Here is a 230,686-nt window from a genome sequence, read left to right on the forward strand (position 1 = left end):
TGCACCGCAGCCCGAACCCGCACCTGGCCTTCGGCGCCGGCGCGCACGCGTGCATCGGGCAACCGCTGGCGCGCACCGAACTGCAGGCCGTGCTCGACGTCCTGCTGCGCAGGCTGCCCACCCTGGAACTCGCCGTAGGCGCCGAAGACCTGCGCCGGGTGGAGGGGCTGGTCGTCGGCGGGCTCACGGAGCTGCCGGTGAGGTGGTGACCCGTGACGAGTGAGGCCACCAGGACCGGGCGGGCGCAGCCGACCAGGGAGCTGATCCTGACCGCGGCCGAGCGGCTGTTCGCGGAACACGGCGTTCTCGCGGTGTCCAACCGGCAGATCAGCGAGGCCGCCGGGCAGGGGAACAACACCGCGGTGAGCTACCACTTCGGCACCAAGGCCGACCTGGTGCGGGCGATCGCGCGCAAGCACTCCACCTCGATCGAGGAGATCCGGCGGCGCTGGGTGGCCGAGACCGGCGACAGCACGAACGTGCGGGACTGGATCGCCTGCCTGGTGCGCCCGGTGGCCGAACACCTCGAGGCGGTGGGCAGCCCGACGTGGTTCGCCCGGTTCGGCGCGCAGGTGATGACCGACCCCACCTTCCGGCCGATCATGATCGACGAGTCGCTGTCGTCGCCGTCGCTGGTGCGCATCCTCGAGTCGCTGAACCGCTGCCTGCCGGGCCTGCCGCCGCAGGTCCGGGCCGAACGCGCCGACATGGCGCGCCAGCTGATCGTGCACATGTTCGGCGAGCGCGAACGTTCCCTCGCCGAAGACACCACCACACCCCGGCACACGTGGAACTCCGCCGCGGCCGGACTGATCGACGCGCTCGCCGGGATGTGGCTCGCACCCATCTCCCCCAGCGGGCCGCGGGGGAAGGACGAACGATGAAGGTGACCGTTGACCAGGAGAAGTGCTGCGGCGCAGGCACGTGCGTGCTGCTCGCACCGGACGTGTTCGACCAGCGGGACGAGGACGGGATCGTCGTCCTGCTCGACGAGGCGCCGCCCGTGGAGCTGGCGGACGTCGTCCGCGAGGCCGCCAGCGTGTGCCCCGGCGTCGCGATCACGGTGAACGAGTGAGCGCTCCGGACGGCGTGCTCGTCGTCGGGGCTTCCGCGGCCGGTCTCGCCACCGTGGAAGCCCTGCGGCGCAAGGAGTACCGCGGCCCGATCACCGTGCTCGGCGCCGAGCGGCACCTGCCGTACGACCGCCCGCCGTTGTCCAAGCAGGTCCTCGCCGGCACCTGGCTGCCGCAACGGGCTCGGCTGCGTCCGTCCGAGGTGCTGTCCACCTTGGACGCCGATTTCGTCCTCGGCGACGCCGCCGCGGGTCTGGACGTCCCGGCACGGACCGTCCGCACGGCCTCGGGCCGGGAGTTCACCGCGGAAGCCGTCGTCGTGGCCACCGGGTTGCGGGCGCGCACTCTGCCGGGCCAGGACGGCCTCGCCGGAGTGCACGTGCTCCGCACGCTCGACGACGCCCTGGCCCTGCGTGAGGACCTGCTGGCCGGCTCGCGGGTCGTGGTCGTCGGCGACGGCGTGCTGGGTACCGAGATCGCTGCCACCGCAAGGATGATGGGACTCGCCGTCACGATCGCCGGACCGCAGCGCGCACCACTGGCCTACCAGTTCGGCGCGCTGCCGGCACGCCTGCTGGCCGGCCTCCACACCTCGAACGGCGTCGAACTGCGGCTCGGCGCCGGTGTCACCGGCCTGTCCTCGCACGAGGGCCGGGTGACCGGCGTGCGCCTGGAGACCGGCGAGGTGCTGCCGGCGGACGTCGTCGTGGTGGCGTTCGGCGCCGCTCCCGCCGTGGACTGGCTGGCGGGCAGCGGGGTGCCGCGTGACAACGGGGTCGTGTGCGACTCGCGTTGCCGGGCGGCGGAGGGGATCTACGCCGCCGGTGACGTGGCGCGGTGGCACCACGAGACGCTGGACGTCCTGCTGCGCCTGGAAAATCGCACCAACGCGACCGAGCAGGGCATCGCGGTGGCCGGCGCGATCCTCGGCGAGGACAGGCCGTACGCGCCCGTGCCCTACTTCTGGACCGACCAGTTCGACGTCAAGATCCAGGTGCACGGCGTGCTCGGCGCCGGCGCCGAAGTGACCGTTGTGGACGGTGATCCGGCGGACCGCCGCTTCGTGGCGACGTACCGCCGCGACGGCGTCGTCACCGGCGTGCTCGGCTGGAACATGGCCAAACAAGCCCGTCTGCTGCGGCAGGAGATCGGGAAATCGGTACTCGTGGGAGGAAAGTCGTGACGGGCACCATCGAGACCTTTCCAGGGGTGCGGGCGGAGCAGTGCCCGTTCGACCCGCCTCCGGCCATCCAGTCGTTGCAGCAGGAGACGCCGCTGACGCGGGTCCGGCTGCGCAACGGCACCGAGGCGTGGCTGGTGACCAGGTACGCGGAGCAGAAGGCGCTCCTGACCGACGCCCGGCTCAGCTCGGACGCCACCCGGCCGGGCTACCCGATCGAGGTCGACGTCTCGGCGGGCGGGGGCACCCCCATCAGCTTCATCCTCATGGACGACCCCGAGCACGCCCGGCTCCGCCGGATGGTGACCTCGTCGTTCACGATCAAGCGGATCGAGGCGATGAGGCCGGGCGTGCAGAAGATCGTCGACGACCTCCTCGACGACCTGCTGGCCGGCCCCAGGCCCGTGGACCTGGTGCAGGCGTTCGCGCTTCCGGTGCCGTCACTGGTGATCTGCCGGCTGCTCGGCGTGCCGTACGACGACCACGAGTCGTTCCAGGAGAACAGCTAAGGTCCTCATCAACCGCGATGCGACCGGGGACGAGCGGCGCGCCGCGGGCGGCAGGCTCTTCCAGTACCTGGACGGCCTCGTCGGCGAGAAGATCGAGAATCCCGGCGACGACCTCCTGTCCAGCCTGGTCGAGCGGATCGAGAAGGGCGAGCTGACCCGTCCGGAAGCGGTGCAGATGGGCGTGCTCATGCTGCTCGCCGGCCACGAGACCACCGCGAACATGATCGCGCTCGGCACCCTGGCACTGCTGGAGCACCCGGACCAGCTGGCGAGGCTCCGCGAGTCGGACGACCCCGCTTTCGTGTCGTCCGCCGTCGAGGAGTTGTTGCGCTACCTGCACATCACCCACAACGGCCGCCGCAGGGTAGCGCTGCAGGACGTCGAGATCGCCGGCGAGACCATCCGTGCGGGCGAGGGCGTCATCATGGCCGGCGACATCGGCAACCGCGACCCGTCGGTGTTCCCGGACCCGGACCGGCTCGACCTCGGCCGCAACCCCCGGCAGCACGTGGCGTTCGGCTTCGGTGTGCACCAGTGCCTCGGCCAGCCGCTGGCCCGGATGGAGCTGCAGGTCGTGTACAGCACGCTGTACCGGCGGATCCCGGCCCTGCGGCTCGCCACCGGGCTGGAGAACATCCCGTTCAAGCACGACGGCTCGGTGTACGGCGTCTACGAGCTTCCCGTGACCTGGTGACGGTGGCACGAGCCCGTCAAGCGACGGTGACGAGCATCCGGCCGCGGTCACCGGCGTCGACCCGGTCATGGGCCGCCGCGATCTCGTTGAGCGGGAACGACTTCCCGACCTCCACCCGCAGCGCGCCCATGGCGGCCGCGGCGGTGAGGTCTCGAGCTGCGGCTCGTTTCGCGGCCGCCGGGAAGTCGTCGCTGCCGAACAGCCGCACGGTGACGTTGGCGAACAGCAAGGGCCAGAACGGCAGTTCCGTGCGGTCGGACCGCGTGCCGTAGGCGGCGATGATCCCGTCGTTCGCGACGACGGCGACGTCCAGGTCCGCGTTGTCGGACAACGACACCTCGACGATCCGGTGGACCCCGTCCGGCGCCTTCGCGCGGATCTCCTGGGCAGCGGCGGGGTCGTCGAGCGCTACCGCGTGTGCGACGACCGCGGGGTCCACCAGGTCGAGGTCGCTGGTCTTCCTCACCGTTCCCAGGACCGTGGCGCCTCCCCACCGTGCGAGCTGCGCGGCGAGTGAACCGACGCCGCCGAGGACGCCCTGCACCAGCACGGTCCGCCCGTCGACCGGGCCGTCGGCGAACACCGTGCGGTGGGCCGTGATGCCGGGGATGCCCAGGCTCGCGGCCAGTTCGTCGGTCACGTGGTCCGGCAACGGCACGGCCAGGTGTTCGGGCACCACCACGTACTGCGCGGCCGTGCCGAACGCCCGGTACGACTGTGCTCCGTGGACCCACACCCGCCGGCCCACCCGGCCGGTGTCGACTCCGTCGCCGACCGCGTCCACCACGCCGGCGGCGTCGCTGTGCGGGACGACGCGCGGGAACGGCATGGAGGAACCCAGCCAGCCACGCCGCTTCTTCGTGTCGCCCGGGTTCACCCCGGACAGCCGCACCTCGACCCGCACCTCACCGGGACCGGGCTGCGGGTCGGGCAGTTCCCCGAACTGCAGGACCTCGGCGGCGGAGCCTTGCCGGTCGTACCAGGACGCGAACATGGTTGCTCCTCAAAGCGCGTTCGGTCCTTTTCAGACGGTCGGACCGGTCAGGCGCCACCCACTCTGCCAGGTCCAGCCGTTGCGCGCGTTGAGGGTGATGTTGAGGAACGCCAGCTCCTCCAGCGAACGGGTCATCCGCAGACCGCCCGCGTCGATCGGCCGGAAACCCAGCGAGGTCAGCAGTTCCGCCACGACCTGCTTCGCCTCTTCGTCGTCACCGGCGTAGTAGCCGTCCAGCGGCAGGCCGTCCTCCCTCGCGGCACCGAGCCGGGAGGCGAAGACCGTGTTGAACGCCTTGACGAGCTTCACTTCCGGCGCGACGGCGGCCAGCTGTTCGGCGTGGCTCGTCCCGCTGGTCGTCAGGTCGCTGTAGGTCTCGTTGACGGGGTTGGTGGCGTCCACGACCACGGCGGTCGTGCCCTTGAGCTCGGTCAGCACGCCGGCCGCGACGGCGGCGGGCACCGCCAGCACCACCACGTCCGCGCCCCGGGCGGCGTCCGCGGCGGTGGCCGCTGCCGTGCCGCCCACCAGCTCGGCCACCTTGACCGCGTTCTCCTCGTGAGCGGCGGCGACGGTGACCTGGTGTCCCGCGGCGGTGGCAGCCCCGGCGAACCCTGATCCGACGTTGCCCGCACCGATGATCGCGACGCGCATGACAGCCTCCAATTAGTTCAAATTTGAACTTTCTGCCACCGACACTAGGAGCGAATGGTTCAAGCGTCAAGTAAATTGGGGATGTGACCCCGGACGCGAAGGGCCCGCGCTGGCTGACGGCGGAGCAGCGGCTGGCCTGGCTCGACATGGTGCGCGTGCTGACGCGCTTGCCCGCGACGCTCGACGCCCAGCTGGAACGCGACGCCGGGCTGTCGTTCTTCGAGTACCACGTGCTGTCGATGCTGTCCGAGGTTCCCGGCCACACCCTGCGCCTGAGCCGGCTCGCGCAGCTCACCAGTTCCTCGCTGTCACGCCTGTCGAACGTCGTGAAGCGACTTGAAGGCCGTGGCCTGCTGTGCCGGGAGCCCGATCCTGACGACGGCCGGGCCAGCCGCGCGGTCCTCACCGCCGCGGGCACGGCCGCCGTCGAACGAGCCGCGCCCGGTCATGTCACCGCGGTCCGCGAGCTGGTCGTGGACCCGTTGGACGCGACGCAGCTGAGCCAGCTGCACGCCGCCCACGAACGCATCCTCGGCCGGCTCGACCCCGCCTCCTCCAGCCGGCCGGAGTGGCTGGAGACCTGACCGCGGTTCAGCGCGCCCGTTCCTGCCACTGCACCAGCAGGCCGAGCGCCCTCGCGACGACCGGCGAATCGTCGCCGACCCGCACGGCGGCCACGAGGTCGATGCCCCGGTTCCCGGCCAGCGGCCGGTAGGTCGTGCCGGGCACGCCGAGCTCCGCCACGGGTTCCGGGACCACGGCCACGCCGAGTCCGGCGGCCACGAAGGTGACGAGCGTCGAGGTTTCCGCCACCTCGTGGCGGATCCTCGGTTCGAACCCGGCCGAGCGGCACAGCTCCGTGACGATCCCGTGCATGACGGAACGGCCGCGCGACGCGTGCACGATCAGGTCCTCCTCGCGCAGGTCCGCGATCTTCAGCCGCTTGCGCCGCGCGAGCCGGTGGTCCACGGGCAACGCCACGATGAGCCGGTCGCGCCGCACCACGCTCACCCGCGCCGCCTCGTCCTCGACCGGCGGGCGCAGCAGGGCGAGGTCGATGCGGCGGGCGAGCAGGGACTCGAGCTGGTCCGGTGCCAGCATCTCGCCCCGGAACACGAAGTCGACGGCCGGCAGCGCTTCGCGCAGGGCACGGGCGAACGCGGGCAGCAGGCTGTAGGTGGCCGAGCCGACGCACCCCACGACCAGGCGGCCCTGCATCCCGTCGGCCACCCGCCGCGCCTCCGCCCCGGCGGCGTCGACGGCGGCCAGCACGGCTCGGGCGCGTCCGAGGTAGACCGCCCCGGCGTCGGTCAGGTCGACCTTGCGGGTGGTGCGGTGCAGCAACGTCACCCCGAGCTCGGCCTCCAGCTGCTGGATCTGCTGGGAGAGCGGCGGTTGCGCCATGTGCAGGCGTGCGGCAGCACGGCCGAAGTGCCGTTCCTCGGCGACCGCGACGAAGTAGCGCAGGTGACGAAGCTCCACTCGTTGATACTCCCAGAGTCTCAGTGTTCGCCAAATGAGTATTTCTGCATATGACCGAACCGCACTAGCGTCGAGGGCATGACCGACGTCGTGATCTGCGAACCCCTCCGCACCCCGGTCGGACGGTTCGGCGGTGCGCTCGCCTCCCTGAGCGCCGCCGACCTGGCCACCGCCGTGCTCACGGAACTGGTGCGGCGCACGGGCCTGCGGGAGGGCGACGTCGACGACGTGGTGCTCGGCCAGAGCTACCCGAACGGCGAGTCGCCGGCCATCGGCCGCATCGCGGCCCTGGACGCGGGCCTCGGCACCGGCGTCCCCGGCCTGCAGATCGACCGCCGCTGCGGGTCGGGCCTCCAAGCCGTGCTGTACGCGGCAGCGCAGGTCGCGACCGGCGCGGCGAACGTCGTCGTGGCGGGCGGCGCCGAGTCCATGTCGCAGGTGGAGCACTACGCGCTGGGACTGCGCACCGGCGTCCGCAGCGGTGGCGTCCAGCTGGTGGACCGCCTCGACCGGGCCAGGGAGACGGCCGGTGGCCGGTTCCACCCCGTGGCGGGCGGCATGCTCGAAACCGCGGAGAACCTCCGCCGCGAGTACGGCATCTCACGCGCCGAACAGGACGAGTTCGCGGTGCGCTCACAGCAGCGCTGGGGTGCCGCCGACAAGGCGGGCCGCTTCGCCGACGAACTCGTGCCGGCGACCGTGCCCGGCCGCCGCGGCAAGCCCGACCTCGTCGTCGGCCGCGACGAACACGCCCGCCCGGACACGACGCTCGACGACCTCGCCGCGTTGCGGCCGGTGAGACTGAAGCTCGACCCGGAGTCCACGGTCACCGCGGGCAACGCGAGCGGCCAGAACGACGGCGCCGCGCTGTGCGTGGTCACCACGCGCGCGGAAGCCGAGAAGCGCGGCCTGCGGCCCGTGCTCGCTCTCAGGTCCTGGGCCGTGGCCGGGGTCGGACCGGAGGTCATGGGCATCGGCCCCGTCCCGGCCACCGCCGCCGCGCTCGGCCGGGCCGGACTCACCCTCGACGACATGGACGTGATCGAGCTCAACGAGGCGTTCGCCGCCCAGGTGCTCGCCTGCCTGCGCGAGTGGAAGCTCGATCCAGCCGACGACCGGCTCAACCCCAACGGTTCCGGCATCTCGCTCGGGCATCCGGTAGGTGCGACCGGAGCGCGGATCCTGGCGACGCTCGCGCACGAGATGGGCCGCCGCGGCAGCCGCTACGGCCTGGAGACGATGTGCATCGGCGGCGGTCAGGGGCTGGCCGCCGTCTTCGAGGCGGTGCGCTGATGAGCGTCACGGTCGTTGAGGCGGTGCACTGATGAGCGCTGCGGTTGTCGAAGCCCTCGCCGGCGATCTCGTCGGGCTGCCCGGCCGGCTGGACGTGGAGGAGGCGCACCTGGCCGGACTGTCGCTGGAGGACACGACCGTGCTGCGCGTGGACATCGGCAACCCAGGACGCATCGACCGGCTCGCGGTCCCGGTACGACTCGACGCCGGCGATCCTCTACGACCTGCCCACCCCGCAGCGAGTCGCTCGACTCACTGCTGCCCGCGCGATTCCTCCTGACGCAACGCGCGATCCCCGGTTTTGGTTCCCGCTCTGTCCACAGGCTACCGAAGTCCGGATAACCGCAGGTCAGCCAACAACCAGCCTGTGGACAACTCACGATCATGCCAAGAAGGAGATCCACTGATGAGCCTGGACAAGGTGGTCGGCGGACCGGCCGAAGCCGTGGCCGGCATCCGGTCCGGCGCGAGCGTCGCGGTCGGGGGGTTCGGGCTCGCGGGCATTCCGTGGTTCCTCATCGAGGCGCTGCTGGAGCAGGGGGCCGACGACCTCACGATCGTGTCCAACAACTGCGGTGTGGACGGCGCCGGGCTCGGGCTGTTGCTCGAGCACCGCCGCATCAGCCGGGTCGTCGCGTCCTACGTCGGTGAGAACAAGGAGTTCGCGCGCCAGTACCTGGGCGGAGAGCTGACGGTGGAGCTCACTCCACAAGGGACGCTCGCCGAACGGCTGCGCGCCGGGGGGTCCGGGATCGGCGCCTTCTACACGCCTACCGGCGTCGGGACGCTCGTGTCCGAGGGTGGCCTGCCCTGGCGCTACCACCCGGACGGCACCGTCGCGCTCGCCTCTCCGCCCAAGGAGGTGCGCACGTTCCACGGCAAGGAGATGGTGCTGGAGGAGTCGATCGTCACCGACGTGGCGCTCGTGCGCGCCGCCGTTGTCGACCGGGCCGGGAACTGCGTGTTCCACGCTGCCGCGCGCAACTTCAACCCCGCCGCCGCGATGGCCGGGCGGTTCACCGTCGTCGAGGCCGAGGAAGTGGTCGAGGTCGGCGGGATCGATCCTGACCAGGTGCACCTGCCGGGTGTCTTCGTGCAGAGCGTTGTCGCGCTCACCCCGGAACAGGCGACCCGCAAGGACATCGAGAAGCGCACCACCCGCGCACGCCAGGAGGAGAACTGACATGGCCTGGACCCGCGACCAGATGGCCGCCCGTGCCGCGCTCGAACTGCGCGACGGCGAGTACGTCAACCTCGGCATCGGCCTGCCCACGCTCATCCCCGACCACCTGCCGGCGGACTCGGCGGTGACGCTGCACGCGGAGAACGGCATCCTCGGCGTCGGGCCGTTCCCCTACGACGACGAGGTCGATCCTGACCTGATCAACGCGGGCAAGCAGACCGTCAGCGTGGTGCCGGGGGCGTCGTTCTTCGACTCCCCCACCAGCTTCGCGATGATCCGCGGCGGCCACATCGACACCGCGGTGCTCGGCGGCATGCAGGTCTCCGCGCACGGCGACCTCGCCAACTGGATGGTGCCCGGCGCGATGGTCAAGGGCATGGGCGGGGCCATGGACCTCGTCAGCGGCGCCCGCCGGGTGATCGTCCTGATGGAACACGTGTCGCGCGCCGGTGAGCCGAAGCTGGTCGGCACGTGCACCCTGCCGCTGACCGGACGCGGGGTCGTCTCCCGCGTCATCACCGACCTGGCCGTGCTCGACGTCGCCGACGGCGCCTTCCGGCTGGTCGAACTCGCGCCCGGCAGCACGGTCGAGGGCGTGGTGGCGAGCACGGGGGCACCGGTGCTGGCCGGAGAGCTCAGCGTCAGCTGAGCTCCGACCGGCGCGCGGTGAGGCCCCAGGTGGCGTACGGCAGCGTGACGGTGCCGCCCATCCCGTCGACCGCGGTACCCAGGGCGGCCACCACCTCGGCCAGCCGCTCCGGTGGCAGGGTGGTGAGACCGCCGGAGGTCGGCACCAGGTCCAGCAGTTCTTCGCGGCTGTACGTGCGTTGCCAGTCGTGGCGCCACAACTCGGGCTCGTCGAACCCGCCGGCCTCGCGGATGCCTTCGGCGGCCCGCGCGTACAGGCCCTGGTATGCGTCCAGGGCCGGCACCTCCGGCCGGCCGGTGAAGCTCAGCGGCGAGTCCGGTGCCACCCGCCGGTACGCCTCGTGGAGGGCATCCGCCAGGGCGGGTGGAAGCTGGTACACGTGTCCGAACGGCGCCAGCACGCCTCCCGGCCGCAGGACCCGTGCCGCCTTGGCCGCGCCCGCCACCGGGTCGACCCAGTGCCAGGCCGTGCCGGAGACGACCGCGTCGAAGGTGCGGCCCGCGGGCTCCCACTCCTCGAACGTCGCCACCTCGACGTCGAGGCCGGTGCGTCGGGCGAAGCCGGCCATGCGCCGGTCGGGCTCGACACCGAGCACCGTGCGGCCGGCGGCCCGGAACTGGCGGGCCTCGATGCCGGTCCCGCATCCCACGTCGAGGAAGCCGGGGCCCGGGCTCGCGGAGACGATCCGCTCGATCATCGCCTCGGGGTACTCGGCCCGGGTTCGGTCATAGCGTTCGGGATCCACCCCGAACGACTCCGCCACGCGACGGTGCCGATGAGGTTCCGGTGCAGGTGACGACGGTAGAGTGACCATGTGCCCACTCTAGTGGGCAACCGCCCATTAGAGTGCCGCAGTTCGCTCTCAGCGATCCAAGAGGAGGCGTGGTGCCGACTGGCGTTGCGTTGCGCGACCCGCGTCAGCAGCTGTTCGACGCCGCCGGCCGCGTCCTGGTCCGGGACGGGGCCAGCGAGCTGACCAGTCGGGCCGTCACCACCGAGGCGGGCGTCGCCAAGGGCGTCCTGCACCGGTACTTCGCCGACTTCGACGCCTTCCTCACCGAACTGGTGCTCGACCGCATCGCACAGGTCGAGGTGCAGGCCGCCGCGCTGCGGGACGTGGCGGGCACCGGCACGGTCGCCGGCAACCTGACCAGCGCCCTGATCACCGGTTTCGACCCGGTCGGGGTGGCCGTCGTGGTGCTCGTCATCGCGCGGGACGAACTGCGCACGCGGCTGCGTGCGGCGGGCACGGCCCGGTTCCCGCTCGTCGGCGAGGTCACGGCCATGGTCGCCGGGTACCTGACGGCCGAGCGCGACCTCGGCCGGATCGCGGCCGACGCCGACGTCGACGTGCTCGCCCCCACGGTGATCGGCGCCGCGCACCTGCAGTTCACCGAGCACGAGGACGACCCCGCGAAGTCCGAGGCCGTGCGGAAGGTCGTGACCGCGGTCCTGGCCGGCGCCGTGCGCTGAGTGGACGGACGCCGGCGGGGGTACACGGGATCATGAGTGAGATCAGTGCGACGGACGTGCTGCTGGACGGGTTCGACCGGGTCCGGCAGGCGGTCACGCGACTTCTCGAAGGCCTGTCCGCCGACCAGCTCGCGCACCGGGTGAACGACTCGGCGAACTCGATCGCCTGGCTCGTCTGGCACCTGACCCGAGTGCAGGACGACCACGTCGCCGACCTGGCGGGCAGCGAGCAGGTGTGGACCGGCGGCGGCTGGTCCGAGCGGTTCGGCCTGCCGCTCCCCGCCGAGGACACCGGCTACGGCCACGACGCCGGACAGGTCGCCGCGGTGGTCGCACCGGCCGGCCTGCTGCTCGGGTACCACCAGGCCGTGCACGAGCGCACCGAGAAGTACCTGCGCGGCGTCGAGGCCGGAGATCTGGCGGTGGTGATCGACGAGTCGTGGGACCCGCCGGTCACCCGCGCGGTGCGACTGGTCAGCGTGCTCGAGGACGACCTCCAGCACGCCGGGCAGGCCGCCTTCGTGCGCGGACTGCTCGACTAGCTCATAAACCGTTGGTGCTCAACGCTTTCAGCCGCAGATGCAGCCTCGCGTGAGCGCGGAGACCGTGGTCGCCGTGCAGTAGCGCGCACCGAGCGGGTCGTGCTCGCGCCACAGGTGGGGACACACCACGCAGGTCGCGTCGTTGTCGAGAGAGCTCACATCGTTGTCGAGGGTGGTGGTGGTGACTGATTCAGGCATGCGGTTGCTCCGATGATCGGCGCTGGAACGGAAGAACGGACTCGTCAGCGCGTACGCCTGGCCGGGGAGCAAGGCGCGGTGGTGCAGAGCTCGGCCGAGGTCATCTCGGCGCTCCCGCCTCCAGCCTGACCGGCCGGGCTTGCTGATGCGCCCAAGGCGGCACCAGCTCGAGCGCTGCTGCACGAAGAACCCTCGGTAGCCCCCACCGTACTCCGCCACCGGTGGAGCCCGCTCAGCGCCACGTCGGTGCCAGGTCCTCTTCCGCCTGGACCACCATCGACTCCAGCAGCGGGCCACCGAACGTGGTGACCATGGCGACGTCGGCCGCGTCCCGGCCCCGGCCGATGACGACGCGGCCCTTGCGGGGCTCGTTGTTGCGCGGGTCGAAGGTCCACCAGCGGTCGCCCAGCCAGACCTCCATCCACGCCGCGAAGTCCATCGCCGCGTCGCCGGGCGGCACGTCCAGGTCCGGCAGGTAGCCGAAGACGTACCGGGCGGGGATGTTGAGGGCGCGGCAGAACGAGATCGCCAGGTGCGTGAAGTCGCGGCACACGCCGAAACCGGCCGCGTTGACGTCGGCCGCGGTGGACAGGGCGGTGGAGGTGCCGTAGCCGAAGCTCAGCGACTCGTGGACGTGCCGGCAGATCTCGCGCACCCGGCCGTAGCCCGGCGGATGGGCACCGAACCGCGACCAGGCCTCGTCGCCGAGCACGTCGGACACGCAGTACCGGCTCGGCAGGGTGTACACCAGCACGTCGTCCGGCAGGCCGTCGGGCAACGTCTCCGGCACGGTCTCGTCCACGTCCTCCGTCCGGTCCGGCACGTCCACCCACGCGTTGTAGTGCACTGTGGACAGACCGGCGGGAAGCACGACGCGGGTGTTGCGGTTGCCGTACAGGTCCAGGTGGTGCCGCATGGGCACGTCCGGCTGCACGTCCAGGTGCTCCTGGCTCACCCGCACGTCCGCGTTCCACAGCGGCCGCACGAGGAACACCGCGGGTGTGGGCACCTCGGCGCGGTAGGTGAACGCGCAACCGACGCGGAGCAGCCGGGTGCCCCACGTCAGCTGTGCCGCGCCAGTGCCGTAATGGCGCGAGTTCAACGCACCCGCTCCGGTATGTGGTCCAGGGCGCGCAGGACGCGCGTCGCGAGATCCCGTGCCGCCTTGCCGTCGAGCTCGGCCTGGTCGGTCAGCACGTCCTGCACCATCTGGAGCCTGCGCTCGTACGCGGATGTGTAGGTCGGTGTGGTCATCGAACTCCTCGGAACGTCTGTTCGGGTATGCGGGTGCCGCCGGCTGCCACGACGTCCACTGTGGACTCGCTCACCTCGGCACCGCGGAGCAGGACCTCGACGGTGTCGGTGTTCTCGCGGTGGGCGGCGCGCATCATGGACCGGTGGGCGGCGGAAGGGTCGGTGTCCGGCGGGACGAGGAGCAGCGTCAGGCGGCGCCGGTCTCCCGCGACGACGTCCACGGTGTGCGGGGGCCTGGACCAGAACCCGCCGAGCCGCACCCGGACGCCGCCCACGGCGATCTGGCGTGGCGCGGTGTCCCACTCGGTCAGGTTGTAGCTCACCCGCGGGATGTCGCCCAGCCGAACTGCCAGCACCGCGAGCAGCGCCGGCAGTTCGGCGGCGAGGTCCCGGGAACGCGGCCACCACGCACCGTCGACATGCCCCGCGGAGAGCGCATTCGGCCGCAGCCGCAATCGCAGCGGAGTCCGGAGCTGCTCGGTGGCCGTGACGGCCTGAGGGGTCATGGAAAGGTGAGGAGCCGACGTCATGCCGGGACTCCCGTCTCCGGCCCGATGAGGACCGGTTCAGGTTTCGCCGAGTGCGACGTGAGCTTGAGTGCTCAGGTGCGAGATGCTCTCAGCAGAATCGACACTACACCGTTTCCCGCATGATCGGCCGAAAAAAGACTTTCGTTTCCGAAAATGACGATCCGCCATTCGCGCGAAATCTTCCGGCAAAAAACGCGCAACATCAGGGTGCGTAGCGTTCCATGCACTCCGCGAGGTCCGACCACCCCATGAGGCTCGGGCTCGCCACGGGCACCTGACGGACGCCGGGGCGCGTCATGGACTCGGCCACGAGACCGGCCACCGCCTCCGGTGCCTGCACGATGGCCCCGGACAGGCGGCCGAGCACGATCAGCGGCTCGGCCGGGTCGGTCTCGATCGACACCGCCCAGCCGTGCGTCGCGCTCCAGACGAGCATGACGTCGCGATCCGGATGAGCCACCGCACGGCAGCCGAGCGCGATGTACGCCGTGGCGGTGTCGGTGACCTCGAAGCTGGCGCCTTCACGCGGCACGCCGAGGGCCTCGGCGACCTTCCACACGTACCGCTCGAGGGCCCCGGCCAGCAGGTGAGTGCCCTCCGACGTGGCGGCCGGCGCGACGGTCCGGCGGCGTGAGACTCGATCATCACTGATGGGCGCGGTCACTGCCATGCGACTCCGTGTTCCTCAGATCGCTGCGGACCCACAGCGGGCGGACTCACAGACCGCGGAGGTGACGAAGCGAGTGGACGAGCCGATCAACGACTCTGCACCCCCACTGTAACCGCTCGGAACGGAGCGGAGCATTCTCCGGCGGCCGTTCCGGCGTGTGTCCTCGGCCTCCGTCGCCGTCGCACGGCGGCTCGCCTCCGCGTGGCCGGCGTCGCCGCGGCGTCGATGTGGACGTCCCGGCGCCCGTCGGCCGCAACGGAAAAGCAGTCGATTCCCGACAATGAACAGAGGCGTTTCCCGTCGCGAGTGATTTTTGTGCCGCGCCGCCGGCGAGCAATGGTCATTGCGCGCCGGAAACCGCGCGAACCGGTCGGCATGGCTGGACGACGAGCCGCTGGGCACGAACTCCTTGGCGGCGTCGCGCTCGATCTCCTCCCAGGTCTCGCCCAGCCGTTCGCCGGCGCCTGGTTCGTCAGCCACTCGCGGACCGAGTCGACCATGATCGCGCCCGGTGAGACCACGTTGGAGGTCACGCCGGTCTCCTCGAGCTCTGGCGCCAGCGAGACGGCGAGGCTGTGCCGGGCGGCCAGGGTTGCGCCGCAGTGGGGCTGGATCGCGATCGGCTGGGAGCCGAGGCCGCCGCCGATCTGGACGACCCTGCCCCGGCCGCGGGCGCGCATGCCGGGGACGAAGCGCTGGATCATCCGCACCGCGGACAGCACGTTGGTCTCGTAGATGTCCCGCCACACGTCCGGGGTCGCGTCCTGCCGGCCGACGTGGCCGCAGACGCCGGCGTTGTTCACCAGCACGTCGATCTCACCGGCTGCCGCGGCGACCGCGCCGGCGTCGGTCGCGAGGTCGCCGATCGCCGCCGCCGCGGCACCGATCCCGTCCGCGACGGCCTGGGCGCGGGCCTCGTCGCGGCCGTGCACGACGACCTCCGCTCCCCCCGCGGCCAGCAGCCGTGCGATCGCCTCCCCAGGCCCGAACTCGAGCCCGTGACCAGGGCGCGCTTGCCCGCCAGGCGGCCGGGGTCAGCGCGATGCTGGTGAACCGCTGCTTCGGGTCCAAGGAGGGGCTGTTCGCCGAGGTCGCCGAGGTGTCGATGACCGACCGCACGGTGTTGGGCGGCGACCCGGAGACCCTGGCACGGGACATCGCCGCCGCGCTGGTGCGCCGCACCGGACCGGCGGCGGACGACCTCTCCCCGTTCCTGCTGATGCTCAGGTCGGCGGCCAACCCGCGCGCCGCCGAGGTCCTGCGCGAGAACATCGAGCGGCACGTCGAGACCCACCTGTACGACGTCGCGCCCGAGACCCGCGGCACGGAGCGCGCTGGCCCTGATCGCGGGATTCTGGTTGCTGCGCAAGGTGATCGGCAGCACCACGTTGAACGAGACCGACGAGGAGACTCTCGCCGTCACCCTGCGGCAGCTCTTCGAACTCCTGCTGCCCTGACGCCCCCTCGCGGGTGCGGCGGACGCTTGTGGCTACACCCGCTCGGACTCGACCGTCGTCACGGTCTGGTCGGCGGGCGCCTCGCGGCTCTCCAGCGAGATCCCGCACTTGCCGACCAGCGCGACACCGGCACCGATCGTCGTGACCACCGGGGCGGCGAACGCGGCGATCAACCCGAGGGCCACCGGCACCTCGAGCACCACGTCGTCCTTGCTGTCCCGCACGACGACGCGACGGTTGAAGCCCTCGCTGACCAGCCCTCGCACGGCGTCGACCACCGAGTCGACGGAGGTCTGGGTGGACTCGGGCCTGGATTCGCTCATGATTCTCCTCGCACTGCGGATGTCCCTTGACGACTCCAGGGTGCCCGCGGCGGAGAGCCGTGCCATCAGGGTTTCCCCCTGACCTCCACCTGATCTATCCCCCACCCTCGGCGGCCACGAGCATGAACTCGGCGCGTCCGGAGCGCACTCCGTTGACCTGCAGTTCGACGGCGTGCTGACCGGGGTGGTATCGGCGCGTGGTCAGCACCCGGAACGAGTGTGCGCGGCTGAGCTCGTAGGTCTCGCCGGGTTCGACTGTCCTGGTGGTGAGCTTGAAGGTCTTGCCGGTGAGGGTGCCGTTGGCCTTGAGGTGGTGCACGACGTAGTCGATCACCAGCCGGGCGGGCTCCTGGCCGAGGTTGCGCACCGAGCCGGTGAACGACAGCGTCTCCCCGATCGCCACGGTGCCGGAGGTGAGCAGCGGGCCGGTCACGTCCAGGTGCGCGGAGGTGAACCCCAGCAGCGCCAGCGCGCCGGGATGGCCTTGCTTGACGAGCGTGCGCAGACCGTGGCGCACGACGCGTTCGGTGTTGGCGTCGGGCGCGGCCATCCACGCGGCCGCGGTCGCGACGACGAGGTCGGGGTCGCGGCGGCTGATGTCGTTGAGGTGGTTGGCGACCGAGCGCCGCACGTACTCGCTCTCGTCGCGGTACAGCGCGTCGAGGATCGGCAGCGTCGCCTTGGGGTCGGCCAGGACACCGGGCACGCGGACCGCCCACGGCAGCAGCGGGCGCGTTCCCTCCGAGGCGAGCCGGCGCACGTCCGCCGACTCCGAACGGGTCCACGGCCCGATCGCGTCCAACGCCCGCCCGAGGTCCTGGTTGAGCAGGGCGCGCAACGCGAACTCCGAGGTCAGCCGGGGCGTCAGCTCCGCCAGCAGTGCGAGCGCGTCGTCGAACGCCTCCACGCCGCCCTCGCCGATCGCCTTGGCGGCGACGGCACTGGTGACCGGCCAGATCAGCCATCCGGTGAACGACGGCGCCCCGGCGGCCGCGGCGCGCACGGTCTGTGCGAACGAGGCGTAGTCACCCGGCAGGTCGGCGAGCAGCGCGTCACGGACGAGGTCACTGCGCTCCCTGAGCGCCAGCGGCGCCAGGGCGGTCTCGGCCGCGCGCAGCCGGGGCAGGCGCGCTCGCGGCACCGCGGTGCGCAGGGCGGCGGTGAGGGCACGAACGGTCTGGGCACCGATCAGCTCATCGGCGAAGGGCATGTCGTTCTCCGCCGGAGACTGGTCCGGAGCAGGGGGAAACCAGGCAGGGCAACGCTTTCGCGCTGCGGCGGCCAGGAGCGGCGGGCATGGCCGGGATCCTACCGGCACGAACGCGGAGATGTGATCTTCGCCGGATCGGTCTCCGCGCCTTTCCGCAGGCGTGCGCGACGAATCGCGCAGGCTCTAACATTCCCTGCGAGCGCGTTGAGCGACCAGCGCCGCGAACTCGTTTCCGGCGAGAGGACCGGCGCAATGGACGACCTGACGATGCCACCGAGCCACGACGGCGCACCCACCGCCGGAGCGGATCGGCAGGACCCGGTGGAGCGGCTCGACGACGCGACCGACGCGTTGACGATGCTGCGGGACGGTTTCTCCGGCGAGGAACCGCTCGACGACGTGCTGCAGCGGCTCAGCGAGACCGCCACGAGAGCGGTGCAGGACGCCGACGCGGTCACCGTCACCGTGAACCCAGAGGAACCGAGAACCGCGGCCGCCAGTGACGCAGGGCTGGTCGACATCGACGAGAAGCAGTACAGCTCCAACCGCGGTCCGTGCCTGGAGGCCGCCCGCACGCGCCGGGCCGTGCGTGCGGTGGTCGGGGACAACAGGGACAGCTGGCCCGAGTTCGACGCGGCCGCCGAGCAGCACGGCGTGCGCGCCTACCTGTCCGTGCCGATCCTGCTCCCGGCTTCGGACGACAGCGACGCCAAGCACGTCGGGTCGCTCAACATCTACAGCTACAAGGCCACGGCCTTCGACCCGTTCGACGAAGGCGTGATGCGGCTGTTCACCACCGCCGCCAGCGCCGCGATCGACAACGCCCACCGCTCGCAGCGCTCCCGCGACCACATCGCGCACCTCGAGACCGCGCTCGTCTCGCGCGCGGTCATCGACCAGGCCAAGGGCGTGCTCATGGCGGTGCACTCGTGCACCGCGGACGAGGCCTTCGCCATGCTCGTGCAGGACTCCCAGAAGCGGAACGTCAAGCTGCGCGAGGTCGCGCAGGGCCTGATAGACAGCGTCGCCCCGCACTGAGCCGCCCGCCGACGTTTGGCGGGCCCCCGCGCGGCAAACCCGTCCGCCATGACGGAGATGCAAGGGCCCGCACGCATGCGTCCGGCGAACCTCGGACGCGTGCGGTTCGCCGCGCCGTCGCCGGCGTGACAGGCTTTTGACATGGGCACCGCCGGACACGAGATCGACTCCGACCGACTGCGCGGGCTCGTGCACAACCTCGGTGTGGTGTTCTGGGCGGCCGACGCCCGGATCCGCGAGCTGACCTTCGTGTCGAGCTACGTCGAGCAGCTGCTCGGCCATCCCGTCCGGCGCTGGCTCGAGGAGCCGGGGTTCTGGCGTTCGGTCGTGCACCCCGACGACCGCGAGAGGTCCGAGCGGGAACGGTGGCAGCGAGCCGCCGACCGCGACGACTACGACCTGAGCTACCGCGCGCTCACCACCAAGGGCGAAGTGGTGTGGCTGCACGAGAAGGTCCACGTGGAGCGGGACGAGGCGGGCGTGCCGCGAGTGCTCCAGGGCGTCGTCATCGACGTCACAGGCCAGCGCGTCGCCGCCGAGAGAGAGCGGTTCCTCGCCGTGCTGGACCGGGAGTCGCAGCGGCTCGACGACGCCGACGACCTCATGGCGCTGGCGACGCGGCTGCTCGGCGAGCACCTCGCCGTCGACCGGTGCGCGTACGCGAGGACGGAGGAGGACGAGAACCACTTCGTCATGAGCGGCGACCACGCCACCGGGCTGCCGCCGTTACCGGGACGGTTCGCCATGCGCGCGTTCGGCGCGGGCGCGCTGGAGGCGATGCGGGCGGGAGAGCCGTGGGTGGTCGTGGACAGCGGCAACGACCCGCGGCTCGACGAGGACGACCTGGCCGCCTACGCGGTCACGGGCATCCGCGCGGTGATCTGCCTGCCCCTGCTGCGCGGCGGCCGGTTCGTCGCGGCCATGGCCGTGCACCAGGCGCACCCGCGGCAGTGGACCCAGGACGAGATCGACCTCGTGTCCGTCGTGGTCAACCGTTGCTGGGAGTCGTTGCAGCGTGCGCACTCCGACCGTGCTCTGCGTGACAACGAGCAGCGCCTGCGCCTCCTGATCGAGCGGGCCGTCGACTGCATCTGGGTCCTCGACGGCGAACGGCGGTTCGTCGAGATCAACCCGGCGGCCTGCACGTTGCTGGGCTACCGGCGCGAGGAGCTGATCGGGCGCCGCGCCGAGGAGCTGTTCGTGCTCGGCGACGACGGCCGGGAACCGCCGCACGACCAGGAGCAGGCCGGGGTCTGGAACCTGCGCTGTGCCGACGGCTCGATCGTCGCGCTGGAACTCAGCGTCCAGGTCACGCCGGGCGGGCTGCAGGCCATCGGGCGCGACGTGACCGAGCGGCAGCGCACCGAGGCCGAGCGCGAGCTGCTGCTGCAGCGCGAACACGAGATCGCCACCACGTTGCAGCGCAGCCTGCTGCCCCGCGAGCTCCCGGCGCTGGAGCGCCTCGCCACCTCCGCCCGCTACCTGCCCGCGTCGAGTCACGCGCAGATCGGCGGTGACTGGTACGAGGTGCTCCCGATCGGCGGCACGGTGGCCGGGATGTCGGTCGGCGACGTCGTCGGCTCCGGCCCGACTGCCGCGGCCGTGATGGGACAGCTCCGCAGCGCCCTGGCCGGTTTCCTGGTCGACGGGCACTCCCCCGCCGCCGCGCTGGAACGACTCGACGCCTTCGCCTCGAGGGTGAACGGCGCCACCGGCAGCACCTGCGTGTGCATCACCTTCGACTGGGCCACCGGAAGGTTGTGCTGGGCCAGCGCTGGGCACCCGCCGCCGCTGGTGGCCGACCAGGGCGGGGCCCGGTTGCTCGCGAACCACACCGGTGCGGTGCTGGGCACCCCGGGACGTGCCCGGTACGAGGAGCACAGCACGGTCCTCGCCCCCGGCGGGTCGATCGTGCTCTACACCGACGGCCTGGTCGAACGCAGGGGCGTCGTCGTCGACGAGGGTCTCGACCGGCTGCTCGCCGTGGTGGCGCAGGCGCACCACCAGGGGCCCGCCGAACTGACCGGCACGATCGTCGGCGCGCTGCTCGCGGACGGCCACAGCGACGACGTCGCGCTCGTCGTCGCCCGCCACCTGCCGGCGCCCCTGCGCGTGACGTCGCCCGCCGAGCCGGGCCGGCTCTCGGGCCTGCGGGGTGCCGTGTCCGAGTGGGCGGTCGCCGCGGGGCTCTCCGACGACCTCGCCTACGACCTCGTGCTGGCTTACGGAGAGGCCACCGCGAACGTCGTGGACCACGCGTATCCCGGCGCCGCGGGCACTTTCGACACCGAGATCGCGCACCGGGACGGCGCCGTGCACGTCACCGTCCGGGATCACGGCGCGTGGCGTCCGGAGCCCGAGGACCCAGGTCATCGCGGCCGCGGGCTGAAGATGATCCGGGCCATGGCCGACGAGGTCGAGCTCGACGCGGACAACACGGGCACGACGGTCCGATTCCGGTTCTCCACCTCACCGGCGGCCGCAGCCCCGGCACCGCCGCTCGCCGAGCCGTCCGACGTGATCGGGCTCGACGTGCGGGAGGCTCCCGACGGCACGCAGGTGCTCCACCTCACCGGCGACCTGGACACGCACACCTCCGGCGGCCTGCGCGCACCACTGCTGGCCCACATCGGCGCCCGGCCCGACAGCCCGGTCTGCATCGACCTCACCCGTCTCGGCTACCTGAGCAGTTGCGGCGTCGCACTGCTCCTCGAGGCAGCGGACGGCGCGCGGCGAGCCGGGCGGACGATCAGCGTGACCTGCCTGTGCGGCAGCGCTCCGGACCGCATCCTCGCGTTGTCGGGCCTGCGCGACGTCCTCTCGGTGAGCAGCCGGCCCGGGGGCTTCACGTGACCGAGAAGGCCGAGGCCTGGAACGCCGCGTTCCGCCACATCATCAACGGCGCCCACCTGTCGACGGCCGGCGATCTCGCGGCACTGCTGGACGAGGCCGCCGCCCAGGTGGACATCACCGCGCAGCTGTACGTCGTCGACATGGGACAGCAGTGGCTGCGCTCGATCCGTCCCGAGGGAGGACCGCCACCGTTGCGGGTGGAGGCGACCACGGCCGGACGCGCGTTCCAGCGGACCGACATCATCGCCGTGGGCGGCTCGCCCCCGTCCCTGTGGCTGCCGTTGCTGAACGGCACCGAGCGGCTCGGCGTGCTCCAGACGACGCTGCACGGCGACAGGGACCCCGACGACCGGTCGATCCGCGAGCACTGCTGGGAGCTGGCCGGGCTGCTCGGGCATCTCACCACGAGCAAGCTCCACTACAGCGACTTCCTGCACGTCCTGCGCCGCACCACGCCGTTCTCGGTGGCGTCCGAGCTGCTGTGGCAACTGCTGCCACCGCAGACGTTCGCCTGTGACCAGCTGACGGTGACGGCGTTGATGGAGCCCTATCACTCCGTGGGCGGCGACGGCTACGACTACGCCGTCGACAACGGACGCGCGCACGTCTCGATCTTCGACGCGACGGGTCACGACGTGCACGCGGGCCTCACCACCGCGGTGGCGCTGGCGGCGACCCGCAACGCCCGCCGCAACGGCCTCGGGCTCCTCGAAGCGGCCGAACTGGCCGACCAGGCCGTGCGGCAGCAGGCGACCGAGGGCCTCAGGGCTCCGTTCGCGACGGCCGTGCTCGCCGATCTCGACCTCGCCACCGGGGCGTTGCGGTACGTCGTCGCGGGGCATCCGCCGGCCCTGCTGTTGCGCGGCGGCAGGATGGTCAAGTCGCTGAGGAGCTCGATCCACGTGCCGCTCGGGCTCGGCCACCTCGCCAGGACGCCGCGGCAGCTCGGGCGTGAACAGCTCCAGCGCGGCGACCGGATCCTGCTGCACACCGACGGCGTCACCGAGGCACGCGACCCGCAGGGCGAGGAGTTCGGCGTGGAACGCCTGGTCGACCTGACCGAACGGCACGAGGCGGCCGGCCTGCCCGCCCCCGAGACGCTGCGCCGGGTGTCCCGCGCGGTGCTCGACCACCAGCACGGGCACCTGCAGGACGACGCCACCCTGCTCCTGCTGGAGTGGAGCAGGACCGCGGCGCGCAACGTGCTCCCCTGAGCTCGTGCGATGCCGCCGCCTGGCTGTGTGACGGCATCGCACGAGGTCCACACTGGAGGGCCTACGACTCCGCGGAGCCGGGTTCGGACATCTTGCGGTGAGCCTTGGCCTTCACCGGGTCCGGCAGCGCCCGTCCCGCGACCGCCTGCGCCTTGTTCTTCACCGAACCGGCGACGACGTGGTCCTCGCCCTTCATCAACGCCTCGAACCCCTGGCGCGCGACCTGAGCCGGATCGTCCTTGGCGCCCTGGGCGACCTTGGTGTCCTGCATGCCCGCGCGGTCGAAGAAGTTCGTGTCCGTCGGACCGGGCATCAGCGTGGTGACGCTGACACCGGTGTCCTTCAGCTCCTCGCGCAGCCCCTGCCCGAACGAGGCGAGGAACGCCTTCGACGCCGCGTACACCGTCTGGAACGGCCCCGGGGTGGTGGCCGCGATCGACGACGTGAACAGCACGCGCCCTTCCTTGCGGTCCACCATGTCCGCGAGCACGCGGTGCGTCAGGTGCACGGCGGACGTGACGTTCAGGTTGACGATCTCCAGGTTGTCGTCCACCGACGTGTCGCGGACGAAATCACCGCCGACGCCGACCCCGGCGTTCACCGCGAGCGCGTCGACCGGCCGCCCGCTCGTCCTGATGCGCGCCACGAGGTCCTCGACACCCTGGTACGACGTGAGGTCGACCTGCACGGCGTCCACCTGGACACCATGGCCCCGAAGCTCCTCGCCGACCGTGTCGATCGCGTCGTCCTCCGCCGCGATCACGAGATCGTAACCGTTGTCCGCGAACACCTTCGCGAGCTCGAGACCGATACCGCTCGACGCTCCCGTCACGACTGCCTGTGGGTTCACCGATCCTCCTCCAGAGCGCGTGGCCAACACCACCGAGGTACCCCGGAAGGGGCACGGCATTCACCCGGTGCCGGGCTCATCGCCGCAGGAGCTGTGCGAGCCGGTGCCGGGCGAAGTCGATGAACGGCACGGCCTCGACCACCCCGCAGCGGGCGGCGCCGACGGCCTGGCGCCGAGCCGGACCGCGCTCGGCCGACTCGGCACCGATGCGCGAGTAGTGGTGCCGGAAGGAGTCGCGGTTGTGGCCCGCGCCCAGCAGCGAGGACCAGGGCCGAAGCACACGGACGGTGACAGCGGCGTTCCGGCCGCAGCCGGTGGGTGCGGTGGCCGCGGACATCGCCGAGGGCTGAGTCCTCACCCTGCCCACCTCGGCCCTCGTCGTCGCCGCCGCGTACGGCGTGGTGGTGTTGGTGCGAGTACGGCCCGGCACCGATCCCGCTGTCCACTGTGGACAGCGAGATGTTCCTGTTCTGACAACGATCACCGCACCATCGCCAGCGACTGCCGGACGACGCGCAGGTACAGGTGCTCGGTCCTCCGCGCGACCTCGCCCCAGGTGTAGCAGGCGGAGACCCGATCGGCCCCGGCGGTGCCGTAGACGTGGCGCCGGGAGCCGTCCGCGAGCAGCACCCGCAGTTCCTTCGCGAGCCGTTTCGGGTCTCGTGGCGGCACCAGCTTCCCGGTGACGCCGTCCACCACGGTGTCGAGGAGCCCGCCGACCGCCGAGGCGACCACCGGCAGGCCGCACGCCATCGCCTCCAGCGGCACGATGCCGAACGGCTCGTACCACGGCACGCAGGCGACGACCTCGGCCGAGCGCAGCAAGTCCGGCATGTCCTGGCGGGCCACCTGGCCTGCCAGCTCGACGCGGTCGCGCACCCCGAGGGCCTCCGCGTGCGCGAGCAGTCGCTGCGCCTCGGGATCCGACCGCAGCTTGCGGGCGGGCGGTCCTCCCGCGATCACCAGCTCGGCGTCCGGCACCATCCGCAGGGCGGTGATCAGGTCCTCGAAACCCTTGCGCGGCACCAGCCTGCCGACCGACACGATCCGGCGCGGGCGCGGAGAGGCCGCGGCCGGGTGGAACAGCTCCGGATCGACGCCGCACGGCACGACGGCGGTGCGCGTGCGGCGGATTCCCATCCGCACCAGCTCGTTCACCTCGTCGCCGCAGGTCGCGGCGATCAGATCGGCGTTCTTGCCGATCATCCGCTCGATCGCGATCCGCTGCGCAGGGCTGGTGTCCGCCTCGCTCTGGTGGCGGCGTTTCACGGTGCCCAGAGCGTGGAAGGTCTGCACCACCGGCACTTCGACGTCACGCGCCGCCATCGCCGCGGCGAAGCCGGACATCCAGAAGTGCGCGTGCACGACATCGGGCGGCGCGGCACGCCAGTCCGCGGCCAGAAAGCGGGCGAACTCCCCCATGAACGGCAGGAGTTCGTCCTTGGGCACGTGTTCCGCCGGTCCGGCGGGCACGTGCACCACTTCGTAGCCGGCCTTGGCACGCACCCGGTCGGGGATTTCGCGGTTGTCACGCCGTGTGTAGACCACGACCTCGTGTTCGCGCGCCACCAGCGCTTCCGAAAGCGCGGCCACGTGCACGTTCTGCCCACCGGCGTCGACCTCGCCCAGCACCGCCAGCGGGCTGGCGTGCTCGGACACCATCGTGATCCTCATGCCCCTCACCTCCGTCGTACAGCCGGTCGCCGACCGATCGGCAGCTGCATCGCGTCGTCACGATCGAAGTGCCCTGCGGCGGAAGTCCGGTCCACAGAGGAGATCTATCCCCGGAAAACGCTTCGAAACACCTCTCACCGAAGCGCTACCCGGCGTCACCGCGTCCCGTGCGTCCGACGTCAGCGCCGCCCGTCCGGGTGTCCCACGCTGAGCAACCGGAAGCCCGCCTCGCGGACCTTGGCGGCGGGAACGACACCTCGGGTGTCGACGAGCACCGGGGTCGTCATCCGGTCCGCGAGCGCGGGCCAGTCGAGCTCGGCGAACTCCGGCCACTCGGTGAGCACGACCAGCACGTCGCGGCCGTCCGCCAGCTCCTCCGGCGTGCCGACGACGGTGATGCCGTCGACGTCGTGCCTGATCGCCGGGTCGTAGGCGCTGACCTCGCCGTCCAGCAGCCGCGCTATCGCGAGCGCCGGCGAGTCGCGCAGGTCGTTGGTGCCGGCCTTGAACGTGAGTCCGAGCAACCCGATCCGGTCGCCCTCGATCATCTGCGCGATGCGGCGGACCTGGTGGTCGTTCGTGTCGACGGCGGCACGCACGGTCGCGAACTCGACGTTCTGGGCGCTTGCGGTGCTGAGCAGCGCACGGGTGTCCTTGGGCAGGCAGGAGCCGCCCCAGCCTGGACCGGGCCGCAGGAACGCGGCGCCGATGCGCTCGTCCAGGCGCATGCCCTCGGTGACGCCGTCGATGTCCGCGCCGACGTGCTCGCACAGTTCGGCGAGGGTGTTGACGAAGGACAGCTTCACCGCGAGGAAGCTGTTGCAGGCGTACTTGACCAGCTCGGCCGTGGTGTTGTCGGTGAGCACGACCGGCACGTCGCCGTAGAGCGCGGCGACCCGTCTCGCCGCGTCCTGGTCGGCCGAACCGACCACGACCCGTTGCGGACGCAGGAAGTCCTCGACCGCGTGGCCCTCCCGCAGGAACTCCGGGTTCGACACCGCCGGCTGGTGCGCGATGCCCCGCGCGGTGCCGACGGGAACCGTCGACTTCAGCACCAGCACGGTGTTCTCCGGCACTTGTGCGACGACGTCGTGCACGGCCGTGAGATCGGCTTCACCGTGCTCGCCCGACGGCGTGGGAACGCACACGAACAAGAAGTCCACATCACGCGGAAACACCGTGGTGAACTCGATGTCGTGCTGTTCCAGCAGCTCCGCGAGTCCCGGTTCGACCAGGTCGACCTCGTTGCGCCGCAACCGTTCGACCTTGGCCTCGTCCACGTCCGCGCAGACGACGTCGTGACCGAGGTGCGCCAGGCAGGCCGCCGTGGTCAGGCCGACGTACCCGGCGCCGACGACACCGATTCGATGCACGTTCGCCCTCCCGACATGTCTCGTGCCTCGGCCTGCTCGTTCTGGGTCACCCGCACCTGGAGCTCGCCGCGGACTCGGTGCACGCAGGCGGCGGGCGGGATGACCGCACTCGTCACGATCATCCGCACGACCTCCGGCGCCGTACGCGGTCCCGGGGCGATGCGCTGCACCGCGAACCGCGTGGTCATGGCGGCCCACCCGAGTGCCGCGACGGCCGCGGCGCGCCTCTCACCCAGAAGTCCACAGAGGACGGAGGCGACGGCGAGGCCGGTGGTGAGCGCGTGTTCGCGCAACCTGCCGCGATGACCGCCGATCTTCTCCCGCCATCGAGGACCGTGCACCTTGCGCATCAACGCGTCGTCTGCGTTCCCGCGCTGCTGCTTGACACTGGTGAAGAAACCGGTGCGCCGCACGGGGTGGGTGGTGACCCGGTCGCCGAGCACGACGCGGTACTCGAGTTCGATCACCCGCAACGCGAGGTCGGCGTCCTCCCGGTAGGTCCTGGGGAAACGCTCGTCGAACCCGCCCGTCTCCAGCAGCACGGACCTCCGGTAGGCCATGTCCGCGGTGATCCACTTGGCGCCGGCGAGACCGGAGGTGTTGCGTTCCCAGTCGGTGGGCCTGCGGTCCGGCGGCAGCGGCACCTCGATGCGCGCCTGGCTGGCCGCCACGTCGTCGCCTGCCGCCGCGAGGTCCTCGACGAGCCGTCGTTTCCAGTCCGGTGGCGGCAGCACGTCGTCGTCGAGGAAGACCACCCACTCGCTGGTGGCCCGCCGCCAGCCGGAGTTGCGCGCGGCCGCCGGTCCGCGGCCGAACCGGTCGTACACCACGATGATCTCGTCCGGCGGCGGTCCTTCGCCGTGCCGGATCGCGTTCATCACGACGTCGAGGCTCTCGCGGCCGACCGTGGGGATGACGACGGTGTAGCCGGTCATCGCCGCACCACGAACGGGCCGATCGCGAGCAGGTCGATGGGCGAGGAACCGAAGCACTCCAGTGCGTCCCGCGGGGAGTCGACCATGGGCCGCCCTGCCGTGTTGAGGCTGGTGTTGACCACGACCGGCACACCGGTGCGGCGGTCGAACTCCTCCAGCACCCGTTCCAGCAACGGGTCGTCCGCCACGGTCTGCGCACGGGCGGTGCCGTCCACGTGCACCACGGCCGGGATGCGGTCCCTCCACTCAGGACGGACGTCGTGCACGAAGAGCATGTAGGGACTGGGAACCGGTCCGCGCTCGAACAACTCGTGCGCCCGGCTCTGCAGCACCATCGGCGCGATCGGCCGGAACTGCTCACGGCCCTTCACGTCGTTCATCCGTTCCAGGTTCGCCGCGTGACAGGGGTTGGCGAGCAGCGACCGGCGGCCCAGCGCGCGTGGCCCGTACTCCGACCGCCCCTGGAACCAGGCGATGATCTCGTCGTCCGCCAGCGCCCGCGCCACCACCGCGGCCAGGTCGGTCGGCTTCTCGTACACGACCTTCGCCGTCTTCAGGACCTGCTCGACCTCGTCGTCGCTCCAGCTCCGGCCGAGGTCCGCGCCGGGCATCGGCGCCAGCGGCTCCCCCGACGCCACGTGCAGCGCGGCCCCGAGAGCGGTGCCCGAGTCGCCGGCCGCGGGCTGCACCCACACCTCGTCGAACGGTCCCTCGGCGAAGATCCGCGTGTTCGCGACGCAGTTCAGCGCCACCCCGCCCGCCATGGCGAGCCTGCGTTCCCCCGTCTGCTCGTGCAGCCACGTGGTGAGCTCCAGCAGCACCTCCTCCAGCCTGCGCTGCACGCTGGCGGCGAGTTCGGCGTGTTCCCGCAGCAGTTCGCCGTCCGGCGCCTTGGCCAGGGTGTTCCACTCGATCGGCACGATCTGGAAGCCGCCGTCGCCGGTGGTCGTGATGTGCTCGCGCATGAGGTCCAGGTGCACCGGTTCCGCGTGCGAGGCGAGTGCCATGACCTTGTACTCGTCGCTGGACCGCAGGAAACCGAGGTGCTCGGTCAGGTCCTCGTAGAGCAGGCCGAGCGAGTGCGGCAGCCGTTGCTCGGCGAGCCTGACCAGCTGCTGGTCGTCGTACCGCCCGGCCAGGTAGGAGCCGCACTCGCCGCGCCCGTCCGCCACCAGCACGGCGCAGTTCCCGCCGAACGGTGCCGCGAGCCCGGTCGAGGCGGCGTGCGCGGCGTGGTGCGGCACGAACCGCACGATGTCCGGGTCCAGGCCGGGCAACGCGGTGGCCAGGAACTGCGGGGCCCGCCGGGCGTAGGTGGTGCGCAGTTCCTCCCACGGCGCGGTGCCGTCCTCCGCGAGGGCCGGGTCGTAGGAGTACGCGACGGCGTCGAGGTCGGCCGGCGTGAGCCCGGCCTCCTCCAGGCACCACCTCGCCGCCATCTCCGGCAGCTCCCAGGCCGAGAACGGCACCGGCCGCTTGCCGTGCTTGCGCCGGGAGAACCGTTCCTCCTCGGCGGCCGCGACCGTGTGCCCGTCGATCACGAGGGCGGCCGCGGGGTCGTGAAAAATCGCGTTGATGCCCAGAACCCGCATCACGTCTCCCTCGCCATGAGTCGTAGTCCTCGTTCCAGCGGGATCTCGGGCTCCCAGCCGAGCAGCTCCCGCGCTCTGGTGACGTCCGGCCTGCGCCGCCGGGGGTCGTCGGTCATCGCGCCGACGTGCACGATCTCGGAGTCGCTGCCGGTCACCTCGATGACCTGCTTGGCGACCTCCAGCACCGTGACCTCCTCGGGGTTGCCGAGGTTGACGGGACCGGCCTCGCCGCTGTCCGCCATGGCCAGCACGCCGCGCACGAGGTCGGACACGTGGCAAAGCGACCGCGTCTGCGTGCCGTCACCGTGCACGGTCAGCGGTTCGTTCTTGCGCGCCTGAGCGAAGAACGTGGGCAACATGCGGCCGTCACCCGGCTTCATCCGCGGCCCGTAGGTGTTGAAGATCCTGACCACGCCGACGTCGAGCCCGTGCTCCCGCCGGTACGCGAACGCGAGCGCCTCGCCGAACCGCTTGGCCTCGTCGTACACGCTGCGCGGCCCGATCGGGTTGACGTTGCCCCAGTAGGTCTCCCGCTGCGGGTGCTCCAGCGGATCGCCGTACACCTCGCTGGTGGAGGCGAAGACCACCCGTGCGCCGAGCCGTCTGGCCTCCTCCAGCACGTGGTGGGTGCCGAACCCGCCGGTCTCGAGCGTGCCGACCGGTGACGCGAGATAGGCCGGCGGCGACGCGGGGCACGCGAAGTGCAGCACCAGCTCGCTGGGCGGCAACCGGAGCGGTTCGCGCACGTCGGCGTGCATGAGCTCGACGGCGGGCGGCACGTTCGCGGGTTCTCCCGTGCTGAAGTCGTCCACGCAGGTCACCCGCATGCCCCGCTCCACCAGGGCGTCGCACAGGTGCGAGCCGAGAAAGCCCGCTCCTCCGGTCACCACAGCGCGCTCTGCCATGGACATGAGCTACCCGGCGAAACGCTCCCTACACCGCTCCCGGAGAAGTAGGGGACTCGCTGATCTTCGCTTCACCGCAACGAATCTTGGTGCCGCGAGCCGCAGGGTCGCCATTCCCCGTGATGATGAGGAGGAGGCTGGGGACATGACCTCCTCCAGCCGCGGTTCCGGCGATGCCTCCGCGGCACAGCACCTCGTCGAAGCGATCACGAGGCGAGCGGCGCTGCACGAAGCCATCGGCGTCGTGCAGGCCTGGAGCGGCGACCAGGACGACGTGCTGGGGCGGTTCTGCGACCGGCGCACCGAAGCCGAACGCGAGGCGGAGGTCGAGCGGGTCAACGCGGTCGTGGACGCCGCGGCCGAGCGGCGCACCGACCCCGACTGGGACGACTAGGGCGTGTCCCGTAAGCCTCGTCCGCGACAGTCGCGGCCGAGGGCCCCGGAGGCGGCACCGCCGCAACACCCGAATACGCCCGGTATGAGGGCGTCGTGGCGGCACCGCCTCCGGGTCTCTCGACAAGTGACTCTCATCGAACGGACTTACGGGACACGCCCTAGGACGCCGCCAACTCAGCGACTTCGAGGTTTCCGCTGGTGAGGAGGCGGGACACGTCTCGGACCGGGCTCCCCAGCGTGGCTGCGTAACCGAAGATGAGGCGGCGGGCCTCGTCCGTGCCGATGTCGAGAGCCCCGGCGACCATGCCTATGGCGTGCGCGAGCATCACGCGGTCGTTGAGCGTCGTCAGCGTCTGCTCGGCCAGCCGTTGCGTGCGCGCGGGGTCGTCGTCCTGCGACAGGCCCAGCACCGCCAGATCGCCCAGCACCTGCCCGAGTCGTTGCTGCCACTCCTCCCACGGGGTGACGGCCGTGTAGAACACGTTGAGGCCGCCGACCGCGCCCCCGGCCAGACGCATCGGCACGGCGTGCACCGCGCGGAACCCGGCACCGAGCGCGGCACGGGTGAACGCCGGCCAACGGCCATGCTCGTCTTCCAGGTCCGGGCAGGCGATCGTCGTGTCGTGACGCACGCAATCCACGCACGGGCCTTCGTCGATCCGGCTCTGCAGCAGTTCCAGGAACCGGGCCTGCTCGTCGGAGGCCGACACCACGCTCAGCCCGCCCCGCGGATCGGCCATCAGCACCCCGGTCGAGGACGCCGACAGCAGGTTCTCGCACGCGGCGGTGACCAGGCGCAGGACCGACTCAGCGTCATGCCTGCCGACCAGACTCGCCGTGAGTTCGCTCAACGTGACGGCGATCTGTTCTTGGGGACCGGGCACTCCCGCAGCATACGACCCACCACCTCGCGGTGCTCGCGACACGGTCAGTCCGCCAGCCTGTCCAGCGGGATGCGCAGCTCCAGCAGATCACGCGCCACGTCCAGTACAGACCGGCCCGACGAGAACGCGTGCGCGCGCAACCGGGCGAACGCGTCCTCAAGGCTGATCTTCAACTTCGCGGCCAGCATCCCGGTCGCCATGTTGACGTCCTGGTACGACAGCGTCATCCGCAACTGGTCGTCCTCGTCCGCGGAGTCGTTCTGCTCGAGCAACGCGCAGGTCGCCACGTCGGCCAGGATCGCCGCGTCGGCGACCACCGCCGCGGTCAGGCCACCGGGACGGCGGCGGTACAGGTCGAGCGTGCCGAGCCTGATGCCGCCGACCTGCAGCGGGAACGCGAACATCGCCGCCAGGCCCTGCGCCGCGGCCGCCGCGTCGAAACCCGGCCACCGCACACCGTCCGAGCCGAGGTCCGCCACCAGCACCGGCGCGGCGTCCCGGAACGCCACCACGCCCGGCCCCTCACCCAGCGTGTACTGGATCTCCTCCAGCCGGGCCGCCCACTCGTCGCTCGCGCCGACCATCTCCTCAGCGCGCGCACTGCCGCGCAACGTCAGCGCCGCGGCATCCACACCGGGCAGGACGTGCAGGCACGCGGCGCACAACGCCTGCGCCAGACCCGTGCGCCCGGAAGCCTCGGAGGTGAACTCCTCCACCGCCCGCTTGAGCCGTTCCCGACGCTGCCCGTCCAACACCTGTCCTCTAACCCAGCGGTCGCGCGGTCAGCCCCACCCGATCCGACTCCAGGGTACGAACCTAGACCGGATCGCGGCTCGTCCGCACCACGGAACGGCTGAGCGGGGGCCGCACCCGGCCTACGGCCAGGACGGTTCCTCCGCGTGGGCCACGACGAGTTCGCGCACCTCACACCCCGCCGGCTGGCTCAGCGCGAACATGATCGCGGCCGCCACCCGGTCCGGCGGGTTCAGCTTCGCCGTGTCCGACGGCTTGTACTGCTCGTCGCGGTCGTCGAAGAAGTGGGTGCGCATCCCGCCGGGCACGACCAGTGTCACGCCGGTCCGGCCCGCCGTCTCGGCCGCCAGCGCCCTGGTGAAGCCGACGACGCCGAACTTCGACGCGCAGTACGCCGTGGCGTCGCTGACCGCACGCACCCCGAGGGTGGACGCGATGGTCACCACCCGGCCGTTCTCCAGGTGCGGCAGCGCGGCGCGCACGACCGCGACCGTGCCGAACAGGTTCACCCGCACGACGTGTTCCCACTCCGCCGTCGGCACCTCGTCGAGGCGTCCGCACCTGTCCACGCCCGCGGCGGTCACCACGGCGCTCAGGTCGCCGTTGCGGGAGACCAGGGCTCGCACGGCCCGTTCGGCGGCGACGGTGTCCGACAGGTCGACCGACTCGAAGTCGGCCACGTGCGGTGCCGACGGCGCCGCCTTGTCCAGCACGAGGGGCCGTCCGCCCGCCTCGTGCACGGCGTCGACCACCGCCGCACCCAGTCCGGACGCACCTCCGGTCACCAGCACAGCACCCAGCATCAAGCCCTCCTCGACAGGATCTCGGTCGTCGAACGGCCGCGGTGGTACGGCACGACGACCGTCCGGCCGCCCCAGTGCCGCACCACAGCCGTCTCCGGCAACAGCTCGGCGGTGTAGTCACCGCCCTTCACCCACACGTCCGGACGCAGGTCGCGCAGCACGCGTTCCGGTGTGTCCTCGGGGAACACCACCACCTCGTCCACGCAGCCCAGCGCGCGCAGCACCTCCACGCGGTCGGCCTGCCGGTTCACCGGGCGCTCCGGCCCTTTCAGCCTGCTCACCGACGCGTCGGAGTTGAGGCACACCACGAGGCAGTCGCCGAGCTCCCGTGCCGCCCGCAGCATGCGGACATGACCGGCGTGGAGCACGTCGAAGCACCCGCCCGCAGCCACCACGACACCGCCACGAGCCCGCACTGCGTCCACTGTGGACATCGTGGCACCGGCCATTCCCGAGACACCGCCATCAGCCAGGAACCGTGCGGCCGAGAGAACGGCGTCCGCCACGGCCTCGTCAGGTGTGGCGCCCGCGGCCAGTCGCACCGCCGCCGTCACCGCGAACCTGTCCCCCGCACCGCAGGGGTCGAGCACGGACACCTTCGACGCGGGCACCGCGACGGGCGTCCCTCCACAGTGGAGCAACGCACCACCGGAGCCCTTCGTCACCACCACCGCACGCGCACGCCACCGCGACAACAGCTCCTCCGCCGCCTCGAACGGGTCGGCGTGGCCGCTGAACGCCGTGGCCTCGGCGAGGTTCGGCGTGACCAGCCGGGCGCCGGGCACCGGCGCGGGACCGCGGGGGTGCGGGTCCCACACCACGGGGACGCGGGTGAGCACCGACCTCAGCCGTTCGTCGCGGAGAAGTCCGCGGCCGTAGTCGGACGCCAGCACGAAGTCTGCGGACAGCACCGCGTCGAGCATGTCGTCGGTGGCCTTGGGCTCCGCAGGACCGCCACCGCGGTCCATGCGCGCCAACGAGGTTCCTCCGCAGCGCAGACGCGTCTTCACCGACGTGGGTGCGGCGGAGGGCCCGAACACCCCGGGCACGTCCAGCAGTGAACGGATCCGGTGCCCGTCCTCGTCGTCGGCCAGCGCGCTGACCAGCGTCACGTCCACGCCGTCGCGCGACGCCATCGTCGCCGCGAGCGCGGCACCTCCCGGCCTGGCCCGTTCGGCGGACACGTCGAGGACGGGAGCGGGCGCGTCCGGGCACAGCCGCTCGGCCGTGCCCTCCACGTCGACGTCCAGCAGCGAGTCGCCGACGACCACCAGCCTCATGAGACCCTCCGCAGGGTCGCGGGCAGGGCGGCCTCGAAGGCCTCGCACAGGGCGTGGACCGCGACGAGCTGCGCCTCCTGCACGTGACACGGGTCGCCGGGCAGGTCCAGGACCTCGTCCGCCAGCTCGGCGAGCGGGTTCGGCGCCGGGCCGGTGAACGCCCAGACCTGCGCTCCCACCTTGCCGGCCGCGCGGGCGGCCTCCAGCAGGTTCGCGCTGCGGCCGCTGGTCGACAACAGCACGACGATGTCCCGCGGCCGTGCGTGCGCCGCGATCTGCCGGGCGAAGACCTGGTCGTAGCCGTAGTCGTTGGCGATCGCGGTGACGCTCGACGTCTCGGAGCACAACGCCAGCGCCGAGAACGGCGCGCGGTCGTGCCGGTACCGGCCGACGAGCTCGGCGGTCAGGTGCTGGGCCTCGGCGGCGGACCCGCCGTTGCCCGCGGCGAGCAACCTGCCGCCTTCGGTGAGCCTGCCGGCGAGCGCGGCACCCCAGCGGGTGAGCCGCGGCGCGTGGGCCCGCAGGGCGGTCAGCGTGCCGGCCAGTCCGTTCAGGTGCTTCTCGACGCTCATGGCGCCACCGCCAGCGGGCTGGCATGCCCGAAGACCATCGCGAGCCTCATCCGGCCACCTCCTCCACCACGTCGTCCCAGCTCCGCAGGAACGCATCGAGTCCGTACCGGGCCAACGCGAACTCGCGCGCCCTCTTCCCCTTTTCGTGCGCGAGCGCGGGATCAGCGATCAGCTCCCGCGTCGCGCGCACCAGTTCCTCCACGTTCGTCGAGACCGTGCCGGCCTGCTCGGGCACCGCGCGCACGACCTCGGTGCACGCGAGCGCCACGACCGGCATGCCGATGTGCATCGCCTCGATGAGCGACAACCCCAGCGAGGTCCAGCGCACCGGGTGGACGTACACGCGCCGGCGAGCCAGTTCCCGGTGCAGCGAAACGAGGTCGTGGTCGCCGAGACCGCCGATCGGCTCGGTGTTCATGCCGAACACGTCGACCGGGTCGAACCGCGGCAGCAGGTCGGTGCCGACGATCCGGCCGCGCCGGACGGGGTCGTTGACGACCGCCGCCGCGCGGGCGAGCTCTCCGGTGTAGAGCGGGCCTGGATCGGCGACGCCGTGCTCGACGACGACCGTCCGGGTGGACCCGCAGTCCCACATCAGGTCGTTGAAGTGCGTGACGTGCACCAGGATCCCGTCCCAGTCCGCCATCGGGTGCTTCTGCCCCGGCGCACCGGGCGTGTTGTGTTCCAGGTACACCACCGGGATTCCGCGCGGTGCCCGGTCGAGCTCCTCCGGTCGTTGCACCACCGCGATGTCGGCGTCCACTTCGGACAGAGAGGTCTCGGCCGCACGCCAGGGACGTCCGGCGAGGCCGATGCCGTCGGGAGGGCCGACGACCAAGTAGTCGTGGTCGCCCTGGACGAAGGAGTTCGTCCAGGAACCGTGCACGTGCCAGAGCAGGATCCTCATCGGGTCACCTCCGCGACGGCCGCGACGACCTCGGCGGGTTCCACGAGGTCCAGACACGGGTGGCCAGGTATCGGACACTCACGGGCACGGCTGTCGCGGCACGGCGCGTGCTGGTCGCCGAGCAGGACATGCCTTCCGTGCGGTGCCCATCGGGCGGCGGGCACGACGGGAGCGAACAACGAGACGACCGGCGTGCCGACCGCGGCAGCGAGGTGAGCCGGACCGGTGTTGCCGACGACGACCGCCTCGGCACCGGCCAGCACGCCGCTCAGCTCGCGGAAGGTGGTGCGCCCGCCCAGATCGGTCCCGCACGCGCCGGCGACGTGCCCGGTCAGGCCGGTCTCCGCCGGTCCGCCGGTCACGACCACGCGATGCCCTGCCGCGTTCAACGCGACCACGGCCTTCGCCCACCGGTCGGGCGACCAGGTGCGGGCGGGCGCCGTCGCACCTGGGTGCACCACCACGTAGGGGTGGCGCAGTTCCTCGTGCACCAGTTCGGCTCCGGGCGGGCCGAGCACGGCGAGCCCGCCGTCGTCGCCCGGCGGCAGCTCGAACCCGGCGGCGCGCGCGACCTGCAACGCACGTTCGGCCTCGGGCACGTCCGGGTCACCGGTCAGCCGCACGTCCAGCAGCGAACCGGGGTAGTCGGTCGAGCGCGCCACGACCTCCGGCACCCCGGCGAGCCGCAGCAGCAGGGCCAGCGGCAACGGGCTCTGGTGGAACGAAGTCAGCACCAGCGCCACGTCGGCCCGGATGCCGTGCACCAGTGCGACCACGGCCTCGATGTCGATCGGCCGGACCGCGGGCGCCGGGTGGACGATCCACGGGCACTCCCATTCGATGATCCGGTCCACGCCGGGCAGCAGTTCGGCCGCCCGCACTCCCCCGGGCCCGCACAGCAGCACGACCTCACCGGACGCGGCCGCCGCGCGGATCGCCGGCCCCGCGAGCAGCACGTCGCCGTCACTGTCCAGCCGCGCCACCAACGTCCTCACAGGATCATCTCCATCGCGGCACGCAGGTCCGCGGCGGTGCGCGGTGCGCGTTCGACCTCGTCCGGCCGGGTCACGCCGGTGGGGACCAGCACGGACGTCGCACCCGCGTTGCGCGCGGCCACCACGTCGGCCTCGATGTCTCCCACCACCACCGTGCGTTCCGGCCTCACGCCGAGCGCCTCGCAGGCCCTGAGCACCAGACCAGGGGCGGGTTTGCGGCACGCGCAGCCGTCATCCGGGTGGTGCGGGCAGATCTGCCACGTGCCGAACGGCCCGAGCAGCTCCTCGACGCGGGCGTTGACCGCGCGCACCTGGTCTTCGGTCAGCAGTCCCCTGCCGATTCCGGACTGGTTGCTCACCACTCCGGTGCGCAGACCGCGTGCGCGCAGGTCCCTGACCGCTTCGCGAGCGCCGGGCATCAGCTCCACACGAGCCGGGTCGCCGTTGTACGGCACATCACGGACGAGCGTGCCGTCGCGGTCGAAGAGCACCGCCTCGATGGTCCGATCCATAGAGGAGACTTAGCCGAGAAAAACGGCTTGAAACGCTGTGGGGAGAAGCGATTCCCGACACGCCGAGTCAGAGCCCGTCGCCCGCGGTGACAAGGGTCTTCACGACCGGGCGGCCGCCGTCGCCCGGTCGTTCGCCTTGCCGATCGCCTCGACCAGCTCGTCCTTGCTCATCCGGGACCGGCCGCCGATCTTCAGCCGCTTCGCGATGTCGTAGAGGTGTTCCTTGCTCGCGTTCGCGTCCACCCCACCGGCGGTCTCGCCCTGCTCCGGCGTGCTCCTGGCCGCCTGGGGATCGGACGGTCCCTTCTCGTCCTTCGCTTCCCAGTGGTCGCCGACCTTCTCGAACGAGTGCTTCAACGCGGAGAACGCCGTGCGGTGTGCACGTTCACCCTCTCCGTACGTCTCCACGGCCGAGTCGTGGGCCGCGATCCAGGTCCGCTGCGCCTTCTTCGACGAGCGCGCCAGGGTGCTGGGGAGTTCCTCTCGTCCGGGCATGCTTCCTCCATGTTTCGACCGGGACGTCCGGGTACCCGAACCGCATGACCGCCACCCACGCCATCGACGTCCACAGCCCACTCGACGGTCAGCTGGTCGGCTGGCTCCCGGCCGCCTCCGAGACCGAGACGGCCACGGCGGTGGCGGCCGCCAGGAAAGCGCAGACCGCCTGGGCCGCCACGTCCGCGGCCGAACGCGGTGCGGCGGTGAAGGCGGCCGCTGCGGACCTCCGGTTGCGGGCCGGTGACCTGGCGACCGTGGTGCAGACCGAGACGGGCAGGCCGTTCGCGTCGGCACGGGAAGGTGTGCTCGCGGGGGTGTCCACGCTGGAGCAGTACGCCGAGCTCGGCCCGGTCCACCGCGGACGGTCGCTGCTCGGTTCCGCCGTGGACTTCATGATCCCGGAACCGCGCGGTGTCGTAGTGGCGCTCACGCCGTGGAACGACCCTGTTGCCGTCGCGTGCGGACTGCTCGGTGCGGCACTGGTCACGGGGAACGCCGTGCTGCACAAGCCGAGCGAACGCTGCCCGCACACCGGCATGCTGCTCGACACGGTGCTGCGGCCCCACTTCCCGGAGGACGTGCTGCGGACGTTGATCGGAGACGGAGCGACGGGCGCGCAGCTCGTGCGTGAGAACGTCGACCTCGTCGCCCACGTCGGCAGCACCAGGACGGGCCGGGACATCGCGCAGGCGTCGCGGGCGAAGTTGTTGCTGGAGAACGGGGGCAACGACCCGCTGCTCGTCGACGCGGACGTCGATCCGGAGTGGGCGGCCGAGCAGGCGGCGCTCGGGGCCTTCACCAACGCGGGCCAGCTCTGCACGTCCGTGGAACGGATCTACGTGCACGAGGCCGTCGCCGAGGCGTTCGTCACCGCGCTGTGCGCTCGCGCGAAGGAATGGACGGCCGGCGCACAACCGTTGGTGGACAACAGGCATCGCGAGTTCGTGCACGCCCAGGTCGCCGAAGCGCTCGAAGCCGGCGCGCGGGCGCTGACCGGCGGCGAGGTCCCGGCTGGACCGGGTGCGTTCTACCCGGCCACCGTGCTCACCGGCTGCACGCCGGACATGCGGATCATGCGCGAGGAGACGTTCGGCCCGGTGGCGCCGATCTGCGTGGTGCCGTCGTTCGACGAAGGCCTGCGCGAGGCGTGTTCCGGCGAGTACGGCCTGGCGGCGACGGTGCTGACCCGGTCGATGGAGCACTCGCAGAAGGCCTGGCGTGCGCTCCCGGTCGGGACGGTGAAGGTGAACGCGGTGTTCGGTGGTGCTCCCGGTGGCGCGGCTCAGCCTCGTGGCGCGTCCGGCACGGGGTTCGGCTACGGGCCCGAACTGCTCGACGAGATGACCACCGTCAAGGTCGTGCACCTCGGCCTGCCGTGACCAGCCGGAAGTCCCTCACCGCGGCCAGGACCTCGTCCACCGTGATCCGCAGCAGACCGGGGTCCGGCTCGGAGGCGAGCGTGTCACCCGTTCCGCCGTGCCACAGCACGTGGTGCGGCCCGGACCGCGGGCCCCACAGGCTCGGTGACATCGGGCCGAACAGCAGGACGGACGGCGTGCCGTAGGCGGTCGCGACGTGCGCCACCCCGGTGTCGCCGCAGATCACGAGTCCGGCCGTGGCTACGAGGTCGAGCAGCTGGGCGAGGCTCCCGCACACGGGTTCGGGCACGACCCGGCGAGCCGCTTCCAGTTCGGGCGGGCTGGCCGTCACCACGACGTCGTGGCCGTCCAGTTCCCCGACCACCGCCGCGAACCGCTCCACCGGCCACCGGCGCGCACCGTGGCTCGCCCCTGGGTGGACCACGATCCGTTCGGTTCGCGGTCCGGTCGCGGGCAGCCGCAGATCATCGGCGTCGCATGGGATTCCGTGCTGTTCCAGCAGATCGCACCACCTCAGCACCTCGTGCCGATCCTCCGGCCACCCATCGTGGGTGATCAGCTGCCGGGGCCGCGTGGCCATCAGCCGCTCGACGCTCTGCGGTCCGCGTCCGTGCAGGTTGACGGCGAGATCAGGGCTGTCGTACTCGATGTGCGTGAGGCCGTCGGTCGGCAGCAGCCGGTCGACCGCGTCGATCCTCGCCACCGCGCCGGCCAGCCAGGCGGGCGCGGCGAGCGTGATCTCGGCACCGGGGTACGCGCGGCGCAGCCCGCGCAGTGCGGGCACCGCGGTGAGCAGGTCGCCCAGTCCGAGTGCCCGCAACACCAGGATTCGCATCGATGTACCTCCCGGCGACGCATACCCGCCGCGCGCCGGGATACACCTGCGCCTACAACCCGTGCCCGAACGGGAAGAGCGGGTCCTCGTAACCCGCGACGTCCTCGGGGTGCCGCCGCACCTGTTCCATGGAACGCGGCAGGTCGAACGGCAGCCTGCCCTCCGGCGGGACGACCCCCGACAGCGCGTCGGCCAGGGCCTCGTCGGTGGTGCCGTAGCTGACCAACAGCGTCGACGCGACCTGCAGCAACGGTGTCAGCACCGCGGCGCGGTCCAGCGTCACGTCCACGACCAGCGGGCAGGCCGCAGAGATCCGGGCCAGGCGCGCGCCGAGGCCCGGCGGGAACTCCAGCGAACCCTGGTGGAACCACGATTCCAGGAACAGGTCCGACCGCGGCTCGAACGGGGCCATCAGCCGCACCAGCGCGACGTCCGCCTCTTCCGGTGTGGCGACCACGGTTCCCAGCCGTGCGGCGACCTCGGGCGAGACGTTCTCCACGTAGAGCTTCAGGCCGGGCCTCAGCGGCAACCGTGCCGCGTCCTCCCCCGCCTGCAGGACGGTGACCGACCGAGCCTGCGCGGCGTGGCCCTCGTCGCGGAAGTCCTGCCGGCCCACGATCTCCGCCGCGCGGTCCTCGTCCACGAACGGGTCGTCGAAAAGACCCAGGCGGAACTTCACGCTGAGCAGCCTGCGCGCCGACTCGTCGATGCGGGCCTCGCTCACGCGTCCCTGCGCCACCAGTTCCAGCAGCACCTCGACGCATTCCTCACCGCCGAACTGGTCGGCACCCGCCTCGAGGATCAGCTCCATCCGGCCGTGCGCGTCGAGGTGTTCGACGCCCCAGGCGCGGGCGGGGAGAACCTTGTCCCCCACGTGGTTGTCCATGACGAGTTCCCAGTCGGTGAGCACCACGCCGTCGAAGCCGAGGCCCTCGCGCAGCATCCCGGTGACCACCTGGCGGTTGTAGCCGAACCCGACCTCCGCGATCGCCTCGCCGTCCACCTCCAGGCCGATCGGCATGCCGTAGTACGGCATCACGGCCGCGGTGCCCGCCTCGACGACGGCGCGGAAGGGGGCTAGATGGTCGGCGAACCGGCCACCGGGGTAGACCTGCTCGCGCCCGTACGGGAAGTGCGCGTCCTCGCCGTCCTTCTGCGGGCCTCCGCCGGGGAAGTGCTTGCTGGTGCAGGCGACCGACTCCGGACCCAGTGACGGGCCCTGGAAACCGCGCACGTACGCCACGGCCAGGTCCGCCGTCAGGGCGCTGTCCTGGCCGAACGTGCCGGCCTGCCGGGCCCAGCGCGGTTCGGTGGCCAGGTCGATCGCCGGGTGCAGGGCGCAGCGGATGCCGGCCGCGACGTACTCCTGCCGCGCGATGTCGGCGAACCGTTGCACCAGGGCCGGGTCGCGCAGCGCGGCGAGTCCCAGCGACTCGGGCCACTGGGAGAACGCCTTGGCGCTGAACGACACCCCGGCGTTCTCGATGAACGCGTGCCGCGGGTCGGTGGAGATCGTGACCGGGATGCCGTGCGGTGTGCTCTCGGCGATGAGCTGGAGGTTGTTGTACCAGCGTGCCGCCATCCGTGCGTCGTGCAGCGCGTGCACGTTGAAGTGCGACAGGTGTTTCTGCGTCACCACCACGCTCGTCGGCGACTTGCTGATGTCGCCGGGGGCCTCCTTCACCGTGCCGTCCGCGCCCGCCTCGATGACGGTGTGGAACAGCAGGCCCGCCTTCTCCTCCAGCGAGAGACGGCCCAGCAGGTCCTCGACCCGTTCGGCCACGGGCAGCCGCGGGTCCTCGAAGGGGTCCATGACGCCGTTGCCGTTGAGGTCGCGGTACCCGACACCGTCCTCGGAGATCAGCCGAACCGGCCGCATGCCATTACCTCCACCACTCATCGAACTCGGCTCGCGCCGAACTCCTCGACACCGATCACCGGGCGCAGTGCGCGTTCCACCGCCGGTGTCGAGAACGCCCTGCGGATCACGTCGCGGCACAGCACGTTCCCGATCGCGCCCATGACCATCGCCTGGTCCAGCGAGAGGTAGCGGCGCGCGATGGTGCCCGACCGCACGGCGACCGCGTCGAAGAACCCGCCCGTCCCGTAGGCGCGAAGGTCCTCCTGGATCTTCACCAGGTTCGTGTACGCCTCGTCGCGTTCGTGCATCATCGCCAGGAACGCCGCGTGCGGGGTGACGACGCCGTCGCCGAAGACCGGTGTGGGCGCGGTGGCCGGGCGGCACGTGCCGAAGCCCGCGTCGTAGTTCGTCATCTCCTGGTCGGAGAAGTAGCCGCTGGCGGGGTTCCCCGGCTCGCCGCCGGGTCCCATGCCGAGCGCGTCGACGCCGTACTCGCGGTACCCGCCGGCCGGGTTGCTGGACGGGCTGAAGCCCCAGAACCCGTACTTCGCCTCGAGCAGCCCGTGTTCGCGTTGCGCGCGGACGTGCAGCGGGTGGTTGCGGCCCCACGACCGCGGCGCCCACCTCGCCTCGGGCACGAACACGTCGGGCATGAGCTCCTCGAACATCGAGCCGCCCCAGCCCGGCACGATCCGCATGCCGCGGTAGGTGTAGGCGCCCTCGAAGACGTCGATGCCGTAGTAGTTCCGGTTCTCCCCCACCGGCTGCATCTCGTGCCACGACCAGTCGCACGAGGCCGGCAGGGTCCGCCACATCGCGAAGTACTGCTTCGGCGGGATCTGGCCCGTGATGATGCCGAGGTAGCTGGTGATGCGCGTCTCGGACACCGTGGTGTCGTAGTGGTGCGTGGTCAGCCACACGGGGTCGCCGCCGATGTGCGTGCCCTGGTACACCCCGCCCGGCCGGTCGTGGTCGAACGGGAAGAACCCGCCGTGGATGAGTCCACCCGGCCGCACGGGGTGCGCGGGGTCGTCGCCGGGGTTGTAGAAGGCGTCCCACCGCATCCGGGCGAAGATCCGCCGCGCCAGGCCTGCCGCGGCGCGGTCGGACTCCGCCACGACCAGCAGTGCCGCGCCGAGCCAGCCGTTGTCCACGCTGGAGCAGAACGGGTGAACCGTCGCACCGGTGCCGGGCCAGGCGCGCAACGCCTTCCCATTCGCTTCGTCGTACCAGTTGAAGTACATGCCGCTCGCGGTGTGGTGCTCCATCCGTTCCACTGTGGACAGCGTGCGGACGAGCCGGGCGGACGCCTCCCCCTGCGTGATGAAGCCGAGCTCGCGGGCCACGACCGTCGACCACAGGTAGCCGCCGACGTTCGTCGGCGAGGTGTAGCCCGAGCGGTCGGCCGGGGCGAGCGACTCGGGGATGTTGTCGGCGGGCAGGCCCGTGCTCGCCGGGGTCATGGCGACGAGGCTGCGCCAGGTGTCGCGGGCCCAGCCCCGGATCCGGACGGGGTCGGCGTGCCTGGGCGCGGCGACGGCCGAGGCGGGAACGGCGAGTGCGGCCGCGCTCGCGGCGAGCAGGGTTCGGCGGCTGATCCTGGCTGGCGATGTCATGTGAGTCCCCTTCGGACTTCTCACTTGATGCCGGTGGTCGCGATGCCTTCGATGAAGCGCCGCTGGAAGACGAGGAACACGAGCAGGACCGGGACGACGACGATCGTGGCCCCGGCGAGCAGCAGGCCGTACTGGATCGAGTTCTGGCCGGTCGAGTAGAGGGCGAGCGCGACCGGGAGCGTGTACTCGCTCTCCTGCTGCGCCACCACCAGCGGCCACAGGAAGTTGTTCCAGCTGCCCAGGAACGTGAGGATGCCGAGCGTGGCGAGCGCCGGGCCGCACAGCGGCAGGATGATCCCGGCGAAGATGCGCACCTCGCCGGCGCCGTCCACCCGTCCGGCGTCGAGCAGTTCCTTCGGCAGGCCCACGATGTACTGGCGCATCAGGAAGACGCCGAACGGCGAGACGAGGAACGGCAGGATCAGCGCGGGCAGCGAGTTCGCGAGGCCCGCGTTGACGACGAGGACGTACAGCGGCACGAACGTGACGACGCCGGGGATCATCAGGGTGGCCATGACCACCACGAAGAGCGCCCGCTTGCCCCGGAACTCCAGCATCGCCAGTGCGTAGCCGACCATCGAGCAGAAGATCAGGTTGCCGGCGGTCACCAGCACGGCCACGATCGCCGAGTTGAGGAAGTACGTCCCGAACTGCAGGCGGGCGAACAGCTGCGTGTAGTTGTCCAGCGAGGCGGCCTCGGGCAGCCACGTCGGCGGGTTGGCCCGGATCTCGCCCTCGCCCTTGAAGCTGCCGAGGACCATCCAGGCGAACGGCGAGACGACGGCGACGAACGCGACCGTGAGCGGAACGTAGATCCACCAACGATTCCTCGTGCGGCTTGCGGTCATGTCATCCCCTCTCGCGCAACAGCCGGAACTGCAGGAACGTGACGACCGCGATGACGACGAAGATCAGGTAGCTCATGGCGGAGGCGTAGCCGTAGTTGCCGAACCCGAACTGCCGGTAGGTGTACATCGACGCGGAGATCGTCGAGTTGAGCGGGCCACCGTTGGTCATGACGTACGGCTCCTCGAAGAACTGCAGGTAGCCGATCGCCGTCGTCACCGAGACGAACAGCAGCGTCGGGCGCAGCAACGGCAGCGTGATGTAGCGGAACCGCCGCACCGGACCGGCGCCGTCGATGGACGCCGCCTCGTGCAGCGACGGCGGAACGGCCTGCAGCCCGGCCAGGAAGATGATCATCGCGGTGCCGAAGTTGCGCCACGCGGCCATGAGGATCAGCGCGGGCATCGACCAGTCCGGGTCGCCGAGCCAGTTCGGGCCCGTGACACCGACCCAGCCGAGCACGGTGTTGATCAGCCCGAACTCGTCCTGCAGCAGGAACCTCCACACCACGGCGACCGCGACGATCGAGGTGATCACCGGGGTGTAGAAGCCCAGCCGGAAGAACGCGCGGAACCGCGTGATCCCCTTGTCCAGCACCACCGCCGCGGTGAGCGCGATGACCAGCGTCAGCGGCACGCCGACCAGCACGAAGTACGCGGTGTTCGCCGCCGCCGTGCGGAACAGCGGGTCGGCGAACGCCTTGACGTAGTTCTCCAGCCCGACGAACTCCACCGCGAACGGCGAGCGCAGGTCCCGGTTCCGGGTGTCGGTGAAGCTCATGAAGAGCGACTGGAGCACCGGCCACGCCGTGAAGATCCCGAACAGCAGGCAGAACGGGAGGACGAGGAACCACGCCGCCCGTTCCACTCCACGGCGGCGCACCGCGACGGGCGAGCTCACTTGCCGGTACCGATGGAGTCCGCGGCGGACTGGGCGGCCTTGAGCGCACCGGCCGCGTCGGCGCCCGAACGAGCCACCTTCTCGACCTCCGTGTCGAGCGCGGTGATCGCCTGTTCCCACGTGGCGAAGGTCGGCGGCGACTGCGCCGTGTCGAGCTGCCTGCCGAACGTCGCGAGCTTGGTGTCGGCGGTGAGTGCCGGGTCCTGCCAGGCGCTCTTGACCGACGGCAGGTCGGTCGACCGCTGGTACCACTTCACCTGCGTCTGCGGGTTCGCCAGCCACTGCACGAACTTCCAGGCGGAGTCGCGGTTCTTCGTCTCCTTGAACACGACGAAGTCCGAGCCGCCGACGAAGCTCGACGAGGTCTTCTTCGTCGGCATCGGCATGACGTCGTACTTGTCCTTGAAGCCCTCGCCGCCGACCTTCTCGACCGCGGACATCATCCACGGGCCGGAGATGAACATCGGCACGCGCCCGCTGGCGAAGTCCGGCTCGGTCGTGGGCTGCGCGGGCGCCTCCTTGTCCGCGATGCCCTCGGCGAAGAACGAGCCGTAGTACTCCAGCGCCTCCCGCATCTCCGGGCTGTCGAAGTTGTAGGCGCCGCCGCCGTCCTTGGTCAGCGAGGCGCCGTTCGACCACGCGAAGGGCAGCAACGACTGCCATGAACCGGTGCCCCCGGGCTGCAGTCCGATGCCCCACTTGGCGCCGGCCTTGGCCTGCATGGCCTTCGCCATCTCCTTCAGGCCCGGCCAGTCCTTCGGCGGCGTTTCGTACCCGGCGGTCTTGGCGAGGTCCTTGCGGTAGTAGAGGAGCCTCGTCTCGACGTACCAGGGAATCCCGTAGGACGTCCCGTCCACTTCGGTCGTTCGTTGGGCGCCGTCGAAGAACGAGCCCTTGTCGATCGAGGACGGCGTCGGGTCGAGTGCGCCCATGCCCGCGAACTCGCCCATCCACGTCGACCCCACCATGGCCGCGTCGGGCACCTGGCCCGCGGCGATGGCCGAGGTGAACTTGTTGTGGGCGGCGTCCCACGGGATCGCGGTCACCTGGACGTCGACGCCGGGATTGGCCTTCTCGAACTCCTCCGCGAGCGCCGGGAGCTTCTCCCCCTCCGCGCCCATGGCCCAGACGGTGATCGTGCCGGTAGCGGGCCCCTGTGCGACGTCGGTGCCCGCCTGGCCACCGGCCGGGTCGTCACCGCGCCCACAGGCGGCGAGGACCAGCACCAGGGCTGACACCCCCGCGAGCGTCTTGGAAGTCCTGCGCGCCATTGCTTCTCGCTTCCTCTCGGCCTTCGTCTTCGGAGTGATCAGGCGCAGCCGCACGAGGAGCGCACGACGAGCTGCGTCGGCAGCGTCTGCGCGTCCTCCCGCGGCGGCTCACCGCTCACGAGTTCGTGCAGGCGGCTCGCGGCCAGCGCACCCAGTTCGTGCACGGGCTGACGCACGGTCGTGAGCCCGGGCCGCACGTACCGCGACGTCATGACGTCGTCCCAGCCGACCACCGCGATGTCGCCCGGCACGTCCCTGCCCGCGTCCTGCAGCGCCGTCATGATCGACAGCGCGAGCTCGTCGTTGGCGCACATGAGGGCGTCCGCCTCGTGCTCCCCCGCGAGCAACCGCCGTGCGAACGCGGCACCGTCGGCCTCGCTCAGCGCGACCCGGACCGGTTCCGCCGCGTCGAGCCCGCGGTCCCGGTGCGCGGCGACGAAACCGGCGTGCCGGTTGCGGACGTCGGGCCCGCTGTCCGGGTCACCGACGAACAGCACCCGCCGCCGGCCGTGGTCCAGCACGTGCCCGGCCAGTTCCCTCGCGCTGCCGAGGTTCTCCGCGGCGACCGCCTCGATGCCGTCGTGCGGCTCGCCCGCGATGACGACGACCGGCTTCTTGGCGCGCAGCATCCGCACCACGTCGGCCGGGATCGCCGCCGATCCGAACACGGCGATGGCGTCGACCCTGGTCGCGAGCTGCCGCACCGCCGCGACCAGGTCGGTACGGCTGCCGGTGAGGACGAGCACGACGGACTGGTCGAGCTCGGCGGCGCGTGCCTCGAAACCCATGAGCAGCTCGGCGTAGTACGGCCCGGACAGCTCCGGCAGCACGAGCCCGTGCGCCTCGTGGTGCCGTACCGCGAGGCTGCGTGCGGCGCCGAGCGGCGTGTAGCCGAGCTCGTCCACGGCGGTGAGCACCTTCTGCCGGGTGGCCTCGGCGACGACCGCCGCGCCCTGCAGCACCCGCGACACGGTGGCGATGCTGACGCCGGCGTGCTCGGCGACCGAGTAGATCGTCGCTCCCGGCTTGGCCTCGGGTGCTGGCTTTCCCATCTGCGCTGCTCGCCGCCCTGTTCGTCACCGACTGGTTGATGTAAGCGCTTACATGTCACTCTGTGTAATGTAAGCGCTTACATTCTGGTGTTTCGGCAAATATAGGCACGAGCGGGCGGAGGACACAAGGGCCGGCCGCTGCGGCCGCCCTGCCGTGGCTCGAAGAACGTGCAGGTCAGAGCGTGCTTGAACGTGGCGGATTTCTGTCGAGCAGCTCGCGGGCCAGTGCGGCGAGTGGGTCGGTGCCGATGCCGTAGTGCGCCAGGACGTCCAGTTGCGGGCCGTTGACGATGGGCTCGTCCGGGATGCCGAGCGCTCGGAACCGCACCGGGATCCCCTCGGTCATGAGCGCCGCCGCACACGCCTCGCCGAGGCCTCCGTGGACGCTGTGCTCCTCCGTGACGACCAGCCCGCGAACACGCCGCGCGACGTCGAACAACGTCGCGGTGTCGAGCGGTCGCACCATCGGCATGCTGACGACCGTCGTCTCGACTCCGTCGAGCGCCAGCGCCGTCGCCGCGCCGAGGGCGATGCCCACCGTCTCGCCGGTCGCGATGATGCCGAGGTCGGCCCCGGTCCGCAGGCGGGTGGCACGGTCGACCGCCACGGGTTCGGACGCGGACCCGTGCACGCACCGCAAGGCCCGCTTCCCGAGCCGGACGTACAGGGGGCCGTCGACGGCCGCCGCCAGCCGGATGGCCGCCTCCGCCTCGCAGTTGTCGGCGGGCGCCACGACGGGGATGCCGGGGGTGGCGCGCAGTGCCGCGAAGTCAGCGATGGAGTGGTGCGAGGCACCGAGCGCGCCGTAGCTGATCCCCGCGCTGATCCCGATCAGCCGCACGGAGTTGCCGCTGTAGCCCACGTCGACCTTGATCTGTTCGAGCGCCCTGGCCGTCAAGAAGCAGGCGGGCGAGACCACGAACGGCTTCATCCCGCACGACGCGAGCCCGGCGGCCACGCCGACCAGGTTCTGCTCGGCGATCCCGAGCTCCACCACCCGGTCAGGGAACTCCAGGGCGAACGGCCCGAGCCTGCCCGAGACGCGCGAGTCCGCCGTGAGCACCCGGATGGCCGGGTCGGACCGCGCGAGGTCGCGCAGTGTCGCGTCGAGCACCTCGAGGTTCGCGAGCCCCGGCCCCGCGGTGGGCCGGCTCATGCCCGCCCCCTCAGTTCCGCGATGCGGTTCTCGACGTCCCGGCGCGCGATGGCGTACTCCTCGTCGTCCGGCACCCTGTGGTGCCAGCGGATGTCGTGCTCCATGTAGGAGATGCCGCTGCCCTTGACGGTGTCCGCCAGCACCACCGTCGGGCGGCCGGGCACCGCGGGCGCCGAGGACAGGGTGCGCTCGATCTGGACGAGGTCGTGCCCGTCGATCTCGTGCACCGTCCAGCCGAAGGCGGCGAACTTCTGCGCCAGCGGCTCGGAGTTCATGATCTCCGCGGTCGGACCCGCGATCTGGTGGCGGTTGCGGTCGACGATCGCCACCAGGTTGCCGAGGCCGTGGTGGGCAGCGGACATCGCTGCCTCCCACACCGACCCCTCCGCGAGCTCGCCGTCCCCCAGCAGCACGAACACGCGGTAGCCGAACCCGTTCTGCCGTCCCGCGATCGCCATGCCGACACCGATGGACAACCCGTGCCCCAGCGCCCCCGTGGACTGCTCGATCCCCGGCACGGAACTGGTCGCGTGGCCGACCAGCTTCGTGCCGAACCTCAGGTAGGTGCCCAGCAGGGCGCGGTCGAGCAACCCCGCTCCCGCGAGGACCACGTACAGCGCCTCCACCGCGTGACCCTTGCTCTGCACGTACCTGTCCCGCTCCGGGTGCCGCAAAGTCTCCGGCGAGATGCGCAACACCCGTTCGTACAACACCGTCAGAACGTCCACACAGGACAGACTGCCCGCCGTGTGCCCACCGCCCGCCGAACGGATCAGGTCGAGGACGTCCAACCGGTACCGCGCGGCCCGGACCGCGAGCCCGACATCGGCCCGCACGTCGTCGTCACCGGTGGTCATGGCGGAGCACGTCGTCGTGCAGCGCCCGCAACTGCTCCAGAGCCGACCCCAGACCCTGCGGCGAGTGCGTCAGCGCCGCCAGCGCGTTCTCGACCCTCTCGGCAAATCCCGCGGGCGCCGCCGCGAACCCGTCCGCCATGGCCACCGAACCCTTCTCGTTCGTCAGATACCGGCGTTCGGCGGCGAAGACGACCTGCGTGAGACACGAGACCGTCCGGAACGCGCAGCCCGTCACGTACGCGACGTCACCGCGCTCGGCCGCGGACTTCGCGGTGGACAACGAGAAGCCCGACTCCCAGCCGAACCTCTCGATCACCGCCGCCCGCAACCGCTCCGGGTACGGGTCGACCAGTGAGCGCAACCCGGCCAGCATGCCCTCCGGGTCGTGGAACGGCACGTTCTGGAACACCTCGCCCGCGTAGATCGCGGTGCAGAACCCGTGCGGATGACCGATCTGGTAGTGGATGTCGATCCGCCCGGCAGCACAGTCTTCGAGCACCTGACGGGTCTTGGCGACGTCGCGCAGCAGGACGTCGACCTTCGTGTCCGCCATCCGCAGCCACACACCGCCGTTGATCCACGGCCCCCACTCGCCGTACCGGCCGAAGCCGTCCACGGCGCCTCGGTCGTCCAGTTCCGCCATCGCGCTCAGCAGGGTGTCGAAGTCGACTCGGTCGGCCGGGTCGTAGTACAGGCCCACGTCGATGTCCGAGTTCGGGCTGGCGGTGCCTCTGGCGCGGGATCCGCCCAGTGCCAGGCCGATTGTTCCCGGTATCCCTGCGAGACCTTCGCGGATCCGGTCCAGGACGGGCCGCAGGTCAGCGTTGTCCATGCACACCCCCAGGTTGCATACAGGACGAGGCTACCGGATCGCGCCACTGCGCATTCGAGTCCATTGTGGATTGTGAGGCGCTTCGGGTTGCCGTCCGGTGCGGCGGGGGTTTCGGTAGCCGCTGAACTGCGCGGCTACCTGGACGGCCTCTGCCGGCCGCTTTGATCGAGTCGAAGCTCCGAGGGAGCCGGAACAGATGAACGCACCGTGGACCTCGGCCCTGGGCCAAGTCCTCAAGGACTTCTACCGGCTGGCCGCCTGTCCCGGCGAGGTCGCTCGAATCTTCATCTACGTCGAGAGCCACCGCTTGCGCCATTACACGGCCGGCATCGCGCGACGCCACGGAGTCGGCCTGGACACCGGCACCCTGCTGCTCGCCGTCTACCGGGTCGACCCGTTCATCCACCCGCAGAGTCCTGAGCCGGTCTGTGGGTCGTGGCGTCCACCGGTTGACAAGGCACTGAACGATCACCCGATAGGGTGGCGTCGTCCGCAGTACGATCTGACGCATCATGGGCCAGCGCAGGAACGACCCCGCACGCAGTGGCGGCGCCGCCATCAACGACCCCCTGCTCACCACGCCGACGGCCAGACTGATGGCGCTGGCGATGGGCACGGACATCCGCGTGTTCGAGGTGCCCGTGGCGCACAGCGCGGGCCTCGCGGGCCTGGTCGGCGTCGGCTCCGGTGCGAACGGCGAGCCGCAGTGCAAGATCGGGCTCACCGACGACCTGGACGACGACCTGCGCGCCGACGTGCTGGCTTTCGGCATCGCGGTGCTCGTCGGCACGCCGGAGGTCCTCGAGAAGAGCCCGGACGGTGTGCTCGGCATCAGCAGGCAGCGGCTGCCTCAGGCGGACAACGGTCCCGGCAACCTGGCCTGGCACATGGTGCAGACGTGCGGGCGCGAGTCGCCGTCGACGACGTTCCGGCTGCTGGTCATCGAGCCCGAGTAGCCCGGACCACACGACCGGGTGAAGCACGGAAAGTCCACACTGGACTACCGGAGCGCCGGCAGCGGGGTGTGGGTGGGCGAGGCTTGGAACGCCTGGATCACCAGTGCCGCGAAGCGCCGGGAGGCGGCGGCGCGGGTGGTCTCCGAGGTGGCGTGGATGCCGCCGTTGGCCATGAGGACCAGGATCAGGTCGTCCAGCACGAAGTCCGGGCGCAGCCCGCCGGCTCGCTTGGCGCGGCGGGCGAGTTCCGCGATCGAGACGAGCGAGCGTTCCCTGTGCGCCGCGAAGTCGATCGCGTGGGGGAAGTTCGCCGTGAAGGCCGTGGTGAAGCCGCGGGCGTGCACCTCGCAGATCTTCTCGATCACCGTGCGGAAGGCTCGCCACGGATCGGGGTCCGCGAGCCCTTCCGCCAGGATGGCGTCGCACGCCTGCATCTGGTCGGAGAACGCCTCCGTGGCCAGCGCCTCCTTGGTCGGGAAGTGGCGGTACAGGGTGGCGGGGCCGACTCCGGCGCGCCGGGCCACCTCGCGCATGGGCGCGTTCAGGCCTTCGGCGGCGAACACCTCGCGGGCCACGTCCAGGATGTGGTCGCGGTTGTAGCGGGCGTCGGAACGCACCTTCTGAGACAAATGGCCGGCCATGCTCTCACTTTAGCCAAGCGGACGGGTGCGTCCGTTTAGCTTCGGTGTCATGAGAGCTGTTGTGGTGCGGGAGTTCGGTGGTCCCGAGGGCATGGAGGTCGTCGACCTCGCGACGCCGAGTCCCGCGAACGGGCAGGTGCTGGTCGAGGTCGAGGCGACCGGGGTGGGTGGGGTCGACGTCGTGATCCGGCGTGGCGATCTCGCCGCGTACGGCTTCCGGGAAGGCCATGTCCTCGGCAGCGAGGTCGCGGGCACGGTGACGGCGGTGGGCGACGGTGTGGACACGTCGTGGGTCGGCCGGCGGGTGTGGGCGCACACCGGCCTCGGCGGCGGGTACGTCGAGCACGCGGTGGCCGCGGCGGAGGAGGTCGTCGCTCTTCCCGCGGGCCTGTCCGCCGCCGATGCCGTGGCGCTCGGGAGCGCCGGGGTGGTGGCGCACTTCGGGCTCGCGCACGCCCGCTTCGCTCCCGGCGAGTCCGTGCTGGTGCGGGGCGCGTCCGGAAGCCTTGGCATCATGACGGTTCAGCTCGCCGCGCAGGGTGGCGCGGGCGCGGTGGCCGTCACCACGTCGTCCGCCGAGCGCGGCGACCGGCTTCGCGCACTGGGCGCCACCCACGTCCTGGACCGCTCCGGCGCCGGCCACGACTCCCCCGCCGGCTACGACGTCATCATCGACGTCGTGGCGGGCGAGGACCTGCCGTCGTTCTTCGACAGGCTCGAGCCGAACGGGCGCATGGTCGTGGTCGGCGCCGTCGGCGGCGAGCCGCCGGACCCCTTCGGCTCGCGGATCGTCGAGCTGTTCCAGAGGTCGTTGTCGTTCGCCACTTTCAGCGCCAACACGGTGCCCGAGTCCAGCAAGCGCGCCGTGCGCACCGCACAGTTCGCCGCCGTCACCCGCGGCGAGCTGAGTGCCCTGGTGCACGAGCGGTTGCCGTTGGAGAAGGCCGAGCTCGCCCACCGGAAGATGGACGCGGGTGAGGTGTTCGGCCGGATCGTGCTGTTCCCGTAGCGGTGACCGGGCGAACTCCGGACTTTGTGACACGCTTCCCGACCAGGACCGATGAGTTCACGCGGCCACCGCGGTCTGACCATCGACACCTGGGAACGGAAGGATGCCCCATGACCCAGCTGGTGAAGGTCCAGAACTTCGTCGTGTCGAGCGACGGGTTCGGTGCCGGCGAGGACCAGACTCTCGAAAGGCCGTTCGGCCACGCCGACCCCGGCACCATGTTCGCGTGGGCGGGCGCCACCGCGAGCTGGCCCAACCGCACCGATCCCGGCGGCACCCGCGGCTTGGACGACTACCTCACCCGCGACTTCGCGCACAACATCGGCGCGGAGATCATGGGCGCCAACAAGTTCAGCCCGCACCGCGGACCGTGGGAGAACCACGACTGGCAGGGCTGGTGGGGCGACGAGCCGCCGTTCCACACGCCGGTCTTCGTGCTGACGCACCACGAACGGCCGTCGTTCACGCTGTCCGACACGACGTTCCACTTCGTGAACGGTGACCCGGCCGGCGTGCTCGAGCTCGCGAAGGAGGCCGCGCGGGGCAAGGACGTCCGGATCGGCGGCGGCGCCACCACGATCCGGGCGTTCCTCGACGCCGACCTCATCGACACCCTGCACGTCGCGGTGTCCCCGGTCGAGCTCGGGCACGGCGTGCCGCTGTGGAAGTCGCCCGACGAACTGCTCGACCGGTTCCACCTCGACGTCGTGCCCAGTTCGAGCGGCGTGACGCATCACCTGTTCTGGCGGAAATGATCTGCAGCAGCCAGCGGAGCCGGGCCGGCGAGCGGCGCGGCTCCGGGCTTCACTTTTCGAAACTTGTTTCGAAACTTTAACACAATTGGCCGCGAAACACCCCGCAGAACGCGCTGAATCGCACCGAATTCCACCATGCCGAACAGGTGGTCTCACCTGCGCGTTCGACGGGCATTCGAAAAGGCATTCACCTCCCTGCCGATGATCGTCCAGGTCAGACGTGCTGCGGCAGAGATCCGAGAAGCACACCTTGATGGGTCGACCGGCGTCGGCTAATACTGGTCAGCGTTTCAGTCGAGCGATGTGGACATGGCGCAGTCCGCACCGTCCGAACCCATTCCACTCGCGTTCTCGCGAGTGCTTCTCAGAAAGCGCCGAACATGACGCTGACAGTGAAGTCAGTAGCACGGGTTTCCCTCGTGTCCACCCTCGTCCTCGCCGCGGCGGGCGCCGCGCTCCTCTCGGCGTCCCCCGCCAGTGGCGCCGCCTCCACGCTCGCCGCGGCGGCCCAGCAGAGCGGACGCTACTTCGGTACGGCCGTGGCCGCGAACAAGCTCGGGGACTCGACCTACACCGGGATCCTCAACCGCGAGTTCGACATGGTCACGGCCGAGAACGAGATGAAGATGGACGCCACTGAGCCGAACCAGGGGCAGTTCAGCTACGGCAACGCAGACCGGATCGTCAACCAGGCGCGCAACCAGGGCAAGCGGGTGCGCGGGCACGCGCTGGCGTGGCACTCGCAGCAGCCCGGCTGGATGCAGAACATGTCCGGTACCGCGCTGCGCAACGCGATGCTGAACCACGTCACGCAGGTCGCCACCTACTACCGGGGCAAGATCTACGCCTGGGACGTGGTGAACGAGGCCTTCGCCGACGGCAGCAGCGGCGGACGCCGTGACTCCAACCTGCAGCGCACCGGCAACGACTGGATCGAGGCGGCGTTCCGCGCGGCACGGGCCGCCGATCCCGGCGCGAAGCTCTGCTACAACGACTACAACACCGACAACTGGTCGCACGCCAAGACCCAGGGCGTGTACCGGATGGTGCAGGACTTCAAGTCCCGCGGCGTGCCGATCGACTGCGTCGGCTTCCAGGCGCACTTCAACAGCGGCAACCCGGTGCCGTCCAACTACCACACCACCCTGCAGAACTTCGCCGCTCTCGGCGTGGACGTGCAGATCACCGAGCTCGACATCGAAGGCTCCGGCAGCAGCCAGGCCCAGCAGTACCAGGGCGTCACGCAGGCCTGTCTCGCCGTGGCGCGGTGCACCGGCATCACCGTGTGGGGCATCCGCGACACCGACTCCTGGCGCGCCTCCGGCACCCCGCTGCTGTTCGACGGCAACGGCAACAAGAAGGCCGCCTACACCTCGGTGCTCAACGTCCTGAACGACGGCACGGGCGGCACCACGCCGCCCACCAGCACCACGACCACGACGTCCAACCCCGGCGGCGGGGGTTGCACCGCGACGTACTCCGAGGGCGAGAAGTGGAGCGACCGCTTCAACGGCCAGGTCACCGTCTCGGGCTCGGACAACTGGATCGTCACGGTCACGGTGAGCTCACCCCAGCGGATCATCGCCACCTGGAACACCAGCGCCAGCTGGGAGTCCGCGAACGTGATGACCGCACGCCCCAACGGCAGCGGCAACAGTTTCGGCTTCACCATCTCGCACGGCGGTAACTGGAACTGGCCCAGCGTCTCCTGCCGCGTCGCCTGACGACGGCTCCGGAGAACGTACCGGCACGGGCCCCACGCGAGCGGGCCCGTGCCGGTACGGCGCTCAGCGCTTCCGGGAACGCGCTGCAGCGAACCTGTCCGCTGCTTCGCGCAGGTCCACGATGGGCGCCGGGTAGTCCAGCGCCTTCCGTTCCTCCTCGGGCAGCGTCCACGGTTCGTGGACGTGCTGCGGGGCCAGATCGGCCAGTGCGGGCAGGTAGCGCTTGACGTAGGTGCCGTCCGGGTCGTAGCGGCGAGCCTGCGCCAGCGGGTTGTGCACGCGGTTCGGGCGGGTGTCGGTGCCCGTGCCCGCCACCCACTGCCAGTTCATCTGGTTGTTCGCGAGGTCGCAGTCCACCAGCAGGTCGACGAAGTGCTGGGCACCGCGCCGCCAGTCCAGGTACAGGGTCTTGCACAGGAAGCTCGCCACGATAAGGCGGGCCCGGTTGTGCATCCAGCCCTCCCGGTCGAGCTGGCGCATCGCCGCGTCCACGATCGGATAGCCGGTGCGGCCGTCCCTCCACGCTTCGAAGTCGCGATCCGAGCGGCGCCAGCGGTCGTTGCGGGTGCGGTAGTCCTTCGTGGCCGATTCGGGGCGGGCGGCCAGCACCTGGTGGTGGAAGTCGCGCCACGCGAGCTGACGGGTGTAGGCCTGGGCGCCCTCGGACGCGGTGCCGGCGCGGTCCAGCAGTTCGGTCACCGACACCGTGCCGAAGTGCAGGTGCGGGGACAGGTGCGAGGTGGCGTCGTCGGCCAGGGCGTCGTGCAGGTCGGCGTAGTCCTCCACGCCGGTGCGCACCCAGTCCGCCATCAGCTCGCGTCCCACGGTCTCGCCGCCCGCGGCCAGTTCCGGTGACGGGGTGCCGTGGTGGAGCCTGCCCGGCGCCTCACCGCTGATCTCGGGCACGGTCAGCCGCCCCGGTGCGCGCAGGACGCCGCGCCGGTGCATGGTCTCCCACCTGCGGAAGTACGGCGTGAACACCGCGAAGTGGTCGCCACCGCCGGACGGGGTGAGCGACAGCGGCGGGACGGCGTTGATCGACTGGTCGTGCACGTGCAGGTCGGCCCCCAGCGCCTCCAGGGCCTCCTCCCGGCGGCGGGCGTACCGGCTGACGTCGGCGGCGACGTGGATCTCGGTGACGTCGTGGGCCCGCACCACCCTGGCGACCTCGTCGGCGAGCTTCCCGCGGCGCACGACCAGTTCGCCGCCGCGGTCGCGCAGCGAGCGGTCCAGGTCGGCGAGGCAGTCGGACAGGAACGCGGCGCGGTTGGCGTTGAAGAACGCCGACGAGACGATCGCGTCGTCGAGCACGAACAGCGGGATGCACCGGTCCGCGGCGGCCGCGGCGTGCAGCACCGGGTTGTCGTGGACCCGCAGGTCACGGGTGAACAGGGCGATCGACGTCGTCACCGGTGAGCGGTACCCGGCGGCCCGGCGCGGCAACCACGTCATCATCCGTTCGTGGGTGGACGGTTGCGTTCGCCCAGGAACGGGCACGTCATGCGGGTGACGACCGACGAAGACGGGCACCCGACGAGGTGCCTCGTGATGGGCGCGACCGGGCACCTCGGATCGCGCCTCGTGCCCGAGCTGCTCCGGCGCGGCCACCAGGTGGCCGTGCTGGTTCGAGACAGCGCGCAGGCGGCGCGGTTCGCCACGAGGGTGATGGTGCACACCGGCGACGCCACGGACCCGCACGCGGTCCGGGAGGCGTTGGAGGGCAACGACGTCGTGTACTTCCTCGTGCACTCGCTGGAACGGCCCGACTTCGCCGGTGTCGACGCCGATGCGGCCGCCGTGCTGGCCGAGGCGGCGGCGGACGCGGCGGTGCGGCAGATCGTCTACGTCGGCGGGCCCCGCCCCGACTCCCCCGGCCTGTCCGCGCACCTCGCCTCCCGGGCCGAGGTCGGTGATGTCCTGACCGCGGGACGGGTGCCCGCACTCGTGCTGCAGGCGTCGATGATCATCGGTGCCGGTTCGGCGAGCTTCGAGCTGCTGCGGTCGACCGCTCGGCTCACGCCGTGGGTACCGGTGCCGTCGTGGATCCACAACACCAGCAGGCCGGTCGCGGTCGCCGACGTCGTGCACCTCCTGGTGGCCGCCGCGGACCTCCCGGAACCGGTCGACGGCGTGTTCGACGTGCCCGGTCCGGAGCGGCTCAGCTACCTGGAGCTGGTGCAGCGGTGTGCTCGGGTGCTGCGGCTCCCGGTCCGAATGCCCGTGCCCGCCCCGTTGTGGTCGCACAAGCTCGCCGCACAGGTCGCCGGTCTGGTGACCCCGGTGCGCGCGGCGGTCGCGGAACCGCTGTTCGCGTCGCTGGAGCACGACCTCGCGGCGGACGGTCCACTCGCCACCGACGTGCTGCCCGCACCGCCCGGCGGCATGACCAGCGTCGACAACGCCATCCGCGCCGCGACCGCCCCGGAGGCCGAGCCGGAGGGCGGCGAGGTGTTCACCGAGGAACGCACGGTGCTGACGGAGGCGTCACCGGAAGACGTCTGGCGCACCGTGAACACTTTGGGCGGCAAGGACGGCTGGCACACCATCCCTCTCGTGTGGACGGTTCGCGGCGCGATCGACCACCTGCTCGGCGGCATCGGGCTGTACCGCGGCCGGGCGCCCGAGGTCGGCGAAGGCGACGTGGTCGACTTCTGGACCGTCGTGCACCGCGACGACGAGGCGAGGCAGCTGGTGTTGCGAGCGGACATGAAGATGCCCGGCCGCACGCTGCTCGACATGCGCGTCGATCGCCAGGGTGACCGCACGCGCTACCGGCAGAAGATCACGTTCACCGCCGACGGACTGCTGGGCCAGTTGTACTGGGTGGCCCAGAAGCCTTTGCACGACGTCGTGTTCGCCACCATGGCGCGCGGGATCGTCAGAAAAGCGTCTGCGGCATGATCTGACCATGCGCAGCTCACTGTTCAACCACGAAGAGCGGGCCGTCGAGCCCGGAAGCTTCCAACTGCAGAACGAACGCATGCTCAAGGTGGACCTCACCGGCAGCGGCGGCTTCTTCTTCGCCAAGCAGGGATCGATGGTCGCCTACCAGGGCGACGTCGACTTCGCCTACGAGGGCAGCGGTGGTCTCGGCAAGCTGTTCAAGAAGGCCTTCACCGGTGAGGGCATGTCGCTGATGAAGGTGTCGGGCAGCGGCGACGTCTTCCTCGCCCAGGACGCGGACGAGATCTTCGTGCTGCACCTGGAGGACGAGGGCGTCACCGTGAACGGCAAGAACGTGCTCGCCTTCGACAGCACGCTCAAGTGGGACATCAACCGCACCGAAGGCGCGTCGATGCTCAGCGGCGGCCTGTTCAACACCACGTTCACGGGCACCGGGGCGCTGGCCGTCACCGCCTACGGCACCCCGGTCGTGCTGAACGTGGACCAGCCGACGTTCGTCGACATGCAGTCGGCCGTCCTGTGGTCCACCTCGCTGCAGTCCACGATCCGCAAGACGGCGAAGCTCGGTGCCGTCATCGGCCGCGGCTCCGGCGAGGCGTACCAGCTCGCGTTGTCGGGTCAGGGCATCGTCGTGGTGCAGGCGTCGGAAGGCCACCCGGTACCGACCGCCCAGTAGTGCTCGAGGTGAACGCAGCCGGGGGCATTCCTCGGCTGCGTCGCTCATCGGACGCGGTCTCCGGCGATCCAGACGCCGGCGATGTTCCGCGTGCCCCCGGACGCCGGGTCGCCGTCGACCAGGAGCAGGTCCGCGCGCAACCCTGCCGCGATCGCACCTCGGCCGCCGAGGCCGAAGACCTGCGCGGGCGATGATGTCGCGCTCGCGAGTGCCTCGATCCGGGTCAGACCGGCGGCCACCAAGAGGTCGAGCTCGTGGTGCAGCGACTCGCCGTGATTCGGGGCGAACGGCGCTCCGGCCGCCGAGTTCGCGTCCGTCCCGGCCAGCACCCGGATGCCGGCGTCGTGGAACGCGGTCACCGTGTCCCGCGCGTACTCGTAGCGGAAACCGGCGGCAGCGAACAGGTTCGCCGTGCCCTCCATCATCGTCAGGGTCGGCACCGACACCATGCCGATCTCCCGCATCCGCGCGATGGTGTCGTCATCGAGGACGGCGTCGAGCGGCGCGTGCATGCTGACGTCCACACCGGACTCCACGGCGACGCGGAACGCACCCGTCGTGACGGAGTGCGCCACGACGAGCAGGCCGTGCTCGTGCGCCGCCTGCACAAGGGCGTTCACGGTCGCCTGATCCATGCCCTCGGGCGGTGCGGCCTCGGTGACGATCTTGACGTAGTCGGCGCCGTCGGCGACGCGCCGTCCGACGAACGCCCGCGCCTCGTCCGGGTTGTTCACGATCCCCTCCGCCGGGAAACCCGGCATCCTCGCGTGGTGACCGCCGGACCCCACCGCCGGGATCGTGGCGCTCAGGATCTGTGCCACGCCCTTCTGCCGTCGCATGTCGTCGACGAACGCGAGCGGCCAGGCGCCCATGTCCAGTCCTGTCGTCACGCCCCAGCGCGCGAGGTCCTCAAGATCGGCCCGGCCGCGCACCGTGTGCACGTGCGCGTCGATCAGACCCGGCAGCAGCACACCTCCCGCCGCATCGACGACTGCGTCGGCGACAGCGGCGTCGTCCGCGAAGACGGACTCCCCGAACACCACCCGCCGCGGCTCGCTCATCGCCGAGCCGTCGAACACCCGCACGTTCTCGATCGCCGTCGTCATCGCGCCTCCCAATTTACCTTTTGCGAAAGCTATCATGAAAGCGATCTGATAGGATCCGCGCATGTCCTCGCTGTCTCTCGCCCAGCACGCCGTGAGGCTGCAAACGTTGCTGGAGCGGCACATCGCCGAAGTGCTCAAGAAGCACGGGCTCTCCCGCAGCGAGCTCGACGTGCTGGGAGCCTTGGCGTCGTGCGGTGATGCCGGCGCACGCCCGCAGGAGCTCTCCTCACAGCTGCTGCTCACCACGGGCGGTATCAGCAACATCCTCCGCAGGCTCGAGAACGACGGTCACATCACGCGCGAGGCGAACCGCACCGACGCACGAAGCAACATCGTGCGCCTTACCCCGCAAGGACATGACGTCGCACGAGAGACCGGGGCGGCCGTCGCCGAGGTGATCGATCGGGTGCTCCACCCCGTCGACCGCTCGTTGATCGACACGGCCGCCGAACTCCTGCACCAGGTCCTCGTCGCGCTCGACGAGGACTCGCCGGTGCACCGCGACCTCTCCCCCTGACCGGTCAGCCGGCCGCCCGTGCCGCGCGCCCGGCCAGTTCGGCGAAGGCGTCGCGCAGTTCCGGCGGCCCGACGACCTCGATCTCGGTGTCGAAGCGCGCCAGCCGGGCGGCGAGCGCGGCCCAGGACCAGGAACCGGCGATCAGCCTCGTCCGGCCCGGCGCCACCTCCTCGGCGGTGCCGTCTCCCGCGAACAGCGCCACCTCGGCCATCGGAAGACCGAGGACGACCTCACCCTGGCAGGGCCAGGCGTCGGCGCCGCCGGAACCCTTGAACCGGGCGGACAGGAACGCCGCGACGTCCCCGCCGGGCACCTCGCGCCGGGTGAAACGGGGACCCGTGGGCACGCGGAGCGTCATCCGGTCCACGCGGTAGGTGCGCCAGTCCTGGCGTTCGTCGCTCCACCCCAGCAGGTACCAGCGTCCACTTCGGATGACGAGGTGGTGTGGCTGCACGCGGCGAGGGGGGTGCGGCTCCGCGTCGTCCGGACGGCCCGGCGGGTGGTAGTCGAACCTCAGTTCCTCGCGGTTGCGGATGGTGGTGCTCAAGGTGAGCAGCACCTCGGTGTCCACCTGCGGAGTCGTGGCGCCGGCCGTGGTGATCTCCAGGGCGCCGACGCGGCGGCGCAGCCGGGACGGCATCACCTGGCGCACGGTCACCAGGGCACGTGCGGCGGCTTCCTCGATGCCGGCGCCCGCGCTGACCGCGATCCGCAACGCCACGGCGAGTGCGATCGCCTGCTCCTCGTCGAACAGCATCGGCGGCATCTGGCTGCCGGCTTCGAGCCGGTAGCCGCCGTCGGGTCCCTTGACCGCGTGCACGACGTAACCGAGCTCGCGCAATCTGTCGACGTCACGGCGCACCGTGCGTTCGCTGACGGCCAGGCGTTCCGCGAGCAGGCCTCCCGGCCAGTCGCGGCGTGCCTGCAGCATCGACAGCAGCGCCAGCAGGCGCGCGGAGGTGGTCGTCGAGGAAGCCGTCGGCATGGTTCTCAGTCTGGCAGGAGAAGCGGACGTTCCCTGTCCGCTACCGCTGACATCGTCGTTCGTGTCGCCGGAGACCTCCAGCGGCGAGAACCACTCGTGAAGGACCGGACACCATGTCGCTCAACGCAGTCACCCACCTCAACTTCCGCGGCCAGGCCAGGGAGGCACTGGAGTTCTACCGGTCGGTGTTCGGCGGCCAGGCCACCATCGCCACCTACGCCGACTTCGGCATGCCCGCCGACCTGCCGGGCGCCCGGAACGTGGTCTTCGGCCAGGTCGTCGCCGGCAACGGCTTCCGCGTCATGGCCTACGACGTGCCCGGCGAGAACGTCCCGTTCGTCCAGGGCGAGCCCACCACCCACCGGGCGAACGGCGCCACGATCACCACGGAGCCGTTCTTCCTGTCCGTGCGCGGCGAGTCCGTCGAGGAGGTCGCCACTCTTTGGAAGGGCCTCGCCGACGGTGCCTCAGTCATCGAGGAGTTCGGCCCCGCGCCGTGGGCGCCGGGCTTCGGCATGCTCACCGACCGGTTCGGCGTGACGTGGATCCTCGACGTCACGGCCGATCACGCGCAGGGCTAGAACGCCGACAGGATCTGGTGGTTCCACCACAGGTCGAGCTTGTCGAGGGTCTCGACGTCGCCCGGTTTCTTCAGCGTGCCGATGGTGAGGTTCCTGGTGTCGACCCACCAGACCTGGGCGTTGCCACCGTCGAGGAAGCAGGTGGTGAACTCGTTCGGCAGCGGGCCGGAGACGTCGCGGTAGAAGAGCGCGTAGTGGATGGGGTCGGACTTGGGCCGGCATCCGCCGCGCTCGTCCATCCGCGGGATGCCCCGGCTCGTCACCACTGCCAGGAAGAACGCGTTCTGCTTGGCCTGGTCGGCGAACAGGCGGAACTCGGCCTCGGCCGGCGGCGGGGCGTACGGGTCGTCGACGGTCACGGTGGTGCAGCGGACGGTGGCGACAGTGTCCTGGTCGGGAGCGGTGGGCACGCAGGACTTGGCGTTCTGGTAGACGAGCGGCAGGGCGGCCAGCAGCGCGTCGTCCTGCGGCGTCCGGGTCCGGGTGGCGCTCGTGGTCGTGGTGGTGGTCGTCGTCGTGGTCGTGGTGGCCGGGGTGCTGCTGAACGTGCTGGACCCGCGGGTCTTGTCGCGGTTCCCCCAGATCACCATGGTCGTGACGAACGCCACCGCGACCGCGAGGACGACGCCGGCGATGGCGATCCGCTGGGCAGGGCGGGGCCGGACGCGGGCCGGTGGGTACGGCGGTGGGTTCACGACCTGCTGAGGGCCGGTCGCGATGTGCTGGGCCGGCGCCCAGGGCCGGGGTGTGGGCGGCTGGGGGAACTGGGGACGGCCCTGCGGGACCGGAGCGGCGGGCCGTGGCCAGCCGCTCGGGGGTCCGGCGTGCCCGCCCGGCGGAGTCGGAGGGCCGGAGGGGCCGGGCTGTCCCGCGGGAGCGGCGAACCCTCCGGACGGGGTGGCGGCACCGGGCGCGGGAGCGGAACCCGCGAGCCCTGCAAGCGGAGTCGCGCCGCCGGCCTGCCCGAACTGCCCTGCGGGTGGAGCCGTGCCGGCGGCCGGCCCGGGGTGTCCTGCGGGTGGAGTCGTGCCGGCGGCCGGCCCGGGGTGTCCTGCGGGCGGCGTCCCGCCAGGTCCGGAACCGGCCAGTGCCTCGGCTGCCGCCCGCGCGAACGCGCCCGCCGTGGCGTAGCGGTCGGCCGGGTTCTTGGCCATGCCCTTCGCGATGACGTCGTCCAGCGCCGCCGGGACCGCCGGGTTCAGCGGGGACGCCTTGGGCGGCGTCTCGTTCAGGTGTGCCCAGATCTGGGCGGCGGTGCCGTCCGCGCTGAACGGGCGGCGGCTCGTCAGGCAGGCGAACAGGACGCACGCGAGGGCGTACACGTCCGCGCGGCCGTCCACCGGGCCGCTCTCGAAGCGTTCCGGGGCCATGTAGTCGAGGGTGCCGACCACGGAGCCGGACGCGGTCAGGCTGGTCGCGGCCGGTGAGACGCTGCGGGCGATGCCGAAGTCCACCAGGTACACGAAGTCGCCGGAGGTCACGAGGACGTTCGACGGCTTCACGTCGCGGTGCACGAGGCCGTCGGCGTGCGCGGCGTCCAGGGCGCTCGCCACCTGGTCGACGATGCGCACGGCCCGTGCCGGCTCGACGGTCCCCTCGCGGATCACGTCCGACAGGTCGGCGCCCTCCACGAGCCGCATGTCGAGGTAGAGGCGGTCGTCGATCTCGCCGTAGGCGTGGATGGGGATGACGTGCGGTTCGCGCAGGCGGGCGACGATCTGCGCCTCGCGGCGGAAGCGGGCGCGGTAGTCCTCGTCGTCGTGGTAGCCGGGCGACAGCCTCTTGAGCGCCACGAACCGGTCGTGCGCCGTGTCGTAGGCCCGGTGCACCTCACCCATCCCGCCGCGACCGAGCAGCTGCTCGATCCGGTACGGCCCGAACGTCTCTTCCGTCATGGTCCTCGTTGTCCCGAGCGTCGCGTCCGTTCGAGTCGACGCGCGCCGGCCGCCGCGCGTTCCACCGGACAGCAGCCTACAAATCCGCGAGCCGCCTGGTTCGCGGAGGAGGCGCTCGGACGTTCGGACGCCGCGCCGGTCCTACCGGGCGGGAAGCGGGAGAACGCGCGACAGCACGGGCACCGTGGCAGCGGCGACGACGGTGTGCATCGCGATCAGCGCGACCGAGTTCGCCACCGCGGCGCCGCCCGCGAGGATGCCCAGGTCCGGGATCCAGGAGAGCACGACGACAACGGGCACGAGGACGCGCAGCACGCGCCTCGGGTCACGGGCGGAGCGGCGTACGAGGTACCAGCCGAGCGTGCCGAGCAGGACGCCGATCACCGTGGCCGGCGCGTACTCCGCGAAGGCCAGGCCCATGCGTTCGGTGCCCGCGGGGACGAACTTGCCCGCGACCAGTGCGATCAGGGCGTTGACCGCGATCGAGACCGCGGCGGCCCCCAGGAGGCCGACGACGACCTCTCCGGCGCTGGGCGCGAGCACTGAGGAGCGAGCCGGGAAGCTGGTGTCGGCCATGAGCCCTGTCCTTCGATAGGATTAATTGCAAGCGGTCACTTGCAAACAAGGTAGCCATCCGGTCACGCTGATGCAAGTGCTCACTTGCATATACCGAGGAGGGTGCGTGGCCGGCCGGGTGACCGACGAGACGGTGTTCGACGCGGCGCTGGCGGTGATCGCCGAACAGGGGTACGAACGGGCGACCACCCGCGCGATCGCCGACGCCGCCGGGATCAACGAGGCGACGCTGTTCCGCCGGTTCACCTCGAAGCAGAACCTGCTGCGGCAGGCCGTGCGCAGCAACTTCACGGGCTTCGCGCTCGACCTCGACGCACCGGGCGACGACGTGGCCGCCGACCTGACCACGATCGTGAGCTACTACTCCCGGCTCTACGAGACGCGCGGCGGCGTGGTGCTCACTCTGATGCGGGAGGCGAAGTTCAGCCCGGAGGTGGCCGCGGTCCTCTCCGAACCGGAGAGGCTGCTGGAGCGGGTGGACGCCGTCATCCTCCACCACCAGCGGCGGGGCGCCCTCGTCGTCGAGCCGCCGCGGCACACGTTCTTCGCACTGGTCGGGCCGGTGATGATGCGGTCCATCGCGCGACGTGTGGACCAGCGGGCCACCCAGGCGCCCGCCGATCCCGAGGCCGTCGTGCGCCGGTTCCTCGACGGGCACCGGCCGGACTAGTGCGGTGACCACGAACCTCCACCGGGTCTTCCGGCGCTCAGCAGGGCGCCTCGCGGCACCGCCCCCGCGCCCTCGTACGTCCAGTACCCGGGACGCGGGGACGGCACCGCGATGCACCCGTCCGACCGGCGAAATACCAGGTGAAGGTTAGTGGCCACCGCACTGGGCGCCGTCCAGGACGGACGTGATGGCGGCGAGCAGTTCCTCGGACGTCTCGACCTGCGGCAGGTGGCCGGTGCGGGGAAGCAGGGTGAACGTCGCCGACGGGATCGCGGCCGCGAAGGCCTTGCCGTAGGCGGGGTCGACGATGCGGTCGCTCTCGCCCCACAGCACGTGGACGGGGATCTTCACGTCGGCGAGCCGGCCGAGCAGCGACGGATCCGCCATGGACGGTCCGGCGTACCCGATCAGCGCCCGCACGTCCGGGCTCGGACCCGTGCTGCCCGCAGGCGGCACGGGCAGCCTGGAGGGGTCGTGGAACGAGAACGAGCGGATCTCGGCGGCGCTCAGGCCGCTGACGTCGGTCATGGGGTGGCCGTCGACCACGGCGCCGATCCCGTTGACGATCACCGCGCCAGTGACGCGCGGGCTCCCGCACAGCGCGATCTCGGCGGCCAGCCAGCCGCCGAACGAGTTGCCGACGACCACGACGTCCGTCAGGTCCAGCTCGTCCAGCATCGCGACGTAGTACCGCGCCAACTCGCGGATGCCGGTCAACTCGGCCGGTCTGGGAGTGCCGCCGAACCCGGGATGGGTCGGCGCGAGGACTTCGGCTTGCGTGCGTTCGGCCAGCAGCGCGGCGAACGCGGTCATCGTGGGGGCACCGCCCCCGCCGTGCAGGAGCAGGTACGTCTGAGCCATATAAGCAACCTTAGATAAGGATACTTATATAAGCAACGTTGGTTAAGCTGGGCGGCGTGAAGCACCACCCAGCCGACGTCGCGCTCGCCGTGAAGCGCCTGCAGCACCGCCACCACCGCTCGCTGACCCAGGTGCTGGCGCCGCTCGGGTTGTCCCTCGTGCAGTGGGACACCCTGCGCCACCTGCACCGTCGGCCGGACGCCTCGCTGCACGACCTCGCGGTGCTGACGTTCCAGACCGACCAGTCCTTCGGCTCGCTGGCGGTGCGCATGGCCGAACGCGGACTGATCGAACGGGTTGCGGGTCCGGGCAGGGCCGTGCGCCACCGCCTCACCGAGGAGGGCGCCCGGCTGCGGGCCGAGGGACAGGCCTTGGCCGACGGTGTCGTCGAGTCGTCGTTCAGCGCACTGTCGCCCGCCCAGCTCGACCAGTTGGGGGACCTGCTGCAGGTCGCGCTCGGGAGCGACTGAAAGTCCCTTGTGGACGATCATGGCGTTCGCCATGACGGCCGTTCGGGTGGTTTCTCCTCGCCACACTCGAAGTTCATTTGGTTGCTCATTGACAGATCCGGCGGATCCTCGACACGCTGCACCTCCCTGTGATCGAAAGGTGCCGCTTGTCATGAAACTCCGTTTCCTCTTACCGGTCCTCGCCTTGCTCTCCGCCGTGGTCGTCACCCCCGCCGCCGCAGCTCAGGCGGATCCCATCTCGGCCGCCGACGCCTGCTACACCTGGGGCCGCACCCTGTCGGAGGGAGCGTCGGGCGAGGACGTGCGCCAGCTGCAGATCCGGGTCGCCGGCTACCCCGGTTACGGCGGCGTGCTGGGCCTCGACGGGCAGTTCGGGCCCGCCACCAAGGCGGCCGTGACCCGGTTCCAGCAGGCCTACGGCCTCGGCGCCGACGGCATCGCCGGGTCCGCGACGTTCACGAAGCTCTACGCGTTGCAGGACAACGACTGCACGCCCGTCAACTTCTCCTACGACGAGCTGAACAACTGCAACTCCGACTGGTCGGGCGGCAACGTCTCGGCGGCGACCGCACGCGCCAACGCCCTGGTGTCCATGTGGAAGCTGCAGGCGATGCGGCACGCCATGGGCGACAGGCCGATCGACGTCAACGGCGGCTTCCGCAGCGTCTCGTGCAACAACGCCGTCGGCGGCGCGACCGGAAGCCGCCACCTCTACGGCGACGCCGTCGACCTGGGCGCCGGCCCGCAGGGCTTCTGCGCACTGGCGAAGCAGGCCCGCAACCACGGCTTCAACGAGATCCTCGGCCCGGGCTACACCGGCCACAACGACCACGTGCACGTCGCGCACAAGTCCAGCCGCTTCTGGTCCGCACCGAGCTGCGGCATCTAGTCACACCGCTCGACCAGCCACACCACACGACGGCTCCCGCACGGGAGCCGTCGTTCACTCCCCCACGGCCTGCGCCCGCGGGGGCACCGCGAGCCAGTCCAGCTCGGCGGCGAGCACGCCGAGCTGGAACCTCGACTGCACTCCGAGCATCGACTGCAGGCGCGCGATGCGCCGGTTCAGGGTGCGGAGGCTGACGTCCAGCTCGCGGGCGATCGCACGGTCGGTCGCGCCGGTGCGCATGAGCCGCAGCAGGCGCTGAGTCGCCATCGTGGGCTCCTGGCCCACGGACAGGTGGGTGACCACCCCCGGTGTTAAGCGGGTCACAGTCATAGGGCGACTGTATGCCGGACTATTGGCGATCGTCAATCAAAAGTCGGCACTTCGCTGTCACATCACAGCTATCTTCAGGCTGAACGCCGCCAATACCAGGGCGTGCATGATCGCTGCCCCTCGCCGGAGCAGACGGACAACCGGTGGATGGCGCGCCGAGGCAGGCGCCGGAAGACGGTTCGAGAAGACGCACAGTCAGAAGCTCGAAGACCGCGCCGCAGCACCCCTCATACCGAGCCGAGACGCCATCGCGGCGAGACTCGAACGACGGCGCCTACGTGGCGCTGGAAGAGAGCTGCACCTCAGGCGCGGCGGCACCGGCGGCGACCTCGCCCAGCCGTGCGTCCAGCACCTCCGGCGACAGCACGTGCCGCACCACCATCGCCGCGGCGCCCAGCGCACCGGCGGTCACACCGGCACCCGAGGCGACGATGCGGAGGTTCTCCGTGGCCAGCGGCAGCGAGCGGCGGTAGATGGACTCGCGCACGCCCGCCAGCAGCATCTCGCCCGCCTCCGCGAGCAGGCCGCCGATGACCACGAGCGACGGGTTGAACATGCTCACGCAGCCGGCGAGCACCTCACCGATGTCCCTGCCCGCCTGCCGCACGACGCGGCCCGCCTCGAGGTTGCCGGCCCTGACCAGGCCGACCACGTCGGCCGTCGAGTCTGCGGGGTGGCCGAGGTCGCGCAGCTTCGCGGCCAGCGCGGGGCCGGCGGCGACCGCTTCCAGGCAGTCGGTGTTGCCGCAGCGGCAGAGCGCCTCGCCGCCCTGGGGCACCCTGATGTGGCCGAGGTCGCCCGCGGCGCCCGCCGCGCCCCGGTGCAGGACGCCGTTGCTGATCAGGCCCGCGCCGATGCCGGTCGCCGCCTTCACCACGATCATGTGCCGCACGTCCGGGTGCGAGGCGGTGTGCTCGCCCAGGGCCATGAGGTTGACCTCGTTGTCGACCAGGACGGGCACGTCGAACTCCGCCGCGATCGCCGCGGGGACGTCGAAGCCGTCCCAGCCCGGCATGATCGGCGGGTTGTTCGGGCGGCCACTGGAGTGCTCGACCGGGCCCGGGAGGCCGATGCCGACGCCCGCGATCTCCGCAGGACCGACCGTGCGCAGCAACGAGCGCCAGGTCGTGACGAGGAGCGGGAGTATCGCCGCCGGGCCGTCCGCCACGTCGAGGTCCACCTGCTCGACGGCCAGCAGCCGGCAGGCCAGGTCGGAGATGGCCACGGTGGCGTGGGTGGCGCCCACCTCGGCGGCGAGCACGAGGTGGGCGGACGGGTTGAAGCCGAACCTGCCGGCCGGGCGGCCGCCGGTCGACTCCCCCGTGCCGCTGCCCGTCACCAGGCCGGCGGCCACCAGCAGGTCCAGCCTGGCGCGCACCGTGGAACGGGCGAGGCCGGTCGCGGCCACGATCTCCGCTCGGGTGCGCGGGCTGCCGTCCATCAGCATGCGCAGCACTGCGGCCGGCGAACCCGCCTCGACACCCAAGGTGCTCTCCATCGAACAATTGTCACATCGGCACGGGAAGGTGGTTCGCGGTCGTCACCCGCCGGAGCTGAACGCGGCGTCGAACGAGGCCGACGGCGGGTCGAAGGCGTTGCGGCGGATGAACTCCAGCGCCTCGGGGGCTCCGGTGAGCCGGTCCATCCCCGCGTCCTCCCACTCGACGCTGATCGGGCCGGAGTAGCCGATGGTGTTGAGCATCCGGAACGACTGCTCCCACGGCACGTCACCGCGTCCGGTGGAGACGAAGTCCCATCCGCGCCGCGGGTCTCCCCACGCCAGGTGCGAGCCCATCCGGCCGTTGCGGCCGTTGCCGACCTGGCGCCGGGCGTCCTTGCAGTCGACGTGGTAGATCCGGTCGCGGAAGTCCCACAGGAACCCGACGGGGTCGAGGTCCTGCCAGACGAAGTGCGACGGGTCCCAGTTGAGGCCGAACGCGGGCCGGTGCCCGATCGCCTCCAGCGCCCGGACGGTCGTCCAGTAGTCGTAGGCGATCTCGGACGGGTGGACCTCGTGCGCGAACCGCACGCCCACCTCGTCGAACACGTCCAGGATCGGGTTCCAGCGGTCGGCGAAGTCCTGGTAGCCCGCGTCGATCATCGAGGCGGGGGCCGGCGGGAACATCGCGACGGTCTTCCAGATCGACGAGCCGGTGAACCCCACGACGGTGTCGACGCCGAGCTTGGCCGCGGCCCGCGCGGTCGCCTTCATCTCCTCCGCCGCCCGCTGCCGCACCCCCTCGGGGTCCCCGTCGCCCCAGTTGCGGGCGGACAGGATGCCCTGGTGCCGCTCGTCGATCGGGTCGTCGCACACGGCCTGGCCGGTGAGGTGGTTGGAGATCGTCCACACCTTCAGGTCGTGCTTGGCGAGGATCGCGAGCCGGTCCGCGACGTAGTCGTCGTCCTCCGCGGCCCGCCACGGGTCGAGGTGGTCGCCCCAGCAGGCGATCTCCAGGCCGTCGTAGCCCCAGCCCGAGGCCAGCCGGCAGACCTCCTCGAACGGCAGGTCGGCCCACTGGCCGGTGAACAGCGTGATCGGACGTGCCATCTCAGTCCTTCCTCAAACCTGCTGCCACGTGCGGGATTCAGCACTCGCCTCGACTGCGGCCAGGACGCGCTGCACCCGCAGTCCGTCGTCGAACGTCGGCGTGGGGTCGGTGCCCGCGGCCACCGCCCGCACGAGGTCGACGGCCTGGTGGGTGAACGCGTGCTCGTAGCCCAGGCCGTGCCCGGCGGGCCACCAGGCACCCACGTACGGGTGCTCCGGCTCGGTGACCATGATCCGCCGGAACCCGGCGACGGCGGAGTCCTCGGTGCCGTCGAAGAACTGCAGCACGTTCATGTCCTCGAAGTCGAACGCCAGGCTGCCCTTCGAGCCGTTGATCTCGATGCGCAGCGCGTTCTTGCGGCCGTTGGCGAAGCGCGTGGCCTCGAACGAGCCGAGCGCGCCGCCGGTGAAGCGCGCCAGGAACAACGCGGCGTCGTCCACGGTGACGGGACCGGTCTGCCCGGTCGCGGCGGTACCGGACAGACCGGAGTGCGCGGAGGCCAGGGGACGCTCCGGCACGAACGTCACCAGCGTCCCCATCACCTCGCTGATGGTGTCGCCGAGGACGAACTGGGTGGCGTCGACGATGTGCGCGCCGATGTCGCCCAGCGCGCCGGAGCCCGCCTTCTCCTTGTCCAGCCGCCAGGACAGCGGTGCGGCCGGGTCGACGATCCAGTCCTGCAGGTACTGGGCGCGCACGTGGTGGATGCGCCCCAGCCTGCCCTGGGCGACCAGGTCGCGGGCCAGGCCCAGGGCGGGCACCCGCCGGTAGCTGAACCCGACCATGGCCCGCACCCCGCGCTGCGCGGCGCGTCCGGCGGCCTCGGCCATGGCGACGGCCTCGGCGACGCTGTTGGCCATCGGCTTCTCGCACAGCACGTGCTTGCCCGCCTCCAGGGCGGCGACCGCGATCTCGGCGTGCGTGTCACCCGGCGTGCAGATGTCCACCACGTGCACGTCGTCGCGGTCCAGCACGGACTTCCAGTCGGTCACGGCCTCCGCCCAGCCCAGGCGTTCGGCGGCGGCCGCGGTGCGCTCGGCGTCGCGGCCGCAGAGCACGGACATCACCGGTCGCAGCGGCAGGTCGAAGAAGCGCGGCGCGACCCGCCACGCCTGGGAGTGCGCGGCTCCCATGAAGGCGTGGCCGATCATCGCGATGCCCAGCTCCGGCGTCGTCACAATGCGGTCCTCTCGGTTTCTCAGGACTCGAAGGCGGTCGGCAGGTAGCGGTCGACGTTGTCCTTCGTGACGACCGGTGCGTAGAGCTGGACCTGCCGGGGCACCTCCACCTCGACCAGGTCGCCGAGGGCCTTGCCCTGCACGGCGAGCCGCGCGAGCCGGATGCCGTCGGCGCCCTGGGTGGACGGGTAGATCACGGTCGCCTTGTGCGGGCCGTTGTCCGCCTTGATCTCACGCATCACGTTGGCCGATCCCGCGCCGCCGACCATGAAGAACTCGCTGCGGCCGGAGTTCTTGATGGCGGCGGTGACGCCGACGCCCTGGTCGTCGTCGTGGTTCCAGAGGGCGTCGATCTTGGGTGCGGCCTGCAGCAGGTTCGCGGCGGCGCGCTCACCGCTCTCCACGGTGAACTCGGCGGCCACGCGGTTGCCGACCTTCAGCCCGCAGCCCGCGAGCGCCTCCGCGAAACCCTTGCTGCGGTCCTGCGTCAGCGGCAGCGAGTCGATGCCGGCGATCTCCGCGACCACGGAGCCCGGCTTGTCCTTGAGCCGCTCGCAGACGTACGTGCCGGCGGACACGCCCATGCCGTAGTTGTCGCCGAGCACGGTGGACCGCGCGGCGAACGGGCTGTCGAACTGGCGGTCGACGTTGATCACGGTGATGCCGGCCTTCATGGCCTTCAGCGCGACCGGGGTGAGCGCCGCGCCGTCGAACGGCAGCAGGACGATCGCGTCCACCTTGTCGTTGATGAACGTCTCGACCTGGCTGATCTGGAGGTTGGGGTCGTTGGTGCCCTCGACGACGCGCAGCTCGACGTCGGAGTACTTGCCGGCCTCCTTCTTGGCGGCGTCGGTGATCGCGGCCATCCAGCCGTGGTCGGCGGCCGGTGCGGAGAAGCCGATGACGACCTTCTTGCCCGGCTCGTCGTTGGCGACCTTCACACCGCCGCCCTGGTTCCCGCCGCCCTGGGGCTCGGGGGTGTTGCCCGTGCACGCGGTGAGCGCGACGCCGAGTGTCAGCACGGCGGCGAATCGGACGACTCTCTTGTGTTGCATGGGTTTCTATCTCCTCGGAGTGCGGCGGTGGTGGTCGCGGCCTCAAGCGCCGCTGCGTCGGGCGAGCCGCTGCTGGAGGAGGACGGCGACCACGATGATCGCGCCCTTCGCGACGGCCTGGGCGGAGATGGAGAGGTTGTTGAGGGTGAAGACGTTCGACAGCGTGGTGAAGATGAGGACGCCGAAGACGGTGCCGGCGATCGTGCCGCGGCCACCGGAGAGCAGCGTGCCCCCGATGACGACCGCGGCGATCGCGTCGAGTTCGTACAGACCGCCGTGGGTCGCGCTGCCGGTCGTGGTGCGGGCGATGAGCATGACGGCGGCGAGCCCGCAGCACAGGCCGAGCAGCGAGTAGAGCATCACGGTGTGGCGCCGCACGTTGATGCCGGCGAGGCGCGCCGCCTCCGGGTTGCCGCCGACGGCGAACGTCCGCCGCCCGAACGTGGTGCGGTTGAGCAGCACCCACCCGCCCACGGCGACCAGTGCGAAGATCACCACGAGCACCGGCACCCCCAGCACCGACGCGTCGAAGAACGCGGCGAAGCCCGGCACGTTCACGATCTGCGTCTTGCGGTTGGAGATGATCTCGGCGAGACCGCGGGCGGCGGCCAGGCTCGCCAGCGTCGCGATGAACGCCACGACCCGGCCGTAGGCGATGAGCGCGCCGTTGACCAGTCCGCACGCACCGCCCACCAGCAACGCGGTGAACACCATGACGATCCAGTGCGTGTCGTTCGCGATCCCCTGCGTGGCAAGGGTCGTGGCCCACACCGAGGAGAGCGCGACGATCGCGCCCACCGACAGGTCGATGCCGCCGCCGGTGATCACGAACGTCATGCCGATGCTCACGACGCCGATCACCGCCGCGAGCCGCAGGATGGTGAGCAGGTTGTCGACGTCGGCGAACCGGTCGCCGGCGGTGACCACACCGCCGACGCACAACAGGACCAGTGCGACCACGAGACCGGTGTTGCGCCCGGCCGCGGAGCCGAGCAGCGCCGAGATGCCGGACTCCTTCGCGACCGGTGTTCTCTGCTGCGTGGGCACGGCGGTGTCCTCGCTCATGCTGGCTGTCCTTCCATGACCAGGTCGAGGACCCGGGACTCGTCGATCTCGTCGGCCGGGCCGTCGTGGACCACCCGGCCCTCGCGCACCACCAGGACCCGGTCGGCCAGGCCCAGGACCTCCTCGACGTCGCTGGACACGACGACCACGGCGACACCGGAGTCGGCCAGCTGACGGACGAGCTCGTAGATCTCGCTGCGCGCGCCCACGTCCACGCCGCGGGTGGGTTCGTCCAGCAGCAGCACCCGGCACTCCCGCAGCAACCACCGCGCGAGCACGACCTTCTGCTGGTTGCCCCCGGACAGTCCGCGCACCAGGCGGTCGACGCCGGCCGGCCGGACGTCCAGCGCCTCGGTCAGCTGGCTCGAGCGGACCCGTTCGGCGCGGTCGTCCAGGAACCCGAACTTCGCGAACGACGACATCGACGAGACGGTGATGTTGCGGTACACGGCTTGGTCGAGGAGCAGGCCCTGGCTCTTGCGCTCCTCGGGGCACAACCCCATCCCCGCGCGGACGGCGGCGCCGACGCTTCCTCGTCGCAGGCGCCTGCCGTCGACCTCCACGGTGCCCTCGGCGGCCTTGCGCGCGCCGTAGACGGTCTCCAGGATCTCCGAGCGGCCGGATCCCACGAGACCCGCGAGCCCGACCACCTCACCGGCGCGGACCGTGAGGTCCACGCCGGCGAAGCGGTCGCCGTCGGCCAGTCCGCGCACCACCAGCACCTCGGGTGCGGCCGGGTCGAGAGGCGACCGCTGCGGGTACACGTTGTCCAGCACCCGCCCGGTCATCAACGAGATCAGCTCCGAGGTCTTCACCTCACGGGCGGGCAGACCCGTCGCGACCGTGCGGCCGTCCTTGAGGACGGTCACCCGGTCGCCGATCTCCCTGATCTCGGCCAGCCGGTGCGAGATGTAGATCACCGCCACCCCCTGGGCGGTGAGCTCCCTGATGACGCCGAACAGGACCCGCACCTCGTCCGGGTCCAGCACGGCCGACGGCTCGTCCATGATCAGCAGCTGCCCGTCCAACGACAGCGCCCTCGCCATGCTGACGACCTGCTGGTGCGCCACGGACAACCGGCCGACGTCGCGGTCGGGCGAGATGTCCCTGTGCCCCAGGCGATCGAGCAGCGCGCGGGTCCTGCGGCGCGCCTCCGCCCGCCGGCTGAACCCCGCCGTGGACAGTTCGTGACCGAGGAACACGTTGTCGGCCACGGACAAGCCGGCCACGAGGTCGAGCTCCTGGTAGATGGCGGCCACACCGCTGCGCATCGCGGCCGTCGGGTTGCCGAACTCCACGACCTCGCCCCGCCAGCGGATCTCGCCCTCGTCGGGGCGGTGCGCGCCGGACAGCACCTTGATCAGCGTCGACTTGCCGGCGCCGTTCTGCCCGAGCAGGCAGTGGACCTCCCCCGCGCGGACGTCGAAGTCCACACCTCCCAGTGCCGTCACACCGGGAAAGCGCTTCACCAGCCCCTGCACGGACAGCAGCGCGTTCGCACGCGCGGGCGAGCTCACCATCGAGTCCTCCGGGGGGCTCCGGCAACCGTTGTGCCAGAAGGGAATTCGGCCTTACCGAAATTGACGCTAATGAGACGTTCCGCCTGCGACAAGGTGGTCGGGGTGGCACATATCGGCCAACTTTTCCCTTGACCGGGGCATCCACATCCGGTCGCCACGTGCGGCCGAACGGACTCCTGTCGCCGGCGCCCGCCCGCTAGTAGCGTCCCGGGCATGAGACGACTGCTCAGCGTCGCGTTGTCGTTCCTCCTCGTGTCCGTCGTCGCGCAGCCCGCGGCGGCCACCGGTGGCGATCGGCCGTTGCCCGGCTACACGATCGTCAACCCGCCTCTCGCCCCGGCACTGGTCGGCGGCAAGCCGACCAGGGTCCTGCAGGGCGTGCACAGCCACGCGGGCTACGTCATCGAGGTGCCGCCGCGCTGGAACGGGCGGCTCGCGATGTGGGCGCACGGCTACCGCGGTGACGGCAAGGTCCTCACCGTCGACGCTCCGCCGTTCGGGCTCCGGCAGCGCTGGCTCGACGAGGGCTACGCGTGGGCCGCGTCCTCCTACTACAGCAACGCCTACGACGTCAGGGCCGGTGTCACGACCACCCGAGAGCTCGCGGCGTTGTTCGGCCGGAAGGTGCAGCGGCCGTCGAAGGTGTTCCTGGCCGGTGTGTCCATGGGCGGGCACGTCATCGCCCGTTCGCTGGAGCAGTACCCGGGGTTCTACGCGGGCGCGTTGCCGATGTGCGGCGTGCTGGGCGACCACGAGCTGTTCGACTACTTCCTGAGCTACCACCTCGCCGCGCAGGCGCTGACCGGCATCAGGGCCTATCCGCTGCCACCGGACTACGCGACCGTCGTCGTACCCCGGATCAGGGAAGCGCTGGCCGGTCGCGACGCCCAGTTCAAGGCCCTCGTCGCCACCCTGTCCGGCGGCGCGCGGCCCGGCACCGAGGCGGCCTACGCCTACTGGCAGGACTTCCTGTTCGGCCTCGTCACCAACTCCGCCGCCACCGGCCTCGCGGAGAACCCGCTGCAGATAGCCACGAACGTCACCACCCGCTACCGGCCGAACTCGCCGGTGGACGTGAACGCGGCCGTGCAACGGGTCCGGGCCGCCAACCCCGTCGCACGCAACACCTGGGCGCTCACCCAGATCCCTGCCGTTCAGGGCCTGCCGAGTGCTCCCGTCGTGTCGCTGCACGGCATCGGCGACCTGTTCGTGCCGTTCTCGATGGAGCAGGACTACCGCGACGACACCGCCCGCTTCGGCCGCACCCACCTGCTGGTGCAGCGCGCCATCCGCACGGTCGACCACTGCGAGTTCTCCCCCGCCGAGGCCGGGACCGCGTGGCGCGACCTGACCACGTGGGTGGACCGGGGCAAGCGGCCGGCCGGTGACGACGTGCGCCGCACGGACGACCCGCGGTTCGGCTGCCGGTTCAGCGACCGGCAGGCCACCGGCGGCACCAGGGCGTTCTTCCCCGCCTGCTGAAGTGGTGTGGCTCGGAACGTTGGCGAGCGTATTCACGCTCAGCAGGGCGCCTCGCGGCACCGCCCCCACGCCCCCATACGTCCAGTATGAGGACGTGAGCGGCGCCACGATGCACCCGTCTGACCGCGAATTCCCCCGGCAACCTTCCGAGCCACACCACTTGGTCCCGCCTGGCCAGGCCTCAGGGCTTGGTCAGGCGGACCAGGAACCCGGGGTGGTCGGTGTAGCGCATCGAGTACTTCTGCGTGCTGACGAACGCGAGGTCGTTCGAGAACACGACGTGCTGCACGCTGCCGTCGCCCTTGCGGACGTGGCCGGGCGGAACGCAGTTCTGCGCGTTCTCCGGGTCGGAGGTGTCGTACTCCAGGTTGAAGTCGCCGCCGACCACCGTCCTGCCGGTGACCCCCTCCGCCGCCCTGATCTGCGGGATCACGTCGAACAGCAGGGACCGGCACTGGGCGAGCGCGACCGGTTCGCTGGACGCCGACAGGTGGGTCGTGCAGCCCAGGTGGTGACCGATCGCGTACACGCACGCGTACGTCCGCTGCTCGTTGCCGGTGTCCTGGCTCGTGTACCTGCCGGTCCACGTCTTCACGCCCTGGTAGGCCGCGGCAGGCACGCGGCCGATCACCGCGTTGCCGTAGTCCTGGCCGTTGGTGCACTTCACCGGCGTGCCGGTGTCCTTCCTCAGCGCGGGCGCGAAGAACTGGTGGATCCGGTCGCCCGGCCAGGCCGTGACCATGGACGGCACCAGGCGGTCCGGCAGGTCGTTGCGGCAGATCTCGTTCAGCGTCACGAGGTCAGGTCGCAGGCGGACGATCAGGTCTCCGGCCTCGGGGACGGAACGGCCCTGCTGGTAGCAGCCGGCGATCCCGCTGTTGCACAGGTTCAGCTGGAGCTCCCAGAACCGTTCGGCCGCCGCGGCGTTCTGTGCGGGGACGACCATGCTGGCCAGCACCGCGAGTGCCGCCGTCATCAGCTTCCACATCAGGCCGACCGTAGGGATCACGAGGCCGTGGCGACACCAATTGCGGGAGAACGCAATGCCTCAGGCCGGTGGCGCCAGCACCACCACCGAGTTGTGGCCGCCCATGCCGAGCGACGACTTGACCGTGAGCCCGCCGCGCAACGGCGTCGGCCCGTCCAGCAGCCGCGGGTGTGCCGGTGCGACGACCGGTGATGCCGGGATCGTTCCCTTGTCGTAGGCCATCGCCGTCACCGCGACCTCGATCGCCGACGCCGCGCCCTGGCAGTGCCCGGTCAGCGGTTTCACGGAGTAGATGCCGGTGTCCGGACCGAAGAGCTGGTCCAGCACCGCCGCTTCGGCGGTGTCGCACTGCGCGGTGCCCGGGCCGTGCGCGTTCAGGTAGCGCACGTCGGCCGCGCTGACCCCGGCGTTGTCGAGCGCGTCGGTGAAGCAGGCGGTGACCTGGTCGAGCCGGGGATCGATCGACGTCACGTGGTACGCGTCGTGGGACATCGCGCCACCGAGGGTGAGGGCGTAGGGGTTGACCGCGTTTCGTGAGAGGACGAACGCCACGGACGCCTCGCCCATCACGAAGCCCCTGCTGCCCTCCTGGAACGGGCGGCACGCGTCGAGCGGCTCCGCGTCCACGATGGCCACTCCCAGCCGGACGAAGTGGGAGACGTTCTCCGGGGTGAGCGACAGATCCGTCGCGACGAACACGACGTCGTCGACGATTCCCGCGTCGAGCCACGCCTTCGCCGTGATCAGTCCGGCGTTGCCGGACGCGCACATGGCCGAGACGTTCATGGCGGGGCCGTGGAAACCGTATTCCTGCATGAACGTCGACATCGGCGTGGACGGCATCAACGCCAGGTAGTCGTGCACGGGTAACTCGCCACCGCGCGTGACGTAGAAGTCGCGCCACAGGTCGACCTCGCCCAGCACGACCGCGTGCAGCAGGCCGACCCTCCGGCCGGGACGCCAGCCGCGAGCGCCCGCGTCGTCGATCGCCTCCCTGGCGGCGGCTCGCATGGCACGGGCGAACCGGCTCGGCCCGTCGACCGGGTCACCGCCCTGCGCGACGTACGCGGCCCAGACGGTGTCGCCCGGGAACCGGTTCAGTTCCGGGACGATCGACGCGGCGGGTTTGCCGCTCATCAGTCCCTCCCAGAGCGACCGGCGGTTCCACCCGTACGCGCTGACCACGCCGATTCCACAAATGCCCATGCTTCGCGCGACCATATCCAGATCCCCCAGACTGAGGGCCGACACCTCTTCGGGAAAGGATAACGGTGTAAACCGGCTTGCGAAATGCCACCCGACCGTCCACAGTGGACTGTCAGAACCGAACCCTGATCATCGGGCGGTCCCGCCGACCGGATATAACGGCTCACCATGTTCACGCCAGGCGGATGCGGCTCTGGTCGAGTGTGTAGTAGGACTTCACAGTGCCAACACCCGGATCTGGGGGCCGAGACGTGAGCGGCCTGATCGGTGACGCCGGGTTCGACCAGGAACTGCTGGTCGAGCTCGCGCTCTCGGTCGGGGCCGCCGTCGTGTGGTGGCTGGACCTCGACGCCGGCGAGCTCGGCTGGATGCCCGGCCTCGACGCGGTCATCGGCGTGCCCGGCGCCGACGAGGACACCGTGCGCGCCCGGCTGGCCGAGCTGACGGCCCCGCTGGACGTGGCCACGAAGGCGGCGGCCTGGCAGGACTTCGAGCTGGAACAGCCCCTCGAGACCTCGATCGGCACCCGCTGGCTCCAGTTCCGCGCCCGCGTCTCGACCCACGAGTCCGCCCGCGCCCTGGTCGGCGTGGTCGCCGACGTGACCCGCCGGCACGTCCAGCAGCAGGAGCTCGCGGACCTGGCCGACCGCTACCGGCTGCTCGTGGACCTCGCCCCCGAGGCGATCGTGGTGCACGAGGCGGGCCTGCTGGTGTACGCGAACCCGGCGGCGGTCCAGTTCGTGCGGGCGCGATCGGAGTCCCAGCTGATCGGGCGCCCGATCACCGACTTCGTGCACCCGCACTCGCAGCAGGACATGATGCAGCGGATCTCGAAGCTGACCGAGCCGGGCGCGACGAGCGACCCGGCCGACGCCGTACTGGTCCGGTTCGACGGCGGCACCACCGACATCGAGTCGGTCTCGGTGCGCACGACCTGGGAGGGCCGGCCAGCGTTCCAGGTGATCATGCGGGACGTCACCGAGCAGAAGGCGGCCGCGGCGGCCCTGCGCTACCAGGCCGCCCTCGCCGCGCACGTCAGCGACGCGCTCATCGCGACCACCTCCGACGGCGTCGTGACGAGCTGGAACCGCAGTGCGGAGAACGTCTACGGCCGGCGTGCGGCCGAGGTGCTCGGGCAGTCCATCGGTCTGGTGGTGGGTGCGCCGCTGGACCCGGAGGAGGTCCTGGACGCGGGAGGCGTCGTGCACGCGGTGCACCGGCGTTCCGACGGCGGTGCCCTGGCGGTGCGGGTGTCGGTGGCCCGGATGGACGACGGCTACGTGCTGGTCTGCGCGGACGAGACGGCGCGCAGGCGGGCCGAGCACCACTTCACCTCGGTGGTCGCGGCCATCGAGGAGGGCGTGCTGGTCGTCGGCGCCACCGGTCTCGTCGAGTCCGTGAACCCGGCGGCCGAGCGGATCCTCGGCGTGCGCGCCCAGGAGGTGATCGGTCAGCCCGCGTCACTGGCCGAGCTGCACGACGAGTCCGGGCAGCCGGTCCCGCACGAGCAGTACGCGTCGGCCATCACCCGCGCCACCGGCAAGGCGCAGCACGGCCGGATCCTCCGCGCGCTGCGGCCGGACGGCACCCACGTCTGGCTGTCGCTCAGCGCCCGCGCGCTGACCCAGGACGGGATGACGCCCTCGGCGACGGTCATCTCGTTCACCGACATCACCGAACGCCGCATGATCGACAGCCAGCTGGAGCACGAGGCGACGCACGACGCGTTGACGGGCCTGTGCAACCGCACGGTGACGATCAACCGCCTCAGTCCCACCGCCAGGGCCCACCGGTCGGGTCTCACCGCGGTGCTGTTCATCGACCTGGACAAGTTCAAGGTCATCAACGACTCCCTCGGCCACAGCGCCGGTGACGAGGTGCTGCGGGTCGTCGGGTCGAGGCTGAGCCGCAGCTCCCGCCGCGGCGACGTCGTCGGCAGGCTCGGCGGTGACGAGTTCACCGTCATCGCCTACGGCGTGACCGGCCCGGACGAGGCGACCTCCCTGGCGGACCACGTCCGCGCCGAGCTGAACCGGCCGATCTTCGTGGACGGCCGCCGGCTGCACGTCGACGCGAGCGTGGGCATCGTCCTGGCCGAGCCGGGAGACCCGCGCAACGGAGCCGACCTGCTGCGCGACGCCGACCTGGCGATGTACCACGCGAAGACCAGGGGCCGCGGCCGCATCGCGTTCTTCGACGTCGAGCTGCGCGACCGCATCCAGCGCAGGCTGCAGCTGGAACAGGACCTCCGCACGGCACCGCTGAGCGACCAGCTGTGGGTCGCCTACCAGCCGATCGTCGACCTCCGCACGGATGAGCGCACCGCCGTCGAGGGCCTGCTGCGCTGGACGCACCCGCGCTACGGCCTCATCTCCCCGGCCGAGTTCATCACGCTCGCCGAGGAGAGCGACCTGATCAACATCGTGGGCGCGCACATGATGCACACCGCCACCCGCGAGATCGCCGACCTGGCACCGGGCCTGGAACTGACCGTGAACCTGTCGGCCCGTCAGCTCGACGACCCGTGGCTGGTGTCGGCGATCCGGCACGCCACCCACCAGGCGGGGCTCGACCCCAGCTCGTTGTGCCTGGAGATCACCGAGAGCGCCCTGACCCGCGACCCGGCGCTGGCCGCCCGCACCCTCGCGGCGTTGCGCGACCTGGGCGTGCGGCTGGCGATCGACGACTTCGGCACCGGCTACTCGTCCCTCGCGCAGCTGCTCACCCTGCCGCTGGACACGCTCAAGATCGACCGTTCCTTCACGACGGGGCTGGGCCGGTCCGACGAGGCGGAGGCGATCGTCACGAGCATCATCGCCATGGCGCACGCGGTCGACATGACCGTGATCGCCGAGGGGGTGGAGCAGGTGGAACAGCTGGAGATCCTGCGGACGCTCGGGTGCGACCAGGCGCAGGGTTTCCTGCTGGGCAGGCCCGTGCCGCTGGCCGACCTGTGACGGCCCGCCGGCGAAGCCAGTGGTGTGGCTCGGAAGCTCGGCTGGGTGATTCACGCTCAGCAGGGCGCCTCGCGGCACCGCCCCCACGCCCCCTACGTCCGGTATGAGGACGTGGGGGCGGCACCACGACGCACCCGTCTGACCGCGAATTCGCCCGGCAACCTTCCGAGCCACACCACTGGCCGGCGGGCCGCGGGGGTCAGACCAGCGGGGCGAAGAAGAACGTGTCCCGGCGGGCGAAGTGGCCGTCCTCGGTGAACTCGAAGAAGTCGGAGAACCTGAGGTCCACGTTCCTGCCGTCGTGCAGGACACCGGCGAACGTCCCGTAGACCGCGACCTCGTCCTCGCCCTCCACGACCTTGTCGACGGTGTGGCGGCCTTCGCGGATCACGCGGGCGCCGCCGTAGAAGGCGGTCATCTCCTGGTGGCCGACCATCGGGGCGTAGCCGGGGCGGCGGTAGGTGGCGTCCGGGCTGAACATGTTCACCAGGCCCGTCACGTCGCCTGCGTCGACGAGCTCGTAGTAGCGGTGGACGGAGGTGACGTGGGTGGTGTTCAGGACGGCGGTCATGAGCGGGGCTCCTCGCTGGAGAGGTGGGTGGACAGGACGGCGCCGATGGACGCCAGCGGTTCCGGGGCGGTCAGGCCGCCGTGGGTGCTGTGCACGCGGTGGACCTCGACGTGGCCGGTGAAGTGCGGCAGCCACGAGGCCGGGGTGGGGTCGGACGGGGATTTGCCCTCGGTGGCCTCGAACACGTGCGCGCCCGCGGCCAGCAGTGAGGGCTTGTGGCGGTTGTGGAGGTTGACGTTCGACGCGAACACCTCGGGCAGCGCGGCCCCCGCGAAGCCGGCCAGTGGACCGGCCTGGTCGCGGATCGCCGCGTCGAACTCGGCGCGGGTGCGGACGGGCTGGTCGAGCTCGTAGCCCAGGGACAGCAGCAACGGGGTGAGCAGGTCCGGGTCGTCCGGTGACACCGGCGGGTGCTCCTCGGTTTCCGGGTAGCCGTCCAGCAGGGCCAGGAGACCGATGTCGGACGGGGCCAGGAGGGTCGCCATCTCGTGCACGACGACCGCGCCGAACGACCAGCCGAGCAGGTGGTACGGGCCTTCCGGCTGGACGGTGCGGACCAGGTCCAGGTAGTCGGCGGCCATCTCCGCGAGGCTGGCGGGCATCGCGGACGGGTCGGTCAGTCCGCGCGCCTGCAGGGCGTAGACCGGGCGGCGCGGGTCGACGTGCGGCAGCAGGCCGTAGTACTCCCAGCTGATGCCGGCGCCGGGGTGGACGCAGAACAACGGCGCGAGGTCTCCCTTGGTGCGCAACCCGATCAGCACGCCCAGCGGATCACCGGCGGCCGAGCTGCCGAGCCGTTCGGCCAGGCCTGCCGGGGTCGGGGCGTCGAACAGCAGGCGCAGTTCGGGGCGCACGCCCAGTTCCGCCCTGATCCGGGAGACGAGCTTGGCCGCCAGCAGCGAGTGGCCGCCCAGGGCGAAGAACCCGTCGTCCGGCCCGACCGACTCGCGGCCGAGCACCTCGGCGAACAACGCGCAGAGCGTCGCTTCCAGTGCCGTCGCGGGCGGGCGGAACTCTGCCGTCACCACCTCCGGTGCGGGCAGGGCCCGCCGGTCGAGCTTCTCGTTGGGGGTCAGCGGCAGGGCGGGCAGGACGACGAACGCCTCGGGCACCATGTACCGGGGCAGGAACTCGGCGAGCCGGCGCCGCACCGCCGCCGGGTCGATCCCGTCCGGCGCGACGAGGTACGCGACCAGCCGGTCCTCGCGGACGACCACGGCCGCCTGGACGACCTCCGGCAGGGCGCACAACGCGGCCTCGACCTCTCCGGTCTCGATGCGCAGGCCGCGGATCTGCACCTGCTGGTCGGCGCGGCCGTGGAACGCGAGCCGCCCGTCCGGGAGCCAGCGCACGAGGTCGCCGGTCCGGTACATCCGCCCGCCGGTGGGCGAGGCCACGAACCGGGTCGCGGTCAGGCCGGGGTTGCCCAGGTAGCCACGCGCGAGGCCCGCGCCCGCCACGTACAGCTCGCCGACCACACCCGGCAGGACGGGCCGCAGGTGCTCGTCCAGCACGAGCGCCAGGTAGTTGTCGATCGGCGTGCCGATCGGCGGCAGGTCCGCGTCCGCGCCCGGCGACACCAGGCCGCACGTCGAGTTGACCGTGCATTCCGTCGGGCCGTAGGTGTTGTACAGCTCGAACGGCATGCCGGCGGGCGGGCGGCGGCGCAGCACGTCCCCTCCGGTGTGCATGACGCGCACCGAGGACGCGGCCAGTGCCGGTTCGTCGAGCATGGCCTCCAGCCGCGGGGTGGCCAGGGACGACACCGTGATCGCGCTCTCCGCGATCCACTCGGCCAGGGCCTCGGTGTCCTCCAGCACCTGCTGCGACGGCAGGTGCAGGGCGGCGCCGGACACGAGCGTCGGCCAGATCTCCGCGACCGCGGCGTCGAAGCCCTGCGCGGACAGGTGGCTGGAGCGGTCGGACGGCACGAGCCCGAGCGCGGGCACCAGCCAGGCCGTCTGGTTGGCGAGCGCGCGGTGCTCGACCACCACGCCCTTGGGACGGCCGGTGGAGCCGGACGTGTAGATCACGTACGCGGCGTCGCGCGGGTCGCCCGCGACCACCGGCGCGGTGGCCGGACACTCCGGGACCTCCCCGTCCAGCACCACCTTCGCCGCGTCGCTGGACGCGACCAGGTGCGCCAGCGCCCGTTGCGTCACCACGACCGGCGCACCCGCGTCGGCCAGCATGTAGACCAGCCGCTCCGGCGGGTAGGTGGGGTCGACCGGCAGGTAGGCCGCGCCGGTCCTGAGCACGGCCAGCAACGCCACGACGCTGCTGGTGTCCCGGTCCGTGCAGACCCCGACGACGGTGCCGCGGCGCGCACCGAGCGCGATCAGGTGGTGCGCCAGCCGGTTGGCCCGTTCGTCCAGCTCGCGGTAGGTGAGCATCCCGTCGTGCGCGACGACCGCGGGTGCATCGGGAGTACGTGCTGCGACATCGGCGATCTGCGCCTGCACGGGCCTCTCGACGTCGTGCGCGACCGCCGTGTCGTTCCACCGGCGCAGAACGGCTTCCCGCTCGGCCGCGGTCAGCACCTCGATCCGGCTCAGCGGCGCCGACGGGTCCGTGACGAGCGTTTCGACGAGACCGACCAGCCGGGCCAGCAACTTCTCGGCGCTGGCGCGGTCCCACAGGTCGACGGCGTACTCCAGGCACACCTGCAGCCCGGCCTCGCTCTGCCCGAAGCCCAGGGACAGGTCGAGCTTCGCGCCGCCGGTGGTGGTGCGGACGGTCCGCACGTCCAGGCCGGGCAGGCCGAGCGCGTCGTCCTCGACGCCGTCCACCCCGTCCTGCAACGCGAGCGACACCTGGAACAGGGGGTGCCTGGCGCTGGAACGCTCCGGGTTGACCCGCTCCACGACGCGGTCGAACGGCACGTCCTGATGCGTGTACGCGGCCAGGTCGGCCTCGCGGACGCGCGCCAGGATGGTGGTGAAGTCCGGGTCACCGGACAGGTCGACGCGCAACGCGAGGGTGTTCACGAAGAGGCCGACCAGGTCGTCCAGGTCCTCGGGGCCGCGGCCGGCGACCACGGTGCCGAGCACGACGTCCGTGCCGGCGCCCAGCTTGGTCAGCAGCGTCGCCACGGCCGCGTGCAGTGCCATGAACACCGTGGCGTTGTTGGCCCGTGCCAACGCGACGAGCTTCTGGTGCGTGCCGGCGTCGACCTGTGCGCGGACCTCGTCGCCGATGTTGTCCGACACCACCGGACGCGGGCGGTCGACGGGCAGCCGCAGTTCGTCCGGGACGCCGTTCAGCGTCTCGGCCCAGAACTCGAGCGACTCGGCGGACAGCTCCTGCCGCAGGCTGTGGTCCGGGTACTGGATCGGCAACGGCTTCCAGTCCGGTGCCACGCCGGCGACACGAGCCCGGTACGCCTCGGCGAGGTCGCGCAGCAGCACACCGGTCGACCAGCCGTCCGTGGCGATGTGGTGCAACGCCAGCAACAACATGTGGTCACGTGCACCGACGCGCAACACGTGGACTCGCAGCGGGATGTCGGCGGCGAGGTCGAACGGGCGCGCCACCAGCGCGGCCGAGGTGGCTTCCAGCTCGGCTTCGGCGCAGTCCTCGACCTCGAACACCAGCTCGTCCGCCGGTAGCACGACCTGGTGCCACCCGGAGGCGTCCTCGGGGAACACCGTCCGCAGGGCCTCGTGCCGTTCGACGACGTCGAGCAACGCGGTCCGCAGGGCCTCCAGGTCCAGATCCCCGTGCAGCCGCATGGCGTGCGGCGCGGTGTAGGCGTGGTCGGCGACCTCCATCGCGAGCCGCACACCCAGCTGGGCGGACGACAGCGGCACCCGTTCCGGGCGGTGTTCCGGGCGGGGCGCGGTGCGCACCGGTGCCGTGCTGTCCAGGTGTCCGTCGAGACCGCGGGGTGTGGGGTCGCGGAACAGGACGCGGATGCCCAGCTCGACGCCGAAGACCGTGCGGATGGAGGCGAGCAACCTGGCCGCGAGCAGCGAATGCCCGCCGAGGTCGAAGAACCCGTCGTCGAGACCGACCGCCTCGAGCCCCAGCACCTTGGCGAACAGCCCGCACAGGATCTCCTGCCGGGGCGTGCGCGGCTGGCTGCCGCCGACGGTGTACGACGGCGCGGGCAACGCGCGGCGGTCCAGCTTTCCGTTGGGCGTCAGGGGGAACGCGTCCAGCGTGACGAAGGCGGCGGGCACCATGTGCTCGGGCAGCCGCTCCAGCAGGTGTTCCCGCAGGCGCCGCGGGTCGGCGTCGCCGACCACGTAGGCGACGAGCCGCTTGCCGCCGGGCCCGTCCTCGCGCGCCACCACGGCCGCGGCCGTCACGTCCGGATGCGCGGTGAGCACCGCCTCGACCTCCGCGGGCTCGACGCGGAACCCGCGGATCTTCACCTGGTCGTCGGCGCGGCCCAGGTAGGTCAGCGTGCCGTCGGCGCGGCGGCGGACCAGGTCACCGGTCCGGTACAGCCGTGCCCCGGCGGCGAACGGCGAGGCGACGAACCGTTCGGCGGTCAGTCCGGGCCGGCCGAGGTAGCCGTGCGCGAGGCCCTCTCCGCCGACGTACAACTCCCCCACGGCACCGGTCGGCACGGGTGAGAGCCGGTGGTCGAGCACGACCGCGCTCTTGCCCGCCAGCGGGGAACCGATCGGCACCACCGTGCCGTCCCAGCCCTGCGGCACGGTGAACGAGGTGGTGAAACCCATGCTCTCGACGGGTCCGTAGCCGTTGACCACGCCGATGCCCGGCACGGCGGCCAGCACCGCGCGCACGTGCCCGGCCGAGGCGGCCTCACCGCCGGTCAACGCCCAGCGCAGCCCGGTGAAGATCTCCGGGCTGGTGTCCCAGAGGTGGTTGAACAGGCTGGCCGACGCGTCCAGCACCGTCACGCCGTGACGCACCACGAGCCGCGCGATGACCGCGGGCTCGGGCCGCTGGCCGGGGTACAGCACCGACGTGCCGCCGGCCAGCAACGGGCCGAACAGCTGGGTGGCGAAGGCGTCCCACGACACGGAGGCGCACTGCAGCCACACCTCGCCGGGGCCGAACCCCGCGTACCGCTGGCCGGCCAGCGTGCCGGTCAGCGCGCGGTGCGGGGCGCCTGCTGCCTTCGCGGCACCGGTGGAGCCCGAGGTGAACATGACGCACGCCAGGTCGTCGGGACCGGTTTCCGGTGCGGTGAACGGCATCGGCCGGACGTAGTCGAGCGCGACCACGGGCACGTCCACGTCGAACGGCCGGTCGGTCAGGACGAGCCGCACCGGCGGGGACGCCACCATCGAGGCCAGCCGTGCGGGCGGGAAGTCGACGTCGAGCATCAGGTAGGCCGCGCCCGCCTTGAGGACGGCCAGCAACGCGGTCGCCATCTCGACGCCGCGTCCGATGTGGACACCCACGACGTCACCACGCCGGATCCCCTGCGAGAGGAGGAAACCCGCGAGGCTGTCGGACTCCGCGTTCAGCCTCGCGTAGGTGATCTCGGTGTCGTCCGACACCAGGGCCACGGCCTGCGGGGTGCGCGCGGCCTGACGTGCGAACAGCTCGTGCACGGTGGCGGCGGGCACGGGTGTCTCCGTGGTGGCGAGCACCGCGGCGCGTTCCTGCGCGGACAGCACCTCCAGGTCCCACAACGGCCGGTCGGGGTCGGCCGCGGCCTGGTCCAGCAACCGGACCAGCCGCTCCAGCAGCATCTCGGCGGTCGCGTCGTCGAAGAGACCGGTGAGGTACTCCAGCGAGCACGCCACCCCGTCCCGTCCCTCGCGCAGCGACAGGGTGAGGTCGAACTTCGCGGAACCCGCCCCGAAGGGCTCCACCGCGGCGGTGAGGCCGGGCAGTTCGAGGGCGCCCTCGGAGTCCGTGTCCACGAGCACCATGACCTGGAACAGCGGGTGCCTGCCCGGCGCCCGCACCGGGTTCAGCTCCTCCACCAGCCGGTCGAACGGCAGGTCCTGGTTCCCGTAGGCGTCCAGCGACTCCTCGCGCACCCTGGCCAGCAGCCCGCGGAACGACGGGTCGCCGGACACGTCCACCCGCAGCACCAGCGTGTTGACGAAGAACCCGACCAGGTCCTCCAGCGCCTCCTCGCCGCGGCCGGTCACGACCGTGCCGATCGGGACGTCCTCGCCGGAGCCGCTGCGTGCCAGCAACGCGGCGAAGGCGGCCTGGGCGACCATGAACAGCGTCGCGCCGGACTCCTCCGCCAGCACGGCCAGTCCCCGCGCGGTGCGGGCGTCGAGCAGCGCGGTCACGGCGGAGCCCGCGGTGCCGGTGTCGCCGTCGCGCGGACGGTCGACGGGCAGCGGGATCTCCTCGGGCAGACCGGCCAGCTTCGCCCGCCAGTGCGCCAGCTGGGCGCTGAGCACGCTGCCCGGGTCGTCGGCCGAGCCGAGGACGTCCTGCTGCCACAGCGTGTAGTCGGCGTACTGGACGGGCAACGGCTCCCAGTCCGGCGCCTCGCCCTCCAGTCGCGCGGTGTAGGCGGCGGTGAGGTCGCGCAGCAACGGTCCGAGCGACCAGCCGTCGCTGACGATGTGGTGCATCACCAGCAGCAGCACGTGGTCCCGCGGCCCCTCCTCGAGCAGGTGCGCCCGGAACGGCGGGTCGGCGGCGAGGTCGAACGCCTCCCGCGCCGCGCGGCCCAGCACGAAGGCCGGGTCGCCCGGTTCGAGCACGGCGAGCACGACCTTCGCGTCGTCCAGGACCTCCTGGTACGGCTCGCCGTCGCGGCTGGGGAACGTGGTGCGCAACGCCTCGTGCCGCGCGACCACGTCGGTGAGTGCGAGCTCGAGCGCTTCTCTGTCGAGCACTCCGTGTAGCCGCAGTGCGAGAGGGATGTTGTAGGCGGCGCCGGTTCCCTCGTGCCGATCGAGGAACCACAGCCGTTGCTGGGCGAACGACAGGGGGATCACAACGTCTCCTTGGACATCGGACGGGCCCGCAGCACGGGCCGTGGGGCGGGACGGGCGGCTGCCGGCAGGTGGGCGGCCAGGCCCGCGACCGTCGGGTTCTCGAACACGGTCCGCACGCCCAGTTCCGCGCCGAAGACCGAACGAACGCGACTGACCAGGCGCATCACCAGGATCGAATGGCCGCCGAGCGCGAAGAAGTCGTCGTCGACGGTCACCTCGGGGGCGTTCAGCAGTTCCGCGAACAGGCCGCAGAGCAGTTCCTCGTGCGGGGTCTGCGGCGCACGGCCGGCGACCCGCCGCACGTCGGGCACGGGCAGTGCGGCGCGGTCGAGCTTCCCGTTGGGCGTGCGCGGCAACGACTCCAGCGCGACGACCGCGGCCGGCACGAGGTAGTCGGGCAGGTGCTTCGCGGCGAACTCCCGCACACCTTCGGCACGGCCGACGACGTACGCGACGAGCCGCTTGTCGCCGGGACTGTCCTCGCGGACCACGACCTCGGCCTGCCGCACGCCCGGATGACGGGCGAGCACCGCCCGCACCTCACCGGGCTCCACCCGGAAGCCGCGGATCTTGACCTGGTCGTCCGCGCGGCCGAGGAAGTGCACGACGCCCTCGCGGTCCTGGCGCACCAGGTCGCCGGTGCGGTACATGCGCTCGCCGGCCACGCCGTACGGGTTGGCGACGAACCGTTGCGCGGTCGCGGGGGTCTGGCCCAGGTACCCGTGCGCGAGGCCGTCACCGGCCATGTACAGCTCACCGGGGGTGCCCGGCGGCACCGCACGCAGCCACCGGTCGAGCACGAACACCCGCTTGCCCGTCACCGGGCGGCCGACCGGCACGCTGATCCGTTCCAGGTCCCGCGGCTCGACCGCGTGGCAGAGCGTGAAGATGGTGTTCTCCAACGGCGAGTAGCCGTTCACGACCCGCAGGAACGGGTGCCGGTCGAGCAGGGTGCGCAGGTGCGGGAGGGAGGCGGGTTCGCCACCGGTCATCACCTCGCGGACGCCGTCGAACACCTCGGGCATCTCGTCGATGAGGAAGTTGAGCAGGCTGGCCGAGACGTGCAACGTCGTGACGCCGTGCTCCTCGGTCAGGCGCTTGATCTGCGCCGGTTCCGGGGTCTGGCCGGGCTGCAGCACGCAGGCGGCGCCGGAGAGCAGCGGGCCGAACAGCTCCAGCGCGAACGCGTCCCAGGACACCGGCGAGCACTGCAGCCAGACCGCGTCCTGCGCGAATCCGACGTAGTCCTGGCCGGTCAGCGTCGTGACGAGCGCCCGGTGCGACACGACGACGCCTTTGGGACGTCCGGTGGAGCCCGAGGTGAACATGACGCACGCCGGGCTGTCCGCGGTGATCACGCGGGTGAAGTCGCCGGACGGGTAGTGGCCGCCGTCGACGTCCTCCAGCACGAACACCGGTCCGGCCTCGTCGAGCAGCGCCTGCCGGCGGTCGGCCGGGTGGTCGGGGTCGAGCAGGACGTAGGCCGCGCCCGCCTTCAGCACGGCGAGGATGGCGACGACGAGGTCCACACCGCGCGGCAGGCACACCGCGACCGTGTCGCCGGCTTCCGCGCCCTGCGCCGCCAGCCTCCTGGCGAGCCGGTTCGCGCGAGCGTGCAGCTCGGCGTACGTGACGGCCTCGCGGTCGTCGATCAACGCGACGGCGTCCGGCCGTCCGGTCATCAGTTCCGGCAGGGTGGCGTCCCGGTGCGGGCTGTCGCCGGAGGAGTTCCACTCCCCCGTGACGACGCGCAGTTCGTCCGCACCCAGGACATCCACTGTGGACAGTGGCTGCCCGGGGTTCGCGGCGACGGTCTTGAGCAACCGGGCCAGCCGGGTCACGACGGCCTCGGCCGTCTCGCGGTCGTAGAGCTCGGTCGCGTACTCCAGTTCGCCGGTCAGCCCGGCCGGAGTGCCGTCCTGCGCGAACGCCTCCCGCAGGCCGAGGGTGAGGTCGAACTTCGCCGCCCCGGTCGCCGCGGGCAGCGTCTCCACCTCCAGACCGGGCAGCACCGACTCGCCCTCGGCGTTGTTCTGCAGCACGACCATGACCTGGAACAGCGGGTGCCTGGCCGTGGTGCGAACCGGGTTCAGTTCCTCCACCAGCCGTTCGAACGGCAGGTCCTGGTGGTCGTAGGCGGCGAGGTCGTGCTCGCGGACCCGGTCGAGCAGCTCCAGGAACGTCGGGTCGCCGGAGAGGTCGGTCCGCAGCACGAGCGTGTTGACGAAGAACCCGACCAGGTCGTCCAGCGCCTCGTCGGCCCTGCCCGCGACCGGGGTGCCGATCGGGACGTCCGTGCCCGCGCCGAGCCGGGACAGCAGGGCGGCGAACGCGGCGCGCAGCACCATGAACGGCGTCGCACCGGCGGCCCGAGCCAGCGCCGTGAGGCTCTGGTGCACGTCCGCGCCGATGGTGAAGGGCACGACGTCGCCCTGGTGGGCGGGACGGGCGGGGCGGGGCCGGTCGGCCGGCAGCGTCGCCTCCTCCGGCAGGCCGTCGAGGGCCTGCCGCCAGTGCGCGAGCTGGTCGTCGATCGGGAACCGCTGCTGCCACAGCGTGTAGTCCGCGTACTGGACCGGCAGCGGCGTCCACTGTGGAGCTCTACCTGCGATGCGGGCCGTGTAGGCGTCGGCGAGGTCGGTCAGCAGCGGCCGCATCGACCAGCCGTCGGCCGCGATGTGGTGGACCACGATGAGCAGCACGTGGTCGCGTTCACCGGCACGGATCAGCCGCACTCTCAGCGGGCTCGCGGTGAGGTCGAACGGCCTGCGGGACTCCTCCTCGATGGTGCCCTGCGACTCGGCGAAGTCGACCGTCACCGGCAGGACCTCTTGGTGCACAACGCCGTCGCGCTGGAGGAACACCGTCCGCAACGCTTCGTGCCGGTGCACGACGTCCTCGAGTGCCGCGCGGAGTGCCGCCACGTCCAGATCGCCGGTCAGCCGCAGAGCGATCGGGACGTGGTAGGCGGCACCGGGCTGCTGGACCTGCTCGACCGTCCACAACCGTTGCTGTGCCGAGGAGAGCGGCACGAGCTCCGGCCGTTCGGCCGGCACGACCCGTTCCCTGGCGCGGCGGCCGGTGTCCAGGCGTGCTTCGAGTGCGGCCACGGTCGGTGCGTCGAACACCTCGCGCAGTCCGATCTCGGTGTCGAACGCGGCACGGATCCGGGCCACCAGCCGGGCGGCGAGCAGCGAGTGGCCGCCGAGTGCGAAGAAGTCGTCGCGCAGACCGACCTTGGGCGTGCCCAGCAGGTCCGCGAAGATGCCGCACAGCACTTCCTGGCGGGCGTTGCGCGGTGCGTCGTCGCCGGTCTGCACGACCGGTGCGGGCAGTGCCCGGCGGTCGAGCTTGCCGTTCTGCGTCAGCGGGAGCGCGTCCAGCACCACCACCGCCGCGGGCACCATGAACGCCGGGAGCAGCGCGCCTGCGTGCTCGCGGGCCTCCTCGGCGGTGACCTGGCACCCGGTCACCGGCACGACGTAGCCGACGAGGCGCTTGCCGGTCGCCGGTTCCTCCCGCACGACCACGACCGCGTGGGCGATGCGGTCGTGGCGGGTCAGTGCCGCCTCGATCTCCCCCGGCTCGACCCGGAAACCGCGGATCTTCACCTGGTGGTCCGCGCGGCCGAGGAACTCGATCACGCCGTCCGCGCGCCGGCGGGCCAGGTCACCGGTCCGGTACAGCCGGCCGCCCGCACACGCGACGAACCGTTCGGCGGTCGCGCCGGGCTTGTCCAGGTACCCGAGCGCGAGGCCGTCGCCGCCGACGTAGATCTCGCCGGGAACGCCGGGTGGCACCGGGTTGAGGTCACCGTCGAGCAGGTGCACGGTGGTGTGGGCGATCGGCGCACCGATCGGCACCGGCCCGGTCACCTCGGTGATCTGGTGCGTGGTCGCGAAGACCATGCTCTCCACCGGCCCGTACCCGTTCACCAGCCGGACGTCCGGGTACTCGCGCAGCACTCGGGCGATGTGGGCGGGCGACGCGGCGTCGCCACCCGTGACGACCTCGTCGACCTGACCGAACACCTCGGGATGGGTGTCCACCAGGGCGGCGAACAGGCCCGCGGACAACCACAACCTGTCGACGCCGTGCCGTGCGACCTGCTCGGCGATCAACGCCGGATCGGGCACCTGGCACGGTGCGAGCACACAGGTCGTGCCGTGCAGCAGGGGCTGCCACAGTTCCAGGGCAGCCGCGTCCCACGCCACGGGCGCCGCCTGCAGCCAGACTCCGCCCCTGGCGGCGAACCGCTGGCCGAAGAACATCCGCACGGCCGCGCGGTGCGTCGTGACGACACCCTTCGGCACACCCGAGGATCCGGATGTGAACATCACGCACGCCACGTCGTCCCCGCCGACCGGGAACCCCGGCCTCGTCGGGGATTCGTCCCGCACGTCGTCCACCCGCACGACGTTCAGGTGGCCTGGGAGCAGGCCGGCGACGGACGGGTGGCTGACCACGAGGTCCAGCCGTGCCTCGTCCACGATGCGCGCCACCGGGTGCGTCGGGTCGAGCGGCACGTAGGCCGCCCCGGTCTTCAGCACTCCCAGCAGCGCCACGACGAACGCCGGCGACCGCTCGACCAGCACGCCGACCAGGTCGCCCCGGCCCACACCGCGTTCGAGCACCTTGTGCGCCACCTGGTTGGCCCACGAGTCCACCTCGGCGAACGTCAGCCGTTCGTCGCCGAAGACCAGCGCCACCGCGTCCGGACGGAGTTCCGCCTGCTCCTCGAACAGGTCGGCCAGCGACCGGTCGCGCGGGTAGTCGGCGGCGGTGTCGTTCCACGCGGCGAGCAGGTCGTGCTCCTCGGCGGACAGCACGTCCACCCGCGAGACCCGAGCGTCCGGGTCGAGCCCGGCCGCGACGCGTTCGAACCGCGCGGTCAGCGCTCGGGCCGTGGTGGGCTCGAACAGGTCCGCCGCGTACTCCAGCGTGCCGGTGATCCCCGCCGGGCCGTCCTCGTCCACGGTCTCGGCCAGCATCAGCGCGAGGTCGAACTTGGCCGCGGTCACCGCGATGTCGACCGGCTCACCGTCCACCCCGGACAGTTCGGCGGCGGGCGTGGCGGGCTGGACGGTGACGAACACCTGGAACAGCGGGTGCCGTGCGGGCGAACGGACCGGGTTCAGCTCCTCGACGACCTGGTCGAACGGCAGGTCCTGGTTCGCGTACGCCGCCAGGTCCGTCTCCCGGACCCGGCCGACCAGCTCGCGGAAGGTCGGGTCACCGGCGAGGTCCGTGCGCAGCACCAGCGTGTTCACGAAGAACCCGACCAGGTCGTCCAGCGCCTCGTCGGTGCGGCCGGCCACCGCCGTGCCCAACGGCACGTCCGTACCCGCGCCCAGCCTCGACAGCATCAGCGCCAGCGCGGCCTGCACCACCATGAACAGCGTCGCGTCGCACTCGCGGGCGATCGCCAGCAGCCTGCGGTGTGCCTCGGCGTCGAGCGACACGGCCAGCTGCTCGCCGCGGTGGCTCGGGGTCTCAGGCCGCGGCCGGTCTGCAGGTAGCGTGATCTCCTCCGGCAGACCGGCGAGCGCCGTCCGCCAGTGCTCGACTTGAGCGCTGGTGTCGAGTTCCTGCTGCCACAACGCGTAGTCCGCGTACTGGACCTCCAACGGCGGCAGGTCCGGCTCGCTACCGGCTCGGCGGGCGTCGTAGGCGGCGCCGAGGTCGCGCAGCAGCGGTCCCCACGACCAGCCGTCGGTCACGATGTGGTGCATGACCACGAGCAGGACGTTGTACTCTTCGGACAGGCGGAACAGCACGGCCCGCAGGGGAAGGTCGGTCGCGAGGTCGAACGGCCTCGCGGATTCGGCCGCCAGCAACGCCTCCAGCTCGGTCTCATCGCACCTGGAGACCTCCAGCGCGCACTCGGCGTGCGGCAGGACGACCTGCTCGGGCACGCCGTCGCGGTCGGGGAACACCGTCCGCAGCACCTCGTGCCGCGCGAGGACATCACCGAGCGCGGCGTGCAGCGCGGTGGTGTCGAGCGGTCCGCGCAGCCGGCGCGCGATCGGCACGTGGTAGGTCGTTCCCGGACCCTGCATGCGGTTCAGGAACCAGAGCCGGCGCTGAGCGGCCGACAGCGGAAGCCGGTCGGGGCGTTCGGCTGCGCGCACGGATGGCCTGGCCGCGGCGAGGGAGTCGACGCGGGCGTCCAGACCGCGCACGGTCGGTGTGCGGAAGACCTCCCGCAGCGCGAGCTCCACGCCCAGCACCACGCGCACCCTGCTGATCAGCCGGGCGGCCAGCAGCGAATGCCCGCCCAGTGCGAAGAAGTCGTCGTCCAGCGACACCTCGGGCAGGTCCAGCAGGCCGGCGAAGATGCCGCAGAGGATCTGCTGGCGCGGCGTGCGGGCGGCGTCCCCGGTGGACGCGGTGACGCCGGGAACGGGCAGGGCCGCGCGGTCGAGCTTGCCGTTGGCGGTGCGGGGCAGTTCGCCGAGCAGCACGAAGGCCGACGGCACCAGGTGGTCCGGCAGCCGGGCCGCGGCGAACCCGCGCAGCGCGACCGGGTCAGCCGCACCCACGACGTACGCCACCAGCCGTGGCCCGTCGAGCACCACGACCTCCGCCTGGCGGACGTCCTCGCAGGCGTTCAGCACGGCCGCGACCTCGGCCGGTTCCACCCGGAACCCGCGGATCTTCACCTGGTCGTCCGCGCGGCCCAGGAACTCGACCGTGCCGTCCACGTCCTGCCGCACGAGGTCACCGGTGCGGTACATGCGACCGCCGAACGGGCAGGCGACGAACCGCTCGGCGGTCGCGGCCCCCTGGCCGAGGTAGCCGTGCGCCAGACCGGTGCCGGCCATGTAGAGCTCACCGGGGGTGCCCGGCGGGACCAGCCGCAGGTGCTCGTCCAGCACGTAGACCTGCTTGCCGGCGAGCGGGCGGCCGACCGGGATGCTGCGGCGCGCGGTGTCTTCGAGCCGGATCCGGTGGCACAGGGTGAAGATGGTGTTCTCGAGCGGCGAGTAGCCGTTGACCAGCCGGACGTCCGGGTGGCGTTCCAGCAACGTCCGCACGTGCGCCTTCGACGCGGCCTCACCGCCGGTCATCACCTGGCGCACGCCCTGGAGCGCGGCCGGGTACTCGTCCAGCACGAAGTTGAGCAGGCTCGCGGACAGGTGCACGGTCGTGATGCCGTGTTCGGCGATCAGCTCGACGATCCGCGCGGGTTCGGGTGACTGACCGGGCTGCAGCACGCAGGCCGCGCCGGAGAGCAGCGCGCCGAACAGTTCGAGTGCGAACGCGTCCCACGAGACGGGTGCGCACTGCAGCCACACCTCGTCAGCGCCGAACGCGACGTAGTCCTGGCCGGTGAGGGTGGCGACGATCGCGCGGTGCGAGGTCAGCACGCCCTTGGGCCTGCCGGTCGAGCCCGACGTGAACATCACGCACATCGCGGCGTCCGGCCGCACGCGGCGGTGCACCGGCTCCGCGCTCAGTTCGGACGCGCCGTGGACGTCGACCAACCGGCCGGGCAGGGGTTCCTGGCCGCCCACGACCGTCAGCGCGGGGTCGGCCTGGCGCACCAGCGCGGCCAGCCGTTCCGCCGGGTGGTCGGGGTCGAGCAGAAGGTAGGCCGCGCCGAGCTTGAGCACGGCGAGCACGGCCGCGACCAGTTCCGGTCCCCTGGGCAGGCAGATCGCGACGAGCGCGCCGGCATCGGCGTCGATGTGCCGCGCGAGCCGGTTCGCCTGCGCGTCCAGTTCGGCGTAGGTGGTGCGGCCGTTCTCGTGGATCAACGCGGTCGCGTCCGGTGTCCGCAGCGCGTGGCGGGCGAAGATCTCGTGCAGGCACTCGCCGGACTCGACGACGCCCGTGTCGTTCCACTCCACGGCGATCGTGTGCCGCTCGGCCGGGGTCAGCAGGTCCACTTCGGACAGTCGCAGGCCGGGGTTCTCCGCCACGGCGGTGAGGAACCGCACGTAGCGGTCGAGGATCGCGGTGGCGGTGCGGTCCTCGAACAGGTCGGACGCGAACTCCAGGTGACAGGTCAGGCCGTCGCCGGTCGCGTGCAGGGTCAGCGTGAGGTCGAACTTGGCGGTGTGCCGGTCGACCTCGACGAGCTCGGTCTCGCAACCGGGGAACTCGGCTTCGGCCTCGGCGTTGTTCTGCAGCACGACCATCACCTGGAACAGCGGGTGCCTGGCCAGGGTGCGCGCGGGGTTCAGCTCCTCGACGACCCGGTCGAACGGCACGTCGGCGTTCGCGTAGCCGGCCAGGCCGGTCTCCCGCACCCGGTCGAGGAGTTCGCGGAACGTCGGGTCGCCGGACACGTCGTTGCGCAGCACCACGGTGTTGACGAAGAGCCCGACCAGGTCGTCCAGCGCCTCGTCACCTCGTCCGGCGACCGGCACGCCCACCGGGACGTCCGTGCCCGCGCCGAGGCGGGAGAGCAGCGCGGCGAACGCGGCCTGCACGACCATCGCCTGGGTCGCCTGGCCGGAACGGGCGAGCCCGGCCACGTCGGCGTGGACGTGCGCCGTCACGAGACCGCCGCGGTGGCTGGGCGAGGCGGGCCGCAGGTGGTCCGCGGGCGGGCTCGCCTCGTCGGGAAGGCCGGCCAGCGCCGTGCGCCAGCGGCCCAGTTGCTCGCTGAAGTCCTGTTCCTGCTGCCACAGGACGTGGTCGGCGTACTCGACGGGCAGGGCCTTCCACTGCGGCGCCGTGTTGTTGCGACGTGCGGCGTACGCGGCGGTCAGGTCGCGCAGCAGTGGCGCGACGGACCAGCCGTCGGCAGCGATGTGGTGCAGGACCAGCAACAGCACATGACGGTCGGGTGCCTCAGCGGCGAGGTACGCCCGCAGCGGCGGTTCGGTGCGCACGTCGAACGGCCGGGTCGCGCTCTCCTCCAGCGCCGCCGGGTCCAGCGGGATCAGGTCGACCTCAGCGGGCAGCACGACCTGGTACGGCTCGCCGTCCACTGCGGGGAAGACCGTGCGCAACGGCTCGTGGCGTGCGACGAGGTCCACCAGGGCGACGCGCAACGCGTCCCGGTCGAGCGATCCGGTGAGGCGCAGGGCGATCGGGACGTTGTAGGCGGCGCTCGGGCCGTGGACGTCCTCGAGGAGCCACAGCCTGCGCTGCGCGTGGGACAGCGGCATCCGTTCCGGGCGCGGCATCGGGGCCACGGCCCGGCGTGCGGTGCCGAGCGAGTCGAGCAACGCGTCCAGCGCCGCCGGCGTCGGCCGGTCGAACACGTCCCGCAACGCCATCTCGACGCCGAACGCGCTGCGCGCCTTGGCGACCAGCCGTGCCGCGAGCAGCGAATGCCCGCCCAGCGCGAAGAAGTCGTCGTCCAGCGAGACCCGTTCCGCACCGAGGAGGTCGGCGAAGATCCCGCAGAGGACCTCCTGGCGTGCGGTCCGGGGCGCCCGCCCACCGGCCTGGGCACGCTCGGGTTCGGGCAACGCACGCCGGTCGAGCTTTCCGTTGGGCGTCAACGGGAACGCGTCGAGCACCACCACGGCCGCCGGGACCATGTAGTCGGGCAGCCGTTCCGCGAGGTACTCCCGAAGGCCGTCGGCACTGCCGACGACGTAGGCGACCAGACGCTTGCCGGTGCTGCCGTCCGCACGCACCTCGACCGCCGCCCGTTCGACACCGGGGTGGCTCAGCAGCGCGGCCTCGACCTCCCCGGGCTCGACCCGATAGCCGCGGATCTTGACCTGGTCGTCGGCGCGCCCCAGGAACTCGACGGTCCCGTCCGGACGCCACCGCCCGACGTCACCCGTGCGGTACATCCGTTGACCGCCGGCCCGCGCCACGAACCTCTCGGCCGTGGTGCCGGCCCGGTTCAGGTAACCGTGCGCGAGCCCGTCACCGGCGAGGTAGATCTCCGCCGCGACACCCGCCGGCACGGCGTAGAGGCCGCCGTCCAGCAGGTGCACGGAGGTGTTCGCGATCGGCCCGCCGACCGGCACCGGGCCGTTGACCTCGGTGATCTGGTAGGTGGTGGCGAACACCATGCTCTCGACCGGCCCGTACCCGTGCACCAGCCGCACGTCCGGGAACTCCCGCACGACACGGGCGAGGTGCGCGACCGACGGGCTCTCGCCGCCGGTCATCACCTGCCGGACGACGTCGAAGACCTCGGGGTGGGTGTCCAGCACGGCCGCGAACAGCCCCGCCGACATCCAGAGCGTGGTGATCCGGTGCCGGGCCACCAGCCGTGCGATCACCGCCGGGTCGGGGACCTGGCCGGGGGCGAGCACGCAGGTCCCGCCGTGCAGCAGGGGCGGCCACATCTCCAGGGACAGCCCGTCCCAGGAGACCGGGGCGGACTGCAGCCAGGAACCACCGAAGTCCACATAGGACTGGCCGAAGAAGGTCCGCACCGTCGCGCGGTGGGAGGACATCGCGCCCTTGGGCACACCCGAGGAACCGGACGTGAACAGCACGCACGCCACGTCGTCCGCTGTGATCTGCACTGCGGGTCGCGTGGTGGGCTCGTCGCCCGGTCCGGCCGGCACCGCGACGCAGGCCACGCGGCCCGGGTCGTCGGTCACCACCAGGTCCAGCCGCGCCTGCCCCACCACTGACGCGATCCGGTCGTCCGGGTGACCGGGGTCGAGCGGCACGTACGCCGCCCCCGCCTTCAGCGCGCCCAGGATCGCGGCCACGAAGTCCGGCGAGCGCCGCACCAGCACACCGACGAGATCACCGCGCCCGACCCCACGGGCGACCAACCGGTGCGCGACCTGGTTCGCCAGCGCGTCCAGTTCCGCGGCCGGCACCTCCACGCCCTCGAACACCAGCGCCACCGAGTCCGGGTCCCCGTCCACCCGCGCCTCGAACAACTCCACCAGCGTCCGGTCGCGCGGGTAGGCGACATCGGTGGCGTTCCACTCCGCCAGGGCGACCTGCTCCTCGGCGAGCAGCGTGGAGACGCGCGACAGGGGCACGTCCGGCTGCGACGACCACGTGTCCAGCAACGCCGTGAAGCGGCGTGCCAGCAGGGTTGCCGACTGCTCGTCCCACAGGTCCAGCGCGTAGGTGAGCCAGCCGCGCACGCCGTCCGCGGTCTCGGCGAGGTCGACGGTGAGGTCGAACTTGGCCGGGTGCAGCTCGACCGACCCGGTCTCGACGCTCAGGCCGGCGAACTCCGGCGCGTCCTCAGGAGCGTTCTGCAGCACGAGCATCGTCTGGAACAGCGGGTGCCGCGACCGCGAGCGTTCCGGGTTGAGCTCCTCCACCAGCCGTTCGAACGGCAGGTCCTGGTGCGCGAACGCGGCGAGGTCCGTCGCACGGACCCGGCCCACCAGCTCGCGGAGAGTCGGGTCACCGGTCAGGTCCGTGCGCAGCACGAGGGTGTTCACGAAGAACCCGACCAGGTCGTCCAGCGCCTCGTCGGTCCGTCCGGCCACCGCCGTGCCCACGGGGATGTCCGTGCCGGCGCCCAACCGCGACAACAACGCCGTCAAACCGGCCTGCAGCACCATGAACAGCGTCGAGCCGGTGCCGGCCGCGAGGTCCGAGAGCCTGCGGTGCACCACGGGGTCGACCGAGATCTCCACCGCCGCGCCACGATGGGTCGCCGCGGCCGGACGAGGGCGGTCGGTCGGCAGGACGACCTGCTCGGGCAGTCCGGCGAGGGCGTCGCGCCAGTACGCCAGCTGACCGGCCATCTCGCTGTCCGGGTCGTCGGCCGAACCCAGCACCTCCTGCTGCCACACCGTGTAGTCGGCGTACTGGACCGGCAACGGCTCCCAGTCCGGCGCCTCCCCCGCCAGCCGCGCGGTGTAGGCGGCGGAGAGGTCACGGGTGAGCGGGCCCCAGGACCAGCCGTCCGTGGCGATGTGGTGCATGACGAAGAGCAGCACGTGGTCCTGTTCGGACACTCGGAACAGCGTGGGCCGCCACGGGTGTTCGGCCGCCAGGTCGAAGTCGTACCCGGACGCCTCGGTCATCGCGTTCCACAGGCCGGCCTCGCCGGACTCCTTGCGGAGCGCCGGAACCGTGTCCAGCACCAGCTGGTGCGGTTCGCCGTCGACGTCCGGGAACACCGTGCGCAACGTCTCGTGCCGGAAGGCCACGTCGGCCAGGGCGGACTCCAGCGCGGGCACGTCGAGCGGGCCGCGCAGCCGCAGGGTGTGGGTGGCGTTGTAGAGCGCGCCCGCCGGGTCGAGCCGGTGCAGCAGCCACAGCCGGCGCTGGGCGAAGGACAGGGGGCTCACAACGTCTCCTTTTGGCTGGCCCGCGCCCGCAGAGCGGGTCTGGCCTTCTTCGCGAGTACGAGTCGGTCGGCCAGATCGGCCACGGTGGGTCCGTCGAACACGGTGGCGACGGACAGTTCGGCGTGCAGTTCCCGGCGGATCCGGCCCAGCAGCCGCATCACCAGCAGCGAGTGGCCGCCCAGCCGGAAGAAGTCGTCGTCGATCGACACCGACGGCACGCCGAGGACTTCGGCGAACAGCGAGCACAACGCGCGTTCGTTCGCGGTGCGCGGGGCACGGCCCTCCACGACCACCGCGTCGGGCGCCGGGAGCGCCCGCCGGTCGAGCTTGCCGGTGTCGGTGCGCGGCAGGGCGTCCAGCACCACGAACGCCGACGGCACCAGGTGTTCGGGCAACCGTGCGCGGGCGTGGTCGCGAAGCCCTCGAGCACCACCGACCACGTACGCGACGAGGCGTTTGTCGCCCGGCCGGTCCTCCCGCACCACGACCTCGACCTGCCGCACGTCCGGGTGCGCGGCCAGCACCGCGCGCACCTCGCCCGGCTCCACCCGGAAGCCGCGGATCTTCACCTGGTCGTCCGCACGGCCCAGGAACTCGACGGTCCCGTCCGCGTCCTGACGCGCCAGGTCGCCCGTGCGGTACATCCGCCCACCGCCGAAGGGGTTCGCGACGAACCGCTGGGCCGTCGCCGCACCCTGCCCGAGGTAGCCGTGCGCCAGCCCGTCGCCCGCCATGTACAGCTCACCGGGCGTCCCCGGCGGTACCGGCCGCAGCCACCGGTCCAGCACGTGGACCTGCTTGCCCGCCAGCACCCGGCCGACCGGGACGCTGCGCCGCCCGGTGTCCTCGACGGTGATGCGGTGGCAGAGCGTGAAGATCGTGTTCTCGACCGGCGAGTAGCCGTTGACCAGGCGGAGGTCCGGATGACGTTCCAACGCCGTCCGCACGTGCGCCGGTGACGCCGCCTCACCGCCGGTCATCAGCTGCCGCACGCCGGCGAACGCGTCCGGGTGCTCGTCCAGCATGTAGTTCAGCAAGCTCGCGGAGACGTGCACGGTCGTGATGCCGTGTGCGGCGATCAGCTCGGCGATCCGTTCCGGCTCCGGCGACTGGCCGGGTTGCAGCACGCACGCCGCGCCGGACAGCAAGGCGCCGAACAGTTCCAGCGCGAACGCGTCCCACGAGACGGGCGAGCACTGCAACCACACCTCGTCCGCGCCGAACTCGACGTAGTCCTGGCCGGTCAGCGTTCCGGTGAGAGCGCCGTGCGAGGTCAGCACGCCCTTGGGCCGGCCGGTCGAGCCCGACGTGAACATCACGCACGCCGAATCCGCCGGTGTCACCGCGACTTCGGGCGCGGTGTCCGCGGTGCCGTCCGGCACTGTGGTGATCACGGTGCGAACGCCCGCAAGCGCGGTCACGGCCTCCAGGCGGGCGGCGGGGAAGGCGACGTCGAGCACCGTGTAGGCGGCTCCGGCCTTGAGCACCGCCAGGATCGCCACGACGAGCGGGATGCCGCGTTCCAGGCGCACCCCCACCACGTCACCCCGGCGGACGCCTTCGGCGACGAGCTGGTGCGCCAGGTGGTTCGCCCTTCCCTCCAGCCCGAGGTAGTCCACTGTGGACTCGCCGCAGATCAGGGCGGTCGCGTGTGGCCTGCGGGCGGCGATCTGCGAGATCAGGCCGTGCAGGGTGGCGGGAACACGCGTGGGTGCGGCGGCGACCACTGCCCGTTCGCCCGGCAGCAGCAGGTCCACGTCCGAGACGCGAATGTCCGGCGCCTGCGCGACGGCCTCGAGGAAGCGGACCATCCGGCCGGCCATCGCCTGAGCCGTGGCCGCGTCGAACAGGTCGGTGGCGTACTTGAGCGTGCCGCGCAGTCCGTCGCCCCCGGTGAAGTCGAACACCAGGTCCGCCTTGGCGGCGCCCACTTCGAGCGGGACGTCCGCGCAGGACAGTCCGGGGAAGTCCGGCACGGTCGCAGGTGGCTGGAGCACCAGCAACGTCTGGCACAGCGGGTGCAGACCTTGTGCACGGGCCGGTTGCAGTTCCTCCACCAGGCGGTCGAACGGCAGCTCGCCGTGCAGGTGCACGGCACCGTCCTGTTCCCGCACCCTGGCCAGCAGTTCCCGGAACGTGGGCTGCCCGGACAGGTCGGTGCGCAGCACGACGGTGTTGACGAAGCACCCGACGAGGTCGGTCAGCGACTCGTCCTCGCGGCCGGCCACGATCCCGCCGACCGGCACGTCCTCCCCCGCGCCGAGCCGGGACAGCAGCCCGGCCAGCGCGGCGCGGAGCACCATGAACAACGTCGCCCTCGACTCGCGGGCCAGCGTCACCAGCGCGCCGTGCACCGCCGCGTCGAGGCTGATCCCGACCTCGCCCGCAGCACGGACTCCGGCCGACCGGACCGACCGGTCCGCGGGCAGCGCGATCTCCTCGGGCATGCCCGCGAGCTCCGCAGTCCAGAACGCCAGCAGGTCGCCGTCGGCAGACAGCAGGTCGCGGTGCCAGCTCGTGAAGTCCAGGTACCTCACCGGCAACGGGGCCCAGTCCGGCGCACGGCCTTCGAGCCGAGCGGCGTAGGCCTGGGCGAGATCGCGCCACAGCGGGGTGATCGACCACCCGTCCACCGCGATGTGGTGCACGACCAGGACCAGCAGGTGCTCGTCGTCCCCCTCGACGAGCAGACCGGCCCGGATCGGGATCTCCGTCTCCAGGTCGAACGGCCGCGAGACCAGGTCGTCCGCTGTGGACAGCCGGATCGAAGGCGCGTCGAGAACCTCCTGGAACGGCTCGTCCTCGAACGTCGGGAAGATCGTGCGCAACGGCTCGTGCCGCGCCACGACGTCGGCCAGCGCCCAGGTCAGCGCGGGAACGTCCAGCGGGCCACGCAGGCGCATCGCCATCGGCACGTTGTAGGCAGGCCCGCGTTCCGACTGCTGCACGAACCACATGCGCCGTTGTGCGGCCGAGAGCGCCGGGCGTTCGGGCTGTGCCACCGGCACCGGACCGGACCGGGCAGCGCCGGCCGTCGCCATGACCGAGGCCAGCAACGCGGGCGTGGACGCCTCGAACACCGCCGGTGCGGGCACCTCGATCCCCGTGACCGCCCGCAGCCTCCCGACCAGCCGCGCCGCCGCGAGCGAATGGCCGCCCAGCGCGAAGAAGTCGTCGTCCACGCCGATCGGCGAGACGCCCAGGACCTCGGCGAACAACGCGCAGACAGCGTCCTCCGCCGGAGTGCGCGGCGGTCCGCCCAGGGCAACGCGTTCCCTGACCGGCACGGGCAGAGCCCGCCGGTCGAGCTTTCCGTTGGGGGTCAGGGGCAACGCGTCGAGGAACACCACGTCCCCAGGCACCATGTAGCCGGGCAGGATCGACGAGCAGTGCTCCCGCACCTCGGCCTCGGTGGGTGCCGGACCGTCCGCCACCGCGTACGCCACCAGCGACTTCTCGCCCGCCGGCGTCGTCAGCACGGTCACCGCCGCCTGCCCGACCCGCGGGTGCGCCGCGACCACGCCCGCCACCTCGGCGGGTTCGATCCGGAAGCCGCGGATCTTCACCTGGTCGTCGGTCCGCCCGGCGAATTCCAGGTCGCCGTCTGGCCGCAACCGGCCCAGGTCGCCCGTGCGGTACATGCGCTCGCCCGGTGCCCCGAAGGGATCGGCGACGAACCGCACCGACGTCTCCCCCGGCCGCCCGAGGTAACCGCGAGCGAGCTGGACCCCGGTCAGGTACAGCTCACCGACCTCACCCACCGGCACCGGCCGCAGTTCCGCGTCCAGCACTCGGATCCCCGCGCCGGAGGTGGGACGGCCGATCGGCATGAGCCCGCTGCCCTCGACCTCGCGGCACGGCAGGCACGTGACGCCGACGGACACCTCGGTCGGCCCGTACTCGTTGTACAGCACCACGTCCAGGCTCTCGCGGAACCGGTCCGCGACCGCGATCGGCAGTCCCTCGCCCTCCGACGCCACCAGCCGCAACGGGCCGTCGGCGCCGTGCCGCAGGTACTCGTCCAGGAACAGCGGGATCATCGACGCGACGAACCGGATCATCGTGATCCGCTCGGCGCGCACGGTCCTGGCCAGGTAGGCGGGGTCCCGATGGCCGCCGGGGCGGGCCATCACGAGCGTCGCCCCGGCGGCCAGGGTCAGGAAGACCTCGACGACGGACGGGTCGAACCCCGACGGCGTCTTCTGCAGCACCCGGTCGTCCGGCCCCAGGCCGTAGTGCGCCTGGACGTCGGCCATCCGCTGGAGGATGCCGCGGTGGGTGATCACCACGCCCTTGGGCTTGTTGGTCGTGCCCGAGGTGAACATGACGTAGGCGGGGTGGTCGGGCGACGGCGACACGGCGTGCTGCCCACCCGCGCCCTGCGACCACTCCGCCACGTCGGTGAGGCCGAGCGTCAGCGCCGGCCGCGCCACGTCCACCATGTGCGCGGTCCGCTCGGCCGGGTAGTCGGGGTCGAGCGGCAGGTACGCCGCTCCCGCACGGACGATCGCCAGCAGCGCGACGACCAGCTCGGCCGAGCGCGGCACCGCGACGGCCACCACGTCCTCCGGTCCGACGCCCTTGTCGGCGAGGACGCGGGCCAGGCGGCCGGCGCGGGCGTCGAGCTCGGCATAGGTCAGCACCACACCGTCGCACTCGACGGCGGGCGCGTCCGGCGCCGAGCGCACGGCCCGGTCGACCGCGGACGGCAGGGTCTGGAGATCGTCGAGCACGGTGGCACCCCCTTGGCGGGTAGGGAAGGTCAGGTCAGGACATCGAGGCGATGAGGCTGGCGGGCCGCAGGTCCGTCCAGTGCTCCTCGACGTAGGCCAGGCAGGCGTCGCGGCCGTCCGGGCCGAAGGTCTGGGTCCAGCCCTCGGGCACGGGGATGCGCTGCGGCCAGAGGGAGTGCTGGTTCTCCTCGTTGACCAGCACCAGGTACACGCCGTCGGCGTCCTCGAACGGGTTGGTGGTCATGGCTCGTCTCCTCAGTGGGTTCGGGCGTCGTGCAGGTGCGCGACGCGGTGCAGGGCGGTGAGCAGGCTCGCCGAGTCCGGTGCCGGGCCGGAGCGGTCCACCGAGGACCGCGGGATCGGCATGGCGCCGACGGACGACCACCGCAGCCGGCCGGCGTCGTCGATGTGGCTGCGGGAGTGGCCCGCGTTGTCGGGGTGCAGGCAGTACGGCACGTCGAGCAGGCCGCGCCGGAACGCGGCGAGCAGCGCCTCACCGGGATCGCCCGGTAGTTCGAGCACCGCCTCGACGAGCGCCGTCGCCTCGGCCAGCACGCCGGTGTCCACGAAGGACTGTTCGGGCTCGGCCAGTGCCGCGGCCTCGGCGGCGCTCTCCAAGGCGTCGACGTTCTCGGCGACGGTGGGGATGCGGTGCGCCTCGGCCACGGTCTTGACGATCAGCCGCTCGGCGCCCGCCCGGACGGCCAGCCGGGCGGCGTTGTCGTTCAGCAGCCGCGCCCCGGCCGGCGTGCGCGGGAACACGCCCATGTACGCGTAGACCACGACGTGCCAGTCCACATCGGACAGGAAGCGGGCGGCGAGCACGCGCAGGGCGCGGATCGCCTCGGCGTCCTGGTCCGCGTTGGTCTGCTGCGCGTAGCTCAGCGAGACGCTCCGCACTCCGTGGAAGCGGAAGAACACCGCCTCCAGGACGCTGAGGGCGACCAGCAGGCCCGGCGGGCACAGCTGGCCCATCATGCAGCCGCCGAAGGTCTCCAGGTGGCCGGAGAAGTTCTCGCACGCCTCGGTCCAGTGCTCGACCGAGTCGCGCAGCGGTTTGCGGCTGTAGGGCAGGCAGTACGACACCGGCCCGCCCTCGGTCGCGTCCAGCCCGGCCGCCGCCAGCGCGCCGAAGATGGCGCGCGGGTCGGCGGATCCGTGCCGCACCTGCACGGGGAACCCGGTCAGCCCGTCCAGCACGGCCCGCGTGGTGTCCGGGTGGTGCGAGACGATCGGGTAGCCGTTGAGGCGGGCGCCGTCGTGCAACGCCGTCAGCGCCGCCCGGTGGTCGCCGACCCTGGTGTAGCTGTCGACGGTGAGGGTGCCGACCGTGGTGGCACCGGCACCGCGCACCGCCAGCAGCCCGGCCCGCATCTCCAGCGGAGACGCCATGCCCATGCGGGGCTGCACCACCAGCCTGCCCGCGGCCGCGGCCCGCGCGACCGCGTCCGCGAACCCGGTCATGACGCCGTGCCCGCCGTGCGGCACAACGCGTTCGTCGTGATGAACTCCCGGAACCGCGTGATGGCCGTGTCGTCGTCGAAGACCTCGGCGAAACCCGCTGCCCGCAGGGCATTCGCCTGCACGGGCTCCGGGCCGCCGGTGCCGAGCTTGCCGCCGATGACGACCGGCATGGCCACGAGGCCGGGCCGGCTGCGCAGCTCGGCGAGTGCGCGCGGCCCGTCCTGGTAGCCGTGTCCGTTGACCGTGCTGAGGACGACGAGATCGGGCTGTTCGGCCTCGCACTCGTCGGCGAGCAGCACGGGCGGCACGCACGCGCCGAGGTTGATCACGCGGTGTCCCGCCTCCTCCAGCAGCAGCTGGAGGTAGACGAGGTTCCAGGTGTGCGAGTCCGAGGCGGTTCCGGACAGCAGGACCAGGTTGTTCATGTCAGGTGAGGCTTTCTCGATGACGGGGTGCGGGGTCGGCGGCACCGGACCGGCCGGGGAACCAGACGTCCTCGCCGCTCAACGCGGCAGGGGTGTACTTGCCCAGCGCGCTGGTGAGCAGCTGGACCTCGAAGGCGAGGCACTCGACGAGCCTGCGCAGGCCGTGTTCGGGATCGGTGTCCACGGCGGTGAGCGCGGCACGGCCGAGCCCGACGGCGGTGGCCCCGAGCGCGAGCGCCTTGACCGCGCGCCCGCCCTCCCACATGCGGCCGGTGGCCAGCAGGCAGCCGGGCGGCGTGCCGATCCGCCGCAGGCACTCGGCCAGCGGCAGTCCGACGTGGTCGAGGAACGCGCGCGGCGCCCACCCGGTGCCACCCTCGGCGCCGTCCACGGTCACCGCGTCCGCGCCGGCCTCCCACGCACACGCCGCGGCCTGCGCCACGTCCCGGCCGGGGTGCAGCTTCACCCAGATCCGGGCGCGCGGGAAGTTGTTGCGCATGAACCGGATCTGCTGGCGCAGGATCTCGTCGGTGAACGTGCCAGGGCTGCCCGAGCGCAGCACACCGGGACCGGACCACAGGTCGTCGATGGCGAACTGCTCGGACACCCGTGCGGCCGTGGCGCGGTCGAGCACGGTCAGGCCGCCGAGTCCGGGCTTCGCGCCCTGGCCCACCTTGAGCTCGAAGCCCAGCCTTCCGCTGGCGAGCAGCGGTTCCGCGGCGGGATCGCTGTAGACGAGGTTCCACACCTCCGCGTCCGCGTCCTCGGTGCTCTGCTGCACCACGACCCCGCCGAGCGACGGGCCGGCCTCGTCGAGGTAGGCGCGGACCCTGGCGAGCATCCCGGTGGTGGCGTCCGGCTCGCGCCGGTACCCGGTGACGGGCACGACGTTCTCGCCGATCACCATCGGGATGCCCAGCGCACCCGCCTGCCTGCTGGCCGCGACCGACACCTCGGAGCTGCCGATCCGCGTGGAACCGAACGCGGACAGGAACACCGGCAGTGCCGAGGTGAAGCCGCCGACCGCGGTCGTCAGGTCCACATCGGACTGCAGCGGCTCGCGGCCGAGGTCGATCAGCTTCTCCAGCCGCAGCGGCATGAACACCGGCGGCACCAGCCTGGCCGTGTCGAGCTCGTCCGCCGGTTGTGCCTCGCCGGAGGCGTTCTGGCCGAACACCTCGTGGCCGTAGGACTCGACGGGAGGGAACGCCTCCGCCGCACCGGTGCGGGCACGCGCCCGCACCTGTTCCTCGGGGAACCCGCCCGCCCTCACGGTGCCATCTCCCCTGGCACCTTCGGGTACGCGTTGACCTGCCACACCGCGTCCAGCCCGGTGAGGAACCGGGTGAGCCGCTCCAGGCCCATCCCGAACCCGGCGCTGCGCGGCACGCCCTGGCGCATGACGTCGAGGTACCAGCGGTACTTCGCCGGGTTCTCCCCGGTCTCGCGCATCCGCGTGACGATCGTGGCGTAGTCCGACTCGCGTTCGCTGCCGCTGACCAGCTCGCCGTAGCCCTCGGGCGCGAGCAGGTCGAAGTTGCGCAGCCGGCCCGGTTCGGTGGTGCTCTCCCGGTCGTAGAAACCGCGCGAGCCCTTCGGGTAGTCGGTGACGAAGAACGGGCGGTCCTTCTGCCGCGACAACAGTTCTTCGCCGGTCCAGGCGATCTCGGCGTCCGGGCTCTGCGGGTGGCCGAGCAGGTGCAGCTCGTCGACCGCCTCGCGGTGGCTGAGCACGCCGAACGGTCCGGACAGCAGCCAGGCGAACGCCAGCGGGTCGCGCTCGAGGAGCTCGAACTGCTCGGGCACCGCGGTCAGCGCGTGCCGCACGACGTAGGTCAGCAGCCGTTCCGCCACGCCCATCGCGTCGGCGCGGGTGCCGTTCGCGATCTCCACGTCGATCTGGTGGAACTCCGCGAGGTGGCGCTGGGTGTTGCAGGTCTCGACCGGTTCGGCCCGGACGTTGGGCGCGATGTAGAACAGCTTCTCGAACGTCAGCAGCGAGGCCTGCTTGTAGAGGATGCCGCTGCTCATGACCTTGTACTTGTGGCCGTAGTAGTCGACGTCGACCTGCTTGGAACCGCGGGCTCCCGGATCGGTCACCGGGCCGATCACCGGCGGCAGCATCTCGACGAAACCCTCACCGCGCAGGAAGGCCCTGGCGGCGCCGAGCACCTCCTGCTGGATCAGCATCGCGGCCCTGGTGACGTCCGAGTTCAGGTGCTCGGCCAGTGGCGGCGGACGCCGGTCGGCGGCAGGCTCGATCACGACACTCGTTGCGTGCTCCATGTTTTTCTTCCCCACCCTTGGTTTTCCGTGATCGGGACGGTCAGAGGCCGGACGCGGGGACGATCACGCGCCGCCAGCCGCCGGGGTCGGGCAGGACGCCGCGCTGGGTGTCGACCAGCGCCTGGCGCAGCTCGCGGGTCACCGGTCCGGCGGTGCCGTCGCCGATCACCCAGTCGCCGTCGCGGTCGCGCACGGTGCCGACCGGGGTCACCACGGCCGCCGTGCCGCAGGCGAAGACCTCCGTGATCAGGCCCGCCGCGCACTCCTCGCGCCACTGGTCCACCGAGATCCGCTCCTCGCGGACGGTGTGGCCGAGCCGGGCAGCGAGCACGAGCAGCGACTCGCGCGTGACGCCGGGCAGCAGCGTGCCGGTCAGTCCGGGCGTGACGACCTCGGTGCCGGAACCGGTGCGGCGCACGAAGAACAGGTTCATGCCGCCCATCTCCTCGACCCACCGGTGCTCGGCGGCGTCGAGCCACACGACCTGCTGGCACCCCGCCTGGCGGGCGAGGTTCTGCGCGACGAACGACGGGCCGTAGTTCGCGGCGCACTTGACGTCGCCGGTGCCGCCCAGCACGGCGCGGCTGTGCTCGCGGCTGATCAGCACCGAGACCGGTTCGAGGGCCTTGACGCCGAAGAAGCCGCCGGCGACGAACGCCATCAGCAGGAACCGGTACTCGTCGGACGGGCGCAGCATCAGGTTCGGGTCCGTCGCGAACATCAGCGGCCGCAGGTAGAGGCTGATCGACGGGTCGTCGGGCAGTCCGGCGCCGTCGAGCAGCACCAGGTCGTCAATCGCGGTCAGGAAGTCCTCGACCGGCAGCTCCGGCATCGCGAGCCGGCGGGCGGAGCTCTGGAACCGCAGCGCGTTGCGGTCCGGGCGGAACACCGACACCGAGCCGTCGGGGCCGCGGTGGGCCTTGAGTCCCTCGAAGATCACCTGGGCGTAGTGCAGGCCGATCGTCGCCGGGTGCAGCGGGAGCGGCTCCAGCGGGCCGACGCGGCGGTCGTGCCAGCCGTCGACGGCGTTCCAGGAGAGGCTGACCATGTGGTCGGTGAAAGCGTCGCCGTGGCCAGGGTTGCTGGTGGCGGGCGAGCTGAGCTGCGTGGTCATCAGGAGTTCCTTTCGTCCGGGATCCGCAGGTCCCGCACGTGTGGGCGGGAAAGGGCGTAGAGGAGCAGCGCGATGAAGCCGCCGGCGAACAGCAGTGCGGCGGTACCGAGGCCCAGGAGCTGGGCGAGGAGGCCGAAACCGACCATGGTGAGAGGCATCAGCGCGTCGTCGGTGAGCGAGAGCACGGAGCCGACCCGGCCGATGTACTCCTCGTCGACGGTCGCCTGGAAGGCGCCGGACAACATCGGTGAGGCCAGTCCCGCGACGACACCGACCACGACCATCCCGCCGAGCGTCGCCGCGTAACCGGCGTTGCCGACGAGGGCGAGTGACGCGGCCTGACCGAACAACAGCAGCACGGCGGCGCGCAGCGGTCGTTCCGGGCGCCACTTCAGGACGATGAGGGTGCCGATCGCGGCACCGCCGCCCATCGCGGCGGTCAGCCAGCCCAGGCCGACCCCGCCCCAGCCGCTGCCGACGGCGTGCAGTGCGAGCCCGACCGCGACCACCGGGCTGACGAAGACGTTGAGGCCGGACAACGTGATCACGAGGTCGCGGACCTTCGGTGTGAGCCTCAGGTAGTTGAGTCCGTCGCGGATGTCGGTGCGGACCGTGCTCCCGGTGGACCGCGCCAGCGGCCACCGCGGCCGGACCGCGACGAGCACCACGAGGACCACCGCGAACGAGATGAGGTCGAGCAGCATCGCGCCGCCCAGTCCCCACGCCACGAGCACCAGACCGCCCAGCGGTGCGCCGAGCACGCCGGCCAGCCGGTCGAGCAGCTGCCGCAACGCCGACAGCCTGACCAGTTCGGTCCTGCGCACCAGCTGCCGGGGGAACGCGCCGGACGCGGGTCCGTAGAACGCGTCCGCCACACCGAACAGCAGGCCCACGACCATGAGCAGGCCCGCGGACACGCCGGTCGCGGCGAGCGCCAGCAGTGCTCCCGCCAGCACGACGATCCGCGCCAGGTCCGCGCCGATCATCATGCGGCGTGCGTCGAAGCGGTCGGTGAGCGCGCCGCCGAGGATCGTCAGCAGAGCACGCGGGATGGTGGCGCAGGCCAGGACCAGGCCGGCCAGTGCGGCGTTGCCGAGCTGGGCGGCGGTGAACGCGAGGGCGACGTACCAGATCTCGTCGCCGACCGCCGAGACGCCGGTGGCGAACGCCCAGCCCAACGCCCGGCGGTCACGCCACAGGGAGCGCGGGGCCTCGGTCGTCACCCCGGGGTCGTCCACCTCGGGCACCGCGGTCACCGGAGGATCCCGGCGGGGACTGTCGGTCGATGATCGCTGGCGGACATCATTCCTCCGAGACGGTTTTCCTGCGCTGCCGTGGCTGGACAGGCACCAATCTCGGATATCCCGCTATCCCGGCGGCATCTCAGAGCAATCCGCTCGGACAAATCGCCCTGAACCTCGTTGCCCAACGCGAGCAGAAACGCCCTGAGCTGCTGTTTTAACGCCCCCTATCGCCCATCGGACAAAGCTGCCGGTCGCGATAGCGCCGGGATTGCCGACGAGATAGGGGCGGGAATGCCGCAGCCAATAGCGTTTTGGACATCAGCCGGAAATAGCCGCTGAAATCTCGCACCGAACACCTGAGGAGAATCTCATGACGCACGCCGCGTTCACCCGGATCGCCACCACCGTCGCCGGTGCCGCCCTCGTGTTCGGTCTGGGTGCCGCGATCGTGGGCACGGACGTGCCGGCCGCCCCCTCGCACGTCGCGGCGGAGAGCAACCCGTGGAACTCGGTGCAGGACGACAGCAACCCGTGGAACGGCGCGCCGGCCGACAGCAACCCCTGGAACGGTGTGCCCGCCGACAGCAACCCCTGGAACTAAAGCTCCGTCTTCGACACCTAACGCCCTGCCGTCAGAACGGTGAGCGCCTCCTCGGCCGCCACCCGCTCCCGCTCCATCCCCCGGTCTCCGAAGATCTGCACCGCGTGCAGCACGAGCTCCGACGCCCGGTTCGAGTCACCGAGGCGAGCGAGCACCGGCGCCAGGTCCACCCGGATCGCCGCGGCGCCGACGAGGTCCATGATCCGCTCCCGCGCCGCCAGTGCCTGCTCCAAGTACGCCCGCGCCTCGCGATCACGGCCGAGCCTCGCGTTCACCTCACCGAGGTTGCGCAGCAGGTGCCCTTCCCCGATCACGTCGCGGCTCTCCCGCACCATGCCGAGCACCCGCGTGAACGTGACGAGCGCGTCGTGGTCCCTGCCCGCCCGCACCTGCACCTGGCCGATCCGCCGCAGCGCGTGCGGGATCCCGTTGCGGTAGCCCGCTCCCTCGAAGATCATGATCGCTTCGAGCAGCTGTGCCGTGGCCTCGTCCGTCCGGCCGCGCCGGCACAGGACGTCCGTCTGGTGCGTCAGCACGATGCCCCTGCCGACGAGGTCCTTCGCCCGGTCCAGGTCGCGCATCGCGTCCGCGTAGAGGACGAGCGCCTCGTCGTCGTCCCCCGCCCAGCGCGCGAGCAGCCCGAGGTCGCGGCGGCAGAGCGCGAGTCCGCGCGGGTCGTCCAGTTCCTGGAACGTCGCCAGTGCCGTCGTCAGCGCCTCGTGCGCGCGGGCGGTCTGGCCGCGGTTGATGTGCAACGTCCCCAGTGAGCTCAGCACCGCCGCCGTGCCGCGGGCGTTCCCGGCGGCACGGGTGGCCTGCAACGCTTTCTCGTGCGTCTTCTCCCAGTCGTCCAGGTAACCGTGCGACTCGAACAGCGTCGCGGCGGTGACGGCCAGGTCCCAGCAGGCCTCGTCGAACCCGGCGTCCGCGGCCTGGGAGATCGCCGCGCACAGGTTGGCCTGCTCGCCGTCCAGCCACTCCAGCGGGTCGGCTGCCACCTGCTGGACGTACGTCGACGGCGGCAGCCACCGCATCGAGGTGCCGTGCAGCACCGCGTAGTCGCCGCCGTAGATGGAGCGGTGGGCCTGCTCCGCCAATGCCAGCCATCCGCCGAGGAGACGTTCCACCGCACGCCGCCGCATGTCCGGCGACACCTCGGCGTTGAGCTTCTCGAGGGCGAACAGCCGCACGATGTCCTGGTAGCGGTAGCGGAACTCGCCGGTGCGTTCGACCGTGGTCACGTCCAGCATCTGCACGTCCACCAGCGGTTCCAGCAGATCCGACGGGTAGCGGGAGTCGTCGTCGAGCACCGCGCCCGCGACCCAGCCGGGCAGTTCCGGGCCCTCGGCGAGGCCGAGCAGGCCGAAGAGCGTCGCCGAACGCCGGTCCATTCCGTTGTGGGTCAAGGAAAGGCTCGCCCGGATGGTCATCTCGCCGTGCGCCAGCTCGTCGAGCCGGTGCCGTTCGCTGGCCAGCCGGTGCACCATCGAGGCGAGCGACCAGTGCGGCCGGGCCGCCAGCCGTGCCGCGATGATCCGCAACGCCAGCGGCAGCCCGCCGACGGTCCGCACGAGTGCCGCGGCGGCCTCGGACTCCCGTGCCACCCGTTCGGCGCCGATCACCCGGCCCAGCAGGTCGAGCGACTGCGCCGCGTCGAAGACCTCCACCTCGACCTGACGCGCACCCGGCACGCCGGTGAGCCGCGACCGGCTGGTCACCAGCACGGCGCACGTGTTGCTGCCGGGCAGCAGCGGGATCACCTGGCTCTCGGCGGACGCGTCGTCCAGCACCACGAGCGTGCGGCGTTCGGCCATCAACGTCCGGTACATCTCGACGCGCTCGTCCAGGCCCATCGGGATGACCGTGCCGGGGATGCCGAGCGCCAGCAGGAACCGTCCGAGCACGTCGGCCGCGGCGGTCGGCTCCTCACGGGTGCCGCGCAGGTCGCAGTACAGCTGGCCATCGGGGAACCGGTCGGCGACGCGGTGGCCGATGTGGGCGGCGACGGTCGTCTTGCCGCTGCCCGGTCTGCCGATGACCACCACCACGCCCACGGCTCTCCGGTCACCGCCGACGAGCACGGCCTCGGCGGTGCGGATCAGGGCCTCGTTGCCGATGAAGTCCGCGGTGTCGGCGGGCAGCTGGCGCGGCCGTTCGAAACTGGGCGCGGGCGGAGGAACGGGCGGGCCCTGCTCGGGCCGGCCGCCGATGGTGTCCCCGGCGAGGATCGCGGACTCCAGCAGCCGCAACTTTTCCCCCGGCTCCAGGCCCAGTTCCTCGACCAGCAGGTGCCGGCCCGTCCGGAACACCTCCAGCGCCTCGCCGGGCCTGCCCGCGCGGTGCAGCGCGAGCATCAGCACGGCACGCATCCGTTCGCGCATCGGGTGTTCCTGGACGAGACGGGCGACCTCACCGACGATCTGGTGGTGGCGGCCGAGGTCCAGTTCCAGTTCGAGGTAGTCCTCGGTCGCGGTCAGCAGGTCCTCGTCCAGCCGCAACGCGCGGGCGCGCAACGCGGGGTTCGGCAGTCCGCTCAGACATGGACCGCGCCACAACGCCACGGCAGACCGCAGCAGGCTCGCCGCCTCGGCCGCACGCCCCTCCTTGACCAGCACCCTGGCCTCGGCGAGCTTGCCGGCGAAGACGTGCATGTCGAGCGTGTTGCCGCCGAGCAGCAACTGGTAGCCGGGCATCCGCGTGACGATCGGCAGGTCGACACCCGCGTCGGCCAGCTTCTTGCGCAGCCGTGACACGCAGATCTGCACCTGGGTGCGCGCGGTGTCCGGGGGGAGCTGGTTCCACAGCGTGTCCACGATCTGGTCCGTGCTGACGACCTGGTTGGCCTCCATCAGCAGCAGAGCGAGCACGACCTGCTGGCGGCCCGGCGTCACCCACACCGGCCCTGCGGGCCCCTCGATCTCGATCGGCCCGAGGATCCGCAACACCGAATCCCCAGACCTGCGCAGCACCGCACTCACGTCCGCCGCCCCTCCTCGTGTTCCCCCAGCGACCGACTTCTTCAATGTATGCAACCCGGGATGTACTTGTATATCCGGCGGATGCTCGATCATCCCGTCATCCGGGAGGATTTCCACGGCGATGAGTGGCGGGAAAGCGCCGTGATAGGCCTGGGTTATCGGCAGATGAAACTCTGGGCATTGCATTCTGAGCGGCCCGAAGGAGTTCGCCATGACGGGAGACGGCCGACGCACGCCCCCCAGCGCGGCGACGCTGGCCGCAGGCGTCGACCACGTCCGGTTGTCCTACCTGTACCTGGACGAGGGCGACCTGGACGCCTACGCGTCACTGCTGCACGAGGACATGCAGGTGCGCACACCAGACGCACCGGCCTGCCACGGCCGCGCGGCCGCGTTGCACCTCGCACGCACCACCACAGGCACGCACGAACTGTTCAAGGTGATCGGCGACGGGCATTGCGTGGTGGCCGTCGGCCATTACTCGCCACCGGGTACCGGGCAACGCCTCGAACCCCGCGAATTCGATTTCGCCGACTTCTTCACGCTGTCCGACGACTCGCTGCTGCTGAGCCGGCGGCGGTTCTACTACCTGCCGCCTCCAGCCTGACGCCTGTTCCTCGAGGACGGCTTCGAGTCCTCAGTGGACTGGCCTGGAAGTGGACATGCTCTGGCTACCGCGGAACGGCTGTACGAGTGATGTCGAGCGGCAAGCGGCCTAACCCGCGCGGTAGGCCTGGATCGGGACCACACCCGGCCCTGAGCATGTTCTGCCATGGCGGATGATCCTCGCTCCCTGCTCGTGGCCAGGCAGAAATCGCTTCGAACACGGCTCGACGCGTTCATCGCGACGGCGCCGGACGACCCGCATTGGGCCAAGATCTCGGATGAGCTGCATGGCGAGGTGGAGGCGCTCCTCAAGACGCGGCGGGACATCGATGCGGACAGGTTCCTCCTTCTCAACCGGGTTCTCGGCGCGGCTGCCGCTGTGGCCGCGATCGTGGTGCTGGTCCTGTGGTTCAGCGCGTGGAACGTGGTGCCTGCCCTGCTGGCCCTTGCCGTCGGCGCCGCACTCCTGATCAACCCCGCCGTGCGCGGCGACGGGGAACCGAGTGCGCGCGGATGGGCGGGGATCGCCGCTGTGCTCGGCGCCGCGTCGACGCCGCTGCTGAGCGGCTGGGCGGCGTTGGTGGTGCTGGCGGGAATCGGTTGGTGGATCTGGAGGTGCCTGAAGTGAGGAACGACCCGATCCACGACCTGACGGAGACGATCGACGAGCACGAGCGCCGCCTGAGCTCGATCGACACCGCGCTGAGCACCAGGTCGAAGACCATCGACGAGATCCGCAGGCGAGTCCGCGAACTGGAGGACAAGGTCGGCAAGCACTCAGTCGGGTCGGTGCTGGACAAGGTCAAGACGGTCGAGACGAACCTCGGCAATGCGAACAAGCGACTCGACGCGCAGTCCGCGGAGATCGCGAACCTGCGCCTGGACGTCAGGGCTCTGAGCCGCAAGGTGCGGTCGAGCGGTGACCTGCCCCGGGCGGACTTCCACACCTGGCAACCGGACATCACTCCCGAGATGGTCCAGTTGATCCGCGCGAGGCTCGCTGCCGCACCCGTGTCCCCAGCGAAGGTCCAGCAGTTGCAGACGAAGCTCGAGCAGGCGCAGGAACAGGTCGCGGGCTGGGACAGATCGCGAGAAGCCGCGATCATGGCTGTTCAGGCGATGACCGAGCTCCCTCAGGGCGCGGAACGTGCGTGGCGGAAGGAAAAGCGGACGTGGTCGGCGTTCCGTGCCAGTGGCTCGCGTCCGACCGGGGAGGAAGCCCTCGCACGCCACAGGCACGACGAAGCAGTACGCGCTCGGCGATCGGAGACAGTGGCTCTGGCCCAGTCGAAGGAGGCGGACGAGGCCGCCTGCGCGACGATCCGCAGGCGCGTCCAGGACGCCGTCGCCCAAGATCTGGTCCTCCCCCACTGGTGCGACATCGCGCTCGGCCTCTTCTCGCCGGGAAAGCCCGACCGGATCAAGCCGTGGCTCGACGCGGCCACGAAGCTCATCCGCTACCGCCTGCTCGCCGACATCCGGGACTCGCTGCACGCGTACGGCGACCGGCCATCCGACGAAACGCTCGCCGCCGAGTACGACCGGGTGGTCGGGCACTGCTCGGACGTCCGGCGGTGAGCGCGCGGGAAATCCGGCGCGCCCGCGCTGCGCCGTCTGCGGTGCTCCCCGCTGTGACCAGGGCGCGTGGCTCAGTCGACCGGCTGGCGGTGCACGCTGCGCACCGCCGCCACGTCCGCGGACACCGGCGGCCGTGCGGGGATCGCGGCACTCAGCGCGTCGAGCCTGCGCCGGATGCTGCCCGCGACTCCCTTGCCCAGCACGAAACGGGTGGGTGTCGCGGCGCGCTGGGCACCGTCGAGCAGCCGGTGGGCGGCCTGGCTGCCGAGGCCGGTGTTGCTCAGCACCAGGTGCCGCAACCGATGTGGCCGCTCCGCCAGCGCGTCCGCGATGGCCGTCGTGGCCTGGGCGTCCAGCCGGTTGTCCTCGGCACCCAGCACCCCGGCGGCCTTGACCCGGCCGAGATCGCACACCTCGACGCCCGCGGTCGCCGCCGCGGCCACCAGGCGGGCGGCGGCCTGCGGGCCGATTCCGTTGCTGGCCAGCGAGATCCGCCGCAGCCGGCCGGGGACGAGTGCGTCGGCGACGGTGCGCGCACCGTCGTCGCCCAGCCCCGCCGCGGACACGTACAGCTCGCTCACCGCTTCGGCGGCCAGCAACGCCGCCAGGTGCGTCGCGCCGGCCGGGCCGAGCGGATTTCCGCCGAGGTAAAGGCGTTCCACGGGCCTGTTCGCGGCCGCCGCGGTGATCATGGCTGCCACCAGCCGTTGCACGGCGGCGGCGTCGAGGCCGGTCTGGACGAGGTCGAGCGTGCGCAACGACCGGGCGGACTCGACGAGGCCGGCCGCCGCGTCACCGTCGCCGATCGGGTTGCGCTTGAGCCAGATACCGGTCACGCGGCTCGCCTGCGGCGACATCCGCAGGTTGTCCGCGATGCGGCACGCGCCACCGGCCGTGATCCCGTTGCAGCCCAGGTAGAGCGTCTCGACCTCGCGCTGCACCGCCTCCCCCGCCACCTCGGCCGCGCCGTCGCCGAGACCGCCGGTGCCCAGCAGCAGGTGCTTGACCACGCCGGGCCGCAACGCCTGCGCCACCAGCGCCGCACCACCGGGCCCGAGGTCCTGCTTGCACAGGTCCAGCCTGCCGTCGGGAAGCGCGGTGCCGGTCGGGAAGTCCAGCCGCTGCACCGCGGTCGTCCCGGTGCGCAGCCAGGCCAGCAGCGGTTCCAGCGAGTTCACCACGCCGCCTCCCGGTAGTCCTTCAGGAACACCCCGGCGAACGGCTCTCCCGCCTCGCCCCGCACGATCGGGTCGTAGACCCGTGCCGCACCGTCCACGACATCCAATGGCGTGCGGAAACCGACCTCCGCCAGTCGCGCCTTCTTCGGCGCCGGGTTCTCGTCGGTGATCCAGCCGGTGTCGACGGAACACATGTAGACGCCCTGCTCCGCGAGGTCGGGCCCACTCGTGCGGGTCAGCATGTTGAGCGCGGCCTTCGCCATGTTCGTGTGCGGATGACCGGAAGTCTTGTTCCGCACGGCGAACCGGCCCTCCACAGCGGTCACGTTGACGACGTACCGGCGCGGATGCGGCGACGCGAGCAGCAAGGGCAACAACCGGTCGCACAACAACGTCGGCGCGAGCGCGTTGACCAGCTGCGTCTCCAGCACCTCGGCCGCGTCGAGCTCGCCGACCCTGGCCGACCACGAGTTGACCGGCGCCGTGTCCGGCAGCAGCCCGGCCTCGTCGATCTCCGCGAGCGCCAGCGCGCCGCTGTTCTGCTCCAACGCCAGCATCGGGCTGAAACCGGGCGCCAGCAGGGCGTTGTGCGGTTGTGCACCGCCCTCGCCGGCGATCAACGCCGCGTACGACTCCGGCGGCCGGCGCACGGTCTGCGCCGCGTTGTTGACCAGCACGTCGAGCGGCCGGCCGTCCTCGCGCAACGACTCGGTGAGCCCGAGCACCTGCCGCGGATCACGCAGGTCGATGCCGACGACCGTCACCCGGTGCAGCCACTCCGCACTGCCGGGAGCCTCCTCGAACCGCCGCCGGGCGTCCTGCGGGAACCTGGTCGTGACGAGCAGCTCGGCCCCGTCCCGCAGCAGCATCAGCGCCACCTGGAACCCGATCTTGACCCGCCCGCCGGTGAGCAGCGCCCGCCGTCCGGTCAGGTCGGTGCGCGCGGTGCGGCGCTCGGTGTTCTCCCGCGCACACGCCGGGCACAGCCGGTGGTAGAACGCGTCGGCGCGCCGGTAGAACTCCTTGCACGCATAACAACGGCGGGCGCGCGCCAGCTCCAGTTCCCGCGCGTCCTCGACCGGCGGCAGCGGCGCGTCCTCACGGCGGTCCAGCGCACCCGTGGCGGACGCGGCGTCGACGGCGGCATCGGCCAGGGCGTGCTCCGCCTCGCGCACCTTCCTGCGGCTCTTCCTGCCCTCACGCGCGAACGACTCGGCGACCCGTTCCGCCTTGAGCCGCACCGGATCGTCGGCCGCAAGCGCGCGCAACCGCGCGACGGCCTCGTGGAACGTCGCGAGATCGGCTTCGGTGGTCCTGTCCGTCATGGTGTGGTCCCGGCCGGATTCGAACCGGCGTGTTCCACCCTGCAAAGGTGGCGCGACTGCCTCTGCGCTACGGGACCTGGCCTGCCGGGGCGGCCGGATTCGAACCGGCGTGTTCTGGATTGGGTCCGGAGCGACTGCCTCTGCGCTACGACCCCGGCATTGGCGTCATCCTAACCAGCGCGTCCTCCGTCCCAGGGGACGTCCCTACCGGGCAGCGAACGGTCCGGCGAACGCGTACCGCGCGAAGCGCTCGCCGATCAGTTCGTGCGTGGCCGTGTCGGGGTGCAGGGCGTCGGGCAGCGGGTGCGTGGCGGCATCCTGCTCGCCGTAGAGGCGCGTGCCGTCCAGGTAGTGCAGGTTCGGGTCGTCCTCGCGGCGTTCGGCGAGCGACGCCAGTGCCTCGCGGATGATCCGCAACGTCAGCTGCGGCGCGTCGCCGTGCGGGCCGGTGGCGGTGAAGACGATCTTGCCCGCGCCGAGGGCCTCCAGGTCCATGCCGCCCGGTCCCGGTGTGTCCTCGTAGGCGCCGCAGAAGATCGGCGACATCAGCACGAGCGGCGTGGTGGGGTGGCCGTCGCGGATCGTGTCCAGGAAGCCGTGCACGGCCGGCACGAAGGCGCGCAGCCGCATGACGTCGAAGTTCACGACGTTGATGCCGAACTTGACGCTGATCAGGTCAGCGGGGCGGTCCCTCATGACCCGCGCGACGAACGGGTCGACCAGCGCGCTGCCGCCGAAGCCGAGGTTGTGCAGCTCGACCCCACCGCGGCGGGCGGCGACCGCGGGCCAGATGCGGGCCGGTGTGGCCGCGTTGGACCCGCTGCTGATCGAACTGCCGTGGTGCAGCCAGATTCGGCGGTCCGCGCCGGCCGGACGCACCGGAGCGTCCGTGCGCAGTGCGACCAGGTCCACCACCTCGTTGTGGGGCAGCCAGATCTCGACGACCTTGTCGCCGGCGGCGAGACCGGAGAACCGCGCGGTGAACGGCGGGCCCTCGCGGAACTCGCGTGCCCCGGTCCGCACGTCGAGCTCGGCGTGGTCGCCGCCGTCGAGTTGCTCGCCGGCGACCAGTTCTCCGTCGACCACCAGGTCGACGCTGCCCCGCAACCGCTCGACGCCGCTGTAGGAGACCGAGCTCGGGTGCAGGACCAGCTCGATCGTGCGGGCCTCGGTGGCCAGCACCAGGCGCACGCCGGAAGGCCTGCTCTCCGCGGTCATCAGCTGCGGGTCGGGGAAGCGTTCGCGCACCCGGGCGGGCAGGCGATGCGGGCGCACGCCACGTGCCGTGGCCTCCAGTTCGGCGGCGCCACGCACGAGCTCGTCGGTCAGAGGTGTGGTGATCATGTGCCCACAATGCTCGCACCGGTGCGGGCGGCGCGCCCGACACCCCAGTCGTAGAGGGCCTGCAGGGCGGGGCCGAGGCTGCGGCCCTCGTCGGTGAGCGAGTACTCGACGTGCGGAGGCACCTCGGTCCGCGCCACCAGGCCCGACTCCTGCAGTTCGCGCAACCGCTGCACGAACATCTTCTCGCTGATCCCGGGCACCTTGCGGCGCAGGTCGCCGTAGTGGTGCGGCCGTTGCTTCAGGTGCGCGAGGATCACCGCGCGCCACTTGCCGCCGATGACGTCGAGGGCCAGCTCGACCGGGCAGTTGTACATCGGCGCTCCTCACCGAAAAGTGCGTACTTGCCGGGCATTTCGCGTGCTGCTGGAGTGGCGTCGTGATCAACGACCAGTCAACACCTTCTCTCTACACGTGGGCCGGGGGCGCGGAGGCGCTGCTCCGGCTGACCGAGGCGTTCTACCGCAGGGTCGCGGACGACGCGCTGCTCGCGCCGGTGTTCGCCGGCATGGACCCCGGCCACGCGCGGTACGTGGCGCTGTGGCTGGGCGAGGTGTTCGGCGGGCCGGCCGCGTACACCGGGGAACGCGGCGGCTACGAGTTCATGCTCTCCCAGCACCTCGGCCGGGCCATCACCGAGGAGCAGCGCCGCCGCTGGCTGAACCTGATCATGGACGCGGCGGACGAGGTGGCGCTGCCGGACGACCCGGAGTTCCGTGCCGCGTTCGTGTCCTACCTGGAGTGGGGCACCCGGCTCGCGGTGCAGAACTCCGCGGCGGACGCCACGCCGTTCCACGGGGCGCCGGTGCCGAAGTGGGGCTGGGGCGAGGCGCCGCCGTACCTCGCTCCCTGAGCCCTCCGTGGCGAGCACCACACCGCACTGACGGCACCTTCATGAGACAGTTTGTTCAGAACGTGACACTTCGTTCAGAACAGGAGGTCGAACGTGCCGGACACCACCGCGGACGCCGTGTTCGCCGCGCTGGCACCCGTGCTCGACGGCATCGCGGCGACCTTCGGCCGCAGCTGCGAGGTCGTGCTGCACGACTACCGCGACCCGGAACGGTCGGTCGTCGCGGTCGCGGGGTCGGTCACCGGACGCGTGCCCGGCGACGCGATGAGCGAGATCGGGCTGCGGGTGCTCGCCGCGGGAGCCGGCGCCGGCAACGAGGTCGGCTACCTCACCCGCGCGCAGGACGGGCGGGTGCTCAAGTGCACGACGCTGCCGTTGCGCGACGTCGACGGGACGCTCATCGGCGCGTTGTGCATCAACATCGACGTGTCGGCCATCAACCGCGCCACCGGCGTGCTGTCGGACCTGCTCGGGTTGTCGCCGGCGCAGGAGATCAGCGCGACGACCAACTTCTCCGGCGACCTGGACCAGGTGGTCGAGTCGCTGATCGAGCGGGCCGAACGCGCGCACGCGGTACCCGTGACGGCACTGGGGCGCGACGAACGGCTGGTGCTCGTCCGGTCGCTGAACGAGGCAGGGGTGTTCAGCCTGCGCGGCGCCCCCGCCCGCATCGCGAAGCGGCTCGGCATCTCCCGCACCGGCCTCTACAACGACCTCTCCGAACTCAAGAAGGACAAGCCGTGACCACCTTCATCAGCGAAGCCGAGTCGGCGGCGCTCGTCGACGACGACCTGGCGCTGGAGGCGGCGAGGGAGGCGTTCCTCGCCACCAGGACGGGTTCGACGTTCCCCGTGGTGATCGGGCACACCTCCTTGCCGCACACCAGGTTCACCCTCAAGTCCGGTTCCGCGGGCGAGCTCGCCGGGGTGAAGATCGGCAGCTTCTGGCCGGACAACACCGATCTCCCTCGCCACAGTTCCACGATCGTGCTGCTCGACCCGGCCACCGGACGGCTCAGCGCCGTGGTCGAGGCGGCGGCCGCCAACGCCCACCGCACGGCCGCCGCCGACGCGTTGGCCGTGGACACGCTGGCGCGCAAGGATTCCCGGACGCTGACCATCATCGGCACCGGTCACCAGGCGCTGCACGAGGTGCGTGCGGTCAGCCGGGTGCGCCCGATCGAACGAGTGCTCGTCGTCGGCCGACGCGCTGACGCGGCGCTGGAGTTCGCCGCCGCCGTGACCGCGCAGACCGGTCTGCCGGCCGAACTCGCCGATGCCGAAGCCGGAGTCTCCGCGGCGGATGTGCTCGTCACGGCCACCACGGCACAGCAGGCGTTGTTCGACGCGAACTGGGTCACGCCCGGCACGCACATCTCCGCCATGGGCGCCGACGGTCCGGGCAAGCAGGAACTGCCCGTCGCGCTGTACGGCCGCGCGTCGCTGTTCTGCGACCTGCCGGAACAGTCGCGTGCGATCGGCGAGTTCCAGCACGCCGGGTCCGCGACGCCCGTCGCGCTCGGGGCGGTGCTCGCCGGTGCCGCCACGGGCCGGAGGTCGCCCGAGGAGATCACGGTGTTCGACAGCTCCGGCTTCGCCCTGCAGGACCTCACCCTGGCCGCCGCCCTGCTGCGCCGCCTCTCGTCAGGAGCCTCCGAGTGACCACTGTGGACACCCCGTTCGCCGTGCTGGACACCGACCGGCTGGACCGCAACGCGGCACGGCTGCGCGACCACCTGGCCGCGCTCGGCGTCCCACTGCGCCTGCACGTCAAGACGTCCAAGTCGGTCGAGGTCGCGCAGCGCGTGCACGCGGGCGGACCGATCACCGTGTCGACGCTCGCCGAGGCCGAGCACTTCGCCGACGCCGGCTACCGGGACGTCCTGTACGCCGTGGGCATCGCCCCGCACAAGCTGCCGCGCGTGGCCGAACTCCTCCGACGCGGCGTTCGGCTCACCGTCCTGCTCGACTCGCTCGCCCAGGCCGAGGCCGTGACCTCGTTCGCACGCAAGGAGAACCTGCGCGTGCCGGCGTTGGTCGAGATCGACTGCGACGGCCACCGCGGCGGCGTCGCGGCCACCGACCCCGCGCTGCCCGAGATCGGCCGCGCCCTCGGCGACCACCTCGCCGGTGTCCTCACCCACGCGGGTGAGTCCTACTTCGCCTACACACCAGAGGCCCTGCACCAGGCCGCGCAGAACGAACGCGACACCGCCGTCACCGCAGCCGAAGTCCTGCGTGCCACCGGCCTCCCGTGCGAGATCGTCAGCGTCGGCTCCACCCCCACCGCCCACGCCGCGAAGGACCTGACCGGCGTCACCGAGGTCCGCGCGGGCAACTACGTCTTCTTCGACCTCGTCATGGCGGGCATCGGCGTCTGCACCACCGACGACCTGGCCCTCACCGTGGCCGTCACGGTGATCGGTCACCAGCGCGACAGGAACTGGGTGATCACCGACGGCGGCTGGATGGCGACCTCGCGGGACCGGGGCACGCAGGCGCAGGCGGTCGACCAGGGTTACGGCCTGGTCGCCGACGCCGGCGGCACGCTGATCCCCGGCCTCGTCATGACCGGGGCGAGCCAGGAACACGGCGTCCTGAGCACGCGGGACGGCGCGCCGGTGCCCGACCTGCCGATCGGCACGCGCCTGCGGATCCTGCCCAACCACGCCTGCGCGACGGCCGCCCAGCACGACCGCTACCACCTGGTCGGCGGCGAGGTCTGGTCCCGGCATCGCGGCTGGTGACCGCTGGAGGGCGCCGAGCCAGGAGTGGCCCGGGTGCACGCGGTCCAGCCACTCCCGCAGCGACCGAAGCCGTTGCGGGCCCTACCACCGTCATGCGGCTCGCGGAAGACGTCGCACCGCCAGTCGCCGGCCGCCGGGTCCCGCACCCAGGTCTGGTGCGTCGTCTCCAGCACGTCGGCTCCCGCGTCGAACCAGACGCGGCCACCGGACGCGACGTCGAAGGCGTGGCCGGGAAGGCGGTCGCGGACCTCCGCGCGGCCCGAGACGGGCACCGCGATCTCCAGGTCGCCGTGCGGACGGGTCTGCTCCCCCCCGGAACAGGTCGTGTGCCCAGCCCGCCGCGGCGTACCGGGGAGTGCCGACCCCGGCCAGCCGCCCTGCACCTCGGACGTGCCGTGTACCGAGGCACCTCGCACGGAGTCGGTCCCCTGGCACGATGGCGGCCATGACCCGCACCGCGCGTCGCATGTTCGAGCTCCTGGAGCCGATCTGCCTCGTCACCTTCTTCGCCGACGAGTGCAACGAGGAGCTGGCCGCGCTCGGCCACCGCGGTTACTGGGACGGCTACTTCGCCAGCCGCGCCGCGCCGTTGGGGCGCGTGCCGGCGGAAGTAGTGCACGCGGCGTTCTACAGCTTCGCCGACGGTGAGGCCGCGCGGCACGTCCCGAAGGCGTGGGAGAAGATCCCGCCCGAGGCGTCCGTGGCCGCGCGGGAACGGGGCAGCGCGGCCTCGCTGCGGCGGATCGTCGGCGCGGAGATGGCCGCCTCGCCCGGTCTCCTGCGGGCCGCCGACCTCACCACCAAAGCCGCGATCAGCGCGCCCACCGAAGGCCGGATCATGTACGCCGGCATGCGCACCCTCGAGGTGCCGGGCGACCCGGTGGCGCGGCTGTGGCACTCCGCGACCATGCTCCGCGAGCACCGCGGTGACGGGCACATCGCCGCCCTCGTCGGTGCGCGCATCGGCGGTACCGAGGCCCACGTGCTCTCCGCGATCGCGATGGGGATCCACCCGCCGGAGTCGTTCGGGCGCATCCACCACCTGCCGGAGGAGCGGCTGGCCGCCGTCATGAACGGCTTGCGCGAGCGCGGGATCGTCGACGCGGGCGGTCGGTTCACCGACGCCGGAGGCGAGCTCCAGCAGCGCATCGAGGACCTCACCGACGAGCTCGCCGCCGCGCCCTACGAGGCCCTCTCCCCCGCCGAGCTCGAGGAGCTGACGGCCGTGCTCGAACCCATCACCGCGAAGCTGGTGGCCGCGGCGTCGAAGTGACCAGACGGGCCCGCAGCATGTTGGGGTCCGTCCCGGTGAGGTAGGCGGCGCTCGGCACGTAGACGTCGCGCCCGCGCACCGCGACCGTGGTCGGGCCCTGCAGTCCGTCGGCGGCGGTCAGGACCACGGTGTGCGTGCCGTCCGGCCGGACCAGCGCGACCTGGTTGACGGTGTCCAGCGCGGCGATGATCTCGGTGCCGCGGCCCGTGAAGACGAAGTCGTCGATGCCGGTCAGGCCGGTGGCGACCACCTGCGCACCACCCGCGGTCCCGTTGGCGCGCAACGGAATGCGCACGATGGTCCCCTGGTCGAGGTTGGTCACCCACACCGCGCCGTCCCGCAGCCTCAGACCGTTCGCGCCGAGGAACCCGGCGGGAGCGAGCGCCTGGTCGGACGACCAGACCGTGGCGGTGCCGCCGGACGCGGGCACCTGCCAGACGGCACCGGTCGAGTCGGCGACGTAGAGGGTGCGCTGGCCGAGCGCGATGCCGTTGGGCAGGCTGCCGGCCGGCAACGCCGCGATGCGCCGCGGCGTGCCTCCGGGCCGGAGGCTCCACACGCCGGTGAGGTCCGCGGTGCCGGTGGCGTACAGGAAGTACAGGGTTCCGTCGGCGGCCCGCTCGATGCCGACCGTCAACGGGAACCCGAGTGCGGGCGTGTTCACCCCGCCGTCCGCGGGCGCGGGCAGCGTGGCCAGGACCCTGATCCTGCCGCCGGGCTTGATCTCGGCGATCTGCCGGGCCTTGGCGAACGTCACGTACGCCGTGCCGTCCGGGGCGAACACCATGCTCTCCGGCGTCTGTCCCTGGTCGAGGTCGAAGTGCTGCACGACGCGGGCCGCGCACAGCGGGTAGGTCGCGGCCGAGGCCGGAACCGCGAGCGGGACGAGGGAACTCGCGGCCAGAACGGCGGCGACGAGTGCCTTCCGGGCAGATTTCGCGGACATGCTTTCCTCACTGTTTTCGGGCATGCGGCAGCGCCGCGCCCTGCTTGTCGGGTTTTCCGGTGGGGTTCAGGCCGTGGCTTGGGCGAGCAGCGCCAGCGCGGTGTGCGAGGACGAACCCGGTCGCGCGGTGGCCACGACGACGCTCGGACCGAGGCCGTTGCTCAGGGTCTGCTGGGTGACGGTCAGCGGGCCGACGAGCGGGTGCCGCATCTCGTAGACGGCCGTGGCACAGGCCTTGACGCGGTGATCGGCCCACATCGAGGCGAAGTCGGTGCTCTTCGCGCTCAGCTGCCCGACCAGCTCGTGCAACGCGGCGTCGTCCGGGTGGCGGCCCACCACCAGGCGCAGGTTCCCCACCACCGCCCTGGCCTTGCTCTGCCAGTCCGCGTAGAGCTCGCGGGTGTGCGGGTCGAGGAACACCAGCCGTGCCATGTTCGGGCGCACCGGCCGGCCGATCGCGGCGAAGTCCAGGTGCCCGGCGAACAACGCGTGCCCGAGCCTGTTCCAGGCCAGCACGTCGCTGCGCAGGCCGAGCACGACGGCGGGGACGTCCGCCAGTGCGGCCAGCAACTGGGCGGTCGCCTCGTCGACGCGTTCGGGAGCCGGCCTGCGCACGCGTGCCTGCTTCACCGGTGTGGCCAGGACGTGCAGGTGCTGCCGTTCGGACTCGTCCAGCCGCAACGCGGTGGCGAGCGCGTCCAGCACCTCCGGCGAGGCGCCGGTGGAATGCCCCTGTTCGAGCCTCGTGTAGTAGGAGCTGCTCACCCCGGCCAGCCGCGCCAGTTCGTCCCGGCGCAGACCGGGCACGCGGCGCCGTTCGTCGTACGTCCGCACGCCGACGTCCTCGGGACGCAGCTGCGAGCGCCGCGTCTTGAGGAACTCTCCGAGCCGTGCGATGTCGTTCATGGGTTCGAGTATGTGCCCGGCCCGCGCGCTTTACGTGTCCCAGCCAGGGATACGCAGAGCTGGGAGTGGTCCGGGCCCGCGACGGCCGGTCAGATGGGTGTCATGAACGACATCGATCTGACAGACCTCACCTTCACCCGCCGCGCGTGGGTGGACGCCGCTCCCGCCGACGTCTACCGGCTCGTCAGCGACGTGTCCGCGATCGCCCGCTGGAGTCCCAACGCGAGCGACGTCGCCTACGACGACGGCGCGAGCCCGGCGGTCGGCGCGTGGTTCAGCGGCCACAACCGCAAGGACGGCAAGGAGTGGACCAGCCGTTCGCAGGTCGTGAAAGCCGAACCCGGCACCGTTTTCGCCTTCGTGGTCGGCGGCGCCGAGGACGGCATCGTCGAGTGGAGCTGGACGCTGCGGGGTCAGGGCCGGGGCACCGTCGCCGAGCAGTCGTGGCGGCTGCTCCGCACCGACCCCGTCCTCGGCCGCACCAAGGCCGACCTGGTCGCGTTGCGCGACTACATGGCGGACAGCGCCGAGACCACGCTCACCGCACTCGCCGAGTGGGTCACCGGCCGGCGTTCCAGGTAGGTCACGCCGCGAGCGCCGCGGCCTTCGGCGCGGGACGGCGGGCGCGCGGTTTGCGGCGCTCCAGGATCCAGTCCGTGAGCAACAGCAGGAGCAGAGGGCTGAGCCAGACACCGATGCTCGTCGCGGTGTTCCGCATCAGTTCCTCGTTGCCGCCGAACGCGGTGTCGACCTGGGGCGTCAGCACGATCACAGCCGGGATGTTGATCACTCGACTCAGCGCGATCGACATCGCGAGGGCGAAGCTGCGCGACATCCACCTGCGGTGCTCGTCGTAGCGCCGCAGCAGAGCCATCCTCAGTCCGATGATCGTGATCGCCAGCCACAGCGCCGATCCCACGAGGTTGGCGACCAGCACCGACGGGCCCGCCACCGTGTGCCAGCCGATGTACAGGCCGAGCACCCCGGCGGGCAACGCCCCCGCGTAGACGTAGACGCGCCCGGTGATGCGGTGGCCGGTCCGGTGCCGCGCGCGGAACGCCGGCCAGACCTGGAAGCAGGCGGTCGCCATCGCGACGGCGCCGAAGAGGACGTGCGCGACCAGCAGCGGGTAGTAGAGGTCGTTGCCCTCCGGCGGTTTCAGGCGCGAGTGGGCCGGGTCGAAGGTCAGGTACGGCGGCACGGAGAACGCGAGGAACGCCGCCACCACCAGCATCAGCGGCACGATCCAGGGCCGGCGCCACCAGCCGGCCTGCTGCCGTGGCGGAACCGGTGCATGCGTCGAGGTCATGACGAATCCGTTCGAGGTGGGGACCAAGCCGAAACTATGTACACCATACATAAAAACGTATGATGTACATAGTTTTAGGATGACACCGGGCGACCGGACGGGATGGCGAATGACGACACGTGACAGCAAGGACTCCGATCTGCAGCGCAGCCTCACGCTGCTGTGGACGGAACGCCGCCGTGGTCAGCGCGGGCCCCGCTCACGGCTCACCGTGGAGCTGATCGCGCAGGCCGCGGTCCGGATCGCGGACGCGGACGGGCTGGAGGCGGTGTCCATGCAGCGGGTCGCCACCGAGCTCGGCTACTCGACGATGTCGCTCTACAACCACGTCCCGAGCAAGGACCTGCTGCTGGAGGTGGCCGCCGACGTCGGCGCGGGCGCTCCCCCGGACCTCGGTGACACCGAGGACTTCCGGGAGGCGGTCCGGCGGTGGGTCGGCGCGCTGTGGGCCGGTTTCCACAGCCGGCCCTGGATCCTGCGCGTGCCGCTCGACCACGCACCCGTGGGCCCCAACCAGCTCGCGTGGCTCGACCGCCTGCTGCGCGCCCTGCTGGCGGCCGGACTGCCCGGCGGCGAGGCGAGGGCGGCCGCCCTGCACCTGACCGCGGTCGTCCGCGGCACGGCGCAGATCAGCATCACCATGGCCGGCGAACACAAGCGCGACAACGGGATCCCGCGCTCCGACGCGGATCTCACGCACGCCGTCGCCGAGCTCCTCGACCCGGAGGACTACCCGGCGCTGACCGCCGTCCACGCGGCCGAGCTCGCCGGCGCCGAGCGGGCGGACGGGGACGCGCTGCCGTTCGAGCTCGGCTTCGGCGTGGACCGGTTCCTGGACGGGATCGAGGGCTGGGTGGCATCGAAATCGCGTGACTAAGCCCTTGCGGGCCCTGCTACGGTGTCCGCGATGATCACCAACTCGAACAGATCGGGGGTCCCGTTCACCAAAGGTGAGTGCTGATGCACCACTCGACCGTGAATGGATCCTCCCGCCTCACCTTCTGGTCGCACGTGCGCGAGTTCGCCGTGCCGGCGTCGATGATCGAGTCCGCGACCGCCCGCCGTCTGGCCGGTGACTGGTCCGGAGCCTGCGCCACCGCGCGGGTCGATGTCGATTTCACCCTCCGCGCCCTGAGTCGCACGAGGGGCAAGCAGTGCGCGGACCTGGTCCGCGCCGATCTGCGTCACCTGGCCCCGGACCTGCTCCGGTGGCACTTCCCGAGGATCAGGCCGGAAGGCGTGTTGCGGCCCGGCCTCACCGTCTCCCTCGCCCGGTACCGACCACCCGACGGTGGCGACGAGGTGCATCTCGTCGCGCGCACACCGCCTGCCTGGGCCGATGCGGGGCAACGGATCAGCCTCGCGCTGTGGGAGCGGTCCGGGGCCTTGAGCAGGGCCGGCGGTCATCCACATCCCCGGCCCGACCGGCGTTTCCGGCTCGATCTGCACCGCCACCTGTGGGATGCGCGCAGAGCCTCCGAACTACGAGAACGGTGCGGGGCAACGCAGTGGCCCGGCCGATCGGACGGCCGCGCCACGCACCGGTGGGCGGCCGAGGCCGCGCTGCTGCTCCGCGAGGAGGGGCAGACGGACAGCTCCGTCGTGGTCCGGCTCGGCGCCAGGCAGCGCGTCCTGCTCGACCTGGACGCGCCGGGTGTCACCTCGACCGTCCCGCGCAACAACACGCTGCCGGTCCTGCCGGACGCGGCCACCTGGGTACCGCCCGACCTGGAGCTGTGGCACGCCGGCGCGATCGACGCCGACCGGCTGCACCCCCTCGTCAGGTCGGCGCTGCTACCGGAGCACCGGTCAGCGGACGCACCGCAAAGTCCTGACAGCACAGGGAGTTCGCGCCTCGTCGACTGTCGTGGTGCCCTGCACCGGATCGGCGTGGTGGACGGGGTGCTCGTCCCGCTCGACCACGGCCCCGACGAGATCCGCCGGGAAGAGCTGCTGGCCGCGCTGGGCGGACAGAGCCTGCCGTGCATGCACGCGATCGACACGACGCGCAGGCACCCCGAGGACCTCGTGGACATCCGTGCCCGGCTGGACCACGGCGACGTCGCCGCTGCCCTCGCCGTCGTCGAAGGCCTGCTCGGACCGGACGCCCTGCTGCTCAACGGGGCGTTGCGCGACGAACTGGAGACGGCGGCACGGCGCAAGGTCCTGCACGGGCTGTACCGGGCGGAACTCCACGACCTCCGGCCACTTCCGTCCACGAAGGACCCTCGCCGGCTGAGCACCCGCGCTCGCCGGTTGCTCGCGGAACTCCGCCTCCGCTGACTCCCCGTCCCTCTCCTCGCCCGGCCGGCGCACGGCCTCCGACTTGAACCAAGGTGATCGACACATGCCCACGATGACTGTCCACAATGGATCGACACGCACCCGGCCACTGGACGTGGCCGCCGACCTGCTCGCCCTGCTCGGCGACACGTCCACCGAGTGGCGGGCCGACCCGCAGCTGGAAGCGCTGACGCTGGCGGTGTCCGCCGACCTGCCGGTGCTGCTGTGGGGTGAGCCCGGGATCGGCAAGACCGCGGCCCTCACCCAGCTCGCCGACTCCCTCGAGCTGCCGCTGACCACGGTGATCGCCAGTGTGCACGAGCCCTCGGACTTCTCCGGCCTGCCGGTGGTCGGCGACGACCCGGCGACGCAGGGCGTGCCGATGGCGCCTCCCGACTGGGCGGTGCGGCTGGTCAGGGCCGGGCGCGGACTGCTGTTCCTCGACGAGCTGTCCACCGCGCCGCCCGCCGTCCAGGCCGCGTTGCTGCGGGTCGTGCTGGAACGCCGGGTCGGCGCCCTGCGACTGCCGCCGGGCGTCCGGATCGTCGCGGCCGCCAACCCCCGCTCCTCGGCCGCCGACGGCTGGGAGCTGAGCCCGCCGCTGGCCAACCGGTTCGTCCACCTCAAGTGGACGTTCGACCACGAGGTCGTCGTGCGTGGGCTGGGCGGGACCTGGCCGACCGCCTCACTTCCGCGGCTGTCCCCTGAACTGCTGCCCGACTCGGTGGCGTTCGCCCGCCGGGCGGTGTGCGAACTGCTGGCCGCCCGGCCGAACCTCGTGCACCAGATGCCCAAGAACGAGGCGCTCCGCGGCGGCGCCTGGCCTTCGCCGCGCAGCTGGGAGATGGCGTTGCGGCTGATCGCCTTCGCGACGGCGGCCGGCACGTCCCGGGAGGTGCTCTCCATGCTGGTGCGGGGCACCGTGGGCGACGGTCCCGGGCTCGAGTTGCTGGCGAGCCTCGACCGGATGGACCTGCCGGACCCCGAGGAGCTGCTCGCGGATCCGGCGGCGGCCGTGCTGCCCGAGCGCGGCGACCTGCGGCAGGTGGTGCTCGACGGAGTCGTCGCCGCGGTGCGCAACCGGCCGGACGAGGCCCGCTGGAACGCGGCGTGGGCACTGCTGACCCTCGCGGTCGAGACCGGCCCGCCGGACCTGGTGGTCGTCGCGGCGTCCACGCTCGCCACCCTGCGGCACGACGACTGGCAGGTCCCGGCGGCGATCGAGCAGCTGGCCGGAGCGGTGTCGCTGTCGCAGCGGGCGGACCGGGCCAAGGCCCGCACCAAGACCGTCGCGGGTGTCCGCTGATGACGCCGACGCGAACGCTGGACGAGGAGAAGCTGTTCGCCGCCCGCCTGTACGCGGTGCACTGCCGGCCGTACCTGGCGACGGCGTTGTTCGCCCTGAAGGTCGTGGAGTCACGGCAGGTGCCGACGATGGCGGTGGACCGGCACTGGCGTTGCTACGTCTCACCGGCGTTCGTCGACAGCAGATCGGTGGAGGAACTCGCCGGGATCTGGGTGCACGAGGTGTCCCACCTGATCCGCGACCACCACGGGCGCGGCGACCGGTTCGCGGCGCGCCACGAACTGAGCGGGCCCGGCGAACGGCTGCGGATGAACATCGCGGCGGACTGCGAGATCAACGACGACGTCTTCGGCGACGGCCTGGTGTGCCCCGACGACGCCGTGCAGCCGGCGGCACTCCGGCTGCCGCCGGGTCAGCTGATGGAGGACTACCTGCGGCAGTTCCGGCTCGGCCCGCACACCGGCGCGTTCGCCTGGCTCGACTGCGGCAGCGGAGCGGACGGTCTGGAACGGGCGTGGGACCTCGGGGCGGGCGGCGCGCACGGCCTGACCGCGCACGAGCAGGACGCCGTCCGATTCCGGGTGACACAAAGCATCACGGGCCACCCGGGCTCCCTGCCGCAGGGCTGGCGGCGGTGGGCGGAGGAGGTGTTCCACCCGCCGCAACCGTGGCGCGACCTGCTGGGAGCGGCGGTGCGCTCCGCCGTCTCCTGCCCCGGCGTGGGCGAGGACTACACCTACGGCAGGCCCGCCCGCAGGTCGGCCGGCGTGCCGAAGGTCGTCCTGCCGAGCCTGCGGCGCAGGCCGCCCAAGGTCGTCGTCATAGTCGACACCTCCGCGTCCGTGAGCGACGCGGAACTGGGCAGCGCGCTCCTCGAGATCACCGCGATCGTCCGCGCGGTGGGCGGTCGCCGTGATCTCGTCTCGGTGCTGTCCTGCGACGCCGCCGCGCACGTCACCGGCCCGCTGTGCCAGGCGGAGGGAATCCCGTTGGTGGGCGGCGGTGGCACCGATCTGCGCGAGGGCTTCGCCAAGGCCGTGCGCACCCGTCCGGACGTGGTCGTGGCCCTGACCGACGGCCAGACCCCGTGGCCTGACGCGGCACCGCCCTGCCGGACGGTGGTGGGCCTGTTCCCGCGACCACGTTCGTCCGGAACGGACGACGAGGACGATCCCGACTACGTTCCGGACATCCCGCCCGACTGGGCGAGGGTCGTCACCATCGGCTGACCGTTCAGGCAAAGCAGCGCCTGGGCGACCGTGATGCGGGACGCCGTGGCCGTGGGCAGAATGCGGTGATGCGGATCAAATTCCAGGTCGTCGCCTTCGACGCCGCCGATCTCACGCGGGAGAGCCGCTTCTGGGCGGGCGTGCTCGGCGGGGAGGTGCAGGAGGACGACGACTGGCACATGGTGATCGTCGACGGGACTCCCCGGGTCGGCGTGCAGCTCGCGCCTGACCACACGCCGCCGGAATGGCCGGACGGGCCGACCGAACAGCAGGTCCACCTCGACCTGTGGGTCGAGGACTTCGCCGAGGCGCACGAGCAGGTCATGGCCCTGGGCGCCAAGGTGCTCAAGCCGGCCGGCGGGAACACCACCGGGGACGACTTCCAGGTGTACGCCGATCCCGCCGGGCACCCCTTCTGCCTGTGCTGGCTGGTGGCCGAGCAACGCAGGTGACCCGTTGGTCGCAAGTCGTTGCGGCAGAAGGCGCAATTTCCCGCGGCTGACATCCCCGGTGCCGCTCCGCGCGTCTCTAGGCACGAGAGGCCGCGCCGAGCGGCCTGCCGAAAACTGGGGTTCTCATTTGCGTGCTTTGACCATCGGTGCCGCGGTCGTGCTGACCGCGGCACTGGCGCCCGGTGCCGCCCAGGCGGCGCCTCCGGTAAACGACGACTTCGCCGGCGCCACCGCCATCACCTCGCTCCCGTTCTCGTCCACTGTGGACACCCGAGAGGGCACCGCGGCGGACGACGACCCTTCCCACTGCTGGTGGAGCACCAGCAGCGTCTGGTTCCGCTACACCGCACCAGCTGACGGTTTCGTCCGGATGACGACGGACCGGCCGGACGACCAGAAGCCCGCCGTCTCCGCCTACACGGGCGAGCGCGGCGCGCTGACCTGGACGCCGGGTGCCTGCCAGTACCCGCACGGCGGCGGTTCGAACACGTTCGCGGTGACCGCCGGCACGACCTACCACTTCCTGGCGCAGGACACGAGATTCGCCGGGCCGGTGACGTTCGGGCTCGAGCTCGTGCCGCGGGCGGCCAACGACGACCTCGCGTCCGCCGCCGACGTCCGGCTGGACACCGACGCCACCGGTGACACCGGGCCGGCCACGCTCGAGGCGGGCGAGACGAGGCCGGGCTGCGACAGCCACTCCAGCCGTTCGCTGTGGTTCCGCTACACGGCCGACCGTGCGCTGATCATCGCGGCGAAGGTCAGCGACAGCCGGAGCAACGCGGGTGTCGCCGTGTTCCGCGGCAGCGCGCTGGCCGAGGTGGACTGCCGGCAGAGCGCGCACGACCCGGCGATCTTCGCCGCGACGCCCGGTGAGACCTACTACCTCCGGGTCGCGGACGACGTGTACGGCGCGGGACCGCTGACGTTGCGGCTGGCCGAGGCGCCGCAGATCAAGCCCACCGCCTGGTGGGTGTCGCCGCAGCAGCCCGGTGTCTTCGACGACGTCCGGTTCGGCATCGATCCGGGCGATCCGGCGGGGCGCTGGCTCGCGGGTGGCGAGGTGCGGTTCGGGGACGGCACGTCCGCCCCGATCCCGGCGGTGCAGGGCACGCCGGAGGTCTGGCACCGGTACGCCGCTGATGGCGAGTACGAGGTCACGATCACCGGCTACACGGCGGACGGCCGTTCCGGCTCCTCCACGCAGAAGCTGAAGGTCGAGACGCACGACGTGACCGTGGCGGACGTCGTCGCGCCCGCGACCGCGACGGCCGGCGAGACCGGGCGGGTCGAGGTGTCGGTGAGCGGCACCCGCTACGCCGAGGGCATCGTCGTCGAACTGCTCCGCCGCAGGCCGGACGGCTACCACGACGTCGTCGGCACTGTACGGGGTCAGGTGGCGAAGGACGGCACGGTGGTCCTGCCGTTCGCGTACACCTACTCCGCTCAGGACGCGGCGCTCGGCAAGGTGACGTTGAAGGCGCGAGTCCGCCTCGACGGCCGTGACGACAACAACCCGGGCGACAACGAACGTCAGGTCGAAACGACCGTCGTGGCAGCGAAGTAGGCCCGAAGGGCCGGGCAACGTCCTATGAGGACGCTGCCCGGCTTTCCAAGGCGGATCAGGAGCCGCAGCCCTCCGGCGACCAGTCCCGGGAGCTCGCTCCGCCGCCGCCTGCCCGGACGATCCGCACCTCGACGCACAGCGTGCCCGACGCGGTCAGCTCGACCGACGGTTCGCTGACGGTGCCGGTCTTGAGTTCGTCGTTGGTGCGCCAGACGAACGTGTCACCGGGCTGCGGTGCCGGGTAGGTCCACGAGAAGCGGAGCGTCTGCGGGGTCACGCGGGTCACGGTGACCACGACCTTGTCCGCGGATCCGCCCTCGGCCGCGCTCTGCGGCTGCGCCCCGGTCGGCATCTGCACAGAACCCTTTTCCTGCAAGAGAAGCGCGCTGCTGATGCCGACCACGGCGACGGCCCCGGCCACTCCGGCGTACAGAGGCCAGCGGGACTTCCGGCGCGCGGGCGGAGTGGGCGGACCGGCCGGGACGACGACCGCCGCCAGCGCGGCGGTCGGAGCCGACTCCTCATGGATCCGCCGGAGCCGTTCGGCGAACTCGCCCGCCGACGCCGGTCGAGCGGACGGATCGGCGGACATCGCCTGGCGCAGCAGTGTTTCCAGGGAAACAGGTGCCCTGCCGGACGGCGGCGCGGCGCTGAGCAGGATGCGCTGTGCGATGGCCACGCGGGAGTTGTCCCCGCGCGGCACCACGAACGGCGAGTGGCCCGCGAGCAGGTGCCACAGCGTCGCGCCGAGCGAGAAGACGTCCGCACGGACGCTGTGCGCACCGCTGCTGAGCACCTCGGGCGCCGTCCACAGCAGGTGGTCTCCGCCGGTGGTGCCGAAGTCGGTCAGGTACACCTGGCCGTGCTCGTCGCGCAACACGTTGGCGGGCTTCACGTCGCGGTGCAGGACGCCGGCCTGGTGCGCGGCGTGCAGGGCGTCGGCGACGCCCATGCCGATCTCCAGCACGCGCGCGAAGGGCAACGGTGCCGCGGCGGCCAGATCACCGTCCGGGAAGTACCTCATCACCAGGTACGGCATGCCCGCGCGGGTCCGTCCGGCGCGGTCGACGCTCGCGATGCCGGGGTGCCGCAGACCCGCCACCGTCCTGATCTCGGCCACCCGCGGCGGGTCGACGAGCAGCTTCACCGCGACCTCACCGTCCGCGGCGCGGTACAGGTGGACGTTCCTGCCTAGCGGTCGGGCGTACCGGAAGCCGGGGATCTCCGGTAACTCCTCTGTCATTCGCCACCTCGAAGCCGGCGGCGCCGGTCGGGTGGCCCCGCCCACCAGACCGCGCCGGACACTCTGCAAGGCTTGGAATATTCCACCCCTGGCCTGAGTGTCAACCGTCAAACCACCAGTTGAGACGTGGCGAGGCCCTGAAACTGCGGACGGGCGCCCTACGAGGGCGCCCGTCACTCACCTCAGTGCCGGCCCCAGTTGGGGACGTCGTAGCCGTTCATCGTCACCTCGAACTGGTCGTACTTCGCCATCAGGGCCAGCAACTCGTCCTCGGAGGGCTGGTTGCCGTCCGCGTACATCTCGGCGAGTCCCCTGAAGTACTCCTCGCGGTTGAGCGCGGGGGTGAAGATGATCAGCATCGTCGCCTGGTCCTTGTACGGGTTGTGGAACCCGTGCGAGACCCCCATCGGCACGTTGACGTAGGTGCCGGGTGGCGCGGCGAACGACTTGCCGTCGAGGTGGAGCTCCACCATGCCGTGCAGGACGTAGAACGCTTCGAGCTGCTCGTTGTGGACGTGCGGCGAGGCGCCGGGCGCTCCGGGGGCCATCCGGTGCTCGTACAGACCGAGCCTGCCGTCCGTCTCACTGCCCCTGGCCTTGAAGGTCGTGTGGGTGGTCGTGCCGATCTGCACCGACTCGCCCTCGCCGGGAAGCAGGATGTTGGAGACTTGCGTCATGTCTGTTCACTCCTCGTTGCTGGCGATGTCGTCCTGGTCGAACCACGAGAGGTAACGCTCGCCCGTGTCCGGGAACACGGTGATCAAGTTCTTGCCCGCGTACTCGGGCCGTGCGGCCAGCACGCGGCAGGCGTGCGCTGCCGCGCCGGAGGAGACGCCCACCAGCAGTCCCGCCGTCCTGGCCAGTTCCCGCGCCGTGGCGTAAGCGTCCTCATTGGACACCGCCAGGACCTCGTCGATCAGGTCGACGTCGGTCGTCGCCGCGACGAAACCGCCGTTGAGACCGGGGATGCGGTGCAGGCCGCCCCATCCCTGGCTGAGCACCGGTGACCCCTCGGGCTCCACGGCGACCACGCGGATGGCGGGGTTGCGCTCCTTCAGGTACTTCGCGGTGCCGCTGAGCGTTCCGCCGGTACCCACACCGCAGACGAAGACGTCCACCTCGCCGTCGGTGTCGTTCCAGATCTCCGGGCCGGTGGTGGCGTGGTGCGCCGCCACGTTGTCGGGGTTCTCGTGCTGGCAGGCGAACCACGAGCCCGGCCGTTCGCGGTAGATCTCCTCGGCCTTGGCGATCGCCGCGACGTAGCCCTCCTGGTACGGGGTCAGCACGATCTCCGCGCCGAACGCCCGCAGCAGCTGGATGCGCTCGCTGGTCGCGCTGTCCGGCAGCACGATCACGCACCGGTAGCCGCGCGCGGCGGCGATCGCCGCCATGGAGATGCCGGTGTTGCCGGACGTCGCCTCGACGATGGTGCCCGAGCCCCTGGTGAGCTGCCCGCGTTCCTCCGCGCCGTTGATCATGTAGAGCGCGGCGCGGTCCTTCACGCTGGACAGCGGGTTGGCCATTTCCAGCTTGGCGTAGAGGTTCGCGGTCGTCACGCCGAGGTCGAGCTTCACGGTGGGCGTGCCGCCGATCAGGTCCACGAGCGACTCGGCGGGTGGTCGTTTGGTGAGCGGCTGACTGAGCCGGACGTTCACGAGCTCTCCGATCGGTTCGGTGTCACCAGCTGGGGAACACGGCCGCACCCTTGTGCTTCTGCCCCGCGACCACGACGGACTGGCGAGTCCTGGCCGCCTTCGCGACGCTGCGGCTCGACTTCAGGTTCGGGATGGAGAACGGTGCCAGGACCCGGGAGTCCGCCGGCACGTCCCGGATGACGAGCGCCTGGGCGCCCACCACGGAGTCGTGGCCGACGGTGACCGGGCCGAGGATCGTCGCGTTGGCGCCGACGACGACCCGGTCGCCGAGCTTCGGGTGCCGCCGCGAGCCCTCCGGCCGCTGGTTGTCGTGCCACCACCCGACCGCGCCGAGCGTCACCTGGTGGAAGATCGTGACGTCCTCCCCGATGACGACGGTCTCGCCGATCACCACGCCCGCACCGTGGTCGATGAAGAAACCACGGCCGATCGTCGCGCCGGGGTGGATCTCGATCCCCCCGGTCAGCAACCTCGCGACGACCATCACCAGCCGGGCGCCGCGCCGGTGTCCTCGCAGGTGCAACCAGTGCGACACGCGGTGGCCCCAGATCGCGATGACCGTCGGGTGCAGCAACGCCTCGCTGCGCGAGAGGATCGACGGGTCGCGGTCCATGACCATGTCCAGGTCGGCGGTGATCACGCGGAGCAGCGCCCTCGCGTTCACCGGACCGCTCCCGCGGTTTCCTTGTCCTTGCGCAGCTGCCCCATCCTGTTCTCGGCGTAGGCCACGCCGACGAGCACGACCAGGCCACCGGCCAGGAGGTTCCACGTCACGTGTTCACCGAGGAACAGCACGCTGACGAGCACCGCGAACACCGGCACCACGTAGTTCACCGCGGAGGCCGTCGTGGCACCGACGTCACCGATGAGGCGGAAGTAGAGCACGTAGGCCAAGCCGGTGCTGAAGAGCCCGAGCAGCACGATGCTCAGCGTCACCGGCCCGGTGAAGTCGGGCGTCCGCCAAGCCAGGAACGGCGTGACGACCGCCTGCAGCACGGCCGCCGACACGAGCTGCGACGCGGCCAGCGACAACGGGGCCAGGCCGAGCGGCGACAGGTACTTCCGCACGTACACGAAGCCGATCGCGTAGCTGACGGCCGCGCCGAAGCAGGCCATCCGCCCGCTGAGCGAGCCCAGCGACTCGTGCCACGGGCCGATCAGCAGCACCACGCCGACGAAGCCCAGCGCCAGGCCGACGGCCTTGCGGGAGGTCGCCCGCTCGGTCGGCAACGCGGCCGTGGCGAGCGCCAGCGTCAGCAGCGGGGTGGCGCCGATCAGGACGCCCGCGATGCCGGCTCCGGTGCTCTTTTCGCCGTAGGACAACAACAGGAACGGGATCACGTTGCCGAACAGGCCGGCGGCCGCGATGTGGCCCCAGACCTGGACGGACCTCGGGAGGGCGACCTTGCGGATGGCCGCGATCGAGAGGAGCACGGCCGCGCCCAGGATGAGTCTGCTCAGCACTAGCTGTCCCGGTGTCAACCCTTCGAGGGACACCTTGATGAACGTGAAGCTGCTTCCCCACAGCAGCGCCAGCAGCAGGAAGCGCGCGACGGATGCCTTGTCCATTGCTTCTCGATTCGGATCATCAGTCAGTAGTCGTTTGGACACTTCAGCAGAGAGGGCTCGGGGCGTACTAGAGCGAGCCGCACGCGGGGCAACCATTCGCGGCACCCGACTGGTAGTAGCAGTGACGGACACAGTGGAAAGGCCGTGGAGTGCTGCATTCACCTGAGGGGTTCGAGGAGTTCGTGGCGGTCGCGTCGCCACGGCTGCTGCGAACGGCTTTCCTGCTGACGCGCGACATCGGGCACGCGGAGGACCTGCTGCAGACGGCGCTGGCGAAGGCGTGGCGCGCGTGGAATCGCGTCGACGGCGACCCCGAGCCCTACGTCCGGCGGATCATCGTGACGTCCCACGCCACCTGGTGGCGGCGCCGGTGGAGAGGCGAGGAACCGACCGGTGAGCTGCCGGAACGACCGGGCGAGTCACCGCAGGAGGCGGTCGGCGAACGCGAGTGGCTCTGGCAGGCGCTGGGCCGGTTGCCGCGCAGGCAACGCGCCGTGCTGGTGCTGCGGTTCTACGAGGACCTCACCGAGGCGCAGGTGGCCGGACTGCTCGGCTGTTCCGTCGGCACGGTCAAGAGCCAGGCGAGCAAGGCACTCGCGAAGCTGCGGCTCGACGACACGATCACGTTCGAAGGTGTGTGGCGATGAACCTGAGCGACCTCACCGAGGTGCTGCGCGAGCGCGCCGAGATCACCGACTCCGCCCACGAGGCACGCATGGCGGGCGTGCGGGCACGGGTGTCGGCCACCAGGCGCCGTCGTGCCGTCGCGGGCGCCGCCGGTGTGGTGCTCGTGCTCGTCGGCATCGTCTTCGGACTGCTCCCCCGCATCGTGCAGCCCGAACCCGCCGTGCCACCACGCAGCCTGCCGGAGTACCAGGACGGCGCCCGGATCGTCGCCCAGGCCTGGGGTGACCTCCCCTCGACCAGCACCACCCTGCGTTTCGTGCCGAGGTCGCTGGACCTCGTGCTGTTCACCCACTGCGAGACCGGAGGCAACGGCCTGCTCCTCATCACCCTGGTCGTCAACGGCCACCCCTACACCGAACGCAACGGGTGTGGCGGCTCGCGCAGGGTGAGGGACTGGGGCGCTTTCGGCATCGTGGTGGGGCAGCCGTCCGTCATCACGCTGACCGTGGAACCCCAGCGCACGACGGCCAAGGGCACGTTCGCCGTCGCCATCGGCGAGGAGGTACCGGTGAGCGAGTACTCGTTCCCCCCGCGCCCCCAGACGCTGGAGACGTTCCCCCCGCACCCCCAGAAACTGGAGACGTTCCCCGCCATCCAGCCGGAGCCGGCGATCGTGCTGCGGCCCGACCCGGCGGCTCCGGCTGCGCAGAGGGAGTTCACGATCGAATGGCCGGGCATCAACATGATGGAGTTGCGGTCGAACACACCCGGCAGGATCCGGGTGCTCGTCGATGACGTCGTCGTCCTGGACTACTCGCACTGGTCCTACGGCGTGGGCACCTCGTGGCTGGAGGCCTCCGACTGGAAGAACATCAACGGGCTCGATCTCGCGAAGGGGCAGGTCGTCAAGATCACCGTCATCCCCGAGCGGGTCACGGGCGACTGGGACGTGACGCTCAACCCTCGGTGAGGATCCGCGTCTGCTCGCGCAGCACGCCGATCGTGTTCGCCACCCAGTCGGCGATCACCGCCTGCTCGGCGGGCGTGTAGCGATCGGTCAGCTCCTCCATCGCCTTGGCGAGCCCCGCGAAGGTGTCTCCGAACGCGCCGGGGACCGCCGTGATCACCAGCCGGCGGCGGTCCTCCAGGTCCGGCTCGCGGCGGGCCAGTCCGGCCCGCACGAGGCGGTCGACCACGCCTGTGACCGCACCGGGCGTCAGACCGATCTCCCTGGCCAGCTCCCCCGCGGACACCGACCCGGCGCCCATGATCACGGCCAGCGCGCGCTGGTCGACCGCCGTCACCCCGAGGCTCGCGCCCACCGCCTCGTGGAACGCGACCACGGCGGTGCTGAGCTCACGTCCGGCATCTCGACCTTCCACACCGCCACTTTACCGCAGTGAATATTTCAGTATGCTGAACTAAATTGTTCAGTCAACTGAAGCATTGGGGGGACCGTGAGCGAGTGGAAGCTGGCGCTGGAGGTGCCGAGGTGGACCTGGTGGTGCTACACGCGTCACCTGGGGCTGGTGGTGGGACTGTCCTCGATCGCCTCGGTCCAGCGGCTGGTCACCGTGAACTGGACGCAGGACATCGACCCCGTGGTCGCGACGGCCTCCGAGGTCGTCGTGCTCGCCGCCCGCATCGCACTGGTGGTGCTCGTGTGGAGGATCGCCATGGCCGGGCGGACGTTCAGCTGGAGCACGGGCCGCGAGTTCGCGCGCCGGCACTGGCGCAGCCTGGTGTGGCAGGCCGTCTTCCTCGGCGTGGCGTTTGCGGTCTTCGAGGTGTTCGCCGAACACGTGGTGTCCGCACTGCTGCCCGCGTCGGCCCGGCAGACCTACCTGGCCGTGCTGTTGTTCCTCAAGAACCCGACGATCATCGCGCTGACGTTCCTCTGGTGGATCGGCATCGTCCGGCAGACGTTCACCGATGCGTTGCAGCAGCCTGCTGAACGGGAGTTCTCCAGCTGACGGTCAGAGGCACGGCACTGAGCTCCGTGCCAGTTGGCCGGCTGCGGCGGTGACCCGGCTTGCGTGGCCGGGTCACCGCCGCAGCCGGCCGTACCTGCTGGGGGTCACGCCGAACCAGCGGCGGAACGCGTGGATGAAGCTCGCGGCCTCGGCGAAACCGAGCCGTTCGGCGACGGCCTCGACCGACAGCTCCCCGTCGGTGAGCAGCCGCACGGCCCGTTTCGCGCGGACCTCGTCCAGCAGCGCCTGGTAGCTCGTGCCGGACGTGGTCAGGCGGCGGCGCAACGTGCGCGGACTGACGCCCAGCGCCCGTGCCACCGAAGGCATGCTCTCCTCGAACCTCACCGAGGACTCGAGCAGGCGGCGCACCTCCTGGGCGACCCCAGGACTTTCCCTGCGGCGCGCGGCCAGCGTCCGGCACTGCTCCTCGCACAACGCCGTCGTCTCCGGACTGGCCAGGCGCAGCGCCTCGGCCAGCACTGAAACGTCCACAACGGACTGGTCGGCGCCCGCCCCGAAACATGGCCGGACGCCGAAGACCTCCTCGTGCTCGCGGACGTCCCCGGGTTCCGCGTGGGCGAAGTCGACGCCGAGGACAGGCACGGCACCGGTCAGCAGCTCCCCCACGACGGTGTGGATCGCGGCGAGGTCGCGTTCGACGAGGAACGACGCCACCTCGTCCGGCAGCGCGCCGCCGTCGAGCGCCAGCACGAGCCGGTCGCCGTCGATCACGGCGGTGGGCGCGGTGAACGCGAAGCTGAGGTCGAGGTAGCGCAGAGCGGTGGTGATCGCGTCCTGGAGGGTGGCCGCGCTGAGGAACGCGTAGCCCAGCACGCCGAACGTGGTGGCGTGGTAACGACGTCCGACGGCGATGCCCGCGTGCGGCAGCAGACCGGCGAGGTTGCGCACGACCGCGAGCTCCTGGCGGGCCTCGATCTCGGCGACCGGGTCGGTGAGCAGCGCGGCGTCGATCTCGCTGCCGTCGAGCAGGCTGCCCGCCGGCAGGCCGTGCTCGGCGCCGAAGCGCAGCAGGAGTGCGACGCTCGCGACGCCGCGGGGGAAGTCCCAGTGCCGGACGACCGGCTCGGCCAACGACCTCATGGCCGCGATTGTCAACTGCGCGGCCGGTGTTGTCCTGGTGCGAACGGGTGGTTGTTCCTACCGTCGACCACGTGAGAGCACAACCCGAGGTGGTCGTCATCGGTGCCGGTTTCGGCGGGCTGGGCGTCGCGTTGTCGTTGCACAGAGCCGGGTTCGGCCGGTTCACGGTGCTGGAGCGGGCAAGTGGGGCCGGCGGCGTCTGGCGGGACAACACCTATCCCGGCGCGGCCTGCGACGTGCCCTCGTCGCTCTACTCGTACTCCTTCGCCCCCAGCACCTCGTGGCCACGCCGGTACTCGGCCCAGCCGGACATCCTGCGCTACCTCCGCACCACGGCCGCCCCGGTGCGCGACCGCATCAGGTTCGGGGCGGAGGTGGTGGCGGCGTCGTTCGACGAGACGCGGAACCGGTGGCGGGTCGGCCTGGCGGACGGCGGCACCGTCGAGGCCGACGTGCTGGTCTGCGCGGTGGGACAGCTCAGCACGCCGTCGGTCCCGGCACTGCCCGGCCTCGGCCGCTTCACCGGAGAGGTCTTCCACAGCGCCGCGTGGCGGCACGACGCCGACCTGCGCGGACGGCGGGTGGCCGTGGTGGGCACGGGTGCGAGCGCGGCCCAGTTCGTGCCGGAGATCGCACCCGTCACGGGCCACCTGACGGTGTTCCAGCGGTCGGCCCCGCACGTGCTGCCGAAGCCCGACGCCCGCCTGACCGGCCGGTCGCACCCGTCGAGGTTGCGTGCCGCGCGCGGCGGGGTGTGGCTCGCGGGCGAGGCGCTGACCGGGCTGCTCAACGCCGGGCGGCCGTCCCGCGCGCTCGTCGCGGCCGTCGCCGCCGCGCACCGGCGGGTCCAGGTCCGCGACCCGGCGCTGAGAGCGGCACTGCGGCCCACCACGCAGCCGGGGTGCAAGCGGGTGTTGTTCAGCAACGACTGGTACCCCACCCTGAGCAGGCCGGATGTCAGTGTGGTGACCGAGCAGATCACCGAGGTCACCGAGCACGGTCTGCGCACCGCCGACGGCCGCGACCACCCTGCGGACGTGCTGATCTGGGGCACCGGGTTCACGGTCTCCGGCTTCGGACTCCCCCTGCGGATCGCCGGACGCAACGGTCAGGACCTCGCCGAGGCGTGGGCCGGTCGTCCCCGCGCCCACCTGGGCCTGACCGTCCCGGGCTTCCCGAACCTCTTCCTGGTCTACGGCCCCAACACCAACCTCGGGGGCAACTCGGTGGTCACCATGATCGAGGCGCAGTGCCGGTACGTGGTGTCCGCCGTGCGCCACCTCGCGGAGACCGGAGCGGTGCTGGAGGTGCGGCGCGACGTCGCGGAGGCGTTCGACCGCGAGATGACCGCCAGGCTGGCCAAGGGCGTGTGGAGCACGTGCTCGTCGTGGTACCGCACCGCCGACGGGGCGATCACGACGAACTGGCCGGGAGGAACGCGGGAGTACCTGCGCCGCACGGCACGGCTGCGGACGGCGGACTTCGAACCCGCCCACACCGCTGTGGAGGTGTGAGCCGTGGACTACGACGTGCTGGTCATCGGGTCGGGGTTCGGCGGTGCGGTGACCGCGTTGCGGCTGACGGAGAAGGGCTACCGGGTCGGCGTCCTGGAGGCGGGACGGCGCTTCGCGGACCACGAACTGCCCGAGACGTCCTGGCAGGTGCGCGACTACCTGTTCGCCCCGTCCCTCGGCTGCACCGGCATCCAGCGGATCACCGCGCTGCGCGACGTCGCCGTGCTCAGCGGAGCGGGTGTCGGCGGTGGGTCCCTGGTGTACGCCAACACCTTGTACCGGCCCCCGGCGTCCTTCTTCCGCGACTCCCGCTGGGGCCACATCACCGACTGGGAGGACGAGCTCACCCCGCACTACGACCAGGCGTCCCGGATGCTCGGCGTGACCGGCAACCCGTGCCGCACCGCCGGTGACCGGCTCCTGCGGGACGTGGCGGTCGACCTCGGCGTCGAACCCACCTTCCGGGCCTCCCAGGTGGGAGTCCACTTCGGACCCGGCGGCACCGATCCCTACTTCGGCGGCGCCGGACCGACGCGGGACACCTGCGTCGGTTGCGGCTCGTGCATGACCGGCTGCCGCCACAACGCGAAGAACACGCTGCCGAAGAACTACCTCCACCTCGCCGAACGGGCGGGCGCGCAGGTGTGGCCGCTGACCACGGTCGTGGACGTGCGGCCGCATCTGAGCGGGTACAAGGTGGTGGCACGACGCACCGGAGGACGGGCGACGCGTGCGTTCACCAGCTCTCAGGTCGTGTTCGCCGCGGCGTCACTGGGCACGCAACGGCTGCTCCACCGCATCCGCGACCGCGGTGGCCTGCCCGGTCTCTCGCCACGGCTCGGCTTCCTGTGCCGCACCAACTCCGAGGCCGTGGTGGCCGTGCGGACGCCCGGCGGCCGGGTGGACCACTCCCGCGGGCTCGCCATCACGTCGTCCATCCACCCGGACGCCGACACGCACGTCGAGGTGGTCCGGTACGGCAGGGGCAGCAACCTGATGGGGCTGCTCATGACGACGCTGGTCGACGGCGGTCCCGCGCGGTTGCGCCGCGGCCTCGCCCAACTGTTCCGCGAACGCGGCTCGGTGCTGCGGATGCACACGCCCCGCGCCTGGTCGGAGGAGACGATCGCCCTGCTGGTCATGCAAAGTCTCGACAACTCGCTCACCACCGTGTCCCGGCGCGGGCGGATGACCACGATCCAGGGCGAAGGCGCTCCGAACCCGTCCTGGATCCCCGCCGGGCACGACGTGGCGCGCCGCCTCGCGGCCAAGGCGGGCGGAGTGGCCAGAGGGGCGTGGACGGACCTGGCGGACATCCCGCTGACCGGGCACCTCATCGGCGGCTGCGTGATCGGCGACTCCCCCGCGACGGGCGTGGTCGACCCGTACCACCGGGTGCACGGCTGTCCCGGCCTGCACGTCGTCGACGGGTCGGCGATCCCGGCGAACCTCGGCGTGAACCCGGCGCTGACCATCACCGCGCTCGCGGAGCGGGCCATGTCGTTGTGGCCCAACAAGGGCGAGCCTGATCCACGCCCCGAGCCGGGCGCCGCATACTTGCGCCTGAACGCCGTGGCACCGCGCAGTCCGGCGGTCCCGGACGGCGCGCCCGCCGCGTTGCGTCACGACGTGGAGGTGCACGATGCCGAGTGAGTGGCCCGCCGAGCCGTGGGACCTGCACGGACGGGGCTGGCTCACCCTGTGGACGGCACCACGTTCGGCCGTGCCCCTGCCACCGCCGGACGTGGTGCCGTTGAGCCTGTTCGGCCGAGTGCTGGTGGTGTCGGCGTTCGTCGACTACCAGCCGCCCGGTGTACTGGCCTACCACGAGGTGATGGCCGCGGTCCTGGTGCGCAGGAAGGCCCGTCCCGGTCTGTCCATTCTGGACATCCTGGTCGACGACAGCACCTCCCAGCGGGGCGCGCGGGCGCTGTGGGGAATCCCGAAGCTGCTGGCGGGCTTCACCTTCTCCGCCGAACCGCACCTCGACGCGACGGCTCACGACGACGGCGACGTCATCGCCGCCGCCACCGAGACCCGCAGGTCGTCGCGAGCTCTTCCCGTCCGGCTGACCACTTCGGTCTGGCAGACCCTGCACGGCAAAACACATCGCACGGCCCTACACACGTCCGCTCGTGTCAGCCTCACCCGCCTGCGCTGGCGCATCACGCCGGACGGCGAACTCGGCTGGCTCCAAGCGGCGCGGCCACGCCTGCACCTGGCCGTCTCCACCCTGCACATGCGATTCGGATCTCCCTGACGATCTCATGAGGAGAAGCTCATGCGCGTTCTCGCGATCACGCTCGCCCTGGTGGCCTCCACCGTGGCCACGCCTGCGTTAGCCGCGCCACCGGACTACGGCCTGCCAGGCACGTACCCGGTGGCGTACAGCGATGTAACGGCCGTGGCGGGCGGCAGGTCCGTCCCGGCGCGGGTGCACTACCCGGCGACGGCCTCCGGTGTGAACCAGCCGGTCGCCACGGGCAGGTTCCCCGCGATCGCCTTCGGGCACGGCTTCTTCCAGGCCACGTCGAAGTACACCAGCACGAGCACGCACCTCGCCTCGTGGGGCTTCGTCGTGGTGGTGCCCACGACCCAGGGCGGCCTGAGCCCCAGCCACAGCGCCTTCGCCGACGACCTCAACACCGGGCTCACCTGGCTCGTCGCCCAGGACGGCACAGCGGGTTCCCGGTTCCGGGACCACGTCACCACCACGGCGCTGGGCGTCTCGGGGCACTCCATGGGCGGAGGCGCCGCCGTCCTCGCGGCCGCGCGCAACCCGAAGATCACGGCGGTCTCGACCTACGCGGCGGCGGAGACGAACCCCTCCGCGAAGGCGGCGGCCGCAACGCTGCGGGTGCCGGCGCAGTTCCTCGCCGGATCGCAGGACACGATCACCCCGGTCGATGAGCACCAGCGGCCGATGTTCGCGGCCAAGCCACCGTCGAAACAGCTCCGCACGATCACCGGCGGCTTCCACTGCGGCTTCATGGACTCCTCGGGATTGTTCTGCGACAACGGTTCCATCACCAGGGCCGCTCAGCTCGTCGCGGCGAAGCGGGTGCTCACGTCGTGGTTCCGCCACTACCTCGCCGGGGACACGGCTGCCCGTGACTTCGTCTGGGGCACTCCCGCCCGCACCGACTCGGCGGTCACCTTCGAGGGAACCGAGTGACCGTCACGGCCGGAGCGCTGCCGCCGCCGTGCGGACGAACGACGCCAGGGCCTGCGACCCGGTGCCCGGCTGCCACGCGAGCACAGTGGTGACGTCGGGAGCGTCGAGAACGGGCACGGCGACGTGCTCCGGCCACTGCCAGGCGCGGCTGGAGGCGGGGATGACGAGCAACGTCCTGCCGAGGGCCACGAGCTGAGCGAGTTTCGACTGCGTGCGCACCTCGGGGCCGGGTCCGTCCGGATAGGACCCGTCGAGCCGCGGCCACCGGGCGATCGGCAGGCCCGGCACGTCGCGGACCTCCTCGAACGTGAGCTGGTCACGTGCCGCGAGGGGGTGCGCCGCGGGAAGGATCGCGACCTGGCCCTCCGTCAGGAGGTCCTCGGTGTAGAACCCGTCGAGGTCGTCGAACGGCCGGTGCATGAGCGCCACGTCGGCACTCCCGTCGCGCAGCAGCCCCGCCTGCTCGCCGACCTCGCACAGCAGCACCTCGACCGGAGTCTCGGCCTCGACCGCGCCGAGCAGCCGTTGCAGCAGTGCGTGGGACGCCCCCGCCTTGGTCACGAGCACCAGTGGCCGGCGGGGGTCTCCCGCGCGGCGCGTCCGGCGTGCGGCGGCCGCGACCGCGTCGAGCGCAGGGCGTGCCTCGTGCAGCAGCACCCGGCCCGCGTCGGTGAGCGCCACGCCCCGGCGGTCGCGGTCGAGGAGCCGGACGCCGAGCCGGTGCTCCAGCTGCCGGATCGCGCGGGACAGCGGCGGCTGGGCGATCCCGAGCCGTTCGGCGGCGCGGCCGAAGTGCAACTCCTCCGCGACGGCGACGAAGTAGCGGAGTTCGCGGGTCTCGAGATCGTGCACGCGCTTCAGCGTACTGATACCCGTGGAGTATCACAGGGTACCGAATCGATCTTGGACAGGCGGGCTAGCCGCACCGAGCATGGATCACGTGAGCGACAACAGGACCGCGCTGATCACCGGCGCGAACAAGGGAATCGGTTTCGCCATCGCCCAGGGCCTCGGGGCGATCGGGTTCACGGTGGCGGTGGGGGCACGGGACGACGGCCGGCGGGCGGAGGCCGTCGAACGCCTGCGCGCCAACGGGATCGACGCGTTCGGGGTCGCACTCGACGTCACCTCCGACGACAGCGCCATCGCGGCGGCGAAGACCATCGAGCAGACGACGGGCCGGCTCGACGTGCTCGTCAACAACGCGGGCATCGCCGGACGCACCGACGGCGGCGCCCAGAACGCGTCCACATTGGACTTGGACGTCCTCCGCACCGTCCTGGACACCAACGTGTTCGGCATCGTGCGCGTGACGAACGCGATGTTGCCGCTGCTGCGCGGAGCGGAGTCGCCGCGCATCGTCAACGTGTCGAGCAACATGGGTTCGCTGGCTCTGCAGACCGGGCCGCCGCTGGCCGCCTACGCACCGTCGAAGTCGATGCTCAACAGCATCACCGCGCAGTACGCCCGCGACCTCGCGGACACGGACGTCATCGTGAACGCCGCCTGCCCCGGTTACGTCGCGACCGACTTCACCGGCTTCGCCGCGCCGCGCACGGCGGAGCAGGGTGCCGCGATCGTCCTCCGGCTCGCCACGCTGCCGGAGGACGGGCCGCGCGGCGGCTTCTTCGACGACGAGGGCGTCGTTCCCTGGTGATCCCCGGTCACAACCCGGCGAGGCGGACGACCGCGGCGAACCCGTCGTCGGTACCCGGCCAGTGCGCGCGGACCGCGTCGATGCCCGCGCGCCGGACCACTCCGCGCAGCACGGCCGTGACGATGATGGCGTCGTCGGCGTACCCGAGCACCGGGATGAAGTCGGGGATCAGGTCGATCGGCATGGCGAGGTAGACCACCAGGAGCCAGAGCCGGACCCGGACGCCGCGCGGCAACGACCTGTCCGCGGCGAGCCTGCGCACGAGGCGGAGCACGTCAGGTAGCAGGCGCAACGCCTCGCGCAGCAGGCCTCCGCGCGGGCGCACGACCACCAGCGCGACGACCAGCGCCACCCAGGTCAGCGCCAGTGCGACCACCACGCCGATCAGCAGGTCCCACCAGAACGAGCCGGTCATGTCCGGTCGGTCACGTCTCGTCCGCGAGCCGTTCCACGTCGGCGACCTTCCCGGCGAGGATCAGCACGTCACCGCTCTCGATCACGGTCTCCGCGGTGGCGTAGGTGAAGTCGTCCCCGGGACGCTTCACGCCCACCACGGTCACGCCGTACTTGGCCCGCAGCTTGCTCGTGCCGAGCGGCTTGCCGATCGCCTCCTTCGGCGGCCGGGCCTTGATCATCGCGTAGTCGTTCTCGATCTCGATGTAGTCGAGCACGCGGCCGGCCACGACGTGCGCGACGCGTTCGCCCATCTCGTGTTCGGGCAGCACGACGTGGTGGGCGCCGATGCGTTCGAGGATGCGGCCGTGTTCCCGGCTGATGGCCTTGGCCCAGATGTCGGGGATGTCGAAGTCGACCAGCACGGCGGTGGTCAGGATGCTGGCTTCGAGGTTGTTGCCGATGCCGACGACCGCGCGCTGGAACTCGTCGACTCCCAGTTGGCGCATGACCTCGGCGTCGGTGGTGTCGGCGACGACGGCGTGGGTGACGTCGTCGGCGTAGCGCTGGACCAGCTTCGGGTCCGAGTCGATCGCCATGACCTCGGTGCCCAGGGCGACCAGTTCGAGCGCGACCGACCTGCCGAAGCGGCCCAGTCCGAGCACGACGACGCGGGACGGGTGCTTATCCGACAATGGGTCGCTCCTCGGGTAGTTCGTAGCGCCGGCGGCGTTCCCGCAGCGCGAGGGACGAGACCAGGGTGATCGGCCCGACCCTGCCGATGAACATGAGCACGATGATGACCAGCTGCCCGGTGGGCGACAGCTGGGGGGTGATGCCGGTGGACATGCCGACGCCGCCGAACGCGGCCGTGGTCTCGACCAGCACGGCGTCGAGGCGGAACGAGGTGGTGGCGAGCAGGACGAGCGTCGAGACCATCACCACGCCCACCCCCAGCAGGGCGACCGTGACCGCCTGGCGCTGCACCTCCGCGCTCAGCCGGCGGCCCATGACGTGCACGCTGGGCTCGGCGCGGACCTCGGCCAGCAGCACGAACGCGAGCAGCGCGAACGTCGTGACCTTGATGCCGCCCGTGGTACCCGCGCTGCCGCCGCCGACGAACATCAGCACGTCGTACGCGAGCAAGGTCGCGGGTTGCAGCTGGGCCACGTCGACGGTGTTGAACCCGGACGAGCCGGGCATGACGCCGTGGAACAGTCCGATCAGGAGCTTGTCACCGACGCCGTACGGCCCGAGAGTGCCCGCGCGGGCCCATTCGACGACGAGCACGACCAGCATGCCGAACGCCATCAGCCCCAGGTACACGGGCACGGTGATCTTGGTGTGCAGCGACCACCGCTTGCGGTGCCGGCGCAGCAGCTCGAACAACACCGGGAAACCCAGCCCGCCCGTCACCGAGAGCGCCGCGATCGGCAGGCACACCCACGGATCGGTCGCGTACCGCATGAGGCTGTCGGGGTAGAGCGCCAGGCCGACGCTGTTGAACGACGAGATCGAGTGGAACACCCCGGAGTACAGCGCCCGCCCGAACGACTCGCCGTAGCCGAGCCAGAACCGCAGCGCCAGCACGACCGCGCCGATCGCCTCCACCACCAGGCTGATCGTGACCACCCCCGCCACGACCCTGCGGACCTGGCCGAGGTTCAGCGTGTTGGTCTCGGTCTTCACCGTGAGCTGCATCTGCAGGTTCAGCCGGTGCGAGACCAGCAACGCCAGCACCGACGCGAGCGTCATGATGCCGAGACCGCCGACCTGCCACAGCACCAGCAGCAGGACCTCGCCGAACACCGACCAGTGCGACCCGGTGTCGACCACGGCCAGCCCAGTACCGGTGATGCCGGAGACCGCCGTGAACAGCGCCTGCATGAACCCGGTGGTCCGGCCCGGTTCGGCGGCGACCGGCAGCATGAGCAGCACCGTGCCGGCAGCGGTGGCCGCCAGGAAGGCGAGTACGACGAGGCGGGCGGGGTGCCGCCACCCGGTGATCACCGCGACAGCCTAGAACGTCCACCCCGGACACGTCGGGAGACTCCCGCACGTGGCGGGTGCGGGCCCGTCGGGGAGGGGCGGACGCGCCTGCACGCTGCAGGTAGCGCCTCGCCGGGCATGGCGGGCACGGGCACGGCGGCCTCGCCGGTGCCAGGCCCGCCGGGCTCAGACCACGCCCAGCCGCCCCAGGCACAGCCACGCCGGCCTCACCGGAGGTGCGAGACCCGCCGGGTTCAGTCCAAGCCCAGTCACCCCATGCACGCCCAGCCACACCGGGCACACCGGGCACACCGGGCAGGCCGGGCACACCGGGCAGGCCGGGCAGGCCGGGCAGGCCGGGCAGGCCGGGCAGGCCGGGCAGGCCGGGCAGGCCGGGCAGGCCGGGCAGGCCGGGGACAGCCTCACCGCGATCCGTCGCGACGCGACCGCACCCCCCGGCCACACCTGCACCAGCCTCGCCGAGACCCGCCGGCCGCAGCCCGCGAGGTTCCGGCGAGGCACGCCCGCACAGCTGCGCCGGCCACAGCCACAGCGCGGGCACAGCTACGTCGGGCACAACCGCTCAGGCCAAGCCGGCCACGTCCGGCGCGGCCTCACCGGAGTCCGGGGAGGCCGCGCCGTCCCGTCACCTCCCGGCGGCCTGCCGGTCCAGCTGGTCCCGGACGCTGCGCGGCCGCATGTCCGTCCAGTGCTGGTTCACGTAGTCGAGGCAGGCCTGCCGGGTGTCCTCGCCGTGGGCGACGGTCCAGCCGTCGGGAACGGTGGCCAGCGTGGCCGGCCAGAGGGCGTGCTGGCCCTCGTCGTTGACGACCACGAAGAAGCGGCCGTCCTCATCGTCGAAAGGGCTCGTGCGCATGGGATTTTCCTGACTAGTAGATGGTGCGGTCGTCGGCACTGCGGCGGTGGGCACGCGACTTGCGGAGGTCGCGGGCGATGTTCAGACGGGTCAGCCAGCGGTCGGTGCCGTCGAAACGGGCCGTGAACGGCTCACGGCCGTGCGTGCCGCGGTAGTTGTCGAGGAACAGGACCTCGCCGGGCTTGAGGGCGTAGCCCGCGATGTTGGCGTCGATCGCCTTGACGATCGTGTCCAGCGCGGCGGCTGCCTCGGGGTCGGAGGCCGGGACCTCCATGAAGTACGGGTCGAGGCGCAGGTACGGGTTCTCCTGCGGGCCGAACAGCACCGCGATGGGCTCCGGGTTCGCGTCCAGCCCGGTGATCCACTCGTAGCTGCGGTCGCGCAGGCGGCGCAGCTGCTCGTCGCCGTCGTTCTGGCGGTTCTCGGCGAGGTGCGAGCGGTCCGGGCGGATCGGGAAGCGCTCCTGGCGCAGCACCTCGACCACGTCGGCGGGCAGGTCGATGCCTTCCAGCGAGCCGTACGTGGTGTTGACGCCGTCGGGGTTGCGCAGGCACATGAGGCCCACGTAGTCCGTGCGCATCGGGTGGAACGCGTCCTCGATGTGCCACGTGAGCAGCTCCTCGCTGCCCGAGCCGAGCTGCTCGTACTGGTGTTCCTTGATGGGGAACACGTCGTGCAGCAGCCGGCCGTCCTGCTGGGTGGACCACGCGATCGGGTCGCCCAGCAGCGACGCGCAGAGGTAGAAGAACAGGTCCTCCGCCAGGGTCGGCCTGCCCTCGCCGCCGCAGTCCTTCCAGTGCGCCGGCGTGAGGCCGATGCGCTCGTCGTCGATCGGGTAGCCGCCGATCACGCACAACGGGTGGGGCTCGGTGAGGCGGAACTCCAGCAGGCCGGCGCGCAGGGCGCGCGGCAGCTCGTGGGCGATGATCGTGGCCTCGCGCACGAACGCCGGGTCCTCGACGGTGCGGTAGCGCTCGGCCAGCGAGGCCACGAGTGCGCGGGCCTCGGCGATGTCGGATGCGGACAGGTCAATTCTGAACACGGGCCTTCTCCCCTGCGAGTGCGAGCGTTTCGAGGCCTCGGGTGAACGAGGCGGTGGGGCCGCCGTAACCGAGCCGGACACGGGTCGGGTCCCCGAAGCACGACCCCGGGACGAGGAGCGTGCGGTGCTCCCTGGCCAGGTCGTGGCAGAAGCCGGTGGTGTCGGTGTGGCCGAGCAGCTGCGGGAACGTGCTGGCGCTGCCCATCGGCAACGGCAGGTCGATCAGATCCGGGTGATCGGCGGCCCACTGGCGCAGCAGCCCCAGGTTGCGGCGGGCCTGCTCCATGCGCGGGCCGACCAGCAGGCCGGCGTTGCGGGCGACGCGGGTGGCGAGCAGCTCGACCAGCGGCGAGAGGTGCAACGTCATGCGGTCGCGCAGGTCGAGGGTGCCGCGCAGGACGTCCTCGGGCCCGATGGCCCAGCCGACGCGCAGGCCGGGCAGGCCGTAGCCCTTCGACAGGGTGCCGATGGAGATGGCCTTGTCGTAGTCGTGCACGGGGTCGACGAGCGGCTCGCCCTCGATGACCATCTCGCGGAAGGCCTGGTCCCACACCAGGTACGCGCCCGCCTCCGCGCAGATGGCGACGAACTCGTCGCGCTGCTCGGGGGTGAGCGACGCGCCGGTCGGGTTGTGCGGGAAGTTCACGACGACGGCCTTGGCACCGTCGACGACCGCGCGCAGGTCGTCCAGGTCCGGGCGGAAGCCGTTCTCCGGGCGCAACGGCCACACGCGCAGCTCGCACCCCATGGACCGGGCGATCGACGTGTGCGTGTGGTAGGTCGGCTCGGTGACGACGATGGCGTCGCTCGGTTCGAGCAATGTGCTCAGCACGAGGTAGATCGCCTCGCTGCCGCCGTGCGTGACCATGACCTTGTCGGCGTCACCGGTCCCCCACTGCGCGGCGATCGCGGTGCGCACCTCCTCGCTGCCGAACGACGTGCTGTCGCGGAACACGACGGCGTCGAGCTCGTCGCTCCCGATGCCGAGCAACGCGCGCAGCTCCGCGAGCGAGTAGTCCTCGACCCCGCTGCTGCCGATGTCGTCGTCCACCGCGAAGTAGTACAGACGCATCCAGTCCTCGAGTGGCGCTGGTTCGAACTTCATAAGGGCGACTCCTTTCAGCGGTAGGCCGAGGACTGCAGGTCGTACAGCTCGGCGTAGAGGTCGGGGTGGGCCATGAGGTGTTCGTGACTGCCGATCTCGCGGATGCGGCCGCCGTCGAGGACGACGATCAGGTCGGCCATGCGCACGGTCGAGAAGCGGTGCGACACCAGAAGAGTCACCGTTCCCCGCTGCTTGCCTTCCCGGGCGGCCTCGGCGAAGCGCTCGAACAGCGCGTGCTCGGTCTGCGGGTCGAGCGCGGCGGTGGGCTCGTCGAAGACCGCGAGCAACGGGTCGGTGCGCAACAGTCCGCGGGCGAGTGCCAGCTTCTGCCACTGGCCTCCGGACAGCTCGACGCCGCCTTCCCACGACCGGCCGAGCTGGGTGTCGAGGCCGCGCGGCAGACCGTCCACAACGGACGTCGCTCCGGCTCGGGCAAGAGCCCCGTACAGCGCGGCGTCGTCGTCGATCCGGCCGATGTCAGCCACGCCAATGGTTTCGCGGGCCGCGAACTGCAGCTCGACGAAGTCCTGGAAGGCACCGGTGAGCCGGGTCCGCCAGTCGGCGCTGGGGATGGTGCGCAGGTCGACGCCGTCGACCTGGATCTCGCCGCCGTCCGGCTGGTAAAAGTCGCACAGCAGCTTGACGAGCGTCGACTTGCCGGCACCGTTCTCCCCCACCAGCGCGACCACGGACCCGGCCGGCAGGTGCAGGGACACGCCGTCGAGGACGGTCCGCTCGCTGGCCGGGTAGCGGTAGGTGACGTCGACGAGGTCGATGCCGTGGCTCAGCGACGCCGGCGGCGCGGCCGGCTCTTCCGTCCGCTTGACCTCGGACGCGGCGAACCGCTCGAGCCAGACGTAGCGCCGGGCCTGCTTGAGGCACCACAGGAAGTCGCCGCTGTAGCCCACGGAGGAGGCGACGACCGCGGCCATCTCGATGGTGAGCGCGACGACCAGGACGACGTCGCCGGGGGTGGCCCTGCCCTGGACCGCGAGCCAGACCACCAGTGCGATGGCGCCGAAGAACCCCGCCGCGTTGATCACCGCGTCGATGCTCTTGAGCACGGCACCGCGCCAGGCGGCGGCGTTGCGGGTGTCGAGCACCTCGTCGGAGACCTGGTGGTGCCGGCGGACCAGTTCGCGGGTGAGCCCGAAGACGCGCAGTTCCTTGCCCGCACCGGCGGTCGTGCCGATGTCGAACAGGTGGCGGCGCAACCGCTCGGGTTCGCCGGTGTCCTCCTGGGCGTCGGCCGCGATGTCGTTGGCCCGGCTGGTGATCCACAACGAGATGAACGCCAGCAGCGCCAGCGAGATGAGCGCGGGGTGCACTTGTGCGAGCAGTAGCGCCGTCGCGCCGAAGCCGACGAACGCACTGATCAGACCGGCCGTCGCGTTGGTCATCTCGGCGAGGCTCTCGCGCTCCTCGCGCAGGAGCTGGATCTGGTCCAGGTACTTCGGGTTCTCGTGCGGGGCGAGGCTTCCGATCCCGCCGAGCAGGCGCATCAGCGTCCGGTCGGACAACGCCTGGGTGCGTTCGAGGACCGCGAACACGCAGTGCGCGTTGTAGTACTGGGCCACGATGAGCAGCCCGGTGGCGGCGGCGATGCCGAACCCGGCGGTGAGCGCCGTGTCCAGGTCGCGATCGCGGGCGGCGTCGACGAGGGTGCCCGCGCTGTAGGCGATCAGGGGCCCGGTGAGCGCGAGCGCGATCTCCGTGAGGATCTGGAAGACCGCGTGCCAGCGCGCCGCGCGGAACCCGAAGCTGATGGTGGTGACGAAAGCCCGCCAGGTGTCACGCATCGGTGCCTCCTCCCGTCGGCTGGAAGCGCTCCGCCTGCAGGCGGAACAGGTGGGCGTAGCGGCCGTCGCGATCGATCAGCTCGTCGTGGCCGCCGGCCTCGATGACGCGTCCGTCGGACACGACCACGATCCGGTCGGCGCGCCGCACGGTGGAGAAGCGGTGCGAGATGATGATCGTTGTGAGCCCCTGGGTGAGGTCCAGGAACCGTTCGTACAGCTCGGCTTCCGCCCTCACGTCGAGTGCCGCCGCGGGCTCGTCGAGCACGAGGACCTTGGCGCCTGCCTCGACGGCGAACATCGCGCGGGCGAGTGCGACGCGCTGCCACTGCCCGCCGGACAGGTCGACGCCGTCGGTGTAGGTCTGCGACAGGACCGTGTCCCAGCCGTTCGGCAACGACTCGATAAGGTCGCCGATTCCGGCCCGTTCGGCGGCGCGGCGCAGCATGTCCTCGTCACCGGCGTGCTCGACGGCGCCGAGGCCGATGTTGTCGCGCACCGGCAGGTGGTAGCGGGTGAAGTCCTGGAACAGCACCGCTACCCGCCTGCGCCACTCCTCGGGGTCGAGGCCGGCGAGGTCCGCGCCGTCGACGCTGATCTTGCCGCCGGTGGGTTCGTAGAAACCGGCGAGCAGCTTCACGAGCGAGGTCTTGCCCGCGCCGTTGTCACCGACGATCGCGAGCGACTGCCCGGCGGGGATCACCAGGTCCAGTCCTGTCAGGACGTCGCGTTCCCCGCTGGGATATCGGAACGACACCCCTTCGTAGCGGATCTCCCGCGAGGGCACGTCCGCACCGACCGGGAGCCCTGACTGCGGTGGCGCACCGTCGGCGAGCCGCTTCTCCAGGGAGAGGAGCTTCGGCACGGTGACGGCGGCGTTCGACAGGTACAGGTGCTCGTCGCCGACCGCGTACTCGTTGGCGTTGGCGAGTGCCTCCACGAACACGGCCAGGGCGGCGAGCGTCAGGTCGCCCTGCACCGCCGCGTAGGCCAGCAGGCCGTAGGAGAGCACGTTGATCACCAGGATCACGGACGCGGAGCCGAGCACCATGCCCGGACGCGGGCGGCGCGCCTTGCGGATCGGGCCGATCCCCGCCTGCCACAACGTGTCGAACCGCGTGACGAGCCAGTCGAGGGCGCCCCAGAGGCGCACCTCCTTGGCCGGGCCCGGATCGAGCGCGAGGTCCCTGGCGTACTCGGCCTGGCGGAGCTGGGCGCTCTGCCCGAACCCCTCCTCGCCGACGCGCAGGTAGTCGCGCTGCATCCGGTAGACGATGATCGGCCAGATCACCAGCCACGCCAGGCCGAGCCACCAGTGGAACCAGGTGAGCACGGCCGCCGAGCCGATGGCCCGCAGCCACGACGTGAGCACCTCGGGCAGGGCCTCGACGGTCTGGCCCGGCCGGTGCGCGCTCATGCCGAGACCCCGCACGATGCGGACCTCGTCGAGCACGTCGGAGTCCTCGAGGTGGGCGATGCCCCTGGGCTTGCCCAGCGCGGTGAGGACGGTCTCCTGCAGGTACCGGTCGAGGTCGCGGCCGAGCGTGGACACCGCCGCCCGCAGCAGCGGGGACGTCAGGCGCTCGAGCAGGATCGTGATCGCGACCGCGACCAGCAGGGTGCCCACCCGGCCGGCGGCGGCCGAGTCCGCACCGTCGCGCGCGGCGTCGGGGATGGCACCGATCAGCAGACCGGTGAGGACGGCGATCCCGATGGGCAGGACCGCGCCCACCACCACGCCGACCGCCAGGAGCACCGTGCGCGGCCGGCTGACCCGTGGCAGGACCCGCAGGACGGCGAGGATGCCCTTGGCGGTGGGCGGGAGGGTGTGGAGCGGGTTCGGCATGACTTCCGTATCCGTCAGATGAGGCGGGCGGTCGCCGAGGCGCGCCGCTCGTGGGACTTGCGCAGGTCGGTCGTGATGCTGACCCGCTTGAGCCAGCGGTCCGTGCCGTCGTAACGGGCCTGGAACGCCTGCCTGCCGTGCGCGAGACGGTGGTTGTTGATGATCAACACGTCGCCCGGCTCCAGGGCAACATCCAGGCAGGACGCCTCCAGGAGGTCGCTGACCGCCTGCAGGGCCTCGCGCGCGGCGGGGTCCGTGGGCGTCTCCATGAAGTACGGGTCGATGCGGATGTACGGGTGCTCGCGCGATCCATAAAGGACGGCGACGCGGTTGTCGTCGGCCTTCATCTCGGCGATCTCCGAGAACTCGGCGTCGACGCCCTTGGTCTCGTTGTGCTTCGCCAGGTGCGAGTCGTCCGGCCGGATCAGGAAGTTCGGCTCGTGCAGGAGCTCGAGGTGCTTGGCGTCGAGCGACCGCAGGTCGGGCTCGGACACGATCGTCGCGACCTTGTCGGGGTTGCGCAGGCACTCCAGCAGCAGGTAGTCGGCGCGCCACGGGTGGAACGCGTCCTCGGTGTGCAGCGTGAGCGTGTCGGTGCTGCCGATCCCCATCTGCTCGGTCTCGAACCCCTGGATGGGGAAGATGTCGTGCACGAGCCGGGCGTCCTGCTGGGTCTTCCAGCCGAACGGCTCACCGAGCAGGGAGCCGTGCAGCAGCAGGAGGATCTCCTCGGCGAACTCCGGGGTCGGCGTGGGCCGGCCCCGCCAGTGCTGCGGCGTCGGGCCGATGCGCGCGTCGTCGATGTTGTGACCGCGGACCACCGCGTAGCCCAGCTCGTCCTCCAGCGCGAAGTCGCGCAGGAAGCGGCGCTGGCCCACGGGCAGCTCGGCGGCGAGCAACGGCAGGTCGCGCAGCAGCTGCTCGTCCGCCGGGCCCGAGTACTCCTTGGAAATGCGCAGTGTCAGGTTCTCGGCCTCGGCGGCTTCGTCTGCCGACAGGGCGTAGATCCGCTTGGGTGTGGACAAGGACTGCTCCCCCTATTTCAGGTTCAGGTGTGCGATCAGGGCCTCTGCGGCTTCCCGGAAGCGGGACGCGACCCGTCGCACGGTCTCGGTGCGGTGCAAGTTGGTGCTGTGGTGCCATTCGACGAGGAGCTCTCCCTCGCCGGTGCGCTCGATCTCCAGGTGCAGCGCGTACGGACGCAGTCCGCGGCTGGTGCTCTCGCCGCACAGGTCACCCGGTAGTTCGTCGACGATGAGGCCCCTGACCTCGTCGTCGTTCACGGAGTCCATTCCGCCCGTGAAGTTGATGTTGATCTGACGGTCCGGCGCGGCACGGAGGCGGAGCACCTCCGGGTCTTCGGCCGTCAGGTGGCGCAGCGCGCCGTAGCCGACTCCGTGCCGTGGCACGGCTTTCAGGCTTTCGCTGGCCGCGGCGACGACTCCGGCGGAGTCGCCCAGGTCGTCGTGCCGGAGCACCACCGGGTAGACAGAGGTGAACCAGCCGACCGTGCGGGACAGGTCCGTGCCCGGTGCCAGGCTTTCGCGGCCGTGGTGTTCGAGGTCGACGACGACGGTGCCGGTGCCGGCCCACTCCCCCAGCGTCTGCAGCAGCGCGGCCAGGACCACGTCGAGGACCTTCGCGTTCGGCAGCCCCGCGGCGCCGACCGTGACCTCCTCGACGGCGGCGGACTCCTCGGTGTTGGCACCGGTGGCGTCGACCGGCAGCGTGAACGCGGTCTCCGCCTGCTCCAGCCAGTACGGCAGCTCGTCGCGGACCTCGGTGCTGTCCGCGAAGGTCACGACGGACTCGGCCCACCGCCGGAACGACGTCGTCTTCGCCCCGAGGGGTTCGCCCTGGTAGGCCGCGTCGAGGTCTTCCAGCAGGATGTTCCACGACACGCCGTCGACCACCAGGTGGTGCACGACGAGGCCGAGCCACGACGGTTCCTCGCCGCGGTCGAACAGGACCGCGGCCACGAGAGGACCGTTCGCGAGGTCCAGCGAACGTTGCAGCGCGTCCATGTGCTCCTGGACATCGCCCCGGACCACCGTGAACGCCGCTGCCTCGCCCGGCTCGACGACGTGCTGCTGCCAGCCGTCGGGCCCTTGGTGCAGGCGGGTGCGCAGGGCGTCGTGGTGGGTCACGACGGTGTTGAGCGCGGCGGCGAGCCTGGCGGCGTCGACGTCCGGCTCGAGCTCGAATAGCCCCGACCAGTTCCAGTGGTTCCGGTCGTCGATGGTGGCCTTGGTGAACCACCGCTGGATGGGCGTCAGCGGCACCGGTCCGGTGACCGGGCCCTCCTCGACCAGCACGGGGGCGGTCGTGGTCACGGCGGCCAGTTCGGCGACCGTCTGGTGGGTGAACAGGTCTGCGACCGCGAGGCCGAAGCCCGCGGCACGCGCCCGTGCCACCACCTGGAGGCAGGCGATCGAGTCGCCGCCCAGGTCGAAGAAGTTGTCGTGCAGGCCGACTCGGTCGGCGCCCAGCAGCTTCTCCCAGATGCCCGCCAGCGCCCGTTCCGCGTCGGTGCGCGGCGCGACGTGCACGCCGTCCGACTCCGGCGCCGCCGGTTCCGGCAGGGCCCGGCGGTCGAGCTTGCCGTTGGGCGTCAGGGGAAGGGCGTCGAGCTCGACGAACGCCGAGGGCACCAGGTAGTCGGGCAGCCGCTCGCGCAGGAACGTGCGCAGTTCGGCCGTTCCGGCACTGGTGACCACGTAGGCCACGAGGCGCTTGCCGGTTCCGGACGACGTGGCCACGACAGCCGCGGCCCGCACGTCCTCGTGAGTGCCCAGCAGTGCCTCGACCTCGCCGGGCTCGACCCGGAAGCCCCGGATCTTGACCTGCTCGTCGGCCCTGCCGAGGAACTCGAGCGTTCCGGCGGCGCGCCAACGAGCGCGGTCACCGGTGCGGTACAGGCGATCCCCGGATCCCGTGGGGTCGGGGACGAACCGCTCCGCCGTGAGGTCCGCGCGGCCGACGTAACCACGGGCCACGCCGGGGCCGCCGACGAACAGCTCGCCCGCCACGCCGGCCGGCACGACCTGCAGCCACGGGTCGAGGACGTAGGCCCGCATGCCCGCGAACGGCCTGCCGATCGGCACCTGCGCGCCGATGTCGTCGAGCGTGTGGATGGTGCACGTCATGGTCGTCTCGGTGGGCCCGTAGGCGTTCACGATGCGCAGGTCCGGACGGCGTTCGCGCGCCGTGCGGGCGTGCTGGGCCTGCAGGGCGTCACCGCCGACCACGAGCAGGCGCAGGCCGTCGAGGACGTCGGGCGAGGTCTCGACCAGCTGGTGGAAGAGACCGGTGGTGAGCAGTGAGGCCGTGATCCCGTTCTCCCGCAGGAACTTGCCGACGTCCATTCGCTCGGCGATGTCCGCGGGACCGACGACGAGGGTGGCACCGTTGAGCAGCGCCAGCCAGATCTCGAACGCGCCGGTGTCGAAGCCGATGCCGGCGAGGTGCGAGACGACGTCGCCGGGCTCGACGCGCACGGCGGGGTCGGTGCAGACCCTGGCCACGCCCTCGTGGGTCAGCGACACGCCCTTCGGCACGCCCGTCGATCCCGACGTGAACAGCACGTACAGCTCGCTGTCCAGCCCGCCGGCGACGGGCAGGGATCCCTTTGCCTCAGGCACGTCGAGCACGTTCGCGTCGAGCACGCGCACCCGCGGGATGTCGAGAGGCCACTCCCCAGCCGTGACCACGAGTCCGACCCCGGCCGTGCCGATCATCTGGGCGAGCCGGGCGGTGCCCTGGGCCGGGTCGAGCGGGACGTAGCTGCCGCCCGCGCCGATCACGCCGAGCATGGCGATGATCAGCTCGGGGCCGCGGTCCAGGTGGAGTCCGACCCTGCTGCCCGCGCGGACACCGTTGGCGCGCAACCACTCCGCGACCCCCGCGGCCCTGCGGTCGAGCTGGGCGTAGGTGAGCTCGGTGCCGCCGCGCAGTGCGGGGCGGTCCGGGTGCGCCGCGACCTGACGGCCGAACAGCTCGGCCAGGTGGGCCGCCGGGATCTCGCGGGACTCCGACGAGCTCCACCCGAGCACCTCGGCGCGCTGGGCGGCGTCGAGCAGGGCGATCTCCCGCACGGACGTGCCGGGCAACTCGGCGACCGTGGTGAGGACGCGTTCGAGCTGGTCCAGCAGTGCCTCCACGGTGGCGTCGTCGAACGCGCCGGTGGAGTACTCGCACAGCAGTGCCAGCTGGCCGTCGACGTCGACGACGAGCTTCAGCGGGTAGCGCCCCTGCTCGAGCAACGCGGGTGAGTCGAACTCGTCCGCGTCGTCGTCACCGTCACCGTCGTCGAACCCGCCGGGCAGGTTCTGGACCGCGACGATGCTCTCGAACAGCCTCGGCACACCGGCCACGCGCTGGATGTCGACCAGCGGCGAGTGCTCGAACCGCTGCGCGGCGACCTGGCCGTCCTGCACGGTCCGCAGCCACTGGTCGAACGGCGTGCGGTCGCCGGGGACCTTGATCCGCACGGGCAGCGTGTTGATGAACAGGCCGACGATCGACTCGACACCGGCCAGCTCGGCGGGGCGTCCCGAGACGGTGAGGCCGAAGACGACGTCGTCGTCACCGCTGTGCGAGGCCAGCAGCAACGCCCACGCGGCCTGCACGACGGCGCTGATCGTGACGCGCTCCCGTCGTGCCAGCCCCTCCAGTGCGAGGGCCACGCTCTCGGGCAGTTCGCGGTGGCGCCTGCCCTGCTCCCAGTGCACACGGGTGGTGCGGTCGACCGGCAGTGCGGTGGGCGAGGTGAAGCCGTCGAGGTACTCGCGCCAGAAGTCGTCGGCGGAGGGCTGTTCCTGGAGCCAGGCGATGTAGTCGCGGTAGGGGCGCACCGGCGGCAGCGACTGTCCCCGGTAGGCGGCGAACACCTCGTCCCAGACCAGCGGGATGCTCCAGCCGTCGAGGTACAGGTGGTGGAACGTGAACACGACCCACTGGCGGTCGCCCCGGTCTGCCACGTACACCCGCAGCAACGGCGCCGTCGTGACGTCGAACCCGCGCCGCTGGTCGGCGTCGAGCAGGTCGTCCAGTGCGGCGGTGGGATCGGCGACGGTGGTCCAGTCGAGCACCTCGAACGGCACGTCGACCCCACCGACGACGACCTGCAGCGGTTCCTCGACGCCTTCCCACACGAACGCGCTGCGCAGCGCGGGATGGCGGCCGACGACGGTGCGCCACGCTTCCCGCATGGCCGCCACGTCGAGCGTTCCGCGCAGTTCGCGCACGTCCTGCGCCCAGTACACGGCGGTGTCGGCGGGCGCTTCGAGGACGTGGAAGAGCATGCCCTGCTGCATGGGGGACAACGGGTAGGCGTCGACCAGGTCCGGCACCCGTGCCCGCAGGGGCTCCAGGTCGGCCAGTGGCTTCGCGGTGACCGCCGTGGTGGTGGCGACGCCCGTGTGAGCGGCGATCTGCTGGATGGTCTGGTGCGTGAAGATGTCGGCGATCTTCAGTTCCAGGCCCGCTTCCCGCGCCCTGGCGACGATCTTGAGGCTGACGATCGAGTCGCCGCCCAGTTCGAAGTAGTTGTCGTGGACGCCGACGCGTTCGACGCCGAGCACCTCCGACCACACGGCGGCCAGGGCGCGTTCGACGTCGGTGCTGGGGGCCTCGTGGCTCGCGGAGTCCGGTGCCTCGGGCAGCGGCAGCGCGCGCTTGTCGAGCTTTCCGTTGCTGTTCAACGGCAACTCGTCGAGTGGCACGATTGCCGACGGCACCAGGAACTCGGGCAGCCGCTCGCCGAGGAACGCGCGCAGATCGGCCGGCTCGGCGGTGCCCACGACGTAGGCGACGAGACGTTTGCCCTGCGGCAGCTCACGAACGACCACGGCGGCGTTGGCGACGTCCGGGTGGCCGAGGAGCACGTGCTCGACCTCGCCCGGCTCGACGCGGAAGCCGCGGATCTTGACTTGGTCGTCGGTGCGACCAACGAAGTCGACCGCGCCGTCCGCACCCCACCGCACCAGGTCACCGGTGCGGTACATCCGCGCGCCAGGCACGTGGGGGTCGGGCACGAACCGCTCGGCGGCCAAGTCCGCTCGCCCCGCGTACCCGCGGGCCAGGCCGGTGCCGCCGATGTACAGCTCTCCCGGCACGCCGACCGGCGTCGGCTGCAGCCAGCGGTCGAGGACCGAGAAGCGCAGGCCGCGCAGGGCGTCGCCGATGGGCACGGTGGCCGGGCCGAGCCGTCCGGTGTGCATGTCGTGGAACGACGCGTACACAGTGGACTCGGTCGGCCCGTACATGTTGTAGATCGCCACGGCCGGGTTCGCGTCGACGACCTTGCGCGCCTGGACCGGAGACATGCCCTCGCCACCGGCGAGGACCTTGCGGTGCCCCGAGAACACACCGGGATCGGTGTCCGCCAGCTGGTGGAACAGACCCGTGGTCATGAACGACAACGTGACGCCGTGCGCCGTGTAGAACGTGGCGACGTCCAGCCGTTCGGCCAGGTTCGCGGGTGCCACGGCGAGCGTCGCACCGCTCAGCAACGCCGTCCAGATCTCCCAGGTGGAGGCGTCGAACGACACCGCGGCCATGTGCGCCACGACGTCGCCGGGGTGAGCGGCGACCGCCGGGTCGAGCACGACCCGCACGACACCCTCCTCGGTGACCTCGACTCCCTTGGGCACACCGGTCGAGCCCGACGTGAACATCGTGTAGACGAGCCGCTCCGGCAGCGACTGCACCAGCCGGTCTTCGGGTTCCGCGGCGAGATCGGCCAGCTCGGCCACGCCGAGGCGCGGTGCGTCCAGGGCGTAGTCGCCACGGGACACCACCAGTTCGACCCCGGCGGCGGTCTGCACGTCACGCAGCCGCCCGTGCGGCAACGCGGGGTCGAGCGGCACGTACGTGCCACCAGCCTGCGTCACGGCGAGGATCGCGACGACGAGGTCCGCGGACCGTTCGAACCACAGCCCGACCCGCGTCTCCTCACGCACACCGGCGGCACGCAGACCCGACGTCACGCGAGCCACGCGCTCGCCCAGTTCGGCGTAGGTCAGCTCCCGGTCGCCGTCACGCACGGCCACCTCACCGGCGAAGCGCGCGGCAGAGAGACGGAACCGCTCGGCCAGCCCGATGAAGGGTTCGTCCAGCACCGGCCCCAGGCCCCACCCGGTCACGGGGACGGGAGTCACCTTGCGCACGGCGGCGGCGGGCCGGCGGGCGACGGCGGTGAGCACCTCGGCCAGCTGACCGAGCAGACGCTCCACAGTGGACGTGTCGAAGGCACCGGTGGAGAAGTTGGCCTCCACCTTCAGGGTCGCCTCGAGGTCGACGGCGAGGATCATCGGGTAGTGCATCTGCTCGACCGAGTCGGTCGAGGCGAACAGCTCCTCCGGGTCCTCCTCGCCCTCCTCCGGCGCCTCGCCCTGCGGGTAGTTGCCGAAGACGAGCATGCTGTCGAACAGGCCACCGGTGGCCACGCGCTGGATGTCGGCGAGCGGCGTGTGCTCGTGCCGCTGCACGGCGACCTGGTTCTCCTGCAGGTCTCCGAGCCAGTCCGCGAACGACCGCTCCCACGCCACCCGCACGCGCACGGGCAGGGTGTTGATGAACAGGCCGACGATCGACTCCACCCCGGCCAGATCGGCCGGGCGCCCGGACACGGTCAGGCCGAACACGACGTCGTCGTCGCCCGAGTAGGCCGACAGCAGCACGGCCCACGCCGCCTGCACGACGGTCGACAGGGTGACCCGCCGGTCGCGGGCCAGGGCGACCAGTGCCGTCGTGACGTCGCGGGGCAGCGCCAGCTCGCGCCGGTCCTGGGCCCAGTGCTCGCGCACCGCCCGGTCGACCGGCAACGGCGTCGCCGAGTCGAACCCGGCGAGGTACTCGCGCCAGAACTCCTCGGCCTCGGCGGAGTCGCGCTGTGCCAGCCACGCGATGAAGTCGCGGTACGGCCGCACCGGCGGCAGCGACTCGCCCTGGTAGGCGGCGGTGACCTCGTCCCACAGCAGCGGGATGCTCCAGCCGTCCGCGTAGAGGTGGTGGAACGCCAGCAGGATCCAGTGGCGGCCGCGTCCGCTGGCGACGTGCACGCGCAGCAGCGGCGCGGTGGCGAGGTCGCACCCGCGAGCGCGGTCGTCGGCGAGCAACTGCTCGACGGCGGCGTCGGGATCGGTGACGCCGGTCCAGTCGTGCACCTCGAAGGGCACCTCGACGTCGCTCACGACGACCTGGAGCGGTTCGCGCACACCCGACCAGACGAAGCCGGTGCGCAGCGCGGGATGCCGGTCGAGCACGAGCTGCCAGGCCGCGCGCATCGCGTCGACGTCGAGGTCGCCGGTCAGCTCCCGCACGTCCTGCGTCCAGTAGACGCCGCTGTCCGGTGACTCGACGGCGTGGAAGAGCATGCCCTGCTGCAACGGCGACAACGGGTAGGCGTCGGTCAGTCCGGGCGTGCGCGCGACCAGGGCGTCCAAAGAGGACTGGTCGAGGGCAGCCAGGGCGACGTCGGACGGCGTGAGGCCGTGCGCGCCGGACCTGCAGTGGTCGACGATGCCGGCCAGCGCGGCCACGTAGGCCTCGGCGAGCCGTTCGATCGTCGAACGTTCGTGCAGGTTGGTGCTGTACTGCAGTTCCACCGACAGGGTGCCGTCGGCGGCTTGGACGACCTCGACGCCGAGCACGTGCGAGCGCAGGCCGCCATCACCTTCGGCGGGACCGCACAGGTCTTCGGAGAGTTCGCGGGCGAACAGGCCCACGGCGTCGTCCTCCGCGGCGTCGACACCACCGAGGTAGTTGAAGACGACCGGGCGCGCCAGGGCGTTCTGGAGCTGCTCGTCCCGCTCGCGCAGCACGGTGTAGCCGACACCGCGGCGCGGCACGGCGCGCAGCTGTTCCTTGACCGCCTTGATGACACCGGCGACGTCCCCGAGGTCGTCGTGGTGCAGTCCGACGGGGTGGATCGCGGTGAACCAGCCGACGGTGCGGCTGAGGTCGATGCCTTCGGCGATCGCCTCGCGGCCGTGGCTCTCCAGGTCGATGGCGGCGGAGCCCGTGCCGGTCCACCGTCCGAGGACCTGGAGCAGTGCGGCCAGGAGAAGTTCGTGGCCCTGGGTGCGGTAGGCGCGGTGGGCCTGGGTGAGCAGGACCGAGGTGCGGTCCGCGTCGAGCGCGATGCGGACGGACTCGGTCGAGTCCTCGGTGTTGGGTCCGTCGAGGTCGGTGGGCACGGCCGTGGCCGTCCGGACGACCTCACGCCACCACGGCAGCTCGTCCTGGGGGTCGAACGCCTCCAGTGCGGCGGCCCACTCCTGGTACGACGTGGTCTTCGGCGCGAGCGCGCCGGCGGAGTACGCGGTGTCGAGGTCTTCCAGCAGGACGTTCCACGAGACCGCGTCCACGACGTAGTGGTGCACGGTGAGGCCGAACCACGCGGGCTTGTCGCCGCGGTCCACGTACACGGCGCGCAGCAGCGGCCCTTCCGTGAGGCTCAGCGACGTCTGCGCGGTGGTCATGGCCGCGGTGACGGCCTCGTCCAGCGCCGTGCCGTCGAGGTCCGCCCTGAGCACGGTGACGAGCTCGGCGGTCTCGGTGGGCGCGTTCTCCTGGGTGTCGCCGTTCAGGCGCAACCGCAGGGCGTCGTGGTGGGCGACGACGGTGCCGAGCGCGGCCCGCATCGCGTCCGCGTCGGTTCCCGGTGCCAGCTCGAACATGCCGGACCAGTTGAAGTGGTCGCGTTGCGGCAGGTTCTCGCGGAGGAACCAGCTCTGGATGGGCGTGAAGGCCACGGGTCCGCTGACGGTGCCCTGGTCGACGGAGCTGGGCTCGGACGTGCCGACGCGAGCCGCGAGCTCGTGGACGGTCTGGTGGGTGAAGAGGTCGGCGATCTCCAGCCGCAGCCCGGCGGCACGGGACCGCGAGACGATCTGGAGGCTGACGATCGAGTCGCCGCCCAGTTCGAAGAAGTTGTCGTGGACGCCGACCCGTTCGACGCCGAGCACCTGCGACCACACCTCGGCGAGCGTGCGTTCGGCGTCGGTGCTGGGCGGTTCGTACGCGGAGGTGCTCTCGGGTGCGCCGGGGTCGGGCAGCGCGCGCACGTCGAGCTTTCCGTTGGTGTTCAACGGCAACTCGTCGAGCGGCACGATCGCCGACGGCACCAGGAACTCCGGCAGGCGTTCGGCGAGGAAGCGCCGCAGGTCCGCCGGTTCGGTGGTGCTCACGACGTAGGCGATCAGGCGCTTGTCGCTCACGACCACGGCGGCGTTGGCGACGTCCGGGTGTCCGACGAGCACGTGCTCGACCTCACCAGGCTCCACCCGGAACCCGCGGATCTTGACCTGGTCGTCCGTGCGACCGACGAAGTCGACCGCGCCGTCCGCACCCCACCGCACCAGGTCACCGGTGCGGTACATCCGCGCACCCGGCACGTACGGGTCGGCGACGAACCGTTCCGCCGCCAGGTCCGCCCGGCCCGCATAGCCGCGGGCGAGGCCGGTGCCGCCGATGTACAGCTCTCCCGGCACGCCGACCGGCGTCGGCTGCAGCCAGCGGTCCAGCACGTAGAAGCGCAGGCCCCGCAACGCGGTGCCGATCGGGACCGACGACGGCCCGAGCCTTCCGGTGTGCATGTCGTGGAACGACGCGTACACAGTGGACTCGGTCGGGCCGTACATGTTGTAGATCGCCACGGCCGGGTTCGCGTCGAGCACCTTGCGCGCCTGGAGAGGCGACATCGCCTCGCCACCGGCGAGGACCTTGCGGTGCCCGGAGAACACGCCGGGGTCGGTGTCCGCCAGCTGGTGGAACAGACCGGTGGTCATGAACGACGACGTGACGCCGTGGTCGGCGAAGAGCTTGGCGACGTCCAGCCGTTCGGCCAGGTTCGCGGAGGCCACGGCGAGCGTCGCACCGCTCAGCAACGCCGTCCAGATCTCCCAGGTCGACGCGTCGAACGACACGGCGGCCATGTGCGCGACCACGTCACCGGGCACGGCGGTCACCGCGGGGTCGAGCACGACGCGGACGACACCCTCCTCGGTGACCTCGACGCCCTTCGGCACACCGGTCGAGCCCGACGTGAACATCGTGTAGACCAGACGTTCCGGTGTGGCGACGAGTTCCGGCCATTCGGCCGCCCCGGTCACCAGGTCCGCGAACTCGACGACGCGCGGGCCGTCCAGGGCGTAGTCGCCGCGGGACACCACCAGCTCGACGCCGGCAGCGATCTGCACGTCGCGAAGCCGGCCGTGCGGCAACGCGGGATCAAGTGGCACGTACGTCCCGCCCGCCTGCGTCACAGCCAGGATCGCGACGACCAGGTCAGCGGATCGCTCGAACCACAGGCCGACCCGCGTCTCCTCACGCACACCGGCGGCACGCAGGCCGGACGCGACCCGCGCCACCCGCTCACCCAGCTCGGCGTAGGTCAGCTCCGAACCGCCGTCACGAACGGCCACCTGGTCGCTGAACTCGTTGACTGCCGTTCGGAACCGCTCGGCCAGGCCGACGTACGGCTCGTCGAACGCGGGTCCGGTGCCCCAGCCGGTGGCCGGCGCCGGCGTCACTTCACGCACGGGCCGGTCAGGAGCGGCGACCGCGGCGGCCAGCACGGCCTGCAACTGGTCGAGCAGCCGGTCGACGGTGGCCTCGTCGAACGCGCCGGTCGAGAACTCGGCCTCGATCTTGAGCGTGTCCTCCAGGTCCACCGCGAACGCGATCGGGTAGTTGACCTGCTCGATGGAGTCGAGGGCACCGAAGCGGTCCTCGTCGCCGTCGCTCTCCTCGTCCTCTTCGGACAGCAGCGCCTGCGGGTAGTTGCCGAACACCACGATGCTGTCGAAGACACCGCTGCCGCGCGGCAGTTCCGACCACCGCTTGATGTCCGAGAGCGCGGTGAACTCGTAGCGCTGCACCGCGACCTGGTTCGCCTGCAGCTCGCCCAGCCAGTCGGCGAAGGAACGCTCCCACGCCACCTTCACGCGCACGGGCAGCGTGTTGATGAAGACGCCCACCATGGACTCGACGCCGGGCAGGTCCGCCGGGCGGCCGGACACGGTGAGGCCGTAGACGACCTCGTCGTCACCGGAGTAGGCGGACAGCAGCAGCACCCACGCGGCCTGGATCACCGTGGACGGCGTGACGCGCCTGCGCCGGGCGAGGTCCATGATCGAGGTGGTCAGGGCCTCCGGCAGCTCGGCGCGGCGGCGTCCCTGGGCCCAGTGGTCACGGACCGAGCGGTCGACGGGCAACGCCGTCGGGGCGTCGAAGCCGGCCAGGTAGTCGCGCCAGAAGGCTTCCGCCTCCGCGCGGTCGCGCTTGCCCAGCCAGGCGATGAAGTCGCGGTAGGGGCGGACGGGTTCGAGCTCGGGGGTCGTGCCGCGGCACAGGGCGTCGTAGGTGGCGCCGACCTCTTCGAGGACGACGGGCACGCTCCAGCCGTCGCACAGCCCGGAGTAGAGGGCCCACACCATCCGGTGGTGGCTGGTGCCGTCGACGATGACGTGCACGCGCATGAGAGGCGGCCGGGTGAGGTCGAAGCCTTGGGCGCGGTCGTGGGCGAGCAGCTCGTCGAGCGCGGCCTGCTGGTCGGTCACGGTGGTCCAGTCGTGCACCTGGAAGGGCACCTGGAGATCACCCATGACGACCTGGAGCGGCTCGGGCACGCCCTCCCACACGAATCCGGTGCGCAGCACGGCGTGGCGGGCGACCACCAGTTCCCACGAACGCCGCATGGCGTCGAGGTCGAGCACCCCGTCGAACTCGTAGAGCCCCTGCGCCCAGTAGACGCCCTTGTCCGATTGCGCTTCCAGGACGTGGAACAGCATGCCCTGCTGAACGGGCGCCAACGGATACATATCTTCGATCACAGATAAGCCCCTCCCCTGGCGTCATTTTTACACAATCTTCATTTACCCGGTCAAGCCATTCCCCATGACCAGTCATAAGACATTTGCATGAGGGTCATTCGGAGTGGACATGATTTATTTAAATTGGCACGCCGAATAGAACCGTTCATCACCGTGTAATTCATTCCCCCAGATGCGCAGACCCCAGTGCGCTAGATGCCCCCGAGCTTTACTAGATCACCCTCCCATCTGCTCGAGCACGGCGGCGAGACTCGCTTGATCGATGTTGGCCAGCGGGAAGTCCGACGGAGTCACGCCGCCGGCTCCGGACTGGCAGTGCTCGACCAGCTCCTTCAGCACGGTCACGTAGCGGGTCGCGAGCCGCTGCACGGTCGCCTCCCGGTGCACGTTGGTGCTGAAATACCACTCGACCAGCAGGCGCCCGTCCGGCGTCTGCTCGGCTTCGATGTGCAGGAGGTGCGAACGGTTCCCCTGTTCGTTCTCCGTCGGTCCGCACAGGTCAGCGGAGAGTTCTTCGCGAATCAGGCCGACCGCGTCGTCGCCTGCCGCGTCAAACGCTCCAAGGTAGTTGAACAGAACTGGCCGCGCAGGCGCTTCGACAACATTGTCGTCGCGTTCCAGATAGCGGAGGATTCCGTAGCCGACGCCACGGCGCGGCACGGTGCGCAGCTGTTCCTTCACCGTCTTGATCAGCTCGCCGTCGTCACCGAAGCGCTGGTGACGCAGGCGCACGGGGAAGATCGACGTGAACCACCCGACGGTGCGGGACAGGTCGACCCCGTCGGCGATCGCCTCACGGCCGTGGCTCTCGAGGTCGATCGTGACGTCGCCGATGCCCGCCCACTCGCCCAGCGTCCTGACCAGAGCGGCCAGCAGCAGGTCGTTGATCTGCGTGCGGTAGGCCTTGTGGGCCTCGCCGAGCAACACCTCGGTGGACTTCGCGTCGAGCCAGGTGCGGACGGTCTCGGCCGACGCCTCGGTGTTGGCACCGTGGTCGTCGACGGGCACCGTCATGACCCGCTCGGTCTGCGCGGCCCAGTGGGCGCGTTCGGCTTCCGGGTTGTCGGCGCGCAGCACTTCGGCCCACTGCTGGTACGACGTCGTCTTCGGCCCGAGCGGTCCACCCCGGTAAGCGGTGTCCAGGTCCTCCAGCAGGACGTTCCACGCCACGCCGTCCATGACGAAGTGGTGCGCGGTGAGTCCCAGCCAGGCCGGTTCCGCGCCGCGGTCGAAGTAGAGCGCGGCGACGAGCGGACCCTCCGCCAGGCTCAACGACGTCTGCGCCCGCGTCATGTGCGCGACGACCTCGTCGTCGTCCCCGGCGGTGACGACGCGCAGCACCTGCGCCGGCTCGCCGTCGTTGTCCTGCACCCAGGTGTCCCCGTCCTGGCGGAACCTGATGCGCAGGGCGTCGTGGTGGGCGATGACGGAGTCGAGCGCCCGCGCGAGCTTCTCCGGGTCGGTGCCGGAGGCCAGTTCGTACACGCCGGACCAGTTCCAGTGGTCGCGGTCCGGGATGTCCTGCTCGACGAACCAGTGCTGGATCGGGGTGAGCGGGACGGGACCGGTGACGACACCCTGCTCCGCCAGCATGGCGGTCGGGGTGTCCCGCACGACAGGGGCCAGCTCGGCGATGGTCTGGTGTTCGAACACGTCCGCCACGTCGACGCCCAGGCCGGCGGCACGGGTGCGTGCCACGATCTGCAGGCTCAGGATCGAGTCGCCACCGAGCTCGAAGAAGTTGTCGTGCACGCCAACGCGTTCGAGGCCCAGCACCTGCGCCCACACCTCGGCCAGCACGTCCTCGACGGACGTCCGGGGTGCCTCGAAGACCTCGGACGTCGTCTCCGGCTCGGGGTCGGGCAGGCCCTTGCGGTCGACCTTGCCGTTCGGCGTGAGCGGCACCGACTCCAGCGCCACGAACACCGACGGGACGAGGTAGTCCGGCACGCGCTCGCGCAGCCAGGTCCGCAGTGCCTTCGAGCTGAACTCGCCTTCCGCGACGACGTACGCGACCAGGCGCTTGCCACCGTGCGGGCCGCCATCCCGTGCCACCACGACGACATCACGCACGTCGGGGTGGTCGCCGATGACGACCTCGACCTCACCGGGCTCGACCCGGTAACCGCGGATCTTGACCTGCTCGTCGACCCGGCCGAGGAACTCGATCGTCCCGTCGGCACGCCACCGAGCCCGGTCACCGGTCCGGTACAACCGGCCACCGTTCGTGCCGAAGACGTCCGGCACGAACCGTTCCGCGGTCAGGTCGGCCCGGTTCACGTAGCCCCGCGCCACACCCGGACCGCCGACCAGCAGCTCGCCGGGAACACCGACGGGGGCAGGCCGCATCGCGTCGTCGACGATGACGGCGCGGGCACCGGCCAGCGGGGTGCCGATGGGCACCACGGCCTGCGGGTGGTCGTCGCCGACCGGGTGGAAGATCGAGTCGATCGCCGCCTCGGTCACGCCGAACACGTTGCCCGGCACCGCGTTGGGCGCCACCTCGGCCACGGCGGTGGTGAGCGCGTCGTGCGTCCACATGTCCGTACCCGAGATCACCAGCCGCAGGCTGTCGATCGGGCCGGCCGTGCGGCAATGTGCCGCCAGGTCGCGCAGGAGCATGCCCGGGACGATCTCGGCGATCGCCACGGCGTCACTGGAAAGCGTGCTGTGCAACGACTCCACGGACACGTGTTCGTCGTGCGGCAGGAACACCACCGTCTGCCCGAACGCCAGCGCACGGGTCATGTCGCCGATGGACACGTCGAAACCGGGGCCCGACATCGACAACACCGCGCCAGGACCGCCCAGCTCGGCCAGTCCGTCACGCCATCCCGCCACGTACGACGAGAGTGCGCCGTGGGTCACGGCCACTCCCTTCGGTCGTCCGGTCGACCCCGACGTGTAGGCGATGTACGCCAACGCGTCCGGGTCGATCCGCACCGGCGGACCGTCGAGGACCGTGCCGTCCAGCACGAGCACCTCACCGGCGAACCCGGCGAGCTCGCCCGCGAGGCCTTCGGTGGTGACCGACGCGACCACACCGGCGTCGGCGAGCAGGAACGCGAGGCGTTCCTGCGGCAGGCCGGGGTTGACGGGCACGTACACGCCACCGCTGCGCAGCACGCCCTGGAAGGCGATCGCCAGGTCGATCCCGCGCGGCACCAGCACCGCCACCGGCGACTCCGCCGTCACGCCGGCGCGCTGGAGCCGTGCCGCCAGTCCGGCGGAGCGGGCGTCCAGTTCGGCGAACGTCAGGCGCTCGTCGCCGCACTTCGCGGCCACGGCACCGGTGCGTGCCCAGCTCTGGACCAGCTCGGGCACCGGCAGTTCGGCGATCGGCGCCGCCGTCTCGCCCTGCGCCACGAGCTGTGCGGCCTGTTCCGGACGCTGCAACGGCAGGTCGGCGACGGCCAGTCCGGGCTCGTGGGCGACGGCGGTGAGGACGACGACGAGCTGGTCGAGAACGCGTTCGACCGTGGCGGCGTCGAAGGCCGCCGTGGAGAACTCGGCCTCGATCTTGAGCGTGGCCTCCAGGTCGACCGCGAAGGTGAGCGGGTAGTTGCCCTGCTCCACCGACTCGACCGCGTCGGCCCACTCCTCGCCGCTGTCGGCGGGTGCCTCCTCCTGCGGGTAGTTGCCGAACACCACGATGCTGTCGAACAACCCGCGTCCGTGCGGCACCGCGGACCAGCGCTGGACGTCGACCAGCGGCGTGAACTCGAACCGTTGCAGCGCGACCTGGTTGTCCCGCAGCTCGTGCAGCCAGGCCGAGAACGGCGTCCTGCCGGGGATCTCGGCCCGCACGGGCAGCGTGTTGATGAACAGGCCGACCATCGACTCGACCCCGGCCAGATCAGCCGGACGACCCGACACGGTCAGGCCGAACACCACGTCGTCCTCACCCGAGCCGGCGGACAGGACCTTCGCCCACGCCGCCTGCACGACCGTCGACAACGTGACGCGCTCGCGCCGGGCCAGCTCGACGAGTCTGGCGGTGACGTCCTCCTCGAGGTGCGTGCGCCGCCGGTCCTGGGCGTAGTGGCTCGCGGCCAGGCGGTCCACCGGCAGTGTGGTGGGCGCCTCGAAGCCGTTCAGGTAGGTGCGCCAGAACCCTTCCGTGGCAGCGGGATCACGCTGGCCGAGCCACGCGATGTAGTCGCGGTACGGCCGCACCGGCGGCAAGGCCTGCCGCTGGTACGCGACGGACACCTCGTCCATGACGACGGGCAGGCTCCACCCGTCGCACAAACCCTGGTACAGGCCCCAGACGAGCCAGTTCCGACCGTTGCCCCGCTCGACGAGGTACAGGCGCGTCAGCGGCGGCCGGGCCAGGTCGAAACCGAGCGCGCGGTCGTCCGCCAGCAACTCCTGCAGCCGCAGCTGCTGTGCGGCTTCGTCAAGGTCCGACCAGTCATGGGCGGTCAGCGGAACGTCGACACCGGCCAGCACGATCTGCACCGGCTCGCTGACGCCTTCCCACACGAACCCGCTGCGCAACGCGGCGTGCCGGGAGATCACCTGACGCCAGGCACCGGCCAGCCGTCCGGCGTCGATCGAGCCGGCCAGGTCGTAGACGCCCTGACCCCAGTAGAGCCCGTCCCCCTCGTCGGGAGCGCCGACGACACCGAACAACATGCCCGACTGCACCGGCGCGAGCCGGTACACGTCCACAAGCGACGGATGGCGTCCCGTGAGCCCGTCGACCTCGTCCTGGGTGAGGGTGGCCAGCGGGAAGTCCGACGGCGTGAACCCGCCGACGGCCGAACGGCAGTGCGCGACCAGTTCGCGCAACGCCTCGACGTACCGGGCGGCAACCCGTTCGACGGTGGCGGTGTCGTGGTTGTTCGTCGAGTGGAACCACTCGATGGACAGCCGTCCGTCGGCGGTCTGCTGCACTTCGAGCTGCAACAAGTGCGACCGCTTGCCGCCCTCCCCTTCGCTCGGGCCGGCGAGGTCGCCGTCCAGCTCACGGCGGATCAGCCCGGCCGAGTCGTCGTTCCCGTCGTGCGCTCCGAGGTAGTTGAACAACACCGACCGATCCGGCACGTCGGCCAGGTCGTCCCGCAGCCAGCGCAACACCCCATAGCCCACACCGCGACGCGGAACCGCACGGAGTTCTTCCTTGACGGCCTTGATCGCCGTCGCGGGATCCTCCTGGTTCGTCAGACGCACCGGGAAGATCGAGGTGAACCAGCCGACCGTGCGCGACAGGTCCGCGCCTTCGCGGCCGTGGCTCTCCAGGTCGATCGTGACGTGGTCACTACCGGCCCACTCGCCCAGAGCTTGAGCGAGAGCGGTCAGCAGCAGGTCGTTGCCCTGCGTGCGATACGTCTTGTGCGCATCGCCGAGCAACGCCGCGGTCGTCTCGGCATCCAGCCACGACTGCACGATCGCCTCGGACGCATCGACGTTCGGTCCGCCGGCATCGCCCGGAAGCGTGACCACGTCCGCGGTCGCCGCCACCCAGTGCTCACGTTCAGCGCTGGGGTCGTCCTCCTGCAGCTGCAAGGCCCACTGCTGGAACGAGATCGTCTTCGGCGGGAGCGCACCGCCCTGGTAGGCGGTCTCCAGGTCCTCCAGCAGGACGTTCCACGAGACGCCGTCCATCACCAGGTGGTGCACCGTCAGACCGAGCCACGCGGGCTGGTCGCCGCGGTCGAAGTAGACGGCGGCGAGCAGCGGGCCATCGGCCAGTCGCAACGACTTCTGCGCCGCGGTCATCTCCGCGACCACATCTCCGCCGGTGACGCGCAGGAACCCGCCACCGTCGACCGGAGCGTTGTGCTGGCCGTCCGCGCTGAAGCGGATCCGGAGCGCGTCGTGGTGTGCGACGAGGAGGTCGAGCGCCCGGCCCAGCCGATCGGGATCGGTACCGGGTGCCAGCTCGAACATGCCCGACCAGTTCCAGTGGTCGCGGTCAGGGATGTCCTGCGCCAGGAACCACCGCTGGATCGGTGTGAACGGGACGGGTCCGGTAACCACGCCCTGCTCGGCCAGGGACTCCGCCGGAGCATCGCGAACGGCCGACGCCAGCTCTGCCACCGACTGGTGCGCGAACACGTCCGCCACGTCGATGCCGAGTCCGGCGGCACGAACCCGCGCCACGATCTGCAGGCTCAGGATCGAGTCGCCACCGAGCTCGAAGAAGTTGTCGTGCACGCCCACGCGTTCGACGCCGAGCACGCCGCTCCACACCGCCGCGAGGGTCTCCTCGGCCGCGGTCCGGGGCGCGACGTACTGCTCACCGGCCGACTCGGGCTCCGGGTCGGGCAGTCCTCGCCGGTCGACCTTGCCGTTCGGCGTCAGCGGCAACCTGTCCAGCGCCACGAACACCGACGGCACCAGGTAGTCCGGCACTCGCTCGCGCAACCACGCTCGCAACGCCGAACCGCTGAACTCGCCTTCCGCAACGACGTACGCGACCAGTCGCTTACCACCGTGCGGGCCGCCATCGCGTGCCACGACAACAACATCACGAACGTCCGGGTGGTCACCGATGACGACCTCGACCTCGCCCGGCTCGACCCGATAGCCACGGATCTTCACCTGCTCGTCGACACGACCCAGGAACTCGATCTTGCCGTCAGCACGCCACCTGGCCCGGTCACCCGTGCGGTACAACCGGCCGCCGGACCCACCGAACACATCGGGAACGAACCGCTCCGAGGTCAGGTCAGGCCGGCCCACGTAACCCTGGGCCACACCCGGACCGCCGACCAGCAACTCACCCGGCACTCCAACGGGAGCGGGCCGCAACGACCCGTCCACCACGAACGCCTGAGCACCCGCCAACGGCGTACCGATCGGCACCACGGCGGCAGGGTGGTCCTCGCCGACCGGGTGGAAGATCGAGTCGATGGCCGCCTCGGTCACACCGAACACGTTGCCCGGCACCGCGTTCGGCGCTACTTCGGCCACAGCCGAAGTCAACGCGTCATGCGTCCACATGTCGGTTCCGGAGATCACCAGCCGCAGACTCTCGACGGGGCCGGCCGTCCGGCAGTGCGCCGCCAGGTCACGCAGGAGCATGCCCGGCACGATCTCGGCGATCGCAACATCGTGCGCTCGCAGCGTGTGGTGCAACGACTCGACCGACACGTGTTCGTCGTGCGGCAGGAAGACCACCGTCTGACCGAACGCCAGCGCCCGAGTCATGTCACCGATCGACACGTCGAACCCAGGACCCGACATCGACAACACCGTGCCGGGACCACCCAGATCGGCGAGCCCTTCCCGCCATCCCGCCACGTACGACGACAACGCGCCATGAGAGACCGCTACGCCCTTAGGACGTCCAGTCGACCCCGACGTGTAAGCCACGTAAGCCAATGCACCGGCATCGATGCGGATCGGTGCCGCGTCGAGAACCGGAGACGCGTCGTCCAGCACCAGCACCTCGCCGGTGAAGCCGGCCAGCTCACCGGCCAGCGCCGCAGTCGTGACCGCGACAACTGCACCGACGTCCGCCAGCAAGAACGCGAGACGTTCGGCCGGAAGGCCGGGGTTGATCGGCACGTACACGCCACCAGCGCGCAGCACGCCCTGGAAAGCGACAGCCAGTTCAAGCCCGCGCGGCACCAGGACGGCGACCGGCGACTCCAAGGACACACCGGCTCGCTGAAGCCGGGCGGCCAGCGAGTCCGCCCGGACACCCAGCTCGGCGAACGTGAGCCGTTCGCCGCCGCAGATCACGGCGACCTCGGCAGGGGCCTGGCCGGCGATCAGGTCCGGCACCGGCAGTTCGGCCACCGGCGTGGCGGTGCTGCCCCACGCGGTGATCTCGGCGGCCCGCTCCGGGCGGTGCAGCGGAACGTCCTGCACCCGCAGGCCCGGACGCTGCGCCACCGCGGTCAGCACGACCACCAGCTGGTCGAGGATCCGCTCGATCGTGACCGCGTCGAACGCCGCCGTGGAGAACTCCGCCTCGATCTTGAGCGTGGACTCCAGGTCGACCGCGAAGGTGAGCGGGTAGTTGCCCTGCTCCACCGACTCGGTGGCCTGCAACCAGTCCTCGCCCAGGTCCTCCGGCAGTTCCTCCTGCGGGTAGTTGCCGAACACCACGATGCTGTCGAACAACGCACGGCCGTGCGGCACGGCAGACCACCGCTGCACGTCGACCAACGGCGTGAACTCGAACCGTTGCACCGAGACCTGGTTGTCCCGCAGGTCGTGCAGCCACGACGTGAACGGCACGTCCGCGGGCACGACCGTCCGGACGGGCAGTGTGTTGATGAACAGGCCGACGATCGACTCGACCCCGGCCAGGTCGGCCGGGCGGCCCGACACGGTCAGGCCGAACACCACGTCGTCCTCACCCGAGGTGTCCGCGAGGACCTTGGCCCACGCGGCCTGCACGACCGTCGACAACGTAACGCGTTCGCGCCGTGCCAGCGCCACCAGTTCGGCGGTCACACCCTCGTCGAGGTGCGTGCGCCGGCGGTCCTGGGCGTAGTGGCTCGCGGCCAGCCGGTCGGCGGGCAGCGAGGTCGGCGCCTCGAACCCCGCCAGGTACTCGCGCCAGAAGGCTTCCGGCTCGGCCGGGTCACGCCCGTCGAGCCACGCGATGAAGTCCCGGTAGGGCCGGGTCGGTTCGAGTGCGCCGCCCTGGTAGGCCGCGGACACCTCGTCCATCACGACGGGCAGGCTCCACCCGTCGCACAAACCCTGGTACAGCCCCCACACCAGCCAGTTCTGCCCGTTGCCCCTGTCCACGACGTAGAGCCGCATCAACGGCGGCCGGGCCAGGTCGAACCCGAGCGCGCGGTCGTCCGCCAGCAACTCTTCCAACCGCACCTGTTGTGCGGCCTCGTCGAGAGCCGACCAGTCGCGGGTCGTCAGAGGCACGTCGACGTCGCCGAGCACCACCTGAACCGGCTCCGCCACGCCCTCCCACACGAAACCGCTCCGCAGGGACGCGTGCCGGGCGATCACCGCACGCCACGCCGCCGCGAACCGCTCCACGTCGATCGGGCCCGCGAGGTCGTACACGCTCTGACCCCAGTAGAGCCCGTCGACAGGAGAGCCCACGACACCGAACAACATGCCGGACTGCACCGGAGCCAACCGGTACACGTCCACCAGCGGACAACGCGCCGCGAGCCCGTCGACCTCAGGCTGGGTCAGCGCCGCCAGCGGGAAGTCCGACGGCGTGAAACCGCTGGCGGACCGGCAATGCGCGACCAACTCGCGCAACGCCTCGACGTACCGGGCCGCAACCCGCTCGACGGTCGCGGTGTCGTGAACAGCGCTGGAGTGGAACCACTCGATGGACAACCGTCCGTCAGCGCTCTGCTGCACTTCGAGCTGCAACAGGTGCGACCGCGTCCCGCCCTCGCCCTCGGTCGGGCCGGCGAGGTCGCCGTCCAGCTCACGACGGATCAACCCGGCCGGGTCGTCGTTGCCGTCGTACGCGCCGAGGTAGTTGAACAGCACCGGACGCTCCGGCACGTCGACCAGTTGCAACGCGCCGTAGCCCACACCAAGGCGCGGAACAGCACGCAACTCCTCCTTGACCGCCTTGATCGCCGCATCGGGTTCGTCGTGACGGCTCAGCCGCACCGGGAAGATCGACGTGAACCAGCCGACCGTGCGCGACAGATCCGCACCCTCACGGCCGTGGCTCTCCAGATCGATCGTCACGTGATCGCTGCCGGCCCACTCCCCCAAAGCCTGGGCCAGAGCCGTCAGCAACAGGTCGTTGCCCTGCGTCCGGTACGCCTTGTGCGCGTCACCGAGCAGAGTCGCCGTCGTCTCGGCGTCCAGCCAGGACTGCACGATCGCCTCGGACGCGTCCGTGTTCGTCCCGTCGCCGTCGGCCGGAAGCGTGACCACGTCCGCGGTCGCCGCCGTCCAGTGCTCACGTTCAGCGCCGGCGTCGATGGTCTGGAGCTGTTCGGCCCACGCCTTGAACGAGGTCGTCTTCGGCGCCAGCACACCGCCCCGGTAGGCGATGTCGATGTCTTCCAACAGGATGTTCCACGACACCCCGTCCATCACCAGGTGGTGCACCGTCAACCCGAGCCATGCCGGCTGCGGGCCACGGTCGAAGAACACAGCCGCCACCAGCGGGCCGTCGGCCAGTCGCAACGACTTCTGCGCCACGGTCATCTCCGCGACGACGTCGTGGTCGCCCTCGACCACACGCAGGACCCCGGTCTCCACCGGCGCGTTGTACTGGCCGTCCGGGGTGAACCGGATGCGCAACGCGTCGTGGTGCACCAGCACCGCGTCCAACGCCGACGCGAGGCGACCGGCATCGGTGCCCGGTGCCAGCTCGAACATGCCGGACCAGTTCCAGTGGTCCCGGTCCGGGATGTCCTGCGCCAGGAACCAGCGCTGGATCGGCGTGAACGGAATCGGACCCGTGACCACACCCTGTTCGGCCGACGACTCCGCCGGAGCGTCACGCACAGCAAGCGCGAGTTCGGCGATGGTCTGGTGGGCGAACACGTCCGCTACATCCACACCCAGACCAGCGGCACGAACACGCGCCACGATCTGCAGACTCAGGATCGAGTCGCCACCCAGCTCGAAGAAGTTGTCGTGCACGCCAACGCGTTCCGCACCGAGCACCTGCGACCAGACCGCGGCCAGGGCTTCCTCGGCAGCGGTCCTCGGCGCGACGTACGCCTCGCCGGAGGTCTCGGGCTCCGGGTCGGGCAGACCACGCCGATCGACCTTCCCGTTCGGCGTCAGCGGCAACCTGTCGAGCGCCACGAACACCGACGGCACAAGGTAGTCCGGCACCCGCTCGCGCAACCACGACCGCAGCACCGAACCGCTGAACTCACCCTCCGCCACGACATACGCGACCAGGCGCTTACCGCCGTGAGGCCCACCATCACGAGCCACCACAACAACATCACGAACGTCCGGGTGGTCACCGATGACGACCTCGACCTCACCCGGTTCGACGCGGTAACCGCGGATCTTCACCTGCTCGTCGACACGACCCAGGAACTCGATCGTCCCGTCAGCACGCCACCGAGCCCGGTCACCGGTGCGGTACAACCGCCCACCGGCCGGACCGGGCACGAACCGCTCCGCCGTCAGATCCGGACGTCCCACATAACCCTGGGCCAGACCGGAACCACCGACCAGCAACTCACCCGGCACCCCGACCGGAACCGGCCGCAACGACCCGTCCACCACGAAAGCCTGAGCGCCCGCCAACGGTGTACCGATCGGCACCACGGCAGCAGGATGATCGTCACCCACCGGGTGGAAGATCGAGTCGATCGCCGCCTCGGTCACACCGAACACGTTGCCCGGCACCGCATTCGGTGCCACCTCGGCCACAGCCGACGTCAACGCGTCATGCGTCCACAGATCGGTACCGGAGATCACCAGGCGGAGGCTTTCCACCGGACCGGCGGTCCGGGAGTAAGCCGCCAGGTCGCGCAACAACATGCCCGGCACGATCTCCGCGACCTCGACCGAGTGCTCGACCAAGGTGTGGTGCAACGACTCCACGGTCACGTGCTCGTCGTGCGGCAGGAACACGAGGCGCTGACCGAACGCCAAGGCCCGCGTCATGTCGCCGATCGACACGTCGAACCCAGGCCCCGACATCGACAACACCGCACCCGGACCACCCAGCTCGGCCAGGCCATCACGCCATCCCGCCACGTACGACGACAGCGCGGCATGGGTCACCGCCACGCCCTTGGGACGTCCCGTCGAGCCCGACGTGTAAGCGAGGTACGCCAGAGCGTTCGGATCGACCGGAGCAAGCGGTTCACCAGGCTCCGCGGATACGTCGTCCACCAGCAGCACTTCCCCGGTGAACCCGTCCAGAGCCGAAGTCGTGACAGCGGCGACCACGCCAGCGTCGGCCAGCAGGAACGCCAGCCGTTCCGCGGGAAGCCCAGGGTTGATCGGCACGTACACGCCACCAGAGCGCAACACGCCCTGGAACGCGACCGCCAGCTCGATGCCGCGCGGCACCAGCACCGCCACCGGCGATCCCACCGTCACGCCGGCCCGCTGAAGCCGTGCGGCCAGCGCGTCGGCCCGAGCACCCAGCAGGTCGAACGTGAGGCTTTCAGCGCCGCAGACCACCGCCACGGCATCCGGGGTCGAGTGAGCCCAGCCGTAGACGAGGTCGGGCACCGGCAGTTCGACCGCCGGTTCCGGAGTCCTCCCCCACGCCACAAGCTCCGCTGCCTGCTCGGGACGCTGCAACGGCACGTCACCGACCGCGAGCTCCGGCTGTTCCGCGACCACGGTGAGCACGACCACCAGCTGGTCGAGGATCCGTTCGACCGTGACCGCGTCGAAGGCGGCCGTGGAGAACTCGGCCTCGATCTTGAGCGTGGCCTCCAGGTCCACCGCGAAGGTGAGCGGGTAGTTGCCCTGCTCCACCGACTCGGTGGCCTGCACCCCTCCCAGGTCCTCCGGCAGCTCCTCCTGGGGGAAGTTGCCGAACACCACGATGCTGTCGAACAACGCACGGCCGTGCGGCACGGCGGACCACCGCTGAACGTCGACCAGCGGCGTGTACTCGAACCGTTGCAGCGCAACCTGGTTGTCCCGCAGAGCGGGCAACCACGCGGCGAACGAAGTGTCGACCGGTACCGCTGCCCGCACGGGCAGCGTGTTGATGAACAGGCCGACCATCGACTCGACACCGGCCAGGTCGGCCGGACGACCCGACACGGTCAGGCCGAACACCACGTCGTCCTCGCCGGACGACGCGGACAGGACCTTGGCCCACGCCGCCTGCACGACCGTCGACAACGTCACGCGCTGACGACGCGCCAACTCCACCAGCCCGGCGGTGACGCTCTCGCTCAGGTGCGTGCGCCGGCGGTCCTGGGCGTAGTGGCTCGCGGCCAGCCGGTCGACCGGAAGTGCCGTCGGTGCCTCGAAACCATCGAGGTACGTGCGCCAGAAACCTTCCGTCGCAGCAGTGTCGCGCTGACCGAGCCATGCGATGTAGTCGCGGTACGGCCGCACCGGCGGCAACGCCTGCCGCTGGTAGGCGGCCGACACCTCGTCCATGACGACGGGCAGGCTCCACCCGTCGCACAAGCCCTGGTACAGCCCCCACACCAGCCAGTTCTGCCCGTTGCCCCGGTCTACGAGGTAGAGCCGGATGAGCGGCGGGCGGGCGAGGTCGAACCCGAGCGCGCGGTCGTGGTCCAGGAGTTCCTGGAGCCGGTCCTGTTGTGCGGCCTCGTCGAGGCCCGACCAGTCGTGGGTCGTCAACGGCACGTCGACGTCGGTTGGCACGACCTGCACGGGTTCGTTGACGCCCTCCCACACGAACCCGCTGCGCAGCGGCGCGTGCCGGCCGATCACCTCACGCCAGGCCGCCGCCAGCCGTTCGGCGTCGATCGGGCCGGCCAGGTCGTAGACGTTCTGCGCCCAGTAGAGGCCGTCGACAGGAGAGCCCACGACACCGAACAGCATGCCGGACTGCACCGGCGACAACCGGTACACGTCCGCCAGCGGATAACGCTCCGCCAGCAGGTCGACCTCCGGCTGGGCCAGCGCCGCCAACGGGAAGTCCGACGGCGTGAAACCGCTGGCGGACCGGCAGTGCGCGACCAGTTCCCGCAACGCCTCGACGTACCGGGCCGCAACCCGTTCGACGGTCGCGGTGTCGTGAACAGCGCTGGAGTGGAACCACTCGATGGACAACCGTCCGTCGGCGCTCTGCTGCACCTCGAGCTGCAACAGGTGCGACCGCGTCCCACCCTCGCCCTCACTCGGCCCCGCCAGGTCGGCGGAAAGCTCCCGCCGGATCAGCCCCGTCGAGTCGGCGGCGTCGTGCGCTCCGAGGTAGTTGAACAGCACCGGACGCTCCGGCACATCGGCCAGATCACCCTGCAACCAACGCAACGCACCGTAGCCGACACCGCGGCGCGGAACAGCCCGCAGCTCTTCCTTGACGGCCTTGATCGCCGCCGCCGGATCGCTCTCGTGCGTGAGCCGCACCGGGAAGATCGACGTGAACCAGCCGACCGTGCGCGACAGGTCCGCGCCTTCACGGCCGTGGCTCTCCAAGTCGATCGTCACGTGATCGCTGCCGGCCCACTCGCCCAAAGCCTGGGCCAGCGCGGTCAACAGCAGATCATTGCCCTGCGTGCGATAAGCCCTGTGCGCATCGCCCAGCAACGCCGCCGTCGTCTCGGCATCCAGCCACGACTGCACGACCGCGCCGGACGCCTCGGAGTTCGGTCCGTGCCCATCCACCGGAACGACCGTGACGTCCGCGGTCGCAGCGACCCAGTGGTCGCGCTCGTCCGCGGCGTCGATGGTCTGGAGCTGCTCGGCCCAGGCCTGGAACGAGGTCGTCTTCGGCGGGAGCGAACCGCCTTGGTAAGCCGTGTCGAGGTCCTCAAGCAGCACGTTCCACGACACGCCGTCCATCACCAGGTGGTGCACGGTCAAACCCAGCCACGCGGGCTGGTCGCCACGGTCGAAGTAGACGGCGGCCAGCAGCGGACCATCGGCCAGACGCAACGACTTCTGCGCGGCCGTCATCTCCGCGACCACGTCATCCACGGCAACGACACGAAGACCGTTGAAGGCCTCGACACCGGCGTTGTGCTGGCCGTCGGGCGTGAACCGGACGCGCAGCGCGTCGTGGTGAACGACCAGTGCCTCGAGCGCCTGCCCGAGCCGGCCGGGATCGGTGCCCGGTGCCAGCTCGAACATGCCCGACCAGTTCCAGTGGTCCCGGTCCGGGATGTCCTGCGCCAGGAACCAGCGCTGGATCGGCGTGAACGGAATCGGACCCGTGACCACACCCTGCTCGGCCGACGACTCCGCCGGAGCATCCCGCACGACGAGAGCGAGTTCGGCGACGGTCTGGTGGGCGAACACGTCGGCCACGTCCACACCCAGACCAGCGGCACGAACACGCGCCACGATCTGCAGACTCAGGATCGAGTCGCCACCCAGTTCGAAGAAGTTGTCCAGCACACCAACGCGCTCGACACCGAGCACGCCACTCCACACCGCCGCGAGAGTCTCCTCAGCAGCGGTCCGGGGCGCGACATACGCCTCACCCGACGTCTCGGGCTCCGGGTCCGGCAGACCGCGACGGTCCACCTTCCCGTTCGGCGTCAGGGGAAGGCGATCCAGCGCGACGAACACCGACGGCACGAGGTAGTCCGGCACTCGTTCCCGCAGCCATGCCCGCAGCACCGAACCGCTGAACTCACCCTCCGCGACGACGTACGCGACCAGGCGCTTACCGCCGTGAGGCCCACCTTCACGAGCCACCACCACGACATCACGCACATCGGGATGGTCGCCGATGACGACCTCGACCTCACCGGGCTCAACCCGGTAACCGCGGATCTTCACCTGCTCATCGACACGACCCAGGAACTCGATCGTCCCGTCAGCACGCCACCGGGCACGGTCACCAGTGCGGTAGAGGCGCTCACCAGAACCGGTGAACAGATCCGGGACGAACCGCTCCGCCGTCAGGTCCGGCCGGCCCACATACCCCTGGGCCACACCCGAACCACCGACGAGCAACTCGCCCGGCACGCCGACCGGCGCCGGTCGCAACGACCCGTCCACCACGAAGGCCTGAGCACCGGCCAACGGCGTACCGATCGGCACCACCGCCGCCGGGTGGTCCTCGGTGACGGCGTGGAAGATCGAGTCGATTGCCGCCTCGGTCACACCGAACACGTTGCCCGGCACCGCATTCGGCGCCACCTCGCGCACAGCGGCCGTCAACGCGTCATGCGTCCACAGGTCGGTACCCGAGATCACCAGCCGAAGGCTCTCCACCGGCCCAGCCGTCCGGGAGTAGGCCGCCAGGTCACGCAACAGCATGCCCGGCACGATCTCCGCGACCTCGACGTCGTGGTCGACCAGCGTGCGGTGCAGCGACTCCACCGTCACGTGCTCGTCGTGCGGCAAGAACACCACGCGCTGTCCGAAGGCCAACGCCCGTGTCATGTCACCGATCGACACGTCGAACCCAGGCCCGGACATCGACAGCACCGCACCCGGACCGCCCAGCGCACGCAGTCCGTCACGCCACCCGGCCACGTACGACGAGAGCGCGCCATGGGTCACCGCGACGCCCTTGGGACGTCCCGTGGAACCCGACGTGTAAGCGATGTACGCCAACGAGTTCGGGTCGACCGGAGCGAGCTCACCGACGACGGCGGACTCGTCGTTCACCAGCAGCACTTCCCCGGTGAACCCGTCCAGAGCCGAAGTCGTGACAGCGGCGACCACACCGGCATCGGCCAGCAGGAACGCCAGCCGTTCCGCGGGAAGCCCAGGGTTGATCGGCACGTACACGCCACCAGAGCGCAACACGCCCTGGAACGCAACGGCCAGCTCAAGACCACGTGGCACCAGCACGGCGACCGGTGATCCCACCGTCACACCGGCTCGGCGCAGACGTGTGGCAAGGGAATCGGCCCGAGCGTTCAGTTCCGCGAACGTCAGCTGCTCGTCACCGCACACCACGGCGACGTCGGACGAACCCCAGCCGGCGATCAGGTCGGGCACCGGCAGTTCGGCGGACGGCACGGGGGTCGCGCCCCACGCCACCAGCTCCGCAGCCTGGCCGGGACGCTGCACGGGCACGTCGCGGACCGCGAGCTCCGGCTGCTCCGCCACCGCGGTCAGCACCACAGCGAGCTGGTCGAGGATCCGCTCGACCGTGACGGCGTCGAACGCGGCCGTCGAGAACTCCGCCTCGACGCGCAGCGTGCGCTCCAGGTCGACGGCGAACGTCAGCGGGTAGTTGCCCTGCTCCACCGAGTCGGCGGCCTGCACCCCTCCCAGGTCCTCCGGCAACTCCTCCTGCGGGTAGTTGCCGAACACCACGATGGAGTCGAACAACGCACGGCCGTGCGGCACCTCGGACCACCGCTGCACGTCGACCAGCGGCGTGTACTCGAACCGTTGCAGCGCAACCTGGTCGTCCTGCAACCTCGGCAGCCAGGCCGCGAACGTCATGTCCGTCGGCACCACGGCCCGGACCGGCAGCGTGTTGATGAACAACCCGACCATCGACTCCACACCGGCCAGGTCGGCCGGACGGCCGGACACGGTCAGGCCGAAGATCACGTCGTCGTCACCCGAGTACGTCGACAGCAGCAGCGCCCACGCCGCCTGGACGACCGTCGACAACGTCACGCGCTCGCGGCGCGCCAGCTCGACCAGCCTGCCGGTGACGGTCTCGTCCAGGCTCAGGCGACGCCGGTCCTGCTCGTAGTGGCTCGCGGCCAGCCGGTCGGCCGGAAGTGCCGTGGGAGCCTCGAAACCGGCCAGGTGCGTGCGCCAGAACCCTTCGGACTCGGCCGGGTCACGCCGGCCCAGCCACGCGATGAAGTCCCGGTAGGACCGCACCGGCTCCAGCGTCCGGCCCTGGTAGAGGGCGGACACCTCGTCCATCACGACGGGCAGGCTCCACCCGTCGCACAAGCCCTGGTACAGGCCCCACACCAGCCACAACCGGCCCTCGCCGCGGTCCACCAGGTACAGGCGGGTCAACGGCGGCGCGGCGAGGTCGAAGCCCAGCGCGCGGTCCTCGTCGAGCAGCGCCCGCAACCGCTCCTGCTGCTCGACGTCGCCGAGTCGAGACCAGTCCCGCTGCTCGAGCGGGACGTCGACGTCGGCCAGCACGACCTGCACGGGTTCGCTGACGCCCTCCCACACGAACCCGCTGCGCAACGCGGCGTGCCGGGCGATCACCTGGCGCCAGGCACCGGCCAGCCGATCGGCGTCCAGCGGCCCCGTCAGGTCGTAAACCCCTTGGCCCCAGTAGAGCCCGTCGACGGGAGAACCCGCGACACCGAACAACATGCCCGACTGCACCGGCGCCAGCCGATGCACGTCCGCCAGCGGGTAACGCTCCGAAAGCCCGTCCACCTCGGGCTGGGTCAGCGACGCCAGCGGGAAGTCCGACGGCGTGAAGCCCGTGGCCCCGGACCGGCAGTGCGCCACCAGCCGGCGCAACGCCTCGACGTAGCGCGCGGCGACACGTTCGACGGTGGCCATGTCGTGCAGGTTGTGGCTGAAGTGCCAGTCGACCTGCAGGCGTCCGTCCGAGTCCTGCTCCGCCTCGATCTGCAGGACGTGCGAGCGCGTCCCGCCCGGTCCCTCGCTCGGACCGGCCAGCTCGGCGGGCAGTTCCCGGCGGATCAGCCCCAGCGAGTCGACGGCGTCGAACGCACCGAGGTAGTTGAACAGCACCGGACGCTCCGGCACATCGGCCAGATCACCGTGCAGCCAGCGCAGCGCGCCATAACCGACACCTCGGCGCGGAACAGCCCGCAGCTCTTCCTTGACGGCCTTGATCGCCGCCGCCGGATCGCTCTCGTGCGTGAGCCGCACCGGGAAGATCGACGTGAAGTACCCGACGGTGCGCGACAGGTCCACGCCGTCCGCCACCGCCTCACGGCCGTGGCTCTCCAGGTCCACCGTCACGTGGCCGCTACCGGCCCACTCGCCCAATGCCTGGGCGAGAGCGGCCAGCAGCAGGTCGTTGGCCTGGGTGCGGTAAGCGCGGTGGGCGTCGCCCAGCAGCGCGGCGGTGGTGGCGGCGTCCAGCCACGACCGCACGACACCGGCCGAGGTCTCGGTGTTGGGGCCGTCCTGGTCCTGCGGCACCGCCACGACGTCCGCGGTCTGGGCCAGCCAGGTCTCCCGCTCGTCCTGAGCGTCCAGGTCCCGCAGCACCTCGGCCCACTGCTGGAACGAGGTCGTCTTCGGCCCGAGCTCCCGGCCCGCGTAGACCGCGTCGAGGTCCTCCAGCAAGACGTTCCACGACACCCCGTCCATCACGAGGTGGTGCACGGTCAAACCGAGCCACGCGGGCTGATCACCGCGGTCGAAGAACACGGCGGCCATCAGCGGGCCATCGGCCAGGCGCAACGACGTCTGCGCCGTGGTCATCTCCGCGACCACGGTCTCGTCGCCCTCGACCACCCGCAGCACCGCGCTGCCGTCGACCGGCGCCAGGTACTGGCTCTCCGGCGTGAAACGGAGGCGCAGCGCGTCGTGATGAGCGATCAGGACGTCGAGCGCCTGCCCCAGCCGTTCCGGGTCGGTGCCGGGCGCGAGCTCGAACATGCCGGACCAGTTCCAGTGGTCCCGGTTCGGGATGTCCTGTGCCAGGAACCAGTGCTGGATCGGCGTCAGCGGCACGGGTCCGGTGACGACGCCCTGCTCGGCCAGGGTCACCGCCGGCGTGTCACGCACGACGGCGGCCAGTGCGGCGACCGTCTGGTGGGCGAACACGTCCGCCACGTCGACACCCAGACCGGCCGCACGAGTACGCGCCACGATCTGCAGACTCAGGATCGAGTCGCCGCCCAGCTCGAAGAAGTTGTCGTGCACGCCGACGCGTTCAACACCGAGCACGCCACTCCACACCGCCGCAAGCGTTTCCTCCGCGGCGGTCCGAGGTGCGACATAGTCCTCACCCGTCGTCTCGGGCTCGGGATCGAGCAGACCGCGCCGGTCCACCTTCCCGTTGGGCGTCAGCGGCAACCTGTCCAACGCCACGAACACCGACGGCACAAGGTAATCCGGCACGCGCTCACGCAGCCAGGCACGCAACGCCGAACCACTGAACTCGCCTTCCGCGACGACATACGCAACGAGGCGCTTGCCACCGTGCGGCCCACCATCACGAGCCACCACAACCACATCACGCACGTCCGGGTGGTCGCCGATGACGACCTCGACCTCACCAGGCTCAACCCGGTAACCACGGATCTTGACCTGCTCGTCGACGCGCCCGAGGAACTCGATCGTGCCGTCCGCACGCCACCGAGCCCGGTCACCAGTGCGGTAAAGCCGCTCACCAGAATTAGAGAACAGGTCGGGCACGAACCGCGCCGAGGTCAGGTCGGGACGTCCCAGGTAGCCGCGCGCCACACCGGCGCCACCGACCAGCAGTTCGCCCGGAACACCCACGGGAACGGGCCGCAGCGCGGAGTCGACGACGACCGCGCGGGCACCGGCCAGCGGCGTGCCGATGGGCACCACGGCAGCGGGGTGGTCCTCCGTCACGGCGTGGAAGATCGAGTCGATCGCCGCCTCGGTCACACCGAACACGTTGCCCGGCACCGCGTTCGGCGCAATCTCGCGCACAGCGGCCGTCAGTGCGTCGTGCGTCCACATGTCGGTGCCGGAGATCACCAGGCGCAACGACTCGACCGGCCCGGCGACCCGGCAATGGGCCGCCAGGTCCCGCAGGAGCATGCCGGGAACGATCTCGGCGATCTCGATCCGGTGCTCCACCAACGTCGCGTGCAGCGACTCCACCGACACGTGCTCGTCGTGCGGCAGGAACACCACGCGCTGACCGAATGCCAAAGCCCGCGTCATGTCACCGATCGACACGTCGAACCCGGGCCCGGACATCGACAGCACCGGGCCAGGTCCGCCCAATGCGGCCAGCCCGTCACGCCAACCGGCCACATAGGACGAGAGTGCGGCATGCGTGACCGCGACGCCCTTGGGACGTCCCGTGGAACCCGACGTGTAAGCGATGTACGCCAACGAGTCCGGGTCGACCGGAGCGAGCTCGCCGACGACGGCCACGTCGTCCACCAGCAGCACTTCACCGGCGAACCCGGCCAGCTCGCCCGCCAGCGCCGCGGTCGTGACCGCCACGTCCGCACCGGCATCGGCCAGCAGGAACGCGAGACGTTCGGCGGGGAGCCCGGGGTTGATCGGCAGGTAGACGCCACCGGAGCGCAGCACGCCCTGGAACGCGACGGCCAGCTCAAGCCCACGCGGCACCAGCACGGCGACCGGCGACTCCACCGTCACACCAGCCTGCTGGAGCCGGACGGCGAGGCCGTCGGCGCGAGCGTTCAGCTCGGCGAACGTCAGCCGGTCCTCGCCGCACACCACGGCGACGGCGTCGGTGTCCGACCAGCTGTGGATCAGCTCGGGCACGGACGGCTCGGTGGCCGGGACCGGGGTCTCACCCCACGCCACCAGTTCCGCGGCCTGCTCCGGCCGCTGCAACGGCACGTCCGCGACGGCCAGCGAAGGCCGTTGCGCGACGGCGGTGAGCACGACCACCAGCTGGTCGAGGACGCGTTCGACCGTCACGGCGTCGAAGGCGGCCGTGGAGAACTCGGCCTCGATGCGCAGCGTGCGCTCCAGGTCGACCGCGAAGGTGAGCGGGTAGTTGCCCTGCTCCACCGAGTCGACGGAGGCGTAGCCGTCCGGGATCTCGGCGAGGTCGTCGGGCAGTTCCCGGTGCGGGTAGTTGCCGAACACCACGATGGAGTCGAACAACGCGCGGCCACCCGGGACGGCCGACCAGCGCTGCACGTCCACCAGCGGCGTGTACTCGAACCGCTGCACCGCGACCTGGTTGTCCTGCAGCTCCCGCAGCCACGACGTGAACGGCACGTCGGCGGGCACGACGGCCCGCACCGGCAGCGTGTTGATGAACAGGCCGACGATCGACTCCACACCGGCAAGATCAGCCGGCCGGCCGGACACGGTGAGCCCGAACAGCACGTCGTCCTCGCCGGACGACGCGGACAGGACCTTGGCCCACGCCGCCTGCACCACCGTCGACAGCGTCACGCGCTCGCGCCGAGCCAGCTCCACCAGCTTCGTGGTGACGCGCTCGTCCAGCATGGTCTTGCGGCGGTCCTGCGCGTAGTGGCTGGCCGCCAGCCGGTCCACCGGCAACGGCGTGGGCGCCTCGAACCCGTCCAGCGTCCTGCGCCAGAACGACTCCGACTCGTCCGGGTCACGCCGGTCCAGCCACGAGATGAACTCGCGGTACGACCGCACCGGAGCCAGCGGCGAGCCGTCGTAGGCCGCGAGCACCTCGTCCATGACGACGGGCAGGCTCCACCCGTCGCACAGACCCTGGTACAGCCCCCACACCAGCCACAACCGGCCCTCGCCGCGATCGACCAGGTAGAGCCGCATCAACGGCGGCGCGGCCAGGTCGAAGCCCAGCGCACGGTCCTCGGCCAGCAGCTCGCGCAGCCGTGCCTGCTGGGTGTTCCCGTCGAGATCCGACCAGTCACGCACCTGGAGCGGAACGTCCACATCGGACAGGACGACCTGCACGGGTTCGCTGACGCCTTCCCACACGAACCCGCTGCGCAGCGCGGCGTGCCGGGAGATCACCGAACGCCAGACACCGGCCAGCCGGTCGGCGTCGATCGGACCCGCGAGGTCGTAGACGCTCTGGCCCCAGTAGAGGCCGTCGACGGGAGAACCCGCGACACCGAACAACATGCCGGACTGCACGGGTGCCAGCCGGTAGACGTCCGCCACCGGATAACGCTCGGCGAGCCCGTCGAACTCGTCCTGCGTCAACGACGCCAACGGGAAGTCGGACGGGGTGAAGCCCGTGACACCCGTCCGGCAGTGCGCCACCAGTGCGCGCAACGCCTCGACGTAGTGGGCGGCGACCCGTTCCACGGTCTCGGGGCGGTGCAGGTTGGTGCTGTGCAGCCAGTCGATCCGCAGGCGGCCGTCGTCCGCGCGGACCACTTCGAGCTGCAACGGGTAGGCCCGCGTCCCGCCAGGTCCCTGCATGGGACCGGCCAGCTCGGCCGGGAGTTCGCGGCGGATCAGCCCCGCCGAGCCGACGGCGTCGAACGCACCGAGGTAGTTGAACAGCACCGGCCGGTCCGGTGCACCGGCCAGTTCTTCCTGTGCCCACCGCAGCACGCCGTAGCCGACACCGCGGCGCGGAACAGCCCGCAACTGCTCCTTGACGGCCTTCACCGTCTCGCCGACACCCTCGTACCGGCTCAGCCGCACGGGGAAGATCGACGTGAACCACCCGACGGTGCGCGACAGGTCCAGGTCTTCACGGCCGTGGCTCTCCAGGTCGACCGTGACGTGGCCGGTGCCCGCCCACTCCCCCAGGACGTTCGCCAGAGCGGCGAGCAGCAGGTCGTTGGCCTGCGTCCGGTAAGCCTTGTGCGCCTCGCCGAACAGCGCCGCGGTCGTGTCCGCGTCCAGCCAGGTGCTCACCACGGCGCTGGACGCCTCGGTGTTCGGTCCGTCGCCGTCGGCGGGGAGCGCGACCACGTCCGACGTCGCCGCCGCCCAGTGCTCCCGCTCGCCGCCGGCCTCCAGTTCCAGCAGGTGTTCTGCCCACTGCTGGAACGAGGTCGTCTTGGGCCCCAGCGCCTCCGAGCGGTACGCGGTGCCGAGGTCCTCCAGCAGGACGTTCCACGAGACGCCGTCCATCACCAGGTGGTGCACGGTCAAGCCGAGCCACGCGGGCTGGTCACCGCGGTCGAAGTAGACGGCGGCGAGCAGCGGGCCGTCCGCCAGTCGCAACGACTTCTGCGCCGCGGTCATCTCCTCGACCACTGCCTCGTCGCCGTCGACGACGCGCAGGAACCCACCGGTCTCGACCGGCGCGTTGTGCTGGCCGTCCGGACCGAACCGGATCCGCAGCGCGTCGTGGTGCGCGACGAGGACGTCGAGTGCCTGACCCAGCCGGACCGGGTCGGTGCCGGGCGCCAGCTCGAACACACCCGACCAGTTCCAGTGGTCCCGGTTCGGGATGTCCTGCGCCAGGAACCAGCGCTGGATCGGCGTCAACGGCACAGGCCCGGTGACAACGCCCTGCTCCGCGAGCGAGACCGCAGGTGCTTCCCGCACCACGAGCGCGAGCTCGGCCACGGTCTGGTGGGCGAACACGTCCGCCACGTCCACACCCAGATCAGCGGCACGAGTGCGCGCCACGATCTGCAGGCTCAGGATCGAGTCGCCGCCCAACTCGAAGAAGTTGTCGTGCACACCGACGCGCTCGACACCGAGCACGCCGCTCCACACCGCCGCGAGGGTCTCCTCGACAGCGGTCCGGGGCGCGACGTAGGTCTCGGCGGCCGTCTCCAGCTCCGGCTCGGGCAGACCACGCCGGTCCACCTTCCCGTTGGGCGTGATCGGCAACCTGTCCAACGCCACGAACACCGACGGCACGAGGTAGTCCGGCACCCGCTCCCGCAGCCACGCCCGGAGCACCGAGCTGCTGAACTCGCCCTCCGCGACGACGTAGGCGACCAGCCGCTTGCCGCCGTGAGGTCCGCCATCCCGTGCCACCACAACAACATCACGCACGTCCGGATGGTCACCGATGACGACCTCGACCTCACCCGGTTCGACCCGGTAACCGCGGATCTTCACCTGCTCGTCGACACGACCCAAGAACTCGATCGTCCCGTCCGCACGCCACCGAGCCCGGTCACCGGTGCGGTACAACCGCCCGCCGGGTCCGCCGAACACATCGGGAACGAACCGCTCCGAGGTCAGGTCCGGACGGCCCACGTACCCCTGGGCCACACCGGATCCACCGACCAGCAGCTCACCGGGAACCCCCACCGGTGCCGGCCGCATCCTGGCGTCCACCACGACGGCACGGGCACCGGCCAGCGGCGTGCCGATGGGCACGACCGCGGCGGGGTGGTCCTCGCCGACCGGGTGGAAGATCGAGTCGATCGCCGCCTCGGTCACCCCGAACACGTTGCCCGGCACCGCGTTCGGCGCCACCTCCGCCACGGCGGTCGTCAACGCGTCGTGCGTCCACATGTCGGTGCCGGAGATCACCAGGCGCAGCGACTTGACCGGCCCGGCCTCCCGGCAGTGAGCGGCCAGGTCGCGCAGCAGCATGCCCGGCACGATCTCCGCGACCTCGACCTCGTGGTCCACCAAGGTCTCGCGCAGCGACTCCACCGTCACGTGCGCGTCGTGCGGCAGGAACACCACCGTGCGGCCGAAAGCCAACGCACGCGTCATGTCACCGATGGACACGTCGAACCCCGGGCCCGACATCGACAGCACGGTGCCGGGACCGCCCAGATCGGCGAGCCCCTCCCGCCATCCCGCCACGTACGACGACAGCGCACCGTGAGACACCGCAACGCCCTTGGGCCGTCCGGTCGACCCTGACGTGTAGGCCACGTAGGCCAACGCGTCGGGATCGATGCGCACCGGCAGGGCGCCGAACCCCGGAGAGTCCTCGTCCAGCACCAGCACCTCGGCGAGCCCGGCCACCTCACCGGCCAGCGCCGGAGTCGTGACCGCGACCGCCGCACCGGCGTCGGCCAGCAGGAACGCCAGCCGCTCCGCGGGAATCCCCGGGTTGACCGGTACGTAGACGCCACCGGCGCGCAGCACGCCCTGGAAGGCGACGGCGAGGTCGATCCCGCGCGGCACCAGCACCGCGACCCGCGAGCCCACGGTCACTCCGGCGTTCTGAAGCCGGCCGGCCAGCGCGTCGGCCCGGAAACCCAGTTCGGCGAACGTCAGGCTCTCCGCACCGCAGACCACCGCGACCTCGGGCGAGATCCGCGCCCAGTCGTCGATCAGGTCCGGCACCGGCCGCTCGGTGGCGGGCTCGGGGGTCTCGCCCCACGCCACCAGCGCCGCCGCCTGCTCCGGCCGCTGCAGGGGCACGTCCTGCACGGCCAGGCCCGGCCGTTCGGTCACCGCCGTCAGCACGACGGTGAGCTGGTCGAGGATCCGTTCGACCGTCACCGCGTCGAACGCGGCGGTGGAGAACTCGGCCTCGATCTCGAGCTCGGCCTTCACGTCGACCGCGAAGGTGAGCGGGTAGTTGCCCTGCTCCACCGAGTCGAGCAATGGCGACAGCTCGAAGCCGGCGGCCCGGCTGCGGCCGCCGGGGTAGTTGCGCAGCACCACGATGCTGTCGAACAACGCGCGGCCACCGGGCACGGACGACCAGCGCTGCGCGTCGACGAGCGGCGTGTACTCGAACCGCTGCACCGCACCCTGGTTGTCGCGCAGCTCCCGCAGCCACGACGTGAACGGCACGTCCGCGGGCACGGGGACCCGCACCGGCAGCGTGTTGATGAACAGGCCCACGGTCGACTCGACCCCGGGCAGGTCGGCGGGGCGGCCCGACACGGTCAGGCCGAACACCACCTCGTCCTCACCCGAGGTGGCCGAAAGCACCTTGGCCCACGCGGCCTGCACGACCGCCGACAACGTCACGCGTTCCCGGCGGGCCAGGTCGACCAGCGCGGCGGTCACGGTCGCGTCGAGGTGCGTGCGCCGCCGGTCCTGCGCGTAGTGGCTGGTGGCCAACCGGTCCACCGGCAACGGCGTCGGCGCCTCGAAACCGTCCAGGTAGGACCGCCAGAAGCCCTCGGCCTCGCTCGGGTCGCGCCCGTCCAGCCAGGAGATGAACTCGCGGTACGACCGCACCGGAGCCGACGGCGAGCCGTCGTAGGCGGCCAGCACCTCGTCCATGACGACGGGCAGACTCCACCCGTCGCACAAGCCCTGATAGAGCCCCCAGACGAGCCAGTGCTGCCCGAGACCCCGCTCGACGAGGTACAGGCGCGTCAACGGCGGTGCGGCGAGGTCGAACCCCTGCGCGCGGTCCTGCTCCAGCAGCTCCCGCAACCGGGCCTGCTGGGTTTCCCCGTCGAGATCCGACCAGTCGCGCACCTGGAGCGGAACGTCCACATCGGACAGCACGACCTGCACCGGCTCGCTGACGCCCTCCCAGACGAACCCGCTGCGCAGCGCCGCCTGGCGCGCGATCACCGAGCCCCAGGCGCCGGCGAGCCGGTCCGCGTCGACGGTGCCGGTGAGCTCGTAGATCCCCTGACCCCAGTAGAGCCCGTCCTCCGCGGGGGCACCCACGACACCGAACAACATGCCCGACTGCACGGGTGCCAGCCGGTACACGTCCGCCAGGCCGGGGAACCGCGCCGCCAGCCGGTCGACCTCGGGCTGCGCCAGCGACGCCAGCGGGAAGTCGGACGGCGTGAGACCCGAGACGCCGGACCGGCAGTGCTCGACCACCGCCTCCAGCTCACGCTGATAGGCGCCGGCGAGCCGTTCGACGGTCGTGGCCTCGTGCAGCCCGGCGCTGTAGTGCCACTCGACCTGCAGGCGTCCGTCGGCGGTGCGGGTCACCTCGAGGTTCAGCACGTGGGACCGCGTGCCTTCGCCGGACGTCGCCGCGCCCCTCGACGCGGCGGGCAGTTCACGGCGCAGCAGATCGCCGGTGGCCGCGGCCGTTCCCAGGTAGTTGAACAGCACGGGGCGATCCGGCGCGCCGGCCAGTTCTCCGTGCAACCAGCGCAGCGCGCCGTAGCCGACACCTCGGCGCGGCACCGCCCTGAGCTGCTCCTTCACGGCTTTCACCGTCGTACCGAGATCCTCGTCCCGGCGCAGTTGCACGGGGAAGATCGACGTGAACCACCCGACGGTGCGCGACAGGTCGATCCCGTCGGCGATCGCCTCACGACCGTGGCTCTCCAGGTCGATGGTCAGCTCGTCGGTGCCCGCCCACGCACCGAGCGTGCGCACCAGCGCCGCCAGCAGCAGGTCGTTGCCCTGCGTGCGATAGGCCTTGTGCGCGTCGCCCAGCAACGCGGCGGTCGTCCCGGCGTCGAGCCACGTCGTGTGCACCCGTGCGGAACGTTCGTCGTTGAGCCCGTCGCCGTCGACCGGCAGCGCGACCACGCCGGACGTGGCCGCGGCCCAGTGGTCCCGTTCACCGCTGGGGTCGAACGTCCGGAGCTGCTCGGCCCACTGCTGGAACGAGGTCGTCTTCGGGCCCAGCGCCTCCGAGCGGTACGCGGTGCCGAGGTCCTCCAGCAGCACGTTCCACGAGACGCCGTCCATCACCACGTGGTGCACGACCAGGCCCAGCAACGCGGGCAGATCGCCGCGGTCGAAGAAGACCGCCGCCACCAGCGGGCCGTCGGCCAGCCGCAACGACTTCTGCGCCGCCGTCATCTCCGCGACCACGTCCGCGTCGCCGTCGACCACCCGAAGCAGGTCGGCGGCCTCGACTCCGGCGTTGTGCTGGCCGTCGGACGAGAACCGGAGGCGCAGCGCGTCGTGATGGGCGACCAGGGCGTCGAGTGCGCCGGCCAGCCGGTCGGGGTCGGTGCCCGGTGCGAGCTCGAACACGCCCGACCAGTTCCAGTGGTCCCGGTCGTCGATGTCCTGCGCCAGGAACCAGTGCTGGATCGGCGTCAACGGCACGGGTCCGGTGACCACGCCCTGCTCGGCCAGCGTCACCGCGGGGCTGTCGCGCACCGCCGCCGCCAACTCGGCGACGGTCTGGCGGGACAGCACGTCGGCCACACCGAGTCCCAGACCGGCGGCACGGGCACGCGCCACGATCTGCAGGCTCAGGATCGAGTCGCCGCCCAGCTCGAAGAAGTTGTCGTGCACACCAACGCGTTCCACACCCAGCACCTGCGACCACACCGCCGCCAGCGCGTCCTCTGTGGACGTCCGCGGTGCCTCGTACGCCTCGGCCGTCTCCGGCTCGGGGTCGGGCAGGCCTCGGCGGTCGACCTTGCCGTTCGGCGTGAGCGGCACCGAGTCCAGCGCCACGAACACCGAAGGCACGAGGTACTCCGGCACGCGCTCGCGCAACCACGACCGCAACGCCGAACCGCTGAACTCACCCTCCGCCACGACGTACGCCACCAGGCGCTTGCCACCGTGCGGACCGCCATCCCGTGCCACCACAACGACATCACGCACGGCCGGGTGGTCGCCGATGACGACCTCGACCTCACCGGGCTCGACCCGGTAACCACGGATCTTCACCTGCTCGTCGACCCGGCCAAGGAACTCGAGCACGCCGTCCGCACGCCACCGCGCCCGGTCACCGGTGCGGTACAACCGGCCGCCGGACCCACCGAACACGTCGGGCAGGAACCGTTCCGCGGTCAGGTCCGGCCGTCCCACGTAACCCCGCGCCAGACCGGCGCCCCCGACCAGCAGCTCACCCTCGACGCCCACCGGCACCGGCCGCAGCGACCCGTCCACGACGAAGACGCCGACACCGGCCAGCGGTCCGCCGATGGGGACCACCTCGCCCTCGTGCTCCGGCCGCTCCAGGACCGGGTGGAAGATCGAGTCGATCGCGGCCTCGGTCACGCCGAACACGTTGCCCGGCACGGCATTGGGCGCCACGGCCACGACGGCCGACACGAGTGCGTCGTACGTCCACATGTCCGTGCCGGAGATGACCAGCCGCAACGACTCGACCGGGCCCGCCTCCCGGCAGTGGGCGGCGAGGTCGCGCAGGAGCATGCCGGGCACGATCTCGGCGACCTCGACCTCGTGGTCGGCCAGCGTCCGGTGCAGGGACTCGACCGACACGACCTCGTCGTGCGGCAGGAACACCACCGTCTGCCCGAACGCCAGCGCCCGCGTCATGTCACCGATCGACACGTCGAAACCGGGGCCGGACATGGACAGCACGGTGCCGGCCCCGCCCAGCGGGATGAGCGCCTCGCGCCAGCCGGCCACGTACGACGACAGCGCGGCGTGCGTCACCGCCACGCCCTTGGGCCGCCCGGTCGAGCCGGACGTGTAAGCCACGTACGCCAGCGAACCGGGCTCGACGCGCACCGGCGCGCCTTCGGCGACCGGAGACTCCTCGCCGAACACCAGCACGGTGGCGAAGCCGCTCAGCTCACCGGCCAGCTCCGGCGTCGTCACGGCGGCGACCGCGCCGACGTCGGCCAGCAGGAACGCCAGCCGTTCCGCGGGCAGCCCGGGGTTGATCGGCACGTACACGCCACCGGAGCGCAGCACGCCCTGGAAGGCGACCGCCAGCTCGAGCCCGCGCGGCACCAGCACCGCGACCGGCGACTCCGCGGTCACCCCGGCCCGCTGGAGCCGGGCGGCGAGCGCGTCGGCCCGCTCCCCCAGCTCGCGGAAGGACAGCTGGTCCTGACCGCACACGACCGCGGACTGGTCGGGCCGGGTCTCGGCGTACCCCGCGATGAGGTCGGGAACGGTCGCGGCAACGTCCGGCGTCGCTCCGGATCCCCACCGCCGCGTGAGACCCGAATCCACAGTGGACGAAGGAAGTCCGCCGTCCACCGGCCCGCGGGCGAGCCGGTCGAGCACCTCCAGGAACCGCCGCTCGTGCAGCGCGAGTTCGGCGTCGGCGGCCACGCCGTCCTCGACGTCGACGTCGAGCCACGCCTGATCACCACGTGACCAGCCGTAGGTGGTGACGGTGAGGTCGCGAACGGGACCTACCGCGAGGTTGCGGGGCGCGTCGGCGTGCACCTCGGGACCGAAGCTGCGCGACCGGTTGAAGTCGACCACGTTGAGCGTGGGACCGAACCAGGCGCCGTTGCCGGTGACGCCGAGCCGCCGGGCCAGGTCTTCGCCCCGGTACCGCGACCTGGCGCCGATCTCGGCCAGCCGCGCGGTGGTGGCGCCGGTCAGCTGCCGGACGGTCATCTCGTCCGGCACGTGCAGGACCACGGGTGCGACGTTGGCGAGCAGGCCGGGGGTCGCGCGGGCCAGCGAACTGCGCCGGGCGGCCGTGGGGAGGCTGAACACCACGTCGTCGCGATCGGTCAGCTGCCGCTGGTAGGCGGCGAACGCCGCCACGAGGAAGTGCGGGACGCGCATGCCCAGTTCGGCACAGCGGTCGAGGACCGCGCCGCGCAAGGCCGCATCGACGGCGACCGTGCGCCGCCGTGACGGCCGCTGCCGGTCGGCACGCCGTTCGTCCTGCCTGTCCCGCACCGCGTCCGCGACCGAGTCCAGCCAGTACCGCTCGTCGTCCGCCCGGTCGGCGGACCGCTGGTAGGCCTCGTCCTCGGCCACGACGTCGGCCCACGAACCGAAGTAGCGCGGCCGGTGCTCCCCGGAGCAGATCTCGGCGACGCGTTGCGTGAGCAGGTTGAACGAGAAGATGTCGGTGACGAGGTGGTGCGCCCGGTGGTACCACCAGTACTCGGCGCCGGCGACGCGCAGCAGCGCCCAGCGCCAGAGGGGCGCCGTCCGGTGGTCGATCGGCCGGGCGCCGTCGGCGTGCATCCACGCCCGCGCCGCCTCCGCCGGATCGGCCTCACCGCGCAGGTCCACCACCGGCATGACGTCGCCGGGCAGCTCGCCGGCTAGCGCCTGCCAGGGCGCACCGTCCGCGTGCTCGCCGAAGTACAGCCGGTAGGCGTCGGTCTCCTGGGCCGCGACACGGGCGCCTGCCCGCAGCAGCTCCTCGTCGACGGGCCCGCGGAGCACGACGTACTGCGCGGGGTTGAACTCCGGGGTGTCGCCGAGCAACTCGGCCGACAGCCACATGTCCACCTGCGCCGCCGTCAGCGAGTACCGAACGCCGGGCGCGCGCCGCTCAACCACTGAACTGCTCCTCTTTGCTGATTGTCCCGGCACACCAGGACAGAGAGACCGCTGAAGTCACAGATACAGCGGGTGAAGGAGCCCCTTTTGAAGTCCGGGCTCGTGGACTGTCGCCGCGCACGCGGGTGCGGCGGATCAGGTCGCGTCTTCGGGAGTGCGCCGCGATATGCGGCTCACCGATGCCACACCCATGCGGGCAACGCGCTCGTCGGCGACCCATGCGTCAATTCTCGGACAACAGCCATGAAAACCCCCTTGCGTCATCCGCCCACACCACCGAACGCGAGAAGCGCAAGAAGCGCACGCGTATCAGCGGGTCGGCGAAAGCACCCCACCCCAAAGAAGCCCCCAGAGCCGCCGAAGCGACAACCGCAGATTAGCCAGGCCCAGGACCTGCATGAATCCGCCGAACAGCCCAATTCGAAAATAGAATAAACTTCATCAATGCGCTTATACGCCGATCGGCGGACCACTGCACGTTGTCACCTCGCGCACCCACTCAGACACACGCAGTGACTGAATGCTGTGCCACGCGTCACATACACCCCGAAAGCCCCAGCACTCAGCGGCGATTTGGTATTCACGCACGGATTCCCCCACCAGTTGAGACGGGCCGAAGACGAGCTTGCTGTCGTTTGTCTGCCATTCCCCCAATTTCGATGCCATTGCACAACGCTGTGTCCCGGCACGTGCTATAGACGCACGCCGGCCTATGACGGTTCCATCGGATTCAATCTTCTTCGTGTTTGATTCTGCACCAGAGGCGATTGCTGCCGATCGGAGCAATGTGCGGAGCTGATCATCGATAGCATCGCCGTCGCGGTGACCCCGTGGTCACCACGAGGGGAGCGATTCGGTGTTCACGATCGAGGGCGTGGCGGCGCGGACCGGCTTGGCCGTACCGCTGGCGCGACGCCCGGTGGCGGTGGTCGCGGTGCTGTACGCGGCCCTGGTGTTCCCGTTCGCCGGGAACTACGGACTCTCGGCAGACGAGCTCTACTTCCGGATGCTGGGCGACGATCCGCGCTGGGGATACTTCGACCAGCCACCGCTCGCACCGCTGCTGGCGAAGACCGGCGCGGTGCTGTTCGGCGACACGGCATGGGGCGTCCGGACGCCGGCCCTGCTGTGCGGCCTGGCCGTCGTCGTGCTCGCCGCGCTGATCACCGCGGAACTGGGCGGCGGGCCACGGGCACAGGTGCTCGCGGCGGCCACCTCCGGCACGTCGGTGACCGTGCTCGTCGTGGCCCACTTCCTGCTGACCAACAGCCCGGACCTCGTCGCCTGGAGCGCGGTGGCGCTGTTCGCGTTGCGGGCGCTACTGCGCGGGGACGGCCGGTGGTGGCTGGCCGCCGGTGCCACGTGCGGAGTGGCGACCTACGCCAAGTACGTCGTACTTCTGCTGCCGGTGACGCTGGTGCTGGCGCTGCTCGTGGTGGGGCCGCGCCAGGAGTTGCGCAGCCGGTGGCTGTGGGCAGGCGCCGGGCTGACCCTGCTGATCGGCGCGCCGAACGTCATCTACCAGGCGGTCAACGGCTGGCCGCAGCTCGTCATGGCGCGGACGCTGTCCGACGGCAACTGGACCGACGGGCTGATGTTCCCCCTCTACGTCGCGTTCCTCACGGGGCCGGCAGTGGCCCTCGTCCTGGTCACGGGCGTGGCAGGCCTGTTGCGGCGGCCGCGATGGCGACCGGCGCGGGCGCTGGGGGCGGCCTACCTCATCGGCACGGCGCTGGTGCTCGCCGTCGCGCCCAGCGGCATCGACTACACCGAGGGCTACCTGGTGCCGCTGGTCGCCGCGGGCTGGGTGATCGCGGACGAGTGGCTGACCCGCGGACGGTCGCGGTTGCCAGTGGCTGTCTCGGTGCTGTCGGTCTTCGCCGTGGTACAGGTGGCCGTGATCGTGCCGGTGCTGCCGGAGCGGATGTTCGCCCGGTTCCCGGCGACGAGTCTGACGACCGAGACCATCGGCTGGGAGCGGATAGCCCGGCAGACCGCCGACGCCTACGCCGCGCTGCCCGAAGGTGAACGGTCGCGCGCCGTGGTGCTGACGAAGAACTTCGGCGAGGCGGGCGCGCTGCACTGGATGCGCGACGACCATCCGCTCCCCCGGATCTACAGCGGGCACAACGAGCTCTACTTCCGCGGATCGCCGCCCGAGAGCGCGGACGTCGTGATCGCGGTGGGGGTGGGCGAGGACCTGCTGGCGCGGGACTTCCGCGAGTGCTCCGTGGCGGCGCGCATCGACAACGGGCACGGGCTCGCGACCATGGAACAGGGCCGAGCCATCTCGGTGTGCCGCGAGCCGCGGGCGCCGTGGGCCGAGCTGTGGCCCGGCTACCGGCTGATCGGTCCCTATTAGGGCCTGCAACAGCACGACAACGTCGCCACAACAGCGCGCCGGTACTTCTTCGGTTGGCAGTCCACAACCGATGGAGGACATGGTGAAAGCCACACTGGCAACGGCGCTGGCAGGCTTGCTGGCGGCCGCGGCGCTCATCGCTCCGGCCGTGAGCGCGACGCCGTTCCAACGCGACGTCTTCGTCCGGGACAACGTGAGCGACGTCGGCAACGAGCCGAGCACCGGCAGCATCTACTACAGCCCGGACATCAAGGTGTGCTCGACGCCGGTGCCGTGCGCGGTGTCCCAGAACCCCGTCGTGGGCGTGAACAACTACGTCTTCGTCACCTTGAGACGCAAGCCGGGCGGCATCGGCACCGTGGACGGCAACCTCCACCTGTACCGCAGCAACCTCGGCGGCGGCACGGCCTGGCCGGGCGGCTGGACCTTCATCGGCACCGCGGGCTCGACCGTGCCGGTCAGCGGCACCACGGTCATGATCACCTGGCCGGGCTGGAACGTGCCCGGCCCCGCGCACTTCTGCCTGCTCGCCCGGTGGGTGTCGAACGCCGACCCGATGACGTTCGCCGAGGGCAGCAACACCCAGCAGAACGCGCAGCGGAACAACAACATCGCGTGGCGCAACGTCGACTCCGTGCGGGTCCGCCCGTTCGAACCCGTCCGCGTGCCCTACACGATCGGCAACCCCGAGCGTGCCGACGCGCGGCAGAACCTGATCCTCGAGCAGCCGCGGCCGTTCGCCGGCGCGATCACGTTCGACCTCGGCCAGGAGCTCACGGCGCGGTGGAAGGCCGCCGGCGGCAGGGCGACCGGTGTGAAGCAGGTAGGCGAGACGCAGTTCCAGCTCGTCGACACCAAGGCGCGCTTCGACAACCTGACGCTCAAGGCGGACGAGCGCGTCCAGACCGCGCTGACGTTCGAGACCGACAAGGAGGCGGGACCGGCCGAGCTGCACGTGCGCCAGACCGACGCGCAGGGCACGGATCTCGGCGGAGCGCAATACCTCATCAACGAAAAGGACTGAGTATCAACCCCGGTGGGTCCGTCTCCGTTACTCGGAGACGGACCCACCGAAAGGGTTGTCAATGAGAACCATCATGGTGTTGTTGCTGCTTCTGCTCGGGATCGTGCCCGCGCACGGAGCAGCGGACTGCGAGCCGCCGGACTGCCCGGTCGTCGTGGACGCGATCGACGGGCCCGTGCACGAGTCGGCGGACTCGTACACGGCGGCGCTGCAACTGCGCAACGGCCCGGCACAGCAGAACGTCGAGGTGGCCTACCGGTTCGTCGACGGCACCGCGAAGCAGGGTGAGGACTACCAGGCCGTGCCACGCGGAACGGTCACCATCAAGGCGGGCCAGAGCCAGGCGGATGTGCCGTACGAGGTGTTGCGCGTGACGGGTGAGCAGAAGAAGTTCACCCTGGAGATCACGTCCGTGAAGCCGGGACAGGTCGGCAAGCGCGTCGCCGTGTTCACGATCGGCGGCAAGAGGTGAACAGCGTGACCGCCTGAGCCAGGTGCCGGGCAGCCTCGGTCCACCGCCCGCTCCGGCCCTCCAGGTCGGCGAACGTGCGGTGGGCCCGGGCCTGCTCGAACCCGTCCGGCGCCTGAACCCTGGCCTCCAGTGCGGCGGTCAGATGCTCACGGGCGGCGGCGAGGTCGCCGAGCGCGAGCTCGGCGTCGGCCAGGTCGCGCAGGGTCGACGCCTCGCGGTGCCCGTCGCCCAGCGCCCGGCACACCGCGAGCGCCGTGGTCAGGCATTCCCTTGCCGCACAGGCATCTCCGAGCGCGAGCTGGGTGACGCCGAGGCCGGTCAGCGCGTCCGCCTCGAAACGGTCGTCGGTGATCTCACGGCTGATCCGCAGCGCGTCGCCGAAGTAGCGCAGCGCCGGTTGGAGATCGGCGAGCCGGTGGAAGGCGTTGCCCAGCGACATCAGCGTCGCCGCCTCCAGCCGGAGGTTCTCCTTGGCGCGGAACGTCTCCAGTGCCGCGAACAACGGCTCGGCGGCCAGTTCCGGCCGGCCCATCCGGACGTAGGTGTAGCCGAGGTTGCGCCGCGCCAGCGCCACGCCCACCTCGTCGCCCGCGGCCCCGTGCACGTCCATCGCCGCGCGGTAGGAGTCCAGCGCGAGGTCGAACTCGCGCAGTTCGGAGTGCGCGTTGGCGATGTTGTTGTGCAGCCTTGCTTCCCCGCGGAGATCGCCCGCCTCGCGCACCAGGGCAAGCGCTTGCCGTTGCACCACCATGGCCTCGGCGATGCGCGAGGTCATCTGCAACGCGATGCCCTGTCCCCGCAGCATCTCCGCCTCGGCCCGCTGGTCGCCGAGCGCGCGGGCGGCCGTCACGGCGTGCTCGCACTGCTCGACCCGCGCCGCCCAGTTGCCCCGTGCCTCGAAGTAGGCGGTCAGCAGGTACGCCAGCTGCCAGGTCTCGCGGTGCAGTCCCGAACGCGCGGCCAGCCGGATCATGTGCAGCATGTTGTCGCGCTCGGCGTCGAGGCAGGCGAGCACCTCGACCCGGTCGCCGGTGAACGGCAGGTCGTCGCAGCGCGGCCGCGTCACCAGGTCGTGGCGCGGGTTGAGGACCTCCCCCGCGGCGTGGGCGATCGTGAGGTACCGGTCGAGCAGGCGCTCCACCCCGTCGCCGAGGTCGCCGCTCTGCCGGGCGAACAGCCGGATCAGGTCGTGCAGCGCGTACCGGCCGTTGCCCACCTCGCCGACGAGGTGCGAGGCGACGAGCTCGTCGAGCCCCGGGCCCATCGCGTCGGCGAGGTCGGCGGGGAAGCTCGCGCCGGGGTGTTCGCCCAGCACCCGGAACAACCGCGCGGCCTGGGGGCTCAGCGTGCGGTGCGCGCTGGCGAACACGGTGCGGACCGTGCGGTCGTCGCCGTCGACCGACAGCACGTCCAGCGGGTCGTTGCGGGTCAGCTCGCGCACGAGGTCGGCGATCCTCCTGCCCGGCCGGATCGCGAGCCGTGCGGCGGCGATGCGCAGCGCGAGCGGCAGCCGTCCACAGTGGACCACCAGGTCCGCGGTCGCGCCGGGCTCGGCGTGCACCCGCGACGCGCCGAGGATGTCGGCGAACAGGTCGTGCGCCTCGGGTTCGCTCAGCAGGCCGAGGCTGATGGTGTGCACGGCGTGGTGCGTGCCGAGGGCCGAGAGCGTGTCGCGGCTCGTGATCAGCAGCAGGTTCCCCTGGTCGCCGGGAACGAGTGGCAGCACGTCCCGCGCGCGGCGGACGTCGTCGAGCAGGATGAGCACTCTCTTGCCGTGCAACAAGCTCCGGTACGTCGCGGACGGGTCGGCGGGCACCCGGTCCGCCGGGACGCCGAGGCTGTGCAGCATCTCGGTCAGCGCCTGGGCCGGGGTGAGGCGTTGCAGGTCGAGGAACACCTGCCCGTCCGGGAAGCGGTCGGCGACACGGCGTGCCCACTCGACGGCGAACGTGGTCTTGCCGACCCCGGCGACACCGGAGACGACGACGATCGGCGGGAGGCCGCAAAGGGAGGCGAACTCGGCGGCGCGGCCGGTGAAGTGGCCCGCCCTGGCGGGCAGCTGGGCGGGTCTCGCGCTGTGCAGCGACGGATCGCGGCGGAGGATGGCGGTGTGCAGGGCGGTGATGTCCGGACCGGGGTCGGCGCCGAGGTCGTCGGCGAGCCGGTGTCTGAGTCTTCGGAACACCTCCAGCGCGTCGGCGTGCCGTCCACCGAGGTGCAACGCCCGCATCAGCAGCCCGACGAGCCGTTCCCGCGTGGGCTGGCCGGCCACGAGCCGTTCCAGCTCCTCGATCGCGTTCTGCCGGTCGAGCCGCTCGCCCCAGTACGTCTCCAGCGCGGCGATCCGCTGGTCCCGCAACCGGTCGACCTCCGCCCGGCCCCAGCCGAACAGCTCCGTGCCCGCCAGCGGCTCGCCCCGCCACAGGCTGAGGTCCCTGGTCCGTTCGAACGTCACCGCGTCGACGGACGCGTCGAGCTGGTAGCCGCCGGGCTTGGTCATCAGCGCGCCGGGCAGGCCGCAGTCCGCGAGCGCCTGCCGCAGCCGTGCGACATGGCTGTGCAACGACCGAACGGCCGTGCGCGGCGGATCCTCGCCCCACAGCACGTCCACGAGGCGGTCGACGGGAACCGGTGTGCCCGCGCGCAGGGCCAGCACCGCGACGATGCTGCGCTGCCGGGCCCCGGTCAGCACCGCGAGGCCGCGCGGGCCGCACACCTCGACCGGCCCGAGAATCCTTACCTCGCCACCTGTTCCCAGCACATCGCGTTACGCTAGCTGCCCGCAACGCGCTGGTGGCAGCGCTGATCGTGGGACAGGACCGGCAGTTCGCCGCTGCTCAGCGGAGCAGCTCCGCGAGGTGGACCACGTCGTCGCGAGCCCACGTCCGCCGCGCTCCGCCGTGCAGGACGACCCGTGCGTCGTCGTCCAGAGCCACCTCGACCACCTGGCCGATCGGGCCTATCGAGCCGTGCAGCCGGATGGTGTCACCCGGCTCCAGCTCGTCCGCGCGGCACGTGTCGACGTTGCGGGCCGTCGAGGCCGGCCGCAGTCGTGTGGTGAAGAGCCACCACGAGACGCCGGAGATCACCGGGATCGTCAACGTCAGGACACCCGCGGCCACCGGGAACTCGGTCACCAGCGCGGCCGCTCCGACCAGCGCCCACAGCAGTCCCGCCACCGCGGCCAGCAGCACCGAGCTCACGGGGTGGTCGCCGACCTGCAGCCAGCCCGTCGTGCGCACCCAGCCCTCGGCGGTCAGTCCGCGCGGCCGTCCGCCGTCCACCCGCGTGGGCGCCGAGTCGGCCTCCACCGGTTCGGCGAACAGGTCGACGTGGTCCTCAGTCCGCACGCTGCCACCTCAGCTGTCCCCTGGGTCCGCGGGTGCAGACGATCTCGGTCCCCTTCGGCGACGTCCTGCGCGTCCCTTCGAGGAGACACCGCTTGCCCTCGAACCTGGCGAGCCATTCGTCGTCGCCGGGTTCCTCGGTGGTCGTGGGAGGCGGCTGCGGCGCGGGTTCCTCGACCGTCGTGGTGGGCACCGGCGGTGGTGTCGTCGTGGTGGTCGCCGGAACCGGCGTGGTGGTGGACGAGGTCTGCGGTGTGCTGGACGGCGTCGCCAGGGCGTCGTCGCGGTAGCCGGTGCACCCGCCCGCCCACAGGCCGCGGCGTTGCAGGCGCGCGGCCGACTCGACCGGTCCGAGCTCCCCGCGCGCCGCCACGTCCGCGGACGCCGTGCCCTCGTCCACGACGGTCCGCGCGTAGTCCGTCCCGTCCGGCAGTTCCACGTCGACCAGGAGCCGGTCGGTGCCGGTGTCGCCGTCCTTCTTGACGGTGAGCCGCACCTTCTTGCCGCGCAACAGGTTCTCCGCGACAGCCAGGGACTGCGACTGCCAGCAGGGCGCCGCGCTCACCCCGGCGACACGGGCGCCGAAGGCCCGCCCGGTGTCGGGTTCCACACCCTCGAACAGGTCCACCCCGGACACCGCGCGGACGGTCACCTCGAAGGAGTCGCCCCTGTGCACGGCCACACCGGGTCCGCCGCGGTCCGCCGGGCCCGCGGCGCCGCTGAAACCGGCCGCACCGGTGACGGCGAGCGCCCCGAGGACACCGGTGCACGCGATCGCGAGCCTCGTTCGCTGGCCGCTGCGCCACCAGAAGCGGCGGACGATCCCCGGACTGGTCGTCGGGGGCTCGGAGGCGTTCGGCAAGGGCGCTCCCGGCTCGTTCCGTCGTTGTCCCGGGGAAGTGTTGTCGCAGGTAGCACGGTCGTCAAGGACGAAAACGGTTCAATCGGATCGCTATGCAATCCTTCACAGAACGCCCGTTGTGATCGCATCCGCACACAGCGCGACGCGTCGTAGGGTGCACGTCGGCAGAAATTTTCCGTTATCGCCGGCCGCCGGGGACATCTCCTGGTCAGACGACCCCGGACTGGCAAGTGAGGTGGGAATGGCGATGACCGAGGACCCCGGCGTCGCGACGGTGACGGCCGCGCGGGACGGCGACCAGCGAGCGCTCGACGACCTGGTGAGCGGGTACCTGCCCCTCGTCTACAACATCGTCGGGCACGCGCTCGGCGGTCACCCGGACACCGACGACGTGGTGCAGGAGACCATGCTGCGCGCGGTGCACGGCCTGCCGGGGCTGCGCGATCCCGCCGGGTTCCGGTCGTGGCTCGTCGTGATCGCGATGAACCAGATCCGGCTGCGGCACCGCGACCACCAGCGCCTGCCGATCACCGGCCCGGTGCCGGAGGACGTGGCCGATCCCGGCGCGGACTTCGTCGACCTCACGATCATGCGCCTGCAGCTCTCCGGGCAGCGCCGCGAGGTCGTCACGGCCACGCGGTGGCTCAGCGAGGACGAACGCGAGCTGCTGTCGCTGTGGTGGCTGGAGGCGGCCGGACGGCTGACCCGCGCGGAGGTCGCCACCGCGCTGGAACTGACCCCGCAGCACACCGCCGTGCGCGTGCAACGGGTCAAGGCCCAGCTCGACGCCGCACGGATCGTCGTGCGGACGCTGGAGCGCACGCCGCGCTGCCCGGAACTGGCTCACATCGTCGCCGAGTGGGACGGCGTGGCCAGTCCGTTGTGGCGCAAGCGGATCGCCCGGCACAGCCGGGACTGCGCGCGGTGCGAACGCTGCGGCCGCGACCTCGCGTCCGTCGAAGGGCTGCTCGCGCGGCTGCCCCTGGTGCCGCTGCCCGCCGCGCTCGGGTTCGACCCGGCCACGCTCACCGGTTCGCACGTGGCGATCACCCAGGTCACCTCCGCTCCCGCCACGGGCGGCAAGGCCGGCCTGTTCCTGAAGGGCGCGCTGGTGAAGCCCATCGCGGCCGCCGCGGCCGCGGTGGTGGCCGCGGGCATCGTGATCGCCGTGCTGCCCTCCCGCGAGGAGCCGGTCGCCCGCGCGATCCCGGTCGCCGAAAGCACGACGTCCCCGCCCTCCACCACCTCTGCTTCCTCCGTTCCCCCGTCATCTGCGCCGCCGACGACGACCCCCACCTCCGCCAAGCCCGTGCCGCCGCCCGCGGTCCCCGTGACGGCGTCGGTGAAGAAGGGCGTGAGCACCTGGAACTTCGACGGTGTCGGCAAGGCGCTGACCGACGTCCGGGCGGGGTGGTACTACAACTGGGCCGTGCACCCCGACGGCGTCCCCACGCCGCCGAACGTCGAGTTCGTGCCGATGATCTGGGGCACGAAGTTCACCGACGACGCGACGCTGGCCAGGGCGAAGGCGAACGGCAAGGTGCTGCTCGGCTTCAACGAGCCGGACTTCCCCGACCAGGCGAACATGACCCCGGAACAGGCGCTCGACCTGTGGCCGAAGCTGGCCGCCACCGGCCTGCGCCTCGGCAGCCCGGCCGTCGCGCACAGCGGTGACAAGGCGGGCGGCTGGCTCGACCGGTTCATGACCGGCGCGGCCCAGCGAGGCCTGCGCGTCGACTTCATCGCGGTGCACTGGTACGGCTCGGACTTCAGCGACGCGGCCGTCGGCCACCTGAAGAACTACCTCGCCGCGGTGCACGCGCGGTACGGCAAACCGATCTGGCTGACCGAGTACGCGCTGATCGACTTCTCCGGCGGCACGGCCCGCTTCCCGACCCAGGCACAGCTCGCTGCCTTCGCGCGCGGCTCCAGCGCGATGATGGAGGGCCTCCCGTACGTCGAGCGCTACGCCTGGTTCGCGCTGCCCGCGGACAAGCCCGGCACCGGCCTCTACACCCCCGGCGGCACCCCGAACGAGGCCGGTGAGGCGTACCGCGCCGCGGGCTGATCGGCCGTCGTCGAGAATCACGGCGTGTCCACCGCGACGAACACCCGCCTCCTGGTCACCACCGGGAGCGCCGGGCCCGCGATCACCGACCTGGTGATCCCCGCACTGCTGCTGCGCACCCCAGGCGCGCCGTGGCAGCAGCTCGTCCACATCTACGTGCCGGCCGGTCCCACCGTCGCCTTCAGCGGCAGGGACCTCCGCTCGCCCGGCATCGCCGAGGCCACCGCACTGGCCCGCGCGGCGGGCTTCGAGCCGGTGGTCAGGTCGCCGGGCGGGCGGATGGTCGCCTACGACAGCGGTGCCGTCGTGATCGACCACCTCGACAGCACCACGGACATCCGCCACGCGGGCAGCGCGACCTTCGCCGCGAACGCCGGGAGCCACGTCCGGGTGCTGCGCGGACTCGGCGACGTCGACGCCCGCGTCGGCGAGGTGCAGGGCGAGTACTGCCCCGGCGAGTACAGCATCAACGTCGGGGGCGTCACGAAGGTCGTGGGTTCCGCACAACGCGTCACCTCCACCGGTTCCCTGTTCAGCACAGTGGTCCAGGTCGCCGTCTCGGACCGGGTGCGCGCCGTGATCACGGACGTGTCGCGCGCACTCGGCTACGACCTGCGGCGGAGTTCCATCGCCGGTCTCGCCGACTACGCACCGGCCCTGACCTCCGCCGAGGTGGCCGCGGCGTTCGTCGCCGACTACCGCGACCGGCTCGACATGACCGACGGACAGCTGCCTCCCGCGGTGGTCGCGCACGCGTCCCGGGCCGGTGGTGGTTCGCCGTTCCACGTCGACGACTGGACGCGGGCGAACCCGCTGCCGGACAGGTAGGGCCCAAAGGCCCGTTTTCGCCACCGATACGTCGGGTATGTACGAATCCGTGACTGTCGATTCAGCAGAGTTACTCGCCGAGGGCTACACCGCGGAATTCCCGGACAACGACGAACCGATCCTCCTGGACGCCAACGGCGACGAGGTGCTCACCTGGCAGGAGAACTACCCGTTCACCGAACGGATGCCCCGCGCCGAGTACGACCACCTCAAGCGGCTGCTGCAGATCGAGTTGCTCAAGCTCCAGCACTGGGTGGCCGAGACGGGGCAACGTCTCGTCATCCTCTTCGAGGGCCGCGACGCCGCCGGCAAGGGCGGCACGATCAAGCGGTTCACCGAACACCTCGACCCGCGGGGCACGCGCACGGTCGCGCTCGACAAGCCGAGCGAGCGCGAGCAGGGCGAGTGGTACTTCCAGCGCTACGTCCGCGAGCTCCCGACCGCGGGTGAGATCGTGCTGTTCGACCGGTCCTGGTACAACCGCGCGGTCGTCGAGCACGTGATGGGGTACTGCACCCAGGCCGAGTACGACCTGTTCATGCGGCAGGCGCCGGTGTTCGAGGAGATGCTCGTCGAGGACGGCGTGCTGCTCGTGAAGTTCTGGTTCTCCGTGTCGCGCAAGGAACAGCGGACCCGGTTCGTCATCCGGCAGATCGACCCGGTGCGCCAGTGGAAGCTCAGTCCCAACGACATCAGGTCACTGGACCACTGGGACGACTACACCGAGGCGAAGGTCGCGATGCTCCGTTCCACGGACACGGAGATCGCGCCGTGGACGGTGGTCAAGAGCAACGACAAGAAGCGGGCCCGCATCGAGGCCATGCGCAGCGTTCTGGCCCGTTTCGACTACCACGACAAGGACTGGGACGTCGTCGGCACTCCGGACGTGCGCATCGTCGGCGCCGCGGCCACGTTGCTGGAGGAAGGCGAGGACGACACGGCCCTCAGCCCCACTCCCATCGCGCCCGGCACGGAACCAGGCCCTGGACTACACCCCTGACGCTAGGCCGGAGTCAGTGCGTCCATCACGGACGACCGCACGCCGAGCACGCTCATCAGTTCCAGTGCCTGCAACGGCCGCAGCACCGCGGCGGTGTTCGCGACGACCACGAGCGCGCTGCCCCGGCGCAGGCACAGGTCCTGGTGTTCGAGCAGCAGACCGATGCCCTGGGCGCCGAGGAAGCCAACGCCGCTCAGGTCGGCGACGACCGGCGCGGGCGGGGTGACCGATCTCATCGCCTCACCGAGGCGTTCTGCGAGGTCGGGGGCGGTGGTGAAGTCGATTTCGCCGGCGACGTGCACGAGGACGGCGGGGCCTACGGTCTCGAATGCGGTGCGGAAGGGGACTTGACCGTCGGTGAGCACGTGGCAACCTCCAGTTATGACAGCGCGCATGGCCGTCCAACGGGCTGGCTGCTCAACCCACACCGACGGTAGCGCAGTCCAGGTGTGCACGCGGTTCGGAGGTCTTCCGGGAGCGGCCGAATGCCAGGTTCCCCGGGATGAACGCCTCAAAGCGGGCGTAGCATCGGTCCTTGTGACCGGTTTCTTCCACGAGACCGCCTTCTACGGCACTGACGACGACTTCCTCGCGCACGCCGTGCCGTTCCTCGAGGACGGCCTGCGCGGCGGTGAGCCGTGCGTTGTGGCGTGCTCCGAGCAGAACACCGCTCTGCTGCGCGGCGCGCTGGACCGCACCGGCGTGATCTTCCGGCCGGGCGCCGACCAGTACTCCCGGCCGTCCGAAGCCATCGCGAGCTACCGCGACCTCTTCCGCGAGCACACGTCCGACGGCGCACAGCAGATGCGCGTGGTCGGCGACGTCCCGCACCCCGGCACGGGCGCGCGCTGGGACTGGTGGGCGCGTTACGAGGCCGCGGCGAACCAGGCGTACGCCGAGTTCCCGGTGTGGGGCCTGTGCCCGTACGACACCAGGACGACGCCCGCCGACGTGCTGGCCGACGTGGTGAGGACGCACCCGAACATCGCCACCACGCCCGGTACGCACGAGGCGAACGCCGGCTACCGCGAGGGTCTGGCCGCGTCGCCGCAGCTCCCGGACGTGCTCGAGGAGGGGGTTCCGCTGCTCGAACTCCTCGACCCGGCCGCCAGTGCGGTCCGTGAGGCCGTGGGCAACGCGATCGAGGGGCTGGACCTGGACGAGGACGCCGCGCACGACGCCGTCTACGCGGCCAGCGAGATCGTCACGAACGGCCTGACGCACGGCATCGCGCCGGTCCGCTTCCGGCTGTGGGCGGGCGGCTCACGCGTGGTGCTCGCGGTGACCGACCACGGGCACGGCCCGTCCGATCCGATGGCGGGCCTGGTGCCGACGACCGAGACCCGCTCGGCCGGACTCGGGCTGTGGATCCTGCACCGCACGTGCGACTACGTGTCCATGGGCCGCGACGCCGACGGGTTCACCGTGCGGGTCAGCGTCGGCGGCCAGACGTAGGGCAGGTTGTCCGGCACGCTCGGGAAGAACCTGCGGTAGTGGGCGGGATCCTTGCGCACCAGCGCGGACTGGTGGCTGAGGTGCACCTCGGGGTCGCCCAGCCAGGTGGGGAGCTCGTCCGCGGCGGCCAGTTCGTCCTGGGTGCGCACGACGACGACCCCACTGGCGCGGGCCAGGTCCGACCGCATCGTCGCCTCGCAGGTGTCCCGGAACCCCTGCGAGCGCCACTCCGCGCAGATCTCCACGCCGTACCGGACCAGCGCTTCCTCGTACCCCGCCCACATCTTCACAGCCGGGTGGTGGCGCCAGCCGTGGCCGGGCACCACCAGCGCGCGCTGGATCTGGAGCGTCTCGACCCTCTGCTTGCCCAGACGGCGGTGGTCCAGCACGCGGGCCGTGGCGACGAAGTCGGGGAACGGCAGGAAGGTCTGCATGACGTCAGAGCACGTACTTCGCCGCTTCGGCAGCGCGTTCGCCGTCGACGTGCACCTCGTACCGGCGTGCCTGCAGGGTCATGGTGCTCGCGAAGTCACGGCGTCCGCGCGTGCTCCAGTGCGCCACGAACCCGAAGACCGCTCCCCAGAACGCACCGACCGCGAGGCTGATGAACACGAACCAGGCCCAGGTCTGACCGGCGGTGAACAGCCCGAAGAGCACGCCGATGAACACACCGAACCAGGCGCCGCTGGCCGCGCCCGTCACCGCGGCGCGGCCTCGCGTCATGCGTCCGGTCACCTGCTCGACCGTCCGGACACCGTCGCCGATGATCCGCACGCTCTCGACCGGGAACCCGTCGTCGGACATGCGGTCCACGAGGCGCTGGGCGCCGAGGTAGTCCGGGAAGGTCGCCAGCAGGGACGACTCCCGGGGCACTTCCGTCTGGGTCACTTCGTGCTTGATGTCCACGACTCCCGGTTACCCGCGGGCGCGGCGTTCAACACGATCAACTTCCCCGGCCGGTCTTCTCCTGGAGGCGGTCGATGAGCTGCGACGCCTCCACCTTGGTGAGCTCGGCCGGCACTTCCTCGCCCGCTTCCTGGGCGAGTGTGTGCAGGTACGACTCCTGTGGGCCGGTCATCGGCTCGTCACCGGTCGTCCAGTCCTGCGGGTCCTTCTCGGGCGTGCGGTTCACCGCGATCCCCTTCCACTCGAACGTGCGTTCGAGGTACCCAGGGCACCGCCGGCCCAATCACCGGCCGAGGACGACGTCACCCGGAGTCGAGGGAGCCGGTACGGCCATCGAGCGCGAGACGCGGCCGAGCAGCCGGTGAGCGACGGTCAGCAGCATCCGGGCTTCCATCCGCTCGCCGTACCGCAGGTGTTCGCCCGCGGCTTCGACACATCCCACGACCTGCGGCGACACCGCGGCGCGCGCGGCCGAGCACACCGCGACCGCCTCCTCGAGGCCTTGACGGGCCTCGTCCGGGTCGACACCCGCCAGCGCCGTGCAGACCGCGTTGTCGAGCTTCTCCAGCGCGGTGGCGCGCTGATGCCGCGACGACGGTTCGTCGAGTTCGGTGGTCATGGTCATCGCCTGCCTTCACAGCCGGATGCTTCGCGCCGACTGCTTGACGCGCCCGCGCACGATTACCCGGCTCGAGCGCCTTCAAACCAGCATTTCACCGGATCCCGCTACGGTGTCGGAATGCGTGTGACCTGGCGCGAGAAGAACGCGCGACAGTGGATCTCCGAACTCTCCGACCGGATCGGCGTGGCCGGGTGGGCCGCACTCGCCCTCACCCCCGCGCTCGCCGCCGAGGTCGACCAGCACGGCGCCGCGGTGCGCGACATACTCCTGTTCGGTGTCGAGGGCGCCGGCACGGTGGGCGCGGTCGTGCTCCTCGCCGCGTACGGGCGAGGCCTGCTGGACAACGCGCTCGAGTCGGACTGGGCACCCACGTCGTGGCTCGGCGTCCGCCTGATGGCCGTCTGCCAGCTCGCGCACGTCCACGACGCGAGGCCGCTGGCCGACGAGGTGCACGCGCTTCCGAAGCTCACATGAGAAACGAGGCGCACCCGTGCGGGTGCGCCTCGCCGGTGATCCTGGTTCAGCGCTCGTCCAGCCTCCGCTCGCCCAGCACCGGGTTCTCCCCCGGCACCGGTCGCGCGGCGGTGGGCACCGGCGCGGTGACGGGTTCGGCCTGAGCCGGGGTGCCGGTGCGCACGGCGTCCTCACGCCCGCGCTGGTACGCCTGGCTCTGAGCCTGGGCCTGCGGCAGTTCCTGCTCCGCGCGCCCCAGCCAGCCTTCCCAGCGCTGCTGCATCGGCTTCACCAGGCCACCGCCGACACCGACGACGAGGATGCCGCCGACCGTGGCGAGCACCGCGATCAGCACCGGCGTGGTGACCGTGGTGGCGACGCCGATCTGGTTCAGCGCGGCGATGATGCCGAGCGCCCAGATGAAGATCGACGCGACGTTCGCGAGGACGCGACCGTAGGACAGGCCGCCCAGGGCTCCGCCGATGAAGTCCTTGACAGCACTGGCGATCGCGCCCGCCACGACGACGATGATGATCGCGACCGCGGCCTTCGGCAGCCACGACACGATGCCGGTGAGCAGTTCGGAGACGGGGTTCGGGCCCCACACGCCGAACGCGAACTGCAGCGTGATCAGCAGCAGCGCGTAGTAGACCAGCTTCGCGAGCAGGTCAGAGGCGTCGAACTTGCTGTTCGCGAGCATCCGGCGGATGCCGCCGCGTTCCACGAGCCGGTCGAAGCCGACCCGTTCGAGGACCTTGTCGACGAGCTTCGCCACGGCTTTGGCGATGAACCAGCCGATCAGCAGGATCAGCAGGAACGCCGCGAGCTTGGGCACGAACGTGGCCACGGCGCGCCAGGCGTCGGTGAGCCCTTGTCCGAAGTCCATGTCGAACTCCCTTCACACGGGCGCCCGGCCGGGTCACCCGCACCTGGCATTACCCGGCGCGGGCTCCCTTCACACGGACTTCACGAGACCTGTCGCAACTCGCGGTCGCTGGCCACCAGGTGCTCCCAGGTCCGGCCGCGCTGACTGGGCGGTGCGGACCCGTCCGCGGTGCACACCGGGTACACCAGGCCGAAGGGAACCGGCTGATCGAACTCGTCACCGGTGCGAACGTCGACGAGATGACGCAGATGTGCCATGACAACCACTCCTCACGACCGCGCTGAGGGACGCACGCGTCCGGGGGACCGCCCGGACGGGGGACCTGGGATTGGGACCATCGAATACCCCGTGAGCTGCGCGGACATGCACGACACCATTGCGACATCAGAGTGAAACTGTACGTCCACAGTGGACTAACGCGCCGTGACCACGAGCGTGAACGTGCCGTCGTGCGGCACGGTGAGGATCTGCATCCGGCGGCCGGGATAGGTGATCGTGGTGGCCGGCCGCAGCCGCGGCTCCAGGGCGCGCCCCCAGTCGAACCGGATCACCGTGCGGCCGCGGGTGAGCGTGAGGCCGCGCGAGTCCAGCGCCACCGTGTCGGAATCCCTGACCACCAAAGGAATCTGCTCGGTGGCCGCGCTACCGGCCCGCACCGACCGCACGATCCGGTCGCCCACCGCCACCTCCGTCACGACCGAACCGGACGGCGTGCGGTAGCGGAACCGGTACGGCTCGCCGCCGGGGAACTCCGCCTGCTGCGGGCCGTTCGAGTCCGGCACCTGGCCGGGGAACACCGTGGCCCAGCAGGCGTGGTCGTTGTTGTTCACCGACTGCACCAGCGTGCCCGCGACGGGGTGCCACAGGAACGTCAACCCGGTGCGCGCCAACGAGGTCGCCCGGCGCGTGCCGAAGTATCCGCCGACGTACCAGCGTGGCCGCCGCACGAACAGGAAGTCCTGCCCCTGGTCGCTGCGGCGCTCGGTGAAGTGCGCGCGCCGGTAGGGCAGCCGCGCGATGGCCGCCGTCCTTTCGGCACGGCTCGGGTAGCGCTCGCCGTACATCGCGTGCGTGAGGATGCGCGGTGAGGTGTCCGGCTTGACCAGCGCGGGCACCGGCGCCGTCGAGGCCGCCCAGTCCGCACGCGCGGCGGCCAGGTCCTCGCGGCTCGACACGAACGCGGCCAGGCCGGGTACCTCCGGCACGAACTGGGCGTTGAGCGCGGTCCGTTCGGGGTCGGGCCGCACGTCGGCGTAGAACTTCGAGGACGTGCGGGAGTTCGGGGCGATGTTGGCGAACCAGCCGGAACCGTCCGGCTCGCGCAGCAGGTTGTAGCCGAGCCAGCCGGTGTACCTCCGCGCCATGGCGACGAGGTTCGGGTCGCCGGTCTGCCGCCACGCGTCGGCCAGTTCGGGCAGCATCACCTCGAAGTTGTAGTTGGTGTCCGCACCGGACTCCTCGTAGAAGTACCCGGCGGGGCTCTGCCCGGCCGTCGCCAACCGCCGGAACGCCTCGGTCAGCCGCTGGCGCAGAGCGGCGTCCGGGTCGTGCCTCAGCGCGAGCGCCGCACCGGCGAGGCCTGAGGCCGTCTGGTTCGCCCAGGTGAGCGGCGACTGCCAGACGGTGCCGTTGGACGGGTCGAGGAACCACGTCATCGCCCGCCGCAGCGCCGCGCTGATCTGGGCCTGCCGCGACCGCAGCACTCCGGCGCGTTTCAGCAAAGCGTTCGTCTTGCTCAGGTAACCCATGCCGAACCCCGTCGCCGCCAGCGAGTGCTGGTCCGGCGAGTACTCCGGCCACGAGCCGTCGGCGTGCTGCAGCCCCAGGTAGTGGCCGAGTCCCGCGTCGAGTGCGGCGAGCACGTTCGCGTCACCGCGGTACGGGTTCCACGGGCGGGACTGGGTCGCGAACCAGGCCAGCGTGTAGACGTGTTCCTGAACGCGGGCGTTGTACGGGACGTTGGGGCTGCGCCACCAACCGCCACCGAAGAAGCCGCTCGCGTTCATGTCCGCGACCATCGGCGAGACGAGCACCAGGTACTGCGCGAACCGCTGCTCGCCCGGTGCGAAAGCGCGGCGGTCCGGGATGACGGGCGGGGGCGCGGGCAAGGCGTGCGCCGACCCCGGCAGCGCGGCGAGAAGTCCGGCGGCGGTCGCACCGGTTATCAGGCTGCGACGGCTGAATGCGTTCACCTGAACTCCAATCGGCGGAAGCCTGGTCGTTCACGGCCAGGAGGAGTCGATCCCGGCTTGTGCGGCCCGCGTGGTGGGCTGTCAGTCGGGACGCTTCTGCTGGTCGATGTGCTCCTTGATGATTGACAAGGGCGCACCACCGCACGACCCGGCGAAGTAGGAGGGTGACCAGAAGTGCTGTCTCCACAGGTATCGGCGGATGTGCGCGGAGAGTTCCTGCCGCAGACGTCGGGGAAGAGACGCCTTTGAGACTGTTGACCAGTGTGGACAGGGCCAGCCTGGGCGGGTAGTGCACGAGCAGGTGCACGTGGTCGGTCTCGCCGTTGGACTCGCGCAGCTCCGCACCAAAGCCGGCGCACACGTCCCGCATGATCTCCTCGCAGCGGCACAGGATCTGATCGGTGCACGCGCCACGCCGGTACTTCGTGACGAAGACCAGGTGGACGGAAGGTTGTGGATGCCACTGCGTCCCCTGCGTATATCGGCGTCGGGTTCCCACCGTGGTGACATGGACCAACGCTATGGTGATCAATGTGAGGCAGGTCGTGCAGGTGCGGTTGCTGCCGACGCCCGAGCAGGCGTCGGCGCTGGGCGACACCCTGCGCGCCTGCAACACGGCAGCTTCCTGGTTGTCCGAGCAGATGCACACTGCCGGGGTCGTGCGGAAGTTCGATGTGCAGAAACGCTTCTACGCCGAACTGCGGGAACGGTTCGGGCTGGCCGCCCAGTCGGCGATCCGGGTGATCGGCAAGACCGTGGACGCGTACACGACACTGCGGGCCAACCTCAAGGCGGGCAACTACGGGCCGCCTGGGTCGGACCGGCGCCGCAAGGTCGAGGGCACCCCGATCAGGTTCCGCCCGCTTGCGGCGCAGCCGTTCGACGCCCGCTGTCTGTCCTGGCAACTCGGTGACGCAGGGCGGCCGACGTGAACCACCGGATCGGCAAGAACATCGTGGCCGAGGCTGAACGCACCGAACGCGGGATCGCCGTCGAGGAACTGACGGGAATCCGCGTCCGGGTACGGCTTCGCAAGCCCCAACGGGCCACTCTGCATTCCTGGACGTTCGCCCAGCTCGGTCAGTTCCTGACCTACAAAGCCCAGCGGGCTGGTGTGGTGGTGGTGCAGGTCGATCCGGCCTACACCTCGCAGACCTGCCACGCCTGCGGGCACGTCGACAAACGCAACCGCCGCAGTCAGGCGGTGTTCCAGTGTGGCCGGTGTGACTTCGTTGGGCACGCCGACCACAACGCAGCGCACAACATCGCGGCTCGCGGTGTCGTGGGCTGGGGCGAAGTCATGCGCCCAGACGCAGCGCCCGTCCTGGCAGCCAGCTAGGACGGCAGCAGCAAGCCTGAAAACCGCCGCCCGCGGCGGCTGGCAAGCTCGTTCCTTCAGGGACGAGTTCATGACGGGCCTACCTCCTTGGTGCGGCACCCTCGCTCGCACGAACGCGGCCCGTCAAGATGCTAATTCGAATTATTACAGGGTTGACGGCGAGACGGGTGTGTCGCAGACTCCCTGCCAATTCGAATTGGCAGGTGCTCATGGCGAAGAGGCTCACCCAGCAGGACATCGCCCGGATGGCGGGCGTCAGCCAGGCCACGGTGTCGCTGGTGCTCAACAACCGGACCGACAGCGGCGTCCGGATCGCGGAGGAGACGCGGGCCAGGGTGCTCGAGGTGATCAGACGTACCGGTTACGTCGCGAACCCGATTGCGCGCCGGCTGCACGACCAGCGCAACCGCATCCTCGGCGTCTTCACCTACGAGGCCGTCTTCCCGAGCACCCGCGCGGACTTCTACCAGCCGTTCCTCGAGGGCATCGAGGAGCAGGCGGAGGAGGCCGGCTGCGATCTGCTGCTGTTCACCAGCGCCAAGGCGACGAGCGGGAAGCGGCGGATCTTCAGCGACGACAGCAGGGTCCGGCTTGCGGACGGCTGCGTGCTGCTCGGTCGTTCGATCGACCGCGACGACCTGGCCCAGCTCGTCAAGGAGGCCATCCCGTTCGTCTCGGTCGGACGGCGTGACGACGCGGGCGGCCCGGTGCCGCACGTCGGCGCCGACTACGCCGCCGCGGTGCGGGACCTGGTGGGCCGCGCGGTGGCTCTGGGGCACCGCGAGCTCGCGTACGTGGGCGCCGGCACGGGCGCGGAGTCGTCGGCCGACAGGCTGCGCGGGTTCAAGCAAGCCGTTGCGGCGCACGGGGTCAAGGGCACGCACGTCCAGTTCGCCGGGCTCGGTCAGTTGCTCGACGCGGGTGTCACGTGCGTGCTCGCCGAGGAGGTCTCCGACGGTGCCGCGCTCGTCCTCGCCGCCCGCGAGCGCGGCCTGTCGGTCCCCGGTGACCTGTCCGTGCTGACGCTCGGCGCCGCCACCCGGCCCGCGCCGGACGACGTCCGGCTCACCGGCTTCCGCATCCCGCGCCGCGAGATGGGGCGGCGGGCGGTGCAGGCGCTGACCGAGGTGCTCGCACACGGCACCACCCCGCAGGAGCTGCTGGCCTGCGAGTTCGTCGAAGGCACCACGCTGGGCCACTCCACCGCCCAGCGTTGATCTGGAGGAATCTGTTGCCGCACAACACTGACGTCGTCGTAGTGGGTGGCGGGCTGGGCGGGGTCGCCGCGGCCCTCGCCCTGCTGCGCGCCGGCCGCCGGGTCGTGCTCACCGAGGAGTTCGAGTGGCTCGGCGGGCAGCTCACCAGCCAGGCCGTGCCGCCGGACGAGCACAGCTGGGTCGAGCGCTTCGGCGTCACCGCGTCGTACCGCGCATTGCGTGAAGGCATCCGCGACTACTACCGCCGCCACTATCCGCTGACGCCGCAGGCGCGGGCGTGGCGCGAGCTCAACCCCGGTGCGGGCAACGTGAGCCGGCTGTGCCACGAACCCCGCGTCGCCGTCGCCGTGATCGACGAGATGCTCGCCCCCTACCGGGGCAGCGGCAGGCTCACGGTCCTGCAGCCCGCCCGGCCGGTCTCCGCGCGCACCGACGGCGACCGGATCGTGTCGGTCACCGTCGAGCACAACGGCACCGAGGTCGAGCTGGCCGCTCCGTACGTCCTCGACGCGACCGAGACCGGCGAGCTGCTCCCGTTGTCCGGCACCGAGTACGTGACGGGCTTCGAGTCCACTCTGGACACCGGTGAGCCCAGCGCGCCCGAAACGGCCCAGCCGGCGAACATGCAGGCGATGTCGGTGTGCTTCGCGATCGACCACGTCGACGGTGACCACACCATCGACAAGCCGGAGCGGTACGACTTCTGGCGCGAGTACCAGCCCGCCTACTGGGGCGACCGGATGCTGTCGTTCCGCTCCCCCGACCCGCGCACGCTGACCACCGCCGAGCGCACGTTCACCCCGAACCCGGACGACGACCCGCTGTCGGTGCTCTCCGACCAGCGGCTCAGCGCCGGTGACAGCAACCTGTGGACGTTCCGCCGCATCGCCGCGCGCCGCAACTTCGTCGAAGGCGCCTACGACAGCGACATCTGCCTGGTCAACTGGCCGATGATCGACTACTTCGAGTCGCCGGTGATCGACGTGCCGGACGCGGAGAAGCACGTGGCGGCGGCGCGGGAGCTGTCGAAGTCGGTGCTGTACTGGCTGCAGACCGAGGCCCCGCGGCAGGACGGCGGCACCGGCTTCCCCGGTCTGCGGCTGCGCGGCGACGTCACCGGCAGCGCCGACGGCCTGGCCCAGGCGCCCTACATCCGCGAGTCGCGGCGGATGCGGACCGAGTACACGATCGTCGAGCAGGACCTCTCACTCGCGGTGCGCGGCGACAAGGGCGCCGTGCAGCACGCCGACGCCGTGGGTGTCGGCATGTACCGCATCGACCTGCACCCCTCGACCGGCGGCGACAACTACCTCGACGTCGCGAGCTGCCCGTTCGAGATCCCGCTGGGCGCGCTCATCCCCCAGCGCGTCGAGAACCTGCTCCCGGCGGGCAAGAACATCGGCACCACCCACATCACCAACGGTTCCCACCGGCTGCACCCGGTCGAGTGGAACGTCGGCGAGGTCGCGGGCGCGCTCGCGGACTTCTGCCTGGCGCACCGAGTCACCCCTCGCGCGGTGCGCAACACCCCCGGCCTGCTCGCGGACTTCCAGCACCGGCTGGAACGCGACGGGGTCGAGCTCCGCTGGCCGGACGTGTCCGGTTACTAGTCCAGGGAGACAACGATGTCCCGCCTCACCGCTCTGATCGTCGCCGCACTGCTGGCCCTCACCGCCTGCGGCGGTTCCTCCGCGCAGTCCGGCCCCAAGTCGCTGCGCATGACCGTGTGGACCGCCAACGAGGCGCATCTCAAGCTGCTCAACGAGATCGCGTCCGAGTACAAGGCGTCGCACCCGGACGTCGCCGAGATCAAGTTCGACTCGATCCCGGCCGACGGCTACACCACCACGCTCACCACCCAGATCGCGGGCGGCAACGCACCGGACCTGGCGTGGATCCTGGAGGAGTCCGCACCGGACTTCGTCTCCTCCGGCGCACTCGCGCCCATCAAGGGCAAGGTCGAGAAGGCCGACGAGCTCGTGCCGTCCGCAACGAAGCTGTGGGAGAAGGACGGCGAGCTCTACGCGTACCCGTTCTCCACCTCGCCGTTCGGGCTGTTCGTCAACACCGACCTGGTCAAGGAGTTGCCGAAGACCTGGGAGCAGGCCGTCGCGGCCTCGGCCGGCAAGAACCTCGTGCTGCCGGACTTCAAGTACCAGAACTGGGCGGTGCTCTCGGCGATCTGGCGCGGCTGGGGCGCGAACGCGTGGAGCGAGGACGGCAAGACGTGCGGCTTCTCCAGCCAGGAGATGAAGGACGCCATGACGTTCGTCCACAAGGCGATCTTCACGGACAAGGCCATCCCGGGTCCCGGCACGACCGTGGACTTCTTCGCGGGCAACGCGGCCATGGCCGTCAGCCAGATCTCACGGGCGGGCGCGTTGAAGGACGCCGAGTTCGGCTGGACGCTGCTGCCGCTGCCGCAGGGCCCGAAGGGTGACTACGCGGTGATCGGCCAGGCCGGTGTCGGCGTGCTGAAGCGGTCGAAGAACGCCGAGGCCGCCGCGGACTTCCTGGGCTTCTTCACCAACTCGGCCAACTCCGCGAAGCTCGCCCAGTTCTTCCCGCCGGTCCGCCAGTCGCTGCTCAACGCCGAGACGCTGGCCAAGAGCAACCCGCTGATCAAGCCGGAGCAGCTGCAGTCGGTCGTGATCGACGGCATCAGCAAGGGCGTGGTGAAGCCCAGCCACCAGGGCCAGGAGGAGCTGAACCAGACGATCCGCGCGGCGCTCGACCCGCTGTGGAAGCCGGACGCGAACGTCGGCCAGGTGCTCGACGGCGTGTGCGCGAAGATCAAGCCGCTGCTGGAGCGCCCGTGACGTTCTGGACCTATCGCAGGCGCGACAACCTGGTCGGCTACCTGTTCGTCGCGCCTGCTCTGCTCGGCAGCCTCGCGTTCGTGCTCATCCCGCTGGGCATGGTCGGCTGGTACAGCCTCAACGAGTGGAACGTGCTCGGCGGGACGTTCGAGTTCATCGGCGGTGAGAACTACGCACGGCTCCTGGCCGACGAGAAGCTTCGCGACTCGCTCGTCGCCACGGCCTGGTTCGCCGCCGGGCTGGTGGCGCTGAACCTGTCACTGGCGTTGCTGCTCGCGGTGCTGCTCAACCAGAAGCTGCGCGGCACCACGCTGTTCCGGACGTTGTTCTTCTCCCCCGTGCTGGTGTCGCTGGTGGCGTGGACGCTGGTCTGGCAGCTCATGCTGCAGCCGGAGGGCAGCGTGAACGGGCTGCTCGGCGTCTTCGGCGTCGGCGGACCGAACTGGCTGCGGGGAGAAACGACCGCGATGGTGTCGGTGGTCGTCGTGCAGGTGATCAAGAACGTCGGGCTGAACATGGTGCTGTTCCTCGCGGCGCTGCAGGGCGTCCCGGCCACGCTGTACGAGGCCGCGAAGATCGACGGCGCGGGCGCGTGGAGGCGGTTCCGCAGCATCACGATCCCGTTGATCAGCCCGACGATCCTGCTCACGTCGATCATCACGATCGTCGGCTCGCTGCAGGTGTTCGCGCAGATCGCGGTGCTCACCCAGGGCGGGCCGGGCACGTCCACGACCGTGTTGATCTACTACCTGTACCAGCAGGCGTTCCAGTTCCACCACTTCGGCTACGGCGCGACGATCTCGGTGCTGCTGTTCGTCATCGTCGCCGCCCTGACGTTGCTGCAGTGGCAGATGCGCCGGAAGTGGGTGCTCCATGAGTCGTAACGTCTCCAAGCGAAACGTCGCGCTCTACGGGTTGTTGTGCGTGCTGTGCATACCGTTCGTGTTCCCGACGTGGTGGATGGTCACGTCGTCGATGAAGCCGATCAGCGAGATCTTCTCCGAGTCGCTGCTGCCGTCGGAGTGGACGTTCTCCACGTACGAGACGGTGTTCCGGATGCAGCCGTTCGGGCAGCAGTACTGGAACAGCCTCTACATCGCGGTGGTCGTCACGGCCGGCACGATGGCCGTCGCGGCGCTCGCGGGCTACGCGTTCGCGCGCATCCGGTTCCCCGGCCAGAACGCGCTGTTCGTCGTGGTGCTGACCGGCCTGCTCATCCCGAGCGAGGTCACGATCGTCCCGTTGTTCCAGATGTTCCAGTCGCTCGGCATGACGAACACGCACTGGCCGCTGATCATCGTGCCGATCTTCGGGGCGCCGTGTGTGCTGGCGATCTTCATCATGCGCCAGTTCTTCATCGCGCTGCCGCCGGAACTGGAGGAGGCCGCCCGCATGGACGGCCTGGGCCGCGCCGGGATCTTCTACCGGATCGCCCTGCCGCTGTCCCGTCCCGCGCTCGGGGCGGTCGCGATCTTCACGTTCCTGCACTCGTGGAACCTGTACCTGGAGCCGATCGTGTACCTGTCCACACCGGACATGTTCACGCTGCCGCAGGCGCTGACCCAGTTCGTGGACATCTACGGCGGCCCGATGTGGAACGTCCAGCTGGCCGCGGCGACGATGACCGCCGTGCCGATCCTGGTGGTGTTCGTGGTGGCCCAGCGGCAGTTCATCGAGGGACTCGCGCACACGGGGGTGAAGGGGTGATCGACCCGGAGATCGCGGCGGCGGTGGACTTCTCCCTGCCACCGCTGACCGCGGCCGGGATCGCGGAGCGGCGTTCGAGCGGACGGATCGTCACCGATGCCGAGCTGACGCGGGGCGGCACGGTGACGTTCAGCGAGGAGGACGCGGACGGCGTACCCGTGCTGGTGCTGCGCCCTTCCGGTTCCACGGGCCCGCCCGTTCTGCACGTGCACGGCGGCGGGATGGTCGCGGGCACCCGCCGCTCCGACCTGCACGTGCTGGCGGAGTGGGTGTCGGAGCTCGGCGTCACGCTGGTCTCCCCCGAGTACCGGCTCGCGCCCGAACACCCGCACCCGGCGCCGGTGCGGGACTGCTACCGGACGCTGACGTGGATGACGCGCAACGGTCTCGCCTCCCCGGTCGTCGCCGGCACGTCCGCGGGCGGCGGGCTGGCGGCGGCCGTGACGCTGATGGCCCGCGACCTCGGCGGGCCGGACGTCCGCGGCCAGCTGCTGATGTGCCCGATGCTCGACGACAGGTGCGAAACGCCGTCCAGCCACCAGTTCCTCGACGGCACCACCTGGGTGCGCGCCTCGAACCTCACCGGCTGGACGGCGTTGCTCGGGGACGCGCGGGGCGGGCCGGACGTGTCGCCGTACGCCGCTCCAGCGCGTGCGGCGGAGCTCGCCG

General features: G+C 71.2%; 173 protein-coding genes, 1 tRNA gene and 2 pseudogenes (2 of these 176 only partly in view). 70 read left to right on the forward strand and 106 right to left on the reverse strand.

All coding sequences use genetic code 11. From position 1 onward, the window contains the following. The 5 genes and pseudogenes from DFR72_RS02545 to DFR72_RS02565 all read left to right on the forward strand — a co-directional run. Nucleotides 1-209, forward strand: partial view of a cytochrome P450 gene (locus DFR72_RS02545; protein ID WP_425459866.1) — the final stretch only. Its footprint begins 1,000 nt before the window's first position; 209 of the gene's 1,209 nt are visible here — the last part of the coding sequence; its start codon lies off the left edge, out of view; it ends in the stop codon at nucleotides 207-209. A 3-nt stretch (nucleotides 210-212) separates the two neighbouring features. Beyond that, nucleotides 213-884, forward strand: a complete 672-nt coding sequence (locus tag DFR72_RS02550) for a TetR/AcrR family transcriptional regulator (protein ID WP_090064220.1) — start codon at nucleotides 213-215, stop codon at nucleotides 882-884. Then, entirely contained in the window at nucleotides 881-1,075 is a 195-nt protein-coding gene (locus tag DFR72_RS02555) for a ferredoxin (protein WP_090064219.1), read from the forward strand. Before DFR72_RS02550 ends, DFR72_RS02555 begins: the two co-directional genes overlap by 4 nt. Beyond that, on the forward strand, nucleotides 1,072-2,256 hold the full coding sequence (locus tag DFR72_RS02560) for an NAD(P)/FAD-dependent oxidoreductase (protein WP_090064218.1): 1,185 nt from the start codon (nucleotides 1,072-1,074) through the stop codon (nucleotides 2,254-2,256). The genes DFR72_RS02555 and DFR72_RS02560 overlap by 4 nt, the downstream gene beginning before the upstream one ends. Further along, nucleotides 2,253-3,456: pseudogene (locus DFR72_RS02565) on the forward strand (cytochrome P450). Before DFR72_RS02560 ends, DFR72_RS02565 begins: the two are co-directional and overlap by 4 nt. A gap of 16 nt (nucleotides 3,457-3,472) precedes the next feature. On the opposite strand, the gene DFR72_RS02570 reads toward DFR72_RS02565, so the two are convergent. Further along, on the reverse strand, nucleotides 3,473-4,450 hold the full coding sequence (locus DFR72_RS02570) for an NADPH:quinone reductase (protein WP_090064217.1): 978 nt from the start codon (nucleotides 4,448-4,450) through the stop codon (nucleotides 3,473-3,475). 30 nt (nucleotides 4,451-4,480) lie between these two features. Then, on the reverse strand, nucleotides 4,481-5,104 hold the full coding sequence (locus DFR72_RS02575) for an NADPH-dependent F420 reductase (RefSeq protein ID WP_090064216.1): 624 nt from the start codon (nucleotides 5,102-5,104) through the stop codon (nucleotides 4,481-4,483). An 83-nt stretch (nucleotides 5,105-5,187) separates the two neighbouring features. On the opposite strand from DFR72_RS02575, the gene DFR72_RS02580 reads away from it, so the two are divergent. Beyond that, nucleotides 5,188-5,688 carry a MarR family winged helix-turn-helix transcriptional regulator gene (locus tag DFR72_RS02580; protein ID WP_245982452.1) on the forward strand — a complete coding sequence of 167 codons (501 nt, stop codon included), beginning with the start codon at nucleotides 5,188-5,190 and terminating at the stop codon, nucleotides 5,686-5,688. 7 nt (nucleotides 5,689-5,695) lie between these two features. Here DFR72_RS02580 and DFR72_RS02585 read toward each other — a convergent pair whose 3' ends face one another. After that, a complete protein-coding gene (locus DFR72_RS02585) occupies nucleotides 5,696-6,586 on the reverse strand; it encodes a LysR substrate-binding domain-containing protein (RefSeq protein WP_090064215.1) in 891 nt (296 codons plus the stop codon). A 78-nt stretch (nucleotides 6,587-6,664) separates the two neighbouring features. Between DFR72_RS02585 and DFR72_RS02590 the strand changes: the two genes are divergently transcribed. The 4 genes from DFR72_RS02590 to DFR72_RS02605 all read left to right on the forward strand — a co-directional run bounded on the left by DFR72_RS02590 (nucleotide 6,665) and on the right by DFR72_RS02605 (nucleotide 9,711). Then, nucleotides 6,665-7,879, forward strand: coding sequence for an acetyl-CoA C-acetyltransferase (locus tag DFR72_RS02590; RefSeq protein WP_090064214.1), 1,215 nt, complete (start codon nucleotides 6,665-6,667; stop codon nucleotides 7,877-7,879). Nucleotides 7,880-7,910: 31 nt separating this feature from the next. Continuing rightward, nucleotides 7,911-8,159, forward strand: a complete 249-nt coding sequence (locus DFR72_RS02595) for a hypothetical protein (protein ID WP_090064213.1) — start codon at nucleotides 7,911-7,913, stop codon at nucleotides 8,157-8,159. 126 nt (nucleotides 8,160-8,285) lie between these two features. Then, nucleotides 8,286-9,062: a CoA transferase subunit A gene (locus tag DFR72_RS02600; RefSeq protein WP_090064212.1), complete on the forward strand. Its 777-nt coding sequence runs from the start codon at nucleotides 8,286-8,288 to the stop codon at nucleotides 9,060-9,062. 1 nt (nucleotide 9,063) lies between these two features. Beyond that, the gene (locus tag DFR72_RS02605; protein WP_090064211.1) at nucleotides 9,064-9,711 is read left to right on the forward strand and encodes a CoA transferase subunit B; all 648 of its coding nucleotides are present in this window, start codon (nucleotides 9,064-9,066) and stop codon (nucleotides 9,709-9,711) included. Here DFR72_RS02605 and DFR72_RS02610 read toward each other — a convergent pair. Next, nucleotides 9,704-10,474, reverse strand: coding sequence for a class I SAM-dependent methyltransferase (locus tag DFR72_RS02610; protein ID WP_245982551.1), 771 nt, complete (start codon nucleotides 10,472-10,474; stop codon nucleotides 9,704-9,706). The genes DFR72_RS02605 and DFR72_RS02610 overlap by 8 nt on opposite strands. A 122-nt stretch (nucleotides 10,475-10,596) precedes the next feature. On the opposite strand from DFR72_RS02610, the gene DFR72_RS02615 reads away from it, so the two are divergent. Together DFR72_RS02615 and DFR72_RS02620 are read left to right on the forward strand one after the other, a co-directional pair. Continuing rightward, nucleotides 10,597-11,184: a TetR family transcriptional regulator gene (locus DFR72_RS02615; protein WP_090064567.1), complete on the forward strand. Its 588-nt coding sequence runs from the start codon at nucleotides 10,597-10,599 to the stop codon at nucleotides 11,182-11,184. Nucleotides 11,185-11,225: 41 nt separating this feature from the next. Then, nucleotides 11,226-11,726, forward strand: coding sequence for a mycothiol transferase (locus DFR72_RS02620; RefSeq protein WP_090064566.1), 501 nt, complete (start codon nucleotides 11,226-11,228; stop codon nucleotides 11,724-11,726). Nucleotides 11,727-11,753: 27 nt separating this feature from the next. On the opposite strand, the gene DFR72_RS45305 is transcribed toward DFR72_RS02620, so the two are convergent. The 8 genes from DFR72_RS45305 to DFR72_RS02655 all read right to left on the reverse strand — a co-directional run bounded on the left by DFR72_RS45305 (nucleotide 11,754) and on the right by DFR72_RS02655 (nucleotide 17,368). Then, nucleotides 11,754-11,924 (reverse strand): RGCVC family protein, encoded by a 171-nt coding sequence (locus DFR72_RS45305; protein ID WP_170176100.1) that lies wholly within the window; start codon nucleotides 11,922-11,924, stop codon nucleotides 11,754-11,756. Nucleotides 11,925-12,156: 232 nt separating this feature from the next. Continuing rightward, nucleotides 12,157-13,026, reverse strand: coding sequence for a transglutaminase-like domain-containing protein (locus DFR72_RS02630; protein ID WP_211335270.1), 870 nt, complete (start codon nucleotides 13,024-13,026; stop codon nucleotides 12,157-12,159). Beyond that, entirely contained in the window at nucleotides 13,023-13,178 is a 156-nt protein-coding gene (locus DFR72_RS45310; protein WP_090064208.1) for a DUF6307 family protein, read from the reverse strand. Before DFR72_RS45310 ends, DFR72_RS02630 begins: the two co-directional genes overlap by 4 nt. Beyond that, complete coding sequence (locus DFR72_RS02635) at nucleotides 13,175-13,708, reverse strand: DUF5994 family protein (protein WP_177224513.1); 534 nt, start codon at nucleotides 13,706-13,708, stop codon at nucleotides 13,175-13,177. The genes DFR72_RS45310 and DFR72_RS02635 overlap by 4 nt, the downstream gene beginning before the upstream one ends. Nucleotides 13,709-13,910: 202 nt before the next feature. Continuing rightward, nucleotides 13,911-14,378, reverse strand: coding sequence for a DUF6292 family protein (locus tag DFR72_RS02640; RefSeq protein ID WP_090064207.1), 468 nt, complete (start codon nucleotides 14,376-14,378; stop codon nucleotides 13,911-13,913). 86 nt (nucleotides 14,379-14,464) lie between these two features. Then, on the reverse strand, nucleotides 14,465-15,310 hold the full coding sequence (locus tag DFR72_RS02645) for an SDR family NAD(P)-dependent oxidoreductase (RefSeq protein WP_245982454.1): 846 nt from the start codon (nucleotides 15,308-15,310) through the stop codon (nucleotides 14,465-14,467). A 557-nt stretch (nucleotides 15,311-15,867) separates the two neighbouring features. Next, nucleotides 15,868-16,158 carry a DUF4342 domain-containing protein gene (locus tag DFR72_RS02650; protein ID WP_090064206.1) on the reverse strand — a complete coding sequence of 97 codons (291 nt, stop codon included), beginning with the start codon at nucleotides 16,156-16,158 and terminating at the stop codon, nucleotides 15,868-15,870. A 94-nt stretch (nucleotides 16,159-16,252) separates the two neighbouring features. After that, a complete protein-coding gene (locus DFR72_RS02655; RefSeq protein ID WP_090064205.1) occupies nucleotides 16,253-17,368 on the reverse strand; it encodes a DNA alkylation repair protein in 1,116 nt (371 codons plus the stop codon). 252 nt (nucleotides 17,369-17,620) lie between these two features. Between DFR72_RS02655 and DFR72_RS02660 the strand changes: the two genes are divergently transcribed. The 3 genes from DFR72_RS02660 (at nucleotide 17,621) to DFR72_RS02670 (ending at nucleotide 22,473) form a co-directional block, all read left to right on the forward strand. Further along, the gene (locus DFR72_RS02660; protein ID WP_245982456.1) at nucleotides 17,621-18,406 is read left to right on the forward strand and encodes a GAF and ANTAR domain-containing protein; all 786 of its coding nucleotides are present in this window, start codon (nucleotides 17,621-17,623) and stop codon (nucleotides 18,404-18,406) included. 141 nt (nucleotides 18,407-18,547) lie between these two features. Beyond that, complete coding sequence (locus tag DFR72_RS02665) at nucleotides 18,548-21,259, forward strand: SpoIIE family protein phosphatase (RefSeq protein ID WP_090064204.1); 2,712 nt, start codon at nucleotides 18,548-18,550, stop codon at nucleotides 21,257-21,259. Then, nucleotides 21,256-22,473, forward strand: coding sequence for a PP2C family protein-serine/threonine phosphatase (locus DFR72_RS02670; RefSeq protein WP_090064203.1), 1,218 nt, complete (start codon nucleotides 21,256-21,258; stop codon nucleotides 22,471-22,473). The genes DFR72_RS02665 and DFR72_RS02670 overlap by 4 nt, the downstream gene beginning before the upstream one ends. A 61-nt stretch (nucleotides 22,474-22,534) precedes the next feature. Here the strand turns inward: DFR72_RS02670 and DFR72_RS02675 are convergent, their stop codons facing one another. The 7 genes from DFR72_RS02675 to DFR72_RS02705 all read right to left on the reverse strand — a co-directional run bounded on the left by DFR72_RS02675 (nucleotide 22,535) and on the right by DFR72_RS02705 (nucleotide 29,802). Beyond that, nucleotides 22,535-23,323, reverse strand: coding sequence for an SDR family NAD(P)-dependent oxidoreductase (locus tag DFR72_RS02675; RefSeq protein WP_245982458.1), 789 nt, complete (start codon nucleotides 23,321-23,323; stop codon nucleotides 22,535-22,537). Nucleotides 23,324-23,399: 76 nt separating this feature from the next. Continuing rightward, nucleotides 23,400-23,681 carry an AAC(3) family N-acetyltransferase gene (locus tag DFR72_RS02680; RefSeq protein WP_143086661.1) on the reverse strand — a complete coding sequence of 94 codons (282 nt, stop codon included), beginning with the start codon at nucleotides 23,679-23,681 and terminating at the stop codon, nucleotides 23,400-23,402. Nucleotides 23,682-23,803: 122 nt separating this feature from the next. Further along, entirely contained in the window at nucleotides 23,804-24,997 is a 1,194-nt protein-coding gene (locus DFR72_RS02685) for a glycosyltransferase (protein WP_090064200.1), read from the reverse strand. A gap of 179 nt (nucleotides 24,998-25,176) precedes the next feature. After that, complete coding sequence (locus DFR72_RS02690; RefSeq protein ID WP_090064199.1) at nucleotides 25,177-26,370, reverse strand: UDP-glucose dehydrogenase family protein; 1,194 nt, start codon at nucleotides 26,368-26,370, stop codon at nucleotides 25,177-25,179. After that, on the reverse strand, nucleotides 26,328-27,305 hold the full coding sequence (locus DFR72_RS02695; protein ID WP_090064198.1) for a glycosyltransferase family 2 protein: 978 nt from the start codon (nucleotides 27,303-27,305) through the stop codon (nucleotides 26,328-26,330). The genes DFR72_RS02690 and DFR72_RS02695 overlap by 43 nt, the downstream gene beginning before the upstream one ends. Beyond that, nucleotides 27,302-28,897: a carbamoyltransferase family protein gene (locus tag DFR72_RS02700; RefSeq protein ID WP_090064197.1), complete on the reverse strand. Its 1,596-nt coding sequence runs from the start codon at nucleotides 28,895-28,897 to the stop codon at nucleotides 27,302-27,304. The genes DFR72_RS02695 and DFR72_RS02700 overlap by 4 nt, the downstream gene beginning before the upstream one ends. Beyond that, on the reverse strand, nucleotides 28,897-29,802 hold the full coding sequence (locus DFR72_RS02705; protein WP_342768628.1) for a UDP-glucuronic acid decarboxylase family protein: 906 nt from the start codon (nucleotides 29,800-29,802) through the stop codon (nucleotides 28,897-28,899). Before DFR72_RS02705 ends, DFR72_RS02700 begins: the two co-directional genes overlap by 1 nt. A gap of 145 nt (nucleotides 29,803-29,947) precedes the next feature. On the opposite strand from DFR72_RS02705, the gene DFR72_RS02710 reads away from it, so the two are divergent. After that, nucleotides 29,948-30,196 (forward strand): hypothetical protein, encoded by a 249-nt coding sequence (locus tag DFR72_RS02710; protein WP_090064195.1) that lies wholly within the window; start codon nucleotides 29,948-29,950, stop codon nucleotides 30,194-30,196. A gap of 160 nt (nucleotides 30,197-30,356) precedes the next feature. Here the strand turns inward: DFR72_RS02710 and DFR72_RS02715 are convergent, their stop codons facing one another. The 9 genes from DFR72_RS02715 to DFR72_RS02755 form a co-directional block, all read right to left on the reverse strand. Next, complete coding sequence (locus tag DFR72_RS02715; RefSeq protein WP_090064194.1) at nucleotides 30,357-31,082, reverse strand: GAF domain-containing protein; 726 nt, start codon at nucleotides 31,080-31,082, stop codon at nucleotides 30,357-30,359. A 44-nt stretch (nucleotides 31,083-31,126) separates the two neighbouring features. Beyond that, nucleotides 31,127-31,837 carry an ANTAR domain-containing protein gene (locus DFR72_RS47420; RefSeq protein ID WP_177224512.1) on the reverse strand — a complete coding sequence of 237 codons (711 nt, stop codon included), beginning with the start codon at nucleotides 31,835-31,837 and terminating at the stop codon, nucleotides 31,127-31,129. Between the two features lie 120 nt (nucleotides 31,838-31,957). After that, nucleotides 31,958-32,638 (reverse strand): SDR family oxidoreductase, encoded by a 681-nt coding sequence (locus tag DFR72_RS02725; RefSeq protein WP_090064193.1) that lies wholly within the window; start codon nucleotides 32,636-32,638, stop codon nucleotides 31,958-31,960. Further along, entirely contained in the window at nucleotides 32,638-33,918 is a 1,281-nt protein-coding gene (gene rfaE2 / locus DFR72_RS02730) for a D-glycero-beta-D-manno-heptose 1-phosphate adenylyltransferase (RefSeq protein WP_090064192.1), read from the reverse strand. Before rfaE2 ends, DFR72_RS02725 begins: the two co-directional genes overlap by 1 nt. Further along, nucleotides 33,915-34,490 (reverse strand): D-sedoheptulose-7-phosphate isomerase, encoded by a 576-nt coding sequence (locus tag DFR72_RS02735; protein ID WP_090064191.1) that lies wholly within the window; start codon nucleotides 34,488-34,490, stop codon nucleotides 33,915-33,917. The genes rfaE2 and DFR72_RS02735 overlap by 4 nt, the downstream gene beginning before the upstream one ends. Nucleotides 34,491-34,536: 46 nt before the next feature. Beyond that, nucleotides 34,537-35,397 (reverse strand): glycosyltransferase, encoded by an 861-nt coding sequence (locus DFR72_RS02740; RefSeq protein WP_090064190.1) that lies wholly within the window; start codon nucleotides 35,395-35,397, stop codon nucleotides 34,537-34,539. Continuing rightward, nucleotides 35,394-36,392: a glycosyltransferase family 9 protein gene (locus tag DFR72_RS02745; protein ID WP_090064189.1), complete on the reverse strand. Its 999-nt coding sequence runs from the start codon at nucleotides 36,390-36,392 to the stop codon at nucleotides 35,394-35,396. Before DFR72_RS02745 ends, DFR72_RS02740 begins: the two co-directional genes overlap by 4 nt. After that, the gene (locus tag DFR72_RS02750; RefSeq protein ID WP_090064188.1) at nucleotides 36,389-36,904 is read right to left on the reverse strand and encodes a D-glycero-alpha-D-manno-heptose-1,7-bisphosphate 7-phosphatase; all 516 of its coding nucleotides are present in this window, start codon (nucleotides 36,902-36,904) and stop codon (nucleotides 36,389-36,391) included. The genes DFR72_RS02745 and DFR72_RS02750 overlap by 4 nt, the downstream gene beginning before the upstream one ends. 99 nt (nucleotides 36,905-37,003) lie before the next feature. Continuing rightward, nucleotides 37,004-37,399 carry a ChaB family protein gene (locus tag DFR72_RS02755; RefSeq protein WP_090064187.1) on the reverse strand — a complete coding sequence of 132 codons (396 nt, stop codon included), beginning with the start codon at nucleotides 37,397-37,399 and terminating at the stop codon, nucleotides 37,004-37,006. 44 nt (nucleotides 37,400-37,443) lie between these two features. Here DFR72_RS02755 and DFR72_RS02760 point away from each other — a divergent pair, with 44 nt between their 5' ends. After that, the gene (locus DFR72_RS02760) at nucleotides 37,444-38,781 is read left to right on the forward strand and encodes an aldehyde dehydrogenase family protein (protein WP_090064186.1); all 1,338 of its coding nucleotides are present in this window, start codon (nucleotides 37,444-37,446) and stop codon (nucleotides 38,779-38,781) included. On the opposite strand, the gene DFR72_RS02765 is transcribed toward DFR72_RS02760, so the two are convergent. The 10 genes from DFR72_RS02765 to DFR72_RS02810 all read right to left on the reverse strand — a co-directional run bounded on the left by DFR72_RS02765 (nucleotide 38,753) and on the right by DFR72_RS02810 (nucleotide 50,007). Next, the gene (locus DFR72_RS02765; protein WP_090064185.1) at nucleotides 38,753-39,616 is read right to left on the reverse strand and encodes a glycosyltransferase family 9 protein; all 864 of its coding nucleotides are present in this window, start codon (nucleotides 39,614-39,616) and stop codon (nucleotides 38,753-38,755) included. The genes DFR72_RS02760 and DFR72_RS02765 overlap by 29 nt on opposite strands. A gap of 52 nt (nucleotides 39,617-39,668) precedes the next feature. Continuing rightward, nucleotides 39,669-41,495, reverse strand: coding sequence for a glycoside hydrolase family 3 protein (locus DFR72_RS02770; RefSeq protein ID WP_090064184.1), 1,827 nt, complete (start codon nucleotides 41,493-41,495; stop codon nucleotides 39,669-39,671). Between the two features lie 17 nt (nucleotides 41,496-41,512). Beyond that, nucleotides 41,513-43,093 carry a glucoamylase family protein gene (locus DFR72_RS02775; protein WP_090064183.1) on the reverse strand — a complete coding sequence of 527 codons (1,581 nt, stop codon included), beginning with the start codon at nucleotides 43,091-43,093 and terminating at the stop codon, nucleotides 41,513-41,515. A gap of 20 nt (nucleotides 43,094-43,113) precedes the next feature. Continuing rightward, on the reverse strand, nucleotides 43,114-43,941 hold the full coding sequence (locus DFR72_RS02780) for a carbohydrate ABC transporter permease (protein WP_090064182.1): 828 nt from the start codon (nucleotides 43,939-43,941) through the stop codon (nucleotides 43,114-43,116). A 1-nt stretch (nucleotide 43,942) separates the two neighbouring features. Continuing rightward, nucleotides 43,943-44,839: a carbohydrate ABC transporter permease gene (locus tag DFR72_RS02785; RefSeq protein WP_211335271.1), complete on the reverse strand. Its 897-nt coding sequence runs from the start codon at nucleotides 44,837-44,839 to the stop codon at nucleotides 43,943-43,945. After that, nucleotides 44,836-46,110, reverse strand: coding sequence for a sugar ABC transporter substrate-binding protein (locus DFR72_RS02790; protein WP_090064561.1), 1,275 nt, complete (start codon nucleotides 46,108-46,110; stop codon nucleotides 44,836-44,838). Before DFR72_RS02790 ends, DFR72_RS02785 begins: the two co-directional genes overlap by 4 nt. Before the next feature lie 38 nt (nucleotides 46,111-46,148). Further along, the gene (locus DFR72_RS02795) at nucleotides 46,149-47,162 is read right to left on the reverse strand and encodes a LacI family DNA-binding transcriptional regulator (RefSeq protein WP_090064181.1); all 1,014 of its coding nucleotides are present in this window, start codon (nucleotides 47,160-47,162) and stop codon (nucleotides 46,149-46,151) included. A 175-nt stretch (nucleotides 47,163-47,337) separates the two neighbouring features. Beyond that, on the reverse strand, nucleotides 47,338-48,318 hold the full coding sequence (locus DFR72_RS02800; RefSeq protein WP_090064180.1) for a transketolase family protein: 981 nt from the start codon (nucleotides 48,316-48,318) through the stop codon (nucleotides 47,338-47,340). Further along, nucleotides 48,315-49,175 (reverse strand): transketolase, encoded by an 861-nt coding sequence (locus tag DFR72_RS02805; protein WP_090064179.1) that lies wholly within the window; start codon nucleotides 49,173-49,175, stop codon nucleotides 48,315-48,317. The genes DFR72_RS02800 and DFR72_RS02805 overlap by 4 nt, the downstream gene beginning before the upstream one ends. Beyond that, nucleotides 49,162-50,007 (reverse strand): nucleotidyltransferase domain-containing protein, encoded by an 846-nt coding sequence (locus DFR72_RS02810; protein WP_114773583.1) that lies wholly within the window; start codon nucleotides 50,005-50,007, stop codon nucleotides 49,162-49,164. Before DFR72_RS02810 ends, DFR72_RS02805 begins: the two co-directional genes overlap by 14 nt. Nucleotides 50,008-50,519: 512 nt before the next feature. Between DFR72_RS02810 and DFR72_RS02815 the strand changes: the two genes are divergently transcribed. Next, the gene (locus tag DFR72_RS02815; RefSeq protein WP_090064177.1) at nucleotides 50,520-50,963 is read left to right on the forward strand and encodes a hypothetical protein; all 444 of its coding nucleotides are present in this window, start codon (nucleotides 50,520-50,522) and stop codon (nucleotides 50,961-50,963) included. 44 nt (nucleotides 50,964-51,007) lie between these two features. Here DFR72_RS02815 and DFR72_RS02820 read toward each other — a convergent pair whose 3' ends face one another. Then, nucleotides 51,008-51,604, reverse strand: a complete 597-nt coding sequence (locus DFR72_RS02820) for a TetR/AcrR family transcriptional regulator (protein WP_090064176.1) — start codon at nucleotides 51,602-51,604, stop codon at nucleotides 51,008-51,010. A gap of 49 nt (nucleotides 51,605-51,653) precedes the next feature. Here DFR72_RS02820 and DFR72_RS02825 point away from each other — a divergent pair, with 49 nt between their 5' ends. The 3 genes from DFR72_RS02825 (at nucleotide 51,654) to DFR72_RS02835 (ending at nucleotide 55,092) form a co-directional block, all read left to right on the forward strand. Beyond that, nucleotides 51,654-52,613, forward strand: coding sequence for a zinc-binding dehydrogenase (locus DFR72_RS02825; protein WP_090064175.1), 960 nt, complete (start codon nucleotides 51,654-51,656; stop codon nucleotides 52,611-52,613). Nucleotides 52,614-52,723: 110 nt separating this feature from the next. Beyond that, the gene (locus DFR72_RS02830; RefSeq protein WP_090064174.1) at nucleotides 52,724-53,368 is read left to right on the forward strand and encodes a dihydrofolate reductase family protein; all 645 of its coding nucleotides are present in this window, start codon (nucleotides 52,724-52,726) and stop codon (nucleotides 53,366-53,368) included. Nucleotides 53,369-53,748: 380 nt separating this feature from the next. Continuing rightward, nucleotides 53,749-55,092, forward strand: coding sequence for a glycoside hydrolase family 10 protein (locus DFR72_RS02835; protein ID WP_090064173.1), 1,344 nt, complete (start codon nucleotides 53,749-53,751; stop codon nucleotides 55,090-55,092). 63 nt (nucleotides 55,093-55,155) lie between these two features. On the opposite strand, the gene DFR72_RS02840 is transcribed toward DFR72_RS02835, so the two are convergent. Next, complete coding sequence (locus DFR72_RS02840; protein ID WP_245982459.1) at nucleotides 55,156-56,544, reverse strand: cryptochrome/photolyase family protein; 1,389 nt, start codon at nucleotides 56,542-56,544, stop codon at nucleotides 55,156-55,158. Between the two features lie 9 nt (nucleotides 56,545-56,553). Here DFR72_RS02840 and DFR72_RS02845 point away from each other — a divergent pair, with 9 nt between their 5' ends. After that, the gene (locus DFR72_RS02845; protein ID WP_143086660.1) at nucleotides 56,554-57,993 is read left to right on the forward strand and encodes a DUF2867 domain-containing protein; all 1,440 of its coding nucleotides are present in this window, start codon (nucleotides 56,554-56,556) and stop codon (nucleotides 57,991-57,993) included. Nucleotides 57,994-58,000: 7 nt separating this feature from the next. Beyond that, nucleotides 58,001-58,672 carry an AIM24 family protein gene (locus tag DFR72_RS02850; protein ID WP_090064171.1) on the forward strand — a complete coding sequence of 224 codons (672 nt, stop codon included), beginning with the start codon at nucleotides 58,001-58,003 and terminating at the stop codon, nucleotides 58,670-58,672. A gap of 44 nt (nucleotides 58,673-58,716) precedes the next feature. On the opposite strand, the gene DFR72_RS02855 is transcribed toward DFR72_RS02850, so the two are convergent. Continuing rightward, on the reverse strand, nucleotides 58,717-59,778 hold the full coding sequence (locus tag DFR72_RS02855) for an amidohydrolase family protein (RefSeq protein ID WP_090064170.1): 1,062 nt from the start codon (nucleotides 59,776-59,778) through the stop codon (nucleotides 58,717-58,719). Between the two features lie 61 nt (nucleotides 59,779-59,839). Here DFR72_RS02855 and DFR72_RS02860 point away from each other — a divergent pair, with 61 nt between their 5' ends. Beyond that, on the forward strand, nucleotides 59,840-60,295 hold the full coding sequence (locus DFR72_RS02860; protein WP_090064169.1) for a MarR family winged helix-turn-helix transcriptional regulator: 456 nt from the start codon (nucleotides 59,840-59,842) through the stop codon (nucleotides 60,293-60,295). Nucleotides 60,296-60,299: 4 nt separating this feature from the next. Here the strand turns inward: DFR72_RS02860 and DFR72_RS02865 are convergent, their stop codons facing one another. Beyond that, nucleotides 60,300-61,280 (reverse strand): helix-turn-helix transcriptional regulator, encoded by a 981-nt coding sequence (locus DFR72_RS02865; protein ID WP_090064168.1) that lies wholly within the window; start codon nucleotides 61,278-61,280, stop codon nucleotides 60,300-60,302. Nucleotides 61,281-61,393: 113 nt separating this feature from the next. On the opposite strand from DFR72_RS02865, the gene DFR72_RS02870 reads away from it, so the two are divergent. Further along, nucleotides 61,394-61,861 (forward strand): VOC family protein, encoded by a 468-nt coding sequence (locus DFR72_RS02870; protein WP_090064167.1) that lies wholly within the window; start codon nucleotides 61,394-61,396, stop codon nucleotides 61,859-61,861. Here DFR72_RS02870 and DFR72_RS46170 read toward each other — a convergent pair. Both DFR72_RS46170 and DFR72_RS02880 read right to left on the reverse strand, forming a co-directional pair. After that, nucleotides 61,858-63,756: a serine/threonine-protein kinase gene (locus tag DFR72_RS46170; RefSeq protein WP_177224511.1), complete on the reverse strand. Its 1,899-nt coding sequence runs from the start codon at nucleotides 63,754-63,756 to the stop codon at nucleotides 61,858-61,860. The two genes, DFR72_RS02870 and DFR72_RS46170, sit on opposite strands and share 4 nt — an antisense overlap. Before the next feature lie 141 nt (nucleotides 63,757-63,897). Next, nucleotides 63,898-64,332: a DUF6069 family protein gene (locus tag DFR72_RS02880; protein WP_090064166.1), complete on the reverse strand. Its 435-nt coding sequence runs from the start codon at nucleotides 64,330-64,332 to the stop codon at nucleotides 63,898-63,900. Between the two features lie 106 nt (nucleotides 64,333-64,438). On the opposite strand from DFR72_RS02880, the gene DFR72_RS02885 reads away from it, so the two are divergent. Beyond that, nucleotides 64,439-65,002, forward strand: a complete 564-nt coding sequence (locus DFR72_RS02885) for a TetR/AcrR family transcriptional regulator (RefSeq protein ID WP_177224510.1) — start codon at nucleotides 64,439-64,441, stop codon at nucleotides 65,000-65,002. A 147-nt stretch (nucleotides 65,003-65,149) separates the two neighbouring features. Here the strand turns inward: DFR72_RS02885 and DFR72_RS02890 are convergent, their stop codons facing one another. Beyond that, nucleotides 65,150-65,863, reverse strand: coding sequence for an alpha/beta fold hydrolase (locus DFR72_RS02890; RefSeq protein ID WP_090064164.1), 714 nt, complete (start codon nucleotides 65,861-65,863; stop codon nucleotides 65,150-65,152). A gap of 56 nt (nucleotides 65,864-65,919) precedes the next feature. On the opposite strand from DFR72_RS02890, the gene DFR72_RS02895 reads away from it, so the two are divergent. Both DFR72_RS02895 and DFR72_RS02900 read left to right on the forward strand, forming a co-directional pair. After that, the gene (locus DFR72_RS02895; protein ID WP_090064163.1) at nucleotides 65,920-66,333 is read left to right on the forward strand and encodes a MarR family winged helix-turn-helix transcriptional regulator; all 414 of its coding nucleotides are present in this window, start codon (nucleotides 65,920-65,922) and stop codon (nucleotides 66,331-66,333) included. A 151-nt stretch (nucleotides 66,334-66,484) separates the two neighbouring features. After that, the gene (locus DFR72_RS02900; RefSeq protein WP_090064162.1) at nucleotides 66,485-67,222 is read left to right on the forward strand and encodes a D-Ala-D-Ala carboxypeptidase family metallohydrolase; all 738 of its coding nucleotides are present in this window, start codon (nucleotides 66,485-66,487) and stop codon (nucleotides 67,220-67,222) included. Between the two features lie 54 nt (nucleotides 67,223-67,276). Here the strand turns inward: DFR72_RS02900 and DFR72_RS02905 are convergent, their stop codons facing one another. The 7 genes from DFR72_RS02905 to DFR72_RS02935 all read right to left on the reverse strand — a co-directional run bounded on the left by DFR72_RS02905 (nucleotide 67,277) and on the right by DFR72_RS02935 (nucleotide 74,916). Further along, a complete protein-coding gene (locus tag DFR72_RS02905) occupies nucleotides 67,277-67,552 on the reverse strand; it encodes a LuxR C-terminal-related transcriptional regulator (RefSeq protein WP_090064161.1) in 276 nt (91 codons plus the stop codon). A gap of 274 nt (nucleotides 67,553-67,826) precedes the next feature. Next, nucleotides 67,827-69,050 carry an ROK family transcriptional regulator gene (locus tag DFR72_RS02910; protein ID WP_090064160.1) on the reverse strand — a complete coding sequence of 408 codons (1,224 nt, stop codon included), beginning with the start codon at nucleotides 69,048-69,050 and terminating at the stop codon, nucleotides 67,827-67,829. A gap of 42 nt (nucleotides 69,051-69,092) precedes the next feature. Next, the gene (locus DFR72_RS02915) at nucleotides 69,093-70,100 is read right to left on the reverse strand and encodes a sugar phosphate isomerase/epimerase family protein (RefSeq protein ID WP_090064159.1); all 1,008 of its coding nucleotides are present in this window, start codon (nucleotides 70,098-70,100) and stop codon (nucleotides 69,093-69,095) included. Nucleotides 70,101-70,112: 12 nt separating this feature from the next. Further along, complete coding sequence (locus tag DFR72_RS02920) at nucleotides 70,113-71,252, reverse strand: Gfo/Idh/MocA family protein (RefSeq protein WP_090064559.1); 1,140 nt, start codon at nucleotides 71,250-71,252, stop codon at nucleotides 70,113-70,115. Between the two features lie 47 nt (nucleotides 71,253-71,299). Further along, nucleotides 71,300-72,334, reverse strand: coding sequence for a substrate-binding domain-containing protein (locus DFR72_RS02925; RefSeq protein WP_090064158.1), 1,035 nt, complete (start codon nucleotides 72,332-72,334; stop codon nucleotides 71,300-71,302). A gap of 42 nt (nucleotides 72,335-72,376) precedes the next feature. Next, nucleotides 72,377-73,399, reverse strand: coding sequence for an ABC transporter permease (locus DFR72_RS02930; protein ID WP_090064157.1), 1,023 nt, complete (start codon nucleotides 73,397-73,399; stop codon nucleotides 72,377-72,379). Further along, nucleotides 73,396-74,916 carry a sugar ABC transporter ATP-binding protein gene (locus DFR72_RS02935; protein WP_245982460.1) on the reverse strand — a complete coding sequence of 507 codons (1,521 nt, stop codon included), beginning with the start codon at nucleotides 74,914-74,916 and terminating at the stop codon, nucleotides 73,396-73,398. The genes DFR72_RS02930 and DFR72_RS02935 overlap by 4 nt, the downstream gene beginning before the upstream one ends. A 216-nt stretch (nucleotides 74,917-75,132) precedes the next feature. Between DFR72_RS02935 and DFR72_RS02940 the strand changes: the two genes are divergently transcribed. Next, nucleotides 75,133-76,401 (forward strand): hypothetical protein, encoded by a 1,269-nt coding sequence (locus DFR72_RS02940; RefSeq protein ID WP_090064155.1) that lies wholly within the window; start codon nucleotides 75,133-75,135, stop codon nucleotides 76,399-76,401. Nucleotides 76,402-76,582: 181 nt separating this feature from the next. Here DFR72_RS02940 and DFR72_RS02945 read toward each other — a convergent pair whose 3' ends face one another. Both DFR72_RS02945 and DFR72_RS02950 read right to left on the reverse strand, forming a co-directional pair. After that, a complete protein-coding gene (locus DFR72_RS02945) occupies nucleotides 76,583-77,389 on the reverse strand; it encodes an endonuclease/exonuclease/phosphatase family protein (protein ID WP_090064154.1) in 807 nt (268 codons plus the stop codon). A 60-nt stretch (nucleotides 77,390-77,449) separates the two neighbouring features. Further along, nucleotides 77,450-78,595, reverse strand: coding sequence for a beta-ketoacyl synthase N-terminal-like domain-containing protein (locus DFR72_RS02950; RefSeq protein WP_425459867.1), 1,146 nt, complete (start codon nucleotides 78,593-78,595; stop codon nucleotides 77,450-77,452). Nucleotides 78,596-78,846: 251 nt separating this feature from the next. On the opposite strand from DFR72_RS02950, the gene DFR72_RS02955 reads away from it, so the two are divergent. After that, a complete protein-coding gene (locus tag DFR72_RS02955; protein WP_245982462.1) occupies nucleotides 78,847-81,552 on the forward strand; it encodes a sensor domain-containing protein in 2,706 nt (901 codons plus the stop codon). 199 nt (nucleotides 81,553-81,751) lie between these two features. Here DFR72_RS02955 and DFR72_RS02960 read toward each other — a convergent pair whose 3' ends face one another. The 11 genes from DFR72_RS02960 to DFR72_RS03010 are packed head-to-tail and all read right to left on the reverse strand — an operon-like array spanning nucleotide 81,752 to nucleotide 112,485. After that, the gene (locus tag DFR72_RS02960; protein ID WP_090064152.1) at nucleotides 81,752-82,123 is read right to left on the reverse strand and encodes a nuclear transport factor 2 family protein; all 372 of its coding nucleotides are present in this window, start codon (nucleotides 82,121-82,123) and stop codon (nucleotides 81,752-81,754) included. Beyond that, a complete protein-coding gene (locus tag DFR72_RS02965; RefSeq protein WP_211335272.1) occupies nucleotides 82,120-89,013 on the reverse strand; it encodes a non-ribosomal peptide synthetase in 6,894 nt (2,297 codons plus the stop codon). The genes DFR72_RS02960 and DFR72_RS02965 overlap by 4 nt, the downstream gene beginning before the upstream one ends. After that, nucleotides 89,010-101,207: a non-ribosomal peptide synthetase gene (locus DFR72_RS02970; RefSeq protein ID WP_211335273.1), complete on the reverse strand. Its 12,198-nt coding sequence runs from the start codon at nucleotides 101,205-101,207 to the stop codon at nucleotides 89,010-89,012. The genes DFR72_RS02965 and DFR72_RS02970 overlap by 4 nt, the downstream gene beginning before the upstream one ends. Next, entirely contained in the window at nucleotides 101,204-105,940 is a 4,737-nt protein-coding gene (locus DFR72_RS02975; protein WP_090064151.1) for a non-ribosomal peptide synthetase, read from the reverse strand. The genes DFR72_RS02970 and DFR72_RS02975 overlap by 4 nt, the downstream gene beginning before the upstream one ends. Nucleotides 105,941-105,974: 34 nt before the next feature. Continuing rightward, on the reverse strand, nucleotides 105,975-106,184 hold the full coding sequence (locus DFR72_RS02980) for an MbtH family protein (RefSeq protein ID WP_090064150.1): 210 nt from the start codon (nucleotides 106,182-106,184) through the stop codon (nucleotides 105,975-105,977). Nucleotides 106,185-106,195: 11 nt separating this feature from the next. Next, complete coding sequence (locus tag DFR72_RS02985; RefSeq protein ID WP_090064557.1) at nucleotides 106,196-107,404, reverse strand: methylaspartate mutase; 1,209 nt, start codon at nucleotides 107,402-107,404, stop codon at nucleotides 106,196-106,198. Continuing rightward, nucleotides 107,401-107,829, reverse strand: coding sequence for a cobalamin B12-binding domain-containing protein (locus DFR72_RS02990; protein WP_090064149.1), 429 nt, complete (start codon nucleotides 107,827-107,829; stop codon nucleotides 107,401-107,403). Before DFR72_RS02990 ends, DFR72_RS02985 begins: the two co-directional genes overlap by 4 nt. A 1-nt stretch (nucleotide 107,830) precedes the next feature. Next, nucleotides 107,831-109,102 carry a glutamate synthase-related protein gene (locus DFR72_RS02995; RefSeq protein ID WP_090064148.1) on the reverse strand — a complete coding sequence of 424 codons (1,272 nt, stop codon included), beginning with the start codon at nucleotides 109,100-109,102 and terminating at the stop codon, nucleotides 107,831-107,833. Continuing rightward, entirely contained in the window at nucleotides 109,099-110,115 is a 1,017-nt protein-coding gene (locus DFR72_RS03000) for an asparagine synthetase A (protein WP_090064147.1), read from the reverse strand. Before DFR72_RS03000 ends, DFR72_RS02995 begins: the two co-directional genes overlap by 4 nt. Before the next feature lie 40 nt (nucleotides 110,116-110,155). Next, nucleotides 110,156-111,229 (reverse strand): branched-chain amino acid aminotransferase, encoded by a 1,074-nt coding sequence (locus DFR72_RS03005; protein ID WP_090064146.1) that lies wholly within the window; start codon nucleotides 111,227-111,229, stop codon nucleotides 110,156-110,158. Further along, the gene (locus DFR72_RS03010) at nucleotides 111,229-112,485 is read right to left on the reverse strand and encodes an MFS transporter (RefSeq protein ID WP_170176101.1); all 1,257 of its coding nucleotides are present in this window, start codon (nucleotides 112,483-112,485) and stop codon (nucleotides 111,229-111,231) included. The genes DFR72_RS03005 and DFR72_RS03010 overlap by 1 nt, the downstream gene beginning before the upstream one ends. A 358-nt stretch (nucleotides 112,486-112,843) precedes the next feature. Between DFR72_RS03010 and DFR72_RS03015 the strand changes: the two genes are divergently transcribed. Then, entirely contained in the window at nucleotides 112,844-113,074 is a 231-nt protein-coding gene (locus DFR72_RS03015; protein WP_090064144.1) for a hypothetical protein, read from the forward strand. A gap of 17 nt (nucleotides 113,075-113,091) precedes the next feature. On the opposite strand, the gene DFR72_RS03020 is transcribed toward DFR72_RS03015, so the two are convergent. Beyond that, nucleotides 113,092-116,052: an AfsR/SARP family transcriptional regulator gene (locus tag DFR72_RS03020; protein ID WP_245982463.1), complete on the reverse strand. Its 2,961-nt coding sequence runs from the start codon at nucleotides 116,050-116,052 to the stop codon at nucleotides 113,092-113,094. Nucleotides 116,053-116,263: 211 nt separating this feature from the next. Here DFR72_RS03020 and DFR72_RS03025 point away from each other — a divergent pair, with 211 nt between their 5' ends. From DFR72_RS03025 to DFR72_RS03035, 3 genes are all read left to right on the forward strand, one after another. Continuing rightward, nucleotides 116,264-116,659 carry a nuclear transport factor 2 family protein gene (locus DFR72_RS03025; protein ID WP_090064142.1) on the forward strand — a complete coding sequence of 132 codons (396 nt, stop codon included), beginning with the start codon at nucleotides 116,264-116,266 and terminating at the stop codon, nucleotides 116,657-116,659. 165 nt (nucleotides 116,660-116,824) lie between these two features. Next, the gene (locus DFR72_RS03030; protein WP_090064141.1) at nucleotides 116,825-117,286 is read left to right on the forward strand and encodes a hypothetical protein; all 462 of its coding nucleotides are present in this window, start codon (nucleotides 116,825-116,827) and stop codon (nucleotides 117,284-117,286) included. Continuing rightward, the gene (locus tag DFR72_RS03035; RefSeq protein ID WP_090064140.1) at nucleotides 117,283-118,236 is read left to right on the forward strand and encodes a hypothetical protein; all 954 of its coding nucleotides are present in this window, start codon (nucleotides 117,283-117,285) and stop codon (nucleotides 118,234-118,236) included. Before DFR72_RS03030 ends, DFR72_RS03035 begins: the two co-directional genes overlap by 4 nt. 71 nt (nucleotides 118,237-118,307) lie before the next feature. On the opposite strand, the gene DFR72_RS03040 is transcribed toward DFR72_RS03035, so the two are convergent. The 5 genes from DFR72_RS03040 to DFR72_RS03065 form a co-directional block, all read right to left on the reverse strand. Beyond that, nucleotides 118,308-119,417, reverse strand: coding sequence for a leucine-rich repeat domain-containing protein (locus DFR72_RS03040; protein WP_090064139.1), 1,110 nt, complete (start codon nucleotides 119,415-119,417; stop codon nucleotides 118,308-118,310). Continuing rightward, nucleotides 119,411-120,739 carry an SDR family NAD(P)-dependent oxidoreductase gene (locus DFR72_RS03045; RefSeq protein WP_090064138.1) on the reverse strand — a complete coding sequence of 443 codons (1,329 nt, stop codon included), beginning with the start codon at nucleotides 120,737-120,739 and terminating at the stop codon, nucleotides 119,411-119,413. The genes DFR72_RS03040 and DFR72_RS03045 overlap by 7 nt, the downstream gene beginning before the upstream one ends. Nucleotides 120,740-120,743: 4 nt before the next feature. Next, a tRNA-Ala gene (locus DFR72_RS03050) sits at nucleotides 120,744-120,816 on the reverse strand. A gap of 127 nt (nucleotides 120,817-120,943) precedes the next feature. Then, the gene (locus tag DFR72_RS03060) at nucleotides 120,944-122,083 is read right to left on the reverse strand and encodes a GDSL-type esterase/lipase family protein (protein ID WP_090064137.1); all 1,140 of its coding nucleotides are present in this window, start codon (nucleotides 122,081-122,083) and stop codon (nucleotides 120,944-120,946) included. Next, a complete protein-coding gene (locus DFR72_RS03065; RefSeq protein ID WP_090064136.1) occupies nucleotides 122,080-122,397 on the reverse strand; it encodes a winged helix-turn-helix transcriptional regulator in 318 nt (105 codons plus the stop codon). Before DFR72_RS03065 ends, DFR72_RS03060 begins: the two co-directional genes overlap by 4 nt. Before the next feature lie 62 nt (nucleotides 122,398-122,459). On the opposite strand from DFR72_RS03065, the gene DFR72_RS03070 reads away from it, so the two are divergent. The 4 genes from DFR72_RS03070 to DFR72_RS03080 all read left to right on the forward strand — a co-directional run bounded on the left by DFR72_RS03070 (nucleotide 122,460) and on the right by DFR72_RS03080 (nucleotide 125,679). Next, nucleotides 122,460-122,933, forward strand: coding sequence for a group II truncated hemoglobin (locus tag DFR72_RS03070; protein ID WP_211335274.1), 474 nt, complete (start codon nucleotides 122,460-122,462; stop codon nucleotides 122,931-122,933). A gap of 93 nt (nucleotides 122,934-123,026) precedes the next feature. Then, on the forward strand, nucleotides 123,027-123,677 hold the full coding sequence (locus DFR72_RS46175; RefSeq protein ID WP_211335275.1) for a helix-turn-helix transcriptional regulator: 651 nt from the start codon (nucleotides 123,027-123,029) through the stop codon (nucleotides 123,675-123,677). Then, nucleotides 123,674-124,594: an ornithine cyclodeaminase family protein gene (locus DFR72_RS46180; RefSeq protein ID WP_211335276.1), complete on the forward strand. Its 921-nt coding sequence runs from the start codon at nucleotides 123,674-123,676 to the stop codon at nucleotides 124,592-124,594. Before DFR72_RS46175 ends, DFR72_RS46180 begins: the two co-directional genes overlap by 4 nt. Then, the gene (locus DFR72_RS03080; protein ID WP_090064135.1) at nucleotides 124,591-125,679 is read left to right on the forward strand and encodes an alanine racemase; all 1,089 of its coding nucleotides are present in this window, start codon (nucleotides 124,591-124,593) and stop codon (nucleotides 125,677-125,679) included. Before DFR72_RS46180 ends, DFR72_RS03080 begins: the two co-directional genes overlap by 4 nt. Here DFR72_RS03080 and DFR72_RS03085 read toward each other — a convergent pair. After that, on the reverse strand, nucleotides 125,631-126,095 hold the full coding sequence (locus DFR72_RS03085) for a hypothetical protein (protein WP_177224509.1): 465 nt from the start codon (nucleotides 126,093-126,095) through the stop codon (nucleotides 125,631-125,633). The genes DFR72_RS03080 and DFR72_RS03085 overlap by 49 nt on opposite strands. Nucleotides 126,096-126,124: 29 nt before the next feature. Here DFR72_RS03085 and DFR72_RS03090 point away from each other — a divergent pair, with 29 nt between their 5' ends. Continuing rightward, nucleotides 126,125-126,952, forward strand: coding sequence for an SCO6745 family protein (locus DFR72_RS03090; RefSeq protein ID WP_090064134.1), 828 nt, complete (start codon nucleotides 126,125-126,127; stop codon nucleotides 126,950-126,952). Here DFR72_RS03090 and DFR72_RS03095 read toward each other — a convergent pair. Both DFR72_RS03095 and DFR72_RS03100 read right to left on the reverse strand, forming a co-directional pair. Further along, nucleotides 126,918-127,898 carry an SMP-30/gluconolactonase/LRE family protein gene (locus tag DFR72_RS03095; RefSeq protein WP_090064133.1) on the reverse strand — a complete coding sequence of 327 codons (981 nt, stop codon included), beginning with the start codon at nucleotides 127,896-127,898 and terminating at the stop codon, nucleotides 126,918-126,920. The genes DFR72_RS03090 and DFR72_RS03095 overlap by 35 nt on opposite strands. 66 nt (nucleotides 127,899-127,964) lie before the next feature. Next, on the reverse strand, nucleotides 127,965-128,804 hold the full coding sequence (locus DFR72_RS03100) for a helix-turn-helix domain-containing protein (RefSeq protein ID WP_090064132.1): 840 nt from the start codon (nucleotides 128,802-128,804) through the stop codon (nucleotides 127,965-127,967). 102 nt (nucleotides 128,805-128,906) lie between these two features. On the opposite strand from DFR72_RS03100, the gene DFR72_RS03105 reads away from it, so the two are divergent. Further along, the gene (locus tag DFR72_RS03105; RefSeq protein ID WP_245982465.1) at nucleotides 128,907-129,386 is read left to right on the forward strand and encodes an SRPBCC family protein; all 480 of its coding nucleotides are present in this window, start codon (nucleotides 128,907-128,909) and stop codon (nucleotides 129,384-129,386) included. 1 nt (nucleotide 129,387) lies between these two features. Here the strand turns inward: DFR72_RS03105 and DFR72_RS03110 are convergent, their stop codons facing one another. Next, a complete protein-coding gene (locus DFR72_RS03110) occupies nucleotides 129,388-130,113 on the reverse strand; it encodes a DUF2306 domain-containing protein (RefSeq protein ID WP_245982467.1) in 726 nt (241 codons plus the stop codon). Nucleotides 130,114-130,222: 109 nt separating this feature from the next. Here DFR72_RS03110 and DFR72_RS03115 point away from each other — a divergent pair, with 109 nt between their 5' ends. The 6 genes from DFR72_RS03115 to DFR72_RS03140 all read left to right on the forward strand — a co-directional run bounded on the left by DFR72_RS03115 (nucleotide 130,223) and on the right by DFR72_RS03140 (nucleotide 136,950). Further along, the gene (locus tag DFR72_RS03115; RefSeq protein ID WP_090064130.1) at nucleotides 130,223-130,990 is read left to right on the forward strand and encodes a TetR/AcrR family transcriptional regulator; all 768 of its coding nucleotides are present in this window, start codon (nucleotides 130,223-130,225) and stop codon (nucleotides 130,988-130,990) included. Nucleotides 130,991-131,073: 83 nt separating this feature from the next. Continuing rightward, nucleotides 131,074-132,396 (forward strand): serine/threonine-protein kinase, encoded by a 1,323-nt coding sequence (locus DFR72_RS03120; protein ID WP_090064553.1) that lies wholly within the window; start codon nucleotides 131,074-131,076, stop codon nucleotides 132,394-132,396. 64 nt (nucleotides 132,397-132,460) lie between these two features. Further along, nucleotides 132,461-133,702, forward strand: coding sequence for an AAA family ATPase (locus DFR72_RS03125; protein WP_090064129.1), 1,242 nt, complete (start codon nucleotides 132,461-132,463; stop codon nucleotides 133,700-133,702). Further along, nucleotides 133,702-134,931, forward strand: coding sequence for a vWA domain-containing protein (locus DFR72_RS03130; protein ID WP_090064128.1), 1,230 nt, complete (start codon nucleotides 133,702-133,704; stop codon nucleotides 134,929-134,931). The genes DFR72_RS03125 and DFR72_RS03130 overlap by 1 nt, the downstream gene beginning before the upstream one ends. Nucleotides 134,932-134,999: 68 nt before the next feature. Further along, the gene (locus DFR72_RS03135) at nucleotides 135,000-135,383 is read left to right on the forward strand and encodes a VOC family protein (protein ID WP_090064552.1); all 384 of its coding nucleotides are present in this window, start codon (nucleotides 135,000-135,002) and stop codon (nucleotides 135,381-135,383) included. A gap of 127 nt (nucleotides 135,384-135,510) precedes the next feature. Further along, a complete protein-coding gene (locus tag DFR72_RS03140; protein ID WP_143086659.1) occupies nucleotides 135,511-136,950 on the forward strand; it encodes a hypothetical protein in 1,440 nt (479 codons plus the stop codon). A gap of 55 nt (nucleotides 136,951-137,005) precedes the next feature. On the opposite strand, the gene DFR72_RS03145 is transcribed toward DFR72_RS03140, so the two are convergent. From DFR72_RS03145 to DFR72_RS03165, 5 genes are all read right to left on the reverse strand, one after another. Beyond that, nucleotides 137,006-138,193, reverse strand: coding sequence for a serine/threonine-protein kinase (locus DFR72_RS03145; RefSeq protein ID WP_090064126.1), 1,188 nt, complete (start codon nucleotides 138,191-138,193; stop codon nucleotides 137,006-137,008). A gap of 182 nt (nucleotides 138,194-138,375) precedes the next feature. Continuing rightward, nucleotides 138,376-138,870: a cupin domain-containing protein gene (locus DFR72_RS03150; protein ID WP_090064125.1), complete on the reverse strand. Its 495-nt coding sequence runs from the start codon at nucleotides 138,868-138,870 to the stop codon at nucleotides 138,376-138,378. A 6-nt stretch (nucleotides 138,871-138,876) separates the two neighbouring features. Continuing rightward, a complete protein-coding gene (gene cysK, locus DFR72_RS03155) occupies nucleotides 138,877-139,848 on the reverse strand; it encodes a cysteine synthase A (protein ID WP_090064124.1) in 972 nt (323 codons plus the stop codon). Nucleotides 139,849-139,870: 22 nt separating this feature from the next. Further along, nucleotides 139,871-140,512 (reverse strand): serine O-acetyltransferase EpsC, encoded by a 642-nt coding sequence (gene epsC / locus DFR72_RS03160; RefSeq protein ID WP_245982469.1) that lies wholly within the window; start codon nucleotides 140,510-140,512, stop codon nucleotides 139,871-139,873. After that, nucleotides 140,509-141,417: a DMT family transporter gene (locus tag DFR72_RS03165; RefSeq protein ID WP_090064123.1), complete on the reverse strand. Its 909-nt coding sequence runs from the start codon at nucleotides 141,415-141,417 to the stop codon at nucleotides 140,509-140,511. Before DFR72_RS03165 ends, epsC begins: the two co-directional genes overlap by 4 nt. A gap of 149 nt (nucleotides 141,418-141,566) precedes the next feature. Here DFR72_RS03165 and DFR72_RS03170 point away from each other — a divergent pair, with 149 nt between their 5' ends. Together DFR72_RS03170 and DFR72_RS03175 are read left to right on the forward strand one after the other, a co-directional pair. After that, nucleotides 141,567-142,064: a SigE family RNA polymerase sigma factor gene (locus tag DFR72_RS03170; RefSeq protein WP_211335277.1), complete on the forward strand. Its 498-nt coding sequence runs from the start codon at nucleotides 141,567-141,569 to the stop codon at nucleotides 142,062-142,064. Further along, nucleotides 142,061-143,014, forward strand: a complete 954-nt coding sequence (locus DFR72_RS03175; protein WP_143086658.1) for a hypothetical protein — start codon at nucleotides 142,061-142,063, stop codon at nucleotides 143,012-143,014. The genes DFR72_RS03170 and DFR72_RS03175 overlap by 4 nt, the downstream gene beginning before the upstream one ends. Here the strand turns inward: DFR72_RS03175 and DFR72_RS03180 are convergent. After that, nucleotides 143,001-143,426, reverse strand: a complete 426-nt coding sequence (locus DFR72_RS03180) for a MarR family winged helix-turn-helix transcriptional regulator (protein WP_090064121.1) — start codon at nucleotides 143,424-143,426, stop codon at nucleotides 143,001-143,003. The two genes, DFR72_RS03175 and DFR72_RS03180, sit on opposite strands and share 14 nt — an antisense overlap. Before the next feature lie 75 nt (nucleotides 143,427-143,501). Between DFR72_RS03180 and DFR72_RS45315 the strand changes: the two genes are divergently transcribed. Then, nucleotides 143,502-144,017: a hypothetical protein gene (locus DFR72_RS45315; RefSeq protein WP_090064120.1), complete on the forward strand. Its 516-nt coding sequence runs from the start codon at nucleotides 143,502-143,504 to the stop codon at nucleotides 144,015-144,017. Nucleotides 144,018-144,089: 72 nt separating this feature from the next. Here the strand turns inward: DFR72_RS45315 and DFR72_RS03190 are convergent, their stop codons facing one another. Further along, the gene (locus DFR72_RS03190; RefSeq protein ID WP_090064119.1) at nucleotides 144,090-145,118 is read right to left on the reverse strand and encodes an AraC family transcriptional regulator; all 1,029 of its coding nucleotides are present in this window, start codon (nucleotides 145,116-145,118) and stop codon (nucleotides 144,090-144,092) included. A 71-nt stretch (nucleotides 145,119-145,189) separates the two neighbouring features. Here DFR72_RS03190 and DFR72_RS03195 point away from each other — a divergent pair, with 71 nt between their 5' ends. From DFR72_RS03195 to DFR72_RS03210, 4 genes are read left to right on the forward strand one after another with little or no spacing between them, the layout of a single operon-like run. Beyond that, nucleotides 145,190-146,632: a flavin-containing monooxygenase gene (locus DFR72_RS03195; protein ID WP_245982471.1), complete on the forward strand. Its 1,443-nt coding sequence runs from the start codon at nucleotides 145,190-145,192 to the stop codon at nucleotides 146,630-146,632. A gap of 3 nt (nucleotides 146,633-146,635) precedes the next feature. Then, a complete protein-coding gene (locus tag DFR72_RS03200; protein ID WP_090064117.1) occupies nucleotides 146,636-148,285 on the forward strand; it encodes a GMC oxidoreductase in 1,650 nt (549 codons plus the stop codon). After that, entirely contained in the window at nucleotides 148,275-148,892 is a 618-nt protein-coding gene (locus tag DFR72_RS03205) for an acetoacetate decarboxylase family protein (RefSeq protein ID WP_090064116.1), read from the forward strand. Before DFR72_RS03200 ends, DFR72_RS03205 begins: the two co-directional genes overlap by 11 nt. Nucleotides 148,893-148,913: 21 nt before the next feature. Then, nucleotides 148,914-149,807 carry an alpha/beta hydrolase family protein gene (locus tag DFR72_RS03210; protein WP_090064115.1) on the forward strand — a complete coding sequence of 298 codons (894 nt, stop codon included), beginning with the start codon at nucleotides 148,914-148,916 and terminating at the stop codon, nucleotides 149,805-149,807. 3 nt (nucleotides 149,808-149,810) lie between these two features. On the opposite strand, the gene DFR72_RS03215 is transcribed toward DFR72_RS03210, so the two are convergent. After that, complete coding sequence (locus DFR72_RS03215) at nucleotides 149,811-150,659, reverse strand: LysR family transcriptional regulator (protein ID WP_090064114.1); 849 nt, start codon at nucleotides 150,657-150,659, stop codon at nucleotides 149,811-149,813. Between the two features lie 88 nt (nucleotides 150,660-150,747). Here DFR72_RS03215 and DFR72_RS03220 point away from each other — a divergent pair, with 88 nt between their 5' ends. Next, the gene (locus DFR72_RS03220; protein WP_425459868.1) at nucleotides 150,748-151,464 is read left to right on the forward strand and encodes an SDR family oxidoreductase; all 717 of its coding nucleotides are present in this window, start codon (nucleotides 150,748-150,750) and stop codon (nucleotides 151,462-151,464) included. Between the two features lie 7 nt (nucleotides 151,465-151,471). Here DFR72_RS03220 and DFR72_RS03225 read toward each other — a convergent pair whose 3' ends face one another. From DFR72_RS03225 to DFR72_RS03280, 11 genes are all read right to left on the reverse strand, one after another. Continuing rightward, the gene (locus DFR72_RS03225; RefSeq protein ID WP_090064112.1) at nucleotides 151,472-151,879 is read right to left on the reverse strand and encodes a YkvA family protein; all 408 of its coding nucleotides are present in this window, start codon (nucleotides 151,877-151,879) and stop codon (nucleotides 151,472-151,474) included. Between the two features lie 10 nt (nucleotides 151,880-151,889). Further along, complete coding sequence (locus tag DFR72_RS03230; RefSeq protein WP_245982472.1) at nucleotides 151,890-152,552, reverse strand: potassium channel family protein; 663 nt, start codon at nucleotides 152,550-152,552, stop codon at nucleotides 151,890-151,892. After that, nucleotides 152,542-153,867: a TrkH family potassium uptake protein gene (locus DFR72_RS03235; RefSeq protein WP_245982475.1), complete on the reverse strand. Its 1,326-nt coding sequence runs from the start codon at nucleotides 153,865-153,867 to the stop codon at nucleotides 152,542-152,544. Before DFR72_RS03235 ends, DFR72_RS03230 begins: the two co-directional genes overlap by 11 nt. Before the next feature lie 625 nt (nucleotides 153,868-154,492). Further along, complete coding sequence (locus DFR72_RS03245) at nucleotides 154,493-154,723, reverse strand: MbtH family protein (protein WP_090064109.1); 231 nt, start codon at nucleotides 154,721-154,723, stop codon at nucleotides 154,493-154,495. 13 nt (nucleotides 154,724-154,736) lie between these two features. Then, a complete protein-coding gene (gene gntD / locus DFR72_RS03250; RefSeq protein ID WP_170176102.1) occupies nucleotides 154,737-155,765 on the reverse strand; it encodes a guanitoxin biosynthesis L-enduracididine beta-hydroxylase GntD in 1,029 nt (342 codons plus the stop codon). Next, nucleotides 155,752-156,870 (reverse strand): capreomycidine synthase, encoded by a 1,119-nt coding sequence (gene vioD, locus DFR72_RS03255; RefSeq protein WP_090064107.1) that lies wholly within the window; start codon nucleotides 156,868-156,870, stop codon nucleotides 155,752-155,754. Before vioD ends, gntD (DFR72_RS03250) begins: the two co-directional genes overlap by 14 nt. Nucleotides 156,871-156,884: 14 nt before the next feature. Continuing rightward, nucleotides 156,885-158,669, reverse strand: coding sequence for an ABC transporter ATP-binding protein (locus DFR72_RS03260; RefSeq protein WP_090064106.1), 1,785 nt, complete (start codon nucleotides 158,667-158,669; stop codon nucleotides 156,885-156,887). Next, nucleotides 158,662-160,512 carry an ABC transporter ATP-binding protein gene (locus tag DFR72_RS03265; RefSeq protein WP_090064105.1) on the reverse strand — a complete coding sequence of 617 codons (1,851 nt, stop codon included), beginning with the start codon at nucleotides 160,510-160,512 and terminating at the stop codon, nucleotides 158,662-158,664. The genes DFR72_RS03260 and DFR72_RS03265 overlap by 8 nt, the downstream gene beginning before the upstream one ends. Before the next feature lie 14 nt (nucleotides 160,513-160,526). After that, nucleotides 160,527-161,537 (reverse strand): guanitoxin biosynthesis L-enduracididine beta-hydroxylase GntD, encoded by a 1,011-nt coding sequence (gene gntD / locus DFR72_RS03270; protein WP_211335278.1) that lies wholly within the window; start codon nucleotides 161,535-161,537, stop codon nucleotides 160,527-160,529. 12 nt (nucleotides 161,538-161,549) lie between these two features. Further along, complete coding sequence (locus DFR72_RS03275; RefSeq protein WP_143086655.1) at nucleotides 161,550-173,351, reverse strand: non-ribosomal peptide synthetase; 11,802 nt, start codon at nucleotides 173,349-173,351, stop codon at nucleotides 161,550-161,552. Between the two features lie 216 nt (nucleotides 173,352-173,567). Continuing rightward, nucleotides 173,568-204,458 carry a non-ribosomal peptide synthase/polyketide synthase gene (locus DFR72_RS03280; RefSeq protein ID WP_114773586.1) on the reverse strand — a complete coding sequence of 10,297 codons (30,891 nt, stop codon included), beginning with the start codon at nucleotides 204,456-204,458 and terminating at the stop codon, nucleotides 173,568-173,570. Nucleotides 204,459-205,314: 856 nt separating this feature from the next. Between DFR72_RS03280 and DFR72_RS03285 the strand changes: the two genes are divergently transcribed. The 3 genes from DFR72_RS03285 to DFR72_RS03295 all read left to right on the forward strand — a co-directional run bounded on the left by DFR72_RS03285 (nucleotide 205,315) and on the right by DFR72_RS03295 (nucleotide 208,316). Further along, nucleotides 205,315-206,820 (forward strand): glycosyltransferase family 39 protein, encoded by a 1,506-nt coding sequence (locus DFR72_RS03285; RefSeq protein ID WP_090064102.1) that lies wholly within the window; start codon nucleotides 205,315-205,317, stop codon nucleotides 206,818-206,820. An 82-nt stretch (nucleotides 206,821-206,902) separates the two neighbouring features. Next, nucleotides 206,903-207,844, forward strand: coding sequence for a hypothetical protein (locus tag DFR72_RS03290; RefSeq protein ID WP_143086654.1), 942 nt, complete (start codon nucleotides 206,903-206,905; stop codon nucleotides 207,842-207,844). A 61-nt stretch (nucleotides 207,845-207,905) separates the two neighbouring features. Next, entirely contained in the window at nucleotides 207,906-208,316 is a 411-nt protein-coding gene (locus DFR72_RS03295; protein WP_090064100.1) for a Calx-beta domain-containing protein, read from the forward strand. Here DFR72_RS03295 and DFR72_RS03300 read toward each other — a convergent pair. The 3 genes from DFR72_RS03300 to DFR72_RS03310 form a co-directional block, all read right to left on the reverse strand. After that, a complete protein-coding gene (locus tag DFR72_RS03300; protein ID WP_245982476.1) occupies nucleotides 208,294-211,077 on the reverse strand; it encodes an AfsR/SARP family transcriptional regulator in 2,784 nt (927 codons plus the stop codon). The genes DFR72_RS03295 and DFR72_RS03300 overlap by 23 nt on opposite strands. A 76-nt stretch (nucleotides 211,078-211,153) precedes the next feature. After that, nucleotides 211,154-211,666, reverse strand: coding sequence for a hypothetical protein (locus DFR72_RS03305; protein WP_090064099.1), 513 nt, complete (start codon nucleotides 211,664-211,666; stop codon nucleotides 211,154-211,156). Further along, entirely contained in the window at nucleotides 211,656-212,525 is an 870-nt protein-coding gene (locus DFR72_RS03310) for a thermonuclease family protein (protein WP_090064098.1), read from the reverse strand. The genes DFR72_RS03305 and DFR72_RS03310 overlap by 11 nt, the downstream gene beginning before the upstream one ends. 247 nt (nucleotides 212,526-212,772) lie before the next feature. Here DFR72_RS03310 and DFR72_RS03315 point away from each other — a divergent pair, with 247 nt between their 5' ends. The 3 genes from DFR72_RS03315 to ppk2 are packed head-to-tail and all read left to right on the forward strand — an operon-like array spanning nucleotide 212,773 to nucleotide 216,421. After that, nucleotides 212,773-214,593 carry a sigma-70 family RNA polymerase sigma factor gene (locus DFR72_RS03315; protein ID WP_090064546.1) on the forward strand — a complete coding sequence of 607 codons (1,821 nt, stop codon included), beginning with the start codon at nucleotides 212,773-212,775 and terminating at the stop codon, nucleotides 214,591-214,593. A gap of 24 nt (nucleotides 214,594-214,617) precedes the next feature. Then, nucleotides 214,618-215,421: a lipoyl protein ligase domain-containing protein gene (locus DFR72_RS03320; protein ID WP_090064097.1), complete on the forward strand. Its 804-nt coding sequence runs from the start codon at nucleotides 214,618-214,620 to the stop codon at nucleotides 215,419-215,421. Nucleotides 215,422-215,470: 49 nt separating this feature from the next. After that, a complete protein-coding gene (gene ppk2, locus DFR72_RS03325) occupies nucleotides 215,471-216,421 on the forward strand; it encodes a polyphosphate kinase 2 (protein WP_342768629.1) in 951 nt (316 codons plus the stop codon). A gap of 2 nt (nucleotides 216,422-216,423) precedes the next feature. Here the strand turns inward: ppk2 and DFR72_RS03330 are convergent, their stop codons facing one another. After that, complete coding sequence (locus tag DFR72_RS03330; RefSeq protein ID WP_170176103.1) at nucleotides 216,424-216,786, reverse strand: STAS domain-containing protein; 363 nt, start codon at nucleotides 216,784-216,786, stop codon at nucleotides 216,424-216,426. A gap of 172 nt (nucleotides 216,787-216,958) precedes the next feature. On the opposite strand from DFR72_RS03330, the gene DFR72_RS03335 reads away from it, so the two are divergent. Continuing rightward, nucleotides 216,959-217,876 carry a sensor histidine kinase gene (locus tag DFR72_RS03335; protein WP_211335279.1) on the forward strand — a complete coding sequence of 306 codons (918 nt, stop codon included), beginning with the start codon at nucleotides 216,959-216,961 and terminating at the stop codon, nucleotides 217,874-217,876. Here the strand turns inward: DFR72_RS03335 and DFR72_RS03340 are convergent. Genes DFR72_RS03340 through DFR72_RS03355 form a run of 4 tightly spaced genes read right to left on the reverse strand, consistent with a single transcriptional unit; the run spans nucleotide 217,810 to nucleotide 219,401 of the window. Beyond that, entirely contained in the window at nucleotides 217,810-218,310 is a 501-nt protein-coding gene (locus DFR72_RS03340) for an MSMEG_6728 family protein (protein WP_090064093.1), read from the reverse strand. The genes DFR72_RS03335 and DFR72_RS03340 overlap by 67 nt on opposite strands. 4 nt (nucleotides 218,311-218,314) lie before the next feature. Continuing rightward, nucleotides 218,315-218,764 (reverse strand): YflT domain-containing protein, encoded by a 450-nt coding sequence (locus tag DFR72_RS03345; RefSeq protein WP_245982478.1) that lies wholly within the window; start codon nucleotides 218,762-218,764, stop codon nucleotides 218,315-218,317. A gap of 55 nt (nucleotides 218,765-218,819) precedes the next feature. Beyond that, a complete protein-coding gene (locus DFR72_RS03350; protein WP_090064545.1) occupies nucleotides 218,820-219,008 on the reverse strand; it encodes a DUF3072 domain-containing protein in 189 nt (62 codons plus the stop codon). A gap of 57 nt (nucleotides 219,009-219,065) precedes the next feature. Continuing rightward, nucleotides 219,066-219,401 (reverse strand): hypothetical protein, encoded by a 336-nt coding sequence (locus DFR72_RS03355; RefSeq protein ID WP_114773588.1) that lies wholly within the window; start codon nucleotides 219,399-219,401, stop codon nucleotides 219,066-219,068. A 120-nt stretch (nucleotides 219,402-219,521) separates the two neighbouring features. Here DFR72_RS03355 and DFR72_RS03360 point away from each other — a divergent pair, with 120 nt between their 5' ends. Further along, nucleotides 219,522-219,878 (forward strand): DUF6401 family natural product biosynthesis protein, encoded by a 357-nt coding sequence (locus DFR72_RS03360; RefSeq protein ID WP_090064090.1) that lies wholly within the window; start codon nucleotides 219,522-219,524, stop codon nucleotides 219,876-219,878. Between the two features lie 46 nt (nucleotides 219,879-219,924). Here the strand turns inward: DFR72_RS03360 and DFR72_RS03365 are convergent, their stop codons facing one another. From DFR72_RS03365 to tnpA, 4 genes and pseudogenes are all read right to left on the reverse strand, one after another. After that, nucleotides 219,925-220,743, reverse strand: coding sequence for a mechanosensitive ion channel family protein (locus DFR72_RS03365; protein WP_090064089.1), 819 nt, complete (start codon nucleotides 220,741-220,743; stop codon nucleotides 219,925-219,927). A gap of 80 nt (nucleotides 220,744-220,823) precedes the next feature. Continuing rightward, nucleotides 220,824-221,000, reverse strand: coding sequence for a hypothetical protein (locus DFR72_RS45325; RefSeq protein WP_170176104.1), 177 nt, complete (start codon nucleotides 220,998-221,000; stop codon nucleotides 220,824-220,826). 156 nt (nucleotides 221,001-221,156) lie between these two features. Beyond that, nucleotides 221,157-222,935 (reverse strand): hypothetical protein, encoded by a 1,779-nt coding sequence (locus tag DFR72_RS03370; RefSeq protein ID WP_090064088.1) that lies wholly within the window; start codon nucleotides 222,933-222,935, stop codon nucleotides 221,157-221,159. A gap of 81 nt (nucleotides 222,936-223,016) precedes the next feature. Continuing rightward, nucleotides 223,017-223,445: pseudogene (gene tnpA, locus DFR72_RS03375) on the reverse strand (IS200/IS605 family transposase). A 23-nt stretch (nucleotides 223,446-223,468) separates the two neighbouring features. Here tnpA and DFR72_RS46185 point away from each other — a divergent pair. From DFR72_RS46185 to DFR72_RS03410, 8 genes are all read left to right on the forward strand, one after another. Further along, the gene (locus DFR72_RS46185) at nucleotides 223,469-223,867 is read left to right on the forward strand and encodes a hypothetical protein (protein ID WP_211335280.1); all 399 of its coding nucleotides are present in this window, start codon (nucleotides 223,469-223,471) and stop codon (nucleotides 223,865-223,867) included. Beyond that, nucleotides 223,864-224,274: an RNA-guided endonuclease InsQ/TnpB family protein gene (locus tag DFR72_RS46190; RefSeq protein WP_211335281.1), complete on the forward strand. Its 411-nt coding sequence runs from the start codon at nucleotides 223,864-223,866 to the stop codon at nucleotides 224,272-224,274. The genes DFR72_RS46185 and DFR72_RS46190 overlap by 4 nt, the downstream gene beginning before the upstream one ends. Before the next feature lie 209 nt (nucleotides 224,275-224,483). Continuing rightward, nucleotides 224,484-225,491 carry a LacI family DNA-binding transcriptional regulator gene (locus DFR72_RS03385; protein WP_090064544.1) on the forward strand — a complete coding sequence of 336 codons (1,008 nt, stop codon included), beginning with the start codon at nucleotides 224,484-224,486 and terminating at the stop codon, nucleotides 225,489-225,491. Nucleotides 225,492-225,505: 14 nt separating this feature from the next. Beyond that, nucleotides 225,506-227,101, forward strand: a complete 1,596-nt coding sequence (locus DFR72_RS03390) for an FAD-dependent oxidoreductase (RefSeq protein WP_245982479.1) — start codon at nucleotides 225,506-225,508, stop codon at nucleotides 227,099-227,101. 15 nt (nucleotides 227,102-227,116) lie between these two features. Continuing rightward, a complete protein-coding gene (locus tag DFR72_RS03395) occupies nucleotides 227,117-228,310 on the forward strand; it encodes an ABC transporter substrate-binding protein (RefSeq protein ID WP_090064087.1) in 1,194 nt (397 codons plus the stop codon). Then, nucleotides 228,307-229,194: a carbohydrate ABC transporter permease gene (locus tag DFR72_RS03400; RefSeq protein ID WP_245982482.1), complete on the forward strand. Its 888-nt coding sequence runs from the start codon at nucleotides 228,307-228,309 to the stop codon at nucleotides 229,192-229,194. Before DFR72_RS03395 ends, DFR72_RS03400 begins: the two co-directional genes overlap by 4 nt. Further along, the gene (locus tag DFR72_RS03405; protein ID WP_090064085.1) at nucleotides 229,184-230,017 is read left to right on the forward strand and encodes a carbohydrate ABC transporter permease; all 834 of its coding nucleotides are present in this window, start codon (nucleotides 229,184-229,186) and stop codon (nucleotides 230,015-230,017) included. Before DFR72_RS03400 ends, DFR72_RS03405 begins: the two co-directional genes overlap by 11 nt. Further along, nucleotides 230,014-230,686, forward strand: the 5' portion of a protein-coding gene (locus DFR72_RS03410; RefSeq protein ID WP_090064084.1) for an alpha/beta hydrolase. Its footprint extends 218 nt past the window's final position; 673 of the gene's 891 nt are visible here — the first part of the coding sequence; the start codon lies at nucleotides 230,014-230,016; its stop codon lies off the right edge, out of view. The genes DFR72_RS03405 and DFR72_RS03410 overlap by 4 nt, the downstream gene beginning before the upstream one ends.

The sequence above is a fragment of the Lentzea flaviverrucosa genome, from assembly GCF_003350445.1.
GTDB lineage: Bacteria > Actinomycetota > Actinomycetes > Mycobacteriales > Pseudonocardiaceae > Lentzea > Lentzea californiensis.

What these genes read in the sequence shown, in the direction of transcription:
- DFR72_RS02605 (WP_090064211.1), top strand. Translation starts at nt 9,064, where the DNA reads ATGGCCTGGACCCGCGACCAGATGGCCGCCCGTGCCGCGCTCGAACTG.
- DFR72_RS03365 (WP_090064089.1), bottom strand. Translation starts at nt 220,743, where the DNA reads ATGGACTTCGGACAAGGGCTCACCGACGCCTGGCGCGCCGTGGCCACG.
- DFR72_RS03135 (WP_090064552.1), top strand. Translation starts at nt 135,000, where the DNA reads ATGCGGATCAAATTCCAGGTCGTCGCCTTCGACGCCGCCGATCTCACG.
- DFR72_RS02815 (WP_090064177.1), top strand. Translation starts at nt 50,520, where the DNA reads ATGGGCCAGCGCAGGAACGACCCCGCACGCAGTGGCGGCGCCGCCATC.
- DFR72_RS02800 (WP_090064180.1), bottom strand. Translation starts at nt 48,318, where the DNA reads ATGAGCCGGCCCACCGCGGGGCCGGGGCTCGCGAACCTCGAGGTGCTC.
- DFR72_RS03110 (WP_245982467.1), bottom strand. Translation starts at nt 130,113, where the DNA reads ATGACCTCGACGCATGCACCGGTTCCGCCACGGCAGCAGGCCGGCTGG.
- DFR72_RS02770 (WP_090064184.1), bottom strand. Translation starts at nt 41,495, where the DNA reads ATGCGGCCGGTTCGGCTGATCTCCGAGGACGGTGTCGGGTACCGCGAC.
- DFR72_RS03100 (WP_090064132.1), bottom strand. Translation starts at nt 128,804, where the DNA reads ATGAACGACATCGCACGGCTCGGAGAGTTCCTCAAGACGCGGCGCTCG.
- DFR72_RS02910 (WP_090064160.1), bottom strand. Translation starts at nt 69,050, where the DNA reads ATGGAGAGCACCTTGGGTGTCGAGGCGGGTTCGCCGGCCGCAGTGCTG.
- DFR72_RS02575 (WP_090064216.1), bottom strand. Translation starts at nt 5,104, where the DNA reads ATGCGCGTCGCGATCATCGGTGCGGGCAACGTCGGATCAGGGTTCGCC.
- DFR72_RS02900 (WP_090064162.1), top strand. Translation starts at nt 66,485, where the DNA reads ATGAAACTCCGTTTCCTCTTACCGGTCCTCGCCTTGCTCTCCGCCGTG.
- DFR72_RS03025 (WP_090064142.1), top strand. Translation starts at nt 116,264, where the DNA reads ATGACGGGAGACGGCCGACGCACGCCCCCCAGCGCGGCGACGCTGGCC.
- DFR72_RS02740 (WP_090064190.1), bottom strand. Translation starts at nt 35,397, where the DNA reads ATGAGGATCCTGCTCTGGCACGTGCACGGTTCCTGGACGAACTCCTTC.
- DFR72_RS02805 (WP_090064179.1), bottom strand. Translation starts at nt 49,175, where the DNA reads ATGACCACCGGTGACGACGACGTGCGGGCCGATGTCGGGCTCGCGGTC.
- DFR72_RS02795 (WP_090064181.1), bottom strand. Translation starts at nt 47,162, where the DNA reads ATGGGAAAGCCAGCACCCGAGGCCAAGCCGGGAGCGACGATCTACTCG.
- DFR72_RS03210 (WP_090064115.1), top strand. Translation starts at nt 148,914, where the DNA reads ATGCGCGTTCTCGCGATCACGCTCGCCCTGGTGGCCTCCACCGTGGCC.
- DFR72_RS03165 (WP_090064123.1), bottom strand. Translation starts at nt 141,417, where the DNA reads ATGGACAAGGCATCCGTCGCGCGCTTCCTGCTGCTGGCGCTGCTGTGG.
- DFR72_RS02925 (WP_090064158.1), bottom strand. Translation starts at nt 72,334, where the DNA reads ATGCAACACAAGAGAGTCGTCCGATTCGCCGCCGTGCTGACACTCGGC.
- DFR72_RS02865 (WP_090064168.1), bottom strand. Translation starts at nt 61,280, where the DNA reads ATGCCGACGGCTTCCTCGACGACCACCTCCGCGCGCCTGCTGGCGCTG.
- DFR72_RS02775 (WP_090064183.1), bottom strand. Translation starts at nt 43,093, where the DNA reads ATGACATCGCCAGCCAGGATCAGCCGCCGAACCCTGCTCGCCGCGAGC.
- DFR72_RS02930 (WP_090064157.1), bottom strand. Translation starts at nt 73,399, where the DNA reads ATGAGCGAGGACACCGCCGTGCCCACGCAGCAGAGAACACCGGTCGCG.
- DFR72_RS02765 (WP_090064185.1), bottom strand. Translation starts at nt 39,616, where the DNA reads ATGCGAATCCTGGTGTTGCGGGCACTCGGACTGGGCGACCTGCTCACC.
- DFR72_RS02855 (WP_090064170.1), bottom strand. Translation starts at nt 59,778, where the DNA reads ATGACGACGGCGATCGAGAACGTGCGGGTGTTCGACGGCTCGGCGATG.
- DFR72_RS03115 (WP_090064130.1), top strand. Translation starts at nt 130,223, where the DNA reads ATGACGACACGTGACAGCAAGGACTCCGATCTGCAGCGCAGCCTCACG.
- DFR72_RS02700 (WP_090064197.1), bottom strand. Translation starts at nt 28,897, where the DNA reads ATGCGGGTTCTGGGCATCAACGCGATTTTTCACGACCCCGCGGCCGCC.
- DFR72_RS02755 (WP_090064187.1), bottom strand. Translation starts at nt 37,399, where the DNA reads ATGCCCGGACGAGAGGAACTCCCCAGCACCCTGGCGCGCTCGTCGAAG.
- DFR72_RS02890 (WP_090064164.1), bottom strand. Translation starts at nt 65,863, where the DNA reads ATGGCTCAGACGTACCTGCTCCTGCACGGCGGGGGCGGTGCCCCCACG.
- DFR72_RS03090 (WP_090064134.1), top strand. Translation starts at nt 126,125, where the DNA reads ATGACCCGCACCGCGCGTCGCATGTTCGAGCTCCTGGAGCCGATCTGC.
- DFR72_RS02980 (WP_090064150.1), bottom strand. Translation starts at nt 106,184, where the DNA reads ATGACCACCAACCCGTTCGAGGACGCCGACGGCGTGTACCTGGTGCTG.
- DFR72_RS45310 (WP_090064208.1), bottom strand. Translation starts at nt 13,178, where the DNA reads ATGACCACACCGACCTACACATCCGCGTACGAGCGCAGGCTCCAGATG.
- DFR72_RS02920 (WP_090064559.1), bottom strand. Translation starts at nt 71,252, where the DNA reads ATGATCGGCCACGCCTTCATGGGAGCCGCGCACTCCCAGGCGTGGCGG.
- DFR72_RS03030 (WP_090064141.1), top strand. Translation starts at nt 116,825, where the DNA reads ATGGCGGATGATCCTCGCTCCCTGCTCGTGGCCAGGCAGAAATCGCTT.
- DFR72_RS02840 (WP_245982459.1), bottom strand. Translation starts at nt 56,544, where the DNA reads ATGACGTGGTTGCCGCGCCGGGCCGCCGGGTACCGCTCACCGGTGACG.
- DFR72_RS45305 (WP_170176100.1), bottom strand. Translation starts at nt 11,924, where the DNA reads ATGCCTGAATCAGTCACCACCACCACCCTCGACAACGATGTGAGCTCT.
- DFR72_RS02990 (WP_090064149.1), bottom strand. Translation starts at nt 107,829, where the DNA reads ATGAACAACCTGGTCCTGCTGTCCGGAACCGCCTCGGACTCGCACACC.
- DFR72_RS02880 (WP_090064166.1), bottom strand. Translation starts at nt 64,332, where the DNA reads ATGGCCGACACCAGCTTCCCGGCTCGCTCCTCAGTGCTCGCGCCCAGC.
- DFR72_RS03405 (WP_090064085.1), top strand. Translation starts at nt 229,184, where the DNA reads ATGAGTCGTAACGTCTCCAAGCGAAACGTCGCGCTCTACGGGTTGTTG.
- DFR72_RS03265 (WP_090064105.1), bottom strand. Translation starts at nt 160,512, where the DNA reads ATGCCGAACCCGCTCCACACCCTCCCGCCCACCGCCAAGGGCATCCTC.
- DFR72_RS02705 (WP_342768628.1), bottom strand. Translation starts at nt 29,802, where the DNA reads ATGGCAGAGCGCGCTGTGGTGACCGGAGGAGCGGGCTTTCTCGGCTCG.
- DFR72_RS02650 (WP_090064206.1), bottom strand. Translation starts at nt 16,158, where the DNA reads ATGAGCGAATCCAGGCCCGAGTCCACCCAGACCTCCGTCGACTCGGTG.
- DFR72_RS02660 (WP_245982456.1), top strand. Translation starts at nt 17,621, where the DNA reads ATGGACGACCTGACGATGCCACCGAGCCACGACGGCGCACCCACCGCC.
- DFR72_RS03385 (WP_090064544.1), top strand. Translation starts at nt 224,484, where the DNA reads ATGGCGAAGAGGCTCACCCAGCAGGACATCGCCCGGATGGCGGGCGTC.
- DFR72_RS03175 (WP_143086658.1), top strand. Translation starts at nt 142,061, where the DNA reads ATGAACCTGAGCGACCTCACCGAGGTGCTGCGCGAGCGCGCCGAGATC.
- DFR72_RS03130 (WP_090064128.1), top strand. Translation starts at nt 133,702, where the DNA reads ATGACGCCGACGCGAACGCTGGACGAGGAGAAGCTGTTCGCCGCCCGC.
- DFR72_RS02555 (WP_090064219.1), top strand. Translation starts at nt 881, where the DNA reads ATGAAGGTGACCGTTGACCAGGAGAAGTGCTGCGGCGCAGGCACGTGC.
- vioD (WP_090064107.1), bottom strand. Translation starts at nt 156,870, where the DNA reads ATGAAGTTCGAACCAGCGCCACTCGAGGACTGGATGCGTCTGTACTAC.
- DFR72_RS02915 (WP_090064159.1), bottom strand. Translation starts at nt 70,100, where the DNA reads ATGGCACGTCCGATCACGCTGTTCACCGGCCAGTGGGCCGACCTGCCG.
- DFR72_RS02600 (WP_090064212.1), top strand. Translation starts at nt 8,286, where the DNA reads ATGAGCCTGGACAAGGTGGTCGGCGGACCGGCCGAAGCCGTGGCCGGC.
- DFR72_RS02835 (WP_090064173.1), top strand. Translation starts at nt 53,749, where the DNA reads ATGACGCTGACAGTGAAGTCAGTAGCACGGGTTTCCCTCGTGTCCACC.
- DFR72_RS02570 (WP_090064217.1), bottom strand. Translation starts at nt 4,450, where the DNA reads ATGTTCGCGTCCTGGTACGACCGGCAAGGCTCCGCCGCCGAGGTCCTG.
- DFR72_RS02710 (WP_090064195.1), top strand. Translation starts at nt 29,948, where the DNA reads ATGACCTCCTCCAGCCGCGGTTCCGGCGATGCCTCCGCGGCACAGCAC.
- DFR72_RS03340 (WP_090064093.1), bottom strand. Translation starts at nt 218,310, where the DNA reads ATGCAGACCTTCCTGCCGTTCCCCGACTTCGTCGCCACGGCCCGCGTG.
- DFR72_RS03245 (WP_090064109.1), bottom strand. Translation starts at nt 154,723, where the DNA reads ATGCGCACGAGCCCTTTCGACGATGAGGACGGCCGCTTCTTCGTGGTC.
- DFR72_RS02635 (WP_177224513.1), bottom strand. Translation starts at nt 13,708, where the DNA reads ATGACGTCGGCTCCTCACCTTTCCATGACCCCTCAGGCCGTCACGGCC.
- DFR72_RS03125 (WP_090064129.1), top strand. Translation starts at nt 132,461, where the DNA reads ATGCCCACGATGACTGTCCACAATGGATCGACACGCACCCGGCCACTG.
- DFR72_RS02655 (WP_090064205.1), bottom strand. Translation starts at nt 17,368, where the DNA reads ATGCCCTTCGCCGATGAGCTGATCGGTGCCCAGACCGTTCGTGCCCTC.
- DFR72_RS03145 (WP_090064126.1), bottom strand. Translation starts at nt 138,193, where the DNA reads ATGACAGAGGAGTTACCGGAGATCCCCGGCTTCCGGTACGCCCGACCG.
- DFR72_RS03005 (WP_090064146.1), bottom strand. Translation starts at nt 111,229, where the DNA reads ATGACCACGCAGCTCAGCTCGCCCGCCACCAGCAACCCTGGCCACGGC.
- DFR72_RS02695 (WP_090064198.1), bottom strand. Translation starts at nt 27,305, where the DNA reads ATGACCGGCTACACCGTCGTCATCCCCACGGTCGGCCGCGAGAGCCTC.
- DFR72_RS02735 (WP_090064191.1), bottom strand. Translation starts at nt 34,490, where the DNA reads ATGAGCGTCGAGAAGCACCTGAACGGACTGGCCGGCACGCTGACCGCC.
- DFR72_RS03015 (WP_090064144.1), top strand. Translation starts at nt 112,844, where the DNA reads ATGACGCACGCCGCGTTCACCCGGATCGCCACCACCGTCGCCGGTGCC.
- DFR72_RS03065 (WP_090064136.1), bottom strand. Translation starts at nt 122,397, where the DNA reads ATGTACAACTGCCCGGTCGAGCTGGCCCTCGACGTCATCGGCGGCAAG.
- DFR72_RS02790 (WP_090064561.1), bottom strand. Translation starts at nt 46,110, where the DNA reads ATGGCGCGCAGGACTTCCAAGACGCTCGCGGGGGTGTCAGCCCTGGTG.
- DFR72_RS02780 (WP_090064182.1), bottom strand. Translation starts at nt 43,941, where the DNA reads ATGACCGCAAGCCGCACGAGGAATCGTTGGTGGATCTACGTTCCGCTC.
- DFR72_RS02985 (WP_090064557.1), bottom strand. Translation starts at nt 107,404, where the DNA reads ATGACCGGGTTCGCGGACGCGGTCGCGCGGGCCGCGGCCGCGGGCAGG.
- DFR72_RS02950 (WP_425459867.1), bottom strand. Translation starts at nt 78,595, where the DNA reads ATGGGCATTTGTGGAATCGGCGTGGTCAGCGCGTACGGGTGGAACCGC.
- DFR72_RS02590 (WP_090064214.1), top strand. Translation starts at nt 6,665, where the DNA reads ATGACCGACGTCGTGATCTGCGAACCCCTCCGCACCCCGGTCGGACGG.
- DFR72_RS02820 (WP_090064176.1), bottom strand. Translation starts at nt 51,604, where the DNA reads ATGGCCGGCCATTTGTCTCAGAAGGTGCGTTCCGACGCCCGCTACAAC.
- DFR72_RS03045 (WP_090064138.1), bottom strand. Translation starts at nt 120,739, where the DNA reads ATGACGGACAGGACCACCGAAGCCGATCTCGCGACGTTCCACGAGGCC.
- DFR72_RS03060 (WP_090064137.1), bottom strand. Translation starts at nt 122,083, where the DNA reads ATGATCACCACACCTCTGACCGACGAGCTCGTGCGTGGCGCCGCCGAA.
- DFR72_RS02685 (WP_090064200.1), bottom strand. Translation starts at nt 24,997, where the DNA reads ATGAGGATCACGATGGTGTCCGAGCACGCCAGCCCGCTGGCGGTGCTG.
- DFR72_RS03190 (WP_090064119.1), bottom strand. Translation starts at nt 145,118, where the DNA reads ATGAGGTCGTTGGCCGAGCCGGTCGTCCGGCACTGGGACTTCCCCCGC.
- DFR72_RS02860 (WP_090064169.1), top strand. Translation starts at nt 59,840, where the DNA reads ATGTCCTCGCTGTCTCTCGCCCAGCACGCCGTGAGGCTGCAAACGTTG.
- DFR72_RS02810 (WP_114773583.1), bottom strand. Translation starts at nt 50,007, where the DNA reads ATGGACAACGCTGACCTGCGGCCCGTCCTGGACCGGATCCGCGAAGGT.
- DFR72_RS02905 (WP_090064161.1), bottom strand. Translation starts at nt 67,552, where the DNA reads ATGACTGTGACCCGCTTAACACCGGGGGTGGTCACCCACCTGTCCGTG.
- DFR72_RS02850 (WP_090064171.1), top strand. Translation starts at nt 58,001, where the DNA reads ATGCGCAGCTCACTGTTCAACCACGAAGAGCGGGCCGTCGAGCCCGGA.
- DFR72_RS02825 (WP_090064175.1), top strand. Translation starts at nt 51,654, where the DNA reads ATGAGAGCTGTTGTGGTGCGGGAGTTCGGTGGTCCCGAGGGCATGGAG.
- DFR72_RS03225 (WP_090064112.1), bottom strand. Translation starts at nt 151,879, where the DNA reads ATGACCGGCTCGTTCTGGTGGGACCTGCTGATCGGCGTGGTGGTCGCA.
- DFR72_RS03205 (WP_090064116.1), top strand. Translation starts at nt 148,275, where the DNA reads ATGCCGAGTGAGTGGCCCGCCGAGCCGTGGGACCTGCACGGACGGGGC.
- DFR72_RS03355 (WP_114773588.1), bottom strand. Translation starts at nt 219,401, where the DNA reads ATGACCACCGAACTCGACGAACCGTCGTCGCGGCATCAGCGCGCCACC.
- DFR72_RS03120 (WP_090064553.1), top strand. Translation starts at nt 131,074, where the DNA reads ATGCACCACTCGACCGTGAATGGATCCTCCCGCCTCACCTTCTGGTCG.
- DFR72_RS02665 (WP_090064204.1), top strand. Translation starts at nt 18,548, where the DNA reads ATGGGCACCGCCGGACACGAGATCGACTCCGACCGACTGCGCGGGCTC.
- DFR72_RS02595 (WP_090064213.1), top strand. Translation starts at nt 7,911, where the DNA reads ATGAGCGCTGCGGTTGTCGAAGCCCTCGCCGGCGATCTCGTCGGGCTG.
- rfaE2 (WP_090064192.1), bottom strand. Translation starts at nt 33,918, where the DNA reads ATGAGGCTGGTGGTCGTCGGCGACTCGCTGCTGGACGTCGACGTGGAG.
- DFR72_RS03315 (WP_090064546.1), top strand. Translation starts at nt 212,773, where the DNA reads ATGACCGAGGACCCCGGCGTCGCGACGGTGACGGCCGCGCGGGACGGC.
- DFR72_RS03295 (WP_090064100.1), top strand. Translation starts at nt 207,906, where the DNA reads ATGAGAACCATCATGGTGTTGTTGCTGCTTCTGCTCGGGATCGTGCCC.
- DFR72_RS02960 (WP_090064152.1), bottom strand. Translation starts at nt 82,123, where the DNA reads ATGACCGCCGTCCTGAACACCACCCACGTCACCTCCGTCCACCGCTAC.
- DFR72_RS02725 (WP_090064193.1), bottom strand. Translation starts at nt 32,638, where the DNA reads ATGCTGGGTGCTGTGCTGGTGACCGGAGGTGCGTCCGGACTGGGTGCG.
- DFR72_RS03095 (WP_090064133.1), bottom strand. Translation starts at nt 127,898, where the DNA reads ATGTCCGCGAAATCTGCCCGGAAGGCACTCGTCGCCGCCGTTCTGGCC.
- DFR72_RS03395 (WP_090064087.1), top strand. Translation starts at nt 227,117, where the DNA reads ATGTCCCGCCTCACCGCTCTGATCGTCGCCGCACTGCTGGCCCTCACC.
- DFR72_RS03260 (WP_090064106.1), bottom strand. Translation starts at nt 158,669, where the DNA reads ATGCGTGACACCTGGCGGGCTTTCGTCACCACCATCAGCTTCGGGTTC.
- DFR72_RS03150 (WP_090064125.1), bottom strand. Translation starts at nt 138,870, where the DNA reads ATGACGCAAGTCTCCAACATCCTGCTTCCCGGCGAGGGCGAGTCGGTG.
- DFR72_RS03000 (WP_090064147.1), bottom strand. Translation starts at nt 110,115, where the DNA reads ATGGAGCACGCAACGAGTGTCGTGATCGAGCCTGCCGCCGACCGGCGT.
- DFR72_RS45325 (WP_170176104.1), bottom strand. Translation starts at nt 221,000, where the DNA reads ATGGCACATCTGCGTCATCTCGTCGACGTTCGCACCGGTGACGAGTTC.
- DFR72_RS02945 (WP_090064154.1), bottom strand. Translation starts at nt 77,389, where the DNA reads ATGTGGAAGCTGATGACGGCGGCACTCGCGGTGCTGGCCAGCATGGTC.
- DFR72_RS02760 (WP_090064186.1), top strand. Translation starts at nt 37,444, where the DNA reads ATGACCGCCACCCACGCCATCGACGTCCACAGCCCACTCGACGGTCAG.
- DFR72_RS02640 (WP_090064207.1), bottom strand. Translation starts at nt 14,378, where the DNA reads ATGGCAGTGACCGCGCCCATCAGTGATGATCGAGTCTCACGCCGCCGG.
- DFR72_RS02830 (WP_090064174.1), top strand. Translation starts at nt 52,724, where the DNA reads ATGACCCAGCTGGTGAAGGTCCAGAACTTCGTCGTGTCGAGCGACGGG.
- DFR72_RS03105 (WP_245982465.1), top strand. Translation starts at nt 128,907, where the DNA reads ATGAACGACATCGATCTGACAGACCTCACCTTCACCCGCCGCGCGTGG.
- DFR72_RS02750 (WP_090064188.1), bottom strand. Translation starts at nt 36,904, where the DNA reads ATGGATCGGACCATCGAGGCGGTGCTCTTCGACCGCGACGGCACGCTC.
- DFR72_RS02940 (WP_090064155.1), top strand. Translation starts at nt 75,133, where the DNA reads ATGAGACGACTGCTCAGCGTCGCGTTGTCGTTCCTCCTCGTGTCCGTC.
- DFR72_RS02870 (WP_090064167.1), top strand. Translation starts at nt 61,394, where the DNA reads ATGTCGCTCAACGCAGTCACCCACCTCAACTTCCGCGGCCAGGCCAGG.
- DFR72_RS03360 (WP_090064090.1), top strand. Translation starts at nt 219,522, where the DNA reads ATGCGTGTGACCTGGCGCGAGAAGAACGCGCGACAGTGGATCTCCGAA.
- DFR72_RS46170 (WP_177224511.1), bottom strand. Translation starts at nt 63,756, where the DNA reads ATGACGGAAGAGACGTTCGGGCCGTACCGGATCGAGCAGCTGCTCGGT.